This window comes from Klebsiella sp. X13 (genome assembly GCF_003323835.1).
In the GTDB taxonomy this organism is placed as follows: domain Bacteria; phylum Pseudomonadota; class Gammaproteobacteria; order Enterobacterales; family Enterobacteriaceae; genus Klebsiella; species Klebsiella ornithinolytica.
In genome coordinates, this window is the sequence record NZ_CP030874.1 from 966,100 (window position 1) to 1,196,785 (window position 230,686).

Below are 230,686 nucleotides of genomic sequence, written 5' to 3' on the forward strand. Positions count from 1 at the left end.
CGAATCACCGTATTTAACTTTCGCCGGATCCCACGCGATACCATGCTTTTTCAGGGCCTTGCGGTATCCCTGCAGACGGGCTTTGCCCGTGGGGGTATGCATCGGCACGGTCATGCAGGCGATATCCCGGTGCCCTTGCGTAATCAGATAATTGACCGCCTGAAAGGCCGCATCTTCCTGCTCGAAGAACACGCAGCGTTCCCGCGCCAGGCTGACGTCGCGGTTAATCACCACCAGCGGCATATCGATGGATTCGATCAGCGACATGATCTTCTTTTCGCTCATGTGGCGGGTATAGAGAATGATTGCGTCGCACTGGCGGTCGGCGAGCATCTGCACCGCTTCTTCTTCGCGTTCCGGAGCATCGTGGCCGTCGGTGACGATTAGCTGTTTTCCCCAGGCTTCCGTCTGGCGTGAAGCCTGTTGTAGCAGGCGGCCAAAATAGAAACCATCGAAGGTAGAAACCACCAGTCCGATACTGTTGCTGGTGCGGTTCGCCAACGAACGGGCGAGAAAGTTTGGCCGGTATCCCAGCTCTTCCATCGCTTTGAATACCTGTTGGCGGGTGCTCTCTTTTACCTGACCTGTGCCGTTCAACACGCGGGAAACCGTCGCTTTAGAGACGCCTGCGCGAATTGAGACATCCAGCATTGTAGCCATTCATCGATTCCTGATTTCACGTGATAAGCCGCAGTTTATCACAGACATTCAGAGGGATATGCGCTCAACCGGGCGCAAAGAACTATCGCGATCACGCTTTTTGCAGGAAGTGTCCGCAAAATGGCGCTTCCACGCGTTGAGGTCCTCGCCATCGGTCGCTGCGGGTGCGGTATACTGGCAGCCAGAGGATTTTTCAGCAGGGGATCGGTTATGCATATTCAGCCCTTATACGCCGCGCCGCAGCACGCCGAACAGGTGGCGATGTGGCTCTGGCAGGCCTTTGGCGGCGAAACGCTGCCGCTGCCTTTTTTTGCGACTCTCGTTGCCCACAGCCAGACGCCGGAGGCGCTGCCGCTCACCTTTATCGCCGTCGAAGGGGAGACGCTTGTAGGGACGGTGGGGCTGTGGCGCTGCGACTTAATCAGCCGTCAGGATCTGTTCCCGTGGATGGCGGCGCTGTACGTCGCCCCGGATGCGCGCGGACGGGGCATCGCGGGACAGCTGCAACAGCATGTGATCGACTATGCCCGCCGGCTTGGGCACCCGCAGCTGTATCTCTACTCCGCCTGCCGCGATTTTTATGAGCGTTTTGGCTGGCAGTATATTGGTGAAGGGCTGGATTACCCGGCCACCGCCGTCAGCCTGTATCGCTACGACTTATCGCTTTCCGATGGCGCCATTACCGAGTGACGGCGAACCAGCGTCGGGCTGAATAAATGGGTGATTTCAGGCGCCGGGCGCTGATCCGCCAGCGCCAGCGCCAGTTCGGCGGCCTGGGTTGCCATGGTGACGATGGGATAACGCACCGTCGTCAGGCGCGGGCGAACGTAGCGAGAGATCAGCACATCATCGAAGCCAATCAGCGAAATCTCGCGCGGGACGTCGATACCATTATCATTCAGCACCCCCATCGCACCGGCGGCCATCGAGTCGTTATAGCAGGCGACAGCGGTAAAATTCCTGCCGCGTCCCAGGAGTTCGGTGATGGCCTGTTCGCCGCCGCTTTCATCAGGTTCGGCAAAGGTCACCAGCCGATCGTTACAGGGCAGACCGCTCTCCGTTAACGCTGCGTAATAGCCTTGCAGGCGATCTTCAGCATCAGAAATCGCGTGGTTGGAACAGAGGTAGCCGATACGGGTATGCCCCTGTTGGATCAGATGACGGGTCGCCAGCCAGGCGCCGTAGCGGTCGTCCAGGGCGACACAACGCTGTTCAAAACCCGCCAGAATACGGTTGATCAGCACCATGCCGGGGATCTGTTTCATCAACCCGGCGAGCTCGTCGTCAGGGATCATTTTCGCGTGCACCACCAGCGCAGCGCAGCGATGGCGGATAAGCTGCTCAATTGCCTGGCGCTCTTTTTTAATGCTGTGATACCCGTTGCCGATCAGCAAAAAGTTACCGGTGTTGTAGGCCACCTGCTCGACGGCTTTGACCATAGCGCCGAAGAAAGGATCGGACACGTCGCCCACCACCAGACCGACGGTTTCCGTCGACTGCTGCGCCAGCGCGCGCGCATTTGCATTGGGATGATAATTGAGCGTTTCCATCGCCGCAGTCACCGACTGGCGCGAGGTTTCACTGGCTTTGGGGGAGTTGTTGATCACGCGGGATACGGTAGCGACGGACACTCCAGCGAGTCGGGCTACATCCTTAATTGTCGCCATACCAGACCTTTTATAGGGTAAGCGTTTACATACCGGTTATGTTACGGGAAAGTGCGGCAGATTCAAGGCTGGAGGCGCCTGGCTTCGCGCAAATGTGATGCAGATTTGCCTTCATGGTGAAAAAGTTACACCGCGACAAGCGCAGGGACGCAGACGAATGAAACGGCGGCGGGAACATTCACACCTTTGCTTACACTTTGCGATTAGCTGTTGCGAATGTTCGCTGGTTTATCCGTTCATTGCATTGATATTCTGGCTATCCCAGAGGTATTGATAGGTGGAGCTAACGTTACGTTGGCCACTCTAATTACACCAGCCTGCGCAGATGCGCAGGTTTTTTTTTGCCCGCAGGCGGAAGATGTCGCGTTCCGCTCCCGTGAAACGCTCTCGCCCCCCGCAGCAGATCCCCCTCTTCCTGTCCACCGCTCGCCGCTGTTACAGATAGCGAAAATGGCAATAACTGGTTGCACTTAGGTTTATTCCCTTGCGTTTTATCGCTGGTGCGGCAGGGGCAAAAAACCTGACAATCAGGGTCCCAGAGGTATTGATAGGTGAGTTTTTAAGTACGCGTTTCGTACTGATTATCTTGCACCGGCCTGCGCAGATGCGCAGGTTTTTTTTCTGCCAAACATTCTTCCTCGCACTGCTTTCAACCGCCTTCTCGTGTAACCTGCAATGACTTAATAACCGGTCACATGGAGTTGTTATGCTGTTGGCATTTTTCAGGCTGTTGTTCAAAGGGTTGTATCGGGTCAGAGTGACCGGCGACACGCAGTCCTTGCAACAACAAAAGGTGTTGATCACCCCGAATCACGTCTCTTTCCTCGATGGGATCTTGCTCGCCTTATTCCTGCCCGTCCGACCGGTCTTTGCGGTGTACAGTTCTATCAGCCAGCGCTGGTTTATGCGCGTGCTGACGCCGCTGATCGATTTTGTCCCGCTCGACCCGACGAAACCGATGTCGATAAAACACCTGGTGCGGTTGATTGAACAGGGGCGTCCGGTGGTTATTTTCCCGGAAGGGCGTATCTCGGTCAGCGGTTCGCTGATGAAAATCTATGACGGGGCGGCGTTTGTGGCTGCAAAGTCGCAGGCCACCATTATCCCACTGCGTATCGAAGGCGCGGAGCTGACCCCGTTTAGTCGTCTCAAGGGGCTGGTCAAACGTCGTCTGTTCCCTCGGATCCAGCTGCATTTGCTGCCGCCAACTCGCATTGAAATGCCTCAGGCTCCCCGCGCCCGCGATCGCCGCAAAATTGCCGGGGAAATGCTGCACCAGATCATGATGGAAGCGCGCATGGCGGTGCGTCCACGGGAAACGCTGTATGAATCGCTGCTGGCGGCGCAGGATCGGTTCGGCGCACGAAAACCCTGTGTGGAAGACATTAACTTTCAACCCGATACCTATCGCAAACTGCTGACCAAAACCCTCTTTGTGGCGCGCATCCTCGAAAAATACAGCGCTCAGGGTGAAAAAATCGGCCTGATGTTACCCAACGCCGGCATCAGCGCGGCGGTCATTTTTGGCGCTATTGCCCGCGGGCGTATTCCGGCGATGATGAACTACACCGCCGGGGTTAAAGGGCTGAGTAGCGCGATTAGCGCCGCGGAAATCAAGACGATTTTTACCTCCCGTACCTTCCTTGATAAAGGCAAACTCTGGCATCTGCCGGAGCAGCTTACTCAGGTGCGTTGGGTCTTTCTTGAAGACCTGAAAGGCGACGTTACGACCGGCGATAAGCTGTGGATCTTCGGCCATCTGCTGGCGCCGAAACTGGCGCAGGTCAAACAGCGGCCGGAAGATGCGGCGATTATCCTCTTCACCTCCGGTTCCGAAGGCAACCCGAAAGGGGTCGTGCATAGTCATAAAAGTCTTCTGGCCAACGTCGAGCAGATTAAAACCATTGCCGACTTTACAGCCAACGACCGTTTTATGTCGGCGCTGCCGCTGTTCCACTCCTTTGGGCTGACGGTCGGCCTGCTGACCCCGCTGTTTACCGGTGCAGAAGTGTTCCTCTATCCCAGCCCGCTGCATTACCGCGTGGTGCCGGAACTGGTTTACGACCGCAACTGTACGGTGCTGTTTGGGACCTCGACCTTCCTCGCGAACTACGCGCGCTTTGCCAATCCGTACGATTTCTATCGGCTTCGCTACGTGGTCGCCGGGGCGGAAAAGCTTCAGGAGAGCACAAAGCAACTGTGGCAGGATAAGTTTGGCCTGCGCATTCTCGAAGGCTATGGCGTCACCGAATGTGCGCCGGTGGTATCGATTAACGTTCCGATGGCGGCGAAGGTGGGCACCGTCGGGCGTATTCTGCCGGGGATGGATGCGCGCCTGCTGGCGATGCCGGGTATTGAAGAGGGCGGCCGCCTGCAGTTAAAAGGGCCGAACATCATGAACGGCTATCTGCGGGTGGAGAACCCGGGCGTGCTGGAAGCGCCGACGGCGGAAAATCAGCATGGCGAAATGGAAAGCGGCTGGTACGACACCGGGGATATCGTCACCTTTGACGAGCAGGGCTACGTGCGCATTCAGGGACGTGCTAAGCGCTTCGCGAAAATCGCCGGTGAAATGGTGTCACTGGAAATGGTTGAGCAGGTTGCTCTGGGCGTCTCACCTGACAAGATGCATGCCACGGCGATTAAACAAGATGCTGGTAAAGGCGAGGCGCTGGTGCTGTTTACCACCGATAATGAACTGAACCGTGAAAAACTGCTGCGCTACGCCCGTGAACATGGTGTACCGGAGCTGGCGGTACCGCGCGACATTCGCTGGCTGAAGCAGCTGCCGGTTCTCGGCAGCGGCAAGCCGGACTTTGTCACCCTTAAAAGTATGGTTGAGCAGACGGAAGATTCTGATGAGTGAGTCAGTACACACTAACACCTCGCTGTACTCAAAAGGAATGATGGCGGTCATCTGCGCCCAGTTCCTCTCGGCATTTGGCGATAACGCCCTGCTGTTTGCCACGCTGGCGCTGATGAAGCAGCAGTTCTATCCGGACTGGAGCCAGCCGGTGATGCAGATGTTGTTTGTAGGTGCTTACATACTATTTGCGCCGTTTGTCGGCCAGTTTGCCGACAGCTTTGCCAAAGGGCGAGTGATGATGGTCGCCAACGGCATGAAGCTGGTTGGCGCAGGCTGCATCTGTTTTGGTCTGAACCCGTTTATCGGCTATACCCTGGTGGGGATGGGGGCGGCGGCCTATTCGCCGGCCAAATACGGCATTCTTGGCGAGCTGACCACCGGAGATAAGTTAGTGAAAGCTAACGGCTTGATGGAGTCGTCGACCATTGCGGCGATTTTGCTGGGATCGATGGCCGGCGGCATTCTGGCCGACTGGCATGTGCTGGCCGCGCTGGCCATCTGCGCGCTGGTGTACGGCGGGGCGGTGATCGCCAACCTGTGGATCCCGAAGCTGCCGGCGGCGCGTCCCGGTCAGTCATGGCGTTTTACGCCGATGACCCACAGCTTTTTTAGCGCTTGTAAGACACTCTGGCGGAATGGCGAAACACGTTTCTCCCTGATGGGAACCAGCCTGTTCTGGGGCGCCGGCGTGACGCTGCGTTTCCTGCTGGTGCTGTGGGTTCCGGCGGCGCTTGGCATCACCAGTAACGCCATGCCGACCTATCTCAATGCGATGGTCGCCGTCGGGATCGTGTTGGGCGCCGGCGCGGCGGCCAGGCTGGTCACCCTACAAACCGTCTCTCGCTGTATGCCTGCCGGGATTTTAATCGGCGTCGCGGTGATCCTCTTCGCCGTACAGCACGCTCTGTTACCGGCATTTGCTCTGCTGCTGCTGCTCGGTATCTTTGGCGGCTTCTTTATTGTGCCGCTCAATGCGCTGCTGCAGGAGCGCGGGAAGCATACCGTTGGCGCAGGTAATGCGATTGCAGTGCAGAATCTCGGCGAAAACGTGGCCATGCTGCTGATGCTGGGGCTCTATTCGCTGGCGGTGAGAATCGGTATTCCGGTAGTTGGCGTCGGGATTGGCTTTGGCGCGGTGTTTGCACTGGCGATCGCCGCGCTGTGGCTGTGGGGCCGACGTCAGTCGTAGCTCGCGTCGGCCGTTTACGGCGTCACCTGCGGATCCCCGGCTCGCATCAGGCCAGCCGGGCGATGGCTTAGTCTCTGTGGTAACCCGGATAAGGCGTCAGCCGCTATCCGGGCGAGTTCGACGCTTACGGTGCCGGGTAGGTATAGACCTGATGCACCGCTTCAATTTCCGCTAATACCGCTTCACTCAGCTCAAGATGCAGGCTCTCCACGTTGGTTTTAAGCTGCTCCAGCGTGGTGGCGCCCAGCAGGGTGCTGGCGACGAACGGCTGACGACGGACAAAGGCCAGCGCCATCTGCGCCGGGTCGAGGTTATGACGTCTGGCGATATCGACATAGGCCGCTACCGCTTTCTGCGACTGCTCGCTGCTATAGCGCGTGAAGCGGCTAAAGAGCGTATTACGCGCGCCGGCCGGTTTTGCGCCGTTAAGGTACTTGCCGGTCAGGGTGCCAAATGCCAGACAGGAGTAGGCCAGCAGCTCAACGCCTTCATACTGGCTGACTTCCGCCAGACCCACTTCGTAGCTGCGGTTCAGCAGGCTGTAGGGATTCTGGATGGTGACGATGCGCGGCAGGTCGTGTTTATCCGCCAGGTGAAGATAACGCATAACGCCAAAGGCCGTTTCGTTGGAGACGCCGATATAGCGGATTTTACCGGCCCGCTGGAATTCGGTGAGCGCTTCAAGCGTATCCAGCAGGGTGACAACCGGCGTGGAGTCGGTCCAGCTATAGCCTAGTTTGCCAAAGCAGTTGGTCGGGCGCTGCGGCCAGTGAACCTGGTAGAGATCGAGATAATCGGTTTGCAGGCGCTTCAGGCTGTCGTGCAGCGCGTCACGGATGTTTTTACGATCCAGCGCATGGTTCGGACGAATGCTGCTGTCGTTGTTACGCGCAGGGCCGCTGACTTTAGAGGCGATAATCAGCTTTTCGCGATTGCCGCGTTTCGCCAGCCAGTTGCCGACGTAGGTTTCCGTCAGCCCCTGGGTCTCCGGGCGCGGCGGTACGGGATACATTTCAGCGACATCAATCAGGTTAATGCCCTGGCTGACAGCGTAGTCGAGCTGTTCGTGCGCGTCGGCCTCGCTATTCTGCTCACCAAAAGTCATAGTGCCCAGCCCGAGCGTGCTGATTTCAAGAGAACTGTGTGGGATACGGTGATACTGCATAGCCGGCTTCCTTTTTTATTAACAAGGTCAGGAGTTCCCCCGACAAAGGAGTATCAAAATGGCAGAGGGGGAGAAAAAGAGGAAGTAAAAAATCAAAAAAGCCGGGGTTTCATAATCCGAAGACGCGATGCCGCGGAGGTTTCAGAGGATCCCGACTCTTTAATAAGAGGGTTCGCTGTCGGAGAAGGCGGCCTCGCCAGGCAAGTGCTGGCAGGCGGCTGGCCGACGAAAAGTCTTAACGTTTAATAATCTGCGAGACATCGTCGCGGTTGATCTGCATTTTATTGCCCTGCTGATCTTCGTAACTGATGAGGCCGGTATCATCATCAACGGCTGGCTTACCATCGGTCAGGATCATGCGTCCGTCTTTTGTCGCCATCACGTAATCGCTGCTGCAACCGGAAACCGAGAACGCCAGTCCTACGGCGGAAATCAATACTGCCCATTTTTTCATCGTCATTACCTCTTGAATGGTCGCACCTCACACCAGTGTATTAATAGCCTGATTTGTGAGACATAAAAAGCAGTAAAGTCTTAAAAAAGTTTGCAGCCCAGGTTTGGGCTGCATTTTTGTGGGTTACAGCGGATTTTTTTTATTACGCAGCAGGTTAAGACTTTCGACGGCAATCGAAAAGAACATCGCGAAGTAGATGTAGCCTTTCGGAATATGTATCTCAAAGCTTTCCAGCATCAGGGTAAAGCCGACCAGAATCAGAAACGACAGGGCCAGCATTTTTACCGATGGATGACGGTCAACAAAGTCGCCAATCGGTCGGGCGGCGAACATCATTACGCCGACGGCAATGACCACCGCAGCCATCATGATGAACAGATGATCCGACAGCCCAACGGCGGTAATGACCGAGTCGAGGCTGAAAATGATATCCAGCACCATGATCTGTACGATGGCGCCCATAAATGAATGGACGTTGGTTTTCAGCCCTTCCTCTTCGCCCTCGATCGACTCGTGGATCTCTTTACTCGCCTTCCAGATCAGGAACAGACCGCCGAGCAGTAAGATCAAATCGCGAAACGAGATCGCATGGTCGAAAACGGTAAACAACGGATTGGTCAGCTTCACGACCCAGGCGATAGAGGCCAGCAGCCCCAGACGCATCAGCATCGCGCCCATCAACCCGATACGTCTTGCGTGAGCACGCTGGGCGGTGGGCAGTTTGGCAACAACCAGAGAGAGAAAAATAATATTATCGATCCCCAGCACGATCTCCAGCAGCGTCAGCGTACCGAGCGCCAGCCAGGCGTTGGGATCGGTTATCCATGCAAATAACATTGTTCAAAGTCCTGCAAAAAAGAAAGTCGCAATTATATGCAACCTGGCAGGCAGAACAAAAAATTAATCGTGGCTGAGGAGAAAATGACGGGCCAGCAGGGCGGCGGTGAAATTCTTCTTCAGGTAGAAGCCGCGCGGCAGCGTGAGAATCGGCTCACCGCGGGCGCCAATCGCCTCGGTTAACGCTTTGCTGTTGGCGGCTTTCGGGCGCAGCTGCAGCACCTCGCCATGACGGGCGGTGATGCGTTCCACCTGGCCGAGCACGATCAGATCCATCAGCTCCTCCCAGTCCATTCGCAGCTGGCGATCCTCTTCTTCATTGGGGCTCCACAGCAGCGGGGCGCCGACGCGGCGTTCCGCCAGCGGAATGGCGCGATCCCCTTCCACCGGCACCCACAGGACGCGTTTGAGCTTATGGCGCACGTGACTGCTCTCCCAGGTCACGCCGCTGTTACCCGTGAGTGGGGCGACGCAAACAAAGGTGGTTTCCAGCGGACGGCCCTGGCTATCGACAGGAATGGTCTTCAGCTCGACGCCCAGCGCGGCGAAATCCTGCTCGGGTTTACTTCCGGCGCTGGCGCCCAGCCAAATCTCCAGCAGAATACCGATCCATCCTTTATCGCGTTTTAAATCGCGAGGAATGGGAATCCCCGCCAGCGCCGCCAGCTCGCCCAGCGAGTAGCCTGCCAGCCCCTGCGCCTGGGCCAGGAGCTGCTGCTGGGTTTGCGGTGGGGACGTTAACGGCGCGATGGCGGGCATACGGTAAAACCTCTGGTTAAAAAATGAACGGTAATTCAGTGCGTTGTGGATAGAGTTTACCTTTTCCTGGGTAACTATGACAATTTGATGATTCGTATGGGTTTTTTTTCATTTTTTTGTCGTTGTGAAAAGAGTGATACCGGGTTTTCCAGAACTGGTCACTGGCAATGAACAGGATCTTACACCATGTTATCCACAGAAAAATGGGATAACTGGGGAAAAGCGGCAGTACTGTTTCCATTTACAGCCTTGACGTGCGACGAAAATCGAATTTTTAGACAAAATGTGCCCAGTGGACTCGGATAATCTGTGGATAAAATCGACATTGTTCGATCTTTCATCAGTTCCAGGATCGCATATGTGATGATCATCACGTTTAACTGTAATTATTGAAAGATATATGTGCTAACGTCATGAATATAATGCCATTATCAAATTATGTTATTCGTAAGCACTTCAGACTACTCTGGGTTTTCCCGGGGTAATTCCATACTTCTTCACAACTCTATCCACAGAAAAAGTGAATAAAATGGGGTCTCGATCGCTTTCGTTGTTTATAACTCTGCTGATTACTGTGAGTTATTCAAATGTTATTCGATCGCACAGTGACAACAGAGTGGTTTACCGTTTACAGCGAGTGTGAAACAATCATTCACATTGAAGATTATTTTGAGGTAGTCCGGTGATTGATGACGATGGCTACCGCCCAAATGTCGGTATTGTAATCTGTAATCGCCAGGGCCAGGTTATGTGGGCCAGGCGCTATGGTCAGCACTCGTGGCAGTTCCCGCAAGGGGGCATTAATCCAGGGGAATCAGCCGAGCAGGCAATGTATCGGGAATTGTTCGAAGAGGTTGGGTTAAGTCGTAAAGATGTGCGAATCCTGGCCTCAACCCGTAACTGGCTGCGTTACAAGTTGCCTAAACGTTTGGTGCGTTGGGACACAAAGCCGGTTTGTATCGGCCAGAAACAGAAGTGGTTTCTCCTGCAGTTGATCGGCAGCGATGCGGAAATCAATATGCAAACCAGTAGTACACCTGAGTTTGATGGTTGGCGCTGGGTAAGTTACTGGTACCCGGTTCGTCAGGTGGTGTCGTTTAAGCGCGACGTGTACCGCCGGGTGATGAAAGAGTTTGCCAGCGTGACCATGTCGCTGGCGGAAAGTGCACCTAAACCGCAAAGCGCGCCTGCTTATCGACGTAAAAGAGGTTAAGCCACGCATATTATGCTCACTCGGTTACGAGAAATCGTCGAGAAGGTCGCGAGTGCGCCGCGTTTAAACGAGGCGCTGGATATCCTGGTCACCGATATCTGCAAAGCGATGGAAACGGAAGTTTGTTCGGTTTACCTGGCCGATCACGACCGACGATGTTATTACCTTATGGCCACTCGCGGGCTGAAAAAACCTCGCGGGCGTACCGTCGCGCTCGCGTTTGACGAAGGCCTCGTTGGCCTGGTCGGGCGCCTTGCGGAGCCTATCAACCTTGCCGATGCGCAAAAACACCCCAGCTTTAAATATATTCCTGCCGTCAAAGAGGATCGCTTCCGCGCCTTTCTTGGCGTCCCGATTATCCAGCGGCGTCAGCTGCTTGGTGTGCTGGTGGTGCAGCAGCGTGAGCTGCGTCAGTTTGATGAAAGCGAAGAGTCGTTTCTCGTCACCCTGGCGACGCAAATGGCCGCTATTCTTTCCCAGTCTCAGCTGACCGCGCTGTTTGGCCAGTATCGACAGACGCGTATTCGCGCGCTGCCCGCCTCCTCCGGGGTGGCCATTGCCGAAGGCTGGATGGACATCAGTCTGCCGCTCATGGAGCAGGTGTATGAGGCATCAACGCTTGATACCGCTTCCGAACGCGAACGATTGACCGGTGCGCTGGAAGAGGCGGCGAACGAGTTTCGACGCTACAGCAAGCGCTATGCCGCCGGGGCGCAAAAAGAGACCTCGGCGATCTTCGATCTCTATTCACACCTCTTGTCCGACGCGCGTCTGCGTCGCGAGCTGTTTGCCGAAGTCGACAAAGGCGCGGTGGCAGAATGGGCGGTGAAAAAGATCATCGAGAAGTTCGCCGAACAGTTTGCCGCGTTAAGCGACGGGTACCTGAAAGAACGGGCCGGCGATTTGCGTACGCTGGGTCAGCGTCTGCTTTTCCATCTCGATGATACGATTCAGGGGCCTAACACCTGGCCGGCGCGTATTGTGCTGGTGGCCGACGAGCTGTCAGCGACGACGCTGGCAGAAGTTCCGCAGGACAGGCTGGCGGGCGTTGTCGTCCGCGATGGCGCAGCGAACTCCCATGCCGCCATTATGGTGCGGGCGCTGGGGATCCCGACGGTTATGGGGGCCGATATTCAGCCTTCGCTGCTCCACGGCCACATGCTGGTGGTGGATGGCTACCGCGGCGAACTGCTGGTCGACCCGGAACCGGCGCTGCTGCAAGAATATCAGCGTCTGGTCAGCGAAGAGAACGAACTCAGCCGGCTGGCGGAAGACGATCTGGAACACACTTCCGAGCTGAAAAGCGGCGAGCGGGTGAAGGTCATGCTGAACGCTGGCCTGAGCCTGGAACATGAAGAAAAACTCGGCAACTTTATCGACGGCATCGGCCTGTACCGCACGGAAATCCCGTTTATGCTGCAAAGCGGTTTCCCGTCGGAAGAGGAGCAGGTCGCCCAGTATCAGGGCATGCTGCAGATGTTTAATGAAAAGCCCGTGACCCTGCGTACGCTGGATATCGGCGCCGATAAACAGCTGCCGTATATGCCGATCAGCGAAGAGAACCCGTGCCTCGGCTGGCGCGGTATCCGCATTACTCTCGATCAGCCGGAAATATTTCTCATCCAGGTGCGCGCCATGCTGCGTGCCAATGCCGCCACCGGCAATCTGAGTATTTTACTGCCGATGGTGACCAGTCTTGATGAGGTCGATGAGGCGCGTCGCCTGATCGATCGCGCCAGCCGTGAAGTCGAAGAGATGATTGGCTACGCTATTCCTCGCCCGCGTCTTGGCGTGATGCTGGAAGTGCCTTCGATGGTCTTTATGCTGCCGAATCTCGCCAGTCGCGTCGATTTTATCTCGGTAGGGACCAATGACCTGACTCAGTATATCCTCGCCGTCGATCGCAACAACACCCGGGTTGCCAGCATGTATGACAGCCTGCATCCCGCGGTGCTGCGGGCGCTGGCGATGATTGCGCATGATGCCGAACGTTTCGGTATTGATCTGCGGCTGTGCGGTGAAATGGCGGGCGATCCGATGTGCGTGACGATCCTGATTGGTCTTGGCTATCGCCATCTGTCCATGAACGGTCGTTCGGTGGCGAGGGTCAAATACCTGCTGCGACGGATCGATATTGCCGAAGCTCAGGAACTGTCGCGTCGCAGCCTTGAAGCGCAGATGGCCACCGAGGTTCGTCATCAGGTGGCGGCCTTCATGGAGCGACGCGGTCTGGGCGGCTTGATCCGCGGCGGCCGCTAGTGCATCTGCCCGGGTAAGGCTTTGAGGCCGTACCCCGGGCGTCGCGATTAACCTGCCGCGCGACGGCCGTTAGCATCCGTATACATATCTTTTACAACAACGGCACGGCCAGCGAATTAACCTTATGCTATTATTCGCCCCCTTGGAGCACCCGTATAGGTCGGGCGTGTATGATCACCGCTGTCCACTTTCGGCGGAATAACAAGTCTTTATGGTGACAGATGAATAGTGGCTACCTGCATTTTCCGGATTTTGATCCGGTCATATTTTCCGTTGGGCCGGTCTCCCTCCACTGGTACGGGATGATGTATCTGGTCGGGTTTGTTTTTGCGATGTGGCTAGCCACCCGTCGGGCCAACCGTCCGGGCAGCGGCTGGACCAAAAACGAAGTCGAAAACCTGCTGTATGCCGGGTTCCTTGGCGTTTTCCTCGGTGGCCGCATCGGCTACGTCCTGTTCTATAATCTGCCGGTTTTCCTGCAGGACCCGCTGTATCTGTTCCGCGTCTGGGACGGCGGCATGTCGTTCCACGGCGGCCTGATTGGCGTCATCCTCGTGATGATCATTTTTGCCAGACGCACCAAACGCACTTTCTTCCAGGTCTCCGATTTTATCGCCCCGCTGATCCCCTTTGGCCTCGGGGCGGGGCGTCTGGGCAACTTTATCAACGGTGAACTGTGGGGACGCGTCGATCCGAGCTTCCATTATTCGATGATTTTCCCCGGCTCGCGCGCGGAAGATCTGGCGCTGCTGCCGTCTCATCCGGAATGGCAATCGCTGTTTGATACCTACGGCGCACTGCCGCGTCACGCTTCGCAGCTATACGAACTGGCGCTGGAAGGGGTCGTCCTGTTCCTGGTTCTGAACCTGTTTATCCGCAAACCGCGCCCGACCGGGTCGGTATCCGGTCTGTTCCTGATTGGCTACGGCCTGTTCCGTATTATCGTGGAATTCTTCCGCCAGCCAGACCAGCAGTTCACCGGCGAATGGGTACAGTACATCAGCATGGGGCAGATTCTTTCGATCCCAATGGTGCTTGCGGGTATCATTATGATGGTCTGGGCGTACCGTCGTCGTCCGCAGCAACAAACTTCTTGAGGAACCATGAAACAGTATCTTGATTTGATGCAGAAAGTGCTCGCCGAGGGCACGCAAAAAAATGACCGCACCGGTACCGGCACTCTCTCCATCTTCGGCCATCAGATGCGTTTTAACCTGCAGGAAGGCTTCCCGCTGGTGACGACCAAGCGCTGTCATTTACGCTCCATCATCCATGAACTGCTGTGGTTCCTCCAGGGTGACACCAACATCGCGTATCTGCATGAAAACAATGTCACTATCTGGGACGAGTGGGCAGATGAAAATGGCGATCTGGGGCCGGTTTACGGCAAACAGTGGCGTTCCTGGCCTGCGCCGGACGGCCGCCATATCGACCAGATCAGCACCGTGATGGAACAGCTGAAAAACGACCCGGATTCACGTCGCATCATCGTTTCGGCGTGGAACGTGGGCGAGCTGGATAAAATGGCGCTGGCGCCGTGTCACGCGTTTTTCCAGTTCTACGTCGCAGATGGCAAACTCTCCTGCCAGCTGTATCAGCGTTCCTGCGATGTGTTCCTCGGCCTGCCGTTTAACATCGCCAGCTATGCGCTGCTGGTGCACATGGTCGCTCAGCAGTGCGATCTGGAAGTCGGTGATTTTGTCTGGACCGGTGGGGATACTCACCTCTACAGCAACCACCTTGAACAGACGAATCTGCAGCTGAGCCGTGAACCGCGTCCATTGCCGAAGCTGGTCATCAAACGCAAACCGGCGTCGATTTTCGACTACCGTTTTGAAGATTTCGACATCGAAGGGTATGACCCGCATCCGGGCATTAAAGCGCCGGTGGCGATTTAATTCGCCCGGTACAGGATGTCGTAGAGAGATAAAAACCGGTGCCTGAGGCGCTAATGCTGGTCACTTAAAGGTGACCAGCATTTTTTTTGCTTTATCGCAGGCAGGGCGATGCCGGTAAACGGTGGTTGGCGCGATGACCCCTTGCGTGCAAACCAGCGTAAAAACGACATCCCCGGCTTAACAACAATCTCCAGGACAGGCTCGCCTGCAGAAGTGTTGAAAACCTGACAGCGCCGGATAAAAATCGGCAATCTCTTTGAGATGACGGATTCTTACACCTTTGCCGGATCGGTCACCCGCCCCTCAAACGATCGGCATTCGTACCTGAGGCGCCGGTTTTTTTTGCCTGCGCAAACACGCTCCCTGATTTTCTGCAATCGTCTGCAAACCTGATGTCTGGCTTCGACACGCCTCGTGAAAGGCTATTTTGCCCGTCGTCTCCGCGCCGTTTTTTCCCCATACTCGCGGGATGAACAGACAACGTGGCTACACCCTGATTGAAACCCTGATAACGCTGACGCTGGTACTTATCCTCAGCGCAGGGGGGCTGTATGGCTGGCAGAGCTGGCAGCAGCAACAGCGCTTATGGCAAACCGCCAGCCAGGTACGCGACTATCTGGTGCTGCTACGCGACGACGCCAACTGGCATAACCGCAACCGGCTGGTGAGCGTGGGGCAAAGCGGCGGCGGCTGGTGTCTGAGCGCCGAGGATGCGCTGGCTGAGTGTGCGACAGCAACGCCGTTTACGCTGCGGCCGCGCTGGCCGGAAGTGGCGCTCAGCCACATCACGCCGGGGTTAGGTTTTTACGGGTTGCGTAACAGCGCCTGGGCCGGGCATATCCGGCTGCAAAGCGCGGAGGGGAGCTGGAATATTATCGTATCTGGCTGGGGGCGAATTCGCCTGTGCCGCAACGAGGAGAACGCATCGTGCCTCTGATTCCCCGGGGTTTTTCGCTGGCCGAGACGCTTATCTCAATGGCCATCGGCGCGATTTTACTGATGGGCGCAGCGCGTTTTCTGCCGGCCCTGCAACGGCAGGCGCTGCGGCAGACGCAGCAGCAGTCGCTGGATAACGAACTCTGGCAGCGCGTATATACGGTAGCAAAACATCTCCAGCGGGCGGGCTATTGCGCCGGGCAGTGCGAAGGACAACCGTTGCTGATTGCCAGCGGGGGGCGCTGTGCGCTCGTCCGTTGGGATAGTAATAGCAACGGCGCGTGGGATGCCATGCCGGAAGCGACATCTGATGCGACAGGATTTCGTTTGAACAACGGGGCGCTGGAAACGCGGCGCGGTGCGACCAGCTGCAGCGACGGGGGATGGGAAAAAATGACGAATCCCGGCGCACTCAACGTGACCCATTTTCAGGTTACCCGCCAGGATATCGCCGGATTTGCTCCGGAGCTCAGCGTCACGCTGGCGGCGCACGCGGTTGCGGATCGCCATATTTCGGCCCAGGCGGAATATCGCGTGACCGGGTATAACTTATGAACCGCCAACGGGGAGCCTCCTCCTTGCTGATGGTGCTTTTGCTGCTGGCGCTTGGCAGTATGTTATTGCAAGGGCTGAACCAGCAGCAGCGCTCTCTGCTGGCGCAAACCGCGGGTGAAACTCAGGCGATCCGCGAAACGGCTGGAGCGCACTCCGCGCTACAGTGGGGAAAAACTCTGGCGTGGACGGTACACGATGCCAACGCCTGCCGTGATTCTGCTGCCGAGGGCTGGCGCGTCTGCCTGCGCATTTTTGACGATGCCTCCGTCCTGTTAATCGCCAGCGGCGGTCGCATTTTGCTGTGGCAATCTGGTCGTATTGAAGAGGGCGTGGTGCGCTTTTCTCCCCACGGCTGGAGCGACTTTTGTCCACTAACGGAGGCGAATCTGTGTCGGATGCCGTGAACCATGAAAAAGGTTTTAGCCTGCCGGAAACGCTGCTGGCGATGACGTTACTGGTTATGGTGGTGACCGCCCTTGGCGGCTACCAGCGTGGGCTGGCCAATGGTTTTATCCAGTTAAATCAATATCGCCAGCTGTGGCGCGACGCGTGGCGCTATGGCCAGATGAACCCTCCGGAGGTTCCACCCGGCGGGTCCGTTACCCGCTTGCAGACATCGGCGGCCAGATGTGTCAGCATCACGGTAACGATCACCATGCCCGTTGATAAACGGGTGCAGATGACCCGGCTGCATTGCCCGGTCAGTCAGTAGTCAGGAGCGAATATGTTAAGGGTGTACCACTCAAACCGTCTGGATGTTCTTGAAGCGTTGATGGAATTTATCGTCGAGCGCCAGCGGCTGGATGACCCTTTCAAACCGGAAATGGTGCTGGTGCAAAGTACCGGGATGGCGCAGTGGCTACAGATGACGCTGGCAAAACGGTTTGGCATTGCCGCCAATATCGACTTCCCGCTCCCGGCGAGCTTTATCTGGGATATGTTTGTCCGCGTATTGTCGGATATCCCCGGGGAAAGCGCCTTCAGTAAGCAGAGCATGAGCTGGAAACTGATGACCCTCCTGCCGCAGCGTCTTGACGATGAGGCTTTTACGCTGCTACGCCACTATCTCAGCGACGATAGCGACAAGCGCAAACTGTTTCAGCTGGCAGCCCGGGTCGCCGACCTCTATGACCAGTATCTGGTCTATCGCCCGGAGTGGCTGATGCGCTGGGAGGCAGATGAACGCGTCGATGGCCTCGGCGACGCCCAGCAGTGGCAGGCGCCGTTATGGAAGGCGCTGGTCGAACATACCGCTGCGCTGGGGCAGCCGCTCTGGCACCGCGCCAATCTGTACCAGCGCTTTATCAGCACGCTGGAAGCGGCGGATGAACCTCCGGCCGGGTTGCCTTCGCGAGTTTTTATTTGCGGGATTTCGGCGCTGCCGCCGGTTTATCTGCAGGCGCTGCAGGCGCTGGGCAAGCACGTCGATGTGTATGTGCTGTTCACCAACCCCTGTCGTTACTACTGGGGCGATATAAAAGACCCGGCCTTTCTGGCGAAACTGATGTCACGCCAGCGCCGTCATCATCGTGAACCGCGCGAACTCCCGCTGTTTCGCGATAGCGGGCAGGCGCCGGGATTGTTTAACGATGCAGGGGAACAGGACGTCGGTAATCCGCTGCTCGCCTCCTGGGGGAAGCTGGGGCGTGACTATATCTATCTGCTGGCCGGGCTGGAACATTATGAAGAGCTGGACGCTTTTGTCGATATAACGCCGGATAATCTGCTGCATAATTTACAGGCGGATATCCTCGAACTGCGCAATGCCGCAGTGGCCGGGCGAAGCGCCGAAGAGTTTGCCCACAGCCACAGCAAACGCCCGCTTGCTCTGGACGATCGTAGCCTGACCCTCCACGTCTGCCATAGTCCGCAGCGTGAGGTCGAGGTGCTGCATGACCGGCTGCTGGCGATGCTGGAGGAGAATCCTGAACTGACGCCGCGCGATATTATCGTGATGGTGGCGGATATCGACAGCTACAGCCCTTACATTCAGGCGGTATTCGGCAGCGCCAGCGGCGAACGCTGGCTACCGTGGGCGATTTCCGACCGGCGCGCCACCGAATCGCATCCGGCTCTGCAGGCGTTTATTACGCTGCTTTCTCTGCCCGACAGCCGCTTTGCCAGCGAAGATGTCCTGGCTCTGCTTGATGTTCCGGTGCTCGCCGCGCGCTTTAACATTGACGAAGAAGGGCTGCGCTATCTGCGTCAGTGGGTTAATGAATCCGGCGTGCGCTGGGGAATGGATGACGATAATGTGCGCGAACTGGATCTCCCCGCCACCGGGCAACACACCTGGCGCTTTGGCCTCACGCGCATGCTGCTGGGCTATGCGATGGACAGCAGACAGGGTGAGTGGCAGTCGGTCCTGCCCTATGATGAATCCAGCGGGCTGATCGCTGAGCTGGTTGGTAATCTGGCTTCGCTGCTGATGCAGCTTAACCTCTGGCGCCGGAAGCTGGTGCAGGAGCGTCCGCTGGCGGAATGGCTGCCGCTTTGTCGCGAACTGCTAAATGACTTTTTCCTGCCCGACGGCGACACCGAAGCGGCGCTGGCGCTGATTGAACAGCAATGGCAGGCGGTGATTGGCGAAGGAGCCCAGGCACAATATGAGCACTCCGTTCCTCTGTCTTTATTGCGCGATGAGCTGGCGCAGCGGCTGGACCAGCAGCGCATCAGCCAGCGCTTCCTCGCCGGACCGATCAACATCTGTACCCTGATGCCAATGCGCTCTATACCGTTCAAGGTGGTGTGCCTGCTGGGGATGAACGACGGCGTTTATCCGCGGACGCTGGCGCCGCTGGGCTTCGATTTAATGAGTCAGAAACCGCAGCGCGGCGACCGCAGCCGTCGCGATGATGACCGCTATCTGTTCCTGGAAGCGCTGATGTCCGCCGAACAGACATTGTATATCAGCTACATCGGGCGCTCGATTCAGGATAATAGCGAACGTTACCCTTCGGTGCTGGTGCAAGAACTGGCGGACTATATTGGCCAGAGCCACTGCCTGGCCGGGGATGAGGCGCTGGATTGTGACGCCAGTGAGCGACGGGTCAAAACACATATCACGCATCTGCATACGCGAATGCCCTTTGATGCGGCCAACTTCCGTGATGACGAATATCAGAGCTACGCCCGGGAGTGGCTGGCGGCTGCCAGCCAGCAGGGAGAGGCGCATAGCGACTTTATCCAGCCGCTGCCGGCGCCGGCTATCGAAACGCTGCCGTTTGAACAGCTGCTGCGATTCTGGCAACACCCGGTACGCGCCTTTTTTCAGCAGCGCCTGCGGGTCAACTTCCGTTCTGAAGAGAGTGACATTCCCGATGATGAGCCGTTCACCCTCGAAGGACTTAGCCGTTATCAACTGAACCAGCAGCTGCTGAATACGCTGATTGAACAACAGGATGCGTCGACGATGTACCGTCGCTTTCGCGCCGCGGGAGAGCTGCCCTTTGGTGCTTTTGGCGAGCTGGCCTGGGAGACGCAGCGTCAGGAGATGCAGAACCTTGCGGAGCGGGTCATTGCCAGCCGCCAGCCGGGGCAGAGTATGGAAATCGATCTGCAATGTAACGGAGTCAACATTACGGGGTGGCTACAGCAGGTACAATCTGACGGCCTGCTGCGCTGGCGACCGTCGCTGCTGAGCGTCGCACAGGGGATGCAACTTTGGCTGGAACACCTTGTCTACTGTGCTAGCGGCGGAACCGGTGAAAGCCGGCTGCTGGTGCGCAAAGAGGGCGAATGGCGTTTCCCGCCGCTGGCGCAGGAACAGGCCAAAGCGTACCTTGATCAGCTGGTAGAGGGTTACCTGCTAGGCATGTCCAGACCGCTGCTGTTACTGCCAGAAAGCGGCGGTGCATGGCTAAAAGTCTGTTATGACGCTGAAAAGGATGTCATGTTAACGGACGAAGAGACGCAACAAAAAGCGCGTAGCAAATTTCTTCAGGTCTATGAAGGTAATATGGTGGTCAGTGGCGAAGGGACGGATGTGTGGTATCAACGCCTCTGGCGCACGCTTGAACCGGCTTACTATGAAGAAATTATTACGCAAACACAGCGCTACCTGTTGCCGATATTTCGTTTCCATCAGCCCGAATAAATTTGTAATAGTATAAAAATTGCGCAGAATAAGGTGTTCAATTATCATGCGCAACCAATCACGGACTGATGTGCATAACGCTGACGCAGTCAGCGCAAAGTTTGTTAATGATGAGGTTCGTGAATGCCCCGCAGTGTATGGTTCAAGGTTATTTTAGTACTGGCTGCCCTTTGGGCGCCGTTAAGTCAGGCAGATACCGGATGGCAACCGATTCAGGAAACCATTCGTAAAAGCGAAAAAGATCCCCGACAGTATCAGGCCATTCGCCTGGATAATGACATGGTGGTTCTGCTGGTTTCCGATCCGCAGGCGGTGAAATCACTGTCTGCGCTGGTGGTGCCCGTGGGGTCGCTGCAGGATCCCGCCGATCATCAGGGGTTGGCGCATTTTCTGGAGCACATGACGCTGATGGGCTCGCAAAATTATCCGCAGCCGGACAGCCTCGCCGAATTTCTGAAAATGCACGGCGGCAGCCATAATGCCAGTACCGCGCCTTATCGCACCGCCTTCTATCTTGAAGTCGAAAACGATGCCCTTGACGGCGCGGTCGATCGTCTGGCGGATGCCATTGCTGCTCCGCTGCTGGATAAAAAATATGCCGATCGCGAGCGTAATGCGGTCAACGCCGAGCTGACCATGGCGCGCACCCGTGACGGGATGCGCATGGCGCAGGTGAGTGCAGAAACCATTAACCCGGCGCACCCGGCATCGCATTTTTCCGGCGGTAACCTCGAGACGCTTAGCGACAAGCCCGGTAAACCGGTGCTCGACGCTCTGCATACTTTCCGCGACAGCTGGTACTCGGCGAACCTGATGAAGGCGGTCATTTACAGCAACAAACCGCTGCCGGAACTGGCGAGCATCGCGGCGAAAACCTATGGTCGGGTGCCAAACCACAATATCAATAAACCGGAAATCACCGTTCCGGTCGTGACCGATGCGCAAAAGGGCATCATCATTCACTATGTCCCGGCAATGCCGCGCAAAGTGCTGCGCGTTGAATTCCGTATTGATAACAACAGCGAGCAATTCCGCAGCAAAACCGACGAGCTGGTGACCTACATGATCGGTAACCGCAGCCCGGGAACCTTATCTGACTGGCTGCAGCAGCAAGGTCTGGTCGAGGGTATTCGAGCGGATTCCGATCCGGCGGTCAACGGCAACAGCGGCGTGCTGGCGATTTCGGCGACCCTGACCGACAAAGGTCTGGCGCACCGTGATGAAGTGGCGGCGGCGATCTTCAGCTACCTTAACCTATTGCGTAGCCAGGGCATCGACAAACGCTATTTCGATGAGCTGTCCCACGTTCTGGCGCTTGATTTCCGCTATCCATCGATCAACCGCGATATGGATTATGTGGAATGGCTGGCGGATACCATGATTCGCGTACCGGTGGAACATGCGCTGGACGTGGTCAACATAGCCGATCGCTACGACCCGCAGGCGATTAAAGAGCGGCTGGCGATGATGACGCCGCAAAATGCCCGCGTCTGGTATATCAGCCCGCAGGAACCGCATAACAAGAGCGCTTACTTTGTGAATGCGCCGTATCAGGTCGACAAGATCAGCGCGCAGACCTTTAGCGACTGGCAGCAGAAGGCGAGCGCTATCGACCTGAAGCTGCCGGTGTTGAACCCGTATATTCCTGACGATTTTACGTTGATTAAAAGCGATAAAGCCTACCCGCATCCGCAGCTGATCGTTGATGAGCCGACGCTGCGGGTGGTCTATGCGCCCAGTCAGTTCTTCGCCAGCGAGCCAAAGGCTGACGTTTCGCTGGTGCTGCGTAATCCGCAGGCCATGGACAGCGCCCGTAGCCAGGTCATGTTCGCGCTGAATGACTATCTGGCAGGCATCGCTCTCGATCAGCTCAGCAACCAGGCGGCGGTGGGCGGCATCTCCTTCTCAACCGGCGCCAATAACGGGTTAATGGTCAATGCCAATGGCTACACCCAGCGGCTGCCTCAGCTGTTTACCGCGTTACTGGACGGCTATTTCAGCTATACGCCGACCGAAGAGCAGCTGGAGCAGGCTAAATCCTGGTATGCGCAGATGATGGATTCGGCGGACAAAGGCAAAGCCTACGACCAGGCGATCATGCCGGTTCAGATGTTGTCCCAGGTGCCCTATTTCCAGCGCGAGGAGCGGCGGGCGCTGCTGCCGTCAATTAGCCTGAAAGAGGTGCTGGCCTATCGTGACAACCTGAAAGCGAAAGGGCGCCCGGAGCTGCTGGTGATTGGCAACCTCACCGCCGAACAGTCCGCCGCCATGGCGCGTCAGATCCAGCAGCAGCTGGGATCTGATGGCAATGAGTGGTGTCGCAACAAAGACGTCCTGATCAACAGTCAGCAGCTGGCGATTTTTGAAAAACCGGGGAACAGCACCGATTCGGCGCTGGCCGCCGTCTTCGCCCCGCCGAACGTGGATGAATACAGCAGCTCCGCCGCCAGCTCCCTGCTCGGGCAGATTATTCAGCCGTGGTTCTATAACCAGCTGCGTACCGAAGAGCAGCTTGGCTACGCGGTGTTTGCTTTCCCGATGAACATCGGGCGCCAGTGGGGGATGGGCTTCCTGCTGCAAAGCAGCGATAAACAGCCTGCTTTCCTCTGGCAGCGCTTCCAGGCCTTCTTCCCGACCGCGGAAGCTAAACTGCGGGCGATGAGCCCGGCAGAGTTTGCGCAGATCCAGCAGGCGGTGATAAGTCAGATGACCCAGGCGCCGCAAACGCTGGGCGGCGAAGCCTCGCAGCTGAGCAAAGATTTCGATCGCGGTAATATGCGCTTCGATTCACGTGATAAAGTAGTGGCTCAGATTAAACTGCTGACGCCGCAAAAACTTGCCGATTTCTTCCATCAGACGGTGGTGGTTCCGCAAGGCATGGCGATATTGTCCCAGATTTCCGGCAGCCAGAATGGCAAGACCGATTACGTCCACCCTGAAGGTGGCAAAGTCTGGGAAAGCGTCAGCGCGTTGCAGAAATCCTTACCCCTGATGCGAGAGAACGAATGACCGAAACCGCCGAGTCTCTGGATCCCCTGCGCTTGCCCTTGACGGGCGAGCGCCTGATAGAAGCCTCTGCGGGCACCGGAAAAACCTTTACCATCGCCGCACTGTACCTGCGGCTACTGCTGGGACTTGGCGGGGAATCCGCCTTTCCTCGTGCGGTCAGCGTGGAAGAGCTGCTGGTGGTGACCTTCACCGAAGCGGCCACCGAAGAACTGCGCGGCCGTATTCGCAGCAATATCCACGAGCTGCGTATTGCCTGCCTGCGCGACAGCGCGATCGATCCCCTCTATAGCGCTCTGCTGGCTGAAATTCCGGATAAGAACCAGGCGGCGAATACCCTGCTGCTGGCGGAACGACAGATGGACGAAGCGGCGGTATTTACCATTCACGGCTTTTGTCAGCGAATGCTGAGCCTCAATGCCTTTGAGTCCGGGATGCTCTTTGAGCAGCAGCTGATCGAAGATGAATCCCGGCTGCGTTACCAGGCCTGCGCCGACTTCTGGCGTCGACATTGCTATCCGCTGCCGCGGGAGATCGCCGCCGTCATTCATGAAGCGTGGAAAGGTCCGCGCGATCTGTTGAAATCCCTCGATCGCTGGTTGCAGGGCGAAGCCCCGCAGCTCAAATCCCCGCCGGCGGCAGAAGAGACGCTGGCCGAACGCCATCAGCAAATCATTGCGCGAATTAACGCCATGAAAACACAGTGGCGGGAACAGGTTGCAGAGATTGAGGCGGTGCTGGAGAACTCCGGTCTCGACCGCCGCAAATTCAATCGCGGCAACCAGGGAAAGTGGATAGAGAAAATCAACGCCTGGGCGCAGGAAGAGACGCTCGGCTACCAGCTTCCTGACGCGCTGGAGAAATTCTCGCAGCCCTTCTTACATGAACGAACCAAAGCAGGCGGTGAGCCGCCGGTGCATCCACTGTTCAGTGCGGTTGAAGAGCTGCTGGCTTCTCCGCTGACGCTGACGGATCTGGTTATCGCCAGGGCGATGGTGGAGATCCGCGAAGCGGTCGCCCGGGAAAAGCGTCGGCGCGGCGAACTCGGTTTTGATGACATGCTCAGCCGGCTGGATGATGCGCTGCGCGGCGAGAGCGGAGAAGCGCTGGCCAGCGCCATTCGTCAGCGTTTCCCGGTGGCGATGATTGATGAATTTCAGGACACCGACCCGCAGCAGTACCGAATTTTCCGCCGTATCTGGCGGCAGCAGCCGGAGACGGCGCTGCTGTTAATCGGCGACCCAAAGCAGGCCATCTATGCCTTCCGCGGCGCGGATATTTTCACCTATATGAAAGCGCGTGGCGATGTGGCGGCTCACTATACGCTGGATACCAACTGGCGTTCTGCTCCCGGGATGGTTGAAAGCGTTAACCGCCTGTTCAGCCTGAGCGATAACCCCTTTATGTTCCGGGAGATCCCTTTCTTGCCGGTCAAGCCGGCCGGGAAAAACCACGGGCTGCGCTTTACCGTAGATAACGACGCGGTTCCGGCCATGAACATCTGGCTGATGCCGGGCGAGGCGGTGGGATCCGGTGATTATCAGACGTTTATGGCGCAGCTATGCGCGGCGCAAATTCGCGACTGGCTAAGCGCCGGTCAACAGGGGCGCGCGTTGCTCTGGCGTAACGACAACGCCGCCCGGCCGGTTCAGGCCTCCGATATCACGGTTCTGGTACGTAACCGTCAGGAAGCCTCGCTGATCCGGGAGGCCTTACGGGCGCTGGCGATCCCGTCGGTGTATCTCTCTAACCGCGATAGCGTTTTTGACACGCCGGAAGCGCAGGAGATTTTATGGCTTCTGCAGGCGGTGCTGGCTCCCGAACGAGAAAATACGCTACGCAGTGCGCTGGCAACATCGATATTCGGCTTGAATGCGCTGGATATTGAACGCCTCAACCAGGATGAACGAGCGTGGGACGCGCTGGTTGAAGAGTTCAGCGGCTACCGGCAAATCTGGCGCCAGCGCGGGGTGATGCCGATGCTGCGGGCGCTAATGAGCGCGCGGCAGATTGCGGAAAACCTGCTGGTGACGGTCGGCGGTGAACGCCGTTTAACCGACATCCTGCATATCAGCGAACTGCTGCAGGAGGCGGCCAGCCAGCTGGAAAGCGAACATGCGCTGGTGCGCTGGCTGACGCAGCATATCGCCGAACCGGACAGCAATGCGTCCAGTCAGCAGATGCGCCTGGAAAGCGATAAGCATCTGGTGCAAATCGTCACCGTCCACAAATCAAAGGGGCTGGAATACCCGCTGGTCTGGCTGCCGTTTATTGCTCGTTTCCGCAAACAGGATCAGGCGTTTTATCACGATCGCGACTCGTTTGCTGCGGTGCTCGATCTTGGTCAGGATGAGGGCAGTCTGGAGCTGGCGGAGGCGGAGCGCCTGGCGGAAGATTTACGTCTGCTGTACGTCGCGCTGACCCGCGCGGTCTGGCACTGCAGTCTCGGCGTGGCTCCGTTGAGCACCCGACGCAGCGACAAACCCGGCGCCAGCGATTTTCATCAGAGCGCGCTCGGGCGCCTGCTACAAGGCGGCGAAGCCATGGATGCCGCCGGGCTGGCTGCGTGTTTGCAAGCCTTCTGCGGCGAAGATATCGCGCTGCAAATGGCCACTGTCCCGGATGCTACGCCCTGGCAGGCGCCGCAGGAGACGCTGCCGCCGCTGTCCGCCAGGAGCCTTGAGCGTCAGGTTAGCGATGACTGGCGGGTGACCAGCTATTCCGGATTACAGCAGCATGGTCAGAGCGCGGCTCAGGATCTGTTGCCGCGTCTTGACGTTGATGCCGCCGGCGTCGGTGACGTCGCCGCAGAACCGCAGCTTACGCCGCATCAGTTTCCGCGCGGCGCATCGCCGGGGACATTCCTGCACAGCCTGTTTGAAGATCTCGATTTTACCCAACCAGTGCCTGCTGACTGGATGGCGGAAAAGCTGCAGTCCGGCGGCTTCGGTGAGCAGTGGACGCCGATGCTGACGCAGTGGCTGGATGACGTGCTCCGGACTCCGTTACCGGGGGCCGGGATTGCGCTGAACCAACTTTCCGCGATGGATAAGCAGGTCGAAATGGCCTTCTATTTGCCGATCGAACGCCCGCTGGAACCGCTGCGTCTGGACGCGCTGATTCGCCGCTACGATCCGCTCTCCGTAGATTGCCCGCCGCTCGACTTCCGCCAGGTCCGCGGGATGTTAAAAGGCTTTATCGACCTCGTTTTCCGCCATAACGGCCGCTACTACCTGCTGGATTATAAATCGAACTGGCTGGGAGAGGACCGCGAGGCCTACACCCGTCAGGCGATGGAACAGGCGATGCGGGCGCATCGCTACGATCTGCAGTACCAGCTTTATAGTCTGGCGCTGCACCGCTACCTGCGACACCGCATTGCGGACTACGACTTCGAACGCCATTTTGGCGGCGTGATTTATCTCTTTTTACGCGGCATGGACGGGCAGGGGGGCGAGCAGGGTATTTTCACCACCCGTCCCGCGCAGCCGCTGATTGACGGTCTCGATGCGCTGTTTGCCGGAGACGTTCAGGAGGTTCTGTCATGACGATGGATGAACTGCTGCTGGAAGCTGCCAGTCAGCGCCTGCTGCGCCCGTTAGATGTGCAGTTTGCCCTGATGGTGGCGCAAGAGGCGCATCCGGCGGTGAAGCTGGCGGCGGCGGTGCTCAGCCGTGATGCCGGCGAAGGGCACGTTTGCCTGCCGATAGCGCGTCTGCGGACGGACGAGTTTCTGAGCGGTAAAACCAACGAACTGCGTGAACAGCTGCTGGCCCAGGCGGGCGTCCCCGATGACTGGTCCGCGCTGCTGCTTGCTTCGGAGGCGGTCAGCGGTGGCGAACGTCCAACGCCGATCGTCCTGTGCGGCGAGCGACTCTATCTCAACCGGATGTGGCGTAATGAGCTGACCGTCGCCCGCTTCTTCAACGAAGCTAACCAGGTTGTGGACGTTGACGAGGCCCTGTTGGCCCAAACGCTGGACGCGCTGTTCCCCGCCAGCGATGAGATCGACTGGCAAAAAGTTGCCGCCGCAGTGGCGTTGACCCGCCGTATTTCGGTGATTTCCGGCGGTCCCGGCACCGGAAAAACCACCACCGTCGCCAGACTGCTGGCGGCGTTGATTCAGACAACCCGGCAACCGCGCTGCCGTATCCGACTGGCGGCGCCGACCGGGAAAGCGGCGGCACGATTGACGGAATCGTTGGGGGAGGCGCTGCGTCGCCTGCCGCTAACCGATGAGCAGAAGGCGCTGTTACCAACCGAAGCCAGCACGTTGCATCGTCTGCTGGGCGCTCAGCCCGGTAGCCAACGGATGCGCTACCACGCCGGTAATCCGCTGCACCTCGATGTGCTGGTGGTGGATGAAGCTTCAATGATTGACCTGCCGATGATGGCGCGGCTGATTGATGCCCTGCCGGAGCACGGGCGGGTTATTTTCCTCGGCGACCGCGATCAGCTGGCGTCGGTGGAGGCCGGAGCGGTGCTCGGGGATATTTGTGCCTGGGTCAATGCCGGCTATACCGCCGGACGTGCGGCGCAGCTGGAGAGGCTGACCGGCCACCCGGTGCCGGCGGGAGAAAGTGATGTCGCCGGCGCGCTGCGCGACAGCCTGTGCCTGCTGCAAAAAAGCTATCGTTTTGGCAGTCATTCCGGCATCGGTAGCCTGGCTCGCGCCGTGAACAACGGCGATCGCCACGGCGTCAGAGCGACGTTACGCCAGGCCTTCGAGGATATTGTGCTGCATCCGCTGAGTACGACTGAAGAGTATGAAGTCATGCTAAAGCAGTCGCAGGAAGGATACGGTCGCTATTTGCAGCTGCTTCGCGAGCGGGCCGAGCCGGAGGCACTGATCGCCGCCTTTGGTGAATTTCAGCTACTGTGCGCCCTGCGCGACGGCCCTTACGGCGTCAGCGGGGTGAATGAACAGCTGGAGCAGATGCTTAACCGTCGGCGGGCGATAGCGCTGCCGAGGCATTCACGCTGGTATGAAGGGCGTCCGGTGATGATTTCCCGCAACGACAGCGCGCTGGGGCTGTTTAATGGCGATATCGGTATTGCGCTGGAACGAGGGGAGGGGCTGCGGGTCTGGTTCCCGATGCCGGATGGCAGCATTAAATCGGTGCAGCCAAGTCGTTTGCCGGAGCACGACACCGCCTGGGCGATGACGGTGCATAAATCGCAGGGGTCGGAGTTTGACCATGCGGCGTTGATTCTGCCCGCCAAAATCGTACCGCTGGTCACCCGCGAGCTGGTCTATACCGCGATCACGCGGGCAAAACAGCGGCTCTCGATTTATGCCGATGAACAGGTGCTAACCCAGTCCATCGTCGCCCGTACCGAGCGGCGCAGCGGGCTGGCGGACATTTTTGCCAGCGGCGTGTAACCTTAACCTTCAGCCGCTAGCCGGGGATCGCCGGCTCAACCGCCAGCGGTTTTCCCGGCTGGCGCAGCGCTTAGCCGGGGAAAATGTGAGATGAGCTGGCTCCGTGGGGCGGAGGAGAGGTCGCCCGGATAAGGCGTTTACGCCGCGATCCGCGGCGGTGACATCAGCCGAGATCGGCCATCATGACTTTGGAGCGACGCTGATAGTTGTACATCTCTTTCTTACTTTCCGGCAGCAGATCGATATCGACCGGCGTAAAGCCGCGCTCCTGGAACCAGTGAATACTGCGGGTAGTAAGGACAAACAATTTGCTCAATCCCATCTGCTTCGCCTGGGTGGCAATGCGGTTCAGCAGCACTTCCCCGCGCGATGAGCTGCGATAGTCCGGATGCACCGCGACGCAGGCCATTTCGCCGATTTTCTCTTCCGGGAACGGATAGAGCGCAGCGCAGGCAATCGTGGTGTTATCGCGCTGAATAATCGTGAATTTATCGATTTCCATCTCCAGCTGTTCGCGGGAGCGGCGCACCAGAATGCCCTGTTGCTCCAGCGGGCTAATCAGCTCAAGAATACCGCCGATATCGTTAATGGTGGCGCGGCGAATCTGCTCGGCGCTTTCCATGACGATCTGGGTGCCGATACCGTCGCGTGAGAACAGCTCCTGCAGCAGCGCCCCGTCTTCCTGATAGCTGATCAGGTGACAACGCCGCACGCCGCTGCGGCAGGCCTTCACCGCACCGCGCAGAAAACGCACCGTGCCGGAGTTGTAATCCTCTTCCGCCTCCAGCTCTTCCACACGCGCCTGAGCTTCGTTGGGGAACAGTTCGGAAACAATCACTCCATCCTGGTTGTAAACCCCCTGCGACGAGCAGAAACCGATCATCTTTTCCGCCTTCAGCTTAACGGCCAGCTGGGTGGCAATTTCTTCCGAGGTCAGATTGAAGCTTTCGCCGGTGACGGAAACGGCAACCGGGCCCATCAGCACGATAGCGCCGTTATCCAGCTGGCGATGGATCGCCTCTTCATCAATACGACGGATGCGCCCGCTATGGCAATAATCCACGCCGTCGTCGACGCCCAGCGGCTGAGCGATAATAAAGTTTCCGCTCACCACGTTGATATGGGCGCCCTGCAGCGGGGTATTATTCAGGCTCATTGACAGACGCGCGGTAATTTCCAGCTGCAGCATGCCCGCAGCCTGTTTCACCAGTTCGAGGGTTTTGGCGTCGGTGACGCGGGTCTGTTTATGGTAGACCGGTTCGTGGTGATGCTCTGCCAGATTGGCATCAATCTGCGGGCGTGCGCCATAGACCACCACCAGGCGGATGCCCAGGCTATGCAAAAGGCCAATGTCATTGACAATACTGGAGAAATTCTCATGCTCGATTGCTTCGCCGCCGAGCATGATGACAAACGTTTTTCCCCGATGAGCGTTAATATAGGGGACAGAATGGCGGAATCCTTCTACCAGTTCAGTGCGACGCTCCTTCACCATGACCCAACCCTCAATGCATGATTATTCGTAATTAGTGTATTTTTATTCTGTTTTGGCGTTAAACGCAAGTCTAAATTTGCGACGAAACTGATAAAAATCTGTGATCAAATGCGTACTGCCTAAGATTGTTTACCCTTTTATTGATGACAGGTTATGCAGCTTTCGTTAAAGTTTCCGGTCAATCTGTCTGTTTTGAGTACGAATACGTTTTATTGCTTGGGAGTGGCATGCCGGGATACAAGTCAGGATTAAGCCGCCGTCGTTTTTTACAGGGGGCGGGCGCAATGTGGTTAATGAGCGTCAGCCCGCTGGGTTTAGCGGCCGCCGCGCAGGTCGTCGCCGTACGCGTCTGGCCGTCGTCAACCTATACGCGCGTTACGGTAGAATCCAGTCATGTGCTGAAATATCGGCAGTTTGCGTTGAGCAATCCGGAACGGCTGGTGGTGGATCTGGAAGGCGTCAATCTTAACTCCGTGCTAAAAGGCATGGGGGCGAGTATTCGCGATGATGACCCTTATATTAAGTCCGCGCGCGTCGGCCAGTTTGATCCGCAAACCGTGCGCATGGTCTTTGAACTCAAACAGAACATCAAACCGCAGCTCTTTGCCCTGGCACCGGTGGCCGGCTTTAAAGAACGTCTGGTGATGGATCTCTATCCTGCGACCGCCACCGATGTTCAGGATCCGCTGCTGGCGTTACTGGAAGATTACAACAAAGGCGATCTCGACCGTCAGGTCCCGCCGGCAGAAAGCGGGCCGAAGCCGGGTAAAGCCGGGCGCGACCGACCTATTGTGATCATGCTTGACCCGGGCCACGGCGGCGAAGACACCGGCGCGATCGGCAAATACCATACCCGTGAGAAAGATGTGGTGCTGCAGATTGCTCGTCGGCTACGGGCGCTGATCGAAAAAGAGGGCAACATGCGCGCCTACATGACCCGCAATGAAGATGTCTTCATTCCGCTGAAGGTTCGTGTGGCCAAAGCACAAAAGCAGCGCGCCGATCTGTTCGTTTCGATTCACGCCGATGCCTTTACCAGCCGACAGCCGCGAGGCTCATCGGTATTTGCCCTGTCGACCAAAGGGGCCACCAGTACCGCCGCGAAATTCCTCGCGCAGACCCAGAACGCCTCTGACCTGATCGGGGGGGTCAGCAAGAGCGGCGATCGCTATGTCGACCATACGATGTTCGATATGGTGCAGTCGCTGACCATCGCCGATAGCCTGAAGTTTGGTAAGGCGGTGCTGCAAAAAATGGGAAAAATCAATAATTTGCATAAAAACCAGGTCGAACAGGCGGGCTTCGCGGTGCTGAAAGCGCCGGATATTCCGTCGATCCTGGTGGAGACGGCGTTTATCAGTAACGTAGAAGAAGAGCGTAAGCTGAAAACGGCGACTTTCCAGCAGCAGGTGGCTGAGTCGATACTGGCGGGGATTAAAGCCTACTTCGCCGATGGCGCCACGCTGGCAAGGCGCGGATAATACGGGAGCGGGAGATGGCGCTACTGAAGAGCGTGCACGGCGGTAATACCCGAGAAGCCGCTGCGCTGCTGGGCATTGAGGCGCAGCAGCTGCGGGATTTCAGCGCCAATATTAATCCTCTTGGCATGCCCGAGAGCGTCAGACGGGCGCTTATCGATAATCTTGCCCTGGCGGAGCGCTACCCTGACGTTGAATACCAGCAGCTGCACCTTGCGCTGGCGGAGCACCACCGTATTCCCGCATCGTGGGTCCTGGCAGGCAATGGCGAAACCGAATCCATTTTTACGCTCGTTCACGGGCTGAAGCCGCGCACGGCGATGGTGGTGAAACCTGGTTTTGCAGAATATCGCCGCGCGCTGCAGACGGTCGATTGCACTCTCCTCGAGTTCGCGCTGCGTGAAGAGGATGGCTGGCAGTTGACCGACGCGATTCTCGACGTGCTGACGCCAGAGCTGGACTGTTTGTTCCTCTGTACGCCCAATAACCCGACCGGCCTGCTGCCGGCACGCCCGCTGCTTGACGCGATTGCCGCCCGCTGCCGGGACGCCTGCATCGCGCTTATTCTTGATGAAGCGTTTATCGATTTCATTCCTGACCAGCCGGGATTTATCCCCTTTCTACAGCATAATCCGCATATCTGGGTGCTCCGCTCACTCACCAAATTCTACGCCATTCCCGGCCTGCGTCTGGGCTATCTGGTTAACAGCGATGAACGGGCGGTGGCCCGCCTGCGCGAAAAACAAATGCCGTGGTCGATCAACGCGTTTGCCGCTCTGGCAGGGGAAATAGCGCTCAAGGATAGCGCCTATCAGCAGGCCACCTGGCGATGGCTGGCGCAGGAGGGAAGCCGATTTTATCAGGCTCTCCGTCAACTTCCTGGCCTGACCGTGTATCCGGGGCGGGCGAACTATCTTTTTTTACGTTGCCATCTCCCGGAGTCCGATCTGCAGCAGGCGTTGCTGCAGCAGCATATCTTGATTCGCAGCTGCGCTAACTATCCGGGACTGGGAAACGGTTATTACCGCGTGGCGATTCGCAGCCCTGAGGAGAATCAACGGCTGCTTACGGCGCTCAGCGCCATCCTTTCCGCCCCCCTCTGACTGCAAGCGACCGGCTCATCCGTATGGCATAATAGCCCGCCTGTTGCTTCAGACACCCGGTCTGACGAGAGTCCGGATGCAGCAGCAGGGTAACCAACAGGTGCAAGGGAAGGGGGTGAAACGCCTCCGCAGCCCCCGCTGCTGTGATGCTGACAACCCCGTAAATACCACCGGCCACGAATCCGGGAAGGGCGGGCGAGGATGACGCTAAGCCAGAAAACCTGCCTGTCGGTCATTACCAACAACTTCGGTGGGAAGTGGGTTGCTCAGATGCGTGCCGTCGCAAGACGGCGTCAGGCGCACCTTTACACCCCGACCACTCTGAACAGGAACAGGGTATGGCGGTACGACTCCATTCATCCATTGGCGCCCGCTGGCGGGCGGCAACGAGGCCCGGGCGATGACGTTACTTGCCTGGTGCGTGGCCTGGATGCTCGATTTTATCATCGGCGACCCGCCGCGCTGGCCGCATCCGGTGCGCTGGATCGGCAATCTCATCACCTTGACTCAACGTATCGTGCGCCGCTATTGCCATCGCGACCGCGCGCTGCGCATCGGCGGCGCGCTGATGTGGCTGACGGTGGTCGGTCTGACCTGGCTCCTCTCCTGGAGCGTACTGAAACTGGCGGCAAGTCTCCATCCCTGGCTAGGCTGGGGCGTTGAAGTGTGGATGATCTTTACGGTCCTGGCCGGCCGCTGCCTTGCGGATTCCGCTCGTGAAGTCGAACGCCCGCTGCGTGCGGGCGATGTGACGCTAAGCCGGGAAAAGCTCTCATGGATTGTCGGGCGCGAGACCTCACAGCTCCAGCCTGAACAGATAAATCGCGCGGTGGTGGAGACGGTTGCAGAAAACACCGTCGATGGCATTATTGCGCCGCTGTTTTTCCTGCTGCTGGGCGGCGCGCCGCTGGCGATGGCCTATAAAGCGGTCAACACCCTCGACTCCATGGTGGGGTATAAACATGAAAAATATCGCGCTATTGGTATGGTCAGCGCCCGCCTTGACGATGTCGCGAACTGTATTCCCGCGCGTTTGAGCTGGCTGCTGTTCAGCCTCGCGGCGTGGCTATGTCGCTATGATGGCGCGGGCGCCCTGCGTATTGGCTGGCGCGATCGCTATCAACACAGCAGCCCCAACTGCGCGTGGTCGGAAGCCAGCGTCGCCGGCGCGTTAGGCGTCCGACTCGGCGGCCCGAATGACTATTTTGGCCAGCGGGTGGACAAACCCTGGATTGGCGACGCCGTACGCGATATTTCGGTCGAGGATATTCCCCGTGCCCTGCGTCTGATGTGGGTCGCCTCGACGCTGGCGCTGGTGATGTTTATGGCCGCGCGGTATCTATGGACAGGGATGGCCTGAAAAGAGATCCGCATGGCCTTCTGGCAGCGGGGCAGTAGCAGCATAAAACAGAGCAGGATGGGAGAATAATGCGAGAAAACGCGAACGAGGAGGCCTCATGACGCAGGCAATCATGTTGCAGGGAACGGCATCCGATGTAGGTAAAAGCGTGCTGGTGGCCGGTTTATGCCGCATTTTTTATCAGGATGGCCGGCGTACGGCGCCGTTTAAATCGCAGAATATGGCGCTTAATTCGGGGATCACGGCAGACGGTAAAGAGATGGGCCGGGCGCAGATCTTTCAGGCCGAAGCCGCCGGTATCGAACCCGACGTGCGGATGAATCCTGTCTTGCTGAAACCCACCAGCGACCTGAAAGCTCAGGTGGTGCTGATGGGCAAAGTGGCGACCGATATGGATGCGGTGAGCTACCACGAGTATAAACCGCGCCTGCGCGAACAGATCCTCTCGGTCTACCGCAGCCTGGCGCAGGAGTATGATGTGCTGGTGCTGGAAGGGGCCGGTAGCCCGGCGGAGATCAACCTGCGCGATCGCGATATCGTCAATATGGGGATGGCGGAGATGGCGCAGTGCCCGGTGATCCTGGTTGCCGATATCGACAGAGGGGGCGTCTTTGCCGCGATCTACGGGACGCTGGCGCTGCTTGAGGAGCAGGAGCGCGCCAGGGTGAAAGGGGTGATCATCAATAAATTCCGCGGCGACATCGCGCTACTCTATTCCGGAATCGAACAGATCGAAGCATTAACCGGCGTCCCCGTACTGGGAGTGCTGCCGTGGCTGGAGGTCGATCTGGAGGATGAAGATAGCGTGGCGCTGCAGAAAGGGAAGTATCTGAGCACCGCGAAGCGCGAGATCGACATCGCGGTCGTGCAGCTTCCCCATACCTCAAACTTCACCGATTTCAACGCGCTGGCGGCGCAGCCGGATGTCCGCGTGCGCTACGTGAGACGCCCGCAGGAGCTGGCGCAGGCCGATCTGGTTATCCTGCCCGGCAGTAAAAATACGCTGGGCGATCTGCAGTGGCTGCACGACTGTGGGATGGCGGCGGGCGTCTTGCAGGCGCATCAGCAGGGGATTCCGCTGCTGGGGATCTGCGGCGGCTATCAAATGCTGGGCGAGACAATTGTCGATGAGGTGGAATCCGGCCTCGGGACGCAGCCCGGCCTCGGTCTGCTCAATACCGTGACGCAGTTTGCCCGACATAAAACCACCACTCAGGTCGAGGCGACAATGGCGAACGCGCTGCCGGACTGGCTGGCCGGAGCGTCAGCCCTGCGGGTGCGAGGCTACGAAATTCATATGGGGAAAACGACTCTTAACGGGAGCTGTCGTCCGTTGATGCAGCTGGAGAAACAGGGTGAGCTGGTGGCGGATGGCGCAATGACGGATGACGGACTCGTATTCGGCACTTATCTGCACGGCCTGTTCGACAGCGATGATTTCACCCGCGCGCTGGTCAACGGCCTGCGTCGGCGCAAAGGGCTGGAGGCGCTGAATGCCACTCTTCACTATGCGCAATACAAATCGCAACAGTTCGATATCCTGGCCGACGCCATGCGCCAGCATATTGATATCGAAAAGATTTACCACATCATGCAGCAGCATCAGGAGCCATCATGCTGATTCTGGTTACCGGCGGCGCCCGCAGCGGGAAAAGCCGCCACGCCGAGGCGCTCATCGCCGATTCACCGCAGGTTTTGTATCTCGCGACCTCGCAGATCGTGGATGACGAAATGGCGCAGCGGATCCAGCACCACCGCGATAGCCGCCCGGCGCACTGGCGCACCGTCGAACGCTGGCACCATCTCGATGAGGTCATTACGCCGCGTAACGATCCGCAAGAAGCCGTGCTGCTGGAGTGTATGACGACCATGGTGACCAACATGTTGTTTGCTCAGGGGGGCGAGAGCTCCCCGGACGACTGGGATTATGCAGCAATGGAGCGGATCATAGACGAGGAGATCCACTCGCTGATTGCCGCGTGCCAGCGCTGCCCGGCAAAAGTGGTGTTGGTCACCAATGAAGTGGGGATGGGGATTGTCCCGGAAAACCGCCTTGCGCGGCATTTTCGCGATATTGCCGGCCGGGTTAACCAGCGCCTGGCTGCGGCAGCGGATGAGGTCTGGCTGGTGGTATCAGGTATTGGAGTCAAAATTAAATGATCAAATTATTCTGGGCTACGCTCTCTTTTCTCAGTCGCTTACCGGTGCCGGATCGCTGGTCGCAGGGGCTGGAGATCGATCGGTATGTCCGGGGAATCGTCACTTTCCCGCTGGTCGGGGCGCTGCTGGGAGGGGTGAGCGGGCTGGTATTTCTTGCCGTTCAATCCTGGTGTGGTCTTCCGCTTGCGGCGCTGTTTAGCATTTTAGCGCTGGCGCTGCTGACCGGTGGTTTTCACCTCGATGGCCTCGCCGATACCTGCGACGGCGTTTTTTCCGCCCGGCGTCGGGAACGGATGCTGGAGATTATGCGCGACAGCCGACTGGGGACCCACGGCGGGCTGGCGCTCATTTTTGTATTACTGGCAAAAGTGCTGGTTGTCAGCGAGCTGGCGCTGCGTGGAACGTCGGTGCTGGCCGCGCTGGCGGCCGCTTGTGCCGCCGGACGTGGCGTCGCCGTGCTGCTGATGTATCGCCATCGTTACGCCCGCGAAGAAGGTCTGGGTAACGTATTTATCGGCAAAGTAAGCGGGCGACAAACCTGCGTGACGCTAGGCGTAGCGGCAATTCTGGCCGCCATGCTGCTACCCGGCATGCACGGCGTGGCGGCGTTGGGGATCGCCGTGGTGGCCATTTTTGTTCTTGGGCAATTGCTGAAACGCACCCTGGGCGGGCAAACCGGCGACACGCTGGGGGCGGCGATTGAGCTGGGCGAGCTGATTTTCCTGCTGGCGCTGCTGTAAGTCCGGCTATTTGCCATGTTTAGCATCGTGCGCCATTTCCGCTCCGTAAGGGGAGGCGATGGCGCATCTGACATCATCGTGGTAAGAAAAGGTCAGTATTAACGTGACGGGTATCCATCGCGCCTGACTGGCGGCGGGGAAGAAGAGTAGAGAGTATTGCTGGCGTGACCGTGACCGGTACGTAGAAACAAAAAAACACCCGTCAGGGTGTTCATTGTGTTGGTTGCGGGGGCCGGATTTGAACCGACGACCTTCGGGTTATGAGCCCGACGAGCTACCAGGCTGCTCCACCCCGCGTCCGTCTTTACCCTTCATCGAGTAAATTATGCATCAGATTTTAAATTGGTTGCGGGGGCCGGATTTGAACCGACGACCTTCGGGTTATGAGCCCGACGAGCTACCAGGCTGCTCCACCCCGCGTCCGTCTTTACTCTTCCATCGAGTAAAGCTTACTGCTATCTGATTTTAATTGGTTGCGGGGGCCGGATTTGAACCGACGACCTTCGGGTTATGAGCCCGACGAGCTACCAGGCTGCTCCACCCCGCGTCCGTGGAAGCGCACTATACTCCGCTCGCGTTTTGATGCAACCCTTTTTCAGTAAAATCATCAAATTTGTAATAAATGGTGTATAAAGAACCACTTTCGGCTTGTTTTTTGAGCAAGATTGTATTTGTGGTGCTTTCGCGCATTTCAATAGCCCTGGGGGTTTGTTATCTTCCCTCATCACGAACCGCGACTAAGCAGCATAAAGAAGAGATACCATGAAAGGATGTTGGGCAAAGTATATAGCGACGGGAGCAATGCTGGCGATGCTCGCCGCCTGTTCCTCAAAACCGACCGATCGCGGTCAGCAGTATAATGAAGGGAAGTTTACCCAGCCGTTCTCTTTGGTTAACCAGCCTGATGCGGTCGGTTCGCCGATTAACGCCGGGGACTTCTCCGAGCAGGTCCGTCAGATTCGCAGCGCCTCACCGCGCCTTTATAATAGCCAGAGCAACGTCTATAACGCGCTGCAGGAGTGGCTGCGCGCCGGTGGCGATACCCGCACCCTGAGCCAGTTCGGCATTGATGCCTGGCAGATGCAGGGGGCCGATAGCTATGGCAACGTTCAGTTCACCGGTTACTACACTCCGGTGGTGCAGGCGCGCCATACTCGCCAGGGCGAATTCCAGTACCCGATTTATCGCATGCCGCCGAAGCGCGGTAAGCTGCCGTCCCGCGCCAGCATTTATGCCGGCGCCCTGAGCGACGACTATATTCTGGCCTACAGCAATTCGCTGATGGACAACTTTATTATGGACGTGCAGGGCAGCGGCTATATCGATTTTGGCGACGGCTCTCCGCTGAACTTCTTTAGCTATGCCGGGAAAAATGGCTGGTCGTATCGCAGCATTGGTAAGGTCCTGATCGATCGCGGTGAAGTGAAGAAAGAAGATATGTCGATGCAGGCGATCCGTGAATGGGGCGAGAAACATAGTGAAGCCGAAGTTCGCGAGCTGCTTGAACAGAACCCGTCGTTCGTCTTCTTTAAACCGCAGTCCTTTGCCCCGGTAAAAGGCGCCAGCGCGGTGCCACTGATTGGTCGCGCCTCGGTGGCTTCTGACCGCAGCATTATTCCGCCGGGAACGACCTTGCTGGCGGAAGTGCCTCTGCTGGATAATAACGGCAAGTTTAACGGGCAGTACGAGCTGCGTCTGATGGTTGCGCTGGATGTGGGTGGGGCGATTAAAGGCCAGCACTTCGATATCTACCAGGGGATCGGCGCAGATGCCGGTCACCGTGCCGGTTGGTATAACCACTATGGTCGCGTCTGGGTGCTGAAAAATGCCCCGGGCGCCGGCAACGTCTTTAGCGGTTAACGCGCTACCGTCTGATATTTTGTCGCCCGGACCGGCGCAACGCGCCGTCTCCGGGAGCGCCTGGCGGTCGCATTGATCTTTTATTCGCACGATGGGGCTTGCGCTGGCAGGCCCTGATGCATTCTGAGGTTTTATGTCTGTTGTAATCAGCGATGCCTGGCGTCAACGCTTTGGCGGCACGGCGCGTTTATATGGTGAAAAAGCGCTGCAATGTTTTGCCGACGCGCATGTTTGCGTGGTCGGTATCGGCGGCGTGGGCTCCTGGGCGGCGGAAGCGCTGGCAAGAACCGGGATTGGCGCGATTACCCTGATTGATATGGATGATGTCTGCGTCACTAACACTAACCGACAGGTTCATGCCCTGGGGGGCAACGTCGGGCTGGCGAAAGCCGAGGTGATGGCCGAGCGTATTCGTCTGATTAACCCCGAGTGTCGGGTGACGGTCGTGGACGATTTTGTCACGCCGGAAAACGTCGCGGAGTATCTCGGCATCGGCTTCAGCTATGTGATCGATGCGATTGACAGCGTACGGCCCAAGGCGGCGTTAATCGCCTACTGTCGCCGTTATAAGGTGCCGCTGGTGACCACCGGCGGCGCGGGCGGGCAAATCGACCCGACGCAGATTCAGGTAGCCGATCTGGCGAAAACTATTCAGGATCCGCTGGCGGCAAAGCTGCGCGAGCGGTTGAAGAGTCAGTTCGGGGTGGTCAAGAACAGCAAAGGTAAGCTTGGCGTGGATTGCGTTTTTTCCACCGAAGCGCTGGTCTATCCGCAGGCCGACGGCAGCGTTTGCGCGATGAAGAGCACCGCCGATGGCCCGAAACGAATGGATTGCGCCTCCGGATTTGGCGCAGCGACGATGGTCACCGCGACCTTCGGTTTTGTCGCCGTGTCCCATGCGCTGAAGAAAATGCTGGCGAAGGCGGAGCGTGAGGCGGCTTCTGCCGGGTAACTCTCCCGGGCAGCGGGGTCAATCCTTGCCCGGGCGACGGTATGGCGCCGACTGTAGCCTGTAGCCCCGGTCAGCGCAGCGCCACCGGGGGTTGCAGGTCTTGAGCTGGGTTTCCCGGAGGTGGTGCAGCGCAGCTGTCCGGGCTTGCCGGTTGCATCGAACTTGTAGCCCCGGTCAGCGCAGCGCCACCGGGGGTTGCAGGTCTTGAGCTGGGTTTCCCGGAGGTGGTGCAGCGCAGCTGTCCTGGCTTGCCGGTTGCTTCGAACTTGTAGCCCCGGTCAGCGCAGCGCCACCGGGGGTTGCAGGTCTTGAACTGGGTTTCCCGAAGGTGGTGCAGCGCAGCTGTCCGGGCTTGCCGGTTGCATCGAACTTGTAGCCCCGGTCAGCGTAGCGCCACCGGGGGAGGTTAAAAGAGAAATTACCCCTCGCGGGCGGCGGCGAGCACCGCTGCGCTCAGCGCGCTCAGCCCCTGACTGCGCGAGGCGCTCAGCTGACCGCGTAGCCCCAGCTCATCAAACAGCGTCAGCGGATCCTGTGCCAGCAGCGCACTGGCGCTTTTCCCTTCAACGGCAGTCAACAGCACCGCCAGCATACCGCGCACAATCCGGCCTTCGCTATCGCCGAAGAAGTGCAGCTTACCGTCAGCATCAACGCTATAGCCCAGCCAGACGCGGTTTTCACAGCCGGCAATCTCCTTCGCCCGTTCTTTCAGGTCATCCGACAGCGCAGGCAGCTGCTTACCCAATAAAATCAGCTGGCGGTATTTATCTTCCCACTGGCTGAGCGGGATAAACGTCTGGCGTAAGGTCTCTGCGGTGATGCGGGTACCAAAAGGGTGAGAAGTCGTCATTAATCCACCAGTATTTCCAGGGCGCGGTCAACGGCATGAACCAGCGCGAAAACATCATCCTGAGTATTATAGGGGGCAAACGAGGCGCGCAAGGTACCGCTAACGCCCAGGGCCGCCAGCAGCGGTTGGGCGCAGTGCTGTCCGGCACGCAGCGCAATACCCGACTCCGCCAACAGGGTTACCATATCGCTGTGATGTACGCCGGCGAAGTCAAACGCCAGCAGGCTGGACTCCTGACAGCGGAAGGAGCGAAAGCCTGGCCGCTTCGCCAGCTCATCTTCCGCCAGCGTCGCCAGGCTACGGCTCCAGCTTTCGGCCTGGGCGATATCGGTCTCTTCCAGCCACTCCAGCGCCGCGCTCAGGCCAATGACGCCGGCAATGTTTGGCGTCCCGGCCTCCAAAAGATAGGGTACGGGCTGGGTTTTAAAACCTTCGAACGTGACTTCAGTAATCATTTTGCCGCCGCCGAGCCACGGCGACATGGCATCCAGCAGGGTGCTTTTGCCGTACAGCGCGCCAATTCCCGTGGGCCCGTACAGCTTATGGCCGGAAAACGCATAAAAATCGATATCCAGCCGCTGAACGTCGGCGGGAAAATGCACCGCCCCCTGAGCACCGTCAACCATCACCACCATTCCGGCGTCGTGTGCGTGGCGGATTGCCGTCGCCAGGTCCGGACAGCCGCCGGTCACGTTGGACATCTGGCCGATGGCCAGCAGCCGACTGCGCGGCGTAATAAGAGAAGGCAGGAGGGCGACGTCGGGCAGGCGATCGGCTCCGATGGGCAGCTTCACGATCCGGGCACCGGTTTGCTCTGCGACCATCAGCCAGGGAACCAGGTTGGCATGGTGCTCCGCTTCGCTGACGATGATTTCATCGCCGGGCCGCAGGCGCGGGCGAAGATAGCTCTGCGCCACCATATTGATGGCTTCGGTGGTGCCGCGCGTCCAGACGATATCTTTCGCGGACGGGGCATTCAGCAGCGCCGCCACGCGCTCACGGGCATTTTCATAGCGTTCAGTCAGGCGCTGCGCGGCGGCAAACTGGCTACGATGAACGTTGCCCGCGCTAAGGCGGTAAAACTGGTCGCTGGCGTCGATCGTGGCGAGCGGCTTCAGCGCCGTCGCCGCGCTATCAAGGTAAACGCCGGCATCGGCCAGCGCAGGAAACTGGGCGCGAAAGTGAGCAGGATTGAATGCGTTCATGGAGTTCCTCGTTGCAATACGACGATCGTCGCGCAATTTAGTCATCAGGGCAAGGCTGGCGAAAGGAAGAGAGGAGGAGATTCTGGTCAGCGCGGCGGCAGACAGGCAAAAAAAAGCACCGCTTGTTGCGGTGCTACATTAAATCACTATGGACAGACAGGGTAAATGTACAGGAAGTGAAAAGGGTAGCTTAACTACCATGGTCTGCAAACACAGACCAATTGCAAACACAACAACACAACATCACAACCGTAAGCCAAAAGCTTGTTGGAACACGCATTCCAAAAAAAGCTCTTCGTTCCGGCTCAGGAAGTGCCGCCACTATAGGTATTTGCTGGTAGAACCTCAACGGACAAATTATAATGGCTCAGATAAAAAAAACTAATAGGTTAACTGTTGTTTCCTGTTTGTTAAAACGCCTTAACATCTAAGCCAGAATAACCATGTCAAAGCGATTACCGCCCCTGAATGCATTACGTGTTTTTGATGCAGCCGCACGTCATTTAAGCTTCACTCGCGCAGCAGATGAGCTTTTTGTGACGCAGGCCGCAGTAAGTCACCAAATCAAGTCACTAGAGGATTTTCTAGGGCTGAAGCTGTTTCGCCGCCGCAATCGATCGCTGCTGCTGACGGAAGAAGGCCAGAGCTATTTTCAGGATATTAAAGAGATTTTTTCGCAGCTGACCGAGGCGACGCGTAAACTGCAGGCGCGAAGCGCAAAAGGGGCCTTAACGGTGAGTTTATTGCCCAGTTTTGCGATCCAGTGGCTGGTGCCGCGACTCTCAAGCTTTAACTCAGCTTATCCGGGGATTGATGTCAGAATCCAGGCCGTGGACCGTCAGGAAGACAAACTGGCGGATGACGTCGACGTGGCGATTTTCTATGGCCGCGGCAACTGGCCAGGTCTGCGCGTCGAAAAATTGTACGCCGAATATCTGCTGCCCGTCTGTTCGCCGGCGCTGCTGACCGGTGACAAAGCATTGAAAACACCTGCGGATCTGGCGCAACATACGCTGTTGCACGATGCTTCCCGCCGCGACTGGCAAACTTATACCCGTCAGCTTGGTCTAAGCCATATTAATGTGCAGCAGGGGCCTATTTTCAGCCACAGCGCGATGGTGCTGCAGGCGGCTATTCACGGGCAAGGGGTCGCACTGGCCAATAATGTGATGTCCCAGTCCGAAATCGAGGCCGGCCGGTTGGTCTGCCCGTTTAATGATGTTCTGGTCAGTAAGAATGCGTTTTATCTCGTTTGTCATGACAGTCAGGCTGAACTGGGTAAAATAGCCGCCTTCCGACAATGGATACTGGCGAAAGCGGCGAGCGAACAAGAAAAATTTCGTTTTCGTTACGAACAATAAATGATTGTAGGGTAAAAACATGACCAGCCGATTTATGCTGATATTTGCCGCGATAAGCGGTTTCGTCTTTGTTGCTCTGGGCGCCTTTGGCGCGCACGTTTTAAGCCGGACGTTAGGCGCGGCGGAAATGGCCTGGATTCATACCGGGCTTGAATACCAGGCCTTCCATACGCTGGCTATTTTTGGTCTGGCGGTGGCGATGCAGCGCCGTATCAGTATCTGGTTCTACTGGAGCAGCGTCTTTATGGCGCTCGGTACCGTTTTGTTCAGCGGCAGTCTCTATTGCCTGGCGCTGTCGCATTTACGCCTGTGGGCGTTCGTAACGCCGGTAGGAGGCGTGAGCTTCCTCGCCGGTTGGGTTTTAATGTTAATTGGTGCAATTCGTCTGAAACGTAAGGGCGTTGTTCATGAATAAGGTTGTCCTCTATTGTCGCCCCGGGTTTGAGAAGGAGTGCGCAGCAGAAATTACCGATAAGGCCTCCCGCCTTGAGGTGTTTGGTTTTGCCCGAGTGAAAGAAGACTCTGGCTATGTCATTTTTGAATGCTATCAGATGGAAGATGGCGACAAACTGGTGCGTGAACTGCCGTTCAGCTCGCTGGTTTTCGCCCGTCAGATGTTTGTGGCCGGTGAACTGCTGCGCGACCTGCCGCCGGAAGATCGCATCACGCCGATTGTCGGGATGCTGCAGGGCGTGGTCGAGAAGGGCGGCGATCTGCGGGTGGAAGTGGCCGATACCAATGAAAGCAAAGAGCTGATGAAGTTCTGCCGTAAACTGACGGTTCCGCTGCGCGCTGCGCTGCGTGAAGCGGGCGTGCTCACCAACTATGAAACGCCGAAGCGCCCGGTAGTGCATGTGTTCTTTATTGCCCCCGGCTGCTGCTATACCGGTTACTCGTACACCACCAACAACTCGCCGTTCTATATGGGGATCCCGCGTCTGAAGTTCCCGTCTGATGCGCCGAGCCGTTCTACGCTGAAGCTGGAAGAGGCGTTTCACGTCTTTATCCCGGCAGATGAGTGGGACGAGCGTCTGGGCAACGGGATGTATGCGGTGGATCTGGGGGCCTGCCCCGGCGGCTGGACCTATCAACTGGTGAAGCGCAACATGTGGGTCTCCTCCGTGGATAACGGCCCGATGGCGCAGAGTCTGATGGATACCGGGCAGGTGACCTGGCTGCGTGAAGATGGCTTCAAGTATCGCCCAACGCGCAACAACATCTCGTGGATGGTGTGCGATATGGTGGAGAAACCGGCGAAAGTGGCGGCGCTGATGGCGCAATGGCTGGTGAACGGCTGGTGCCGGGAAACCATCTTTAACCTTAAGCTGCCGATGAAAAAGCGCTATGAAGAGCTGTCGCGCAACCTCGCCTATATCCAGGAGCAGCTGGATGAACACGGGATTAATGCCCAGATCCAGGCGCGCCAGCTGTATCACGATCGTGAAGAGGTGACCGTTCACGTCCGTCGCCTGTGGGCGGCCGTTGGCGGTCGTCGCGACGAACGCTAAGCCCGCGTCGCGTCCCGGATAACGGCTTCGTTATCCGGGCTCTCTTCTCTCTTGCCTCGCCGGCTATTTTGCCGCTATCTGCGCATCCGAAAGAATGTGTGTCACATCATCCAGGTGACCAATACTGGCCTCCCCCGAACGATTAAACTTACTTTTGTCGATCAGCAGTAGCGATTGCGCCGCGCGTTTGAGCAGCAGCGATTTAAAATCGGCGTTCACCGTATTTGAATCCCACAGCGCGCCGTGGCTATCGATGCCTTCGCAGGAAAAAATAAACAGATCGATCTCCAGCGATTTGAGCTGAGAGATCAGCGAAGGGCTGACGTAGCAGCCATATTTGCGCTGGAGCGTGCCGCCGGAACAGGTGAGCTGAATGTTTTCGCGTTTGCTCAGCTCCTGGCAAATCGGCTGGCTGTTGGTAAAGACGTGCAGGTTGATATCCGGCAGCTGGCGGGCCAGATACCAGCAGGTGGAGCTGGCGTCGAGGGCAATCACCATTCCTTCGTCAATCCAGGCCAGGGCGCCGCGGGCGATATCCGCTTTATGGGCATAGTGGCTTTTGAGGCGAATATGGAAAGGATCGCCGCTGTCCTGGCTTTCCCGATGAATGATTTTGACCCGACCGTGGTTACGCAGCACTTTTCCCCGCGATTGTAGCTCGCTCAGATCGCGACGAATCGTCTCTTTACTGACGTTGAGCTGTAGCGATAAGGCTTCCGTCGTCAGGCTGCTATGGTTGATCAGCAGGTCTATTATCGCTTGCTGGCGTGCCGCTTTCATGTTCTCACCCTGTCATTCGATGAGCGTCCGCATCAGGCGGACGCTCCGGCATGAGATTACGGCGTTACCCCTTTTTTTAAAAGAATATTCCCGTACTTAGCGCGTTCGCCTGTGATAACGATCGCAAAGGCTTTTTGCGCCCGCTCATAGAAGGCAAAGCGGTCGATACGGACGATATCCGGACAGGGACCCTGTGGTGAGAGCGCGTCGCGATAGCGCATTTCCACCTGCGGGTCGAGCGTATCGCCTTCGACCGCCGCCATCATGACCAGCGGCGGTGCATAGCTGTCGAGCTCAAACAGCGGAATGACCGCGCGTAAGAGATCGCTAACCTGCAGGCCATCGGCGCGCAGCACCTGAGGCCCGATGCTGTGGGCCGGGAAGTGCGCATCAGAAAAAATAATCTCATCCCCGTGGCCCATCTCGGCCAGGACCTTGAGGAGTTGAGGGGAAATGAGCGGAGAGATCGTTTTTAACATTTCATACTCCCTCTGACAGTTCGGGTTCGGTTTGCGGGTAGAAGTAGCGGTACTGATAGTGGACCTGTGAGCGGGCCTGCCCGGCGCTGGCAAACTCGCCGGCGCCTGACCAGGCGTACATCGCAGCCCCTGACACGGTGGTTTCGGCGTCATCCAGCACCTTAATCGGTATCTCGAGCATGTCGGCTTTGATTTGATTCCACAGCACGTTGCGACTGCCGCCGCCGACCAGCAGCAGTTCTCTGGCCTTAAAGTGGCCGATATTTTCCAGGGTGCGCAGGTTATTTTTCAGCTGGCGGGTTAACCCCTCCAGCGCCGCGCGATAAAAATGGCCGCGGGTCGTATTGAGCGTGACGCCTTGCCAGCCCGCATTCTGGCAGGCCAGCAGATCGCACTGCATCTTCACGCCTTCTGCGCCGGCGGGAATCAGCCGCGCCTCATCAATCAGCGTTTGCCAGGGCGTCTGGGGCGTCCACAGCAGCTGACGAACCCACTCCAGCACCCCGGAGGCCAGCCACTGCATCCCGGGATTTGTCAGCCCGGCCCGGCTGTCCAGCTCGCAGGTTGAGCCGGGATACTGACTAAGCAAGGCGGTGTTGACCTCGCCAGTACGTACCATCAGGATTTCCCAGGTACCGGAGGAGAGCACCGGTTCATCCTGCTGAGCACCGGCGCCAAACAGCGCAAACTGCGTGTCGTGACCGGCGGAGAACACCGGGAGGCCGGCGGGGAGTCCCAGCCGCGCGGCGGCATCGTAGCGGAGCGAACCTATCCTGTCTCCCGCTTCGACCAGCGTAGGGAACAGACGACGCGGTATCCCGGTAGCCTCCAGAATCTCGGGGCTGAAATCCCGCTGATGAATATCCAGCATCTGGCTGGTGCCTGCCATAGTGATATCGGTAGTAAAGGCCCCGGTTAAACGGTGATTGATCAACGAGGAGATAAACAGCCAGGCGTGCGCCTTTGCCAGTAGCTGCGGGTGATGTTCTTTCAGCCACACCAGTTTATACAGGGTATTGAAGCTGAATGCCCCGACGCCGGCGATCTCCTGCAGGCGCTGCGGGGCAATCAGCCGTCCGATGTTCTCCATCACCGCGAGCGTGCGCGGGCATTTCCAGCTGATCGTCGGGTAGAGCAGTGCGCCGTGCTCATCGACCAGCGCACCGTCAACGCCGAAGGTGGTCACCGTGATGCCGCGAATCCGGCACGCGGCCAGTTCGGCCGAGAGGCGCTGACAGCAGTCGGCGAAGCGTTGCAGAATAGCCTCCAGCGACCACTGGTGCCACGCAGGGTTCTCCGCGGCGCGCTCGCTGGCGTTGGCGGTTGAGGCCCGGGCGACAATTTTCCCCTGACGGTCGACGGCAATAACCCGCACGTTAGTGGCGCCGCAGTCAAGGACGAGGATGACTTCATTTTTCATAATAACTCCATAAACGTCGCCGGATGGCGCTGCGCTTATCCGGCCTACGGCTGATGTGCCCGTAGGCCCGGTAAGCTTGCGCCACCGGGCAAAGCCGCATTAACGTTTATACAGCGGGCCGTAGTTCTGACAGGCGCGATAATCCTGGCCTTCCGTATCCATGCCGTGGGCGGACCAGCTGGATGGCCGGTAGATTTTGCCCTCTTCCACGTTATGCATGCAGACCGGGATCCGCAGCATGGCCGCGAGGGTAATAAAGTCAGCGCCGACGTGGCCGATAGTCAGCACGCCATGGTTAGCCCCCCAGTTGGCCATCACCGAATAGACGTCGGCAAACGGGCCTTTGCCGGTGAGGCGCGGGGCAAACCAGGTGGTGGGCCACGTGGAGTTGGTGCGGGCATCCAGCTGGTCGTGCATCGCTTTTGGCAGCTCGACGCTCCAGCCTTCGGCAATTTGCAGCACCGGCCCCAGACCTTTGATGAGGTTGACGCGGGTCATGGTAAACGGCACGCCGCCTTCGGTCAGGAAGCGCGAAGAGTAGCCGCCGCCGCGGAAGTATTCATGAATCGCCGGACACCATTCGGTTGCCGCCAGGCAGGCATCCGCCTCTTTCTGCGAAATCTCCCAGTGCGGTTTCATCGTTGGTTTACCTTCTTCATCCCGCTGTTGGCAGGAGCCGTCCAGCGCGGCGGAGCCCGAGTTAATCAGGTGAATAATGCCATGTTCCGCCAGCCCGGTGAGCGGCTGACCGGTCACCCGCTCAACCGCATCCGGCGACCAGTAGGTGCGCACGTCGGCAAACACCTGCGCGGTACCGGTCAACTGGTGGCCCATCAGCATCGCTACCCCGTTGAGGCTGTCGTTCTCGGTGGCGACGACAAAAGGCTCACGCACGCCGTTCCAGTCGAAGGAGCTGTTGAGCAGCGCCTCGGCGGTGTCACCGTTCGGGTATTGATCGGTCCAGTGGCGCTGGCCCTGGAAGCCGGCGGCGATGGCGTTGTAGCCCAGCGACTCCTCGAGCAGCCCTTTTTCTGCCAGTTTCTCGTTGCCCTGCATCATGTCGCGAATACACATCGCCATCAGCAGGCTCTCTTTCAGCACCGCGCGGCTCTGTTCTTCATCGCGCTTATAGTGCTGCGCGTTCTGGTCCTCGCCGTAGCGGAAGTTTTTGTCCGCCCAGGCCAGCGCCATTTCCAGCTCAACTTCATCATAGATTTTCTGGTCGATGCGGCGGCGTAGTTCGGTCATATCAACCGCCTGGACCTTCATCCCCAGCCAGGATTCAAAGAAGTTATGGTCGACGATGGAGCCAGCGATGCCCATCGAAACGCCCCCCACGGAGAGATAGCTTTTCCCTTTCATACTGGCAACGGCAAGCCCGGCGCGGGCAAAACGCAGCAGCTTTTCCTCAACGTCGGCAGGGATGGTGGTGTCGTCGGCATCCTGGACATCATGGCCGTAGATCGAGAACGCCGGGATCCCTTTCTGACTGTGGGCGGCCAGCGCGGCGGCCAGATAGACGGCGCCGGGGCGTTCCGTGCCGTTAAATCCCCAGATGGCCTTCGGGCGCAGCGGATCCATGTCGATGGTTTCGCTGCCGTAGCACCAGCAAGGGGTGACGGTGATCGTCACGCCGACGTTCTGGCGGCTGAACTTCTCCTCACAGGCGGCGGATTCCGCCATACCGGCGATGCAGGTGTCGGCAATCACGCACTCGATCTGCGCGCCGCAGGCATGACGGAGCTTCTCGCTAATCAGCGCGGCGGTGGCTTTTGCCATATTCATGGTCTGCGCTTCCAGCGACTCGCGTACACCCATCCGACGTCCGTCAATCACCGGGCGAATACCAATTTTTGGTAAGCTGATTCTTTTCATTACAGACTCCTCACGTTATTCGGAAAATGTTCAGTTCGTTGCCGCTTGTGAACGGAAACGGGCAAAAATAAAGATGATGGCAAAGCACAGGGCCGGAACCAGTTCAGCGGTGGGGATGTTGCCGGCGGCATCGCTGACAAAGCCCATCACCGGCGTGACGATCCCGCCGCCAATAATGGTCATGACGATAAACGACGATCCGTATTTGGTGTCCTGTCCCAGGTTCTTGATCCCCAACGAGAAAATGGTCGGGTACTGAATGGACATGAACGCGCTGCACAGCGTCAGAGCCAGCAGGCCGATATGCCCGCCGCTCAGGGCGGAGATCAGGCACAGCACCATCGACAGCAGGGCGTAGGCGGCAAGGACTTTATGCGGGGCAAAGCGGCTGATAAGCCAGGTCCCGCTAAAGCGGCCAATAAAGAAGCACACCATCGTGCCGGTCAGGTAGTTGGCGGCGAAACCTGGGGTCATGCCGGGAATCTCTTCAATGGCATAGCGGATCAGATAGCTCCAGCAGGCGGTTTGCGCGCCGACGTAGCAGAACTGCGCCAGGACCGCCCAGCGCCAGTGGCGAATGCGGGCGAGGCGGCTGAATGAGGCCACGAAGGAGCTGGGTTCGCTTTCATTGTGGTCGTCGCTTTGCAGCGCCGGAAATTTTGTCAGCATAATCAGCAGAGCGACCAGCAGCACCACGGCGACGATAATCATGTACGGGGTCTGGACCGACAAGACCAGGCTGTGTTTATAGGCGCTGAGCTGCTCGGGCGCCATTTTATCGAGCACCTCCGGCGATTGATGTGGCACATGAGACAAAATAAGACTTTGCCCAAATACAACGGCAATAATGGCGCCGAAAGAGTTAAAGGTTTGCGCCAGATTGAGACGGAAGTGGCCACCGCTTTCCGGGCCTAATACCGTGACGAAAGGGTTTGCTGCCGTTTCAAGACACCCGAGACCGGCGGCAATAATAAAAAGTCCGATGAGAAATAAAGTATAATTCATAATTTCTGCGGCGGGCCAGAATAACGCGGCGCCGAACGCATACAAAAACAACCCGGTAATTATTCCGGCTTTATAACTGAGTTTTTTCATCAATATTCCGGCGGGGATCGGAATGACAAAGTAACCAAAATAAAATGCCGACTGAATCAGACCCGCCTGGAAGTTAGTTAATGTAAAGGCCTGTTGAAACTGGGGTAGCAAAATATCATTGAGATTGTTGGCGACAGCCCAAAGAAAAAATAATGAGCACAGCAAGGCGAATGGAATAATGTAGCGCTGACGTTGACCGACATCCACCGCGCGAAAACTCTGCGTTTGTATTGTTGTATTTCCCATAGCATCCTCATCAGTTCAGAAGCGTGTTCAGCATTTCAGGCGTGCGGTTGGCATGACTCACCAGACCGTCAACCGGGTGAGTTCCTGTGCCGACGTCCTCGTTATTCTCAGCCCGCCGCAACAGCGTCTCTTGAATAATTAGGGGTGTGTGAATGAACTCATGAGGTCATTTTCAAATAAAAAAGGTCTTTTAATATGATAACGGTCACACTTCGCCCAATAACGGTGGTTTTATGTGATTGCTATCACTTTAATTTCTGTAAAACAATGACCGTTTGAGTGAAATTAATTTAAAAGCCACAGCGACGTTGCCCGATTTAATTTATTGTGGTGAAAACGGTCAGTTGTTAAATGACAAGTTAAATTGCCCGTTTAGAGCAAGAAAAATAATTACGGGCATTTTTCACGACGAAAAAAGATTGCGACCTGATTAAACCAGGGTAATTAATTGATGGCGGTCACAGAATACGCGAATGTAAATTCCCTTCTGATTATTCAATATGATGATAGCCAGTAAATATAAAACTGACTCAACACGGCCGGAAAGCAACGCGAAAGCGGTTCTGTTGGCCCGGGGTTGAATTGCTGAGAGAGGTAAATAAATGGAACGGAACAGACTGGCGCGGCAGATTATTGATACCTGCCTGGAAATGACCCGGCTGGGGCTGAATCAGGGCACCGCCGGGAACGTAAGCGTGCGTTATGACGGGGGAATGCTGATTACGCCGACGGGTATTCCTTATGAAAAACTTACTGAATCTCACATCGTGTGGATCGATGCCAACGGTCAGCACGAGCAGGGGAAACTGCCGTCGAGCGAGTGGCGTTTTCATATGGCCGCCTACCAGACCCGGCCCGATGCACAGGCCGTGGTGCATAATCACGCGGTGCACTGCACGGCGGTATCGATCCTCAATCGCCCGATCCCGGCGATCCACTACATGATTGCTGCTGCCGGGGGGAACTCCATTCCCTGTGCGCCATACGCCACCTTTGGGACCCGCGAGCTGTCAGAGTTTGTCGCCGTGGCGTTAAAAAACCGCAAAGCGACGCTGCTGCAGCACCATGGCCTGATTGCCTGCGAAGAGAATCTGGAAAAAGCGCTGTGGCTGGCGCATGAGGTCGAGGTTCTGGCGCAGCTCTATCTCAGTACCCTGGCGATCGTCGATCCTGTTCCGGTGCTGGACGACGAGGCCATTGCCATCGTACTGGAAAAATTCAAAACCTACGGGTTACGTATCGAAGAGTGATTCGCAAAGCGAGCGGGAGGCGACGATGGCGAACAGAATGATTTTAAACGAGACGGCATGGTTCGGCCGGGGAGCGGTGGCGGCGTTAGCCGATGAAGTGATTCGTCGGGGGTATCACAAAGCGCTGATAGTCACGGATAAGAATCTGGCGCAGTGCGGCGTGGTCGACAAGGTGACGCGCAGGATGGATGACGCGGGCCTGGCCTGGGAGATGTTTTCCGGCGCGATCCCTAATCCGACGATTGCCGTGGTGCAGGAGGGGCTCGGGGTGTTTCAACGCAGCGGCGCCGACTACCTGATTGCGATTGGCGGTGGTTCGCCGCAGGATACCTGCAAGGCGATCGGCATTATCCACGCTAACCCGGAGTTTGCCGACGTGCGTAGCCTGGAAGGGCTATCGCCGACCCGCAATCCGGGGGTACCGATCATGGCCATTCCGACCACCGCAGGAACCGCGGCGGAAGTGACCATTAACTATGTGATAACCGATGAAGCGCAGCGGCGTAAATTCGTCTGCGTCGATCCGCATGATATCCCTCAGGTGGCCTTTATCGATGCCGATATGATGGACGGTATGCCGCCGGCGTTAAAAGCCGCGACCGGCGTGGATGCGTTGACCCATGCGATTGAAGGCTATATCACGCGGGCGGCATGGGCGCTGACCGATGCGCTACATATTAAAGCCATTGAGGTGATTGCCGGCGCGCTGCGAGATTCGGTAGCCGGCGATAGTCAGGCAGGGGAAGCGATGGCGCTGGGGCAGTACATTGCCGGCATGGGATTTTCCAACGTCGGGCTGGGGCTGGTGCACGGTATGGCGCATCCTTTAGGGGCGTTTTACAACACGCCGCACGGCGTGGCGAATGCCATTTTGTTACCCCACGTGATGCGCTACAACGCCGACTTCAGCGGCGAGAAGTTCCGCGATATCGCTCGCGCGATGGGGGAGAAGGTGGATGGCGTGAGTCTGGAGCAGGCGCGCCAGTCCGCCGTTGATGCCGTCTTCCGTCTTAACCGCGATGTCGGTATTCCCCCGCATCTGCGTGACGTCGGGGTCCGTAAAGAGGATATTCCGGCGCTGGCGCAGGCGGCTTTTGCTGATGTCTGTACCGGGGGGAATCCACGGGAGGCCAGCCTGGAGGAGATTATTACCCTCTATCACACCGCGTGGTAGTGCCTCAGGCGGTCACTGCACAGGGCGATGCCGGCATCGCCCTGTCAGTTTGTTTATGCCTGGGGGGCCAGCCGCAGCTGCTGTAAATTGCCGTCGAGCTGTAAATCGGTCTGCAGGCGGGCTATCTCGCGGCAGGTAAAGGCCATCTCTTTATGCTCTTCCAGTTTTTTGCGCCATTTTTCAGGCACCTTCGCCAACTGAGCATAGATGCCCTCCAGATCCTGATACTCCGTTAACAGCTGTGCCGCGCTCTTTGGGCCAATCCCCGCCACGCCCGGGACTTTAGAACTGCCGATCCCCGCCAGCCCCCAGTAATCAGGCAGCTGCTCCGGCGTGACGCCAAACTCTTTGGCGATGAAAGGGGCATCCAGCCAGCGTTTCTGAAAGTAGTCGCGGATCAGAATCGTCGGCGACAGCAGCTGGCAATAGCCTTTATCGGTAGAGACGATCGTCGCCTGATGTCCGGCATGGGCGACTTTGATTGCCAGCGTGGCGGCGAGGTCATCCGCTTCGTTGCCTGCTAAAGCCCAGCAGCGGATCCCGCGCTGCTCAAAGGCCGCGCGAAGGGCGGGCATTTCGGCTTCGAGGGTTTCCGGCATGGGCGCGCGTCCGGCTTTGTATTCCGGCAGGCGCTGGTGTCGCCAGCCGTGTGCGCGATCTTCGTCATCAAAAACCGCCACGGCATGGGTTGGCTGGCTATGAACGATGAGCTGCTCCAGCGCGTGCAGGCAGGTGTCAACGCAGGGGGATCCCTGCACCGCATGAATACGGCGGATCAGATTGAGTGCGTCGACAATTAACAGATGAACGGCCACAGATACCTCCAGGCGAGCCTGTCGAAACCGGCCCTTATTCACAGAACCTTAAGGGTATCATTGCCGTGGTGGAGAGGCTATCGGCACGGGGGCATTCAGGAAGATGCGCCGCAAAGAGGCTTAATCAGCGTGCAGCAGCAGGCCCGGTTCGCTGTTGGTGGCCTCGCCGTACCAGACCGCTTCGCGGACCGAAACCGGCTTGCCGATCAGGCCCAGCGCATAAAAACGGTCGGCAATGGTTTGCTGCGCGCGGATCACTTTGAGATCCATCATCCGCGGGCGATGGCTGCGGCGGGCCAACGCCAGCGAGAGCGATGCGACGTTAATCCCCAGCTCCGCCGCCAGCAGTCCGGCGGCTTCATCCCGCCGTCGATCGATAAACTGTCCGGTTTGCGTCAGCTCGTGCAGCAGGCGTTGCATGATATCGCCGTGACGCGTTACGTAGTCGCGGCGCGACAGGTAGAACTGATGGTTTTGCACCCGACCTTCGCCGTTGGCCACCACCCGTAACTCCCCGGTGTGTTCGGCGTCGCTTAACAGCGGATCCCACATCATCCAGGCATCCACCGCCAGATAGTCGCTGGCGGTCAGCGGGTATTTGGGCGGGGTGTAGACAATCCTGACGTCATTTAAGCCCAGCCCCGCCTCCTCGAGAATCTGCAGCAGCAGCCAGTGCACGTTTGACCCTTTGTTCAACGCAATACGTTTTCCGCGCAAGTCGGCAATCGTGCGGATCGCGCTATGTTGCGGGACAACCATCGCTACGCTCTGCGGCGCGGGCGGTTCCCACGCCACGTACACCAGTTCGCTGTTCGCGGACTGGGCAAAGACCGGCGGCGCTTCGCCGGTGGTGCCAAAATCGATTTCGTGGCAGGCGAGGGCGTGCAGCAGCTGTGGCCCGGCCGGGAATTCGCTCCACAGCACGCTGACGCCGAGATGGGCGAAGGCGCTTTCCAGGCTCTGTCGGGCCTTTAAAATGCCCAGGTTGCCAAAACGCTGATAGCCAATACGTAGCTCGCGGTCGGCGGAAACGGCGCCGGACAGCGGGCGCGGCGTGGTTTCTACCCGCCGACGGCTTTTAATCAGTCCAATGTTGGCCAGCTGTGTGCGTAAAGTATGGCGACTGATGCCCAGCAGCGCCGCCGCCTGGCTTTGATTGTCATCGCAGTGGGCCATCGCTCCGCGGATCAGCGCCCCGGTGATGCGCTCCCACAGCGCCTCGCCTGGTTGGTTAATTTGCTGATAGATAAAGCTATCCAGTTCATTATCCGTAGCTGTCGCCGGCGTATCGTGCAACGTGCTCAGCCGCAGCTGCGCGGGCGTAATCTCCTCCTCTTTGCTGAGCAGAACCGCGTTATGTAACGTATTTTCCAGTTCGCGAATATTGCCGGGCCACGGATAGTCCATCAGTCTCGCCAGCGTTTCCGGCGCCAGGCGGCGGGTCGGACGACCCAGCCGGCGGGCATACAGCGTTAAAAAGTGATTGGCCAGCTGAGGAATATCCTGGCGGCGCTGGCGCAGCGGCGGCAGCGGCACGATGGCGATATTCAAACGGTAATAGAGGTCTTCGCGGAAGCGGCGTTCGCGGATTGCCTGGGCTAAGTCGACATGGGTGGCGGCGATGACCCGCACATTCACTTTGATGGCCTTGCGCGAACCGACGCGGGTAATTTCCCGCTCCTGCAGCACGCGCAGCAGCTTGACCTGCAGCGGCAGGCTCAGTTCGCCGATCTCATCGAGCAGCAGGGTCCCGCCCTCGGCGGCTTCAAACCAGCCGGGGTGGCTCTGCACCGCGCCGGTAAAGGCGCCTTTTTCATGGCCGAAGAGTTCAGCTTCCGCCAGGCTTTCGGTCAGCGCGCCGCAGTTAACGGCGAGAAACGGCTGGTGGCGACGCGTGCTGTGATGATGAAGATAGCGGGCAACCACCTCTTTACCGGTGCCGGTTTCGCCGACGATCAGGACGGTGGCTTCCGTTGGCGCCAGCTTGTCCAGCAGGCTCTGAAACGCTTTCGACGCCGGGTCGATGAGCACGGGCGTATCGGACAGGGATTCAGGATTGAGCATGGTGGACCTCCGTTAAATGACGCCTTGAACTTATCCTCTGCCGGCGACAGACACCAGAGGGGGACGCCGCCGGTTTGTTGCAAATGCGTCAGTGCCCACGCAGGCGCTGACGCATTTGCAACAGCATGGATGTCGGCTGTGTTTTTTAATTATTTGATTTTATTTGATTTATTTTTATCTCGTCGTTGGCACGATAATCGCTAACACTCATATAACCAAATTAAAACATCTCTTCGATAAATATCGAATATGGTTATATAGGAAATGGATAATGACGCAGAAAGCGAGCGAGAAGATCAATGTGTTCTGGTTTTTGCCCACCCACGGCGATGGCCGTTATCTGGGTACTACCGAAGGCGGCCGCCCGGTGGATTTGCCTTATCTCCAGCAGGTGGCGCTGGCCGCCGATAGCCTCGGCTACTACGGCGTGCTGATTCCGACCGGGAAAAGCTGCGAGGACTCCTGGCTGGTGGCGTCGGCGCTGGCGCCGTTGACCCGTCGCCTGCGCTATCTGGTGGCGGTGCGCCCCGGGCTACAGCCGCCAACGCTGGCGGCGCGGATGGCGGCCACCCTCGATCGTCTGTCGGAGGGACGACTGCTGATCAACGTGGTGACCGGCGGCGATCCGGTGGAGAACAAAGGCGATGGGATCTTCCTCAACCACAGTGAACGCTACCAGGTGACCCGCGAATTTCTCGACGTGTACTCCCGTTTGCTAAAAGGCGAAAAGGTGGACTATCGCGGGGAGCATATTCATGTCGAAGGGGCGGAAGTGCTGTTTCCGCCGGTGCAGGAAGATGGCCCGCCGCTGTACTTTGGCGGCTCGTCGGAGGAGGCCATTGACGTCGCCGCTGAGCAAATCGATAGCTATCTGACCTGGGGGGAGCCGCCGGCGCTGGTGGCGGAAAAGCTGGCTATCGTCCGTGAACGCGCCGCCGCCCGCGGACGTACCCTGCAATACGGTATTCGCCTGCATGTGATTGTCCGTGAAACGGAAGAGGAGGCCTGGGCCGCCGCCGACCGGCTGATTGCCCACCTGGATGATGACACCATTGCCCAGGCGCAGAAGATCTTCGCGCGTATGGATTCCGCAGGTCAGGCGCGGATGAGCGCCCTGCACAACGGCTCCCGCGACAATCTGCGTATTGCGCCAAATCTGTGGGCGGGCGTCGGGCTGGTGCGCGGCGGGGCGGGGACGGCACTGGTGGGTAATCCGCAGCAGGTGGCGGAGCGCATCCGTGAATATCAGGCGCTGGGGATCACTAACTTTATCTTCTCCGGCTATCCGCATCTGGAAGAGGCGCACCGCTTTGCCGATTTGGTGATGCCGCTGCTGCCGCTGGCCAGCAACGCCCAGCCAAAAGCGCGCGGCGTTAATACCGGGCCGTTCGGTGAAACCATCGGCGGCGATAAGCGCCCGGTAAAACAGGTCAGCGCCAGCTGAGCGGAGGTCGCTATGTTTCGCTTCTTCTTTTATAAGGCGGTGACCTATGCCAGCTGAACCTCATATCACGATCGTCGGCGGCGGCTTTAGCGGCGCGGCGGTGGCGATTCATCTGCTTGGTCTGATGCCGGAAGGGCTACGGGTAACGCTGCTGGAGCCGCGTACCGTTCCCGGGGCGGGCGTCGCCTATTCCACCGCTGAACCCAGCCACCGAATCAACGTGCCCGCCTCGCGGATGCAGTTGGCCGGTGAGGAAGAGGGCGCTTTTGACCGCTGGTACCGTAGTCAGCCTGCTTTTGCTGACGATCCGCAGGCGCGGCGTGAAGACGGCTCGCTGTACCCCCAGCGCGGCCAGTTCGGGCGCTACGTCAGCCAGCGTTTTGCCGAGGCGGTACGGACGAGCGGCGGGCGACTGGTTCACCTGCGTGAACAGGCGCTGGATTTTGACGAGAGCGCTATCACCACCGATACCGGTCGTCGGCTGCAAAGCGATCTGCTGATTCTGGCGGTGAGTCATCCGCCGCCGGCGCTGCCGCGGCTGGCGGTGCCTTTTCACGACCACCCGGCGCTGATTGCCAACCCGTGGCGTGCGGACACTCTCACCCCGATCGCCGCGGATGCGCGGGTGGCGGTGATGGGAACCGGGCTGACGATGGCGGATTGCATCGCCACGCTATCCCGGCTCGGCCACCGCGGGCCGATTACCGCCTTTTCGCGCCGCGGTCTGTTATCCCGGGGCAACACCGGCAGCGCTGCGGCGCCCTGGCCGGGTGAGTACGATCAGGGCTCGCTCCGTCAGCGGCTGCGGCTGGTGCGCGCCGATGTGCTCCGCGCGGCAGAGCAGGGGCTTCCCTGGCAGGTGGTGCTGGACGCGGTACGTCAGCAGGGACAGCGCATCTGGCAGACCCTGACGTTTGCCGACCGTCAGCGCTTCCTGCGTCATCTGCGGCGTTACTGGGATGTGCATCGTTATCGCATTGCGCCGCAGGTCGCCGAGGTGATTGAGCAACGTCAGCGCGAGGGGAGCCTGAAGGTGCTGGCCGCACGGCTGACGGCGCTGGAGAGCGAGGCTCGTTCCCTGACGCTTACCCTGACCTTGCGAGAGGGCGAGCGCATTGCCCTGACGGTCGATCGCCTGATTCTGACTACCGGCCCGGCCCACGGCGGGCTGATCGACAGCCAGCCGCTGCTGCGCGAACTGGCCCGGCGCGGTCTGATTCGCGCCGATAAGCTGGGTCTTGGGCTGGACGTTGATGCTCACTCCCGGGCGATTGGCCGGGAGGGGCGCGCGATACCCAATCTGCTGATCTCTGGCCCGGCGGCTCGCGGCTATTTTGGCGAACTGATGGGGCTGCCGCAGGTTGCCGATCATGCTGCTGCCGTCGCCGCTGAGGCTTTACAGGCGCTGGGGATTGGGCAATCCGCCCGATGTCCCACGATTTAACCCCCCATTCCCCTTATTCCTTGATGTGTTAAGCGTGCGTTCCGTTGATGGAATGCACCGTGGAGAGCGCTATGTCATCACAACGTGAAATTCGCCTGAATGCTTTTGATATGAACTGCGTCGGTCACCAGTCGCCGGGGCTGTGGACCCATCCGCGCGACCGCTCGTGGCAGTATAAGGACCTTGATTACTGGGTTGACCTGGCGCGTCTGCTGGAACGCGGTAAGTTCGACGGCCTGTTTATTGCCGACGTGCTGGGCATCTACGATGTGCTGAACGGCAACGGCGATGCCGCCATTCGCCAGGCGACGCAGGTGCCGGTGAACGATCCGCTGGCGCTGATTACCCCGATGGCGCTGGTGACGGAGCATCTCGGCTTTGGCCTGACCGCCTCGCTGTCGTTTGAGCACCCGTACCCGTTTGCCCGCCGTCTCTCGACCCTTGACCACCTGACCAAGGGCCGGGTGGGCTGGAACATCGTCACCTCGTATCTGGAAAGCGGGGCGCGCAATATTGGCCATCAGGCGCAGACCGATCACGATGCGCGCTATGACTACGCCGATGAGTATCTCGACGTGGTTTATAAGCTGCTGGAAGGGAGCTGGGAAGATGGCGCGGTACTGCGCGATCGCGAGCGCGGGATCTTCAGCGATCCGCAAAAAATTCATCCGATCAACCACCAGGGCAACTTCTTCACCGTGCCGGGGATCCACCTCTGCGAACCGTCGCCGCAGCGCACGCCGGTGCTCTATCAGGCCGGGGCGTCGAGCCGCGGGAAGCAGTTTGCCGCCGGGCACGCCGAGTGCGTGTTTGTCGCCGCGCCGTCGAAAGTGCTGCTCAAAAAGACGGTAGCGGATATTCGCCGTCGCGCCGCCGAAGCCGGGCGCGACCCGCGCAGCATTCTGATTTTCAACCTGCAAACGGCGATCGTCGGTGAAACCGACCGCGAAGCGCAGGCCAAATGGCAGGAGTATAAATCTTATGTCAGCTATGAAGGGGCGCTGGCGCTGATCTCCGGCTGGACCGGGATCGACTTCGGACAGTATCAGCCGGATCAGGTACTGAAATACCTGCATACCAACGCCATTCAGTCGGCGGTTGAAGCCTTTTCCACCGCCGATCCCGATCGTCAGTGGACGGTACAGGCGCTGGCCGACTGGGTGGGGATCGGCGGCTTCGGCCCGCTGATTGTCGGCAGTGCGCAAACCGTCGCCGACGAGCTGCAATCGTGGGTTGAGGAGACCGATGTTGACGGTTTCAACCTGGCGTATGCCGTCACCCATGAAACCTTCCGCGATGTGGTGGAGCTGCTCATTCCCGAACTGCAAAAACGCGGCGTCTTTAAGCAGGAGTATCGCGAAGGCACCCTGCGCGAAAAATTGTTTGGCGCCGGGCCGCGACTGGTGGCGCCGCATCCGGGCGCCGGATACCGGCGTGGTACCCGCATCGATGTCGGGGCAGAGGAGAAGGTGACATGATCGAAATAGACAACCTGCATAAGCGCTATCGTACGGCAGACGGGCGGTTCAGCGAGGTGCTGAAAGGGCTGTCGCTGCGGGTACCGACCCGCTCCATCACCGCGGTGGTGGGGCCGAGCGGCGCGGGAAAATCGACCCTCGCGCGCCTTATCAGCCTGCTGGAGCGTCCCGACAGCGGCAGCATCCGGGTTAACGGCAACGACCTGTCGTTGCTCAGCGGCGAGGCGCTGCGTCGCGAGCGGCGCACGATCGGTACCGTTTTTCAGTCCTCCGCGCTGCTCAATCGTAAAACGGCCTGGCAAAATATCGCCCTGCCGCTGGAATACCTCGGGGTGGTCGAGCGCGATATTAAAGCCCGGGTCGGCGAACTGCTGGAAAGCGTTGGGCTGAGTCATAAGGCGGACGCCTGGCCGGCGCAGCTTTCCGGCGGCCAGCGTCAGCGGATTGGTATTGCGCGTGCGCTGGCGCTGCGCCCGTCGGTGCTGCTGGCGGACGAGGCCACCTCCGGGCTGGACCCGCAGGCCACCGCCGCGGTGCTCAATTTGCTTAAACGCCTGCGCGATGAGTATCGCCTGGCGATCGTGCTGATTACCCACGAGATGGACGCGGTACGGGCGGCGGCGGATGCGGTGGCGGAAATTCGTGATGGCGCAATTGTGCAGTTTGGTCAGGTGAAAGAGCTGCTGGCGCGCCCGGATTCGCTACTGGGTCAGCAGCTGCTGCCGCTCTCTCCGGTGGCGGCCCATAGCGATCTGCTGTTGCGGTTGAGCTATCGCTGGGATGTGCCGGTGGCCACCGACTGGATCAGCCGCCTGAGCCAGCAGTTTGCGCTGCAGATCGACCTGCTCGGCGGCCACGTTGAGACGATCAACGGCCGGCTGGCGGGAAGGTTACAGGTGGGGGTGCGCTTTCAGGGCGAGCGTCTGCCGGCGGCGCGGGTGCTGGCGCTGCTGGCGCAGCTCGGTATCGCGGCGGAGGTGCTTGACGGCGCGCCCGAACTACAGGAGGCGGTATGAAACCTTCGGTAATCAGCCAGGATACCCCCTGGAGCGAGATCCATACGCTGCTGCTGCCCGCCTACGGCGAAACCTGGCTGATGGTGGCCATTGTGATGCTGTTTGTGGTGACCCTCGGCGGCGTGGTCGGGGTGGTGCTATTCAATGCCTCGCCGCGCGGATTATTCCCGCATGCCGCGCTGTACCGGGTGTTGAACTGGGTAGTGAATATGGGGCGCTCTCTGCCGTTTCTGGTGCTGATGGCGGCGATTATTCCTTTCACCTTCTGGCTCACCGGGACGACGATTGGCATTCCGGCCGCCGTGGTGCCGATGATTGCCGCCGGGGTGCCATTTTTCGGCCGGCTGGTGGAAAACGCGCTGCGCGAACTGCCGGCGGAGGTCACCGCCGTGGGGATCGTCTGCGGCGGCTCGCGCTGGCAGATTATCCGCAGCGCCCAGCTGAGTGAAGCCCTGCCGGCGCTGGTGGCGGCGGTGACGCTCAACCTGGTGTCGATGATCGAATACTCCGCCATTGCCGGCACCATCGGCGCGGGAGGCATCGGCTATCTGGCGGTGGTGTACGGCTACCAGCGCTTCGACAATCACATCATGATCGCCACCATTATCGCGCTGATCGCCACTATCCAGCTGATTCAATTTTTCGGTGACCGTCTGGTCAACAAACTTCGCCACACGCAGGGGATCGCTTCATGACAACAGAACAGTTTGAGTTACGTAAGGCCCGACGCTGGCCGTGGCTGGCGGCGCTGGTAGTGATTGTGTCGCTGGCCGTCGCCTTCTGGTGGTGGCGAGGGCAGGCCCAGTCGCAGCAGGTGGTGTTCGGCACCACCCTGAAAATTCACTATGAGCCGGCGATGGCCGGTGAACAGCGAATTATTGAGTACATCGGCCAGCATATTGCGCCGGATTACGGCCTCAAGCTGGAGGCGGTGGGGGTGCAGGATCCGGTGCAGGCGGATCGCGCGGTGGCGCAAGGGGAATATGCGGGAACCATCTATCAGCATCAGTGGTGGCTGAAGCAGGTGGTGGATGCCAACGGCTTCGCGCTTTCCACCACGGTACCGGTGTTCCAGTGGGCCTTTGGCATTTACTCCGATCGCTATAAATCGGTTAAGGATCTGCCGAACGGGGCGACGATCGTGGTGCCGGATGATGGCGCCAACCAGGGACAGGCGCTGTGGCTGCTGCAGCGCATCGGCCTGATTACGCTCGACCCGGCGGTAGAGCCGCGCACGGCGAAGCTGAAAAATATCGTCGGCAACCCGCATCAGTTTAATTTCAAAGAGCTGGACCTGTTAACCATGCCGCGGGCGCTCAATTCGGTGGACGCGGCAATCGGCTATGTCTCGCAGTTTGATGCCGGGAAAGTATCGCGCGATAAGGGCATCTTATTCCCGCCTGCGCCGCGGACTTTTGCGTCGCAGCTGGTTATCGGGACGCCTTATCTGTCGCAGGAGAATATTGTCAAATTGCAGCAGGCGTTTTCCGACCCGCGCATTCAGAGCTGGCTGAAAACCACCGATGACCCGCTGGTTAAGGATGTGCTGGTGCCCGTTTCCGCAGAATAAGTTTGCCAATCGATGACCTTGCAGGACGGGCGGAAGCACGTCCTGTTTTTGTTGTTTTATTTAATTAACTTATTGAATATATTGATTTTTATATGCATTTTTATTGGTTGGGTTTTATCGGCTGACGGCCTATAACTGCGATCACCTGCACAACATAACAAGGTGAAAACATGAGTACGCTGTCTGTTGATAATCCCGGCGTGGCCTCCGCACCGGTGAGTAGCGTCGGGGATGTGGCGCGGCTGATCAATTCGGGCAAGGATCAGGCTAAATATGCGCGGATGATTGTCTTCCTCGCTCTCGGCGGCGTCTTTCTCGACGCCTATGATTTAACCACGCTCTCCTACGGCATCGACGACGTGGTACGTGAATTCCAGCTCTCGCCGCTGCTGACCGGCCTGGTCACCTCATCCATTATGGTTGGTACCATTATCGGCAACTTAATCGGCGGCTGGTTGACGGATAAATATGGCCGCTATTCGGTGTTTATGGCCGACATGCTGTTTTTCGTCGTCTCGGCCATCGCCGCAGGTCTAGCCCCCAACGTCTGGGTGCTGATCGGCGCGCGTTTCCTGATGGGCATCGGCGTGGGCATCGATCTGCCGGTCGCCATGTCCTACCTCGCTGAATTCTCCCGTTTTACCGGCAAAGGTAACAAGGCCGCGCGCCTCGCCGCCTGGTGCCCGATGTGGTACGCCGCTTCAACGGTATGCTTTCTGATTATCTTCGGCCTCTATTTCCTGCTGCCGCAGGAGCACCTCGACTGGCTGTGGCGCGCCTCGCTGCTGTTTGGCGCCGTCCCGGCGCTGCTGATTATCGCCGTGCGCAGTAAATTTATGAATGAGTCACCGCTGTGGGCGGCAAACCAGGGAGACCTGGCTTCGGCGGTGCGTATTCTGCGCGACTCTTACGGCATTGCCGCCCATGAAGCGCCGGCTGAACGCCCCGCGCCGCCGCCGAAAGTGAGCTTCCGTGTACTGTTTGCAAAGCCGTACCGCGAGCGCACCATCGTCGCCGGGGTGATGAATATCTGTATCTCCTTTGAGTACACCGCCATCGCCTTTTTCCTGCCGTCGATCCTCGCCCAGTTTCTCGGTGCCGGGGTGTTTGAAACCATCTCCGCGTCATTGGGGCTGAACGCGCTGTTTGCCTTTACCGGCGGGCTGCTGGGGATGCATCTGGCGTGGAAATATCCGTCGCGCCACGTGGCGATTGCCGGCTTCGCGCTGCAGTTTATCGCCCTGATTGTCCTTGCTCTGGTCGGCCAGCCGCAGGCCACCGTCGGGGTGGTGCTGGCAATTGCGATGCTTGGGCTGTGGCTGTTTGCCGAGGGTTTCGGCCCCGGCGCGCAGCTGATGATCTATCCGGCGCTCTCCTATCCCACCGCGATTCGCGCCACCGGCGTCGGCTTCAGCCGGGCGCTCTCCGGGATCGGCAGCGCGCTGGCGCTGTTCGTGCTGCCGTTGCTGCAGGCCTCCCTCGGCACGCAGATGTTCTGGGTGGTGTCGCTGGCCGCCATTATTCCGATCTTCTTCCTGCTTGCGGTTCGCCACGAGCCGACGCGTCACGATATTGACGATAGCCACCATTAAGGAACAGATGATGACATTACTCTCTACCGGTACCGATTATGAACAGCTGGCCGCGGCCTTCCGGCCGATTTTTTCCCGCATTGCGCAGGGGGCGGCGAACCGTGAACAGCACCGTATTTTACCCGACGAGCAGATTCGCTGGCTGAAGGAGGCGGGCTTTGGCACGGTGCGTATTCCGCGGGAAAAGGGCGGCTGGGGCGCGTCGCTGCCGCAGCTGATTGCCCTGTTGATTGAGCTCGCCGAGGCTGACTCGAACCTGCCGCAGGCGCTGCGCGCCCATTTTGCCTTTGTTGAAGATCGCCTGAATCAACCGGACTCCGCGCAGCGCGATCGCTGGTTTCAACGTTTTCTCGACGGGGAGCTGGTGGGCAGCGGCTGGACCGAAACGGGGGCGGTGAAGCTTGGGGAGGTGAATACTCAGGTGACGCCGGATGATCGCGGATGGCGCTTAAGCGGCGAGAAGTTTTACAGCACCGGGACGCTGTACGCCGACTGGATTGACGTCTTTGCCCGCCGCAGCGACAACCACGGCGATGTCATCGCACTGGTCAGCACCCGGCAGAGCGCGGTGGAACGCGATGACGACTGGGATGGCTTTGGTCAGCGTCTGACCGGCAGCGGCACCACCCGCTTTAAGCAGGCCCTGGTTGAGCAGGAACATGTCTATGATTTTGCCGAGCGCTTTCGCTACCAGACCGCCTTCTATCAGCATATCTTACTGGCGACGCTGGCGGGTATCGGCCTGGCGGTAGAACGCGATGCCGCCGAAGGGGTGAAAAAACGCTCCCGTATGTACAGCCACGGCAATGCCGCCGTGCCGCGCGACGATCCTCAGGTGCTGCAGGTGGTCGGGCAAATCAGCAGCTGGGTGTGGGCGACCCGTGCGGCGGTGCTGCAGGCGGCGGAGTCTTTACAGCAGGCCTATATTGTTCATGCCAGCGGCGACGAGGCGCTGATTGAACAGCGTAATCGGCTGGCGGAGGTCGAAGCGGCGCAGGCGCAGGTGGTTGCCAGCGAATGGGTGCCGCGTGCGGCGACCGAGCTGTTTAACGTTCTCGGCGCGTCGGACACCCGGGTGGGTAAAGCGCTCGATCGCCACTGGCGCAACGCGCGTACCGTGGCCTCGCATAACCCGGTTATCTACAAAGCGCGCAATATCGGCAACTGGCTGGTCAACGGCGAGGCGCCGACCTTTATCTGGCAGATTGGCGACGGCGAAAAGGCGCAGGGTTAGCAAGAGGGAAGGCGACGGGGAGGCCCGTCGCCGGCAAGGGTTATTTATCCTGCGACCAGGTGGCGCTGCGCACGTCCACTTTCACCGGCAGCAGGCCGATACGCGTGAAGGTATCCGCCAGCGCCTGCTGCTCGTTATAGACCGCGGGCGTCATGCGTTCGGCGCCGTAGGGCAGGCGGGCGAGCGCTTTCAGCCAGATAGCCTTATCCAGCCCGGTGGAGGTTGACAGAATTCCGGCGGCGTCGTCCTGATGGGCGTTCGCCCAGTCGCTGAGCTGGCGTAACTCATCCACCACCTGTTTGGCGGTATCCGGGTGGTTTTCGGCAAATTTGCGGCTGGCGAGATAGAAGGTGTAGTGCGGTACCAGCCCTTCAGCGTTGCGGATCTGCCGCGCCTTAGCGTTGGTTTCAACTTCGGCAAGGTACGGGTCCCAGATAACCCAGGCATCAATCGCCCCACGCTGGAAGGCGGCGCGGGCATCGGCCGGAGGCAGGTAAACCGGGGTGATATCTTTATAGCTCAGCCCGGCTTTTTCCAGCGCGGCCACCAGCAGGTAGTTGACGTCAGAACCTTTATTCAGCCCCACGCGCTTACCTTTCAGGTCGGCCACGTTGTGAATCGGCGAGTTTTCCGGTACCACGATAGCTTCGGTTTTGGGGTTTGCCGGCGAGTGCGCGAGGTAGACCAGATCCGCCTGAGCGGCCTGGGCAAAGGCCGGCGGCGCATCGCCGGTGGCCGCGAGGTCAATACTGCCGACATTCAGCCCTTCCAGCATCTGCGGGCCAGCCGGGAATTCCACCCAGCGTACGGCGATGCCCTGTTTTTTAAACGTCTCATCGAGGGTGCCACGATACTTAAGCAGGGCGAAGATATTGGCCTTCTGATAGCCAATGTTCACGGTTTCCGGCGCCTGAGCCAGCGCGGACGCAGACAGCCCGAGCAGCAGCGGCAGCGCGGCCAGATGCAACCTTTTGGACATGATATGTTCTCCTTTGGCGGTTTGCCGTAAGGTAACAAATTGTCTTTATAACCAATAAATAACTAAATTGTAATTTATATAACTGAAATACCTGGTGGGGGAGACGATGTTGCGGGGAAGCTGCCCGGCAGAATCGGCTGCCGGGCATGTATCGTTAATCGCAGGCGACGATTTTCATTGCCAGGCCGCCGCGAGAGGTTTCGCGGTACTTGGCGTTCATATCTTTGCCCGTTTCATACATGGTTTCGATCACTTTATCGAGACAAACGCGCGGTTCGCTGGTGCGGCGTAGCGCCATGCGCGCGGCGTTGACCGCTTTGACGGCGGCGATAGCGTTACGTTCGATGCAGGGAACCTGTACCTGGCCGGCAACCGGATCGCAGGTCAGACCCAGGTTATGTTCCATGCCGATCTCCGCCGCGATGCACACCTGGCCCGGGCTACCGCCCAGAAGCTCCGTCAGACCGGCTGCCGCCATTGAGCAGGCCACGCCGACCTCGCCCTGGCAACCGACTTCGGCACCGGAAATTGAGGCGTTCATCTTATACAGCGAGCCGATAGCGCTGGTTACCAGCAGATAACGCGCCAGCGAATTGGCATTCACCTTGCGGATAAACTTGTCGTAATAGGCCAGTACCGCCGGCACGATGCCGCAGGCGCCGTTGGTCGGCGCGGTCACTACGCGTCCACCGGCGGCATTCTCTTCGTTGACCGCCAGGGCAAACATGTTGATCCAGTCAACCACCGCCATCGGGTCGCTGTTGGTATTGTCCTGGCTAACCAGCATCCGGCGCAGGGCGGCGGCACGACGCGGAACCCGCAGCTTGCCCGGCAGTACGCCTTCGGTGGTAATGCCGCGCTCGATACCGCCGCTCATCACTTCCCAGACGGCGGCAAAGTGCTGCTCAAGCTCTTCTTTGGTGTGCAGCGCCAGCTCGTTTTGCATCATCAGGCCGGAAAGCGAGAGCCCGCTTTCGCGGCAGTGTCTTTGCAGGTCGGCCGCATTTTTGTACGGATAAGGCACCACGGGCGGCGCTTCATTGCTCAGGCCGAAATGTTCTTCATCGACAATAAACCCGCCGCCGATGGAGTAGTAAGTCTGGGTGTAGAGCACCTTGTCGCCACCCAGGGCGGTAATGCGCATACCGTTCTCATGCAGCGACAGGTTGTCGGCATGGAAATTCATGCACTGGTCGACCGGGAATTCAACTTCCTGCTGGCCGTTTGCCAGCATCAGGCGGCCGTGGGTGTTGACGTCCTGAATGAACGCCGGGATGGCGTCGATATCAACGCTGTCAGGCAGGTTGCCCGCAAGACCCATAATAATGGCGATGTCGGTATGGTGGCCTTTACCGGTGAGGGAAAGGGAGCCGTAAACGTCGACAACGACTTTGGTGACGTTGGCAAGCAGCCCGCGCGCGATAAGATCGTCCGTGAATTGCTTGCCCGCTTTCATTGGTCCAACGGTATGGGAGCTGGAAGGGCCAATGCCGATTTTAAAAATATCGAATACGCTGATCATGTTGCATCCAGTACTGTCGGGGAGCGCGCCGCCTGCTGGCGGCGCGGGGGAGAGATTAGCTGAACAGAGAGTAGAAAATCGCGGAGATAGCAATCAGGCCCATAATCACAACGAAGACGTTGCTGATGTGGCCGCTGTATTTGCGCATGGCCGGGACTTTCTGGATGGCATACATCGGCATCAGGAACAGAATCATCGCGATAATCGGGCCGCCGAGGGTTTCGATCATGCCGAGAATGCTTGGGTTCAGCGTGGCCACAATCCAGGTGGTCACCAGCATGAACAGCGCCGTGATTTTGTTCAGTTTATTGATTTCGATGGATTTGCCTTTACCGCGCAGGGATTTAATCACCATGCCGTTAAAGCCTTCACGTGCGCCCAGGTAGTGGCCGAGGAAGGATTTGGTGATGGCAATCATCGCGATGATCGGCGCCATCCAGGCAATAACCGGTGCGTTAAAGTGGTTCGCCAGGTAAGACAGAATCGAGATGTTCTGCGCTTTTGCTTCTGCCAGATCGGCCGGAGACAGGCTCAGTACGCAGCTGAAGACGAAGAACATCACGGTCAATACCATCATGATATGAGCGCGAGCCAGGATGCTGGAGCACTTCTTCTCTGCGCCCTGACCGTACTCTTCACGCTTCGCCACGGCGAAGGAGGAGATGATCGGCGAGTGGTTAAAGGAGAACACCATCACCGGAATCGCCAGCCAGAGAGTCATCCACAGACCATTACCGGTAAAGGTCGAGCTGTTCAGGGAGAGGGTTTCCAGCGCCGCGCCGTTCCACTGAGGAATCAGGTACAGTGCGAGGATCATCAGAGCGATAACGAACGGGAACACCAGAATACTCATCGCTTTAACAATCATCTGCTCGCCGAAACGCACGATGGTCATCATGCCCACAATCAGAATCAGCGACAGGATCGCCCGCGGCGGCGCGGTCATCTGCAGCTGGTGGGTCATAAAGCTTTCGACGGTATTGGTGATAGCCACGCTATAAACCAGCAGAATCGGGTAGATGGCGAAGAAGTAGAGCAGGGTAATCAGCTTACCTGCGCCGACACCGAAGTGCTCTTCTACCACTTCCGTGATGTCTTCACCCGGATTTTTACCGGAAAGGACAAAACGGGTCATTCCGCGGTGGGCGAAAAAGGTCATCGGGAAAGCAAGAATTGCCATGATGATCAGGGGGATCATACCGCCGACGCCGGCATTAATCGGCAGGAACAATACGCCTGCGCCGATTGCCGTACCGTACAGTCCCAGCATCCACATGGTATCTGTTTTGCGCCATCCGCTACGGGTTTCACCCGTTACGATAGTGCTGGTTTGAGTGGTTTCCATCTGTATCTCCTGGAGGAAGCGACCAAATATAATGATTAAAATCAATTAAGTAATATGAAATGCGTTTGATTACGGTTTTTTAATGATTTTCTCCGTAACAAGTGGGGCGGAAAGATACATTTATCTGGTAAATGCATCAGTGATCGCGATCCCAATTGCAATAATCCACTTTCGATGTGGGTATTTTTAGTTCAACAGTCTGTTTCTGGTGATCAGCCAGGTATTTGTGGCGCGAAGGCTACCATTTACAGGATATGAGATAAAAGAAGGGAGGCTTAATAACGATGTTTTTACTGTAAAAATGAGATACTGACGATGTTTTCGCGCTTAAATGCCTTTTTATCAGTGATATTTATTGCTTCTTATGGAAACGCAAACGATTGGCTTTGTGAAAAAGTTACAAAGCATTCTTAAAATAAATGAATCATTGGGAAAGCGGGCCTCAGCCGTTAAAGGAGGTTAAACGTGGTCAGAGGAGGTAAAGGGGGCAAGGGAGTAAAGGGAGTTTAATACGGGAGGAGGGAGAACCGGATTACGGCAGCATGCGCCGTAACCCGAGATGACAGATTAGCTATCAGGAACAGATTTCGTAGCAAGGAATATACGCAGTGCCGCCCGGAAGCTTCATGCGGTGCTGGGCGACGAAGCCCTGCAGCAGGTCATCCATCCGACGCATCATCTGCGGATCGCCGTGTAGCTTGTAAGGGCCGAATTTTTCAATCGCCTGGATACCCACCTCTTTGACGTTGCCGGCCACGATACCGGAGAACGCGCGCCGCAGGTCTGCCGCCAGCATCTCAACCGGCTGATCCGGATAAAGCTTGAGGTTGGCCATGTTTTCGTGCGTCGGGTCGAAGGGCATTTGCAGATCCGGGGTGATACGAATCGACCAGTTAAAACTGTAGGCATCGTCGGTTTCGCGGCGGCTCTCTTTCACCAGCGGCATCGCTTTCTTCATCTGGCGCGCCACTTCGCTGGCGTCGTCGATAATGATGCGATAGTGGCGACGTGCCGATTCGCCCAGCGTGTGTACGATGAACTCATCCAGCACGCGGAAATAGTCGGCGCTCTCTTTCGGACCGGTGAGGATCAGCGGCAGGACCTGCGATGTGTTGGCCGGGTGCATTAAAATCCCCAGCAGATAAAGCAGCTCTTCCGCGGTGCCGACGCCGCCCGGGAAGATAATAATGCCGTGGGCGATACGGACAAACGCCTCAAGACGTTTTTCGATATCCGGCATGATCAGCAGCTCGTTAACCAGCGGGTTAGGCGGTTCGGCGGCAATAATTGATGGCTCGGTCATGCCGATAAAGCGGCTGTCTTTGTAACGCTGCTGGGCGTGACCGACCGCGGCGCCTTTCATCGGTGCTTCCATCGCGCCCGGACCGCAGCCGGTGCAGATATTCAGTTCGCGCAGACCCAGCTGGGTCCCGACGCGACGGGCGTACAGATATTCGTTTTCGTTAATCGAGTGGCCGCCCCAGCAGACAATCATATTCGGTGCTTCGCCGACGTGCAGCGCACGGGCGTTACGCAGAATAGAGAACACCAGGTTGGTGATATGCACCGAGCTTTCAAGATCGAGATTCGGGAAGCGAACGGTGTTGTGAATCTGTCCGTAAACGAACAGGATATCGCGCAGTACGGCAAACAGGTTGGCCTGCAGGGAACGGATAATACGCCCGTCAACGAAGGCCTCTTCCGGGGGATTGATCAGTTCCAGCTTCACGCCGCGTTCACGGCGCAGCACGTTGATATCGAAGTTTTCAAAACGAGACAGCAGCTCCTTGCTGTTATCGGTCAGGCTCCCCGAGTTGAGTACAGCAAGCGAGCAGTTACGAAAGAGTTGATAGAGGTCACTGCTGGCGGTGCGTTTAAGCATATCCACTTCCAGCTGTGACAGCATATCCATTGAACCAAGCGGGCTAACATGTGTAATCAAGTGAACTCCTTACAGGACGATTATCGTCTTCCTGTGATTACAATAGCCTTGCTGGTGGCGTTTTCACAACCTTGCGCGCGGGTTAACGCACGCAAATTGTGAAAATGTTGACTATTGACGAGCGAGGCGACCGATGGCCGGAACAAAATCGGTGTTGCTGCGCCACGGGTTGATGTCCAGACCGCCGCGTCGCGTGTAGCGCGCATAAACGGAAAGGGCTTCCGGCTGACAGAAACGCAGAATATCGTTGAAGATGCGCTCTACGCACTGCTCGTGAAATTCGTTGTGGTGACGGAAGGACACCAGGTAGCGCAGCAGCTTTTCGCGATCGATTTTGGCGCCGCGATACTGAATTTGCACCGAACCCCAGTCCGGCTGATGGGTGATCAGGCAGTTGGACTTCAGCAGATGGCTGACCAGCGTCTCCTCGACGACTTTGCCGCTCGCGGCATCCTGCAGATAGTCGGCGCTGAACTGGTAGTTATCGATTTCAATATCCTGATCGTCGATGCAGGCGCCGTGCAGATGTGCGACCGGCTGGCCTTCGAGTTCATCGAGACGATACAATGACACTTGCACTTCCCCCTCCGCGCAGGCGCTGAGATCGCGCGTCAGCGTCGCCTCGACCTCCTGCCAGTCGGCGAAGCGGGTCTGATTAAAGCTATTGAGATAGAGCTTAAAGCTCTTCGACTCTACCAGGTTCACGGTGGTGTCATTGAGTTCAACATGGCCCACGGCGACCTGCGGTAGCCCTTTAGCGTTAAGCCAGGAGAGTTCGTACAGCGTCCAGATATCACCGCCGTGAAAAGGCAGATTGTCCGCGTGCAGGCCCAGCGGATCGCGGTTCAGGCTGCGCGGCACGCCCTGAAGCAGCGAGGCATCGTAAGTATCGCGGTAATCGGTTGATTTACCGAGCGTCAGGCCGGCAAGCGCCTGATGATTATCGTAAGAAGACATGTTTCACCATAGTAAAGCGGGTACACTATACGCCAAGTGTATCCTGTCTGACGTGAAGAGAGAAACCGGTGGACTATCAAACCGCAGAAGCGCTGCAAGCCTTCACCCAACGTTATTGCGCTGCCTGGCAGCAGCAGCGCGCCAGCCTGCCGCGTAGCGAAGAGCTTTATGGCGTACCGTCACCCTGCATCAGCGCGACGGATGACGACGCCGTTTACTGGCAGCCGCAGCCCTTTACCGCAGAACAAAATATCAGCGCGGTTGAACGGGCGCTGGATATTGTGATACAACAGCCGATTCATAGTTATTATACCACTCAGTTCGCCGGCGATATGGCCGCGCGCTTTGCCGGTGAGACGATGCTGCTGCTGCAAACCTGGAGTCCGGATGACTTCCGGCGCGTGCAGGAGAATTTAATCGGCCACCTGGTGGTACAAAAACGGCTGAAGCTGTCGCCAACGCTTTTTATCGCCACGCTCGAGAGCGAGCTGGAGGTCATTTCGGTGTGCAACCTGAGCGGCGAAGTGCTCAAAGAGACGCTCGGCACGCGCAAACGGATAATTCTTTCGCCTTCTCTGGCGAGCTTCCTTGACCAGCTTGAGCCGGTGCTGTAATCCATTTTCCCCACCCGTTTGTGAGAGATCTCTTACAAGACCTGTAAGAGATCGTCATCATTTAAGCCAATTTTTCGCGGCTTTATTTCTGGTAAATCAATATAATTCAGTGAGTTATTCTTTGTTTCGCCTTTTTAGCCAGGGATTAACCTTAAGAGATTCTCTTAAGAAGGCTTGTAAGACGAAGCGGAATCAGTGATCCTATGTGTGTCGACAGGGAGTCGCGAAATGAAGTGAACATCAGGATGATGACTCTTCATGCAGGACCCGCCGGGAAGGCGTTGCAAGGACAGGCTTCAGGATGAAGCGCAGGATAACGCAGGAACGCGTAAAGGACACCTCCAGGATGGAGAACGTGAGCCGCTCATGATGAACGGTGGATCAGGAAGATCGGGACAGACTTAAGGATAAGTGATTTCGCATCGGGGTGGTGTGGAAGCAGGATGCACAAGTTTATGGATGAACATGGTCAGGAGACCTCAGGAAAAGTTTTCATGGACGAGCAGGGAGCACCAATGTAGCTGGATTGCTGCGAAACGAACCGGGAGCACTGTTTATACAGTGCTCCCTTTTTTTATGCCTGTTTTTAGCGCATCACCTTTGGCGGTGGCCGTTGGCGAAAGGCGAATTGTCTGGGCGATGCTTCAGGTCAGGCTGGCGCAACCTGTCTGGCCCATGCCGCTCTGACGCATGGCCGCGCACGCATTGTCCTGACTGGACGGGCGACGGCGCCATGATTTTGAGTAGTTTTCGCTGCTGTATTTGCTATCCTGCGTCCGGTTTACAACTCATCGAGGTTTCCCATGACTCTTCACCTTAGCGTGCGCGAGCGTTTGCACGCCCTTGAAGCGCTGCTGCGCGAAACGGACCACTGGCAAGACAATGCGCCGGAAAGCCGCGCTTTTGCCAGCGATCAGCCTTTCTGTATGGACACGCTTGAACCGCTGGAGTGGCTGCAGTGGGTCCTGATTCCTCGTATGCACCACTTACTCGATAGCGAGCAGCCCTTGCCGCAGAATTTCGCCGTCGCCCCCTATTATGAGATGGCTCTCGATGCCGCCCATCCGCTGCGCGAGCGGGTGCTGGCGGAGCTGCTGCTGCTGGATACGCTGTTTGCCGGTGATGACGCCTGATGCTGGAGATTATCTATCAGGATGAATGGCTGGTGGCGGTGAACAAACCCTCCGGCTGGCTGGTTCATCGCAGCTGGCTGGACCGCGATGAAAAAGTGGTGGTGATGCAAACCGTACGCGACCAGATTGGTCAGCACGTGTTTACCGCCCATCGCCTTGACCGCCCGACATCGGGTGTCCTGCTGATGGGGCTGTCGAGCGAAGCGGGAAGGCGCCTGTCTCAGCAGTTTGAGCAGCATCAGATGCAAAAGCGCTACCACGCGGTGGTGCGCGGCTGGTTGACCGACGAAGCGGTACTGGATTACCCGTTGGTAGAAGAGCTGGATAAGATCGCCGATAAATTTGCTCGTGACGATAAAGAGCCCCAGCCGGCGGTCACGCACTATCGCGGAATGGCGACCGTCGAAATGCCGGTGGCGACCGGACGTTATCCGACAACGCGCTATAGCCTGGTTGAGCTGGAGCCTAAAACCGGGCGTAAACACCAGCTGCGTCGCCACCTTTCTCATTTACGTCACCCGATTATCGGCGACAGTAAACATGGCGATCTCCGACAAAACCGCAGCGCCGCAGAGCATTTTTCCGTTGACCGCTTGATGCTTCACGCCAGCCAGCTATCGTTAACGCATCCCTTTACCGGCGAGCCGTTGACGATCCGTGCGGGCCTTGACGACGTCTGGATGCGGGCGCTGTCGCAGTTTGGCTGGCGCGGTCTTCTGCCGCTAAATGAAAGGGTTGAGTTTGCTGACGACAGCGGTCAGGATGAAGAGATTGAGGTCAATTCAGGGAGATAATCATGGCAGATATCGGTATTTTTGTAGGCACGATGTATGGAAACGCGCTGCTGGTGGCCGAAGAGGCTGAAGCCATTCTGAGCGGCCTGGGGCATAAAGCAAAGGTGTTCGAAGACCCGGAAATTCAGGACTGGGAACCGTATAGCGGCAAATATGTGCTGGTAGTCACGTCCACCACCGGTCAGGGCGATCTGCCGGACAGCATCGTTCCGCTGTATGAAGGGATGAAAGACATGTATCAACCGCACCTGCGTTACGGGATTATCGCGCTTGGCGATAGCACCTACGCTAATTTTTGCGGCGGCGGTAAGACGTTCGATGCATTGCTGCAGGAGCAGGGCGCCAGACGTATCGGCGACATGCTTATGATCGATGCCAGCGAAGACCCTGAACCCGAGAGCGTGTCTAACCCATGGGTTGAACAGTGGGCGAGTCTGCTCGAATAAACCCATCCATCAACGGATAAAAGTTGCGCCCTCTCCCTACATAGAGGGCGTCACTTCCTGATGCCAGTGCCAGATAAACGGTCAATAAAATGTTAACCCTTTTACCTGTCCCGGGCATCGGGCATTTGCACGACAAGCGGTTCACGCGGGCGGTTTTTTCCGGGAGTTTCCACCGGGTCAAGTGAAGCATTTCACACTCCTGTCGTTTGTCCTGCGATTTCCGCTGTTCCTTGCGCCCGCTTTTCATTTCCGTGAACTATCCCCCATCCAGTCAGGCATAAGCCATAAATCTATTTCTAAATCTCCGCTAAAGCTGTGTGTATGCACGGTGAGCCGGTCAGGTCCTCTTTTTATACTTTCCCTGCCAGTTAAAAAGGCAGCACGCCAGATATAACGAAAACAATGAAAAACTCAAACGCGTCATTCTGACTACCCTACAGGTTGTGCCATTCAGAATGAACGTAGCTAACGGCTATGATTCAGGAGTGCAACAATGAGTACATTAAGTCAGGCGGCTAGCGGCGCGGAAAAACGCACCAATGCCCGCTACTGGATAGTGGTGATGTTGTTTATCGTCACCTCTTTCAACTACGGTGACCGCGCAACGCTGTCGATAGCCGGTTCGGAAATGGCCAAGGATATTGGCCTGGACGCGGTGGGTATGGGCTACGTTTTTTCCGCGTTCTCATGGGCCTACGTTATCGGTCAGATCCCCGGCGGATGGTTGCTGGACCGCTTCGGTTCAAAACGGGTCTATTTTTGGTCTATCTTCATCTGGTCGATGTTTACCCTGTTGCAGGGCTTCGTCGATATCTTTAGCGGCTTCGGTATTATTATCGCGCTGTTTACCCTGCGATTTCTGGTCGGGCTGGCGGAAGCGCCCTCGTTCCCAGGCAACAGCCGAATCGTCGCGGCCTGGTTCCCGGCGCAGGAAAGAGGAACCGCGGTGGCGATATTCAACTCCGCGCAATACTTTGCCACCGTGATCTTCGCGCCCATCATGGGCTGGTTAACCCATGAAGTGGGCTGGTCGCATGTCTTCTTCTTTATGGGAGGGCTGGGGATTGTCATCAGTTTTGTATGGCTGAAAGTCATCCATGAACCGAACCAGCATCCCGGCGTAAACAAAAAAGAGCTGGAGTACATTGCCGAAGGCGGCGCGCTGATCAACATGGATCAGAAGAAAAATAGCCGAAAAGTCCCGCTTAGCGAAAAATGGGGGCAGATCAAACAGCTGATTGGCTCCCGGATGATGGTCGGGATCTATATCGGTCAGTACTGCATCAACGCGTTGACCTACTTCTTTATCACCTGGTTCCCGGTCTACCTGGTGCAGGCGCGCGGCATGTCGATTCTGAAGGCCGGATTTGTCGCCTCGGTGCCGGCAATCTGCGGTTTTGCTGGCGGTGTGCTGGGCGGAATTATCTCCGACTGGTTAATGCGTCGCACCGGCTCGCTCAATATTGCCCGTAAAACCCCGATTGTGGCAGGCATGCTGATGTCGATGGTTATGGTGTTCTGTAACTACGTTAACGTGGAGTGGATGATTATCGGCTTTATGGCGCTGGCCTTCTTCGGCAAAGGGATTGGCGCCCTCGGCTGGGCAGTGATGGCCGATACCGCGCCGAAAGAGATCAGCGGTCTGTCGGGCGGCTTGTTCAATATGTTCGGCAATATCTCCGGCATCGTGACGCCAATTGCGATTGGTTACATCGTCGGAACGACGGGCTCATTCAACGGCGCGCTGATTTACGTCGGGGTGCATGCGCTGGTGGCGGTACTGAGCTATCTGGTGCTGGTGGGCGATATCAAACGCATTGAGCTTAAACCGGTCGCGGAGCGCTAATGATGAACACTCAATCCAGTCCGACGATTGTCGATATGAAAGTCATTCCGGTGGCCGGTCACGACAGCATGCTGCTGAACATCGGCGGGGCGCATAGTGCCTGGTTTACCCGTAATATCGTGGTACTGACCGACAATGCGGGGAATACCGGCGTCGGCGAGGCGCCCGGCGGTGACGTTATTTATCAGACGCTGGTGGACGCTATTCCGCTGGTGCTGGGAAAAGAGGTCGCCCGTCTGAATAACGTGGTTCAGCAGGTACATAAAGGCAACCAGGCGGCGGATTTTGACACCTTTGGCAAGGGGGCCTGGACCTTTGAGCTGCGGGTCAACGCGGTCGCGGCGCTGGAGGCCGCGCTGCTGGATCTGCTAGGTAAAGCGCTTAATGTCCCGGTTTGCGAACTGCTGGGACCAGGTAAACAGCGTGATGCGGTCACCGTGCTGGGCTATCTCTTTTATATCGGCGATCGAAATAAAACGGATCTCCCTTATCTGGACGCTACCCCTGGACATCATGAGTGGTACCACCTGCGCCATCAGGAAGCGATGAACAGCGCTGCGCTGGTGCGACTTGCCGAGGCCGCGCAAGATCGCTACGGCTTTAAAGATTTCAAACTTAAGGGCGGTGTTTTGCCCGGCGAGCAGGAAATAGAGAGCGCACGCGCGCTGAAAAAACGCTTCCCGGATGCGCGTATTACGGTCGACCCGAACGGCGCCTGGCTGCTGGATGAGGCGATTGAACTGTGCAAGGGCCTGCAGGATGTGTTGACCTATGCGGAAGATCCGTGCGGCGCCGAGCAGGGCTTCTCCGGGCGGGAGGTGATGGCGGAATTTCGTCGTGCCACCGGGCTACCGGTCGCCACCAATATGATTGCCACCAACTGGCGGGAAATGGGGCACGCGGTGATGCTCAACGCGGTAGACATTCCCTTAGCCGATCCGCACTTCTGGACGCTCTCCGGCGCGGTGCGAGTCGCCCAGCTGTGTGATGACTGGGGGCTGACATGGGGTTGTCACTCGAACAACCACTTTGACATTTCACTGGCGATGTTTACTCACGTAGGCGCCGCCGCGCCGGGCAACCCGACGGCAATTGATACTCACTGGATCTGGCAGGAAGGCGACTGTCGCCTGACCAAAAATCCGCTGCAGATTGAGAACGGCAAGATTGCCGTACCGGATGTGCCAGGCCTTGGTATCGAGCTGGACTGGGCGCAGGTGCAAAAAGCCCATCAAGCCTATCAGGCGCTGCCGGGAGGCGCGCGTAATGACGCGGTGCCGATGCAGTATCTGATCCCCGGCTGGAAATTTGACCGCAAGCGTCCCGTGTTCGGCCGCACCGCTGTCGCCAATCAATAACAAAAGGATTTCATCATGACCACGCAGTTTTCTACCCCCGTCGTCACCGCGATGCAGGTTATTCCGGTTGCCGGCCACGACAGTATGCTGATGAATCTTAGCGGAGCCCATGCCCCGTATTTCACCCGCAATATTGTGATTATCAAAGATAACTCAGGCCATACCGGCGTAGGGGAAATCCCCGGCGGAGAGAAAATCCGCCAGACGCTGGAAGAGGCCGCTGAGCTGGTCGTCGGGAAAGCGCTCGGCGAGTATAAAAACGTCCTCGGGGCGGTACGCGGCCGCTTTGCCGACCGCGACGCCGGCGGCCGCGGGTTGCAAACTTTTGATCTGCGTACCACCATTCACGTTGTCACCGGGATTGAGGCCGCGCTGCTGGATCTGCTGGGGCAGCATCTGGGCGTCAACGTCGCCTCTCTGCTGGGCGATGGCCAACAGCGTAGCGAAGTCGAAATGCTGGGCTACCTGTTCTTCGTCGGTAACCGTCATGCCACGCCGCTGGCTTATCAAAGTCAGGGCGATGAGAAGTGCGACTGGTACCGGCTTCGTCATGAAGAGGCTATGACGCCGGACGCCGTCGTGCGTCTGGCGGAGGCGGCCTACGAAAAATATGGCTTCAACGATTTCAAACTCAAAGGCGGCGTGCTGGCGGGTGAAGAAGAGGCGGAGTCGATTGTGGCGCTGGCTAAACGTTTCCCGCAGGCGCGCGTGACGCTCGATCCCAACGGCGCCTGGCGCCTGGATGAAGCCATCAAAATTGGCAAACAGCTGAAAGGCGTGCTGGCCTATGCGGAAGATCCCTGCGGCGCTGAACAGGGCTTCTCGGGCCGCGAAGTGATGGCGGAGTTCCGCCGTGCCACCGGCCTGCCGACGGCCACCAATATGATTGCCACCGACTGGCGTCAGATGGGACATACGTTGTCTCTGCAATCGGTGGACATTCCGCTGGCGGATCCGCACTTCTGGACCATGCAGGGATCGGTTCGCGTGGCGCAGATGTGCCATGAATTTGGTTTGATCTGGGGCTCGCACTCCAACAACCATTTCGATATCTCGCTGGCGATGTTCACCCACGTTGCGGCGGCGGCGCCAGGCAACATTACCGCCATCGATACCCACTGGATCTGGCAGGAAGGGAATCAACGATTGACCCGACAACCTTTTGAGATCAAAGGTGGTATGGTGCAGGTGCCCACCGCTCCGGGCCTCGGCGTTGAGCTGGATATGGACCGCGTGATGCAGGCGAATGAGCTATATAAAAAGCACGGGCTGGGCGCGCGTGACGATGCGATGGCAATGCAGTATCTGATCCCGAACTGGACGTTTGATAATAAGCGTCCGTGTATGGTGCGCTAAGGAAAATCCGGTTCCTGCGGGAACCGGAATGGTTTTGCTACCGGGTGTTTGTTCATATTAAGGACAGCGGATGAAAATAGTGATTGCACCGGATTCATACAAGGAGAGCCTGAGTGCCCTGGATGTTGCGACGGCGATAGAAGCGGGCTTTCAGGAGATTTATCCTGATGCGGAGTATGTCAAGTTGCCTGTTGCCGATGGCGGCGAAGGGACCGTCGAAGCGATGGTTGCCGCCACTCAGGGGCGTCTGGTGCAGGTTACGGTTACCGGTCCGTTGAACAAACCGGTAGACGCTTTTTACGGCCTTTCCGGCGATGAGCGCTGCGCTTTTATTGAAATGGCGGCGGCCAGCGGACTGGAAAGCGTCCCGCCGGCGTGCCGTAATCCATTGTTAACGACCACCTGGGGAACCGGGGAGCTGATTCGCCACGCGCTGGATGCCGGCGTACAGCAGATTATTATCGGTATCGGCGGTAGCGCGACGAATGACGGCGGCGCCGGAATGGTGCAGGCGCTGGGCGGAAAGTTACTGACGGCGGATAATCAGCAGATTGCCTCCGGCGGCGGAGCGCTGGAACAGCTGGCGCGAATTGATCTGAGCGAACTGGATAGCCGTCTGGCCGATTGCCGCATCGATGTGGCCTGCGATGTGACCAATCCGCTAACGGGTCCGGAAGGCGCTACGGCGGTGTTTGGGCCGCAAAAAGGGGCGACGGCAGAGATGATTGTCCGTCTCGACCGCGCGCTGGCGCACTATGCGCGCATCATTCAACGCGATTTAGCCGTCGACGTACTTCATCTTGAGGGCGGTGGCGCGGCAGGCGGTATGGGCGCCGCCCTGTATGCTTTCTGTGGCGCGCGGCTGCGTCCGGGGATTGAGATTGTGACCGATGCGCTGCACCTGGCGGAGCTGGTGGCGGACGCAGACCTGGTGATTACCGGTGAAGGGCGCATTGACAGCCAGACGATCCATGGCAAGGTGCCGGTGGGGGTAGCAAAGGTTGCGCAGCGCTATAACGTACCGGTTATTGCTATTGCCGGCAGCCTGACCGCGGACGTGGGGATTGTTCACCGGCACGGGCTGGATGCGGTATTCAGCGTGATTTATTCGGTCTGTACGCTGGAGGAGGCGCTGGAGAACGCGGCAGATAACGTGCGCATGACGGCGAGGAATGTTGCCGCGGTGCTGAACATGGGACGCAAGCGGTAAGACGGTTTTCCCGGTCGCGTGATGCCTGCCGGGGCGATGCCGTTTACATGGCCGCCCGGACAGGCACCGCGCTATCCGGAGAAGGGGATTTATATGCCCAGCATTTTGCACGCTTCCCGCGTGACATTATCCATTTCATCCAGCAATTCCAGCAGCTCCGGCTCCAGATCTTCGGCGGCGGTTCCGGCGCGCAGCTGGCTTTCAAGGGTCTGACACAGCTTTTTCAGCCGCGGCACCCCGCTATAGCTGCAGCTTCCGTGAAGCTTATGAATCAAATCCAGCAGCCCCTCCGGCTCTTCGCCAACCAGCTGCTCTTCCACTTTATTACGCACTTCTGGCATAAAGGCGATCAGCATTTGCAGCATCTCCCGCGCCAGGTCCGGTTTCATGGCGGCCTGGCGTAGCGCCAGCTGCCAGTTGAGCGTCACGTTGTAGTCGATGGGCGGTTCGACAGGCTCCGCTGCCCGCAGCGGCGCGGTATGCCTTCCCGGCTGATAGCGCAGCAGCAGGTTGTGCAGCTTATCCTCTTCGATGGGCTTTGCCAGATAGTCGTTCATCCCGGCCTTCATCAGCTTCTCTTTTTGCCCGTCAAACGCGTGGGCGGTGACGGCGATCACCGGCGTTTGTTGCTGATGAGGAAGGTGGCGAATCAGCTCGCAGGCGCGAATGCCGTCCATATCCGGCATCTGGATATCCATCAGAATCAGATCCAGCTGCATCTCCTTGGCCTGCTCTACGGCACGCTGGCCGCTATCACACAGCGTGACGTGCTGGACCAGATCGTCCAGCAGCACGCCGATAAGCTTCAGGTTCGCCGGATTATCGTCCACCGCCATCACCGTCATCGGCAGCTTGCTACTGTCAGAATGGGGCAGGACGATCGGGGTCCTGGCCCGGCAGGAGGCGGTGAGCGCCGGGATTAACCGCGTGGCGGTCAGCGGTTTGAGCAGGCAGGCGGCAACGCCATCTTGCTTCAGGGTTTCGGCATTGATCTGCGCATGGCAGGGGAGCGCCAGCAGTAAGTGGTCGGCCATGGCGCAGGCTTTCGCCAGGTTATCCTTTTGCTGGCTCAGGTCACGCATCGATACCGGAAGACCGGCCAGCAGGATATCGTAGTGGGCTTCCGGCAGCGCGGAGAATGTCGGGCTGTACACCACCTCCAGCGGCAGGGTCGTCAGCAGCTCCATGGTGCACTGCGCCGCCGCCGCATTGGCCTCGATGTAGGCCAGCGTTTTACCCGCCAGACAGTGGGTTAACGGGCTCTCCTGAACCGCGTTGGGATTGAGGTCGAGGTTGATATGGAACCAGAACGTGGAGCCGCGATTCGGCTGACTGTGGAATGAGATATCGCCGCCCATCTCTTTGACCAGCCGCTGGGTTATCACCAGCCCGAGCCCGGTGCCACCGTGGCGGCGGGAAATACTGGCATCGGCCTGGCGGAACGCCTGGAACAGACGGGACTGATCGCGCTCCGGGATCCCGATCCCGGTATCGTGGATTTGAATTTCGATTTGTACGCTGGTGTTGCTCAGCGCTCGCTGCTCGACCAGCACATCAATATTGCCATGTTCGGTAAACTTGATGGCATTGCCCACCAGATTGGTGATGATCTGCTGCAGGCGCAGAGGATCGCCGATAATATTGTCCGGAACATCATTTTTGATGTTCAGCGTCAGCTCCAGCCCCTTATCGTGGGCGGAGTGCGCCAGCAGAGTCACGACCTCATCCAGCGCATTACGCAGCAGGAACGGGATGCTCTCGAGAATCAGTTTACCCGCTTCCAGCTTCGAGAAGTCCAGCACGTCGTTAATGATAGCGAGCAGGTTGTTCGCCGAGCGCTCGATAGTGGTGAGGTGGTCGCGCTGAGTGGTATTTAAATCGGTCTTCAGGGTCAGACGGGTAAAGCCAATGACGCCATTGAGCGGCGTTCGTAGCTCGTGAGACATATTGGCGAGGAATTCTGATTTGATGCGGGCCGCTTCCTGGGCGCGCTTCTTCGCCAGATCCAGCTCAACGTTCTGAATCTCCATCTGCTCGAGGGTTTCGCGCAGATCGGAGGTCGCCTGATCGATATTGTGCTGCATCTCTTCGTGGTAGGCCGCCAGCGACATGGCCATGGAGTTGATGCCGTTTTTCAGCATATCCAGTTCGCCGAGCATAAACCCTTCGACGCGACTGTCGAGCTGGCCGCGACGAATACGATCGACGGTATTCACCATATTGCGGATCGGCCCGGTGACGTCGCGCATCAGGCGCCAGCCGAAGATCAGCGCGATGCCGATACAGAACAGCATCATAACGCTGGAGATGAAAATCTCTTTGTACTGCTGCAGTCGCACCGATTTGAGATCCAGTTCGAGGGCGACATAGCCCAGCATGTTGCCGGGCATTTTGGCATCGGTCATCGGCGATTCATCGGGTGAATAGCTTTCCGAGACGATAGGCGTACGCAAAATCATGACGTCGCCCTTGCGCACCGCGCTCAGCTGGCGAGGAAATTTTTCCCCATTTTCCAGACGTAGCTCGCTGGGATTGAGCTGAAAATTGGAGGTGACGAACAGCTTGTTTTGCGAATCGTAAATGGAAATAGCGCGTACGATATCGGAATGACGGCGATGCAGCACGCTAATCAGCTGGCCGATAGACTCGCGGTTTTGCAGATTCATGCCATATTCACTGGAGACTGCCAGGGGTTCAATAATACTGGCCCCGGCGTCCTCCAGCTGACGCTGCAGGTCGTGATAGCGATGCGCGACGAAGAAAATACTGAGCAACAAACCGATCAGTACGGTTGGCGCCAGGATAAGAATCATCATGCGAGCACGTAGGCTGTAGTTGGTCATGCGGTTCCGTTATGGGAGAATATACTCTTCATCCATCAAGTGCCTTTGCGTTGGCGGTTTCGGCGACGGGCCGATCTTCGCCGCCGGGAACGCTTACCGGCTGCCCTGACGCACCTTGAATGGACTCGTGTATAGAGTCAGTTTATTTGATTGAGACAAATCTCTACGATGGCGCAATTCTACTCTGCAAAACGGCGTGTGACGACGCGCCAGATCATAACCGTAACAGTCAATGACCTCGACCCCTTTGGTCAGGGCGTTGCTCGTCACCATGGTAAAGCGCTATTTGTTAATGGCTTATTGCCCCAGGAACAGGCTGAAGTTGTCGTGGTTGAAGACAAAAAACAGTACTCCCGGGCGCAGGTAAAACGCCGTCTTAATGACAGCCCGCAGCGCCAGACGCCGCGCTGCCCGCATTTCGGTACCTGCGGCGGCTGCCAGCAACAGCATGCCAGCGTTGAGCTCCAGCAGCAAAGTAAACGCGCAGCGCTTGCCCGGCTGATGAAGCGGGATGTCGACGACATTATAGCCGCTTCGCCGTGGGGATATCGCCGGCGCGCACGTCTGAGCTTGAATTATCAGCCAAAGACCCAACAATTACAGATGGGCTTTCGCCAGGCTGGCTCCAGCGACATTATCAATGTGGTGCAGTGCCCCATTTTGGCGCCCGATCTTGAGGCATTGCTGCCAGCGGTGCGCGAGTGTTTGTCCGGCCTGAAATCAACGCGTCAGCTCGGGCATGTCGAGCTGGTGCTGGCGGACAATGGCCCGCTGATGGTCCTGCGCCACACGGCAGCATTACCGGCCGGCGATAAAGAAAAACTGGAACGATTTTCGCAATCTCACGGTCTCGCTCTGTACCTGGCGCCGCAAAGCGAGATACTGGAACATATTAGTGGGGAAGCCCCATGGTATACCTCAGACGGGCTACGCTTAATGTTTAGTCCGCGCGACTTTATCCAGGTGAACGATGGCGTCAATCAGCTGATGGTGCAAACGGCGCTGGCGTGGCTGGATATTCAGCCTCAGGATCGGGTGCTCGATCTGTTCTGCGGGATGGGGAATTTTACCCTGCCGCTGGCTACGCGTGCGGCCAATGTCGTGGGCGTTGAAGGCGTCCCGGCGCTGGTTGCGAAAGGGCGGGAAAACGCCGCGCTCAATCAGCTGCACAACGTGACATTCTTTCATGAAAATCTGGAAGAAGATGTGACCCGCCAGGCCTGGGCGCAGCATGGTTTTGATAAAATATTACTCGACCCGGCGCGAGCCGGAGCGCCGGGCGTGATGTCACACATTATAAAACTTGCCCCGCGTCGCGTCGTCTATGTCTCCTGTAATCCGGCGACCCTGGCGCGCGATAGCGACCTGCTGCTGCAGGCGGGGTATCAGATTCAACGCCTGGCAATGCTGGACATGTTCCCGCATACCGGACATCTGGAATCAATGGTGTTGTTTGAGCACAGAGATACATAGAATCGTTCGGATCAGGCCGAGGCAGCCAACCCCCCGGCGTACTGAAGGATGAAGTGTCAACGTTGAGGCTTGCCGACTTCGGCAGGCCAGGTCCCTTAAGGAGAGGACAATGGTTGCGGTAAGAAGTGCACATTTAAATAAAGCTGGTGAATTTGACCCGAAGAAATGGATCGCGAGTCTGGGAATTTCCAGCCAGCAGTCGTGTGAACGCTTAGCCGAAACCTGGGACTATTGTCGCGAGAAAACGCAGGGACATCCTCGAGCGGATCTGCTGTTATGGCGCGGTGTCGAGATGGTGGAAATCCTTTCTACACTGAGCATGGATATCGATACGCTGCGGGCCGCGATGCTGTTTCCGCTGGCGGATGGCAATGTCGTCACCGAAGAGGTGATGCAGGAGAGCGTCGGTAAGTCCGTCGTGACATTGATTCACGGCGTGCGCGATATGGCGGCTATTCGCCAGCTTAAAGCCACCCATACCGATTCGGTCTCATCCGAGCAGGTCGATAATATTCGCCGCATGCTGCTCGCGATGGTCGACGACTTCCGCTGCGTGGTCATCAAGCTGGCCGAACGTATCGCCCACCTGCGGGAAGTCAAAGATGAGCCCGAAGACGAACGCGTGCTGGCGGCAAAAGAGTGCACCAATATCTACGCCCCGCTGGCCAACCGTTTAGGCATTGGTCAACTGAAATGGGAGCTGGAAGATTATTGCTTCCGCTACCTGCATCCCGACGAATATAAGCGGATTGCTAAACTGCTGCACGAGCGTCGCATCGATCGTGAACACTACATTGAAGAGTTCGTCGGTCATCTGCGTTCAGAAATGAAAACCGAAGGCGTAAAGGCTGAAGTCTACGGCCGGCCGAAGCATATCTATAGTATCTGGCGCAAAATGCAGAAAAAACACCTCACCTTTGATGAGCTGTTTGATGTGCGCGCGGTACGTATTGTCGCGGAGCGCCTGCAGGACTGCTATGCCGCACTGGGGATAGTACACACTCACTATCGCCATCTGCCGGATGAGTTCGATGATTACGTTGCCAATCCCAAACCAAATGGCTATCAGTCGATTCATACCGTGGTGCTGGGGCCGGGCGGTAAAACGGTGGAGATCCAGATTCGTACCCGGCAGATGCATGAAGATGCGGAGCTGGGCGTCGCCGCGCACTGGAAGTACAAAGAAGGTGCCGGCGCGGCGGCAGGCGGCGGACGTGGCTATGAAGATCGTATTGCCTGGCTGCGTAAGCTGATCGCCTGGCAGGAAGAGATGGCCGACTCCGGCGAAATGCTCGATGAGGTGCGCAGCCAGGTCTTTGACGATCGGGTGTACGTCTTTACGCCAAAAGGCGACGTGGTCGATTTACCTGCCGGCTCCACGCCGCTCGACTTTGCCTACCATATCCATAGCGACGTCGGCCACCGCTGCATCGGCGCCAAAATCAGCGGGCGCATTGTCCCCTTTACCTATCAGCTGCAAATGGGCGATCAGATTGAAATCATTACCCAGAAACAGCCAAACCCAAGCCGCGACTGGCTGAACCCAAACCTCGGCTATGTCACGACCAGCCGCGGACGTTCCAAAATCCACGCCTGGTTCCGCAAGCAGGATCGCGACAAGAATATTCTCGCCGGGCGGCAGATTCTTGATGATGAGCTTGAGCACCTGGGGATTAGCCTCAAGGAGGCAGAGAAGCATCTGCTGCCGCGCTACAACTTCAATGAGCTGGATGAGCTGCTGGCGGCCATTGGCGGCGGAGATATCCGCCTTAACCAGATGGTCAACTTCCTGCAGGCGCAGTTTAATAAGCCGAGCGCCGAAGAGCAGGATGCGGCGGCGCTGAAACAACTGCAGCAGAAAACCTGGGCGCCGCAGAATCGCAGCAAAGACAATGGTCGCGTCGTGGTGGAGGGCGTGGGCAACCTGATGCACCACATCGCCCGCTGCTGTCAGCCGATTCCAGGCGACGAGATTGTCGGTTTCATCACCCAGGGGCGGGGGATTTCCGTTCACCGGGCGGACTGCGATCAGCTGGCTGAGCTGCAATCGCACGCCCCGGAGCGTATCGTTGACGCGGTCTGGGGAGAAAGCTACTCCGCAGGCTACTCGCTGGTCGTCCGCGTGGTAGCAAACGATCGTAGCGGCCTGCTGCGCGATATCACCACCATTCTTGCCAACGAAAAAGTGAACGTGCTTGGCGTGGCCAGTCGCAGTGACACCAAACAGCAGCTGGCTACCATCGATATGAATATTGAAATCTACAACCTGCAGGTCCTCGGCCGCGTGCTCGGGAAACTGAATCAGGTTCCGGATGTGATTGATGCCCGCCGCCTGCACGGTGGCTAACCGCTTTTCCTCCCATGCTGACCCGCTCTCCGACGGAGAGCGGGTTTTGCGCGTCTTTTATCCGCGAACCTCGCTGATTTTTCCCCGTGTTTTATCCGGGGAAGGTAAATAAAACCAATATGTTGCAAGGAAACACTATGACCCAAATCGATCGCCTGCTTGGCATTATGAAACGCCTGCGTGATCCGGAAAACGGCTGTCCGTGGGACAAAGAGCAGACCTTCGCCACCATCGCCCCGTATACCCTTGAAGAGACGTACGAAGTGCTGGATGCCATCGCCCGTGAAGATTTCGACGATCTGCGTGGCGAGCTGGGGGACCTGCTGTTTCAGGTGGTGTTCTACGCCCAGATGGCACAGGAGGAGGGCCGCTTTGCATTTGACGACATCTGTGCCGCCATCAGCGACAAACTGGAGCGCCGTCATCCGCATATCTTCGGCGATGCGACTGCCGGCAACAGCGCCGAAGTGCTGGCACGCTGGGAGCAAATCAAAAGCGCTGAGCGTGCGCAAAAGGCGCAGCATTCCGCGCTGGATGATATTCCGCACAGCCTGCCGGCGCTGATGCGCGCGCATAAAATTCAGCGTCGCTGTTCGGCGGTAGGCTTTGACTGGACGTCGCTCGGCCCGGTGCTGGATAAAGTGCATGAAGAGATCGATGAGGTCATGCACGAGGCGCAGCAGGCGGTCGTAGATGAAGCTAAACTGGAGGAGGAAATGGGCGATCTGCTGTTCGCAACGGTCAATTTATCCCGCCATTTAGGGGTAAAAGCTGAAGTCGCCTTGCAGAAAGCGAACCTGAAATTCGAACGTCGTTTCCGGGAAGTTGAACGAATTGTCGCCGCTCGCGGGCTGGAAATGACCGGCGTAGACCTCGATATCATGGAAGAAGTGTGGCAAGAGGTAAAACGCCAGGAAACTGATCTCTAACGAAATTTTGCGATCAAGCGCTATTTGTGTGATTTTTTAAATGACAAGCGCTTGATTTGCGTCAAAAACATTTACCCAAAAGGGGCTATTTTCTCACTCCTTATGTTTGTCATGACCTGGAAAGGAGACGGAGAATGAAAGTTTGTGGCGCTCGTCGTGTTCGGGTATACTACTTTCCCGTCCTGGTTATTCCATCGTTTCACCCTAACTTCTCAGGTTCAGCATGACAACGAACTATATTTTTGTGACCGGCGGGGTCGTATCCTCTCTGGGTAAAGGCATTGCCGCAGCCTCCCTGGCCGCTATTCTCGAAGCCCGTGGGCTTAACGTAACCATGATGAAACTGGATCCGTACATCAACGTCGATCCGGGCACCATGAGCCCAATCCAACACGGGGAAGTGTTCGTTACTGAAGACGGCGCTGAAACCGATCTGGACCTGGGTCACTACGAGCGCTTCATCCGTACCAAAATGAGCCGCCGCAACAACTTCACCACGGGTCGTATTTACTCCGACGTTCTGCGTAAAGAGCGCCGCGGTGACTATCTGGGCGCAACCGTACAGGTTATCCCGCACATCACTAACGCGATTAAAGAGCGCGTGCTTGCCGGTGGTGAAGGTCACGATGTGGTGCTGGTTGAAATCGGCGGTACCGTCGGTGATATCGAATCCCTGCCGTTCCTCGAAGCTATCCGTCAGATGGCGGTAGAAATCGGTCGCGAGCATGCTCTGTTTATGCATTTGACCCTGGTGCCGTATATGGCGGCAGCCGGCGAAGTCAAAACCAAACCGACCCAGCACTCCGTAAAAGAGCTGCTTTCCATCGGTATTCAGCCAGATATCCTGATCTGCCGCTCCGATCGCGCGGTACCGGCCAACGAACGTGCAAAAATTGCATTGTTCTGCAACGTTCCGGAAAAGGCTGTTATTTCTCTGAAAGATGTCGATTCCATTTATAAAATTCCAGGCCTGTTGAAATCTCAGGGGCTGGACGATTATATTTGTAAACGATTCAGCTTAAACTGTCCGGAAGCGAACCTGGCCGAATGGGAGCAGGTGATTTACGAAGAAGCTAACCCGGCAGGTGAAGTCACGATCGGTATGGTCGGCAAGTACATTGAACTGCCGGACGCGTACAAGTCCGTGATTGAAGCGCTGAAACACGGTGGTCTGAAAAACCGCGTGACCGTGAACATCAAGCTGATTGATTCGCAGGATGTGGAAACGCGCGGCGTCGAAATTCTGAAGAATCTGGACGCTATCCTGATCCCTGGCGGCTTCGGCTACCGCGGTGTTGAAGGGAAGATCGCCACTGCGCGCTATGCGCGTGAAAATAACATTCCATATCTGGGTATTTGTCTGGGTATGCAGGTTGCGCTGATTGAGTTCGCGCGCAACGTAGCGGGGATGGAAAACGCCAACTCCACAGAATTTGTGCCAGACTGTAAGTACCCGGTAGTGGCACTCATTACTGAATGGCGTGATGAAGAAGGCAACGTTGAAGTGCGTTCTGAGAAGAGCGACCTCGGCGGCACCATGCGCCTGGGCGCGCAGCAGTGCCAGCTGGACGACGCGAGCCTGGTTCGCCAGCTGTACGGCGAGCCGACCATCACTGAACGACATCGTCACCGCTATGAAGTCAACAACATGTTGTTGAAACCGATTGAAAATGCGGGCCTGCGTGTTGCGGGCCGTTCCGGGGATGATCAGTTGGTCGAGATCATCGAAGTGCCGAATCACCCGTGGTTCGTTGCTTGTCAGTTCCATCCGGAGTTTACTTCGACGCCGCGTGATGGCCATCCGCTGTTTGCAGGTTTTGTGAAAGCGGCAAGCGAGTATCAAAAGCGTCAGGCGAAGTAAAAGAGTTAGAACGGCAATGCACCCATTCGGGTGCATTGTTTGTCTGGAGTTTTAGTTTAACTTGTACTGAGGAAAACCTAATGTCCAAAATCGTTAAAGTCATCGGTCGTGAAATCATCGACTCCCGTGGTAACCCGACTGTTGAAGCCGAAGTACACCTGGAAGGTGGTTTCGTTGGTATGGCAGCAGCTCCGTCAGGTGCTTCTACTGGTTCCCGCGAAGCGCTGGAACTGCGCGATGGCGACAAATCCCGTTTCATGGGTAAAGGCGTACTGAAAGCTGTTGGCGCTGTCAACGGCCCGATCGCTCAGGCTCTCCTTGGCAAAGACGCCAAAGATCAGGCTGGCATCGATAAAATCATGATCGACCTGGACGGTACTGAAAACAAATCTAACTTCGGTGCGAACGCAATTCTGGCTGTGTCTCTGGCTAACGCCAAAGCAGCCGCTGCCTCTAAAGGCCAGCCGCTGTACGAACACATCGCTGAGCTGAACGGCACTCCGGGCAAATACTCCATGCCGGTTCCGATGATGAACATCATCAACGGTGGTGAGCACGCTGATAACAACGTCGACATCCAGGAATTCATGATTCAGCCGGTTGGCGCTAAATCCCTGAAAGAAGCCGTACGTATGGGTTCTGAAGTGTTCCACAACCTGGCTAAAGTTCTGAAAGCTAAAGGTATGAACACTGCAGTTGGTGACGAAGGTGGCTACGCGCCGAACCTGGGCTCCAACGCAGAAGCGCTGGCTGTTATCGCTGAAGCGGTTAAAGCTGCAGGTTACGAGCTGGGCAAAGACATCACTCTGGCGATGGACTGCGCAGCGTCTGAATTCTACAAAGACGGTAAATACGTTCTGGCCGGCGAAGGCAACAAAGCGTTCACCTCTGAAGAGTTCACTCACTTCCTGGAAGAGCTGACCAAACAGTACCCGATCGTCTCTATCGAAGACGGTCTGGACGAATCTGACTGGGATGGCTTCGCATACCAGACTAAAGTCCTGGGCGACAAAATCCAGCTGGTTGGTGACGATCTGTTCGTAACCAACACCAAGATCCTGAAAGAAGGTATCGAGAAAGGCATCGTTAACTCCATCCTGATCAAATTCAACCAGATCGGTTCTCTGACCGAAACTCTGGCTGCGATCAAAATGGCGAAAGACGCTGGCTACACTGCCGTTATCTCTCACCGTTCTGGCGAAACTGAAGACGCTACCATTGCTGACCTGGCTGTGGGTACCGCTGCAGGCCAGATCAAAACTGGTTCTATGAGCCGTTCTGACCGCGTTGCTAAATACAACCAGCTGATTCGTATCGAAGAAGCGCTGGGCGAAAAAGCACCGTACAACGGTCGTAAAGAGATCAAAGGTCAGTAAGACTGACTTTCGCTCTTAATCTAAAAAACCCGCCCTGGCGGGTTTTTTTATATCTGAAGCTAACCGATTTACAGCAGCAGCGGCAGCGTTGCGCTGGCCGTTTGCTGGTTGACGTCGCTGTAGTGCTCATCAAGTGCAATCAGCGAGGTCGTCAGCAGTTCCACCAGCAGCATTACGCCGACTTTAGCATTGAGTGCGCCTGCGCTCAGCGGCCCTTCGGGCTTTGCCGCCACCAGCTGAATATCGCTCAGCGAAGCCAGCGGGCTACGCGGGGTGTTACTGAGCGACAGCACCTGCACGCCGCGCTTGCGGGCAAGCTTCACCACGTGCAGCAGATCCCGTGTGGAGCCGGAGCTGGAAATCGCCACCACCAGCGTGTTTTTTGAAAGCGTGGTGGCATTCATTGCCGCGCGATGCATGTCGCTGAAAAGCTGCGCGGGCTTGCCGAGGCGCAGCAGCTTGTAATGCAGATACTCGCCAAGAATGGCGCTGGCCGCCACGCCGTATATTTGCACCGCATCTGCCTGATGCAGCGCCTGAGCCGCCTGTTCGAGCAATGCCCTGTCGAGCAGCTTTGCGGTGTCCTGTAAGGCCTGAACGGATTCATTGACCACGTTATCAATTTCATCGCCGCTGCGCTGAGTTGGTTGACCCTGCTGAATATCCAGCGCCAGCGCCATCTTAAATTCGTTGTAGCCCTTGCAGCCCAGCGTGCGGCACAGGCGGGTCACGCTGGCTTCGCTGGTCTCACTCTCTCGCGCCAGTTCGGTGATCGTCAGGTAAAGCACCTTTGCCGGATCGCCCAGCACAAACTCCCCCAGCTTTTGCTGTGTCGGGCTGTAGCCGGACACGCCCTGACGCAGCCTTAACAGCAGATTTTCATTTTCAGACATGCAGGATCCTTAATGCGTTTCTCTGTGGCTAGTGTGGCGGAAAGCAGGGGATCGATGCCAGTCATTTTAAAAAAGTATGATCGTCCTCCTGGTTTTTGATGACAATTTTCACATATAAATTAAATTATGGTAAAAATTTTCATCACTACAACAGGGGAATGAAAAAATGAATCAAATGTTCAGCGGTGCCTCCTCCGGAGCATGGTTTGAAAAGGCACAGCGCTTCGGGAAATCGTTCATGCTGCCGATCGCTGTGCTGCCTGCCGCAGGCTTACTGTTGGGAATTGGCGGCGCGCTCTCTAACCCGAACACCTTAACGGCGTATCCGTTCCTGGATGTTGCCTGGCTACAGGCAATCTTCACGATCATGAGCAGCGCAGGCTCTATTGTGTTTGCCAATCTCTCGGTGCTGTTTGCCGTCGGGGTTGCCGTTGGTTTGGCGAAAACCGACAAAGGGACCGCCGGGCTCGCGGCGCTGCTGGCGTTTCTGGTGATGAACGCCACAATTAACGCATTGCTTATCCTCAACGGCACGCTGGCGCATGAGAACCCGGGCGCGGTGGGACAGGGGATGACGCTGGGCATTCAGACGCTGGAAACGGGCGTTTTTGGCGGCGTGGTGATTGGCCTGGTGACCTGCGCCCTGCATCATCGCTTTAATAAAATTGCGCTGCCTCAGTTCCTGGGATTCTTTGGCGGCTCGCGCTTTGTCCCGATTATCAGCTCGCTGGCCGCGATTCTGGTCGGGGCCCTTATGACCGTAGTGTGGCCCCATTTCCAGAAGCTGATTTTCGGCCTGGGCGGGCTGGTCGATGCGACGGGTTATCTGGGCACGCTGCTGTATGGCTTTATCCTGCGCATGCTGGGCCCATTTGGCCTGCATCACATCTTCTATTTACCGTTCTGGACGACGGCACTAGGCGGCAGCGAAATCGTTAACGGACAGCTGGTGGAAGGCACCCAGCGCATCTTCTTCGCTCAGTTGTCCGATCCGAATACGCAGCAGTTCTTTATCGGCACGTCCCGTTTCATGTCCGGGCGTTTCATCACCATGATGTTTGGCCTGATTGGCGCATGTCTGGCGATGTACCACACGGCGAAGCCGGAGAATAAGAAGCGCGTGGCGGGGCTGCTGCTTTCAGCGGCGTTGACCTCTTTCCTGACGGGGATCACCGAGCCAATTGAGTTCTCCTTCCTGTTCGTGGCACCCGTTCTCTACGTCATCCACGCTTTCTTCGACGGGCTGGCGTTTATGATCGCCCACATTCTGCACATCACCATCGGCCAGACTTTCTCCGGCGGCTTTATCGACTTCATCCTCTTTGGCGTATTGCAGGGCGAAGCCAAAACTCACTGGATGTATGTGCCGCTGGTCGGCGTGCCGTGGTTCTGCCTCTACTACTTCACGTTCCGCTTCCTGATTAACCGTTTTGGTTTTATGACGCCTGGCCGGGAGAAAGAAGCGGCAGTCGAAAATACCATCCCACAAAGCGAACGTGCGGCGGCAGTGATTGCCGGGCTGGGCGGGCGAGATAATCTGGAAGAGGTGGATTGCTGCGCCACGCGATTGCGCGTCACGGTAAAAGACGGCGGGAAAGTCGATCAGGAAGCATTGAAGGCCACGGGCGCGCGCGGCGTGATCCTGCGAGGCAACGGCGTGCAGGTCATCTATGGCCCACACGTCACGATTATTAAAAATGAAGTGGAAGAGAGCTTAGCGTTATGAAAACTGTACTGGATAACCTGAAAGGGAAACTCATCGTCTCCTGCCAGGCGCTGGATAATGAGCCGTTGCACAGCCCGTTTATCATGTCGCGGATGGCGGTAGCGGCAGAAGAGGGCGGCGCGGAGGGGATTCGCGCCAACAGCGTGGCGGACATTGCTGCCATTAAACAGCTGGTTTCACTGCCGGTGATTGGCATCATTAAGCGTGATTATCCGGACAGCGAAGTGTTTATTACGGCGACCATGAAAGAGGTGGATGAACTGATGAGCGTCGGGCCGGAACTCATCGCGCTTGATGCCACGGCTCGCCCGCGCCCCGGTGGGCAGCGGCTGGATGCGCTGGTCGCGGAAATTCGTGCGAAGTACCCGTCGGTGCTGCTGATGGCGGATATCTCGACGGCGGAAGAAGCGCTCACGGCGCAGTCTCTCGGGTTTGATTGCGTGGGCACCACGCTTTACGGCTATACGGCAGAAACGGAGGGGCACGCACTGCCGGAAAACGACTGCGGTTTTTTACGCGATGTACTGGCTGCTGTAAATATTCCGGTGGTGGCGGAAGGGAACGTTGAAACCCCGACGCTGGCGGCCCGGTGCCTTGAACTGGGCGCGCATACCGTGGTGGTTGGCGGCGCGATTACTCGTCCTCAGCAAATTACGGCACGCTTTGCGGCGGCCATCAAAGCCTGAGGTTTTTATACTGAATAAAAAACCCGCCTCGGCGGGTTTTACAGGCTTATTTGAAATCAACGGCCATCTGCTGCGGAATCGAAAGCCCGCGGGTGGTCTGCACGCAGCGATCGATATAATCGGTAAAGCGCGGCGGCTTCGGCATTCCCATGCTGAGCAGCTTATCGTTGCTGAAGCGTACGTTGAGGGTTGCGAAGGCGCCATAAAGGCGCATTGCTTTGAGCATCAGACGTTCATTGCAGGGACCGAAGATATCCTTCAGTTCGCGACGCATCTTGACCAGCGTCTCATAGCTGACCTGCGCATACTTATCGCCGACGGGAACCTGCTCCAGCGCCGAGGCCATGGCGCGATCGATCTCAGCAAATTTGACGCTATTTTCTTCACCTGCCGAAATATGCACGACTTCCCCCTGCGCAAGCTGGTTATCAAGCAGCATCATCAGCGCATCGGCGCAATAGTCGACGGGAATCACATCGATCCGGTCTTCCATTGAGCAGAGGAATTTTTGCAGCATTAAGCCCATGCTGAATACCCAGAAGATACTGCTGGAGGGCTGGCAGCCGTGATGAGTATGGCCCACGACAATCGAGGGGCGGGCAATCGTCAACGGAAGCGTCGGGCAGGTCTGCTGCATCAGCTGCTCGATCGTGGATTTAGAGTGGGTGTATTCGACAAGGTGTTCGGCACGTTCGCGAAACTCGGCGCTTTCCGCGACCAGAGAATCGGGCTCGGGAGAACATGACATAGCCGTACCCACATGCAGGAAGCGCTGTAGCCCGGCAACCCGGGACATACGTTGGGCAAACTGCAGGGTGCCTTCCACGTTCACCTTCCAGATGAGCGGGTTATTGCCAAAGGAGGCGACAGCCGCACAGTTGAGCACGTGAGTCACTTGTTCCAGACGTGGGTCGCAGAGAAATTCTGCGGGGTTAGCTAAATCGCCCGCGAGAATATGTTGCGTACCCAGCGTCGCCAGTTTCTCCTCAGAGACATTGAACTTGCGCATGTTTTCTTTGACCCGGGCAAGCGCCGCGTCATCATTATCGGCTCGAACTAAAAGCAGCAGATTAATCCCGTTATTTTGCTTCAGGATATTCTCTAAAACTGCTCCCCCCAGAAAACCGGTAACGCCTGTAATTAATAGTGTATTCATGAACGCCGTCTCATCATGGTTGGTCGGCTGGATTCTAGGCGGCTGAAACTAAACGGTGAGTCAATGGAAAATGGCGAGTCGGAAGGCTTTCTTAAGACCGAATTAAGGTTACGAACGGGCGTGGATAGCATTGGACATCCGCGAAGTGAAGAAGATTCTGTTTTTCATGTTTCAATTTGTACATATATGATTTTTATGATTATTGTTATATTCTCAATGGTGTTGTTATAGGTGTTTAAATGTAATTTAAAACATATTTAGTTACATCAAAAGTCGCTGTATAAAAAACGTAATACATGCAGAAATAAGTCGAGGTGATTTATTTCTTCCGTCGTTGAAGGTCTTTAAAGGCTGCGAGAAATAAAGCTGAAGGGACCGTTTAGAATTGCTCAGCAGGCTATAATCTTAGTCTGACTTCAGCCACAGCTAAGCGCCGGCAATCGCAGCTGAGGACAAGACCTCGGCCGCTAAATCTGCGATAATGCTCGTTTCGAACCTAAACAGAGATGATTATGCAGTACCCGATTAACGAGATGTTCCAGACCTTGCAAGGCGAGGGTTACTTCACCGGCGTGCCTGCCATTTTTATTCGTCTGCAGGGATGCCCGGTTGGTTGCGCCTGGTGCGATACCAAACATACCTGGGATAAGCTTGCGGATCGGGAAGTGTCGCTGTTTAGTATTCTGGCGAAAACCAAAGAGAGTGATAAATGGGGCCCGGCCAGCGGCGAAGACCTGCTGGCGATTATCGGCCGTCAGGACTGGACCGCACGTCACGTGGTGATCACCGGCGGCGAGCCCTGCATCCACGACTTAACCCCGCTGACCATGCTGCTGGAGCAGAACGGATTCAGTTGCCAGATTGAAACCAGCGGTACCCATGAAGTGCGCTGCAGCCCGCGCACCTGGGTGACGGTTTCACCGAAGGTCAATATGCGCGGTGGCTACGATGTGCTGTCGCAGGCGCTGCTGCGCGCGGATGAAATTAAGCATCCGGTTGGCCGCGTGCGCGATATCGAAGCGCTGGACGAACTGCTGGAAACGCTGAGCGACGACAAGCCGCGGATTATTGCTCTGCAGCCCATCAGCCAGAAAGAGGATGCGACGCGTCTGTGTATTGAGACCTGCATCGCCCGTAACTGGCGGCTCTCAATGCAGACGCATAAATATCTGAATATTGCCTGATAAAAAGGCCCGGTCGCAGGATGCGTACCGGGCCTTTCTGTTCTGCGCGCCAGGAAACGTCGGTTTCCGGCCAGCGCATCATTCGCCGCGATAGATGCAGCCTGCGGTACAGGTTTCTTTGATCATCACGGCGCTCAGCAGCGGCACCAGCGGTTTCATCTGCTGCCAAATCCACTTCGCCAGCACTTCGCTGGTTGGGTTTTCCAGACCGGGAATGTCGTTCAGGTAGTAGTGATCCAGGCGATCGTAGGTTGGTTTAAACGCCGCCTTGAGCTCGGCAAAATCCATGATCCAGCCCGTGTGGGGATCGACTTCACCGGTAATCTCCAGACGCACCATAAAAGAGTGGCCGTGCAGGCGACCGCACTTATGACCTTCCGGTACGTGAGGCAGGTGATGGGCGGCTTCGAAGGTGAAATCTTTAAACAGGGTGGTGGACATCTTTTACTCTCAATAAGACAAAAAAACCGCCGTAGGGTACCGGAAAGCGGTTTTTTTATCATTAACTAAAACGGTCCTGAGCGAAATATCGACGTATTTACCCACGAGTACCTTAATATTCTTTTTAATTTCATAGCGTTGGCTAATCGTTTTTGTTGTTAATAACTATAACTAAAACAGGTTAGTCCATTTGGTTATTTGTTATTTCCATCCCTTCTTTAATTGTTACTATCGGCGCCGTTAACCTTATAACTCGTCATACTTCGAGCCGCATGTGCGTTGGCAATAACTCGGCCCATCCTTGGGCCTCGCCCTAACGGGCGCAGTGAACAGCGTTCAAATTCGTTCCTGACGAATTTGTCCTCGACCACCCCGGTCACTTACTTAGATAAGCTCCCGGGGGTGAACTGCGTCGCCGCCTGCCTGCAACTCGAATTATTTAGAGTAAATACATCCTCTTCTGTTTTTGCCGCGCTGACAGGGTGCGAATAACAGCTTTGCTTACTGGAACATAACGACGCATGACGACACAGGCCCCACCTTCCAATTTGCTCCCGCTGAACCCGGAGCAACTGGCACGCCTTCAGGCGGCCACGACAGACTTCACCCCGACTCAGCTTGCCTGGGTTTCGGGCTACTTTTGGGGCGTGCTGAATCAGCACTCCGGCGCAGCCACAGCGGTTCCTGCTCAGGCTGCAGAAATGCCGGGCATTACTCTGATTTCAGCATCGCAAACCGGCAACGCACGCCGCGTGGCGGAAGCGCTGCGTGACGATCTGATTGCCGCGCAGCTGAACGTGAAACTGGTGAACGCAGGCGACTATAAATTCAAACAAATTGCCTCCGAAAAGCTGCTGGTTATCGTGACGTCGACGCAAGGTGAGGGTGAGTCGCCGGAAGAGGCCGTTGCGCTGCATAAATTCCTGTTTTCCAAAAAAGCGCCGAAGCTTGAGGGTACCGCCTTTGCGGTATTTGGCTTAGGTGATACCTCTTACGAATTCTTCTGCCAGTCCGGAAAAGATTTTGACAGCCGTCTGGCTGAGCTGGGCGCTGAACGTCTGCTGGATCGCGTTGACGCAGACGTCGAGTACCAGCCTGCGGCGGCAGAATGGCGCGCGCGGGTTGTTGAAGTCTTGAAATCTCGTGCGCCCGTCGCGGCTCCGGCCCAGGGAGCGCCGAGCGGGGCGGTGAATGACATTCACTCCAGCCCGTATACCAAAGAAGCGCCGCTGACGGCGACGCTGGCGGTGAATCAGAAAATCACCGGCCGCGATTCTGAAAAAGATGTACGTCATATTGAAATCGATCTCGCTGACTCCGGTCTGCGTTACCAGCCGGACGATGCGCTGGGCGTCTGGTATCAGAACGATCCGGCTCTGGTGAAAGAGCTGGTTGAGCTGCTGTGGCTGAAAGGTGATGAGCCGGTCACGGTTGACGGCAAAACCTTGCCGCTGGCGGAAGCGCTGGAATGGCATTTCGAGTTAACGGTCAATACCGCTAACATCGTTGAGAATTACGCGACCTTAACCCGCAGCGAAACCCTGCTGCCGCTGGTGGGCGATAAAGCGCAGCTCCAGCACTACGCCGCGACCACGCCGATTGTCGATATGGTGCGTTTCTCTCCGGCGCAGCTGGATGCCGACGCGTTAATTGGCCTGCTGCGTCCGCTGACGCCGCGTCTCTACTCCATTGCCTCATCGCAGGCGGAAGTAGAAAGCGAAGTCCATATCACCGTGGGCGCCGTTCGCTACGATATCGAAGGCCGCGCTCGCGCTGGCGGTGCGTCCAGCTTCCTTGCCGACCGTGTCGAAGAAGATGGCGAAGTTCGCGTTTTTATTGAACACAACGACAACTTCCGCCTGCCTGCTAACCCGCAGACGCCGGTAATTATGATTGGCCCCGGTACCGGTATCGCGCCGTTCCGCGCCTTCATGCAGCAGCGTGCGGCGGACGGTGCGGAAGGCAAGAACTGGCTGTTCTTCGGCAACCCGCACTTTACGGAAGATTTCCTTTATCAGGTGGAGTGGCAACGCTACGTCAAAGAAGGCGTGCTGAGCCGTATCGACCTGGCCTGGTCCCGCGATCAACAACAAAAAGTCTATGTTCAGGACAAGCTGCGCGAGCAGGGGGCCGAACTGTGGCGCTGGATTAATGACGGCGCCCATATTTATGTCTGCGGCGATGCCAATCGTATGGCGAAAGACGTTGAGCAGACGTTGCTGGAAGTGATTGCCGAATTTGGCGCGATGGACGCCGAAGCGGCGGACGAATTTTTGAGTGAGCTGCGCGTTGAGCGCCGTTATCAGCGAGATGTCTACTAATGAGCGAAAAACATCCAGGACCTCTGGTGGTCGAAGGTAAACTGACCGACGCCGAGCGCATGAAGGTAGAGAGCAACTACCTGCGCGGCACGATCGCAGAAGACTTAAACGACCCCCTTACCGGCGGCTTTAAAGGCGACAACTTTCTGCTGATTCGCTTTCACGGCATGTATCAGCAGGATGACCGCGACATTCGCGCCGAGCGTGCGGCACAGAAGCTGGAGCCGCGTCATGCGATGCTGCTGCGCTGTCGCCTGCCTGGGGGCGTGATCACCACTACGCAGTGGCAGGCGATTGATAAATTTGCCGCCGATAACACCATTTACGGCAGTATTCGTCTGACCAACCGCCAGACCTTCCAGTTCCACGGCATTCTGAAGAAGAATGTGAAGCCGGTGCATCAGATGCTGCACTCGGTTGGCCTGGACGCGCTGGCCACCGCCAACGACATGAACCGTAACGTGCTGTGCACCTCTAACCCGCACGAGTCTCAGCTGCATGCTGAAGCCTACGAGTGGGCGAAAAAGATCTCCGAGCACCTGCTGCCGCGTACCCGCGCCTATGCGGAGATCTGGCTCGATCAGAAAAAGGTCGCCACCACCGACGAAGAACCGATCCTCGGCCAGACCTACCTGCCGCGTAAGTTCAAAACCACCGTGGTGATCCCGCCGCAGAACGATATCGATCTGCACGCCAACGACATGAACTTCGTGGCGATTGCCGAAAATGGCAAGCTGGTAGGCTTTAACCTGCTGGTGGGCGGCGGGTTGTCTATTGAGCACGGCAACAAAAAAACCTACGCCCGTACGGCGAGCGAGTTTGGCTATCTGCCGCTGGAGCACACTCTGGCGGTCGCGGAAGCGGTCGTCACTACCCAGCGCGACTGGGGTAACCGTACTGACCGTAAAAATGCGAAAACCAAATATACTCTTGAGCGCGTCGGCGTCGAAACCTTCAAAGCCGAAGTGGAGCGCCGGGCGGGGATCAAGTTTGAACCGATCCGCCCGTATGAGTTCACCGGTCGCGGCGATCGCATCGGCTGGGTCAAAGGGATCGACAAAAAATGGCACCTGACGCTGTTTATTGAAAACGGACGTATTCTTGATTATCCCGGCCGTCCGCTGAAAACCGGTCTGCTGGAGATCGCAAAGATCCATCAGGGCGAGTTCCGTATTACGGCGAACCAGAACCTGATTATTGCCGGCGTACCGGAGACGGAAAAGGCGCGGATTGAAAAGCTGGCGCGCGACCACGGGCTGATGAATGCGGTCACCCCGCAGCGTGAAAACTCGATGGCCTGCGTCTCCTTCCCGACCTGTCCGCTGGCGATGGCCGAAGCAGAACGCTTCCTGCCGTCGTTTATTGATAAGGTTGACGGGATCATGGGCAAGCACGGCGTGAGCGATGAGCATATCGTGACGCGTGTGACCGGCTGTCCGAACGGCTGCGGTCGTGCGATGCTGGCGGAAGTCGGGCTGGTGGGTAAAGCGCCGGGTCGCTACAACCTGCATCTCGGCGGTAACCGCAGCGGGACGCGTATTCCACGGATGTATCGCGAGAACATTACCGAGTCGGAGATTCTCGACTCGATCGACGAACTGGTAGGGCGCTGGGCGAAAGAGCGCGAAGCGGGTGAAGGCTTCGGCGACTTTACGGTGCGTGCGGGCATCATTCGCCCGGTGCTCGACCCAGCCCGTGATTTCTGGGAATAAGCCCGGCATCGCCCGGAAGCGCTAAGCTTATCGGGTACTGGTTTTGTAGGCCGGGCAAATGCAGTACGCCCGGCAGAACAGGCAAATGAGGTCTTTATGTCCGTACTCGATCTACACGTCCTTAACGAATTACCGAAGGTCGATCGCATTTTGCAACTGGCGGAAACCAACAGCCAGCTGGAAAAGCTGAGCGCGGAAGCGCGCGTTGCGTGGGCGCTGGAAAACCTTCCGGGCGAATACGTGCTCTCTTCAAGCTTTGGTATTCAGGCGGCGGTGAGCTTGCATCTGGTTAATCAGGTACGGCCGGATATTCCGGTCATTCTGACCGATACCGGCTATCTGTTCCCGGAAACCTATCGGTTTATCGACGAGTTAACGGATAAGCTCAAGTTGAACCTGAAGGTCTATCGGGCGAAGGAGAGCGCCGCCTGGCAGGAAGCACGCTACGGTAAGCTGTGGGAGCAGGGCGTTGAAGGCATTGAGAAATACAATGAGATCAACAAAGTCGAACCGATGAACCGGGCCCTGGAAGCGCTGAACGCGCAAACCTGGTTTGCGGGACTCCGTCGGGAACAGTCCGGTAGCCGCGCCACGCTCCCGGTGCTGGCCATTCAGCGCGGGGTCTTTAAGGTGCTGCCAATCATCGACTGGGATAACCGCACCGTCTATCAATATCTGCAGAAGCACGGCCTCACCTATCATCCGCTGTGGGAACAGGGATACCTTTCGGTAGGGGATACCCACACCACCCGCAAATGGGAACCGGGGATGGCGGAGGAAGAGACGCGTTTCTTTGGTCTGAAGCGCGAGTGCGGGCTGCACGAAGGCTAAGTCAGCGACGACCGTTTCCTGAGACAAAGCCCTCAGTCTGAACGACGAGGGCTTTTTTCATGTCGCCGGACAGCGAATTAGCTCTGCTTTTCCGCCTTTGCCAGCTCTTTTATCAGCGGCAGCATCACCTTGACGACATCGCGGCTGCGGTGTTCGATACGACCCGGCAGAGCCTTATCAATATGCTGCTGGTTATCCAGCTGTACGTCATGCCAGCTGGTTCCTCGCGGGAATGAGGCGGATTTGTTGCGCTGTTGATAGCCATCTTTCTTACCCAGAGACCAGTTCGTGGCCTCCACGGACAGGACCGGGATCCCCGCGCTATCAAAAATGCTGGCGTCATTACAGCAGCCGGTACCCTGCGGATAATCATGATTGAGGCCAGGGTTGGTATAGGCGGCAATCCCTTTGCTGCGCGCAATAGCCAGCGCGCGGTCTCGGGTGAGTTTGCGAATCGAGGCGGGAGTACTGCGCCCGCTATTAAAATAGAGCTTATCGCCAACCACCAGATTATCGAGATTAATCACCAGCAGCGTATTTTTCTTCTCCGCATCGCTCATTCGCTTCAGGATATTTTGCGCGCCGAGATTACCTTCCTCTTCACCGCTGGAAGCAATAAAGCGAATGCCGTAGTGAGTGGACACATTTTTCAACCGCTCGGCCAGCTCCAGCAATACGCCCACGCCGACGGCATTATCGTCGATGCCCTGCAGGGTCAGGCCGCCAAGGTTGCGTTCGACGTCAGCATCGCTCATGGGCGCATAGGTGTCGAGGTGCGCCATCACAATGATCTGCTGGCGAGCCGCGCCTTCATGGGCGGCAATGACGGTGCTGCCGGTGACGTTTTGCCAGTTTTTCCGTTTATCCGTATTGCTGTAGATATAACGCGCGTGGAAGCTGCGGATGTCGCTTTGATAGCCCATTTGGGCAAACTGCTGACGCACATAGTCCGCCGACAGCATTTCAGCGGGCGAACCGGTCATTCTTCCGGGAAAAACAGTCGCGATATGACGAGCCTGGGTATTTGCGGTTTCGCCCATGGCGCTGAAAGCCGGGGCGGAGAAGACAAAACCTGCGCCAAGCGCCAGGGGAAGGAGGCGGCGGCACAACGCGGAAAACATAGCGGGGGTCCTTTCTCGAGGGAAAAATTTAACGCTCATAGTATGAAACTGTGACTGCGGTTAAACAATTTCATTTGCTCTTAAATAGCGGAAAAACCGCGCGTTAAGCACTTTTTGATATTTGCTTTTTCAGGTCGTTATTCTTTTGGGTAACTACTCATTCCATTTAGTAATTTCATTTGCTCTAAACAGCACCCTATAGTCGCTCTATGACTGATTGTAAGCGAGTTGTTGCAACGTGGACTATTTGCCCCTGTTTGCCGAATTGAAAGAAAAACCGGTGCTGGTTATTGGCGGCGGAGACATTGCGGCGCGCAAAATTATGTTCTTGCGCCGGGCAGGAGCCAACGTGCAGGTTGTGGCGGCAGCATTATCTGAAGAGGTCGCCGCGCTGGTTGAACGCCAGGAGATTCAGTGGCGGGCCCATGAGTTTGAAGAGCAACAGCTGGACGACGTCTTTTTAGCGATCGCCGCGACCGACGATGATGCGCTCAATCAGCGGGTTTCCGCTGCCGCCAACGCCCGTTACCGGTTGGTGAACGTTGTCGATAATCAGCCGCTCTGCTCGGTGGTGTTTCCCTCCATCGTGGACCGTTCTCCGCTGCTGATAGCGATATTCTCCGGCGGTTCAGCACCGGTATTGTCCCGGCTGATTCGCGAAAAAATCGAAGCGCTGCTGCCCACTAACCTGGGACGCGTCGCCGAGGCGGCCAGCTACTGGCGGCATCATATCAAAACGCATCTGACGACGACGGCAGCACGGCGGCACTTCTGGGAGCGGGTCTTCAATGGCCGTTTTGCCAGTCTGATGATTGCCGGAAATAAAGCCGCCGCCGATAAGGCGTTGGAAGAAGAACTGCATCAGCCGGAAAAACGGCTGGGTGAAATTATTCTCGTCGGCGCCGGGCCGGGCGATGCCGGGCTGCTGACGCTGCGCGGCCTGCAGGCGGTACAGAAGGCGGACGTGGTGTTTTATGACCATCTGGTGACGCCGGAGATCCGCGAACTGGTGCGCCGCGATGCCGAGATGATCTGCGTGGGTAAGCGCGCGGGCGAACACTCGGTGCCGCAGCATGAAACGAACCAGATGCTGGTCGACGCGGCGCGAGAAGGCAAAACGGTGGTGCGCCTGAAAGGCGGCGATCCGTTTATTTTCGGACGCGGCGGCGAAGAACTACAGGCGGCCGCCGCCGCAGGGATTCCGTTTCAGGTGGTCCCGGGCGTAACGGCTGCTGCCGGGGCGACGGCCTATGCCGGCATTCCGCTGACCCATCGCGATTACGCCCAGAGCGTCACCTTCGTCACCGGTCATTACAAGGCCGACAGCGCCGCGCACGACTGGTCGCTGCTGGCGCAAAGCCGACAGACGCTGGCTATCTACATGGGCACCATGAAAGCGGCGGAAATCAGCGCGCAGCTGATCGCCCACGGTCGGGATAGCAATACGCCGGTGGCGGTGATTTCTCGCGGTACTCGCGCCGATCAGCAAACGATAACGGGCACCTTACAGCAGCTCGAAGCGCTGGCGAAAGATGCCCCGATGCCCGCTCTGCTGGTCGTGGGCGAAGTGGTGCAATTACACCACCAGCTCGCCTGGTTTCAACAAACAACTCAAGCAGATGCGTTTAACGCGTCTGTGGTGAATCTGGCTTAAGGAACGGTTATGGACCAAAAACGACTCACTCACCTGCGGCAACTGGAGGCTGAAAGCATCCACATTATTCGCGAGGTGGCCGCCGAATTCTCTAACCCGGTGATGATGTACTCCATCGGTAAAGATTCCAGCGTCATGCTGCATCTGGCGCGTAAAGCGTTTTATCCGGGAACCCTGCCTTTTCCGCTGCTGCACGTTGATACCGGCTGGAAATTCCGCGAAATGTATGAATTCCGCGACCGTACTGCCAAAGCCTACGGCTGCGAGCTGCTGGTGCACAAAAACCCGGAAGGGGTGGCGATGGGGATTAACCCATTTGTTCACGGCAGCGCCAAGCACACCGACATCATGAAGACCGAAGGTCTGAAGCAGGCGCTGGACAAATACGGCTTTGATGCCGCCTTCGGCGGCGCCCGTCGCGACGAAGAAAAATCGCGCGCCAAAGAGCGCATCTACTCTTTCCGCGACCGTTTCCACCGCTGGGATCCGAAAAACCAGCGTCCGGAGCTGTGGCACAACTACAACGGCCAGATTAACAAGGGCGAAAGCATCCGTGTCTTCCCGCTCTCCAACTGGACCGAGCTGGATATCTGGCAGTACATCTATCTGGAAAATATCGAAATCGTTCCGCTGTATCTGGCGGCCGAGCGTCCGGTGCTTGAACGCGACGGTATGCTGATGATGATTGATGACGATCGTATCGATCTGCAACCGGGCGAGATGATCAAAAAGCAGATGGTGCGCTTCCGTACTTTAGGCTGCTGGCCGCTGACCGGTGCGGTGGAATCCAACGCGCAAACGCTGCCGGAGATTATTGAAGAGATGCTGGTCTCCACAACCAGCGAGCGTCAGGGTCGTATGATTGACCGCGACCAGGCCGGCTCCATGGAGCTGAAGAAACGTCAGGGGTATTTCTAAGGAGCCGCCATGAACACGACAATTGCCCAACAAATTGCTAATGAAGGCGGCGTAGAAGCTTATCTGCACGCGCAACAGCACAAAAGCCTGCTGCGCTTCCTGACCTGCGGCAGCGTCGATGACGGGAAAAGTACCCTGATTGGCCGCCTGCTGCACGATACCCGACAGATTTACGAAGATCAGCTCTCATCGCTGCATAATGACAGTAAGCGTCACGGCACGCAGGGTGAAAAACTGGATCTGGCGCTGCTGGTGGATGGCCTGCAGGCTGAACGCGAGCAGGGCATCACCATCGATGTCGCCTATCGCTATTTCTCTACCGAGAAACGCAAATTTATTATCGCCGACACCCCGGGGCACGAGCAGTACACCCGCAATATGGCCACCGGCGCTTCCACCTGCGATCTGGCGATTCTGCTGATGGATGCGCGCAAAGGCGTGCTCGATCAGACTCGCCGTCATAGCTTTATCTCGACGCTGCTGGGAATTAAAAACCTGGTGGTGGCGGTGAATAAAATGGATCTGGTGGATTTTAGCGAAGAGACGTTTAATCGCATTCGCGAAGAGTACCTCACCTTTGCCGGGCAGCTGCCGGGTGACGTTGATATTCGCTTTGTTCCGCTTTCTGCCCTTGAAGGGGACAACGTCGCGACCCAGAGCGTCAGCATGCCGTGGTACAGCGGCCCGACGCTGCTGGAAGTGCTGGAAACCGTTGAAATCCGTCGCGTGGTGGAAAATCAACCGCTGCGTTTCCCGGTCCAGTTTGTTAACCGGCCCAACCTCGACTTCCGCGGTTTCTCCGGGACCGTGGCTTCCGGCAGCGTGAAGGTCGGACAGCGCCTGAAGGTACTGCCATCGGGCGTTGAATCCAGCGTGGCGCGTATTGTGACGTTTGACGGCGACCTGCAGGAAGCCGGTGCCGGTGAAGCCATCACTATCGTGTTGAAAGATGAGATTGATATCAGCCGCGGCGACCTGTTGGTCGATGCGCAGGTGACGCTGCCCGCGGTGCAAAGCGCCAGCGTGGATGTGGTGTGGATGGCCGAGCAGGCGTTAGCCCCGGGCCAGAGCTATGACATTAAAATTGCCGGCAAGAAAACGCGCGCGCGTGTCGACGGGATTCGTTATCAGGTTGATATCAATAATTTGACCCAGCGCGAAGTCGAGTCGCTGCCGCTGAACGGGATTGGACTTGTCGATTTGACCTTCGACGAGCCGCTGGTGCTGGACAAATATCAGCATAACCCGGTAACCGGCGGGCTGATCTTCATCGACCGGTTGACCAACGTCACGGTAGGTGCTGGCATGGTGCGCGAACCGCTGGAACAGCGCCAGGCATCGACATCCTCCTTCAGCGCGTTTGAACTGGAACTGAATCAGCTGATCCGTAAACACTTCCCGCACTGGGACGCGCGCGACCTGCTGGGAGGCAAGTAATGGCCCGGCATGACGAAAACGTCGTCTGGCACGCCCATCCGGTCACCCGGGAGCAGCGCGAACAACACCACGGCCATCGCGGCGTGGTGCTGTGGTTTACCGGGCTGTCCGGCTCAGGTAAATCTACCGTTGCCGGCGCGCTGGAAGAGGCGCTGCATCAGCTGGGCGTCAGCACCTATCTGCTGGATGGCGATAACGTGCGGCACGGCCTGTGTAGCGATCTCGGTTTTAGCGATAGCGATCGTAAAGAAAATATTCGTCGTGTCGGGGAAGTGGCGAAGCTGATGGTTGATGCCGGGCTGGTGGTGTTGACCGCGTTTATCTCCCCGCACCGCGCTGAACGGCAGATGGTGCGCGAGCGTTTAGGCGAAGGGCGCTTTATCGAAGTGTTTGTCGATACGCCGCTGGCTATCTGCGAGGCGCGGGATCCAAAAGGGTTATACAAGAAGGCGCGAGCGGGTGAATTACGCAATTTTACCGGCATAGATTCGGTGTATGAACCACCAGAAAAGGCGGAAATTCATCTGGATGGTGAACAATTGGTAACAAATTTGGTGCACCAACTATTAGACCTCCTCAGACAGAGCGATATTATCAGATCCTGAAACGGCGGCGGCATTGAGGTGCCGGTCGCCCGGTCAACAGGATTCGATATGCGCAATACCCAGAACATCAGTCTCATTCGTCCAGAACCACCCGCGGTGGCCCATGACGAGACCACCTGGTCTTTGTCAGGCGCCGCCGTGGGCTTTATCTCATGGCTGCTGGCGCTGGGTATTCCTTTCCTCATGTATGGCAGTAATACGCTTTTTTTCCTCCTCTACACCTGGCCCTTTTTTCTCGCCTTAATGCCGGTTGCCGTGGTCGTCGGGATTGCGCTGCACTCGCTGTTGAACGGTAAGCTCCTGTACAGCGCATGTGCGACCATTTTGACCGTGGGGCTGATGTTTGGTCTGCTGTTCCTCTGGTTGCTGGGATAGTCCTTTCTGCGTATGAATCAAGCCTGGGTATCGGCGACAGAAATGTGTTACAGTCCCCGCGTTACGCGGCGTCGTCCGCGCGTCGGAGTGAAATGCTCGGGCGAGTTATGGGATGATGATGCCGTTTTTCAGGGGGCAGAATGGGTAAATTAACGCTGCTACTATTGGCTTTGCTGGTCTGGCTACAGTACTCGCTGTGGTTCGGTAAAAATGGTCTGCATGACTATAGCCGGGTGAATGACGACGTCACCGCGCAGCAAGCCACTAACAGCAAATTAAAGGCGCGCAACGATCAACTCTTTGCGGAAATCGATGACCTTAACGGCGGTCAGGAAGCGATCGAAGAGCGCGCGCGCAATGAACTAAGCATGACCCGCCCGGGCGAAACATTTTATCGTCTGGTCCCGGATGCGTCTAAGCGCAACCAGGGGTCGACGCAGAACAATCGATAAACAAGCCCAGGATTACGACATGGCAGCCACTTTTCCGGGTGTTTGCGCCGTGGTACCGGCAGCCGGTTTTGGCCGCCGCATGCAAACGGAATGCCCGAAACAATATCTCTCAATCGGTAACAAAACGATTCTCGAACACGCGGTCGCCGCGCTGTTGGCGAACGCGTGCGTGCAGCGCGTGGTGATTGCCGTCAGTCCCGGCGATATCCGCTTTAGCCAGCTGCCGCTGGCCACTCATCCGCAGATTACCGTCGTCGACGGCGGGGCCGAGCGCGCTGACTCCGTCCTGGCTGGTCTGCAGGCGCTGCCTGAAGCCGAATGGGTACTGGTGCACGATGCCGCGCGCCCGTGCCTGCATCAGGATGACCTCCAGCGCCTGTTGGCGCTGCGCGAAACCAGCCGGGTGGGGGGCATTCTCGCTGCGCCGGTTCGCGATACCATGAAACGCGCGGAACCCGGCAAGGCGGCTATTGCGCACACCGTCGATCGGAATGACTTATGGCATGCGCTGACGCCGCAATTTTTCCCTCGTGAATTACTCCTCCAGTGCCTGACGCGCGCGCTCAATGAAAGCGCGACCATCACCGATGAAGCCTCGGCGCTGGAGTACTGTGGCTTCCATCCCGAACTGGTGGCCGGACGAGCTGATAATATTAAAGTGACGCGCCCGGAAGACCTGGCGCTGGCAGAATTTTACCTTACCCGTTCCCGACACCAGGAGAAGGCTTAATGCGAATTGGACACGGTTTTGACGTACACGCTTTTGGTGGTGAAGGCCCAATCATTATTGGCGGGGTGCGCATCCCTTACGAGAAAGGGCTGTTGGCCCATTCCGATGGCGACGTGGCGCTGCATGCGCTGACCGATGCCCTGCTTGGGGCGGCGGCGCTGGGGGATATCGGCAAGCTGTTCCCGGATACCGACCCGGCCTTTAAAGGCGCCGACAGCCGCGAGCTGTTGCGCGAAGCCTGGCGGCGGATTCAGGCCAAAGGTTATACCCTCGGAAACGTCGATGTCACGATCATTGCTCAGGCGCCGAAAATGCTGCCGCATATTCCGCAGATGCGTGTCTTTATCGCCGAAGACCTCGGCTGCCATATGGATGATGTCAACGTGAAAGCCACCACCACCGAGAAGCTGGGTTTCACCGGCCGCGGTGAAGGCATCGCCTGCGAAGCGGTGGCGCTGCTGCGTAAGGGGCAGCAATGATTGCCTTCAATGAACTCACCTGGCTGCACGGTAAACCGCAGGGGCAGGGGATACTGAAAGCCAACCCGGAAGATTTCGTGGTGGTCGAAGATCTCGGCTTTGCGCCGGATGGCGAAGGCGAGCATCTGTTGGTACGGATTCTGAAAACGGACTGCAATACGCGGTTTGTGGCGGATGCGCTGGCTAAGTTCCTTAAAATCCATGCGCGGGAAGTGAGTTTTGCCGGGCAGAAAGATAAACATGCCGTGACCGAGCAGTGGCTGTGCGCCCGGCTTCCGGGCAAAGAGATGCCTGACCTGAGCAAGTTTCAGCTGGAAGGTTGCCAGGTGCTGGAATACGCGCGGCATAAACGTAAGCTGCGGCTCGGCGCGCTGAAGGGCAACCAGTTTACCCTGATTCTGCGAGAAATCAGCGATCGCGACGATGTCGAGCGGCGTCTGCAGGCTGTTGCCGCACAGGGGGTGCCGAACTATTTCGGCGCCCAGCGCTTTGGTATCGGCGGCAGCAATCTGCTGGGCGCGCTGCGCTGGGCGGAGAGCGGCGCACCGCTTCGCGATCGCAATAAACGCAGTTTTTGGCTGTCGGCGGCGCGTAGCGGCTTGTTTAATCAACAGGTCAGTATTAGATTAAAAAAACCGGAATTTAATCAGGTTGTTGATGGCGATGCGCTACAATTAGCGGGGCGCGGGAGCTGGTTTGTCGCTACGCCTGAGGAACGCGCGCAGCTGCAGGAGCGGGTTGATAACCGTGAACTGATGATTACGGCGGCGTTACCGGGAAGCGGCGAGTGGGGCAGCCAACGCGAGGCGCTGGCCGCCGAGCAGGCGGCCGTTGCCGAAGAGACGCAGCTCCAGGCTCTGCTGGTGCGTGAAAAAGTAGAAGCGGCACGCCGGGCGATGCTGCTCTATCCGCAGCAGATGAGCTGGAACTGGTGGGATGACGTAACCGTTGAACTGCGTTTCTGGCTGCCAGCGGGCAGCTTCGCCACCAGCGTGGTAAGGGAACTTATCAATACAACGGGTGACTATGCGAATATTGCTGAGTAACGATGACGGGATTCATGCGCCGGGTATTCAGACCCTGGCGAAGGCCTTACGGGAGTTTGCTGAGGTCCAGGTAGTTGCACCCGATCGTAACCGCAGCGGCGCATCGAACTCCCTGACTCTCGAGTCTTCGTTACGCACTTTCACTTTCGATAACGGCGATATCGCCGTCCAGATGGGGACACCAACGGACTGTGTCTATCTCGGCGTCAACGCCCTGATGCGCCCGCGTCCGGATATCGTGGTTTCCGGCATTAACGCCGGCCCCAATCTCGGCGATGACGTCATCTACTCCGGCACTGTCGCCGCCGCAATGGAAGGCCGTCACCTCGGCTTTCCGGCGCTGGCCGTCTCCCTGAATGGTCATCAGCACTACGACACCGCGGCGGCCATCACCTGCTCTATCCTGCGTGCTTTAAGCCGCGAGCCGCTGCGTACCGGTCGCATCCTCAATATCAATGTGCCCGATCTGCCACTTGAGCAGATTAAAGGCATCCGCGTCACTCGCTGCGGCAGCCGACATCCCGCCGATCAGGTCATTCCGCAAAAAGATCCGCGCGGCAATACGCTGTACTGGATTGGCCCGCCGGGAGAGAAGCACGATGCCGGGCCGGATACCGATTTTGCGGCCGTTGACGAAGGCTATGTCTCCGTGACGCCGCTGCACGTTGATTTAACCGCCCACCAGGCTCACGGGATGGTGGCCGACTGGCTGGATCGCGTCGGAGTGGCAACACAATGGTAAGCAAACGTGTAGAAAGCCTGCTGAATCAGCTGCGTACTCAGGGCATCGTTGACGAGCGCGTGCTGGAGGCGATAACCCTGGTACCGCGTGAAAAATTCGTTGATGAAGCCTTCGAACACAAGGCGTGGGAGAACACGGCACTACCTATCGGCCAGGGGCAAACCATCTCGCAACCCTACATGGTGGCGCGGATGACGGAGCTTCTGACGCTGACGCCGGAATCGCGGGTGCTGGAGATTGGCACCGGTTCAGGCTACCAGACGGCGATCCTGGCGCATCTCGTTCATCATGTGTGTTCGGTCGAACGGATTAAGAGTTTACAGTGGCAGGCGCGTCGTCGCCTGAAACAACTTGATTTACATAATGTTTCAACCCGTCACGGCGATGGATGGCAGGGTTGGAAGGCACGCGCTCCCTTTGATGCGATTATCGTCACCGCCGCACCGCCGGAAGTGCCGCCAGCGCTGCTGGCGCAGCTGGATGAGGGAGGCGTGCTGGTATTACCGGTGGGCGAGGAGCATCAGTTCCTGAAACGGATCCGTCGTCGCGGTAATGAGTTTGTGATGGATACCGTCGAAGCCGTACGCTTTGTTCCTCTGGTGCAAGGGGAGCTGGCGTGAGACCCGGATTTATCCAGGTTTTTTTTGCCTGACTTTAGGCGTAGGGTGGACACATTTTCAGTGTCCTGGCCGGGTGTTGTCCGGTAAGCAAGATATTGGCAGTTAACATATTCCTGGGGGATAAATGAGCGCGGGAAGCCCAAAATTTACCTTAAGCCGTATTGCGGCGTTATCACTGGTTTCACTCTGGCTGGCAGGTTGTACGAATACCAATAATCCGCCTGCGCCGGTTAGCTCGGCGGGTGGAGCCTCATCCTCGGGAACGAATTCCGGGATGCTGATCACTCCGCCGTCGACAACAGGATCCGCCATTGTTCCGCATACCCCTCAGGTACAGCCGGTTCAGACGCCTGCGACGCAGGTTCAGCCGATGGCTCAGCAGCCGGTGCAGACCGTGAACGGCAAGATAGTCTATAACCGTAAATATGGCGATATTCCGAAAGGCAGCTATACGGGTGGCAGCACCTATACCGTGAAACGCGGCGATACGCTGTTCTATATCGCATGGGTAACAGGTAACGATTTCCGTGACCTCGCGCAACGCAACAACATCCCTGCACCATACGGTCTGAACGTCGGTCAGACGCTGCAGGTTGGCAACTCTGCTGGCCAGCCAATCACCGGTGATAACGCCGTTGCTGCGGCAAGCGTACGGGCAAGCGGAGGTGCGACGGCGGCCTCAAATACTGCACAAAAATCGACCGCGGTGGTTGCGTCACAACCAACTATTACGTATTCTGAATCCTCAGGTGAACAGAATGCTAATAAGATGTTGCCGAACAATAAGCCAGCGACGACGACTACCGTCGCGCCAGTGACGGCTCCCGCTGTTAGCACAAACCAACCGACTGCAAGCAGTACGTCAACCAGTTCGCCTATCTCCACATGGCGCTGGCCGACTGATGGCAAGGTTATCGAGAACTTTAGTGGCGCAGAAGGCGGCAATAAAGGTATTGATATTGCAGGCAGTAAGGGACAGGCTATTGTCGCGACCGCTGACGGACGCGTCGTCTATGCCGGTAACGCGCTGCGCGGTTACGGTAATCTTATTATCATCAAACACAACGATGATTACCTGAGTGCCTACGCTCATAACGATACAATGCTGGTCCGGGAGCAACAGGAAGTTAAAGCGGGGCAGAAAATCGCTACCATGGGTAGCACCGGCACCAGCTCTACAAGATTGCATTTTGAAATTCGTTACAAGGGGAAATCCGTCAACCCGCTGCAGTATTTACCGCAGCGATAATTTGGCGAAGTACGGATAAGCGTCACATCAGTTAGCAGACGCCAGGCCGGTCGCAACAGCCCCTTCACCGGGGCAAAAAGTCTCCGTCCGGCGTCGTTAAATGATGTATAGCGAAGGTGCTTTGCTCAGGGATCACGGGTAGGAGCCATCTTTATGAGTCAGAATACGCTGAAAGTTCATGATTTAAATGAAGACGCGGAATTTGATGAGAACGGAGTCGAGGTTTTCGATGAGAAAGCCTTAGTAGAAGAGGAACCCAGTGATAGCGATCTGGCCGAGGAAGATCTTCTGTCGCAAGGCGCAACACAACGTGTGCTTGATGCGACGCAACTCTACCTGGGTGAGATTGGTTATTCCCCACTGCTGACGGCCTAAGAAGAAGTCTATTTCGCCCGTCGCGCATTGCGTGGTGATGTGGCTTCACGCCGCCGGATGATTGAAAGTAACCTACGTCTGGTGGTGAAAATTGCTCGTCGTTATAGCAATCGTGGTCTGGCGCTGCTGGATCTGATTGAAGAGGGCAATCTGGGGCTGATCCGCGCGGTTGAGAAGTTTGACCCGGAACGTGGGTTCCGTTTTTCGACTTACGCCACCTGGTGGATTCGTCAAACGATTGAACGGGCGATCATGAACCAAACCCGTACCATCCGTTTACCTATCCATATTGTCAAAGAGCTGAACGTCTATCTGCGTACCGCACGTGAGTTGTCCCATAAGCTGGACCACGAGCCGAGTGCGGAAGAGATTGCCGAGCAGCTGGATAAGCCGGTTGATGACGTGAGCCGTATGCTGCGTCTCAATGAGCGCATTACCTCAGTGGACACGCCGCTGGGCGGCGACTCGGAAAAAGCGCTGCTGGATATTCTGGCCGATGAGAAAGACAACGGTCCGGAAGACACCACGCAGGACGATGATATGAAACAAAGCATCGTTAAATGGCTGTTCGAACTGAACGCCAAGCAGCGTGAAGTCCTGGCGCGTCGTTTTGGCCTGTTGGGCTATGAAGCCGCTACGCTTGAAGATGTTGGCCGTGAAATTGGTCTGACCCGCGAACGCGTACGTCAGATCCAGGTAGAAGGCCTGCGCCGCCTGCGGGAAATCCTGCAAGGACAAGGGCTGAACATCGAAGCGCTATTCCGCGAATAAGCAATTTTCCTCTCAAAAAGGCCCGATCGGACGATCGGGCCTTTTTCTTTGCATGCTACGCCTGCCGGGTCTCATGTAAATGGCGCCACAAAATACGCCCTTCAGCTTTCCTGAACAGGACCGTTGACCAGCGGATAGTTTCGCCCTGCTCGGGTAAACGCTGCCTTTCCCGATAGCATATCACCGCGCCATCGTGCCATTCGGCGAGCGTGGTCGCGCTATCAATGGTGATGCTCAAGCCTGGACGACTGCCGCCTGCGGCCGCAAAGAAAGCGCTGAGCGCCCGGTGGTTCATGACGTTTCCACCGATACCGACCATTGAAAAATCAGGGGAAAAGCGTGTCATTAAGGTCTCTGCCGCGCCTTGTTTCTGACTCAGCCAGTTTTCAATAGCCACATGGGCGTCGATCGTTTCCTGAATATATGGGGTCATGGGGTCTCCATTTTTTGATGCAGGCGCGTGACTATCGCCTGGTTATTAAGGCGCAGGCAGCCCAGAAGCGGGATAAGCGTCAGGCACGCGGCGATGATAAACACCCCGTGCCAGGCCTGCGTTGACGGATAATAAACCTGCAGGACCGCCAGCAATGCGGACAGCAACGCGGCCCCGGCCAAAAAGCTGAGCTGGCGGTTGATGTTCCACAGTGCGCTGGCATCCGGCATATCGCCATTGGCGATGTTGAGAAATGCACAGCTTTGGGCGGTGCTGCTGCACAGGCTGCCGCCGGCGCCCATCAGGATAAAGGCGAAAACCAGCGACGACATTGAGCTTTGCGGCGTGACGCCGGTCAACAGCAGGATCCCGGCGGCCTGAAGCAGGCAACCGAAGAGAATAAAGGGGCGAGGGCCGAGGCGATTAAAAAAACGGCCGGTCAGAGAGATAGCCACAAAAGACGCCAGCGACCAGGGCAGCATCAGGGCGCCCGTTGCCGAAGGCGACATGCCGGTTATTGTCTGCAGGTAAAACAGGCCAACCACATTAATGCCAATAAAGACGCCGGGTACGCAGAGATAAATCAACATGGCGAAACGCAACAGCGGATCGGCCAGCAGCGGCAGATGTAAGAAACGGGAGGGCCGCGCCGGGCCGTCGTCATTTTTTAGCCATACGCTGGCTAACGCCAGAGTGACCAGCGCCACGGGCAGGCTGACCAGGAAGACCCCGCGCCAGCTGAATGTTTCAACCAGCAGTCCACCTGCTGCCGGAGAACAGGCCGGGGCCAGCAGACCAACCAGCATCACGACGGCCGAGAGTTTCGCCCGCTCCTGCGGCTGAAACAGCTGCCAGGTCAGAGACTGTCCGACGGGGATAAGCAAGCCACCGCCCATCCCTTGCAGGGCACGCCAGAAAATCAGGTTGCCCAGCGAGTCGCTCAGTCCGCAGGCCAGCGCTGCGGCGCTGAACAGCGTGAGCGAGAGCATAAAGAGCCGGCGAGCTCCGCAGCGCTGCGTCAACCAGGCGCTGAATGGCACGACCAGCGTCAGGCCGGCAATGTAGCCATTACTCACCCAGGCCAGTTCACTGACGGAGGCGTTGAGCGCCCGGCTCATACTGGGGAAGGCGACGCTGGCGATAAACATATTGATTAAATCGAGAAAGAAACCCAGTAAAAAAACGGTGGCGACCTTGCTGCGTGCTGTCATTTTTATTCCTCATCAGAAGGCCGCTACTCTAAACCGCAGGGACAGGCGGATAAACAGGACATCCGGGGATATACTGTCTGAAAATTTTTGACAATAAGTGAAGTGAATATGCTGAATCTGCAACGCATGACCATGTTTGTCGCGGTGGTGGAAAGCGGGAGTTTTACCGCGGCAGCGGCGGCCCTGGGGCAAACTAAGGCGGTGGTCAGCTTTAACGTGCGTCAGCTGGAGAGCGAACTTGGCGTCACGCTGTTGTTACGATCCACGCGACGGCTCACGCTGACTGAGGCGGGGTCGCTGTTCTATCATCGCGGCCTGGCATTACTGAAAACGGCGGAAAACCTGCAGGATGAGGTGCGGGCCAGCCATAGCGGATTGAGCGGTGAACTCCGTATCACCACGACACCGGAGTATGGCACCCAGGTGATTATTCCCGCGCTGGCCGAGTTCAGTCAGCGGCATCCGGCGCTACGGGTGCGCCACGTCTCCTCCTCGCACCATGCGGACTTAATCTCTGAGCGTTTTGATGTAGCGATCCGCCTCGGAACGCTGGCAGATTCGCGCTACCGCGCGGCGCTGATCTCCCGTTTTGCGATTGTCCCGGTTGCCGCGCCGGCATGGCTGGCGGAACATCCTCTGGAGACGATTGAGGATTTGGCCCGGGCAGCGTGGATTATTCATGAACGGTTGTCCGCGCCGCTCCATTGGCAACTCACCGGACCGCGCGATGAGAGCGTGGCTTTAGATATTAAAGCGGTGCCGCGACTGTCGGCGGATAGCGCCAGCGCGCTGCTGGCTTTCGCCCTGGCGGGATGCGGGGTTGCGCTGTTGCCCGAGTGGCTGGTAGCGCCGGCACTGGCGGAGCACAGACTGGTTCAGGTCATGCCCGGGTTTACCTTTCCCCCGCAGGGCGTGTATGCGGTTTATCCGGACGCGCAGCATGTCCCGACCCGGGTCCGGGCGTTCATTGATTTCTTACGCGAGCGCCAGGGCTAATTCTTCTTGCGTCATGAGCGTGTGGATGAAGGGCGCAAGCGGATGGTGTTATTTATCGCTCAAGCGCACCGTTTTTATATTTCGCATCATCAATGAAAACTATTTATTAATTAAAATGACGGAAAAGTGAATAGCATTTGAGTATTGGCGATCCCTCTCGCAATCGATAATAAAATCATTCCGTTTGATTTCCAGCTGATAATTTCTGCCGACCGGCGGAGTGAGAATCGCGGTGGGTGCCTGAGGCTGTCTGGCGTTGAGCATTGACAGGATCCGGCTAGACGTAAGTCCCGGCAGATAATTCTATCCACTGAGGCCGGCGTATGAGCCTTGCAGCCATTTATTTTCGAAAAGGGTAGCGCTTTACGGGCTGCCCTTTTGTCACTTCTGCGGAATAAGAAGGCGTTACACCAGGCTCTTCAGCCGGTAAATCCACTCCAGCGCCTGACGCGGGGTCAGAGAATCCGGGTCGAGATTTTCCAGCGCTTCTACCGCCGGCGAGGTCTCTTCCGGGGCGGAGAGCAGCGACATCTGCGTACCATCGACCTGCGTGGCGGCGACGCCTGGGGCAATACTCTCCAGCTCGCGTAATTTCTGCCGCGCGCGCTTAATCACCTCTTTAGGCACGCCCGCCAGTGCGGCAACCGCCAGACCGTAGCTTTTGCTGGCGGCGCCATCCTGGACGCTGTGCATGAAGGCGATGGTATCGCCATGTTCCAGCGCATCAAGATGGACGTTCGCCACGCCTTCCATTTTCTCCGGCAGCTGGGTCAGTTCGAAGTAGTGGGTGGCAAAAAGGGTCAGCGCCTTAATCTTATTGGCCAGACTTTCGGCGCAGGCCCACGCCAGCGACAGACCGTCGTAGGTGGAGGTCCCGCGGCCGATTTCATCCATCAGCACCAGGCTGTGTTCGGTGGCATTATGCAGAATATTGGCGGTTTCGGTCATTTCTACCATGAAGGTGGAACGGCCGCTTGCCAGGTCATCTGCCGCGCCGACGCGGGTAAAGATGCGATCGATAGGGCCGATTTCAACTTTCTCCGCCGGGACGTAGCTGCCGATATAGGCCAGCAGCGCAATCAGCGCGGTCTGCCGCATATAGGTACTTTTACCGCCCATATTCGGGCCGGTAATAATCAGCATCCGGCGCTGCGGCGCCAGGCTCAGCGGGTTGGCGATGAACGGCTCCTTCAGCACCTGTTCGACCACCGGGTGACGGCCTTCGCTGATGCGAATACCCGGTTTGTCGCTGAAGGTCGGGCAGCAGTAGTTCAGGGTTTCCGCGCGTTCGGCGAGGTTAACCAGTACATCCAGTTCCGCCAGCGCGCTGGCGCTTTGCTGAAGGTCGGCAAGGTGCGGCAGCAGCATATCGAACAGCTGCTCGTAGAGCTGTTTCTCCAGCGCCAGCGCTTTCCCTTTCGACGTCAGTACTTTGTCCTCATACTCCTTCAGTTCCGGAATAATGTAGCGCTCGGCGTTTTTCAGCGTCTGGCGGCGGACGTAGTGAATCGGGGCATGTTGGCTCTGGCCGCGGCTGATCTGAATGTAGTAACCGTGCACGGCATTGTAACCGACCTTCAGCGTGTCCAGCCCCAGGCGTTCGCGTTCGCGAATTTCCAGCTTATCGAGATAGTCGGTGGCGCCATCCGCCAGCGCGCGCCATTCATCGAGCTCCTCATGGTAACCCGGGGCAATAACGCCGCCGTCGCGCACCAGCACCGGCGGCGCGTCGATAATTGCGCGTTCGAGCAGTTCGCGCAGTTCGCTGAACTCGCCCATTTTATCGCGCAGCCGCTGGACCGGCGCGCAGCTGACGTCAGCCAGCATCTCGCGCAGGATCGGCAACTGCTGGAACGCATGACGCATGCGGGCGAGATCGCGCGGACGCGCGGTGCGCAGCGCCAGTCGCGCCAGAATACGTTCCAGATCGCCCACCTGACGTAGCACCGGCTGCAGTTCGGTATAACGCTCCTGCAGCGCGCCTATGGTTTGCTGGCGTTCGACCAGCACCGCCGTGTCGCGTACCGGCATATGCAGCCAGCGTTTGAGCATCCGGCTGCCCATCGGCGTCACGGTGCAGTCGAGCACCGACGCCAGGGTATTGTCGAAACCACCGGCCAGATTCTGGGTAATCTCAAGGTTACGGCGGGTTGCCGCGTCCATAATAATACTGTCCTGCTGGCGCTCCATGGTGATGGAGCGAATATGCGGCAGGGAGGTGCGCTGGGTATCTTTGACATATTGCAACAGGCAGCCGGCGGCACAGAGACCGCGCGGCGCATTTTCGACGCCGAAACCGACCAGGTCGCGGGTGCCAAACTGTAAATTCAGCTGCTGGCGCGCGGTGTCGATTTCAAACTCCCACAGCGGACGACGGCGCAGGCCGCGGCGGCCTTCAATCAACGCCGATTCGGCAAAATCTTCGGCATACAGCAGTTCAGCCGGGTTGGTACGCTGCAGCTCGGCGGCCATGGTTTCGCGGTCGGCCGGTTCGCTCAGGCGGAAACGACCGGAGCTGATATCCAGCGTCGCATAGCCAAAGCCTTTGCTGTCCTGCCAGATAGCGGCCAGCAGGTTATCCTGACGTTCCTGCAGCAGCGCTTCATCGCTGATAGTGCCAGGCGTGACGATACGCACCACTTTACGCTCGACCGGACCTTTGGTGGTGGCCGGGTCGCCAATCTGTTCGCAAATGGCCACCGATTCACCCTGGTTGACCAGTTTGGCGAGATAGTTTTCCACCGCATGGTGCGGGATCCCGGCCATAGGAATGGGCTCACCCGCCGAGGCGCCGCGTTTGGTCAGCGAGATATCGAGCAGCTGAGAGGCCCGTTTGGCATCATCATAAAACAGCTCATAAAAGTCGCCCATACGATAGAACAGCAGGATCTCCGGATGCTGAGCCTTCAGCTTCAGATACTGCTGCATCATGGGGGTGTGAGAGTCTAAATTTTCTATTGTACTCATCGGTTTGTGATGTCCATTTTCTTAATTTTTAATGAGTTGGTGATTTTTATTGTTATCATTAAGTTTCACGGTGTCTCATCGAATATCATGAAATCCTGCATTTATGTTCATGACTGCATAAGGTGCATGATAACGGAGTCTTTATGGCAGGAAAACAAGAGGGAAAGCCACTTTCGTTTAAAGCGGTAGAAATGATGAAGCCTGGCGACAAAGATAAGGCTGATGTAGGCGAAAATCGTGGCTTACGTGTCTCCTGTGGTGCAACTGGGGTTAAGTCTTTTTTCTACCGTTACACAAGTTCTCTGACTGGCAAGCTTGCTCAGGTTAAAATTGGTAACTTCCCCCAGACTTCTCTCGTGACCTGCCCCCAGTATTACTTAAAGGGCTTGCCCGATGAGTGAGTCTTTGACAGGGCTTGCAGTGAATTTGCGTAGAAGTTTTGGTATACTGTTTGAACGATGTCTTTCAGCCCAGATTCTGCTTTTCAGGAGTAATTATGAGCAACAACAAAAAAACTCAGGCAAGCTACGTTAAGCCATCTCGTGCTGATATCGTTCGCTCAGTAGCAACATCTACGGCTGTTGAAACAGGGCAGTCCTCCGCGAAGATCGAGGCTTCACTTGAAGCCACGCGCAAAAAATTCGCTCATTTGCGTCTTGCGGTTTAACCCCTTCTTAGTGCTTCACCGACCCAGTGTTTCATCGGCTTGTAGTCCATTGATATGCCAGCATGGATGGCCGATATATACTGAGTTTTGTTTTGCTCCCAGCTTTGATAATCCAGCGGTTTGTACCCTCCCTGAACGGCCATCACGTCGGCCAGCAGTCGCGACAGGCGCCCATTTCCTTCTCTGAATGGATGGATAAGTATTAGCTCGACATGGGTGATGGCGATAGCAGTGATGAGTTGTTCTTCGTCCATGCCGCTACACGGCGTGTATTGAGCCAGATATTTGGTGTCGAATTCGCTCAGCAGTTTTGGCAACTGCGCTGAAGGGGCAAACATAAAGCCGCCTTTGCTGATGTTAACCGCTCTTTCTTGCCCAGCCCACTCGTAGATGTTACCTAACCAGCGGCGATGCCAGTTTTTTAGCATGGCGACGCTGAGCAGTCCTTCCGGGAACTGTTCTTCAAAAACGGACTGATAGAGTTGTTCTAACAGGACAAGTTCAGCCTCATCCATCTCATCAGAAGTAGCGATCCCCAGCTTATTAGCCAAAACCTGCTCGCCAGAGTCTTTCTCATACTGGCCTTCACTGCTGGATACATGGTATCGGCTCATGGAGATGCCCTGCGTTTTTAGAAGGATGGGAAAACAGAGGGAGTATAACGCTGGATGAGTACAGCAAACAATATTATTAAAATCAGATAGTTACAAAGGTGTAGGTTAAAATATAGTTTTTATATTATGGTGGGAAATAATCTTTATTAATCAGTACTAACACACCAATGCATCATCGGGGTATGGGCGTCGAGATTATCGATTGTACTCATAGGATATTATCCAGGTCCCTGATTCTTAATGAATTGCGATCTTTTTGTTTTCGTTGTTATCACATTGAGGGGACAACATAACGGAGATACGTATTTCAGGGAAAGTGACGATATGAGGTGCCGTGATGCGCATTCCATCTGAAGCGCGGACGAGCACCAACGGGCGTACTCGTCCGGCCTTATTATGGCGCAAGGTAAACCTGGGGAATGGCGATGTCTGGATGCTCACCCATTCTCACTTCCGCTCCGTACCAGCGGCTGATAACCGACTGGCAAATGACCTCCTGCGGCGTTCCCTCGGCCACCAGCTTTCCCTGATGGAGAAGCAGAATGCGGTCTGCCCATAGCGCGGCGAGATTGAGGTCGTGCAGCACGACGCAGACGTGCAGCTGGCCGCTGCGGGTCAGCCGTTTTAGCAGACGCAGCAGATGCTGTTGATAGTAAAGATCCAGCGCCGAGGTCGGTTCGTCGAGAAACAGCCAGCCCCGTGGAGCGTCGTTATGCCACAGCTGAGCAAGGCAGCGAGCCAGCTGCACCCGCTGCTGTTCGCCGCCGGAGAGCGAAGGATAGCGCCTGCCCGCGAGGTGGTCGCAGCCGGTTTCCACCATCACCTGCTGAATCATCTGCCGGTCCGGATTTTTACCCCATGGAGAGCGTCCCATGGCGATGACCGTTTCCACCGGCCAGTCGGCATGGAGCTGCGTACGTTGCAACATCACCGCCCGGCGGCGGGAGAGCGCTTCCGACGACCACTGTTCCAGCGCACGTCCTTCCACATGACGTTCGCCGCTGTTCGGGGATAAGAAACCGGTTAACAGCCGCAGCAGCGTTGATTTACCGGCGCCGTTTGGGCCAATCAGCGCGGTCATCTCTCCGCCGCATAGCCGGACCGACACATCGTCAATGACCCGGCGTTTGCCCAGCAACAGAGAGAGCGACGTCGCGTGCCAGGTGCGATCGCGATTATCCATATGTCGTCCTCTGTTGGCGGAAAATTAACCACAAAAACCACGGCGCGCCGAGCATGCTGGTCAGCAGACCCACCGGCATTTCGGCCGGTGCGGCGACGGTGCGGGCAAGGGTATCGGCCAGCAGCAGTAAGATCGCCCCGGCCAGCAGCGATCCTGGCACCAGCGCGCGGTGGTCCGGCCCCAGCCACATTCGTATCAGATGCGGCACCACGAGACCAATAAAACCAATCACTCCGCTGATCGCCACCGAAGAGGCCACCAGCAGCGCGCTGCACAGTAACAGTAGACGCTGCACGGCCCGGACGTTAATCCCCAGGTAGTGGGCTTCTTCATCGCCAAGCTGTAGCAGGTTGAGGCGGGAAGCCATTAGCCAGATGACCAGCGAAGCAGGGAAGATTAAGGTGGCCGCGACCAGCAGCGTGGACCACTCTGCCTGGCCGAGACTGCCCATTCCCCATAGCGACAGCTGGCGCAGCTGGGTATCATTACTTATCCAGGCCAGCACCCCCACCAGCGCGCCGCACAGCGCGTTGATGGCGATCCCGACCAGCAGCAGACGCGAGAGCGAACCCTCACTCGCCTGGCTGAGGATAAAAATGACCACCATGACGGCGATACTCCCGATAAACGCCGCCAGCATCGGGGCATACAGCGCCACCAGCGCCGGAACGGACAGCGGCAGAACCAGCCAGCAGGCCACCGCCAGCGCTGCACCGCTGCTGACCCCCAGCAGGCCGGGATCGGCTAACGGATTGCGAAACAGCCCTTGCATGACGCAGCCGGAGAGCGCCAGCGCGGCGCCGACCAGCAGCGCCAGCAGGACGCGCGGCAGACGAATGGTGAGCCAGATATGGCGCAACACCTCATCCCCCGGCGGCCACAGACTGGCGAGCGGCAGAGGCATCGCGCCGAGGGTCGTCGCGAACAGCGTCAGGCTCACCAGCAGCAGCGTCATTAACCACAGATGGCGAGAGAGAGTGGGGCGCATCAGGGTAGCTGCTCCGCTTTTTTTCTCAGCGCGCTAATCGCCTGCGGCGTCCGCGGTCCAAAGCCGAGCAGGGCCATATCGTCAATCACCAGCAGCTGTTTATGGCGACCGGCCGGCGTTTGCGCCAGCCCCGGCAGCTTCCATAAGCCGGCTTCACCGCCCATGCCTTTAAGCCCGTCGGCGGAGATCACTACCAGGTCCGGCAGGCTGGCGATCACGCCTTCCTGAGACATACTGCGATAATGGTCAAATCCTTGCATCGCGTTCTGCAGCCCGGCGGCCTGAATAGCACCATCCGCAGCGGTCTTTTGCCCGGCGACCATCGTATTCATTCCGCCGTGGCTGAGAATAAACAGCACCCTTTTGCCGAGCGGCTGCGTGGGGATCTGCGCGATCTGTGCGGCGACGGCGTGGCGCAGGGCGTCACCTTCAGTCTGCTTACCCAGCGCGTCGGCCACCGCGACGATTTTTTTATCAATCGCCGACAGATCGTTACCGCCCGGGATATTAACCACTTTTACCCGACTGTCCTCAACCTTTTGCAGGACCAGCGAAGGCTGGGCCTGTGCGCTTGCCAGGACGATCGTCGGGCGTAACGACAGGATCCCCTCGGCGTTCAGCTGGCGTATATAGCCGACGTCCGGCAGCGATCGCGCGGCGGCAGGCCAGGTGCTGGTACTGTCTTTAGCGACCAGCTGCTGCTGCGCTCCCAGGGCATAGACGATCTCTGTGACATCGCCGCCCAGAGAGATGATGCGTTCTGCGGCGGCATGCGCAAACAGTGGAAGAGCGGCAATGAGCATCAGCCAGCGTTTCATGCGCTCTGTCCTTCCGTCGTCAGACGGTCAACCTGGCTACGCCATGTCGCTTGCTCCGGGTGCCCTTCGCTACGCTGGCCGTACAGCTGGGCGATTTGCGTACCGTCATGGGCAAACAGCTCTACGCTGGTGACATGGCCATCCGAGGTCGGCTTACGCGTTACCCAGATTTCATCAATACTGTCTTCGCGCAGGTGCAGGGTGAAGGTGGTATTGAAGATGTTGAGCCAGCCGCGCATCGGGGCCAGCTTTTCCAGGGCGCCGGTGAAGATTTGTACGCAGCCGCGGTTGCCAACGAAAATCATGATCTCATTGCCCTCTTCGCGAATGGTTTCCAGCAGGTGCGGCAGGGCATCGTGGTCAATGCGGCAGGCCAGATCATCGCTGACCAGGCGGAAAGCCTGCTGGCGGGAGAGGTTATATTTTCGCAATAGCCCGAAGAACTGATGGACATCGGTCATGGCGCGCCATTCATTTTCCAGCGCCACACCGTCGGCGGAGGCGGCGTAGCGGGGGGTATCGACGGGGCGGATTGCCAGCGGCGCCGGGTCGGCCTGGGTCTGCCCGACAATCAGCGCTTCCCACGCCGTCATATCGGTTTGCGCTGTCGCATAGACTTTCAACAGCGCGTCACCGTGATGGTCGAAGAACTGAATGCTCTGGCGGCCGTTATCACTCAGGTGGAAGGCGCTGGCCCACTGGCTGAGGAACAGGCGCAGATCGAGTGCGCGCGGGTTCAGCACCAGCCCGGCATGGCCGCTCAGGTGCTGGTGGGTAAACTGACCCACCTGCTCATGCACCGCATATTCATTCCGGCAGATGCATTTGGTCTCGCCGACGCCTTCCAGTCCGGCGATGATTGCCCGTATATCGTCCTGCAGGCGAACGGCGTCGTGGCCAACGCGAGCGGCGGTTAATTCCGCCTCACTAATGCCCATTTCAGCGGCGATATCGCGGGCATATTTAGCGGAAGCCTGCGTTTTGGCGGCCTGATAGCGCTGCCACAGTGCGTTTGCGTTGTGTTGCATGATTCATCTCCTTCTCTACGATGAATATCCCCGGCCGAGGCCGGGGAGCAGGTTTATCCCCGCTGTCTTTCAGCATGATGCGAACGGGATGGTGCAGAGCCGGTCTGAGTCTGCGTATCGCGACCCACGCTGCTGCTGCCCGTCGATATGTTGAAATCCATGGGGTTTATTATTCTCCGGGCTATCAGAAATCGACGTTGACGCCCAGTTGCCAGGTCCGGCCCGGCATCGTCGCCAGCGCTTTATCGTAGGCATCCTGATTCGTGGACGTCTCAATATTGCGGCTGCTCAGGTAATCCCAGTATTGCCGATCGGTAATGTTGTAAACGCCGCCGTTAAGACGCACGTTTTTCGCGACCTGCCACCAGGCCGTCAGGTCCAGCATGCCGTAGCCAGGCACGCGCATGTATTCGCTGGAGGAGTCGGTAATGGCAGAGCCCGTGTTGGTATAGCTTTCGCGGTTGGTGGCGCTGGCCTGCTTACCTTTCACGAAAGTGGCGGTCAACGCGGTCCCGTAGCGTTTCGCCGGATCGTCCCAGGCAACGCCTACGATCGCTTTCATCGGCGCCACGCTGTCGAGGTCGATGTACTTGTCGCCGAGATAGCTGGATTTCGATTTCCCTTCACTATAGCCGTAGGCCAGCGTCGCGCTCAGGCCGTTAACCTCTTCAAACCAGGTACCAAAGTTGAATTTGGCGCTGATTTCGCCGCCGTAGATATAGGCTTTATCGCGGTTTTCCGCCTGATAAATCGTATAGATATTCGACGGGACGTTGGTGAAGTGGTCGGGGTTACCGGAACGGGTGTAGCGGCTATAGGCGATGAAGTTCTTGTAGTTGTTATAGAACAGGGCGGTGCGCATCGTGATCCCTTCGACCACTTCGCCTTTTAAGCCCCATTCGAAGTTGTCGCTGGTTTCCGTGTTCAGATCGGTGTTACCAATCAGCGCATACTGCGCTCGTCCGGCGTAGCTGGATCCGAGGTTCCAGGAGCCGTAAAGCTGGCTGGCGTTAGGGAACTCGGCGCCGCGTTTATACTGCAGGTAGGTCATGGTACGCGGAGTGATATCGTACTGGAACGTCAGGGACGGCAGCACCTGAGTATCGGAATTTTTACCGTACAGGCTGGCGACGGAGGACTCCGTCAGCACGCTGCTGTTGGTGGTCAGATCGCCGAGATTCTCCGGTTTGGTGGATTGATGCACCACGCGCACGCCCGGGATCACCGCAAAGTTGTGGCTGTCGAGATCGAAGTTGATCTTATCCTGAACGAAGCCGCCAAGAGTGTAGCCCCGGCTGTCGGCTTCCGGCTGCATGATTTCGCTGTAGATGCTCGGGACCGGCGACTGGCTGAACGGGCGCTGGGTTTTGGTGGTGCTGGCGTTGAGCCCGGCGCTCAGGTCGTGGCGGCCAATGGATTTCGCCAGCGCGGTCTGAATACCCCAGGTGTCGGTATCGTAGTTGGAGTTGACCGTTTCCATCGATCTGGTGGTGCTATCCGGCATCCACGTCCAGTCATGGGCCTCGGTGTGCTGGTAGTAGACTTTGGTCGACATACTGTCGAGATAGTCATTCATTGGCGTCCAGTCGTCTTTCAGGCTGATGCCCCAGCGACGAGTCTGGCTGGTCTGATTGGCATCGCCAATAATGCTGTTGCCGCTGCTATCCCAGCTGTCAAAGTGGGTGTGGTTGGTTTTATGGTAGTAGTCGAGCGTGCTGGTCAGCTTGTGTTCATCATTGGGCTGCCAGATGCCGGAGGCCATAAACGCATCGGAGTGCCAGTTGGCCGGATAGGCGTCAATCTTATCGCTGTTATTTGCCGTTTCCTGGCCGTCGCGGCGACTGTAGACGAAAATGCCGCGTAGGGTTTCATCTCCGCCGGCCACCGTCACGCCGTTATGCCAGCTGCGGTCGGCAGAGTCGTAGCCGCTCCGGTAGCCGAAGGCGCTGGTTTTTCCCGGGCGCAGATAGTCATCGGCAGATTTCGGCTGGAAGGAGACGTTGCCGCCGATAGAGGTGTTGGCGGTTTCAGTCGAGGTGGCGCCGGACTGAATATCGATGCTGCCATACATATACGGGTCGATGTAATCGCGACCGATGCCAAACGTATTCAGGCCGGCACGGCCGACGTAGCCGCGTCCGGTCGCATCCGGCTGCGCGATGCCGTCGACATCAATCCCCACGCGGTTGCTTTCCAGCCCGCGAATGTTATAACCGGTATAGCCGCCGCGGTCGAAGCCGCTTTTGCCATTACCCGAGCCGCCGCTGGCACCGGTCGCGCTGATTAACGGTTCGTAACGCATGACGGAACCAAAATCTTTGGCCCCTTTGTCCTGGAGCTCCTGCGCGCTGACCGAATGTTCGCTACCGGCTTTGAGCAGCGGAGCGGGGGCGGTAACGGTCATCTGCTCGGAGCTATCCGATGATGTGTCGCTGGTGGTGGTGTGTGCGGTGGTATCAGCTGCCCCGGCGGTCGTCTGATAGATTGCTGCAAGCAACGAAGTCACCAGCAGGCTTTTCTTAAACCAGGCCGGTGATTGAGTGGATTTATACATAGTAGCCACGCCTTGATAATTATTAGTATCGGCTCACGCGTTACTTCCAGATTTGCAGGTGAGTCCCGTTGCTTCCGTTAGCGGACTCTGTTTCTCCATGATTATTGATTGCGAATGGTAATGATATGTATTATCGTTTGCAACAAAATAATCATGTCTTCCTCATTTAATCTGCAATTTGTTTACAATCAGTCCTTTTAGATACAGCGAGAAAATCATGAGTCACAAAGCCGCGATTACGATCAACTACTGCTCTCAATGCAACTGGATGCTGCGCGCCAGCTGGATGGCTCAGGAGCTGCTGCATACGTTCAGTACCGATATCGGCTCGGTCACGCTGGTTCCGGGCACCGGCGGTATCTTCACCATTACCGTTGACGACGTACAAATCTGGGACCGCAAGCAGGATGAGGGTTTCCCGGATGCGGCTGAACTCAAGCGTCGGGTACGGGATGTCTGCTTCCCGGAGAAGTCGCTGGGTCACCTCGATAAGTCCGCCGATCCGGCGTAAGCGATAGGGGAAAACGGCTGCGCCAGAGGCTATAAAGGTGTATTATTTTTGCATCTTTATTGATGGAGAAGCGCAATGGCGGGTCAACGCATCGACCGGGAAAAAAAGACTATCCGCAGCATGATTTCGCTCTATCAGCGCCGCTGCCCGGACGCGCAGGCCGACGTGGAACATTACCAGGCGCTAAACGCCTATGCCGATAAGCGGCTGGATAAATGCGTGTTTGGCGAAGAGAAGCCGGCCTGTAAGCAGTGCCCGGTTCACTGCTACCAGCCGGCAAAACGCGAAGAAATGAAGCAAATCATGCGCTGGGCGGGGCCGCGAATGCTCTGGCGCCACCCGATTCTGACGATTCGTCACCTGATTGATGACCGGCGTCCCGTGCCAGCGCTTCCGGAAAAATACCGGCCTAAAAAGTCGCGGTGATTTCCCCGGCTAGCGCTGCGCTCAGGCGGGCTACAACGCGTGCGGTCTGTCGTCGCCCGGCTAAGGCGTCAGCGGCGCTCCGGAGCCTCTGCGGACATCGCCTGAGTTTGATTGTCGCGAACCGACGTCCAGACAAAGGTGATAATAAACAGCGCGGTAAACAACACCACGATGGTCGGCGCCGGTGCGCTATCAAGGTAAAACGAGAGCCACACGCCGCCCAACGAACAGCTCAGCGCAATCCCCACCGCCAGCAGCAGCGCGCTGATAAAACGCCGGGTCAGCAGCAGAGCAATGGCTCCGGGGGCAATCAGCAGCGAGATTGACAAAATAATCCCCACCGCTTTGAGCGTCGCCACGATAGTCAGGGCAATCATGCACAGCAATCCGTAGTGCAGCAGGCCGCAGCGTAATCCGCTGGCTTTAGCCTGATGCGGATCGAAGGCGTGAAGCAGAAAGTCGCGCCACTTTAGTCCGATAATCAGCGCAATTACTAGTGCAATCGCCGATGTTTGCCCAATATCGCTGGCGGAAATCCCCAGCATGTCGCCAAACAGAATATGGTCGAGATGGACTTCGGACTGAATGGCGACATACAGTACCAGCCCGGCGCCAAACATCCCGGAAAAGACAATGCCCATAATGGTATCGCGCTTGATGCGACTGTTATCGTCGAGATAGCCGGTCGCGATGGCGCAGAATAGCCCGGCAACAAAGGCGCCAATGGCAAACGGGATCCCGGCGATATAGGCCACCACCACGCCGGGAAAGACCGCATGGCTCATGGCATCCCCCATCAACGCCCAGCCTTTCAGCACCAGAAAAACCGACAGCAGCGCACAGGGAATGGCGACGATGGTGGCCACCAGCATGGCGTTGACCATAAACGAAAACTGGAACGGTTCGAGGAGCGTGGTCAGCAGCATGAGCCCTCCCTGGCGCGACGGCGGTTGGCCAGCAGGCCGTGTTTAGGGGCAAAGACAAAGGTCAGCAGGAAGAGCAAAGTCTGAGCCACGACGATAATGCCGCCGGTTGCGCCATCCAGATAGTAGCTCAGCCAGGCGCCGAAAAAACTGGTCAGGCTGCCAATAGCGACGGCAATCGCCAGCAGCCGTGGAAAGCGGTCGGTCAGCAGCCAGGCGGTCGCTCCCGGAGTGACCACCAGGCAAATGACCAGAAAGGCGCCCACGGTTTGCAATGCCGCCACGGTACAGGCGGCCAGCAGGGTGAAGAACAGCAGCTTGAGCCCGGTGGTGTTCAGGCCAATGGAACGGGCGTGGCTCTCATCGAAAAAGGTGACCATCAGGTCTTTCCATTTCAGCAGCAGAATTGCCATTGAAATCGAGCCGATGGCCGCCAGCTGAATAATATCTTCCGGAGCGATCGCCAGGATATTGCCGAGAATAATGGTCTGGATATTCACCGAAGTTGGGTTGAGTGACACCATAAACAGCCCGATACCGAAGAACGACGAAAAAATCAGACCGATAATGGCATCTTCTTTGAGCTTCGAACGCTGGTTGAGAAACAGCATGCTGCCCGCCGCCAGTCCTCCGGAGAGAAAAGCGCCGACGGCAAAGGGCAGGCCGAGCATATACGCTCCCGCCACGCCCGGTACGATGGAGTGGGAGAGGGCATCGCCAATCAGCGACCAGCCTTTCAGCATCAGGTAGCAGGAGAGAAAGGCGCACACGCCGCCCACCAGCGCCGATACCCACATCGCATTCAGCATATACTGATAGCCGAACGGCTCGATTAGCCAGCTCATCCTTCACCTCCCGCCGTCCGGCGGCTGATAAACGGCCGTTCATCGTCGGTGATAATCTGCTCTTCTCCGCCGCTGAGCACCACGTGGCGCAGCGCGCCGCTGAAAGCGAGTTCGAGATTGGCGGCGGTAAAGGTCGTTTCCGTCGGTCCACTGGCCAGCACGGTACCTTTGACCATCACCGTGTAATCGCAAAACTCGCTGACCGAACCGAGATTGTGGGTCGAAACCAGCAGAGTACAGCCGTCGTCACGCAGTTCGCGCAGCAGGGTGATGATCTGGGTTTCGGTCTGGACGTCAACGCCGGTAAACGGCTCATCCAGCAGAATGACCTTGCCCTGCTGAGCGATAGCGCGGGCAAGGAACACCCGTTTTTTCTGCCCGCCGGACAGCTCGCCGATTTGCCGGTGGCGATAGTCGCTCATCCCGACGCGGGCCAGCGCCGCATCAACCACTTCCCGATCATGGGCTTTGGCCCGTCGCAGCCAGCCCATATGCCCGTAGCGGCCCATCATGACGACATCTTCCACCAGCACCGGGAAGGTCCAGTCAACGTCCTCTGATTGCGGGACATAGGCCACCAGGTTCTGGCGCAGCGCGCGATGAACCGGCTGGCCAAGTATGGCAATCTCGCCATGGGACAGACGAACAAAGCCCATCAGCGCTTTAAACAGCGTCGATTTTCCCGAACCGTTGATGCCCACCAGCGCGGCAATTGAGCCGCGCGGTACGCTGAAGGTGGCATCGCGCAGCGCGGTGTGGCCGTTGCGATAGGTTACGCTGACCCGGTTGACCGCGAGGCCAGGCATATCGGCGTTCATGGCTGCTTCCTCATCCCATCGTTGATGCCCTGGACGATGGTTTGCGTCGTGACGCGCAGCAGATCCAGGTAGGTGGGAACCGGGCCATCGGCGGTGCTCAGGGAGTCAACATAAAGTACGCCGCCATAGTGGGCGCCGGCTTCCCGCGCTACCTGGCGCGCCGGTTTATCTGAAATGGTGCTTTCGCTAAAGATGGTCGGGATATGCTCTTTTTTCATGATATCGATGGTTTTACGCACCTGCTGCGGCGTGCCCTGCTGGTCGGCATTGATTGGCCACAGGTAGCGCTCTTTCAGCCCGTTGTCGCGGGCCAGATAGGAGAACGCGCCTTCGCTGGTGACCAGCCAACGCTTCTCTGCCGGCAGTTTCGCCAGCTCCGCCTTCAGCGGCGCCATAGTCTGGCGGATTTTCTCTTTATAGAGGGCGGCATTCTGACGATAGGTCTGCGCATTCGCAGGGTCGTATTTGATCAGCGCATCACGGATGTTATCGACGTAGATCAGCGCATTATCCGCCGACATCCACGCATGGGGATTGGGCTTACCGTTATAGGGACCTTCGCTGATCCCCATTGGCTGAATGCCCTCGCTGACGACCACTTCCGGGACCCCTTTCAGGTGCTGATAAAAGCGGGCAAACCACAGTTCGAGATTCAGGCCGTTAGTGAGGATCAGCTGTGCCCCCTGGGCGCGTTTAATATCGCCAGGCGTCGGTTGGTATTCGTGGATCTCGGCGCCGGGTTTGGTAATCGAGCTGACCTGGGCCGCCTCCCCGGCGACGTTTTGCGCCATATCGGCAATCACCGTAAAGGTGGTGATCACTTTGAATTTTTCGCTGGCCTGAGCCGGGGCGATCGCCAGCAGGCCGAGCAGAGCGGTAAAGATCAGGTGCTTCAGAGGCGGCAGGTGCAGCATAGGATCCCTCACATCAATGTGGTTAATTAATCATCTGTTATAGCAATTGCTATGTTATATAGCACAGGCTATTTATAAATGAAAATGATTATTATTTAAATTCTGGGAGGTAAGCCGTGCAAACCGGTCTGTCGCGGGGAAAATGGCCAGGTACTTCGAAGAACGCCGTTTCGTGTGAAACGGCGTTTGAGTCCGGGTTACGCGCGGGTGGCGAGGAGAATGGCAGAGGCTTTGATCAGCGCAATCACCCGGCTGCCGTCGACCAGTTTCATCTCTTCCTGACTTTCATTGGTGACGACGGCGATGATCTCGAAGCCCGCGTCGGTTTTGATGTGTACCGTCGCGTTGACCGCCCCTTCAGTGATGCGGGTGACGCTCCCGGCAAACTGATTGCGCGCGGAGAACTTCAGGCCGCAATCCTCGGTGGCCAGGGTGACCCACGGCGCTTTAATCAGCGCGATGGCTTCTTTACCGGCAGCCAGACCCAGCGCCTCCTTGCTGCTATGGGTGACGATCGCCACCAGTTTTGCGCCACCGGCGAGGGTCAATTCTACTTCATCGTTGACCGCGCCGGCGGCAACTGCGCTGACCGTGCCGGTCAGCTGGTTACGTGCTGATACCGCCATAAAATCTCCTTGTGTGGCTGATTAAATGAGTACAGGACTTATACTAGCTCATCTTTGTTAATACCCAGGCGTTTCATGCGGGATAGCAGCGTCGTACGCTTTAATCCCAGCCGCTGCGCCGCCCCTTTCGGCCCGGCAACCACCCCGTTGCTCTCTTTCAGCACGCGGACGATCAGCTGATATTCATCCTCGCCCTCTTGCGGAAGCACCTCGGCCGTCATCGTCTCCGCATCGATATTCATCTCCGGCAGCGACAGCTGCAGCACGCTACCGCGGGTTAACAGCACCGCGCGTTCAATCACGTTTTCCAGCTCACGAACGTTACCCGGCCACTCCATGTGGCTCAGCGTACGCAGGGTTTCTGCCGGAATGCTGTCGATATTACGCCCGAGGCGGCGGGCGATTTTAAAGGTAAACGCCTTGACCAGCAGCGGGATATCTTCCGGACGCTCGCGCAGCGGCGGCAGATGGATCGGAAAGACGTTCAGGCGATAGTAGAGATCGCTGCGGAATTCACGATCGGCGACCATCTGCCGGAGATCGCGGTTGGTGGCGGCGATCAGCCGGACGTCGGTGCGGATCAGCTTGTTGCTGCCGAGACGTTCAAACTCCTGCTCCTGCAGAACCCGCAGCAGCTTCGGCTGAAGCTCCAGCGGCATGTCGCCCACTTCATCAAGGAATAATGAGCTTTTATCCGCCAGTTCGAAACGGCCGATGCGCTGGGCGCTGGCTCCGGTAAACGCGCCGCGCTCATGGCCGAAGAGATCGCTTTCCAGCAGCCCGGCGGGCATCGCGGCACAGTTCATCTTCACCATTCGTCGCGCGTTACGACCGCTGAGATTATGAATGGCGCGGGCAATCAGCTCTTTGCCGGTACCGGTTTCGCCGAGGATCAGGACGGTACTGTCGCTCTGGGCGACCATCTCGACCTGTTTGAGTACGCTGTGCATGGCTTCGCTGCGGCCAATAATTTCACCAAACTCGCTCTCGACATTATTCAGCTGTTCGGTGAGCGCCAGATTTTCATCCACCAGCCGCTCTTTTAGCCGCTGAATTTCGCGGTAGGCGAGAGCATTATCAACGGCGATCGACACCCGCTCGGCAATTTGCCGCAGCAGCTTGAGGTTGGTGGTGGTGAACACCTTCTCATCGCACTGCGCCAGTTTCAGCACGCCCAGCAGCGTATCGCCGGACATCAGCGGCAGCAGGCACAGCGTTTGGATCTGGTTGCCCCACATCTCAAAAAGCATTTTCTCGTATGGGGCCAGCGAGTCGTGCTCGTGTAAATTGAGCAGCAGCATCTCTTTGCTTTTAAACACCCGTTCGGTCAGCGTACCGGCTTCATTCACCTCGCTCTGATCGTGAACCGGATGGCTGGCGTCGAGATAATGGGTCGAGTAGATATTCAGTTTGCCTTTGCGGTTGCTGCGTAGCACCACGCTGATAGCATCGATACGAAAATAGTGGTGAATCTCTTTGGCGACTTCGCTGACCAGCTCATCGATATCCAGCCGGGAGAGCACGGCGTTAGTGATAGCAACCAGAATGCGAAAGTTGTCGCGCTCGTGGCACAACAGATCGTAATCGACGTTGTTGCTGACCCGACTCTGGATCTGTTCGGTCACCACCGCAACCAGCTGGGTAAAGGTATGCAGCCGCTGGAACTCTTTCTCGGTCCACGGTCTGGCGTCGTGGCGGATAAACTCGCAGCCGCCAAAGATGCGGCCTTCCGCAGCCAGCGGCAGCAGGCCGTAATAGCCAAACGCTGGATAGAGTCCGCTGCTGGCCAGCTGAGGCCAGGCCTCGACGAAGGTCGCCTTGTCGCAGTGCAGCGCATCGGGACGCGACAGCAGGCGACGCACCGGCCCGTGTGCCAGTACGGTCTCATCTTCATAGCTGACCGGCAGGCCCGCTTCGTCACAGCCATACCTTGCCGCACGATGGTTCCCGGCGTTCCACAGAATAATCGCCGCACGATCCGCCAGCGCAGATTGCTGAACCAGACGGGTTAGCGTTTCACTCAGCGCCGCCAGGTCAGGCTGCTGTAATAAAATACGGGTGATATCGAACAGCCCTTGCTGCCCGAAATCGCCCAATGGTGTATACGACATTACTGAAGTCCAAAACGCACCCGCAAAGCGGCACGTAAGAAAGTGGTGACACAAATAATAGTATGTTAATAAAGCGGTTGTTGCCGCCGCCAGCCCTTCCGTGGTTGCCCGCGGATTTGGGCCGGATAATGGTGCTGACTTTTCCCGGCTCGCGTTGTGCCTGGCCGGGCTACAGGTCCGTGCGTAGTCGGTAGCCCGGATAAGGCGTTAGCCGCAACCCGGGGACCCGACTTTCGTTAACAAATTCGCGGCAGCGGCTCGGCATGGGGAAGGTCCAGCGTCCGCTTCACGCCATACAGGCCGATCGTGCGCACGCCGGGACGCTCAACCACGTCGCCGATAATCGCGGCGTGGCGGCCAAGCGGGTGGCTTTGAAGCTGCGCCAGCGCGGCCTCAGCCGCTTCCCGGGCGACGGCAATCACCAGTTTGCCTTCATTGGCGAAGTTAAGCGCATCCAGGCCTAACAGTTCGCACACCCCGCGCACGGTCTCATTCACCGGCAGCTTCTGTTCATGTAGCTCAATGCCGCAGCCGCTGGCGGCGGCGAACTCATGAGCTACCGCGTTTACTCCGCCGCGGGTCGCATCGCGCAGCGCTTTGATGCCGGGAAGGGCGCGCAGCGTCTGAATAAGCGGCGTCAGCACCGCACAGTCGCTGGCCAGCGCGCCGTCCAGCCCCAGCTGTTCGCGGAGGTTGAGAATGGTCGCGCCGTGGTCGCCCAGCGTGCCGCTGACCAGCAGCACGTCGCCGGGAGCGATCTGTTGCGCCCCCCAGCGAATATCCGCCGGAATGGCGCCGATCCCGGCGGTATTGATAAACAGTTTATCCGCCGCGCCGCGCGGGACGACTTTGGTATCGCCGGTGACGATGGCAATCTCAGCGGCCTGCGCGGTACGGGCCATGCTATTAACCACGCGTTCCAGGGTGGCCATCTCCAGCCCCTCTTCGAGAATAAACCCGCAGGAGAGATAGCGCGGCAGGGCGCCGCTGACCGCCACATCGTTGGCGGTGCCGCATACTGCCAGCTTGCCGATGTCGCCACCGGGGAAAAACAGCGGATCGATAACGTAGCTGTCGGTGGAGAAGGCGAGACGATCGCCCTGAGCGGTAAGCTGCGCCAGATCGAGACGCGCCTGATCTTCCTGCTCCGCCAGCCACGGGTTGGCGAAAGCCTGCATAAACAGGGAGGCGATCAGCTGTTGCATCGCCTGTCCCCCGCTACCGTGAGCTAACTGGACGCTTTTCATGCTTCATTTTCCTGACTGCGATATTGATACCAGGCGGCGCATGCGCCCTCTGATGAGACCATCAGCGCGCCAAACGCGCTTTGCGGGTTACAGACTTGCCCGAACAGCGGACACTGATGCGGCTTACAGCGGCCGGTCAGCACATCGCCACAGCGGGCGCGCGGATCGTCGCAGACGCGCTGCGGCGCCGGCTGAAAATGGGCTTCAGCGTCAAAGCGCTGATAGGCGGGCGTCAGGCGTACGCCGGAGTTGTTGATGACCCCCAGCCCGCGCCATTCGCTATCGCCCGACAGGCAGAAAACGTCGGCAATCGCCGCTTGCGCCAGCGGGTTGCCTTCATCAGGTACCACGCGGCGGTACTGGTTTTCGACCTGGCTGCGCTGCGCTATTGTCTGCTCAACCAGCATCACCGCGCCTTGCAGTAGATCAAGAGGTTCGAAACCAGCCACCACTAAAGGACGCCGGTAGTCGCTGGCGATAAACCCGTAGGCCTCGGTGCCGATGACCATACTGACATGGCCCGGGGCAAGAAAGGCATCGATGCTGTTATCAGGCTGGTCGAGCAGGCTGCGCAGGGTCGGGAGCAGGGTGATGTGCTGGCAAAAAAAGAAGAAGTTATCCACGTTGCGCTCGCGGGCCTGACGCAGCGTCAGCGCGGTCGCGGGCATGGTGGTTTCAAAACCGAGGCCAAAGAAGACCACCTCCCGCTGCGGGTTCTGCTGCGCCAGCTTCAGCGCATCCATCGGTGAATAGACGATTCGCACATCGGCGCCGCGGGATTTCGCCTGCAGCAGGGAGCCGTTTTTGCCGGGCACGCGCATGGCGTCGCCGAAGGTGCAGAAAATCACCCCCGGGCGACTGGCGATATCGATACAGGTGTCGATTCGCCCCATCGGCAGAACGCAGACCGGGCAGCCGGGGCCGTGAATAAATTCGATATTCTCCGGCAGCAACTGGTCGAGACCGAATTTAAAGATGGCGTGCGTATGGCCGCCGCACACTTCCATAATGCGCAGCGGATGCCCGGCGGTATGGGGCAGCAGATGCGCGCGCGCCTGAAGATGTTCAACCAGCTGCATCACCTGCTCCGGCGCGCGATATTCATCAACAAAACGCATTATCGCTCCTCACCGTACAGCAGCGCGCCCACGTCAGGCTCGACTTCAAACATATTTTGCAGCGCCTCAAGGGTATCGCGGGCCTCCGCTTCATTAATGATGCTCATGGCGAAGCCCACGTGGACCAGAACCCACTGGCCGAGCCGCGGCTGCCCCTGTTCATCAACGCTTCCTACCAGCGTCAGATCGACTTCGCGCTGGATACCGCACACTTCGACCTTCGCCAGATTGCCGTCAATGGCGCAGATCTGCCCCGGAATGCCTATGCACATGTCTGCGCCTCCAGCCAGCTGAGCCACTTATCCATGCCTTCGCCGCTGGTGGCGGATAGCATAATGATCTCAATGTTGGGATTAACCTCCCGCGCGCAGGCGAGACATTTCTCTACATCAAAGTTGAGGTACGGCAGCAGGTCGATTTTATTCAGCACCATCAGGCTGGCGGCGGCGAACATATGTGGATACTTCAGCGGCTTATCTTCGCCTTCGGTGACCGACAGCACCGCCACCTTGTGACGTTCGCCGAGGTCGAAGCTCGCCGGACATACCAGGTTGCCGACGTTTTCAATAAACAGAATGCCGTTATCCGCCAGCGGCAGACGCGGGGCGGCATCGGCAATCATCTGCGCATCCAGGTGGCAGCCCTTCCCGGTGTTGACCTGAATGGCCGGCGTGCCGGTGGCGCGAATGCGTGCCGCATCATTGACCGTCTGCTGGTCGCCTTCGATGACCGCGCACGCGGTTTTTCCTTTCAGACGCAGCAAGGTTTCACTCAGTAACGTGGTTTTGCCGGATCCCGGGCTGGAGACCAGGTTCAGCACCAGCTGGCCGCGTGCGGCAAAGCGCGCGCGGTTGCGGGCCGCCAGACGATTGTTCTTATCCAGCACGTCGATTTCGACTTCCAGCATCCGGCGCTGGCTTTGACCCGGCGCATGGGTACCCGCTTCGCCGTGGCCGTAGTGCAGGTCGCCGTGCGCTGAGCGGGTGGGGGAGAAGCTATCGGTTTTGACGCCGGTAATCGTCATGGTCTGGCGCGGGGCTGGCGCGAAGGGGGCGCTGCGAAACGCCGAGTGGGGGTTATGCTCATCACCTTCGATATAAAGGTTGCCTTCCCCACAGCCGCAAGTCGTACACATAGTTTTACTCCTGGTCTGTCCCGTCATCCTCGCGTTGTCTCTTTGCCGGCTGACTCGCGGGCCGCCGTGAGATAACCCGAATTAACGGTGGATCACTTCTATTCGCTGAATCTGTAGGCCGTCGTCCGCCACAATCTGCAGCGTGTCGCTGTGGCACTGCGGACAGCGCCGCACGTGCTGCGAGATGAGTTGCACGTACTGCTGGCAGGATTCGCACCAGCATTCGGCCTGTTGTTCGGCAATATGCAGTTCGCAGCCTTCCGCCAGCGTGCCGCGGCACACCAGCTCAAAACAGAAGATCAATGCGCTGGCTTCCACGCAGGAAAATGCGCCGACCTTCAGCCACACGCCGGTAACCCGACGCGCGCCGGCCTGCTGCGCCTGCTGTTCAATAATTTCCAGCGCCCGCTGGCTAAGAGTGATTTCGTGCATGGTCGCCTCCGTATCGCGATAGGCCATATATGCAATAACGATGCCAGGTCATATCTACTGTCGGATGAACTGTCGATGACGACAGCTGACGGATGTCATCGACATGTCAGTACGGGGCGGCTTTTTTATTAAAATCATTAAATATCAATAAATTAAAATTTGGCATGGAAAATGCTTGTACGGTGCATCTCATGCAACCGGGGAGACCGAGATGACTATTTGGGAAATAAGTGAAAAGGCGGACTACATCGCCGACCGTCACCGCCGCTATCAGGATCAGTGGCGCCAGTACTGCAATTCGCTGGTTCAGGGCATCACCTTGTCAAAAGCGCGTTTGCATCATGCGATGAGCTGCGCGCCGGACAAAGAGCTGTGCTTCGTCCTGTTTGAACATTTTCAGGTGTATGTCGCGCTGGCAGAAGGGTTCAACAACCACACCATCGAGTACTACGTCGAAACGCGTAATAGTGATGATAAACGCTTGATTGCTCAGGCAACGCTGGCATCCGACGGTACCGTTGACGGCCGGATCAGCAACCGTTCGCGCGAACAGGTGCTGGAACATTACCTGGCCATTATTGCCAGCGTCTATGACCGTCTGTATGACGCCATGGAACACGACCAGCCGGTGGATTTAAGCCATCTGGCGCTGGCCCATTAATCGTAAGGTGTCGACACGTGTCGAAAATGACATCTGAACTCCCTGATTTCGTCAAAAATGACTTTCACCCGAGGATTGCCCGGTGAACCGTTTTGTAATTGCTGACTCCACCGTCTGTATCGGCTGCCGCACCTGCGAAGCCGCCTGCTCAGAGACGCATCGCCAGTACGGCCTGCAGGCCATGCCGCGACTACAGGTCATGCGTAATGAAAAAGAATCGGCGCCGCAAATGTGCCACCACTGCGAAGACGCCCCTTGCGCCGCCGTGTGTCCGGTTAATGCGATCAATCGCGTCGATGGCGCGGTTCAGCTGAATGAAAGCCTGTGCGTGAGCTGCAAGCTGTGCGCCATTGCCTGCCCATTCGGGGCGATTGAATTTTCCGGCAGTCGTCCGCTGGATATTCCGGCTAATGCCAATACCCCTATGGCACCCGCTGCGCCGCCGGCGCCCGCTCGCGTCAGTTCGCTGCTCGACTGGGTACCCGGCGTGCGCGCTATCGCCGTGAAATGCGACCTGTGCCATTTCGATGAGCAGGGACCCGCCTGCGTGCGTACATGTCCGACGAAAGCGCTGCTGCTGGTGGATATCCGCGATATCGCCCAGGCCAGCAAGCGCAAGCGTGAGCTGACCTTTAATACCGACCTCGGCGATTTGTCGCTGTTTCAGTCGCAACAGGAGGGCGTGAAATGAGCGCGATCTCTTTAGTCAACCAGGCGGTGCTGTGGTATGCCGCCAGCGGCGTGCTGGCATTTATCTTTACCCTGAGAAAACCGTTAAGCGGTGCGATTGCCGGGATCGGCGGCGCGGTGGCCAGCGCCATGCTGATCGTCGCCGCTATCGCGACGCTGATAACTCCGGAGCAGGTGAGCGACGGCATGCTGCAGATGCTCTCTTTACCGGCTCGGGTGAACGGCATCAATGCGCTATGGCTGCTCGCCATTGGCCTCAGCGCCCTGCCTGTCGCCCTGTTTAATATCGCCTGGCATCGTCATTCGCAGGTGAAAGCCAACGGCCTGCTGGTCAATCTGCTGCTGGCTTCAGCAACCTGCGCCGTGGTGGCAACAAACTTCGGCACGCTGGTGGTCATGGCGGAGATGATGGCCCTGTGCGGAGCATTTCTGACCGGCTGCGCGCAATCCGCAAAGCTGTGGTTTGCGTTGGGACGTCTGGGCACGCTGCTGATGGCGTGGAGCTGCTGGCTGGTGTGGTCTTTCTACGGCACTCTTGACCTGGGGCAGATTAGTCTGCTCGCCGCCCACGCTCCGCAAAATATGCTGCTGTGGTTGCCGGCGCTCGTCGGTTTCGCGCTGCTGGCGGGCGTTATCCCGCTCCACGGCTGGGCGCCGCAGGCGCACGCCGGGGCCAGCGCGCCGGCCGCCGCGCTGTTCTCCACGGTGGTGATGAAAGTCGGGCTGTTTGGCATGCTGACGGTCTCGCTTGCCGGGAGCACGCCGCCGCTGTGGTGGGGCGTCTTGCTGCTGGTCGTGGGGATGATAACCGCGTTTATCGGCGGACTGTACGCCCTGATGGAGCACAATATTCAGCGCCTGCTGGCTTATCACACCCTCGAAAATATCGGCATTATTTTGCTGGGACTTGGCGCCTTCGTCACCGGTCTGGCGCTCAACAGCAGTAGCCTGATGGTGCTGGGCTTCATCGGCGGCATGTACCACCTGATCAACCACAGTCTGTTCAAAACGACGCTGTTCCTTGGCGCCGGCGCCGTGTGGTTCCGTACCGGCCACCGCGATATCGAAAAGCTGGGCGGGCTGGGCAAAAGAATGCCGCTGATTTCGCTCGCTATGCTGATCGGCCTGATGGCGATGGCGGCGCTGCCGCCGCTCAACGGCTTTGCCGGCGAGTGGGTTATCTACCAGTCCTTCTTCAAACTGAGCACCGGCGACGCCTTTATCGGCCGTCTGCTTGGGCCGCTGCTGGCCGTTGGCCTGGCAATGACCGGCGCGCTGGCGGTGATGTGTATGGCGAAAGTCTACGGCGTGACCTTCCTCGGCGCCCCGCGGACTCCGGAAGCGGAGAACGCCACCGGCGCCCCGCCGCTGATGACGGTCAGCGTGCTACTCGCCGCGCTCTGCTGCGTGGCGGGCGGGGTCGCCGCGCCGTGGCTGTTGACGCTGGTCGGCGGGGTACTACCGGTTCAGGCGCAGATCTCAAGCGTGGTGTCGCAGCCGCTGATCGCCATTCTGCTGCTGGCCTGTCCGCTGCTGCCGTTCCTGCTGATGATCTTCTTTAAAGGCGATCGTCTGCCCGCACGCTCCCGCGGTGCGGCATGGGTCTGCGGCTACGACCATGAAAAATCGATGGTCATCACCGCTCATGGTTTTGCCATGCCGGTTAAAGAGGCCTTTGCGCCGCTGCTGAAATTGCGTCATTGGCTGAATCCGGTGCGTCTGGTTCCCGGCTGGCAGTCCGCCTCGGCGCCTGCGCTGTTCCGCGGCGTGGCGTTGCTTGAGCTGGCGGCGCTGGTGGTTATTGTCATTTCGCGAGGAGCCTGAGAATGAGCGTTTTAATTGCACTATTGCAGGCGCTGCTGCTGTTTGCCGTCGCGCCTCTGCTGTCCGGCATCACCCGCGTAGCCCGCGCCCGCTTGCATAATCGCCGCGGTCCGGGAGTGCTGCAGGAGTATCGGGATATCTTCAAGCTGCTGGGTCGCCAGAGCGTCGGGCCGGATGTTTCCGGCTGGGTTTTCCGCCTGACGCCCTTCGTGATGGTCGGCGTGATGTTGACCATTGCCAGCGCGCTGCCGGTGGTAACCGTCTCGTCGCCGCTGGCGGGACTGGGCGATCTGATCACCCTGATCTACCTGTTCGCGATTGCCCGTTTCTTCTTTGCGATTGCCGGTCTGGACACCGGTAGCCCGTTTACGGCGATCGGCGCCAGCCGCGAAGCGATGCTCGGCGTGCTGGCGGAGCCGATTCTGCTGCTAGGCCTGTGGGTTGCGGCGCAGGTTGCCGGCTCCACGCACCTCAGCCAGATCGCCGCCACCATTTATCACTGGCCCGTTGCCCGCTCGGTACCGCTGGTCCTGGCGCTGTGCGCCTGCGCGTTCGCCACCTTTATCGAAATGGGCAAGCTGCCGTTCGACCTGGCGGAAGCGGAGCAGGAGCTGCAGGAAGGGCCGCTGACCGAATACAGCGGCAGCGGATTTGCGGTGTTGAAATGGGGCATCAGCCTCAAACAGCTGGTTGTGCTGCAGATGTTTGTCGGCGTCTTTATTCCGTGGGGAGCGATGACCAGTTTTAGCCTCGGTGGCCTGCTGCTGGCGCTGGTCGCCGCCATCGCCAAGCTGGTGGCGGGCGTGCTGGTTATCGCGCTGTTTGAAAACAGCATGGCGCGTCTGCGTTTTTGTGCCACTTCCCGCGTTACCTGGGCCGGTTTTGGCTTTGCGTTTTTAGCTTTCGTCTCCTTGCTGGCGGCGTGATTAAGAGAGTTTGAGCATGTCTGAAGAAAAAATCGGTCAACACTATCTCGCCGCGCTGCATCAGGCCTTCCCAGGCGTGGTGCTCGACGAAGCCTGGCAGACCAAAGATCAGCTCACCGTGACGGTGAAGGTCAACTATCTCCCGGAAGTTGTGGAGTTTCTCTACTACCAGCAGGGCGGCTGGCTGTCGGTGCTGTTCGGTAACGACGAACGTAAGCTTAACGGCCACTATGCCGTGTATTACGTGCTGTCGATGGAGCAGGGGACCCGGTGCTGGGTAACCGTGCGCGTCGAAGTGGATGCCGACAAACCGGAATATCCGTCGGTGACGCCGCGCGTGCCTGCCGCCGTCTGGGGCGAGCGTGAAGTGCGCGATATGTACGGTCTGATACCGGTGGGGCTGCCGGATGAGCGCCGCCTGGTACTGCCGGACGACTGGCCGGATGAACTCTATCCGCTGCGTAAAGACAGCATGGATTATCGTCAGCGCCCGGCGCCGACCACCGATGCGGAAACCTACGAGTTCATCAACGAGCTGGGCAGTAAGAAAAACAACGTGGTGCCGATTGGCCCGCTGCATGTCACTTCCGATGAACCCGGTCATTTCCGCCTGTTCGTTGATGGCGAGAATATTATCGACGCCGATTACCGCCTGTTCTATGTCCACCGGGGCATGGAAAAACTGGCGGAAACCCGCATGGGTTATAACGAAGTGACCTTCCTGTCCGACCGCGTGTGCGGTATCTGCGGCTTTGCCCACAGTACGGCCTATACCACCTCCGTCGAGAATGCGATGGGGATCGTGGTACCGGAACGCGCGCAGATGATCCGCGCCATCCTGCTGGAAGTGGAACGTCTGCATTCGCACCTGCTGAACCTCGGCCTCGCCTGCCACTTCACCGGCTTTGACTCCGGGTTTATGCAGTTCTTCCGCGTGCGTGAGACCTCAATGAAGATGGCGGAGATCCTCACTGGGGCGCGTAAAACCTACGGTATGAACCTGATTGGCGGCATCCGTCGCGACCTGCTGAAAGATGACATGATCCAGACAAGAGCGCTGGCGCAGCAGATGCGCCGCGACGTGCAGGAGCTGGTCGATATGCTGCTCAGCACGCCGAATATGGCGCAGCGTACCGTGGGGATAGGCCGCCTCGACCCGCAAATCGCCCGTGATTTCAGCAACGTCGGTCCGATGGTCCGCGCCAGCGGCCACGCTCGCGACACCCGCGCCGACCATCCGTTTGTCGGCTACGGTCTGCTGCCGATGACGGTTCACAGCGAACAGGGCTGCGACGTCATTTCGCGCCTGAAGGTGCGTATCAACGAGGTCTATACCGCGCTGAATATGATCGACTTCGGCCTCGATAACCTGCCGGGCGGTCCGCTGGCGGTGGAAGGCTTTACCTATATCCCGCACCGTTTTGCGCTGGGCTTCTCGGAAGCGCCGCGCGGGGATGATATCCACTGGAGCATGACCGGCGACAACCAGAAGCTGTACCGCTGGCGCTGTCGTGCGGCCACCTACGCCAACTGGCCGACCCTGCGCTATATGCTGCGCGGCAACACCGTCTCCGACGCCCCGTTGATTATCGGCAGCCTCGATCCTTGCTACTCCTGTACCGACCGCATGACCGTGGTCGATGTGCGGAAGAAAAAAAGCAAAGTGGTGCCGTACAAAGAGCTGGAGCGCTACAGCATCGAGCGTAAAAACTCGCCGCTGAAATAAGGAATCGCCATGTTTACCTTTATCAAAAAAGTGATCAAAACCGGCAACGCGACGCACGCCTATCCGCTGGAGCCGATGCCGGTAGATAAAAACTTTCGCGGCAAACCGGAACATACGCCGCAGCAGTGTATCGGCTGCGCGGCCTGCGTGAACGCCTGCCCGTCGAACGCGCTGACGGTGGAAACGGACCTGGTGACGCGCGAGCTTGCCTGGCAGTTCAACCTCGGACGCTGCATCTTCTGCGGTCGCTGCGAAGAGGTGTGCCCGACGGCGGCCATCAAGCTGTCGCAGGAGTATGAACTGGCGGTGTGGAAGAAAGAGGATTTCCTCCAGCAGTCGCGCTTTGCCATTTGCCATTGCCGGGTGTGCGAACGCCCGTTCGCCGTACAAAAAGAGATCGACTACGCCATCGCGCTGCTCGGGCACAACGGAGATACTCGCGCCGAGCTGCATCGCGAAAGCTTCGAGACCTGCCCGGAGTGTAAACGCCAGAAGTGCCTGGTGCCGTCCGATCGTATTGAACTGACTCGTCATATGAGAGAGGCCAGCTGATGAGCAATTTACCAGGCCCGCGCGATGAAAACGGCATTCCGCTGCCGATGACGGTGGAGGAGTCCATCGCCAGCATGAAGGCATCGCTGCTGAAGAAAATTAAGCGTTCCGCCTATGTCTATCGCGTGGACTGCGGCGGCTGCAACGGCTGCGAAATCGAGATTTTCGCCACCCTGTCACCGCTGTTTGATGCCGAACGCTTTGGGATCAAAGTGGTGCCGTCACCGCGCCATGCCGATATTCTGCTGTTTACCGGCGCGGTGACCCGCGCCATGCGTTCACCCGCGCTGCGTGCCTGGCAGTCGGCGCCGGATCCGAAAATCTGCATCTCCTACGGCGCCTGCGGCAACAGCGGCGGTATCTTCCACGACCTTTACTGCGTCTGGGGCGGAACCGACAAAATTGTCCCGGTGGACGTCTATATTCCGGGCTGTCCGCCGACGCCTGCCGCCACGCTATATGGCTTTGCGATGGCGCTGGGTCTGCTGGAACAGAAAATTCACGCCCGTCTGCCGGGCGAGCAGGATGACAAAGCGGCGGAAATTCTCCACCCCGGCATGGTGCAGCCGCTGCGGGTGCGCATCGATCGTGAAGCGCGTCGCCTGGCGGGCTATCGCTATGGCCGCCAGATTGCCGATGACTACATGCGTCTGCTGGCGCAGGGCGATAGTCAGGTGGTGCGCTGGCTGGAGGCGGAGAAAGATCCGCGTCTGACTGAGATCGTCACCCATCTGAACCAGGTGGTCGAGGGGGCGCGTATCCGATGAGCGAGACGGTGGTGTTCAGTCAGCTGAGCCGTAAATTTATTGATGAGAACGACGCGACGCCCGATCAGGCGCAACAGGTGGTCTATTACAGCCTGGCGATTGGCCACCACCTCGGCGTCATCGACTGCCTGGAGGCAGCGCTAAGCTGCCCGTGGCAGGACTATCTGGCGTGGATTGCCACTCTCGAAGAGGACAGCACCGCACGGCGTAAAATGGAGGGCGTGCCGAAGTACGGCGAGATAGTGATCGACAGCAATCATGTCACGATGCTCGCCAACGCCTTCGATAAAGCGCAGGCCCGGCAGACCGCCGAACAGCAGGCGTGGAGCAAAACGATGCTCAGCATGCTGCACGATATTCACCAGGAAAGCGCCATCTATCTGATGGTGAGGAGACTCCGTGACTGATGTTTTACTTTGTGTTGGCAACAGCATGATGGGCGATGATGGCGCAGGCCCGCTATTGGCGGAGATGTGCGCCGCCAGGCCGGTCGGTGAATGGGTGGTGATCGATGGCGGCAGCGCCCCGGAAAACGACATCGTCGCCATTCGCGAGCTACGTCCCGATCGCCTGCTGATCGTCGATGCTACCGATATGGGACTCAACCCCGGAGAAATCCGCCTCGTTGACCCGGACGATATTGCCGAAATGTTTATGATGACCACCCACAATATGCCGCTCAACTATCTGATCGATCAGCTGCAAGAGGATGTTGGTGAGGTCATTTTTCTCGGGATTCAGCCGGATATCGTCGGCTTTTATTACCCGATGACCCAGCCAATTAAGGATGCGGTCGAGGTGGTATATCACCAGCTTAGCGGCTGGCAGGGGAACGGCGGTTTTGCACAGCTGGAGGCGGCAGACGCATAGCGTCTGGCATCCGGGCTTACGCGAATGTTTAGCCGGGTCAGGCAATACGCTTTTTCGCCTACGCCATCTCAAGGAGCTAGGGGTGACAAGGCTAACGTGGATGGGTTAATAGCGGGTTGGCTATGCCGCTCAAGCGCTGGTGCGTGGATTTGTTGGCTGTCTGCCGATGAGCGACGCGGAGTATGGCCGCAAACGCGCGCCGCGGCATCTGCGGACCATGCCCGCGCCGGATGGCGGCTAACGCCTTATCCGGCCTACAAAACGACAAAACCGTGGGCCGGTGCAGACACAGTGCCGCCCGGCAATACGCGCACTACTCGAATCCGGCCGACAAAACCGTAGGCCGGTGCAAGCGTAGCGCCGCCCGGCAATATACGCTCTACTCGAGGTCTTCGCCGTTGCTGGCAATCACCTTCTTGTACCACCAGAACGATTTTTTACGCTTACGCTCCAGCGTACCGTTGCCGGCATCATCGCGATCGACATAGACAAAGCCATAGCGCTTGCTCATTTCGCCGGTTGAAGCAGAAACCAGATCGATACAGCCCCAGCTGGTGTAGCCCATCACCGGGATCCCGTCCTCAATAGCATCGCGCATCGCTTTGATATGCTCGCGCAAATAGCTGATGCGATAGTCATCGTGAATCTCGCCGTTGGCATCGATCTCGTCCCGGGCGCCGAGGCCGTTTTCGACCAGAAACAGCGGCTTCTGATAGCGGTCATACATCATATTCATGGTGATGCGCAGGCCGAGCGGATCAATGCCCCAGCCCCATTCACTGGCTTTGATGTGCGGGTTTTTCAGCGATTTAACAATGTTTGCCGCATTGGTGTTGTTGGCGTTCATGTCTGCCGACGCGCAGCGAGAGGCGTAATAGCTGAATGAGACAAAATCGACGGTGTTCTTCAGGATCTCGTCATCGGCCGGCTGCTTTTCAATGGTCACGCCTTTTTCGCGGAACACGCGCGCCGAATAAGACGGATAAGCACCGCGCGCCTGTACGTCAATAAAGAAGAGGTTTTCGCGATCTTTCTCCAGCGCCATCCACACGTCTTCAGGCTTGCAGGACCAGGGATAAAAATTGCCGCCCGCCAGCATGCAGCCGACCTGGTTATGCGGGTTGACCTCGTGGGCGATTTGGGTCGCCAGCGCGCTGGCGATAAGCTCGTGGTGCGCCGCCTGGTACTTCACCTGCTCCTGGTTCTCTCCCTCTTCAAACACCAGCCCGGCGCCGGAGTAGGGGCTATGGAGCATGATGTTGATTTCATTGAAGGTTAGCCAGTATTTCACCAGCCCGTCGAAGGCTTCAAAGCAGGTGCGGGCGTAGCGGGTAAAGAACTCCACCATTTTACGATTGCGCCATGAACCGTATTCAATGACCAGATGCATCGGTACATCGAAGTGGCAAAGGGTCACCAGCGGCTCAATCCCGTACTTTTTGCATTCTTCAAACAGCGAGCGATAAAAGGCGATCCCTTCTTGATTCGGCTCCAGCTCATCGCCGTTAGGGTACAGGCGGCTCCAGGCAATTGAGGTGCGGAAGACGCTAAAGCCCATCTCCGCCATCAGGGCGATATCCTCTTTATAGCGATGATAAAAATCGATGGCCTCATGGCTCGGGTAAAATTCATCGTCACGCAGCTGAAAACGCTTCTCCAGCCCGAGCTTTACCGGCATGCGGTTCGCGCCATGGGGCAGCGTATCCACGGTGGTCAGCCCTTTGCCGCCCTCGAGATACCCCCCTTCAGACTGGTTTGCGGCCAGCGCGCCGCCCCATAAAAAGCCGTGTGGAAAAGTCGACATGCGTTACCTCGCTTACAAAAAATAGTGTTCAGACGTGTGATGGTCGGGTCGTGGTCTGGCGCGCTCTGGCATCGGCTGCGGCCTCTTCCACCGGGATATCTTCAAAGCCGAGCAGCAGCGTCAGTACGAATGAGAGCACCACCGCCAGCGCCATCACGCCGAAGACCCAGACGATAGACATCGGGTTAGCCGGGTCAAAGAACTGGACGCTGGTGAACAGGCCCGGTGCCGCCATCGAGTGGCTGGCAAGCCCGGCGATACCGGCCACCGCGCCGCAGATAAAGCCGCTGATCAGGCTGGCGATGAGCGGGCGTTTGAGGCGCACCGCGACACCGTACAGCGCCGGTTCGGAGATACCGGCCAGAATGGCGGAGGCCGCGGCCGCCAGCGCAGTCTGGCGCAGCTCCGGATTTTTGGTTTTCCAGGCTACCGCCAGCGATGAGCCGCCCAGCGACAGGTTGGCGCCGATTTCTGACGGCATCACCATCCCTTCTTTACCGGTTTCCGCAATGGTCTGAATAATGGTTGGGGTGAAAACGCGGTGCATCCCGGTCATCACCAGCAGCGGCCACAGGGCGCCCATAATGGCCACCGACAGCCAGCCCAGATAGCTATGAATGGTGTACACCAGCGCGGAGATGGCGCTGCCGATCCAGATCCCGAGCGGGCCTATCAGCAGGATCGCCAGCGGAGCGGCGATCAGCACGATCAGCATCGGCTTGAGGAAGTTTTTCGTCACCGCCGGAGTAATGCGATCGACCCAGCGTTCGATATATGACAGGCACCAGGTCATCACCAGCGCCGGAATAACGGTATAGGTGTATTTCACCGCCGTCACCGGAATAAAGGCGAACTCGACGTGCTCGCCCTGGGCCGCTTTGGCCATCAGCTCAATAAAGCTCGGATGGACCAGCACCCCGGCAATGGCAATCGCCAGCGACATATTGGTTTTGAATTTTACCGCCGCAGAGGCGGCGACCATCAGCGGCAGGAAGAAAAAGGCGCCGTCGCCGATGACGGTCAAAATAGTCAACGTGGGCGCACCTTTAGGCAGGACGCCGCTCATCTCAAGGATCATCGCCAGCAGTTTGACCATCGATCCGCCGATGATGGCGGGGATCAGCGGTGACATGGTGCCGATCAGCGCATCGAGGATCCCGGCGCCGATACGCTTTACCGTCAGCGGCGGTTTTCCCTGAGGTTCCGCGGGGCGCATGTTGTCCGGCAGCAGGTTGACCACTTCGCGAAACGCCTGCGATACCGTATTGCCGATGATGACCTGGCACTGATTGTCGCTGCGCACCACGCCAAGCACGCCTTTCAGGCTTTTCAGCGCGGCGCTGTCCACCCGCGCATCATCTTTGACCACAAAACGCAGGCGGGTCATACAGTGGGTGACTGCCGTGATGTTATCCGCCCCGCCTGTTGCCGTCAGAATTTGCTTTGCCAGGGCTGCGTAATTTTTAGACATCGGATTTTATCCTGTTTAATCAATAGGGTACTGGCTGGTTATCGCACCTGAGGATCGTGCGCTATCAGGGATATATAGGAAACCGGTTCCACAAAATCATGATTAGTTTCATTTGTTATAACAAGATATAAAAAAATCATTTTTTCGTTTTGTGATTTTGATCGCTATGTAAGCCAGCTAAGAATCTGCGCTGCGCGCGAGTCAAAGCTGTAAAACGGCGAGGTGTGCAGTACACTGCGGGCATCTTTTGCAACAGGAAGAACAACATGGCAACGATGCTGGAGGTGGCGAAACGCGCGGGAGTCTCGAAAGCGACCGTTTCCCGGGTACTGTCGGGTAACGGCTATGTCAGCCAGGAAACGAAAGATCGCGTATTTCAGGCCGTGGCGGAAAGCGGCTACCGGCCCAATCTGCTGGCGCGTAATCTGGCGACCAAAAAGAGCCAGACGCTGGGGCTGGTGGTGACCAACACCCTTTATCACGGGGTCTATTTTAGCGAGTTGTTGTTTCACGTTGCGCGGATGACGGAAGACAAGGGACGGCAGCTGATTCTGGCCGACGGCAAGCACAGCGCGGAAGAAGAGCGCGAGGCGATCCAGTACCTGCTCGACCTGCGCTGCGACGCGATTATCATCTATCCGCGTTTTCTCAGCGTTGATGAAATGGACGAAATCGTGGAAAACCAGCCGCAGCCGATTATGGTGCTCAACCGCCGCCTGCGGCGCAACGCCAGCCACTGCGTCTGGTCCGATCAAAAAGCCTCGGCATTTACGGCGGTCGAAAAACTGATTGCCCGCGGCCATCGTGATATCGCGTTTATCACCGGCTCGCTGGATTCGCCTACCGGGATTGAACGCCTTTCCGGCTATAAAGATGCGCTGACGAAACACGGGATTTCGCTGAATAATGAGCTGATCGTTGAGGGCAAGTGGACGCCGGAAAGCGGCGCGGCTGGCGTAGCGACGCTGCATCAGCGCGATGCCCGTTACAGTGCGCTGGTGGCGAGCAATGACGACATGGCGATTGGCGCGATGAAGCAGCTACATCAGCAGGGCGTGCGGATTCCGGAGCAGGTCTCGGTCATCGGCTTCGATGATATCGTGCTGGCGCCGTATATGGTTCCGGCGCTCTCCAGCGTCAAAATACCGGTGACGGAGATGATCAAGGAGAGTATTAACCGACTGATCTTTATGCTCGACGGCGGCGATTTAAAATATCAGCAAACCTTCCCCGGTGAGCTGCTTGAACGTGACTCGATTGCCCCGGGACCGTTCGCCTGACGTCGTCATCTGTCATCGTCAGATGTGACGATGACAGAATCTGTTCCCCGTCTTTAGGTTATTCATTTCCTTTATTATCAGCGTGATAAAAGTTGGAACGTATTATGCATACTCCGCCGCGTAACCTTCTTACAGCTGGAGAAATGGATGAACCGTTTCATTATTGCCGACGCGAGCAAATGCATCGGCTGCCGCACCTGCGAAGTGGCCTGCGTGGTCTCTCATCAGGAAAATCAGGACTGCGCCGCGCTGACGCCAAAATCCTTCTTACCGCGTATCCATGTGATCAAAGGCGTTAACGTCTCGACGGCCACCGCCTGCCGCCAATGTGAAGACGCGCCGTGCGCCAACGTCTGTCCGAACGGCGCGATCGCCCGGGATAAAGGCTTTATTCACGTGATGCAGGAGCGCTGCATCGGCTGCAAAACCTGCGTGGTAGCCTGTCCCTATGGCGCGATGGAGGTGGTCGTGCGTCCGGTGATTCGTCATAGCGGTGCCGGGCTGAACGTGATGGCGGAAAAAGCGGAAGCCAATAAATGCGATCTTTGCCATCACCGGGAAGAGGGCCCCGCCTGTATAGAGGCCTGCCCGACGCATGCGCTGATTTGCGTGGACCGCAATAAGCTTGAGCAGATGAATAGCGAAAAACGTCGTCGTACGGCGCTGGCCTGGTAAGGCGGCGGCACGATGAACGGGGTGCAGATTCGCATTCGCGGTAAAGTGCAGGGGGTGGGCTTCCGCCCCTTTGTCTGGCAGCTGGCGCAAGAGTCAGCACGCTGCGGCGACGTATGTAACGACGGTGACGGCGTACTGGTGCGCCTGTTGGGCGATGAGGCGGCGTTTCTCGCCGCGCTGACCCGCCGCTGTCCGCCGCTGGCGCGTATCGACAGCGTGGAAACCCGACCGTTTCACTGGCGTACGCTGCCGCAGGATTTCGCCATTCGCGAAAGCGGCGGCGGAAGTATGCGTACCCAGATTGTGCCCGATGCGGCCACCTGCCCGGCATGCCTGGCGGAGATGAACAATCCGCGGGATCGCCGCTATCGCTACCCGTTTATTAACTGTACTCACTGTGGGCCGCGTTTCACCATTATTCGCGCGATGCCCTATGACCGCCCCTTTACCTCGATGGCGCCTTTTCCACTCTGTCCGCGCTGCGAGGCCGAGTACCGCCACCCTGGCGACCGACGTTTTCATGCTCAACCGGTGGCCTGCGCCGACTGCGGCCCGCGTCTGGAGTGGCGCGCGGAAGGCGAGTCGCTGGTCGGAGAAGCGGCATTGCAGGCGGCGATTCATCAGCTACAGGCCGGGCAGATTGTCGCCATCAAGGGCGTGGGCGGTTTTCATCTGGTGTGCGATGCCGGTAATCCGCGCGCGGTGGCGGCGTTACGCACACGCAAACATCGTCCGGCAAAGCCGCTGGCGGTGATGCTGCCGGCGGCGGATAGCCTGCCGGCAGCGGCGCAGGCGTTACTGACGTCACCCGCTGCACCCATCGTATTGATAGAGAAATCGCAGGTCGATGGCCTGTGTGACGACATTGCGCCAGCGCTGAATGAAGTGGGGGTGATGCTGCCATCTAATCCGTTGCAGCATCTGGTTTTGCAGGCGCTGGCGCGCCCTCTGGTGATGACCTCCGGCAACCTGAGCGGACGGCCGCCGGCGATCGCCAACGTCGATGCGCTGCGTGATTTGGCCGGGATTGCCGATGGTTTTCTGCTGCACAACCGCGACATTGTGCAGCGGATGGACGACTCGGTGATGCGGCAAAGTGGTGAAATGCTACGTCGTTCGCGAGGCTATGTGCCTGATGCGATGCCATTACCGCCGGGGTTTCACGACGTGCCGCCGCTGCTGTGCCTCGGCGCCGATATGAAAAATACCTTTTGTCTGGCGCGCGGAGAGCAGGCGGTACTGAGTCAGCACTTCGGCGACCTCGGCGATGAGGGCGTAGAACAGCAGTGGCATCAGGCGCGGCGTCTGATGCAGGCGGTTTATGGCTTTAACCCCAGCCTGGTGGTCAGCGATACGCATCCGGGCTACCGTTCGACGCAGTGGGCGACCTCGTTGGCGCTGCCGGTTGAGCGCGTCCTGCATCACCATGCCCATGCCGCCGCCTGCCTGGCGGAACACGGCTGGCCGCTGGATGGCGGCGATGTGATTGCCGTGGTCCTCGACGGTATCGGCATGGGGGAAAACGGCGCGCTGTGGGGCGGCGAGTGTCTGCGGGTGAATTACCGGGAGTGTGAACGCCTGGGCGGATTGCCGGCGGTGGCGCTCCCCGGCGGCGACCTGGCGGCTCGTCAGCCGTGGCGTAATCTGCTGGCCCATTGCCTGGCCTACGTTGACGACTGGCAAAACGATGCGCAAACCGCGGCGCTGCGCCAGCACAACTGGCCGCTGCTGGCGCGGGCTATTGATCGGGGAATGAATGCGCCGAAGGCGTCATCCTGCGGACGCCTGTTCGATGCCGTGGCCTGCGCGCTGGGCTGCGCGCCGGACTGCCTGAGCTATGAGGGGGAGGCGGCCTGCCGGCTGGAGGCGCTAGCCACCGCTTGCGATGGCGTTGCGCATCCTGTTCGCCTGCCGTGGCAGGCGGGCGAGCTGGATCTGGCCACCTTCTGGCCGCAGTGGCTGGGATGGCGGGCGAGCCGCGAACAAAAAGCCTGGGCCTTTCATGATGCGCTGGCCTGCGGAGTGGCCGCGATGGCGCGCGATTGTGCAACGTCGCGCGGGATGACTACGTTGGCATTCAGCGGCGGCGTGTTGCATAACCGGCTGCTGGTCTCACGATTGACCTTTTATCTGGCGGATTTTACTCTGCTGTTTCCGCAGCAGCTCCCTGCCGGAGATGGGGCTATCGCGTTTGGTCAGGCGGTCGTGGCCGCAGCCCGCTGGCAGGCTCACAGGGTATCATCATGATAGTGACAATTTTACGCCAGCAGCCGCGTGCCGCTGCGCTGGTGTTGGGACTGGTTGTGGCAAATCTGCTCGCCTGGGGCTGGGCCTGGCAGGCGTTTGGCGATAGCGGCGCGCTGATGGCGGCGAGTCTGCTGGCCTGGGGGTACGGATTGCGCCATGCGGTCGATGCCGACCATATTGCGGCGATCGACAGCGTCACCCGCAAAATGATGCAGCAGGGGCGTCGGCCTTTTGCCGTCGGAGCCTGGTTCTCGTTTGGCCACTCGTCGATTGTGGTGCTGGCTTCGGCGGCGATTGCCGCCACCGCCACCGCTTTCGGCCAGCAGATGAGCTGGCTGCATGATACCGGCAGCGTGATTGGCACCGCGGTGTCGGCGCTGTTTTTATTGCTGATGGCGTTTATCAACCTGGTGATTTTACGCAGCGTCTGGCGCAGCTTTCGCACGTGGAAGAGAGGCGGTAAGGTGAGCGATGAGGTGGCGACCGGCGGCGGCATGATGAGCTGGTTGTTCGGTAAAACTTTTCGTCTGATTAGCCGTAGCTGGCAGATGTATCTGGTGGGCTTTCTGTTTGGCCTCGGATTTGATACCGCCACCGAAATCGGCGTGCTGGGGATTTCTGCCGCCAGCGCGTCAAGCGGAATGTCTATCTGGTCGATCATGGTCTTTCCGGCGCTGTTTGCCAGCGGGATGGCGCTGGTGGATACCCTCGATAATGTGCTGATGGTCGGCGCCTACGGCTGGGCGTTTAGCAAGCCGCAGCGCAAGCTCTATTACAATATGACCATTACCGGCACGTCGGTGGTGGTGGCGTTATTTATCGGTGGTCTGGAAGCGCTGGGGCTGCTGATGGACAAGTTTTCGTTCAGCGGCGGGCTATGGCGCTGGGTCGCCGCGCTGAACGATAATCTCGGCGACGCCGGTTTTGTGGTCATCGGGCTGTTTGTCGCCTGCTGGGTGCTGTCGGTGCTGAATTACCGCTGGCGCGGATACGATAATCTGGCGCGCCAGGTTGCAGATTCCCCCGGCTCTCGCGGCGTTTAGCCGGGCTACCTGAGCCAGGCCGGCCTGCTGCCCGGCGGCGCTGCGCTTGCGCGGGCCTACGGGGTGAGGGTCGAGCGGTATGACCACAAAAGCGCACAGCGGGTGTGCTGCCCGGCGGCGCTGCGCTTGCGCGGGCCTACGGAGTGAGGGGCGAGCTGTATGACCACAAAAGCGCACAGCGGGTGTGCTGCCCGGCGGCGCTACGCTTGCGCGGGCCTACGGGGTGAGGGTCGAGCGGTATGACCACAAAAGCGCACAGCGGGTGTGCTGCCCGGCGGTGCTGCGCTTGCGCGGGCCTATGGGGTGAAGGTCGAGCTGTATGACCACAAAAGCGTACAGCGGGTGTGCTGCCCGGCGGCGCTGCGCTTGCGCGGGCCTACGGGGTGAAGGGCGAGCTGTAGGCCGGGTAAGCATCGCGCCACCCGGCAAAATAACGGCGCAGAATCGGTCGCCCGGGTAGGGCGTTCACGCCGCGCCCCGGGAATAACGCCCGTTCGGGCCGCTTAACGCACCAATTGTTTGAGCAACGCAAAGGCCTCTTTCATTCGGTCCTCGCTGACCACAAAGGCGCGCAGCTGGTTGGCGGCATCCACCCCTTTCGCCACCACCCCCTCTTTGGCGGCAACCAGATTCCACGTCAGATCGTCCCGCTGTGTCTCACCGGCCAGATGCAGCGGCAGATCCGGCGTTTTAACCTTCACCAGCATCGGCGGCAGCGTCAGTTCGTTCGCCTGCGACAGCAGGTTTTTAGCGAGGCACATCGCGCTCAGTAAAATCGGCTGCAGAAACGGCAGGACGCTGCCATTGATTTCCGCGCAGTCGCCGAGGGCGTAAATTGCCGGATCGCTGGTTTGCAACCGGCTGTTCACCACCACGCCACGACGAATCATCAACCCGGCATGGCGCGCCAGCGCCGTTTCCGGGCGCAGACCGGCGGCGGCGACCACCGCATCGACGGTGACGCTGCGCTGACGGTCGAGGCTGACGCGAATGCCGTCGGCGGTTTGCTCCAGCCCTTCAAGCTGCGTTTTCAGCATCAGGTGTACGCCCATATCGGTGAGCCGATGCTGCAGACGGCTGCTGACCTCCGGCGGCATCAATGCTGAGAGCACGCTGGCGGAGTTATCGACTACCGTCACCGCCTTCCCGGCGCGGCAGAAGTCCATCGCCAGCTCGCAGCCAATCAGGCCGCCGCCGACGATCAGCACGCGTTGCGCATCGTGGAGCTGACTCTGCGCGGCGCCGTACTCGCGCTGGCTGTTGAGGGTCAGCATCAGTTCATGCCCGGGTACCGGCGGGATAAACGGTGCGGCGCCGGTGGCCAGTACCAGCTTGTCGTAGCGCCATTCGCGATCCTGACTTTTCACCACTTTCGCTGCGGCGTCGAGGTCACTGACCCAGGTGTACGGGAACAGACGCAGATGGTACTGCTCGGCGAATTCGCCCGCCGTTTGCAGGGTCAGATCGTCGGCACGTTGGCCGCGGCTGACCACATGGCTGAGGTCCGGTTTGTTGTACTCATCCATGCTGTCGGCGGCGATCAGCGTCAGCGGAATGTGGGTATCCTGCTTGCGGATATTTTTCACCAGCTGACGGGCCGCAAAGCCCGAGCCGATGATGACGATGCCATCACTCATTTTGCCTCCGTTGCCAGAACGTCAAAGACATCTTTGCCGAGAGAGCACTCAGGGCACAGGAAGTTATCCGGCACCTCGCTCCACGGCGTCCCCGGCTGGACATCCTGGTTCGGTTCGCCTTTCGCCGGATCGTAAACCCACTGGCAGACGCTGCACTGCATCGACGGGCCGAGATCGGCTGCTGCCGCAGCGGCACAGGCGCAGTTTTCTTGTTCCGGCGCGGTTTGTACTGCGGCGACCGGCAGCGGGGAGAGCGCCCACTGGCGGGCAATTTCACGGCCGTGTTCGCGGCACAGCTCCAGCGCGTCGAGGTCCGGGCGCCATTTGGCCTTCAGGCTCAGGGACATTTCAAAACCGGCATCCTGTAAGCGGGTGGACAGGCGATCGACCGCACCGCCGCTCCAGCCGTGAGAGCCGAAGGCGCTGGCGCGCTTATTGCGAAAACGCAGGCCGGTCATCTCTTCAACCAGTCCGGCGATTTTCGGCATCATCACATTATTCATGGTCGAGGTGCCGACCAGCACCCCTTTTGAGCGGAAGACGTTGGTCAGTATTTCGTTTTTATCGCTACGGGCGACGTTGAAGATTTTCACCGCCACGCGCGGGTCCACGTCGGTAATTCCCTGGGCGATAGCATCGGCCATCATGCGGGTATTGTTCGACATGGTGTCATAGAAGAGCGTGATGCGGTCTTCCTGGTAATCGGCGGCCCATTTCAGGTACAGCTCAACGATTTGGGTCGGGTTGTCGCGCCAGACCACGCCGTGGGAGGTGGCTATCATGTCGACCGGCAGGTTGAAGCCGAGAATTTCGGTGATTTTTGGCGTCACCAGGCGGCTGAACGGGGTCAGGATGTTGGCATAGTAGCGCTGGCACTGCTCGAACAGCTCGGTCTGGTCGACTTCGTCATTAAACAGGTGTTCGTCGCAATAGTGCTGGCCGAAGGCGTCGTTGCTGAACAGGACCGCATCGCCGGTCATATAGGTCATCATGCTGTCCGGCCAGTGCAGCATGGGCGTTTCGACGAAGATCAGCTGCTTGCCGTTGCCGATGTCGAGGCTGTCTCCGGTTTTCACCACCTTAAAATTCCACTCCGGGTGATGGTGATGGCCGGTTATGGAGTCAATGGCATTGGCGGTGCAGTAAATCGGCGTATCCGGGATACTGTTCATCAATTCGGTCAGCGCGCCGGCATGGTCTTCTTCCGCGTGGTTAATCACGATGTAGTCAATATCGGCAAGATCGATCTCGCTACGCAGGTTCTGCACGAACTCGCGGCTGAATTTATGATCGACGGTATCAATCAGGACATTTTTCTCTTCCCGGATGAGATAGCTGTTATAGCTGCTGCCGCGCAGCGTTTTGTATTCGGTGCCGTGAAAATCACGCACTTCCCAGTCACGTTGGCCAACCCAATGAATGTTATTTTTAACCAGAATAGACATAGCAACCTCAATTAATTCAGCGTGTTCAAATAAGATGAGTTGCTTATATCAAGTTACGTGCCAACTTTTTAATTGATTGATTTTTAATGTTTTTTATGTTTTTCGCTAAACTAATTGATGTCAAAATGACAATGGTTAAAATAGTCGTTATGACAATTAATGGTGTCAAAATGACAATGAGGCTGCAATGAGCTTTTCCCTGCAGGTACTGGCGAAAATCGCCATTGATTTACAAAGCGATATTGGTCACGCCGACCGATTCCCGCGTCTGATCGCCACCCTACGGCAGGTGCTGGGATGCGATGCCTCGGCGCTGCTGCGCTACGACGCCCATCAGTTTGTGCCGCTGGCGATCGACGGACTGGCGCAGGATGTGCTGGGGCGACGCTTTGCGCTGGCCGGGCACCCGCGGCTGGAGGCGATTGCTCGCGCGGGGGACGTCGTGCGCTTCCCGGCGGACAGCGATCTGCCCGACCCTTATGACGGGCTGATTCCCGGCCAGGAGAGTCTCAAGGTTCACGCCTGCGTTGGGCTGCCGCTGTTTGCCGGACAAACCCTGATAGGCGCATTGACCCTGGACGGTATGGACGCCGACCGTTTCGATAGCTTCAGCGATGAGGAGCTACGGCTGATTGCCGCCCTGGTGGCAGGAGCGCTGAATAACGCGCTGCTCATTGCCCGTCTCGAAAATCAGAACGTGCTGCCGGAGGCGAGCGCGAGCTATACGCCCCCCGACCGTCAGGAGATTATCGGTCTGTCGGCGCCGATACAGCAGCTGAAAAAAGAGATTGATATCGTCGCCGCGTCGGATTTGAACGTGTTGATTAGCGGCGAAACCGGCACCGGCAAAGAACTGGTGGCGAAAGCGGTTCATCAAGGGTCGCCGCGGGCGGCCAATCCGCTGATCTATCTGAACTGTGCGGCGCTGCCGGAGAGCGTGGCGGAAAGCGAGCTGTTCGGGCATGTGAAAGGGGCGTTTACCGGGGCTATCAGCAACCGCAGCGGCAAGTTTGAAATGGCCGATAACGGGACCCTGTTTCTTGATGAGATTGGGGAGCTGTCGCTGGCGCTACAGGCTAAACTGCTGCGCGTATTGCAGTATGGCGATATCCAACGCGTGGGCGACGATCGCAGCCTGCGGGTTGATGTACGGGTACTGGCGGCCACCAACCGCGATCTGCGCCAGGAGGTGATTGCCGGCCGTTTTCGCGCCGATCTCTATCACCGCCTGAGCGTGTTTCCGCTCTCGGTGCCGGCGCTGCGCGATCGCGACGATGACGTGGTGCTGCTGGCGGGATATTTCTGCGAACAGTGCCGCCTGCGGATGGGGCTGGCGCAGGTGGTGCTGAGCGATGCCACGCGGGCAAGTCTGCGCAGCTGGCCGTGGCCTGGCAACGTGCGCGAGCTGGAACATGCGATTCATCGCGCGGTGGTGCTGGCGCGGGCGACGCAGGCTGGCGACGAGGTGCGGCTCGATCCGGCGCATTTTCAGTTTGCCGTCGACGCGCCCGGGCTGCCGGCCACGACACCGGCGCTGCCGATGCCGGCGATCAATCTGCGCGCGGCGACCGAGGCATTCCAGCGCGAGGCGATTTCCCGCGCGTTAGCGGATAACCATCGCAACTGGGCCGCTGCCGCCCGCGCGCTGGAGCTTGATGTCGCCAACCTGCACCGGCTGGCGAAGCGTCTGGGGCTTAAAGAATCCCGGCCTGATAGAAGTTCTGCAGGTTAATTGCCCCAACCAGAAGGCCGTTTTCGTCGACCACCGGGGCGGCGCTGATTTTGTGCTTCATCAGCCGTTCTTTGGCTTCGACCGCGCGGCTTTCCGCCTGCAGGGTGACGCCGTTGCGGGTCATCGCCTGGGCAACGGCATCGTTGAGCGTCCCGCCGCCGACCAGCCAGCGGCGCAGGTCGCCATCGGTGAAGACGCCCTGCACGCGGTTTTGCGCATCGCAGACCGCGACCAGACCCAGCCCGGTACGACTTAACTCCAGCATCGCGTCCATCACGCGGGTATCAAGGTCGACGCGTGGGACATCGTCATCGCGGCGCATCAGATGGTGAACCTTGTTCAGCAGCCGCGCGCCGAGGGCGCCGGCGGGGTGTGAGCGGGCGAAATCTTCTTCATTGAAACCGCGGGCCTGCATCACCGCCATTGCCAGCGCGTCGCCGAGCATCAGGGTATTGACGGTGCTGGAGGTGGGGGCCAGATGCATCGGGCAGGCTTCGCGTTCGACGGCGATATCCAGTACCGCTTTTGCCGCCAGCGCTAGCGGGGATTGCGATTTTCCGGTCATCGCCAGCAGCGGGATCCCTTTCTCTTCCAGGCGCGGGACGATAAGATCCAGCTCTTTGGCGCTGCCGGAGTAGGAGATAAATAACATCACGTCACGACCATCAAGCATCCCGAGATCGCCGTGCAGCGCCTCCGCCGGATGGACGAAAAAGGCCGGGGTGCCGGTACTGGCGAAAGTGGCCGCCAGCTTTTTGCCGATATGGCCTGATTTACCGATACCGGAGACCACCAGTTTCCCTTCGCAGTGGATGATGGTTTCCGCCGCGCGGATGAAGTCGTCGCCCAGGCGTTCAGGCAGGCGGCTGGCCTCCTGTAGCTCCAGCATCAGGGTCTGGCGTCCGGCTTCTAACAGAAAGTTACTCATGTTCTTCTCCAGTAATAATCACTTCGATGCCTTTCTCTTCCAGCGCCCGCTGGAATGTCGGGTCAATACCGGCATCGGTAATCAGCTTATCCACGCGCTCGAGGCCGCAGACGATGTTCGGGCTCTTACGGCCAAATTTTGATGAGTCGGCCATCAGGATCACTTCTCTGGCGGCATTGCACATCGCTTTACTGACGGTATAAACCTCGTTGAAGGTCGTAACGCCGGCGTTCAGGTCGATGCCGTCGGTCCCCATAAACAGTTTGTCGAAGCTGAACTGCTCGAAGGCGTTTTCCGCTAGCTGTCCGTGGAAGGAGGCCGATTTCTTACGGAAGGTGCCGCCGGGCATCAGGATCGTTTGTTCATTATCCAGCTCGGAGAGGGCGTTGACGATATGCAGGCTGTTGGTCATGACCGTGATGTTATTGAAGCGGCTGAGCAGCGGCACCATTTGCAGCACCGTGCTGCCGGCATCGAGGATGATCGAATCGCCATCGTGGATGTAGTGCACCGCGGTTTCGGCGATCAGCGCTTTTTTATGGGTGTTAATGAGCGTCTTATGATCGATAGGCGGGTCGGGCTCATCTTTGTTGAGGACCACGCCACCGTAGGTGCGAATAACGGTGCCGGCATTTTCGAGGATCACCAGATCCTTGCGGATGGTGGTGCCGGTGGTGTCGAAGTGTTGCGCCAGCTCTTCAACCGAGCATTTACCCTGCGCTTGCAGGTGCTCAACAATGGCTGCCTGGCGCTGACGTGGTTTCATAGCGGTAATATCCTATCCTGCGTTAAGTTTCGAAGTGATAATTTCGCAAGATATTTACTTTTACAACGAAATTATACATGTTTCGGTTTAAGCGCTAATGATAGAGCATTCTGACAGAGCGGATCCTGGGGAAAGATCATATCTGGCCGCAATTCCTCACGATATTGCCCTTTTATCGCGGGGATTTTTTGCGGGCGGGCGAAGACGGTCACTCCTCGCATCAGCAGCGTATCGCTGACGCGATCGTGGTCGTCAAAGGCGATGGCGACGATCGCGCGCGGTTTGAAGCGGCCCGATGAACGCCCGACGCCGACGCGGCCCTGCTGACAGAGTTTATCGAACTCGCGGTTAAAGCGGCGGATCTGCCAGCCGCCGAAGGCGAGCTGGGCGATCCAGGCGATGGCGGCGACGGTGATTAATGCGCTAACCATAAAATCTCCTTAAGGCGTGGCGTCGGGAAGAACCCGGATCGCGACGCGACCCGGGAACCGGCGGTTAAAACATCACCTGCCCGCCGGTGACGTTGATGGATTGCCCGGTGCAGTAAGAGGCCTGCGGGCTGGCGTAAAACATCAGTACGTTCAGGACATCCTGATAGTCGCAGCCGCGTTTCAGCGGCACTTTGTCGATGTAGTACTGCTCGACTTCGTCCTCGGCAATGCCCAGCTTGCTGGCATATTGCGGCAGCAGTGACTGGAACATCGGCGATTTCAACAGGTTGCCCAGCATCAATGCGTGAACGGTAATGCCGTATTCCGCCAGATCCAACGCCAGCGACTGGGTCAGCCCGACGCCGCCAAACTTCGCTGCGCTATAGCCGGAATTGTGCTTGCTGCCGACTTTGCCGGATTTGGAATTGATCTGAATAATACGCCCCTTGATCCCATCGCGAATCATCAGCCGTGAAAATTCGCGAGCGCAGAGGAAGTAGCCCACCAGATTCACCTGCAGCGAGCGGTCAAAATCACCGAGCGCGAAATCGCTGATAAAGGCCGCTTTGGCGATCCCGGCGCTATACACCAACAGATCCACCCGCGCGAATATTTCGTCCACGCCGCGGGCGAGGGCCATCACGCTGGCCTCGCTGGTGGCATCGGCGCCAAAACCGTACGCCGTTCCTTCTCCATATTCGTCGTTGATAGCCTGCGCGACGCGCGTGGCTTTATCGCTTTGGATATCCACAACGGCAACCCGATACCCCTGTGCGGCAAGGCCCCGGCTCAGAAACTCGCCTAAGGTTTGTCCACCGCCGATGACAACAGCAACCTGATTCATAGTCTTCTCCTGACAACTCATGCAACAAATTTCAATATACAGCCGGGGGCGATCGCGTCCGGCACGGGGCCAGACACGTGGACCGTCCCCGGAAACTCCGCTTCGCTATGGCCATCAAAGCGCAGCGTGATATGGCCCAGCTCGCGCAGATTTTGCTCGGCAACATCGCCGACGGCGGTCACCGGAAAGCGTTGTTCGCCAAGCTGGAGCTCCGCGCCCGGCGCCAGCGCGCCGGAAAATTCGCCGTGGTTATGAATAAAGCAATACTCTTCAATGTCCGCCGGCGCGCCTTCGCGAAAGGTAATCAACATCTGTTCTTCGAGCGCCATCGTCGCGCTGGCGCCGATGCGCGTAATCGTGGTCTGGTAAATCACGGTCATCTTCAGGAACCTCTTATTGGTAAATAAATCCGGACACAAACCAGGCGATCAGCACCGTCGGCGCACCGGTCAGAAAACGTCCTACCAGCACCGAAGGAACGCCGACGCGCACCGTGTCCTGACGGGCTTCGGCAAGCGACAGCCCAACCGGAATAAAATCGCAGGCGGCCTGGGCGTTAATGGCGAACAGCGCCGGGAGCGCAAGGTGCGGGGGAATATTGCCGAGACCAATCTGCACGCCGATCAGCACGCCAATGACCTGAGCGATAACCGCGCCAGGGCCGAGGAACGGCGACAGCAGCGGGAAGGAGCAGATCAGGGCCAGCGTGACCAGGCCAAGAGGATGGCTGGCGAGCGGGGCCAGACCATGGGCAATCCAGTCGCCGATGCCGGAGGCCATGATGATGCCGATCAGTGCCGAGACGAAAGCCATAAACGGCAGGATCGTTTTCAGCACCGTGTCGATGGTGTCGCGTCCGGACTGGAACAGCACCGCCACCACGGAGCCCATTCCCATACCGACCTTCGCCAGCAGACCATCGCTCTGCTCGGTTATTTTTTTGCTGGTATCGTAATCCCGCGGGGCCGATTGGCCCGGCTTGGTTTCGGGCGCCGCTGCGCCATCGTGGGTCAACAGGCGAACGTTCTCCTCTTTCACCCCGGAGACGTAAATATCTTCGACGATATATTGCGCCAGCGGGCCGGATTTGCCGGTGGCGTGGATATTGACGGTCGGGATACGACGTTTTGGGTAGAGGCCGCAGCGCAAGGTACCGCCGCAGTCGATAATGGCAACGCCGATCTCCTCTTCCGGCGGCTCGCCTTCTTTGAACCCGTCGACGGCCTGCCAGCCGGTCAGACTGGCGATCTTGTCGACGATTGCCGGGCGGGTACCGGCGGTAATGTAGACGATCTTTTTACCGGCAACGGCGTCCAGCTCTAGGGGGCCGCCCCAGCCGCTGGCGCCTTTTTCAATACGAATACGGGTCATGAGGTTGCTCCGGAAAGATGGACTTTTTGCTCAAGCTGGATGCCCATTTTTTTCTCAAAAATCGAGGTGGTCAGATCGGTGACCCAACCGCGGAAGAAGTTGGTGACCAGGCCTACCAGCAGATAGCTCACCGCCAGCGGACCTAACGGCAGGCCAAGCGTGGTCAGGCCGCTGGCAATCCCGAGATAGACAAACAGCTCGCCGGGGTTGATATGGGGAAACAGGCCATTCATAGAGTGGCAGCTGTAAGAGGCTGCCGCGTAGTAGCTGGGCTTGTACTTCTCAGGCATAAAGCGCCCGAGGCTCAGGGTCATAGGGTTACAGAACACAAAGGTGCCGATGCAGGGCAGCAGCAGATAGCGTGAGATCGGATTGCCGGCGCAGCGTTGCGCCAGCTTTTCGATCCGCTGCTGACCGATAAAGTTGATCAGCGCGTTCATGATCACCAGCAGACTGATCAGAAGCGGCAGGATCCCGGTAACCATACCGGTAAATACCTCGCCCCCCTTCTGAAACAGGCCGATAAACCATTCGGCGCCGTGGGTAATGACTTCAATCATTGTTCTCTCCTTCAGAGTGTTATTTTTCTTGCTAACTGGCAGCTCATTTTAATCACTTTGAAAGGTTTAAAAGTGTTAAATTGATCGCAAAATGAAAGGTAAATATTTTATTTTGAAAGTTTGTGCGTGATGAAGGGGAATGCTAACCGAGGCAAAGGGGAGATGAACGGGTAGATAATGAACCGGAAAGGGCGGTGCTGGCGGGACTATTTTGTCCGCAAATACATTGCCGCTTCCTTGTTGACGGCCGCATGCTTTACCATAATTATCCTTTGCCAAATTTGTTAAACGGATGTCCCATGTTGAAGCGTCGCTATCTGGCTTTACTTCCCCTGTGTGTTCTCCTCGCTGCCTGTAGCAGCAAACCTAAAACCACCGCAGAACCCCAGACGGCGGGAGGCGGCGGTTTTTTGCTGGAGCCGCAGCACAATGTGATGGAGATGGGAGGCGATTTCGCTAACAACCCGGCGGCGGAGCAGTTCATCGATAAAATGGTGAGCAAGCATGGCTTCGACAGACAGCAGCTGCATGAGATCCTTTCCCAGGCGAAACGCCTGGATTACGTCCTGCGCCTGATGGACCGCCAGGCGCCGAGCGGACTGCCGCCGTCAGGGCCTAACGGCGCCTGGCTGCGTTACAAAAAACAGTTTATTACTCCGGATAACGTGCAGAACGGCGTCGTATTCTGGAACCAGTATCAGGATGCGCTGAACCGCGCCTGGCAGGTGTACGGCGTGCCGCCGGAAATTATTGTCGGCATTATTGGCGTAGAAACCCGCTGGGGTCGCGTGATGGGCAAAACCCGCATTCTCGACGCCCTGGCGACGCTGTCGTTTAGCTACCCGCGTCGCGCCGACTATTTCTCCGGTGAGCTGGAAACCTTCCTGCTGATGGCGCGCAGCGAGCAAGATGACCCGTTAAACCTGAAAGGATCTTTCGCCGGAGCAATGGGTTACGGTCAGTTTATGCCGTCTTCTTATAAACAGTATGCGGTGGACTTTAACGGCGACGGGCACATTAATCTGTGGGATCCGGTGGACGCGATTGGCAGCGTGGCGAACTATTTCAAACAGCACGGCTGGGTGAGTGGCGATCAGGTTGCGGTACAGGCGCTGGGTCAGGCGCCGGGTCTGGAGAATGGCTTCAAAACCAACTACAGCATTTCGCAGCTTACGGCGGCAGGTTTGACGCCGACGCAACCGCTAGGCAACCATCAGCAGGCCAGCCTGCTGCGTCTGGACATCGGAACCGGTTACCAGTACTGGTATGGTTTGCCGAACTTCTACACCATTACCCGCTATAACCACAGTACCCACTACGCGATGGCCGTCTGGCAGCTGGGTCTGGCCGTTTCTCAGGCCCGCGGACAGTAACCCTTCCCTGATACTCCCCTCGTCGTGAGGGGAGTTCTGTTACATTTTGCAGCATTTCCCGCCGTCGACGCTGATTTACATTTTTTCGTCAATCTAATATTGTTACGTTATAACATATTAATTGGATAAGGCTGTGACTTCTCTTTTTATGACATCCGCAGCGGTACGCGTAGGAATAGCCTGTGTGCTGCTGGCGCTCCTGTGGCTGGCGACCTGGTGGGCGGTAACCCTGCCATGATTGAACTGGATCATCTGGTAGCCGGTTACGAAGAACTGGCTATTACGCCGGCCCTGAGCGGCGTTATTGCGGCAGGCAGCATGACGGCCATTGTCGGCCTGAACGGCTGCGGTAAATCAACGCTGTTGAAAACGCTGGCCGGCTTTATTCCTCCGGTCAGCGGCAGGCTGCGCTGGACGGTTTCGCGTCCGGTAATTGGCTGGCTGGCGCAGCGCCATGCCCTCGAATCGCAGTTTCCGCTGACGGTACAGGACGTGGTGAGTCAGGGGGCCTGGCCGCATGTCTCTTTACTGGGGGGGATCCGCAGCGAGCTCCGGCGGCGTATCGGCGCCGCGCTGGAGCGCGTGGGGCTGACATCAATGGCGAAAACGCCGATTGAGGCGCTCTCCGGCGGGCAGTTCCAGCGCATGCTGTTCGCCAGAGTTATCGTGCAGCAGGCGCCGCTGGTTATGCTGGATGAACCCTTTACCGGGATTGATGAAGCAACCAGCCGCGAGCTGATGGGGCTGATCCTTGAGATGCATCAACAGGGGCAGACGGTACTGGCGGTGCTGCATGATAACCAGCGCGTCGCTGAATATTTCCCGGAAACGCTGCTGCTGGAACCGCAGCGCGCTCGCTGGGGTAACACCGACGATGTGCTGCCCGCCTTCGGCTCTGCGAGGCTGGCATGATCTGGCATACCTTTTTTCAGCCCTTCATTGAATTCGGCTTTATGCGCCGCGCGCTGCTGGTGTGCCTCGCGCTCTCTCTGAGCACGACCATGCTTGGCGTCTTCTTACTGCTGCGACGAATGAGTCTGATGGGCGACGCGCTGTCGCATGCAATTTTACCCGGCGTGGCGGTGGGCTACCTGGTGAGCGGCATGTCGCTGCTGGCAATGACTATCGGCGGGTTTATCGCCGGAATTGCCGTGGCGCTGGTGGCGGGCTGGGTCAGCCGACGCACGCCGTTGAAAGAGGATGCCAGTTTTGCCGGGTTTTACCTCGGGTCACTGGCACTGGGAGTGACGCTGGTGTCGCTTCGCGGCTCCAGCGTTGATCTGCTGCATCTACTGTTTGGCTCGATTCTGGCGGTGGATAACGACGCTGCGCTGTTTGTCAGCGGGGTGGCCAGCCTGACGCTGCTCTGCATCGCGCTGCTTTATCGTGGACTGGTCAGCGAAGCCTTTGATAGCGCCTGGCTGCAGGTGAACCACCCGCGGCTCCCGGCGCTGCTGCACGGTCTGTTCCTGGCGCTGCTGGTGCTCAATCTGGTCGCCGGGTTCCAGGTGCTGGGGACGCTGATGGCGGTTGGCGTGATGATGCTGCCGGCGGTAGCGGCGTGCTGCTGGGCGCGAACCTTGCCCGGAACCTTGCTGCTGGCGGCGCTGATAGGCGGCTTTTGTGCCTGGATGGGGTTAAGCCTGTCGTGGACCGCGAATTTACCGGCCGGGCCGTCCATCGTACTGACCGCCAGCGGGATCTTTTTTATTTCGGTGTTTTTTGGCACGCGCAGCCGACTGGTCGTCAGCTGGCGTAAATTAATGGGGTAAGGAAATATGATGAAACGTACCGCAGTCATTCTGGCGCTGGCGTTAGGCCTCGCAACGCAGGGGGCGATGGCAAAAACGCTCAACGTGGTGAGTAGTTTTTCAGTGCTGGGCGATATGGTGCAGCAGGTGGGGGGCGAACATGTGCATGTTGATACGCTGGTGGGACCGGACGGCGATCCGCATACCTTTGAACCTTCGCCGCAGGATAGCGCTTTGCTGAGCAAAGCCGATGTGGTGGTGGTTAATGGTCTGGGACTGGAAGGCTGGGTCGACAGATTAATCAAAGCTTCGGGTTTTAAAGGTGAGCTGGTGGTGGCCTCTACCGGGGTAAAAACGCACACGCTCAATGAGGAGGGGAAAACGGTTACTGACCCTCATGCGTGGAACAGCGCCGCTAACGGCGCGATTTATGCGCAAAATATTCTCAACGGCCTGATCAAAGCCGATCCGCAGGATAAGGCTGCGCTGGAGGCATCCGGGCAGCGCTACATCGGCCAACTGACGGAGATCGACGGTTGGGCAAAAAAACAGTTTACGGCAATTCCGCTGGCAAAACGCAAAGTGCTCACCAGCCATGATGCGTTTGGCTACTTTGGCCGCGCCTATGGCGTGACCTTCCTGGCACCACAGGGGCTGTCGTCAGAAAGCGAAGCCAGCGCGGCGCAGGTGGCGGCACTGATTCAACAAATTAAGGCCGACGGCATCCACACCTGGTTTATGGAAAACCAGCTCGATCCGCGTCTGGTGAAACAAATTGCGGCCGCGACTGGCGCACAGCCGGGCGGGGAGCTCTATCCGGAAGCGCTCTCGAAACCGGGCGGCGTGGCGGATAGCTACGTGAAAATGTTACGCCATAACGTCGAGCTGATCGCCGCCAGCATGAAGTAACGCGCGCGTTAACGGTCCCGACGCCGTCGGGGCCGCTCATTTTCGGAAGCCCCCTCGTAAATTGATGACCTCATCCCCATATCTGTGCTGAAAGTGCTATCTTTGATGGCCTCTTTATCTGGCTTAAACGGGGCGCTAATGACAGATTCTGAATTAAAGCAACTGAGTGAGCAGGTCGGGCTGGCATTAAAAGCTCGCGGTGCGACGGTGACCACGGCAGAGTCCTGTACCGGCGGTTGGGTCGCGAAAGTGCTCACCGACATCGCCGGCAGTTCAGCATGGTTTGAACGCGGGTTCGTGACCTACAGCAATGAAGCCAAATCGCAGATGATCGGCGTCAGCGAGGTTACGCTCCTCGGCCATGGCGCGGTGAGCGAGCCGGTGGTGGTTGAGATGGCCGTTGGCGCGCTGCGCGCGGCGCGCGCCACCTATGCTATTTCGGTGAGCGGCATCGCCGGACCGGATGGCGGCAGCGAGGAGAAACCTGTCGGAACGGTGTGGTTTGGCGTGGCCTGTGCGAACGGGCAGGGCGTGACCCGGCGTGAATGTTTTGCCGGAGACCGGGAGGCGGTGCGTCGTCAGGCAACGGCTTATGCGCTAAATCTCCTCTGGCAACAATTTCTACAAAATACTTGATACTGTATGACTATACAGTATAATTGCCTCAACAGAACAGAATTCACCACCCGGTTTCACCCGGCATGACAGGAGTAAAAATGGCTATCGACGAAAACAAACAGAAAGCGTTGGCGGCAGCACTAGGCCAGATTGAAAAACAGTTCGGCAAAGGCTCCATCATGCGCCTGGGTGAAGACCGTTCCATGGATGTGGAAACTATCTCCACCGGTTCGCTTTCCCTGGATATCGCCCTGGGCGCCGGCGGTTTGCCGATGGGCCGTATCGTCGAAATCTACGGGCCTGAATCGTCCGGTAAAACGACACTGACCCTGCAGGTTATCGCCGCCGCGCAGCGTGAAGGTAAAACCTGTGCATTTATCGATGCAGAGCACGCGCTGGATCCTGTTTATGCGCGTAAGCTGGGCGTCGACATCGACAACCTGCTGTGCTCTCAGCCGGACACCGGCGAACAGGCGCTGGAAATCTGTGACGCGCTGGCGCGCTCAGGTGCCGTAGACGTTATCGTTGTCGACTCCGTGGCGGCGCTGACGCCGAAAGCGGAAATCGAAGGCGAAATCGGCGACTCTCACATGGGCCTCGCGGCGCGTATGATGAGCCAGGCGATGCGTAAGCTGGCCGGTAACCTGAAGCAATCCAATACGCTGCTGATCTTCATTAACCAGATTCGTATGAAAATTGGCGTGATGTTCGGTAACCCGGAAACCACCACTGGCGGTAACGCGCTGAAATTCTACGCCTCTGTGCGTCTCGATATCCGTCGTATCGGCGCGGTAAAAGATGGCGATAACGTCATCGGCAGCGAAACCCGCGTCAAAGTCGTGAAAAACAAAATCGCCGCGCCGTTCAAACAGGCTGAGTTCCAGATTCTTTACGGCGAAGGTATTAACTTCTACGGCGAACTGGTTGACCTGGGCGTGAAAGAGAAGCTGATCGAGAAAGCGGGCGCATGGTACAGCTACAACGGCGATAAGATTGGCCAGGGTAAAGCAAATGCTATCTCCTGGCTGAAAGATAACCCGGCTGCGGCAAAAGAGATTGAGAAAAAAGTGCGTGAGCTGCTGCTGAATAACCAGGATTCCACACCGGACTTCGTGGTTGACGGTAACGGTGCGGGTGCAGAAGAAACCCACGAAGATTTCTGATAATCTCATCGAAAGATAATGAAGGGCTGCGAATGCGGCCCTTTTGCTTTTTGATTGTCGAGGTGCCCGTGACTGAACCTTCATCCCGCCGTTCCGGCTATGCCCGCCTGCTGGACCGCGCAATCCGTATCCTGGCGATGCGCGACCATAGCGAACAGGAGCTGCGGCGTAAACTCGCTGCTCCGGTACTGGGAAAAAATGGCCCGGAGACGCTGGACGTCACGCCGGAAGAGGTAGACACCGTTGTCGCCTGGTGCATTGAGAACCGCTACCTTGACGACGGTCGCTTTGTTCGCCAGTTTATTGGCAGCCGTAGCCGCAAAGGATATGGCCCGGCGCGTATCCGCCAGGAGCTCAATCAGAAAGGTATTCCCCGCGACGTTAGCGAAAGCGCGATGCGCGAGTGCGATATTGACTGGGCCGCGCTGGCGAAAGAGCAGGCGCAGCGAAAGTATGGCGAACCGCTCCCGACGACATTTGCCGATAAAGTCAAAATCCAGCGGTTTTTGCTGTACCGTGGCTACCTGATGGAAGATATTCAGGAAATCTGGCGAAATTTTGCAGATTGACCCATCGGGTATTTTACTTCCCAGTAAAGAAAACTTATCTTATTCCCACTTTATTCCGTCCGGTCGCTGGCTGTTAACAGGCAATCAGCGCCCACGACGATTATTCCTTATACACAAAATCATTCGCGCTGCGTCAAGGCGGCAGGAGAGTGAGTCACCTGGAGCGTACAGAGGTACGTGGTCGGGGTGAACGAGCGCAGCCCGCGTAGAGGCGGCGTGAAAGGTGAAGTGTATAGCTTGATTTCAGGATAATTATGAGCAAGAGCACTGCTGAGATCCGTCAGGCGTTTCTCGATTTTTTCCATAGCAAGGGACACCAGGTCGTTGCGAGCAGCTCCCTGGTGCCGCATAACGACCCGACCCTGCTGTTTACCAACGCCGGGATGAACCAGTTCAAGGATGTTTTCCTGGGTCTCGACAAACGCCATTATTCTCGCGCGACGACCGCGCAGCGTTGCGTTCGTGCGGGTGGTAAACACAACGATCTGGAAAACGTCGGTTACACCGCGCGTCACCACACTTTCTTTGAAATGCTGGGTAACTTCAGCTTCGGCGACTACTTCAAGCAGGATGCCATCAAATACGCATGGGAACTGCTGACCGGGGAAAACTGGTTCGCGCTGCCGAAAGATAAACTGTGGGTGACCGTTTACGAAACCGATGACGAAGCTTTCGATATCTGGGCGAATGAGGTCGGCGTTCCACGTGAGCGTATTATCCGCATTGGCGATAATAAAGGCGCGGCGTTCGCTTCTGACAACTTCTGGCAGATGGGCGATACCGGGCCGTGCGGTCCGTGTACCGAAATCTTCTTCGACCACGGTGACCACATCTGGGGCGGTCCTCCGGGAAGCCCGGAAGAAGACGGCGATCGCTACATTGAGATCTGGAACATCGTCTTCATGCAGTTTAACCGTCAGGCCGACGGCACCATGGAGCCGCTGCCGAAGCCGTCTGTCGACACCGGTATGGGTCTGGAGCGTATTGCTGCCGTTCTGCAGCACGTCAACTCCAACTATGATATCGACCTGTTCCGCACTCTGATTGAGAACGTCGCGAGAGTCACCGGCGCAACCGACCTGACGAACAAATCGCTGCGCGTTATCGCTGACCATATTCGTTCCTGCGCATTCCTGATTGCCGACGGCGTAATCCCGTCGAATGAAAACCGTGGCTACGTGCTGCGTCGTATCATTCGTCGTGCCGTGCGTCATGGCAACATGCTGGGTGCGAAGGAGACCTTCTTCTGGAAACTGGTTGCTCCGCTGATTGATGTCATGGGCGCCGCCGGTGAAGAGCTGAAGCAGCAGCAGGCTCAGGTTGAGCATGTGCTGAAAACCGAAGAAGAGCAGTTCGCTCGTACGCTGGAGCGCGGTCTGGCGCTGCTGGATGAAGAGCTGAGCAAGCTGAAGGGCGATACGCTGGATGGCGAAACCGCTTTCCGTCTGTATGACACCTATGGTTTCCCGGTTGACCTGACCGCCGACGTTTGCCGCGAGCGCAATATTAAAGTCGACGAAGCAGGCTTTGAAGCCGCAATGGAAGAGCAGCGTCGTCGTGCGCGTGAGTCCAGCGGCTTTGGCGCAGACTACAATGCGATGATTCGCGTTGACGGCGCTTCTGAATTTAAAGGCTACGACCACCTGGAGCTGAATGCGAAAGTGACCGCACTGTTCATCGATGGCAAAGCTGTTGATGCCGTGACTGCGGGCCAGGAAGCGGTTGTCATTCTGGATCAAACGCCGTTCTACGCAGAATCCGGTGGCCAGGTGGGCGATAAAGGCGAACTGAAAGGCGCCGGTTTCTCCTTCGCGGTCAGCGATACGCAGAAATACGGCCAGGCCATTGGTCATATCGGTAAACTGAGCCACGGCACGCTGAAAGTGGGCGATGCGCTGGAGGCTGATGTCGATCGGGCTCGCCGTCAGCGTATTCGTCTGAACCACTCGGCAACTCACCTGATGCATGCGGCATTACGTCAGGTTCTGGGTACGCATGTGGCGCAGAAAGGCTCGCTGGTGAATGACAAAGCGCTGCGCTTTGACTTCTCTCACTTCGAAGCCATGAAGCCGGAAGAGATTCGCGCGGTGGAAGATCTGGTCAATGCTCAGATCCGTCGCAACCTGCCGGTTGAAACCAACATCATGGATATCGATGCGGCGCGAGAGTCTGGTGCGATGGCGCTGTTCGGCGAGAAATATGACGATCGCGTTCGCGTACTGAGCATGGGTGATTTCTCCACCGAGCTGTGCGGCGGTACTCACGCTTCACGTACCGGTGATATTGGCCTGTTCCGTATTACCTCTGAATCCGGTACCGCTGCGGGCGTTCGCCGTATCGAGGCAGTGACCGGCGAAGGCGCAATTGCGTATCTGCATGCGCAGAGCGATCTGCTGGGCGATATCGCACAGTTGCTGAAGGGCGACAGCCATAACCTTGGCGATAAAGTGCGTGCCGCGCTGGAACGTACTCGCGTACTGGAAAAAGAGCTGCAGCAGCTGAAAGAGCAGGCGGCGGCGCAGGAGAGCGCAAACCTCTCCAGCAAAGCAGAAGAGATTAACGGCGTCAAATTGCTGGTCAGCGAGCTGGCCGGCGTTGAGCCGAAAATGCTGCGTACCATGGTTGATGACCTGAAAAACCAACTCGGTTCTACGGTCGTTGTGTTAGCCACGGTGGCGGATGGTAAGGTTTCTCTGATTGCCGGTGTGTCTAAGGATGTGACAGATCGCGTGAAAGCAGGGGAGCTGGTTGGAATGGTCGCCCAGCAGGTGGGTGGCAAAGGGGGCGGTCGTCCGGATATGGCTCAGGCCGGCGGTACCGACGCGTCTGCTCTCCCTGCAGCGTTAGCCAGTGTGAAAGGCTGGGTCAGCGCAAAACTGTAATAACTATAAATGCATAGCTACCGTTATCCCTGGATAACGGTAGCTTGCGAGAGAAGCACTGATAACGATAAAGTCGGGTTGAAGTTGTGTATATCGGCTAAACTTAGGTTTAACAGAATGTGATGCCGTGACTGCTTACACCGTAAGGTGTTTGTCATCGCTTACTTTTTGGCGTTATATGATGGATAATGCCGGGATACGAGAGACCCGACTCTTTTAATCTTTCAAGGAGCAAAGAATGCTGATTCTGACTCGTCGAGTTGGTGAGACCCTCATGATTGGAGATGAGGTCACTGTGACAGTTTTAGGGGTTAAGGGTAACCAGGTACGTATTGGCGTTAATGCCCCTAAAGAAGTCTCCGTGCATCGTGAAGAGATCTACCAGCGTATCCAGGCTGAAAAATCCCAGCAGTCCAGTTACTAAGGTTTTCGCGCCTCGCGATTCCGTGAGGCGCATCCCCGCTCCCGTCCTTCTTTCTGACTTTTCTTCTTCTGCTCTCTCCCATTTTTGTTTATTGCCTATCGATCGCGACATTAATCTTTTGCTTACCGCTGGCCGAAAGCCCTGAATTCCTGTTGATAAAACACTCTTTTTGCCGTTTTTGCAGGCTAATTGCGCGGTAAGTGTGCAAACGGAAAAAGGTCTCGAAAAATTGTTTGACTTATAAGTACCAGAAAGTAATATGTGCGCCATCGCAGCGACGAAGAGCAGAAACAAGTTCTTCGAAGCACTCGTAAGAGGCGTGTGGTGAGGTGGCCGAGAGGCTGAAGGCGCTCCCCTGCTAAGGGAGTATGCGGTCAAAAGCTGCATCCGGGGTTCGAATCCCCGCCTCACCGCCATTTTGCATCCGTAGCTCAGCTGGATAGAGTACTCGGCTACGAACCGAGCGGTCGGAGGTTCGAATCCTCCCGGATGCACCATATTTTTCCATTTCTTCAGCAATGAAGAGGTGGTTGGGGTAGCGGTAATAACCGCAAGCACCAGGAAGGATAACGTTGCATTAGCAACGGCCCGCAGGGCGAGGCGAAAGCCGAGTCATCCTCCCGGATGCACCATCTTACTCAGTGTGGCAAGTGTTAGATGTGACACTGACGCGTAGTAAAGTAGTTCTCCCTGATGCATCCGTAGCTCAGCTGGATAGAGTACTCGGCTACGAACCGAGCGGTCGGAGGTTCGAATCCTCCCGGATGCACCATCTTCTCCGAGATAACAACGAAAGTGTTATTTCATGGTCTGCGAGATAATCGTCAGCACCAGGGAAGTCAATGTAGTAAAGCAGTTCTCCCTGATGCATCCGTAGCTCAGCTGGATAGAGTACTCGGCTACGAACCGAGCGGTCGGAGGTTCGAATCCTCCCGGATGCACCATCTTCTCCGAAATGACAGCGGAACTGTTATTTCATGGTCTGCGAAATAATCGCCAGTACCAGGGAGGATAACGTTGCGTAAGCAACGGCCCACAGGGCGAGCGAAGTGAGTCATCCTCCCGGATGCACCATCTTCTCCGAGATAACAGCGAAAGTGTTATTTCACGGTCTGCGAGATAATCGCCAGTACCAGGAAAGACAGAGTAGTAAAGCAGTTCTCCCTGATGCATCCGTAGCTCAGCTGGATAGAGTACTCGGCTACGAACCGAGCGGTCGGAGGTTCGAATCCTCCCGGATGCACCATCTTCTCCAGATTCACATCAAATTTATCGCTTCATGGTCTGCGAAATCATCGCCAGCACCAGGGAGGATAACGTTGCGTGAGCAACGGCCCGTAGGGTGAGTAAAACGAGTCATCCTCCCGGATGCACCATCTTCTCCAGATTCACATTAAATTTATCGCTTCATGGTCTGCGAAATTATCGCCAGTACCAGGGAGGATAACGTTGCGTGAGCAACGGCCCGCAGGGTGAGTAAAACGAGTCATCCTCCTGGATGCACCATCTTCTTCAGTTTCTCCTTTTTCTTAAAATCCCAAACCGTTTATCCGTTCTGTGCCTGCCTTTTCTGGCAAAAGCGGCCTGGACCATTCAGGCGGCGGATCTCTTTCAACGATGCTGAGCGATCTTTTTTTATTGGCAAGTGACTCTTTCCACTATAATTTACCCGTATGTATCGACCTGATTTGGGTGAGATGAGTGCAAGGAGAGAAATCCATGAAATGGTTCAAAGCAATACCTGCGTTTTGTGCGACGCTTCTGGTAGCCGTATCGTTAGCTGGCTGTGCGGGATCGCCCACAAAGGAAAGTACCGGTGGCTATATTGACGATACCGTCGTCACCACGAAGGTTAAAACGGCGCTGTTTAACGAAAAAGATATTAAGTCTTCTGAAATTAGCGTACAGACCTTTAAAGGACGTGTTCAGTTGAGTGGTTTTGTCTCATCAGCGAAGGACGCCAGCCGCGCGGTGGAAGTCACCCGCAGAGTGCAGGGCGTTCGTTTGGTTGAGAACGATTTAAAAATCAAATAAATCATGATATGAGTCACATAAAGGCGCCCGAAGGCGCCTTTATTGCCTGAGGCGCTGGCCGCGACAACATGCGCCTTTTGCGATAAAGTAACGTTTTCTTACCCGGTTTGTGAGAACACGATGTACGAACGTTACGCAGGACTGATCTTTGATATGGATGGCACCATCCTTGATACCGAACCGACGCATCGTAAAGCGTGGCACGAGGTTCTGGGCCGTTACGGAATGCGTTTCGACGAGCAGGCGATGGTCGCGCTCAATGGTTCTCCGACCTGGCGTATAGCCCAGGCGATTATCGAACTGAATCACGCTGATTTAGATCCTCACCGTCTGGCGGAGGAAAAAACCGTGGCCGTGAAGGCCATGCTGCTGGACAGCGTGCGTCCCTTACCGTTGATAGACGTTGTGAAGGCATGGCACGGGCGTCGTCCGATGTCGGTCGGGACCGGCAGCGAAAGCGCCGTCGCTGAGGCGCTGCTGGCGCACCTCGGCCTGCGTCACTACTTTGCGGCGGTGATTGCCGCCGATCATGTCCAGAATCATAAACCCGCGCCCGATACCTTCCTGCTGTGCGCGGAGCGCATGGGCGTCGCGCCGGAAACATGCGTCGTCTTTGAAGATGCTGATTTTGGTCTGCAGGCGGCGAAGCGTGCGGGGATGGATGCCGTGGACGTTCGGTTGCTGTGAGCGACGCACTGTCGCTGATATCGCTGTTTGCCAGTAGTTTTTTGAGCGCCACATTACTTCCCGGCAATTCGGAAGTTGTGCTGGTTGCTATGCTACTTACGGGGGCAAGCCAACCGTGGGCCCTGGTATTAATAGCAACAATCGGCAATAGCCTTGGAGGGGTAACTAACGTTATTCTGGGGCGCCTGTTTCCGCTGCGCAAAACATCGCGCTGGCAGGAAAAAGCAACCGGCTGGTTAAAGCGCTACGGCGCGGTCACATTATTATTAAGCTGGGCGCCGGTCATCGGCGATTTACTGTGTCTGCTGGCGGGATGGATGCGCATCTCCTGGGGGCCGGTACTTTTTTTCTTATGCCTTGGTAAAGCGTTACGCTATATCGTCATTGCGGTGGTAACGCTTCAGGGCATGACGTGGTGGCACTAATTGTGGAACTAAGACTATCCCGACAGGCCGTGTTACCGGTTATTTTACACCTCGGCTGTGCCCGAAATCCGCACGTACTGCCAGTGCGATCCGGTTTTCGCGCGCGGAACCGGCAACAGTAACGTCTTCTGGGATAACCTGTATGGTCACCATTACAATTATGCTTATTCAAACGATTTCGACAGGCGGGAGGTCAAATTGATCCCGGATGTATCACAGGCGCTGGCCTGGCTGGAAAAAAATCCACAGGCTCTTCAGGGTATCCAACGTGGTCTTGAGCGTGAAACGCTGCGCGTCAATGCCGATGGCTCACTGGCGACGACCGGTCACCCTCAGGCCCTTGGCTCGGCGCTGACCCATAAATGGATTACTACCGACTTTGCTGAAGCGCTGCTGGAGTTTATTACGCCGGTTGATGGCGACATTCAGCATATGCTCACCTTTATGCGCGATGTTCATCGCTATACCGCTCGTCAACTGGGCGATGAGCGGATGTGGCCACTGAGCATGCCTTGCTATATTGCTCCTGGTCAGGATATCGAACTGGCGCAGTATGGCACCTCGAATATTGGCCGTCTGAAAACGCTGTACCGCGAGGGGTTGAAGAACCGCTATGGCGCGCTGATGCAAACTATCTCCGGCGTGCACTATAACTTCTCGCTGCCGATGGCTTTCTGGCAGGCGAAGTGCGGCGTTGACGATGCGGAAAGCGGCAAAGAGGCGATTTCCGCCGGCTATTTCCGTTCAATTCGTAACTATTACCGCTTCGGTTGGGTGATCCCATACCTGTTCGGCGCCTCTCCGGCTATCTGCTCTTCGTTCCTGCAGGGCAAACCGACGACGCTGCCGTTTGAGAAAGCGGAAAATGGTATGTACTACCTGCCTTATGCGACCTCGCTGCGCCTGAGCGATCTGGGTTATACCAATAAGTCGCAAAGCAATCTCGGGATTACGTTTAACGATCTCCACGAGTATGTGGCAGGATTGAAGCGGGCGATTAAAACGCCGTCGGAAGAGTATGCCCGGATTGGCCTCGAGAAAGATGGCAAGCATCTGCAAATCAACAGCAATATTTTGCAGATTGAGAACGAACTCTACGCGCCAATTCGGCCGAAGCGTGTGACCCGCAGCGGTGAGACGCCTTCCGACGCGCTGCTGCGCGGCGGTATTGAATATATCGAAGTCCGCTCGCTGGATATCAACCCGTTCTCGCCGATTGGCGTTGACGAGCAGCAGGTGCGTTTCCTCGACCTGTTTATGGTCTGGTGCGTGCTGGCCGATGCGCCGGAAATGAGCAGCGATGAGCTGCTGTGTACGCGCACCAACTGGAATCGCGTGATTCTGGAAGGCCGTAAGCCGGGGCTGACGCTGGGTATCGGCTGCGAAAGCGCGCAGTTCCCGCTGGCTCAAGTGGGTAAAGATCTGTTCCGTGATTTGCGCCGCGTGGCGCAGACGTTAGATAGCATCCACGGTGGCGAAGCCTACCAGCAGGTTTGTGATGAGCTGGTTGCCAGCTTCGACGATCCGGAATTAACTTTCTCAGCCCGCATTCTGCGTTCTATGCTTGAAGAAGGGATTGGCGGCACCGGTAGGGAGCTGGCCGATCGATATCGTACGATGCTGCGGGAAGAGCCGCTGGAAATTTTGCGTGAAGATGATTTTATCGCTGAACGTGAAGCTTCAGTGATGCGCCAGCAGAAGGTGGAAGCGGAAGATAGCGAGCCGTTTGAAGCCCTGTTAGCAAGACACGCGTAGCAAAAAGCGGTACAAAAGAAAAAGGCCACATCAATGTGGCCAAACTTTCATCTCTGATTCAGGGATGATGATGATAATAAATGCGCGTCTTTCATATACTCAGACTCGCGGGTGTAAGAAGAGTTCATTTTATTTTAAAAAAAATCACTATCGGAGGTGAAGAATGCCGTTGTTAGATAGTTTCACAGTCGACCATACCCGCATGGAAGCACCGGCGGTGCGCGTTGCGAAGAAAATGAACACGCCGCACGGCGATGAAATTACCGTTTTCGATCTGCGTTTTTGCGTACCAAACCAGGAAGTGATGCCGGAAAGAGGGATTCATACTCTTGAGCACCTGTTCGCGGGCTTTATGCGCGACCACCTGAACGGCAATGGTGTGGAAATTATCGACATCTCTCCGATGGGCTGCCGTACGGGCTTCTATATGAGCCTGATTGGTACGCCGGATGAGCAGCGTGTAGCCGACGCCTGGAAAGCGGCGATGGCCGATGTGCTGAAAGTGAAAGATCAGAAGCAGATCCCGGAACTGAACGTCTACCAGTGCGGTACCTATACCATGCACTCGCTGGAAGAAGCTCAGGAGATCGCACGCCATATCATCGAGCGCGATGTGCGCATCAACAGCAACGATGAGCTGGCCCTGCCGAAAGAAACCCTGCAAGAACTGCACATCTAGTGCTTATTGTCGGTCCGGCGATTTCCGCCGGGCCGCTATTCCTGCGCCGCTATGTCGACGACCCTCACCTTCTCGTTTCAACACCGCGCCCTGGTGCCATTTGCCCATGATTACGCTCACGGTGATAGCGAACCGTGGCATCAGCATGACTGCGCCCAGCTGCTGCATATTCTCAGCGGCGTGGTGCGGGTTGACACGCCGGTGGGCTACTGGGTTGTCCCGCCCGGACGCGGCGTCTGGCTGCCGGCAGGTACGCCCCACGCGCTGCGTGTCACCGGACAGGTCGCGGCCCGCACGCTGTTTATCGATCCGCTCGCCCGGGCCGATCTGCCGTCTTCGTGCCAGATCGTGCAGATCACTCCGCTGCTGCGTGAGCTGATCGTGACCTCGCTGGCCCTGGCGGAGCGCTATCAACCCGGCAGTCGCGATGAGCGCATTTATGAACTCATTCTCGATGAGATTCGCGGTATGGCGGTGCTGCCATTTGGCCTGCTGGAGCCCCGGAGCGAGGCGCTGCGCCGTTTATGTCACAAGGTGCGGGAAATGCCGGGACAAGCCTGGAGCAGCCAGCAGGCGGCGAAAGAGAGCAATATGAGCGAACGCACGCTCAACCGCCATTTTCAGCAGCAGACCACGCTCACCTGGAGTGAATGGGTGCGCCGGGCGAAACTGATGGAAGCGCTGGTTCGCCTGGCGCAGGGACAATCGGTGCTGCGGGTGGCGCTCGATCTGGGCTATGGCAGCCATAGCGCCTTCAGCGCGATGTTTCGTCGGGTGATGGGCGTCGCCCCCAGCGATTACTTCCGTCCGCCGGCTTGCGCGTCTGCGCCGACCGCATGACACAGCGCCTGCAATGAGGCGCGCGCCACGTCATTATCGATTCCAACGCCCCAGCGACTGTCGCCATTGGGGAAAATACAGCGAATATAGGCCACTGAACGGCTGTCGCTACGTTCACCGAGAGTATGTTCGTGGTAGTCCTTAATGACGAACGCTTGCTTCAGCAGCGCGCTGAGGCCGCTGGCGGCCGCGGAGAGCAGGCCATTACCGTGGCCCTGAAGGCGACGCGTCTCACCGTTGACCCGCAGCGTACCCCGCAACGCAAGCTGGCCGTCCTGTCGGCTGTCAGTTTTATACTCCAGCAGCGCCAGCGGTGGCTGAGTAACCAGCCCGTAACGGGAACGGAACAGCTGCCAGAGGGCATTCTGCGTCATCTCTTTGCCATGCGTATCGGTCTCTTGCTGAACGTGCAGGCTGAAATCTTGCTGCAGCGCACGGGGCAGCTTCAGTCCGTGATTCTGTTCGATTAACCAGGCGCTGCCGCTCTTACCGGACTGGCTGTTGACGCGGATAACCGCTTCATAGCTACAGCCGATGTCCTGCGGGTCGACGGGCAGGTAGGGCATCTCCCAACGATCGCCGGGCTGACGGGCATCGAATCCCTTCTTAATGGCATCCTGATGAGAACCGGAAAAGGCGGTGTAGGCGAGGCTGCCGGCCCACGGATGGCGAGGATGAACCGGCAGCTGATTGCAATTCTCCACCACTTCCACGACCCGTTTCATCTCCGGGAAGCTGAGCCGCGGCGTAATCCCCTGGCTGTAGAGGTTCATGGCCAGGGTGACCAGACAGACGTTACCGGTACGCTCACCGTTGCCGAACAGACAGCCTTCTACGCGGTCGGCGCCGGCCATCACCGCCAGCTCCGCGCTGGCAACGCCGGTCCCCCGGTCATTATGCGGATGAACGCTAATGCAGACATCGGCCCGGCGGGAGAAATGGCGGCAGAAAAACTCAATCTGGTCAGCGTAAACGTTCGGGGTACTGACCTCGACGGTGGCTGGCAGGTTGATAATCATCGGTCGTTGTGCGCAGGGCTGCCAGATATCCGCTACCGCTTCGCAGATATCCAGGGCAAATTCCGGTTCGGTAAAGCAGAAGGTTTCCGGGGAGTATTCATACTGCCAGCGGGTCTGCGGCTGCTCTTCACACTGCTGGCGAATCAGGCGAGTGGCGCGGGTTGCCAGCTCAATGACCTGCGCTTTATCCATCCCGAAAACCAGCTTGCGGAACAGCGGGGCGGTGGCGTTGTACAGATGGACGGTGGCGCGATGGGCGCCGCGCAGCGATTCAAAGGTTCGCAGGATAAGATCTTCTCGCGCCTGGGTCAGCACCTGGATGGTGACATCTTCTGGAATGCGCCGTTCCTCAATCAGCTGGCGGACGAAGTTGAAGTCGGTCTGAGATGCCGAGGGGAAGGCGACTTCAATCTCTTTAAATCCGCACTCCAGCAGCAGATCCCAGAACTGCAGCTTACGTGCGCCGTCCATCGGTTCGGCCAGCGCCTGGTTGCCATCGCGCAGGTCGGTTGAGAGCCAGCGCGGCGCGTGGGTTATCGGGTTGTCCGGCCAGCGGCGGTCGGGCAGGGAAATGGGCGGCCAGGGGCGATATTTTTCACCGGGATTTGTCAGCATAGTTCTCTCCTTGTGTCGGATCTTTATCCTGCCGAAGCGCAGAGCGGGCTGCTTTAGCAAACTGGACAGAAACTAGCGAGAACTGGACAAGGTTGGCGTAGCGCCGGCAATAAAAAAGGGATCCGCAGATCCCTTCAGGTCAAACCTTAGTGCGCACCGCCGCCGCCGCCCCCGGCGCTAAACGGCGGTCTGGCAAACCACACCAGCCCCAGCAGCAGGATAAAGATCGCCGCCGAGAACCAGAAGATTTCGTTGGCGGAGATAATCAGCCCCTGGTTAGTTATCTGCTGCGCTATCCAGCCGGACGCCTGCTGTTGAGTCATCCCTAATCCCTGCAGCTGGTCATACATCTGCTGGGCGTTGGGATTATAGGGCGTCACCGACTCGGTGAGCTGCGCATGGTGCAGCGCCTCGCGGTTAGTCCACATGGTGGTGGTAATCGAGGTGCCTATTGACCCTGCCAGCGTACGGGTGAAGTTCGACAGGCTTGATGCCGCCGCCAGCCGTTCCGGCGGAAGGCCGGACAGGGTGATGGTGGTCAGCGGCATAAAGAAGCAGGCCACCGCGAAGCCCTGGATAAACTGCGGCCACGCCGAGGCGCCGAAGTCCATGCCGGGCTCGAAAGTCCAGGCGCGCCAGTAGAAGCACACCGCGTACATGATAAAGCTGAAGGTCACCAGCCGGCGCATATCGAGCTTATGGGCAAAGCGGCCGATAATTGGCGACAGGATAACCGGGATAACCCCCACCGGTGCGGAAGCCAGACCGGCCCAGGTGGCGGTATAACCATATACCTCCTGCAGCAGCTGCGGCAGCAGCACGATAGCACCGAAGTAGAGCATGTAGGCGAGACTGATGCACAGACAGCCAATGGTGAAGTTTCGCGATTTAAAGAGCGAGAGGTCGACGATCGGGTTGTCGTCGGTCAGCTCCCAGACGATCAGGAAACTGATGGCGATCACCGCGACGATTGTCAGCACGATAATCTCGTTGGAGGCGAACCAGTCCAGCTCTTTACCGCGGTCAAGCATCACCTGCAGGCTGCCGATACCGATCACCAGCAGCGCCAGGCCGACGCCGTCAATCCGCCGCTGTTCGGTACGGGTTTCGCGACTGCGCAGGGTTTGCAGCGTCATCACCACCACCGCGATGCCAATCGGTACGTTGATGAAGAAGATCCAGCCCCAGTGGTAGTTGTCGCTGATATAGCCGCCGAGAATAGGGCCGCAAATCGGCGCGACGATCACCGTCATCGACCACAGCGCCAGCGCGATAGAACGTTTGGCGGGCGGATAGTTGCTGAGCAGCAGACTTTGCGACAGCGGAATCAACGGACCGGCGACGATCCCCTGAATCACGCGGAAGAAAATCAGCATCGTCAGGCTGTTGGACATCCCGCAGGCCCAGGAGGCGATGGCAAACGCCACCGTCGACCACAGGAACAGCTTCACTTCCCCGACGCGTTTTGCCAGCCAGCCGGTGATCGGTATAGAGATAGCATTCGCCACCCCGAAGGAGGTGATAACCCAGGTCCCCTGGCTCAACGATGAGCCAAGGTTACCGGCAATGGTCGGAATGGCCACGTTGGCGATAGTGGAGTCCAGCACCTGCATGAAGGTCGCAAGCGACAGCGCAATGGTCATGATGACCAGCTGCGCGCCTTCCAGCGGTTTTTGCGGTTGCATTACGCTCACTCCGAATTATCCCGCGTTAGCCTGGATGATACCGTCGATCAGTTTGTTCACCGGCTCAAGGGCGATTTCGCGGGCATTGCTTTCATAAACCGGGGATTTGCGCGTCTGGTTAGCCAGCATTTCGCCGTCGCGGTTGGTGGTGTTCACTTCAACCAGCGTTGAAAGACCAATACGCAGCGGATGTTCAGCCAGCTGTTTGGCATCGAGCTCAATACGTACCGGCAGACGCTGGACCACTTTGATCCAGTTACCGGTGGCGTTTTGTGCCGGCAGCAGTGAGAACGCGCTGCCGGTCCCCATGTCCAGCCCGACGACCTTGCCGGTGTACTTCACATCATCGCCGTAAATATCGCTGATGACGGTCGCTTCCTGGCCGATGCGCATATGCGCCAGCTGAGTCTCTTTAAAGTTGGCGTCGATCCACAGATTGGTGGCCGGTACGACCGCCATCAGCGGCGTGGTGGGGCTAATCTGGGCGCCGGGCTGCACGGCACGACGGGAAACGTAGCCGCTAATCGGGCTGACGATTTGCGTACGCTGCAGCGCAAGCCAGGCGTTGCGGACATCCGTCGCCGCCTGCAGAACCGCCGGCTGTTGTTCCAGGCGGGTATTCAGCACGATAGCCTGGTTAGCGTTGAATTGCTGAATGGCGACATCCAGTTCGGCCTGGGCGCTGGCGACGGTATCGCGAGCGTGCTGCAGCTCTTCGCGGCCAATCAGGTTGGCGGCGCCCAGCGGGATACGACGATTGAGATCGGTCTGTGCCTGAGAGAGCGCCGTTTTCTTGACGTCGATATTCGCCTGCAGCTGTTTGCTGTTGATCATCTGCTGACGCGTCTGGCGAACGCTGGCGGCCAGCTGGGTTTTCGCTTTTTCAAATGCCTGCTGGGCATCGGTCTGGTCCAGGGTGACCAGCGGGTCGCCTTGCTGCACGAAATCGGTGTTGTCGGCCCAGACTTTCGTCACGCTGCCGGACACCTGCGCCATGATTTGCACCTGGTTCCCTGCCACGTAAGCGTCATCGGTCTCTTCATAATGACGCAGTACCAAAAACCAATAAACTCCGTATGCCACGGCAATAATAATAAAGAGCAATGTCAGTAGCAGAAGGGCGCCTTTGCGTTTGCCCTTCTTGCTGTCCGGTTGCTGCGGGGTTTGGCTCTCCGCATTTGCGCTCATGTTATTCTCCACGATCTTATTATTTCACATCGGCTGAGCCGACCTGTTTATCAGAAAGGCCAGCAGATGATCTGCTGGCCTGTCTGTTTTTCCTTGTCAATCCAGAAAAAGTTTTGAGCAGTTCCCGCGCTTAACGCAGCGACTCCGCCAGTACGCCATCCTCTTCCATCTGGTCAAGGCGGCTAAGCAGTTTGCGGGTGATGTGCTCGAGCTGGTCTTTCTCGCTGGTGCTCAGAGAAGACCAGAGCTGATGCAGGCAGTTGTGCTGCGGCGGTAAAACTTCGCGCAAAAACTGATGACCTTTGTCGGTGAGTTGCAGATGCAGGCAGCGGCGATCGTTGTCGCTTTCGCGACGCTCAATCCAGCCGCGTTTTTCCAGTTCATCGGCAATACGGGTTGCGTTGGTCCGTGACGATCCCAGCGCGCAGCTCAGCTCAGAAGGCTGAATACTGTGGTTTTCCTGAGACTCCAGCGTGATCAGTGCCATAAATAATGTCTCGTTAATCCCCTGCGCTTTCAGCATCTTATTGCGGTTTTCCAGTAGCTTACCTTGCATGTGCATACAGAGGCGGGTGAGCAGAATCTCCTGGAAAGGGAAATCTTCGTGACGGCTGGCGCGGAACTTGAGCATTTGCTCAATGGGAGTAAACGAACTATCCATTTGGGTATGACCTCATTAATTACAGCCGATATAATAACTATTGTGACAAATAAATCAAATCAATTATTGACTAAAATTGATACTTTAAAAGTATAAAAAAGTTGTGATTTTCCATGCTATTCCATAGGCCAACGCGCTCAGCAGCGTGGGCATAATAATGCTGCGCGTCTTCCAGAACGCCAGTCCCAACACCGTGAATCCAACCAACGTAGGCAGCAGCCGTCTGGAATCGCTGAGGATTTCCGGCACGCTGGAGACGATCAGCAGGGCGCAGATGGAGGCGATGCCGATGGTATCGAGCAGCACGCTGAGCGGACCGCGTCGCGTCGGGCGCGCGTTTCCTGCGCGCAGGCGCAGCGGCAGATAGCGAAACAGATAGTTCACGCAGCCGACCACTATCCCGATAATCAGCACGTTATTGTTCATCGGGCATCCCCTGAATGCTGGCCTGAATCAGCGCGGCCAGACAGCCGCAGACAATCCCGGCGAGAATGGCCGCTGGAATAGAAAACAGAATAATGCCGCCCAGGGCACCGGCCAGGGCGGCCGTCACGCTGAGAGACTGTTTCCGCTGGAACGAGGCCAGTAAGAAGCTCATAAACAGCGCGGGTAGCATAAAGCTCAGCGCGGCTTCCACCGCCGGAAAACCGACCAGCAGGCCGCTACCGGAGTAGGCGCCGATCAGCGTGCCGAACACCCATGATATCCAGGAGGTGAAGGCGATACCGAGCATCCAGCTTTCGCTCCAGAGGCGGTTGTCGCGAACCAGCTTTGCGGTGGCCGCCGCGAAAACTTCGTCGGTCAGGCCAAAAGCCCAGAGCGCGGTTTTTCGTTTATCCAGCGCGCGATGAATGCGGCTACGTAGCGAAGGGCCGTACAGAACGTGACGCACATCCATCGCCATCACGGTGAGGGCCGCCACCCACAGCGAGCTGCCTGCGGCGAGCATCGCGGTAATGACGAACTGGCTGGCGCCGGCGTAGATGATGCAGGAAAAGAACAGGCTTTCCAGCGGCGTGAAGCCGAGTCGGGTGGCGTTCAGGCCAAAGGCGAAGGCCACGGGAATGTAGCTAATCACAATCGGCAGGCTGTCTTTAATCCCTTCAGGCAGCGTGGCCTCACTGGCAGGGGCAGGTTTTTCCATAGCGCGTTATTTATTGATAACTCACGTGAATATCACATGATTGAACAGGTGAGATTACCTTAGCAGAGAGCGGGGCGCTTTGACACCTTGTTAAGCGGCGCTGGCGGGTGAGTGGGACCGTCTGAACGCTACCCCGGCCGGCGCCGGGGTAGCGGAGTGGCGCGCTCAGGTACCCGGACTGCGCGCTGCCTCCGGGCCTGAGGGCAGGTTACTTCTGCGCGGCCAGCGCTTCTTTCACCCAGCCGTCAAACTGCTGCTGGTGGGCTTTGATCCAGCCATCAACGTGACCCTGAATATCCGCTTCTGAGGCATGACCTTCATGCATCATGGCGTTTTCGGCGTTAATGTCGGCAATCGGTAGTTTCATGATGCTAAACAGTTTTGCCGCCGCCGGGTTTTTCTCTGCCCAGGCTTTGTTGGCCACGATGTGCATCGTGCTTACCGGGAAGCCATAGTTCGCGCCGTTAGCCAGTTTGGTATCGATATTTTTCTGCACTCCCGGCAGGGAGGAGAACGGAACCTGCAGCCAGACGACATCTTTGCCCGGCTTCAGCACGTCGCTGACCCAGTACGGCGTCCATGTGTAGTAGATAACCGGCTTACCTTCTTTAAAGCGGGCAATGGTATCGGCCATCATCGCCGCATAATTCCCCTGGTTGTGCACCACCGTTTTGCTCAGGCCATAGGCATCAATCTGATGATTAATGACCGCTTCGCAGCCCCAGCCCGGCGTACAACCGGTCAGATCGGCTTTACCGTCGCCGTTGGTGTCGAACAGTTTGGCAATTTTCGGGTCTTTCAGCTGATCGATGGATTTGATGTGATACTGTTCGGCGGTTTTTTTGTCAATCAGGTAGCCCTGTGCCGCGCCGTTAACAAAAACGCCTTCGCGATAGAAGCTTTTATCGCCACCGGCGGCAGCGTACATATCGTCATGCAGCGGCTGCCAGTTGACGGCGGTGAAGGTCGCGTCGCCGGAGGCAAGCGAGGTATAGCCAACGTTGTAGTCCACTTCGCTGGGCTTATCGACGGTGTAGCCCAGTTTTTCCAGCGCGCGGCTCACCAGCAGGGTCTGGAAGGTCTCTTCCGTAATGGTGCTTTGAATCGGTTTGACGGTAATGCCTTTTCCCGGTAGGTCGGCTGCCCAGGCAGCGCTGGTGGCGAGCAGAGTGGCAAACGTTGTGGCAATAATCGTGTTATGTCGCATCGTTATTCCTTATGAATGAGAAGGGAGAGCTGCGGGCCCGGCAGGTGCAGTGCCGCCGGGCGATGAGAAGACTATTTACAGAACGGGCGGGTAATCAGCCCCAGAGGACCGGTTGCGTACCAGCGACGGTTGCCGCGGCTGCGGGAATCGCGGCCGACGGCCTGGGTCAGGCGGTCGAGAATAATCGCCAGAATGACGATCCCGACGCCGCCGACGCTCGCCAGCCCCATATCGAGGCGGCCGATCCCGCGCAGCACCATCTGGCCAAGACCGCCCACGGCGATCATCGAGGCGATCACCACCATTGACAGCGCCAGCATCAGCGTCTGGTTAACCCCGGCCATGATGGTCGGCATTGCCAGCGGAAGCTGCACTTTAAAGAGCAGCTGACGCGGGCTGGCGCCGAACGAGCGCGAAGCCTCAATCAGGTCTGCGGGCACCTGGTTAATCCCGAGGATGGTCAAACGGACGATAGGCGGCAGGGCGAAGATAATAGTCACCACCACGCCTGGAACGTTACCAATCCCGAACAGCATGACAATCGGTACCAGGTAGACGAACGCCGGCGTTGTCTGCATGGCATCCAGCAGCGGGCGAATAATTTTCGCCGCTCGTGGGCTACGCGCCAGCCAGATCCCCAGCGGCAGGCCGATCAGCATACAGAACAGCAGTGCGGTCAGAACCAGCGCCAGAGTCACCATCGCCTGCGACCAGGCGCCGATGGCACCGATCGCAACCAGAGAGATCAGCGTCGCTACGCCCATCCCCACGCTGGAGATTTGCCAGGCGATAAGCGCGAACAGCACAATGGCGACCGGTGCCGGCATGCCTAATAACAGCTGCTGGAAAGCGCTGAGGATGTAGTCCACCGGCACACGGATGCCCTGGAACAGCGGGCGGAAGTGCACCACGATCCAGTCGATACCGTGCGTCACCCAGCTGTCGAGCGGGATCAGCGTTTTATGGAACGGATCCATGATGTTGAAATGTTCCGGCTGCGGCGCCGGCGCGCTGTTTAGCCAGTCGGCACCGCCGCCATCGGTCGGTGCGGATGCCGGGGTGCCCCAGGCATCGGCAGATTGTGCGGCGCTATCCGCCGCCGGTGCGGTATCCCACGGGTTAGATTGATCAGCCATTGTTTGCCCCCTCGCGATCTAAAGCCTTCAGCAGCATTCCTTTAGAAATAATGCCGATGTACTGGTGCCCTTCATCCACAACCGGAACCGCGCACGGTGCCTGGCCGACGTGGGAGAGCAGGTCGCTGAGCGACGTTTGCGCATCTACCGCCTGCGGGGATGCGAGTAACGCCGCATCAATTCCCTGACCTTCGCTCAAGGCGGATTTCAGTGAATCAATAGAGACAATACCGACAAACTTATTACCACGTTCAATCACATAACCATATTCACGGTCTTCGTCCTGCAATAATTTCAATGCTGAACGCGGACCGAAACCTGGCGTTTTACGAATTAAGCCTACCGGGCTTCGTCGGGCAATATCTTTAGCGCTGAACACCTGGCTAATATCGACACCGCGGAAGAAGGTTTTGACATAATCATTGGCGGGATTATTCAGTATTTCATCCGGGGTACCGACCTGAATGACTTCGCCATTTTGCATGATGGCGATGCGATCGCCAATGCGCATGGCTTCATCAAGATCGTGGGAAATAAATACCACGGTACGCTGATGTTTCGCCTGTAATTTTGTCAGCTCATCCTGCATTTCTGTACGAATTAATGGGTCAAGGGCCGAGAAGGCTTCGTCCATTAATAAGATATCAGGGTTGATGGCCAGCGCACGGGCGAGGCCGACGCGCTGGCGCATTCCGCCGGAGAGCTCATCCGGGTAAGCATGCGCGTAATTCTCCAGGCCGACCTGACGCAGCGCCTCCAGCGCTTTCTGCTGGCGCTCCTGGGTCGACATGCCCGCCAGCTCCATACCAAAGGCGGCATTGTCGAGCACGGTCATATGCGGCATCAGCGCAAATGACTGAAATACCATAGCGATCTTTTTTCTGCGCACCTCACGCAGCTCGGCTTCTGAGATTTTGGCGATATCGACGCCATCTATCAGCACCTGCCCGCGGGTGGGTTCAATCAGGCGATTGAGAAGGCGAACCATGGTGGATTTTCCTGAGCCGGAAAGCCCCATGATGACGAATATCTCGCCTTCTTCAATGGTCAGACTGGCGTCTTTTACGCCAAGCGAAAGTCCCGTTTTTTCCAGTAGTTGTTCTTTAGTAAATCCTTTTTCAATATATTTGAACGCTCGCTGTGGATGCTCGCCAAATATCTTATAGAGATTCTTAATTTCTAATTTAATTGCCATGCAATAGAGAGTTTCCTGTTATTTGTATTATGTCAATATAGTACCTGGTGGAGATAATTACCTTTTTACACCCTAACATACTCAGATTCTGTGACAACCCTCAATGTCCCATCGGCGGCGAAATGAGAGGGCCGCACTTCGGCGTATTCCCCATGATAGAAGGGCTGAGCGTTGATTATTGGCAGGTGATATTTTTTACAGATGACAGGGGAATAACTGGTGAACCACGCGATTCTTGCTGAATATTACGGCAATATGTCAGGAAAATATCGCGTGGTTTTTTTTGTGTGATAAAAGTTAATTATGTGAAATAGATCACCAGGAAACCGGACAATATATTCCTGGTGAAAGTAAGGTTAAAAATCCCAATCGTCGTCGGCGGTTTCTTCCGTTTTGCCCATCACATACGAGGAACCGGAGCCGGAGAAAAAGTCATGATTTTCATCGGCATTTGGCGAAAGCGCCGCCAGAATCGCCGGGTTGACCGCCGCCATCTCTGCCGGAAACAGCGCCTCGTAGCCCAGGTTCATCAGCGCTTTGTTGGCGTTGTAACACAGGAAGGCGTTCACCTCCTCAATCCAGCCGCTGTCGGCGTACAGATCCCGGGTGTAGGCCAGTTCGTTATCGTATAAATCCATCAGCAGATCGAGGGCAAAATTCTTCAGCTGCTCCCGCTCGTCGGCCGCGATGTTTTCCAGCCCCTTTTGGTACTTATAGCCGATGTAATAGCCGTGCACCGCTTCATCGCGGATAATCAAGCGAATCAGGTCGGCGGTATTGGTCATTTTGCCGCGGCTTGAAAAATACATCGGCAGCCAGAATCCGGAATAGAAGAGGAAGGATTCGAGAAACACGCTGGCGATTTTCTTCTTCAGCGGATTATCCGCCTGATAATACTCCAGCATCAGCCGGGCTTTGTGCTGGAGCGGCGCATTCTCTTCGCTCCAGGCGTAGGCGGCATCGACATCTTTGGTCTGGCACAAGGTGGAGAAAATCGAACTGTAGGAGCGGGCATGCACCGCCTCCATAAAGCTGATGTTGGAGAGCACCGCCTCTTCGTGCGCGGTCAGCGCATCCGCCATCAGCGCCGGCGCGCCGATGGTGTTCTGAATCGTATCGAGCAGCGTCAGTCCGGTGAACACGCGAATAGTAAGCTGCTGTTCCACTGGCGTCAGCGTCTGCCAGGCGGGAATGTCGTTAGACAGCGGCACTTTCTCCGGCAGCCAGAAGTTGCTGGTCAGACGGTTCCAGACCTCCAGATCCTTATCGTCCTCAATGTTGTTCCAGTTAATAGCGCGAATACGCGTTAAATGGGTCATCCTGTTCTCCTTACAGCGCGCAGGACACGCAGCCTTCGATTTCGGTACCTTCCAGCGCCAGCTGGCGCAGACGGATGTAATACAGCGTTTTGATTCCCTTCTTCCACGCGTAGATTTGCGCCTTGTTGATATCGCGGGTGGTGGCGGTATCGGGGAAAAAGAGCGTCAGGGACAGCCCCTGATCGACGTGCCGCGTGGCTTCGGCATAGGTGTCGATAATTTTTTGCGGGCCGATTTCCCAGGCATCCTGATAGAGCGCCAGGTTGTCATTGGTCATAAATGGCGCGGGGTAGTAAACCCGCCCGGTTTTCCCCTCTTTGCGGATCTCTATCTTTGAGACAATCGGGTGGATACTCGAGGTCGCATGGTTGATATAGGAGATCGATCCGGTTGGCGGGATGGCCTGCAAGTTACGGTTATAGATACCGTGGCGCATGACGTCATCGCGTAGCTTCAGCCACATATCGCGGTCGGGCAGGCGGATTCCGGCGCGGGCGAATAGCGCGCGCACTGTTGCCGTTTTCGGCTGCCAGTCGCCCTGCAGATAGCGTTCGAAGTATTCGCCGCTGGCATAGCGCGATTGTTCAAATCCGGCAAAATGCTCACCGCGCTCGCGGGCTATCTGCATCGACGTATGCAGCGCGTGCCAGGTGACGGTATAAAAATAGAAGTTGGTAAAGTCCAGCCCTTCCGGGCTACCGTAGGCGATACCTTCCCGGGCCAGATAGCCGTGCAGGTTCATCTGGCCAAGACCGATGGCATGGGAGGCGGCATTGCCCGCCGCCACCGATGGCACCGAGCGTATATCACTCATGTCGGAAACCGCCGTCAGGCCGCGCACCGCCACGGCGATCGTGCGGGCAAAATCCGGCGAATCCATGGTATGCGCAATATTCAGCGACCCAAGGTTGCAGGAGATATCCTGGCCTACGCTGGCATAATCCAGATTTTCATCAAAGGTCGACGGGGTGTTGACCTGCAAAATTTCCGAGCACAGGTTACTCATGTTAATTCGCCCGGCAATCGGATTGGCGCGGTTGACGGTATCTTCAAACATGATGTAGGGATAGCCGGACTCGAACTGAATTTCTGCCAGCCGCTGGAACAGTTCCCGGGCGCGGATCCAACGTTTGCGGACCCGCTCGTCGGCGACCAGCTGCGTATACATCTCGCTGATGGCGATATCGCCAAACGGCTTGCCGTACAGGCGCTCGACGTCATAGGGTGAGAACAGCGCCATCTGCGCGTCGTCTTTTGCCAGCTGGAAGGTAATGTCCGGGATCACGACCCCAAGCGACAGGGTTTTGATGCGGATTTTCTCATCGGCGTTTTCCCGCTTGGTGTCCAGAAAACGCAGAATGTCCGGATGATGGGCGTGCAGGTAGACCGCCCCGGCTCCCTGGCGGGCGCCGAGCTGGTTGGCGTAGGAGAAGGCATCCTCGAGCATTTTCATCACCGGCACTACGCCGGAAGATTGATTTTCAATGCGCTTAATCGGTGCCCCGAACTCGCGCAAATTGGACAATAAAAACGCCACGCCGCCGCCGCGCTTAGACAGCTGCAGCGCCGAGTTCACCGCCCGGCCAATCGACTCCATATTGTCTTCAATGCGCAGCAGGAAACAGGAAACCAGCTCGCCCCGCTGCTGTTTACCGGCGTTGAGGAAGGTGGGCGTCGCCGGCTGAAAGCGCCCGCTGAGGATCTCATCGGTCAACTGCCGGGCCAGAGTCTCATCTCCCTGCGCGAGGGTGAGGGCGACCATGCAGGTGCGATCGGCAAAATGCTCAAGGTAGCGTTTGCCGTCAAAGGTCTTCAGGGTATAGCTGGTATAGAATTTCCAGGCGCCGAGAAAGGTCCGAAAGCGGAACGGGTAGCCGTGCGCGTGGTCAAACAGCGTCAGCACAAAACGGCGATCGTAGCGTGCCAGCACGCTGGCATCGTAATAGCCTTCGGCGATCAGCCATTCCAGTTTTTCATTCTGCGTCGTGAAAGAGACGGTATGGGTCAGCACGTGCGTCGCCATAAAGGCGTCTACCGCCTGGTGGTCTTTTTCAAACGGAATACGGCCATTACTGTCATACAAATTCAGCATCGCATTGAGGGCGTGGAAATCTGCCGCCCCGGTGGTTAGACGTTCTGCGGTTGTCGTTGCCAAAATTCGTTTACTCCTTTACGCACGTTATCGACATCGGTTGGGGTGCCCATCAGCTCAAAGCGATACAGATACGGTACGCCGCACTTTTGCGCGATGACGTCGCCGGCCCGGCCATAGGCGTCGCCGAAGTTACGGTTACCGGCAGCAATCACGCCGCGTATCCGCTGGCGGTTATGCGGGTCGTTTAAAAAGCGGATCGCCTGCCGGGGCACCGCGCCAGCCGTGCCGCCGCCGCCGTAGCTGGGGACAATGAGAATGTAGGGGGCGTCTACCTGGATGCGTTCCCGCTCGTTAAGCGGAATGCGCACCGCGGGCAGCCCCAGACGCTGGACGAACCGATGCGTATTTTCGGAACTGCTGGAGAAGTAGACGATCAGGCTCATGCGTTGGCCACCGGTTCGGGGCGCAGGCGGTTAATCATATCCGGGCGAAAACCGGACCAGCGGGTTTCACCGGCTATCACGACCGGCAGCTGACGAAAGCCCTGTTCGCGCAGCATGTCAGCGGCATCCGGATGATGCTCAACATTCACCATCTCGAAGGCAAATCCGCGGCTTTCCATGGCCCGCTTAGTGGCATGGCACTGGACGCAGTCATTTTTAGTGTAAATAGTAATGCGCATGATTCGTATTTCCATTTAAGATAACAGAACGGCGCAAAAAAGTGCGACGTCCGCTATCGGTTAACTGTTCAGGAAATACTAGATGTAGTTATCTAAAAGTTCAACCACGCAATATATAGCGTTTTTAGATAAGGGGAACCCTCACGGAAGCACGCCATGAGGGCCGGACGGCTACGCCTGAAATTACAGGCGCATGCTGACCGCAAGGCGGTTAAACGCGTTCATCAGGCTGATGGCGAAGGTCAGGTCGCTGATCTGGCGTGCGCTGAAATGCTCCAGCAGCGGCAGGTAAACATCATCTTCTGCATGGGTGCTGGCAATATGCGTCACCGATTCCGCCCACGCCAGCGCCGCCTGTTCTGCGGCGCTGAAATGCCCGCTTACCCGCCAGCCGGCCAGCGCATCCAGTTTAGTCTGCGCCACGCCGGATTTACGCAGCGCTTTACTGTGCATTTCCAGACAGAAGGCGCAGCCATTAATCTGTGATACCCGCAGGTAAACCAGTTCCAGCAGGGAGCCGTCCAGTTCGCTTTTTTCCAGCGCAATCTTGGCCTGTACCAGCGCGTTATAGACTTCCGGGCTCAGTTCGTTATAGGGCTGACGGAGTGTGCTCATGATGTTTTCCTCAATGTTGAACCGCGGGGAATGGGTTCTAAGACCGCAGCAAAATAGCACTATAATGGACTGCAAAAGATAGCCATATTTTAATGAAAAAAGCAGACCATAATGGAAATCAAAAAAGTCCCGCACTATCAGCGCATTGCCAGACAGCTCAAATCTGCGATTGAACACGGCGAACTCGCGCCGGGCAGCCGCCTGCCCGCCAGTCGGGTTTATGCGCAGGAGCTGGGCGTCTCCCGCGCAACCGTGGAGAATGCCTGGGGTGAGCTGGTGGCCCAGGGCTGGCTGGAGCGACGAGGGCAGGCGGGCACCTTTGTCAGCGAGCGTCTGAGTCCGCTGCGGGAGGAACCGGCGCGTCTGCCGTCGGGCATTGAACCGACGACGCTGCAGCCGTTTCAACTGGGTCTGCCGGCGCTGGATCTTTTCCCCCGCGGCCTGTGGGCGCGGGTGATGGGGCGGCGACTGCGAACGCAAACGCGTTTTGACCTGGCGCCCGGCGATCCGTGCGGTGAGATGATCCTGCAGCGGGCCATTGTCGATTATCTGCGGCTTTCCCGCAGTATTGAATGCCTGCCCGAACAGGTGCTGGTGACCGGCAACTATGCCGCTTCCATGAGGCTGCTCCTCCGCACTCTGGCGCAGCCAGGTCAGCATATGTGGATGGAGGATCCGGGGTTTCCGCTGATTCGACCGGTGATAACCGGGGAAGGGGTGGTCATCGATCCGGTTCCTGTCGATGAAGAGGGGATGGATGTGGCGTGGGCGCAACGCCATTACCCCGATGCGCATTTTGCACTTCTCACTCCCGCGCACCAGAGTCCGCTGGGGGTTGCGCTGTCGCTGGCCCGACGCAGGCAGCTGCTGGCATGGGCGGCCCGGCGCGACGCCTGGATTATTGAAGATGATTACGATAGCGAATTTCGCTACCGGGGTAAGCCGCTGCCGCCGCTGAAAAGTCTTGATGCCCCGCAGCGGGTAATTTACGCCGGCACCTTCAGTAAATCGCTTTTTCCGGCATTACGCGCCGCCTGGCTGGTGGTGCCCCTCCCGCAGGTGGCCGCCTTTCGCCAGCAGGCCGAATGGATGAGCTGTAGCGTACCGACGCTGTGGCAGCAGACGCTGGCTGACTTTATCCACGAAGGTCATTTCTGGCGTCATCTGAAGAAAATGCGTACCTGCTATGCGCAGCGCCGACAGTGGCTGGAGTCCGCGCTATTGGCGCAGGGGTTCAGCGTCGTCCCTCAGTTAGGGGGGATTCAGCTGGTTATTGCGGTGAACGGTGACGATCGGGCGCTGGCTCTGAAAGCCCGGCAGGCCGGCCTGTCGGTACAGGCGCTGAGCGACTGGCGGATACAAAGCCGCGGCGAAGGGGGGCTGCTGGTGAGCTTTACTAATCTGACATCGATGGCGATGGCAACGGAGGCGGTGCGTCAACTCAAAGTCGCGCTGTTTTCTGCTGATAAATAAAGTCGCTGATTGAGGATTCGGGGGATTGAGCTTCCTGAAGTAGCGATCATGCGTTGAGGCAACAAAAAGCCCCCGGGCCAGAGGCACACAGGGGCAGACGCGTATTTGTTATCTTCATGTATCGTTTATATTATCGACGTAAATTCAATAATACGCCAATAAATAGTCCAACTGCGGCAGCGGCTCCGACGCTCTGCCACGGTTTATCCCGCACGTAGCTATCGGCACAGCCTGCGGCATCGCGAGCGGCCTGCTGCACACGGTTGTTCCCGTTCAGACGGGCTCGCGTCTCTTTCAGCAGCGCCTGGGCTTTTTTCCGTGCGGCATCAGCTTCATCTTTCGCATCGCTGCCCCATGATTTCAGCACCTCTTCTAGCGTATCCGCTAATTGGCTGACATCGTTATGAATATCTTCAGCGCTTTCATCGACATTGTTGCGGTTCAGACGGTTAGCCATCGATTTCTCCCTTAATTCCATTGAGTCATTAAGTGTAGAACAAGATTTTGAATTATGCTTTTGCAGTGCCGTTTCTGGAATTTTCCGAAAGCACTATCAATGATGAATAAGGTAAGGTAAAGGTGCGGTAAAAGATAAAGAGGAATGAGTATGTATTTAAGACCCGATGAGGTGGCGCGTGTTCTTGAAAAAGCCGGCTTCACCATGGATGTTGTGACGCAAAAAGCGTACGGCTATCGCCGTGGCGATAATTATGTTTATGTGAACCGCGAAGCGCGCATGGGGCGGACCGCTTTAATTATTCATCCGGCGTTAAAAGAGCGCAGTAATTCGCTGGCGGAACCCGCCTCGGATATCAAAACCTGCGATCATTATGAACAGTTTCCGCTGTATTTAGCCGGAGATGTACAGCAGCATTATGGTATTCCGCATGGCTTCAGTTCACGCATGGCGCTTGAGCGTTTTTTGCGGGGATTATATGGCGAAGCGCAGCCGAGCCTGTCTCATAACTAATCGTATGAAGACCCGTGCCTGGATGTGAAGTAGGGGAAAGCAGACGAGCAGGCGACTGACGGTGGTCAGTCGCAGGTTGCATCGGGACTCAGGCTTTAGCCTGCTGGTAAGCGCTGACGCGGAACAGACGGCGGCAGTAGTCAAGGAAATAGCCGTAAACCGCTCCCATCATCATCGATACCGCAATATTTGAGCTCACCGCCGCGGCAATTTGATGCCAGTCGGCACCGACGGAAAATAAGATAGCAACATACACCGGCGACTGGAATGTCACATAAGCCACAACATCGGCAATACTCTTCATCCAGGCGGAAGGGCTAATGTGACGTGCCAGGCGCATGGCGCGGTCGCGGTAAAATCCGTAAGGCACGGCAATAATAATGTTCACCGGAATCGCCACCAGGCGCGAGGATAACGACTGCTCAAAGGTCATTCCGGAGAGGAAAATTTCGATCAACATGTTCACAACGGTGCAGTAAACCACCATCGCAAAGGTGTCTGCTACCGCATGACGCAAGCGGGACTGCGCAGAGAACATCGGTGTGCTCCTCGAAAATGAAGTCTGATACGCCACAAAATGCGCTCTTTTACAGCGTTTTGGGTTGCCTGTTTTGATATGCGTAGATTATCTCTCTGCACTGAAAGAGACAACTAGCTGTAAATTTTTATTTAATGGCTTTTTGTCGATAAAATACTCTGCGAAAGGTGGTTTTGTCTTCGCTGCGCTACTTTTGTCCTGATTCTTCATTTTTTATTTATTTATCAATTAGTTGTGTTTTTGGTGAGCAGAAGGGGAGGCTCACGCGAAGCCACGATTGTGCCGACTACCGCCTGAAGTCACGTTTCAATGTGATTTCTGTCACTTTTAGAATAATTTATGCCATAAACGCGATTTAAATAGCATTAGATTCTGTTTTCGTTCGTTGGTGTGTATTCGATTTTCATGCATGTTCATTCACTGGCGGGGCGTTGTGACCTCATCCTTCCGTCGGACATATCCCGCTAACCTGCTGACCATGCAGGTAATATACTGAGTGATGATATTTTTGCGGTTTTTTTACTCTATTCAGATTGTCGCTGAATTAATTTCGGGGATTAACTGGATAACCGCTGTGGTTATTTTAAATAAAATATGGATATCGTGGTCTGAATATATTTATCACTCGCCATTAAAGGTGGTAATATATGGCTTCATATATTAAAGTACCCCGGTAGTATTGTCTTATATGTAATTTGGGAACGTTTAATAATTTATGTCTTTAATGTTACAGAAGTTGAATAATATCCGTTCACTGCGGGCGATGTCGCGTGAATTCTCCATTGACGTACTTGAAGAAATGCTGGAAAAACTCAGGGTCGTCACTGAAGAAAAACGGTCAGAGCAGCAGTCTGCCCTGCAACAGCAGGCGGAATACCAGGAAAAAATTAATACCTGGCTGGAATTGATGATTGCCGACGGTATTACACCTGATGAGCTGGTCACGCAGAATGCAGGCCCGTCGAAGGAGGCGAAAAAACGCCAGCCGCGTCCGGCAAAATACCGGTTTACCGATTTTTCCGGTGCGCAAAAAACCTGGACCGGCCAGGGACGTATGCCGAAGCCGATCGCTCGGGCGATTGAAGCCGGCGCGACGCTGGAAAGTTTTCTGATTTAAGCGTTAGCGAAAATGATATTCGGCAGGAGTTAAGGCTGCTGTCGGATAGCGAAAAAATAACGGTGGGGAATCCCACCGTGTGTATTAGCAAACGCCAAAATCACCTTCTTCTTTATAAGGTGTGACGTCTGCAGGCTTCAGAGTATATTTCTCACCCTGTTCATTACTGGCCTGTACGGCGACAATATGATCTTCACCGACGGCCACAATCTTGAGTTTTGGTCCGCCCATACGAGGCTGAACCAGATCACCTACTGAATACATCGTTTTTCTCCTCTGGCATGGATTAATGCCGCTGTTCGCCTCCACTTTAGCGTAGCTGAATATCAGCATACAACAGGCCTGATGCCGCAGGCGTCAGCGTCGGTTCCAGGGCATGATGGCCAACAGGCGCGCCATCCCGCAAAAACCGCTGATGCCGGCGAAGGTTAAGCCGGCGCCGACAAAAGCGCTCAGCAGGAAAAAGCCGCTACTGACGCCATAGCCCAGCGCCACGCCCAGCAGAATGAGCACTCCCGCGGCGATTTGCACCTGGCGCATTAACGGCAGCGGCTGGGTTTTATCCTCTTTGACGGGCAATCCTGCTGCTTTCCAGGCCTGAATACCGCCGGCCAGCAGTTTCACCTGTGCCGGAGCTGCCGCAGCCAGCAGACGAATGGCATTATTTTGTGTACGCGATCCCGCCTGACAATGAAAAATGACCGTTTCATCCGCGGCAGTGCGCAGCATTGCGCCGTTATTCAGGGCAGCCAGCGGCACCAGCTCGGCATCGGGGATGTGTTCGCGGGCGTATTCATCGGCATCGCGAATATCGATTAATCTGGCCCCTTGCGCGATTTGCGCCCGGGCCTCTTCAGGAGAAAGGGTGACGATAGTCATGACGGCTCCTTATGGGCAATAAATGGTCTTCAGCGTGGTAATGATTTGCTGAACCGCAGGGTGGGTGATGAAGTAGTGGATACGTTGCGCCTCGCGCTCACTGCCGATCAGGCCTTCATCGCGCATGCGCGCCAGATGCTGAGAGGTGGCCGAAGGACTCAGGCCGGTGATCTGCGCCAGTTCGCCTGCGCTGGCGCGCGGCGTCTCGCACAGCATGCACAGAATCATCAGCCGGTTCGGATTGCTCATGGCTTTCAACAGGGCGGCGGCTTCGCCGGCGCTGGACTGCAGCTGTTCTGGTGTATTCATGTATTTTAGTCTTTTCTAAATTTAGATAAGTCTAAAATAAAAAACGGCGCGGTACCAGCGCAGAAAATGCCGTCGCGGTCAGGACGTTTGCGTCAGTCGGATAAGCTGTTCTGTGGCCTGGGCGATGCCAGCATCGCGGCCGTGAGGCTGGATATCCAGACCTTCGGCATAGATAAATGTCACTTCGCTGATGCCCATCAGACCCAGTACCGAACGGAGATAAGGGGTTACGGCATCGGTATCCTGCCCGCAATGTACGCCTCCGCGGGAGCTGATCACCACCGCGCGTACACCCTCGACCAACCCCTGAGGCCAGCTGTCGGTGTAGCGGAAGGTTTCGCGGGCCCTGGCGACCAGATCAAACCATTTTTTCAGATCGGTAGGGACGTTGAGATTATACATGGGGGCGCCGATCACCAGCAGATCGCTGGTTTTCAGCTCATCAATCAGCCTATCCGATAGCGCGACGCCCCGCTGGATCGCCGGAGTCGGATCCTGGGCGCCGCGCAGGGCGGCAAACAGCGGCCGATCGAGGGCCGGCAGCGCCATGGTCGTCAGATCGCGTTCTGTCACGCTATCCTGCTGGCCAGACGCTTTGCGCATCTGCATATAGTCATCTATTAACCGGTTGGTCAGCGATGCCTGACCGTTGATGCTGGATTTCAAAAGTAAAACCTGACTCATGGGACGTGGCCTCTGGTTATCGTGGTTACGCAAAGGCTAACACTGTCTTTTTGGCGCCAGTAGTGACATTATTTTTCTCAATTGTATCCTTTCAGGAACCAATCTTATGAACACCGACCTGAGCGGTATTCCGGTTTTTGTCGCCGTCGTGGAGTGCGGTAACTTTGCTAAGGCGGCGGAGAGGCTGCACGTGACCCGCTCGGCGGTCGGTAAAACGGTCGCTCGTCTCGAGGCGCGGTTGGGGGCGGCGCTTTTCCAGCGAACGACCCGCAGTCAGACCCTGACGGAAGAGGGGGAGCTGTTCTACCTGCAATGTCGTCAGGCGCTGGACAGTATTCGCGAGGCGGAGGATGAAATCCATCGCGGCAAAATGCGGGTGCAAGGGCGGCTGCGGATCAGCCTGCCAGTGCTGTTTGGCCAACGCTGCGTATCCCCGATTCTCTTTTCTCTCAGCCAGCGCTATCCGCAGCTAAAACTCGCGCTCTCTTTCAGCGACCGCCAGGTTAATCTTTTTGAAGAGGGATTCGATCTGGCGATTCGTATTGGCACGCTGGCAGATTCCACCTTCCTGAAAGCTCGTCACCTCGGCCACCATGGCATGGTACTTTGCGCCTCGCCCGCCTATTTACAGGCGCATCCGCAACCATCGACTCTCCCTGAACTGGCCGGACACCAGACCATCGGTTACCTGCGCGGCGGGCAGCTTCAGAAATGGCGGCTGCACGATCCACAAAGCGGTCCCGTGGCCTGGCAGCCGCAGGCGCATCTGGTGATGGATGATTTTACGGCGATAGCGGCGGCGGCGGTGAGCGGGCTGGGCATTGCCTGGATTCCGGACTGGCTGGCTGCCCAGGAGGTTGAACAGGGGCGGCTGCGCTGTATTCTGCCGCAAAGCGCCAGCGTCACCTTCGCGATCTCCGCCGTCTGGCCCGAGGCGCCGTGGGTGCCGCAGAAGATCCGGGTCACCATCGATGCGCTGCTCGCCGGATTGCCCCAGGCGATCCGCCAGACCGGAGGCCACCCATAAAATGCGTCATCTCTTCGGCGTGGGGTTAAGCGTAACTTAAGAGAGAATCGCGATAATGACAGTAATATGACTGGCATGGACCCTCGCAATGAATGTACTCGAAACGGTTAACCAAAGCGCTTTTCTGGCGCTGAATGCTCAGCCGGGAACGTCGGAGAGCCTTCTGGCGCTAGCCCGCTTCTGCGCAAGCGGAATGATCTTTATCGTTCCGGCTATTCTGCTCGGTCTGTGGTTTTTAGGCGGCCGCCAGGGGCACCGGCAGGCGCTGTTTTGCACGCTGAATATTCTGATGGCGCTTGCGTTGGGCTATCTCTGCGGCTCGCTGTGGTTCCACCCCCGGCCGTTTATGATGCCGCTGGGCCATACCTGGATCAGCCATCCGGCGGATAATGGCTTCCCGAGCGATCACGGCCTGGTGATGTTCAGCGCGGCATTTGCGCTGCTTTCGCTGCGTCTACGCAGCCTCGGGCTGTTTGTCCTGCTCGCATCGCTGCCGGTGGCCTGGTCACGCATTTTCCTCGGGGTCCATTTTCCGCTGGATATGGTCGGCGCAGCGGCGGTGGCGGCGGTTGCCGTCTGGGTGAGCAAAGGGGTCTGGCAGGCCTTTGGGCCGGCAATGGTGCGGATTTGTGAAGCCATCAGCCAGCGCATGTTTTCCTGGCTGCCGGCCCGTTTTACGCCGTAGCTAAGGTTTAGTTTCTTGTCCGCGCGGCGCGCCGGTAGAGCGTGCTGCGCGCGACTCCCAGAGCCTGCGCCGCTTTACTGACATTACCGTTATACGTCGACAGCGTGTCGGCAATCAGCTGGGCATCGTGCTGCTGCAATCCGCGTGACGGAGCCGGAGCCGGGGCTGACCGGTACTCCGCCGGTAAATCCTCCACCTCCAGTTGTTCTCCTTCATCAGCCAGCGCCAGCAGCACCTTCAGCAGGCTTTGTAGCTGGCGCACGTTGCCCGGCCAGGGAAGGGTGGCGAGATGGGTCAGGAGCGCAGGCGAGAGCTGTACGTGTCGCGCTTCGGCACCGAGGGTTTGCCATAGCTGCTGAAGAAACGCCGGCAGCTGTGGCCACTCCCGCAGCGGCGGAATAGTGAGGGCGAATTCGCGCAGGCGATAGAGCAGGTCCTCGCGAAACGTACCGTCGGCAACATGCTGCATCAGGTTACGGTGGGTGGCGCAAATAAGCGCAAAGCTGACCGGAGCGCTCTGACTGGCGCCGAGCGGCGTAACCTCTTTTTCCTGTAGCACCCGCAGCAGCCGGGTCTGAAGCAGCATCGGCATATCGCCAATCTCATCGAGAAACAGCACGCCGCCATCCGCCTCGCGAATTTTACCGATATAGCCATTCTTACTGGCGCCGGTAAAGGCGCCAGGCTGGTAGCCAAACAGCTCCGATTCAATCAGCGATTCGGGGATCGCCGCGCAGTTGATAGCCACGAATTTACCGTGGCGCCAGCGGCTGTGCTGGTGAAGCGTGCGGCTGACAAACTCTTTGCCGCATCCGGTTTCGCCTTCAATACACAGGGCAATGCCGGCATTCAGCAGACGCACCATCTTCTCCCCCTCACGCTGACTGGCGAAAGGCAGCTCGATGGCCGGCAGCGTCGGCGCGGGGGCCGGAGCCGGTACCGCAACGTGGGTTCGGGTTGGCGCGCGCAGGCGGTAGTAATAGGTTTGTCGCTGGTGGGTCAGCGGCAGCGGAACATTCACCGCCGTTTGCGCCAGCTGAGGAAACAGCTGCTGAAAGGTGATATGGCCGAGTTGTCCGCTATCCAGACCCAGATCGCGCATCGCCAGGCGGTTGCCGGCGGTCAGCACGTTATCGGAAAAGACCAGAAGCAGCTCTTCAACGCTGTCGAGTTTGTGGGGGTGAAGGTGCAGGCTCATCAGCCACTGCTGCGGATGGAGACTCTGTTTTACCCACAGATATTCAATCTGCTTCGCGGCCTCTTTTACCCACGCCAGCGTGTGGGGGTGCGGGAAGTGGGCCGGGCCGGAAATATCCAGCACCCCGGCAATTTTTCCGTCCGGACTCTGAACCGGCATCGCGGCGCAATAGAGATCCTGATTGCGGGTAAGGAAGTGCTGGCGGCCGTCGATTTCACAGCTGTCGTCAATGGCCAGCGCGGTACCGATGGCGTTGGTACCGCGCCCGCTCTCGCTCCACAGATTTCCCGGAGCCAGCGCGAAGCTTTGTGCTTTCTGCATGGCGTGCATGTTACCGAAGGTTTGCAGCACCAGACCGCTGGCGTCAGAGAGGATCACCACCGACTGGAGATCGCTCACTTTTCGCGACAGGGTGTTCACCACCGGCTGGGTCAGCTGCTGTAACCGGGCATGGCTGGCCAGCGCATCTGCCAGTTCGCCGGAACCCAGGCGCGGGAAATCATCCGTCGCGGGATCCAGGCCGTACTGCTGGCTACGAAACCAGGAATCGCTGAGCAACGGGCTGGTTTTTACCTCGGGATCGAGAGTAAACGAATTACCTTGCACGGAGCACCTCGGGGTCGGATGGATGATGTTGCAATATTGTAGCTTTATGGTTTCTCATGTGTTGCGATTTGCGACACATAAGCAAAATTACGCCTCCATTCGATACAGGATTACATCTTATGGCATTGAATTGTTTATCTATTTATTCCTTCAATAAATCTGGCATAACCTCTGCATAAGCTTCTGTGCAGCAGGCAACAGCAAAAAACCAATACGCCGCTGCGCCTCAACCCTACAGAAGGAGATTGCAATGCGTTATGCACATCCTGGCACCCCGGGCGCCTTAGTTTCATTCAAGTCCGCATACGGTAACTATATTGACGGTCAATTTGTCGAACCGCTCGGCGGCGAATACTTTATGAATACCTCCCCCGTGGACGGGAGTGACATTGCACAATTTCCCCGCTCCGATGCCAAAGATATCGATTTTGCTCTTGATGCCGCACACCGCGCCGCGGAAGCCTGGGGGAAAACATCGGTACAGCATCGTTCCAACCTGCTGCTTCAGGTCGCCGATCGGATTCAGGAGAACCTGGAATATCTGGCGATTGCTGAAAGCTGGGACAATGGTAAACCGGTGCGCGAAACGCTGAATGCCGATCTGCCGTTAGCGGTCGATCACTTCCGCTATTTTGCCGGCTGTCTGCGGGCACAGGAGGGGAGTACTGCGGAAATTGATGAAACCACCGTGGCCTATCACTTCCATGAACCGCTGGGCGTAGTCGGGCAAATTATTCCGTGGAACTTTCCGCTGCTGATGGCGGCCTGGAAGCTGGCGCCGGCGCTGGCGGCCGGGAACTGTGTGGTGCTCAAGCCGGCAGAGCAGACGCCGCTGAGCATCACGCTGCTGCTGGAAATTATTGGCGACCTCTTCCCGCCGGGCGTCCTGAACGTGGTGCAGGGCTTCGGTAAAGAGGCCGGTGAAGCGCTGGCAACCAGCAAGCGTATTGCCAAAATTGCCTTTACCGGCTCAACGCCCGTCGGACGGCATATTCTGGCCTGCGCGGCGGAGAACATTATTCCCGCCACCGTTGAGCTGGGCGGCAAGTCGCCAAATATCTATTTTGCCGATGTGATGGACGGAGAAGAAGAGTTTATCGAGAAGGCGGTGGAGGGGCTGGTGCTGGGCTTCTTCAACCAGGGCGAAGTATGTACCTGCCCATCGCGCGCCCTGATCCATGAATCCATCTACGAGCCGTTTATGGAGCGAGTGATGGCGAAGGTGGCCCAGATTCGCCGCGGCGATCCCTTTGATACCGACACCATGATCGGAGCACAGGCATCACGCCAGCAGTTCGATAAGATCCTGTCGTACATTAAGATTGCCCGCGAAGAGGGGGGGCAGATCCTGACCGGCGGAGAACGCGCCAGTATTACGGCTGAACTGGATAATGGTTACTACATTCAGCCAACCCTGATTAAGGGGCGCAATGATATGCGCAGCTTCCAGGAAGAGATTTTTGGCCCGGTCATCGGCGTCACGACCTTCAAAGATGAGGCAGAAGCGCTGGAAATAGCCAACCAGACTCAGTTTGGGCTCGGCGCCGGCGTCTGGACCCGCGACAGCAATCTGGCGTACCGAATGGGGCGTGGGATTAAAGCCGGTCGTGTCTGGACCAACTGTTATCACGTCTACCCGGCCCATGCCGCGTTTGGCGGCTATAAACAGTCAGGCGTCGGTCGTGAAACTCATAAAATGGCCCTTGATGCTTATCAACAGACGAAAAACCTGCTGGTGAGCTACGGTACCGCGCCGTTAGGACTGTTTTAATTGCCGGTCTGAATATCTGACCTGCTGCGGGGTGCTCAAACCCGTCACCGGTATCTGAGGTGACGGGTTTTTTTATGCCGTCGGCTGTCCCACTGGTCGGCAATCCTTGTCACGTCTTTTAAAAACGGCGATCCGCGCCTTTGCATGATGTTTATTAAATCGATAAATATGAAATTTATTCAACTTATTCTTTCATTTGAAATATGCCACCGTGAGAAAACAAGGACAGGTATTTATTAGTGTTATTATGATTTCGGGGGTGACAAAATAAATAACATGACCCCGACTAAGAATATTCCTAATTCTGGGTTTATGCCTTGCGCCTGCACAGAAAAAATCTCACCAGAATAGCGCGGTTTTTATTAAATTTGTTAATTAATAAGTGGCGTTGTTGTACGTTATTGTTATGATGTTTGGTTTTTTGGGTTTGATAATTAACAATTCAGGCAAAAATGATGAATTACATTTTAAATGTAAAATAAAACGTTATTTCATTAACATAACAAATTATTGTTTTTTATTTTTATCAGGAATAACATTTCTTCCAGTGTTAAATGTTTTGCTATGTCCCTCCGTTTAAAAATTATTTCACGAACGTGTTGAAATAAATTAAATGGAAGGTCCTGCTGTGCATTTAATATCCTGCAGAGGGAACGCGATTATTTTTAACATGGACAATCTGCAAGCAGAACCACTCAGGTCATCACCGCCCTGGGCGCGATCTGTTATAAATATATGTTAGAAATGAGATAAATAATGAAGACACAATTTCGTATTATGGCAATGATTGTCGGTGCTCTGGTGTCCGGCGTAGTATTAGCATCACCGTCACAACCCGCGCGTTCCGCATTGTCCGTTAACCCTGGCGCCAGCACAGGGACGCAAAGCACGGGCGGCCAGATCGAATTCTCCGGTTCAATTACCGATACCTCCTGCGATATTGATAGCAACAGCGCCAGCCAGGTAATCGATTTGGGCAAATGGGCAAGCAACTTCTTTACTGGCGCAGGTTCTGAGACCACGAAAACCGCCTTCCACATTAAAGTGAAAGATTGTCCAGCCTCCGTCACCAAAGTGGCGGTGCTGTTTGACGGCACCCGAGATAGTAACAACAGCAATCTGCTGGCGGTCAACGGTGGCGCCCAGGGCGTAGCCATTAAACTGTATGAGGATGACCGCGCCACGCCGATTAACCTCGGAACGGTATCACGTGACCAGACGGTACTTGCGGGTGCCGGCGGAGCCAGCACCGGGACCGCGGATCTGGAGTTTTTTGCCGATTATATCTCCACCAGCGCGGTTTCCGCCGGGGCGGCAAACGGCACGGCAAACTTCAATATGGTTTACAACTAACACATCAATGAGCAGGTTTACCTGCTCATTATTATGCATTTACTGGATAGTTTCTTTTTTATTCGTTGTTTTCCAGACGCTTATCTGATGGTTGTGATTATGAAAAACATGCTGGCCGGTATCGCGGCTGCCTTTTTATTGTTAGCCGCTGCGGCCCAGGCCGGTATTATTATGGGCGGCACCCGGGTTATATATCAGGAAGGAAAACGTGAAGCCTCTATTTCAGTGAGCAATGCGGATCCGCATTCCCCCTATCTGGTGCAGTCGTGGGTAGAAAACTATGTGGAAAAAGAGCAGGGACCAGTCCCTTTTATTGTCACGCCGCCGCTGTTTCGTCTCGACCCGGATCAAGAAAACGTATTGCGAATTAATTTCATTGGCGCCGATCTTCCTCGCGATCGCGAATCCGTTTATTGGCTGAATGTAAAAAGCATAGCCCCGACGCAAAAAGGGGATGTGAATAAACTCCAGGTCAATATTAAATCTAAATTCAAGATTTTTTATCGACCGAATAGCCTTGCCGGGGATCCGATGAAAGCCTGGCAGCAATTAACCTTTAAAGTGGAGGGTAATCGACTGGTGGCGCACAACCCAACGCCTTATTTTGTCTCCTTTTTCTCCCTCTCGGTGGGCGGTAAAGAGATAGATGAACCCGGCATGATTGGACCGTTAACCCGCAAAGAGTGGCCGGTTAACGGTGCAGGGACGATTAGGTGGCGCGCCATTAATGATTTTGGCGGTATTACGGATAGCGCGCAGCAGTAATCCTTGCGCTTTGCATTGCCAGGTCAGCGATTGTGAAAAAAAAGTCCCCTGTAATTCTTCACGGCTATTCCGTGATGGCGACCCCGTTCGGGGATTCCCGATTGATCGCAAGCCTGCCGCCGCTGCTCTGTTTATTGTGTCAGAGCGCCCGGGTATCGGCGGATGATTACTTCGATCCGGCCGCCTTAGAGTTTGCCAGCCCGCAGCAAAAAATGGCGGACTTGCACTATTTTGCTAAATCCGGTGGCCAACAGCCCGGGGTTTATTCGGTCAACATCTGGGTGAACAACCAGGACGCCGGTCAGGGGGCCATCACCTTTGTGGAGGAAAATGGGGCGCTGCAGCCGGTTTTAACCGTCGCGCAACTGGCCGAATTGGGTGTGAACGTCAGCGCCTTTACCGCATTTAACACGCTGCATGACGGTGAAACTTTCACCCGGATTGAACACTATATTCCCGATGCCAGCAGCCGCTTTGATTTCGCCAGCCAGCGTCTGAATATGCGTATTCCTCAGGCAGCGATGAACACGCAAAGCCGCGGCTATGTCGATCCGGTGCGCTGGGATGACGGGATCCCGGCGGCGTTTGTTAATTACAATTTGACCGGAGCGCAAACTCGCCAGTCTGATACCCGCACCCAGTCAAGCTATCTGAATTTACGCAGCGGGGCGAACCTGGGGCCCTGGCGCTTACGCAATATTTCGGCGATGCAGTACGATCGGCAGTATCGCTGGCATTCCCAAACCACCTGGTTGCAGCGAGATGTGAAATCACTCAACAGCCTGCTGCGGATTGGCGATACCTTCACAACCGGCGATGTATTCGATAGCGTGCCATTTCGCGGCGTACAGCTGATGTCTGACGATGAAATGCTGCCCGACAGCCAGCGGGGTTTTGCGCCGGTGATTCGCGGTATGGCGCACAGCAATGCCAAAGTAACGGTCTCGCAGCACGGCTACGTTATCTATGAAACCTTCGTCTCGCCGGGGGCCTTTGCCATCAAAGACCTCTACCCGACGGCACAAAGTGGCGATCTGGATGTGCAGGTGAAAGAGAGCGACGGGTCGGTTCGGACGTTTACCCAGCCTTATTCCGCCGTGCCGTTTATGCTCCGGGAGGGGCGAAGCAAATTCAGCCTTAGCGGCGGGCGCTATCACGCCGGTCAGCATCAGGTTCGAGCGCCGGAATTTGTGCAGGGAACGTTCTTTTATGGATTACCTGCGGCGTTGACTTTATACGGCGGTACTCAGCTGGCGCAGAATTATCAGGCCTGGGCGTTGGGGGCCGGGCGAGGATTTGGTGAGCTGGGATCGCTGGGCGGCGACGTCACCTGGGCCAGCACTACCGCTCCTTCCAGCACGCGCTCCGTGGGGCAGTCGTTTCGCGTGCAGTATCAGAAAGATTTTGTCCGGACCGGCACCTCTTTTAGCCTCGCCAGCTATCGTTACTCGTCGAGCGGCTATGACGACTTTAGCGAGGCCAATGCGCTCGAAAGCCCGGACGGACAGCTTGATCACAAACGTAGCCGGGAAGAGCTCTCCGTTGCCCAGGCGGTTGGTTCTCTCAGTAGTCTGGCCATTTCTGCTTACTCGCAGCACTACTGGCACAGCAGCGGCCACGATGAAACGGTGCACCTGGGGTTCTATAGCGCCTGGAAAGGGATCGCGTGGGGAGTGGGCTATTACTACACGCAATCTGCCGATCATGATCAAGCGGACAGCGCCTGGTCATTTAACCTCAATATTCCGCTGGGTGGCCCGCTGGCGGACAGCTCCCTGAGTTACAGCACGACCTCCGATAACAATGGGCACACTTCGCAGCAGGTTTCGATGTATGGCTCGGTGCCACATCGTCCTCATCTCTATTATTCCGTTCAGCAGGGGTACGCTAATGCCGGGCAGGGGAGCAACAGTAGTGCCGCTCTGGATTACCACGGTGGATACGGCAGCGCCCAGCTGGGTTATCGCCATGACCGCGTAAGTCACCAGCTGACCTGGGGAGCCGCCGGCTCGCTCGTGGCGCATCCCTACGGCGTGACATTAGGCCAACCGGTTGGCGACAGCTTTGCTATCGTTCGGGCGCCCGGCGCGGCGAATGTGGCCATTCAGAACGGGAGCAATATCCACACCGATGGGCGGGGCTATGCCGTGGTGCCGACCTTAACGGTGTACCGAAAAAATACCCTGACCCTGGATACTGAATCGATGACCAACGACACCGATGTCGATCTACAAGGGCAAACCGTGATTCCCGGCGGCGGCGCGATAGTCCTGGCGAACTACCGGACCCATATCGGTAATCGCGTGCTGTTTACCCTCCACGACAGGAACGGGGCGATTCCGTTTGGCGCCAGCGTACATTTGCACCCCGAAGGGGACGACACCGGGGCGGCAGCGGGAGGCATGGTGGCCGATAGCGGCCAGGTGTACCTCAGTGGGATACCGGAAGAGGGTACGCTCGACGCGGACTGGGTCGATAACAACATTTCGCGGAAATGCTCGCTACATTTTCATCTTTCCGACCGTCAGCAGCAGAATGTGGTGAAAACTGCGGCGGGTCTTTGTTTGTAAACCGAGGAGAAAAGCCATGTATTACGGCTTTCGTTTAGTCGCGTTGCTGTGCCTGTTATTGTCGGCAATCTATAGTCAACCCGGATGGGCCGAGAGCTGCGGCGGTCGCGTAGGGCAGATGACGATTAACGTGCCGAACATTCGCTATTTGCCGACGCTACGCGCCGATACGCAGATGACCAACGCAATGGCCGATAGCGGCGGCGGTATTCACTTCGTTTGCGATCTGCAGCTGCCCGGTGCCAGCTGGAAACGTATTGTGTACCGGCAGATCAACACGGCCGGCTCGCCGCGAATCATTAACGGCCAGCATGTTTATGCCTCCGCGCTCAGCGGGATGGGCTATTCGTTGGGCTTTCAGTGCGGCGGCGGTCCTGTTCACTATATTGACGGCAGCAATGCACCCGCTGGAAGTGAATCCGTGACGGTTTGCGAGAGTTCACAGCTGTCAACGCTGCTTGCCCAGCGGGAGGTGGTGGTGAAGGCGTATATCACCTTTTATAAAACCGGCGATGTCGCGTTGGTCAGCGGCAACCACGCCAGTGTCCCGGGGCTGCCGCAGGTAGGAAATTTATACATCGAGGAGCAGGACAGCAGCCGCACCGCCCGAACGGCCAGCGCGCCGGTGAGTATCGACCTCGCTGCGCTCAACGTGGATATCGGCGCCAGCGGTAGCTGTCAGGTGGCTCGCCCGACGATTAACGTTAATCTGGGTACGGTCAATAAAGCGGAATTCAAAGGCAAAAGCACCGCAGCCGGGGTGGCGCAGACCTTCAGCATCCCGGTCTCTTGCACCACGCCCACCGATATCCGTATTGGTTTTTTTGGCGTGACCGCCGATCCCGGCGTCAGCGATACCCTGGCGCTGGAAAAAGTCGACGGGGCTGCGAGCGGTGTAGGAATCGAGCTAAGCTATGGCAACAATCCCGCGCCGGCGCCCTCTGCGGGAACCCCGGTGAAAATCAACGAATCCAGCAACCTGCCGGTTCTTAAGCACATTGCGGGCGGGAACGCCGCCGCGGCCGAAAGCATCAACTTCACCGCCCGATACGTGCAAACGGGAGATGTCGTGACGCCCGGACGGGCTAACGGTCTGGCGACCTTCGCGCTCGAATACAACTAGAGGGCCTTCCCGGCGTTGAGCGGCTGACCGATTAGCGCTTCCGCCTGCCAGCAACGGGCCGCGGTCCCGTTACCCGACGGGCGTAGCGGCTGCGGTTTCTCGCAGCCCGCGCCGGCGAACGGACAGCGATCGCGGAAGTAGCAGCCCTCGGGCAGATGGCGATTGCCGGGTAATTCCGTGTTGCGCGGCGCTTCGCCCAGCGCTGAGCCGATACGCGGTACCGAATCCATCAATAGCCGGGTATAGGGATGGGCCGGGTTATCGAGGACCTGACGCGCCTCGCCCATCTCAACGATTTGTCCGAGATACATCACGGCGACGCGATCGCTCATATGGCGCACTACGGACACGTTATGCGAAATCAGGACATAGGTCAGGTTCTGCTGTTTTTGCAGCTCGACCAGCAGGTTGAGGATCTGCGCCTGTACCGAAATATCCAGCGCCGAGGTCGGCTCATCCAGCACGATAATATCCGGCTTTGCCGACAGCGCGCGGGCAATGGCAATGCGCTGGCGCTGGCCGCCGGAAAACTCGTGCGGCAGGCGGTCGAGATACTCCGGGCGGATACCTACCTGCAACGCCAGCTGCTCAGCCAGAAGGCGTCGGGCCTGTTCACTGGGGCGCGACTGGATCCACACCGGCTCGGTGATAGTGCGCCAGACCGGTAGCCGTGGATCCAGTGAGGAGAGCGGATCCTGAAACACCATCTGCATACGCCCGCTGCCGGACGTCGTCGCGCGCTCAAACTGGCCGTGAGAGGGCTTAAGCATGCCCATCAGCAGCTTTGCAAGGGTACTTTTCCCGCAGCCGGACTCGCCGACGATACCTAAGGTTTCACCGCGATACGCCGTGATATCCAGCCCGTTTAGCGCATATACCCGTTCGACGACTTTGCCGCGCCAGTTCTTACGCGCCGGGAAGTTAAGATGAACATCGTTCAGTTTCAGCAGCATCTCAGACATGCGTTTTCTCCCGTTGAGGGTACCAGCAGGCCGCCTGCTGCCCGGTCTGTTCTATCGGGCGGAGCACCGGCGTGATGCCGCAGCCCTCGCCGGCGGCAAAGCAGCGTTCGCGAAAGGCGCAGCCGCCCGGTAATCGCGCCAGATTCGGCACCGTGCCGGGAATTGAGCGCAGCAGCGAACGCGGCTCGCCGTTATCCGGGGCACTGTCGAGCAGGCCGACGGAGTAGGGATGCAGAGGCTGATGCAGCACCTGCTGTGTTAATCCGCTTTCAATCACCGCGCCGGCATACATGACGTACAGCCGATCGCAGATCTGTGAAACCACCGCCATATCGTGGCTGATAAACAGCACCGCGGTGCCCGTGGCCAGCGCTTTCTGTTTTAGCAGGCGCAGCACCTGGCGCTGAACGGTCACGTCCAGCGCGGTGGTCGGTTCATCGGCAATCAGCAGGTCGGGCTCGCAGGAAAAGGCGATGGCGATCATCACCCGCTGGCGCATCCCGCCGGAGAGTTCGAAGGGGTAACGCTCCATCACCCGCTGCGGATCGGCGATCTGCATATCCGCCAGCAGCGCCACCGCCCTGGCGCGCGCCTCGCGGGCAGAAAGGGGACGATGCTGACGAATAACGTCGACCATCTGCTTGCCGATTCGCCGCGTTGGATTCAGGGCGGTCATCGGCTCCTGAAAAATCATCGCCACCCGACGGCCGCGGATATCGCGCATCTCTTGCTCTGAAGCCTTGAGAATATCGTTTCCCATCAGCGTCACCTGACCGCTGTGAATCTGATAGCTTGCCGGCGGCAGCAGACGCATCGCCAGCATGGCGGTGACGGATTTGCCGGAGCCCGATTCCCCCACCACGCCGACGATTTCGCCGCGGTCAATATGCATCGAGACCGCGTTCAGTACATGTACTTCCCCCTGGTAGACGGGGAAGCTCAAACGGACGTTGTCGATTGTCAGAACCCGATTACTCATGCGTTGCGTCCTCCGGACTTCGGATCCAGTAAATCCTGGATCCCGTCCCCAAACAGATTAAAACCGACGGCGGTGATCAAGATCGCCGCTCCCGGGAAGGCGCAGTACCACCACTGATCGAGGACGTAGTTGCGACCGTTTGCCACCATCGCGCCCCACTCAGCGGTAGGCTGTTGCGCGCCGAGGCCGATAAACCCTAGCGTCGCCGCCATCAAAATGGCGCTGCCGATATCCAGCGATGCCTGCACCACCAGCGGCGGCAGGGCGTTGCGTAAAATATGCCAGCTGATCAGGTGCCAGCGGGAGGCGCCGAAGGTTACCGAAGCTTCGACGAAGCTGTGCTGGCGCACCACCAGCGTCTGTCCCCGCGCCAGACGGACATAAAACGGAATACGCACAATAGCGATCGCCAGCATGGCGTTGAATAAGCTTGGGCCTAACGCGGCGGCCAGCGCCATCGTCAGCACCAGCGAAGGGATCGACAGCATGATATCCATCAGCCGCATGATCAGCGCATCGCTGCGTCCGCCGAGCACGCCGGAAAGGCAGCCCAGCAGCGAACCGCTGATCCCGGCGATCAGCACCACCGCCAGGCCGGCGGCGATCGATTGCTGGCTACCGATCAGCACCCGACTGAACAGATCGCGACCGACCTCGTCGGTACCGAACCAGTGGGACAGCGACGGCGCCTGCAGACGGGCGGTAAGATCGATTGCGTTGGGATCGTGCGGTACCAGCCACGGCGAGAAGATCATCAAAAACAGCATGATCAACATAATGGCGCCGCCGATCAGCGTCAGCGGGCTTTTGCGTATCAGCCACAGACGGCGCTTCCACACGGTGTTGCGGCGGGTTTTTTCGATAGCGCCGGGGCGTTCCTGGGTCATCATCACTTAGTTTTCTCCCCGACCCATGCGCGGGTCTATCCATAAATAGAGCAGGTCGACGAGCAGATTGACCAGCACGTAAGCAAAGGACACCACCACGGCAAAGCCCATCACCGCCGGGAAATCGAGCGCCTGAATAGAGGAGACGACGTAGGCGCCCATTCCGGGCCAGGCAAAGACGGTTTCGGTCAGCACCGCGCCGTACAGCAGATCGCCCAGCGCCAGCCCCAGCACCGTGACTGAGGGAATCAGCGCGTTAGGCAGCGCATAGCGCATCACGATGGTCCATTTTGGCAGGCCGCTGGCCAGCGCCGTGCGGATATAATCTTCACTCAGCTGCTCCAGCATGGCGGAGCGAATTTGCCGGGCGACAATCCCCAGGTGGACGAAGGCCAGCGTGGTTGCCGGCAGAATCAGATGCTGCAGCGCGTTAAAGAACACGTCGATGTTGCCTTCCAGCAGCGAATCGATCAGATAAAAGCCGGTCACGCGGGTGGGCGGGTCAAACCAGTCGTCAAGGCGCCCGCTGCCGGGCAGCCAGTCCAGTTTGCCGTAAAACAGGACAATCACTCCCAGCCCCAGCCAGAACGCCGGGGTCGAGATTCCGGTCAGCGCCATCAGGCGAACCAGGTGATCGGTCCAGCGGTTGCGATATACCGCCGAAAGTACCCCCAGCGGAATGCCGACCACCAGCGCGATAAACAGGGCGCAGATCGCCAGTTCGAGCGTGGCCGGGAAAAAGGTCTTTAAATCTTCCAGCACCGGACGCCCGGTACGGATGGAGGTCCCCAGATCGCCGTGCAGCAGGGCGTTGACATAATGGAAAAACTGCTGCCATAACGGCAAATCCAGCCCCAGCTGCTGGCGGATATGGCGGACGATTTCGTCGCTCGCGCGATCGCCTGCCAGCAGCCGCGCCGGATCGCCGGGAATGAGGTGCGAAATAATAAAGGTGATCACGCAGACGCCGGCGACGACGAGGACCAGCCCCCAACTGCGTTGTCGAATTAAACCCCAGAAACTCATGATGACGCCCTCTGCCGGGCCCGCGACGGCCCGGCATCACAAGGTTAAGATGCGCTATTTGTGCATATCGGCAATATTGAAAATCTGCTCAAGCATCGGGTTGAAGACGAAGCCCTTGACCTCTTTATTCATCGCCACCTGGTAGTTCTTCTGGAACAGATAGACGTAGGCGGCCTCATCGATAACGGTTTTCTGCGCCGCCTGATAATCCCGGGTGCGTTCTGTCTGGTCGGTAGTGGCGACGGCCTGTTTGAGCAGCGCGTCAACCTGCGGGTTGGCATAGAACGAACGGTTGCCCGGCAGCCCTTTTTTATCTGACTCGAACCAGTAGTTCATGAACATATAGGGGTCGGCGAAATCCGGGCTCCAGTTGCCGATAGCGATATCGTAATCCCCTTTACCAATGCGCTCGCGCATGGTGGCGTTAGCCAGTTTTTCCAGCTTCACCTGGATGCCGAGGGTTTGCAGATTTGCCTGGGTGGAGAGCGCAATCGGCTCCCAGTTCGGGTCGTTATCGGAGTAGAGGAACGACAGGGTTTTTGGCTTATCGGCGACGTTGGCCAGCGCGGCTTTGGCTTTATCCATATCAAGGGAATACTGCATCGCGCTCGGGTCAAAGCCCCACATACCGTCGGGGATTGGGCCGCGCATCTGTTTGCCGTTGCCGCCGAGAATGCCGCTGACCATCCCTTGATAATCGGTGGCCCAGGAGACGGCGCGGCGTAAATCGACCTGATTCATCGGCGCTTTGCTGTTGTTGAGATACAGGTAGGTCACGCGTAGCGCCGGATAGTCATACACCGCCACGCTATCCTGCTTCTTCAGGGCCGCAAACTGGTCGACCGGCAGCGCATCGGCAATATCCAGATCGCCCTTGGTCAGCTGCAGACGGCGGGCGGCGCTTTCACCAATAATCTTCACCGTCACGCGTTTAAAGGTCGGCTTCGTGCCGCTGAAGTGCGGGTTGGGCACCAGCACCAGCTGCTGGCCTTTCTGCCAGCGCTGCAGCATATAGGCTCCCGAGCCGGCGGTGTGTTCCGCCAGCCAGGCGCGGGCGTCATCGGCGGCGTTGGCCTTCAGGACCGCCGGGTTGACGATCGACGCGCCATCATTGGCCAGGGTGTGGAGGAACGGAGCGAACGAGTCCGGCAGGATGAAGCGCACCGTGGCGGGATCCACGGCCTCAATTTTCAGCCCGCTCGGGAAGGCTTCCGAAGGACCTTGCTTAATGCGCATCAGGCGTTCGAAAGAGAGTTTTACCGCTTCGGCGGTGACCGGCGTGCCGTCGTCAAACTGCATGTTTTTGTGCAGTGAAAAGGTCCAGGTTTTACCGTCATCAGAGACCTGCCAGCTTTCGGCCAGGTCGCCCTCGACGTCCGTTGAGCCTTTCCCGTCCTGGGTTTTGTATTTGACCAGCCGCTGATAGGCCGGGTAGGTGACCGTCCAGTCGTTATTATCAATAGTGACGGCCGGGTCGAGCGTCTGCGGATCGGCGGCTTTACCGATGACCAGCATATCTTTGGGCACGGCAGCATAAGCCGGGGCGATAGCCGCTGCCAGCGCAACGGCCAACAGCAGCGGGCGAAAACCGGTAAAAGAGGTGCGACTCATATTCATGGAATGACTCCGTCAGTGTGAGCGGGGGACAGGCAGGCGAAAACATCGTCAAGGAGCGGATAACCGGCCGCATCCGGTAATTCGAAGTGCCACCATTCCGTGGAAATACCCTTAAAGCCGCCGCCAAACATAATGGCGTTCAATAGCAGGCGGTTACGTTGGGCGGCCTGGGGAACCACCGGGTGATAAGGGTGAGAGAGATCGTCCATCTCATCGAAGGCGGTGCCCATATCCAGCGGCTGGCCGTTTTCGTCGATTAACGTCACATCAATAGCGGTACCGCGGCTGTGGTTCGAACCCAGCGCAATCGGCACCACGTAGTCCTGGTTCGGACAGGCGTTCCACAGCAACTGCTGCGCCTGCTGCGGACGATAGGCATCGAGAACCTGCAGATTCAGGCCCGCCAGCTGTGCGATGCGCAGGGATCTCTCCAGCGCCGCCGCCGCATCCGGGTGCAGCAGGCAGCGGGCTTCGGCATAGATGGGCTGGCCGGTAATGTTATCGGCGCTGGCGTACTTGAGATCGATAGCCAGCGCCGGAAAGCGCGCGCGGATATCGACCAGAGTGACTTGCTGATTCATCTGTTGTTTCCTGTCCTGGAGCCTGACGAGCAGGCGCTTATTCACGTTCAAATTGACCAAATTCCTGCTGCAGCGCCCGGTTTTCGGCCAGCCGGCGCGACAGCGTCGGGCCGAGTTGCTCGACGACCGCGGAGAGCAGCAGGTTGAAAAGACAGCTGATTGGGGCGAGGGAATCCCAAAAATGACCGGTATCGGTTTTGACCTGCAGCAGATCGACCGGATAGTCGCGGGCCCACGGACACCAGATATCGGTGACCAGCGCGGTGGCAATGCGCCGCTCGGCGGCAACCCGACAGAACTGGCGGGCGGTGCTGGAGTAGGCGCGGGTATCCGTCAGGATGATGTAAGGGTGTGCGTATTCGGAGTTCAGCGACTCCAGCCAGCTACCGGAACTGCCGTCGGCATAGGTCACGCGCGGGCGCAGGTATTCGAGATGGCTAAAAAAGCTGTTGGCGATGCCTCGCGTGGACTGGATCCCGAGCACAATCACCGTATCGGCCTGGGCGATCCGCGTGCTGACCCGGGCGAAGGTCTCTTCCTGCGCCAGCTGATAAACATAGCGGATCGCATCCAGCTCCATCTGCAGCGACAGGCTGGCGCGATCGGGCTGGGTTTGCTGCTGCGCCCAGGAGTCGAGGCGGTCGATGACGCCCCAGTGTTTATAGGGCGCCGGGGTATGATCTTTCAGACCGTTTTTGACGTCGTCGAGGTTGCGATAGCCGAGTTTGCGCAGGCAGCGGCCGACGGTGATCCCGCTGGTACCGGTCGCCAGCGCAATGCTATCGGCCGTTTCATAGGGAATATGTTCCCGATGGCTCAGTAGCCAGCTGCCGATGCGTTTTTCACTTGGCGTCAGCTGACTAAATATCGACTCGATGGTGCGAAACAGCCTGGAGTTATCGTTCATACCCGCCTCTCAATGAGATTTCTCTCTCATGAACCCGCATTGTGTTACTCAACTAACAAAGCACGATGCATGCCATCTGTTCCGGAAAACCGTTTTTTGCGGTATCACTGGGAAAATGCGCGAGGCAGGCGAACAAAGAGCGTATATTTTCGCCAGAATATGCACAAAGAAAGTGCAACGTTTCCTGGTTGTGCATCACAAAAATAAAACATACGATTAACAATGTTGTAATCTGTGCAACAAATGAGCAGAAAATAAAGCGCGCTGGAATCGTGCAAAACCTTCACAAAACCCACGTATTGATAAGGATGATGGTATGAACTTAAAGGTCTGTCTGACCTTCGTACTCGCGAGTATTGCCTGCGGTAGCCAGGCGCGGGATCTGCAGGCGATTCAACAAAGCGGTGAGTTGAAAGTGGGCGTTCCGGGCGACTATGCTCCGCTGGCGTTCCACAACGAAGCGGGCGAACTGCGCGGTTACGACGTGGATATGGCAAAGGATCTGGGGCAGAAGCTGGGGCTTAAGGTCACCTTTGTGCTGACCAGCTGGCCGACGCTTTCCAGCGATCTGAAGGCCGATAAGTTTGATATTGCGATGGGCGGTGTCACTGAAACCCCGGAACGGGCTAAAGATTTCGCCCTCAGCCATCCGGTGGTGGCAAACGGAAAAATCGCCCTGGCGAACTGTATGGCGGCCCCGGCACTCGGCAGCCTGGAAAAGATTGACCGCCCCAATGTGAAAGTGATTGTTAACCCGGGCGGCACCAATCAGAGCTACGTCGATGCTCATCTCAAACATGCGCAGATTATCAGGGTCAAAAATAACGTCGATAATCTCGAGGCGTTACGCCAGAAAACCGCCGATATGATGGTCACCGACCTGATTGAAGGCGTCTATTACGAGAACAAAGAGCCCGGTGTCTTCTGCGTCGCGACGGATAAACCCTTCCCGGGCACCGCCAGTTTTAAAGTCTATATGATGAACAAAGATAATCAGCCGCTGCTGGAGAAGGTGAACCGCTGGCTGGACAGTCAGGATAAAAATATCCTCAAACAAAAATGGAAGATTCACGAATAGGTGCCGGCGGAGATAACCTTACCGACGGGTAAAGATATCTCCGCGAAATCGCGCCTCTGCGCGGAGCACGCGCGGACTACACAACCTGCCCAGACTCCAGCTTGATAATCCGATCCGCCAGGTAAAAGTAGCGGTCGTCGTGGGTGATCGCGACGATGGTCCGGCCTTCGGCTTTGAGCATTGGCAACAGCTCCAGGTAAAACACGGCCTTAAACTCCGGGTCCTGATCGGCGGCCCACTCATCAAACAGATACAGCGGGCGCGCCTCCAGCCAGGCCTGCAGCAGCGCCAGCCGCTTGCGCTGTCCCTGCGAGAGGGCGGTCGTCGAAAAACGGCCGTTCTGGAAACGTACTTTATGACTGAGCTTTAGCAGATGCAGCAAATGCGCCACCTGCGCGGGCGTCCGCTCATGGATAAACGCCACGTCGTCAAAAAGAAAAAAATCGCTGAAAACCACAGAGAACAGCTGGCGATAGCCTGCCTGCTGGTCGGCGGCAATCTTGCTGCCGTTCAGTAAAATGGCCCCGCTATCCGGAGGATAAAGGCCGACCAGCAGATTGGCGAGCGTGGTTTTGCCGCTGCCGTTGCCGCCGACCACAAACACCAGTTCCCCGGGCGTAAACTGCAGATTCAGCGGCCCGAGGGTAAAGCGTTCGCCATCTTCTCCCTGGTACTGATAGCGAACCTCTTGCAGCGTCAGGGAGCGAAAGGGCACCGCAGGCAGCGGGCGCTGCGGCTGTTCCGGGGGCAGATGGTCACGCAGGTGCTGCACCCGCTGGAGCGCCACCCGGGCGCTGGCAATCGTTGGCAGCGATGACAGCACGCCTTCGACCGGCACAATCATGTAGAGAAAGATCATGACGTAGCCGGTGATGGCCGCCGGATCCAGCGTCAGGGAGTCCCGCAGGCCGAACAGCACCAGGCCGATAAAGGCAAAAAACAGAATACTTCCCCAGCTGGTGGCCAGCCCGTAGAGGACATACCCGCGGGTCCGTTCCCGGCGGACGGCTTCAATGTTGTCCGCCAGCTCGCCATACACAAATCGCTGGCGGCGAGCGGCATTAAGCCGGTATTCGCGTCCGCCGTCGAACAGTTTTTTGCACTGTTGAATCAAGGTGTCTTCCCGCTGTCGCGACCGGCGCAGCAGGCCGATCGCCCGGCCGTGGGCGGCGCGATAGCCCAGAGTGCCGAGGGCTATCGCCACCAGCGCCAGTGCGAGAACGCTGGCGGAGAGGGTGGCGAGGTAAATCAGGCAGCCGATAATGACCGCGCCGTAGATAAACAGGTTTGGCAGGCTGACAAAAAATACCACCAGGGTGTCAAGATCCTGAGTCAGCACTGACACCGTTTTCGCCATCCCGGCACGCTCCAGCGACAGCCAGCGGGTCTCGCTGACGTGGCGGGTGAGCTCGCCGCGCAGGTGCGCCTTTACTTTCTGCCCGAGAAACATAAACGTGGTCTGCGAGACAATCCGGGTCGCCAGCATCAGCAACGCCAGCAGCGCAAACTGTATTCCCGGAGCGAGAGCGCTTTTCTCCTGCGGCAGCGTCAGACTGTGGTTAATCATAGCCAGCAGCGACGCATTGCTAAACCCGCTGATTAACCCGGCGACAACCGCCAGCAGCAGCCAGCCGCCGACCATACGAAATAAAATCAACAAAACCGACATGCGGCATTCCTTTTTTTCATGGCTTTTTATCTGTTATTCAGCCCCACGCTGGCCCTTTGCGCGAATCAACGGCCAGACCAGCAGCGGGACGCCAATAAGCGAGGCCACCAGTCCGACCGGAAGCTGGCGCGGATAGAGCGCGTTGCGTCCCAGCCAGTCGGCGAGGGTCATAATGCAGGCGGAGAGCAGCGCGGCGGTGTAGAGCTGCGCCAGCGCGCCTTTGACACCGGTTTTACGCGCCAGATGCGGCCCGAGCAGGCCAATAAACGACACCGGGCCAACCAGCAGCGTGGCGAGCCCGGTCATCAGCGCCGCCAGCGTCAGTACCCCGAAACGGGCGCGGGGCAGGGAAAGCCCCAGCGAACCGGCAACCCCGCCGAGCGGCAGCAGCACCAGCCAGCGGCGGAACAGCGGCGTCAGGGTCAGCAAAATCAGGGTGGCAATAAACAGCCACTGCGCCAGAGGGGCGCTGATGTAATAGGTACTGCCGGTCATCAGCGGCAGCAGCACCGAGCTGGCAGCAAGGTTATTGAGCATGACCATGCTCACCGCCGCCTGGCACAGGGCATTGAGGGCGACGCCGTTGAGTAACACCCGCTGCGGATTAAAGGCGCTGCGGCGGCTGTTCCACATCGTCAGCAGCAGGCTGATAAGCGCGCCGCAGAGGCTGCTGAACAGCAAAAAATTGCTGCCGTGGGTGGGAAACAGCAAAATATACACGGTCACCCCCATCGCCGCGCCGCCGCCGATACCCAGCACTTCAGGACTGGCGAGCGGATTGCCGCTAACCCGCTGCATCAGTACCCCCGCGCCAGCCAGCAACGCGCCGGCGCTAATGGCCGCCAGCAGACGCGGCAGCCGTAAAGGCAGCAGCTGAGCCAGCTCAGTCGAATGCGCCCAGTGCCAGTGGGCCAGACCATGGCCGAAAAACAGCGAGATAGCCACGGATACCGCGAGGGCGAGCACTGCCGCCCAGGGAATCCAACGGCTGGTGTGGGACGACATCTGCGGCGGCGGGGCGGTATCCAGACTCTGCTGACGGGCGAAGCGCGCCAGCAGGATCAGCAGCGGTCCGCCGGTCAGGGCGGTTAACATCCCCACCGGCAGCAGCTGGCCGTTAAACAGGGAAACACGTGAAACGCAAAGGTCGGTAAACCACAGCAGGCCTGAGCCGGTCAGGGCGCTATGCAACACCAGCTGGCGCGAGGTGCGCGCGCCGCCAAAACGGGCGAGATGCGGTGCGGCAAGACCAATGAAGCCGATGACGCCGACGGCATTGATGATAAGCGCGCTCATCACCAGCGCCAGCAGCACCGCGGCGGCACGAATCCGCAGCGGTGAAGCGCCAAGACTATTCACCATGGTTTCCGGGAGCTGCAGCAGTTCCAGCGGGCGAAATAGCAGCATCAGTAGCCCGACGCACAGCGCCAGCCACGGCAGCAGCGCCAGCAGCAGATGGCTGTCCTCCTGCGCCAGCGAACCGCCGCCCCACATCAGCACGGTCAGCAGGAAACGGTCGTTGATAATGGCGATCAGCATGGTCAGCGCACCGCACCACAGGTTAATCATCATTCCCGCCTGAATCATCACCAGCGGAGAGAGGCGCTGGCGCCAGCTCAGAAGCAGAACCAGCAGCAGTGCGACCAGCTCGCCGCCGATAATCATCCCCATCCGCATTCCGCCGGTCAGCGCCGGTAGCCACAGCGACGCCAGGCCCATCGCCAGGGTTGCGCCGGAAGTCATCCCGAGGGTGATCGGCTCCGCCAGCGGGTTGCGCAGCGCGCGTTGCATCAGCCAGCCGCACAGCCCGAGCGTCGCGCCGCCTACGATGGCCATCCCCTGTCGTGGAAGCCACATGCTGTGCAGGATAATCGTCGTCGGCTGAACGTTGTGGGCATCGAACAGCGCGGCAAACCCGCCCTGATGCCGCACATCGCCGACCGCCAGCAGCAGAGAAGCCAGCCACAGCATGCCGATAACGCCTCAGGAGAGATGACGGGAAAAGGGCTCATGCATCGCGCCACCCCGCCATCAGCTGGCTGAAAATATCGGCAAAACGCCCGGCGGTGATCAGTGCGCCGGCGTCGCTGATGGGCTGCTCAATCAGCGCGAGTGGATAGCGTGAGGTCAGCGGCAGGCTTCGCCACAGCCGGCTTTGCTGCCAGTGCGCTACCGCCTCACGCTGATCCGCCGCGACCAGCAGGATCGGTCGGGCATCGAGGGTGGCGATACGGGTGAGCTCCACCAGGACGTTGCCTTCGGCGCCGCCGCTTGCACGCCAGGCGTTGCGCATCCCGCAGGCCGCCAGTACATCGCCCGGCAGACTACCGGCGGTATACAACCGCAGGTGTAACGCATCCACCGGGGAAGCGAACAAGACCGGCTGAAGCAGTTTCTGCGCATAGCCGCGGGCACGGATAATGCGCTGGGACAGAGCGGCGATCAGCGCGGCCGCCTGGGGTTCACGTTTAAGTACGATACCCAGCTGTTGCGTGGCGCTAATAAAGGCGCTGAGGCCGTGGGCGGGCAGCGTCACGAGGGGGGCCACCTGCGCCAGAGCCGGTTTTAACAGGGCGTGTTGGGGAGTGATCACAATTGTGTCCGGTTTCAACGCATAGAGCGTTTCCAGATTAGGTTGAAACAACAGGCCTAAATCCTGCACCGCTGCCGGCAGAGTCGGAACGGAGATCAGTTTGCGATACCAGTCCGGCGCCGAAACCCCCGCTGGTGTAATGCCGAGAGCGAGGATCATTTCGGTCAGCCCCCAGTCCAGTACCGCCAGCCGCTGTGGCACAGGCGAACTGCTGGCCCACGACAGAGCGGGGGCCAGCAGGGCAGCAGTGAGCAACCTGCGTCGTGACAGCATGGCTACCACTTGTAGTTCACGGTGGCAATCAGCTGGCGTTTCATCGCATATTCGCAGCCGTTATCCTGACACGAGGCGAGATAGGTTTTATCCGTCAGGTTGGCGGCGTTAAGCGCCACGCCCCATTCACGCCACTGGTAGCCAATTCGCGCGTCGTACACCGTCGCCGCCGGGACTTTCAGGCTGTTATCGCTGGTGGCATAGCTGCTGCCGATATAACGCACGCCGCCGCCCAGCGAGAAACCGTCGAGCGGGCCGCTCAGCGCATACTGGGTCCACAGTTTGGCGCTGTGACGGGAAATCCCCACCGGATGTTTGCCTTCCGTGCCGTCGTTAGCGCTGGTGACTTTCGGGTCGGTGAAGGCCCAGGATGCCAGTACCGACCAGGCCGGGGTGAGGTTGATTTTGCCGTCCAGTTCGACGCCGCGAGAACGGATCTCACCGGTTTGCACGCTGAAGTTGGCATGATCCGGGTCCGGAGTGGCGACGTTGGTTTCACGCAGGTTAAACAGCGCAAGGGTAAACAGCGCATCGAGGCCAACCGGATCGTACTTCAGACCAATCTCCGACTGTTTACCTTCGGTGGGCTTAAAGGCGTGGCCGTAGAAATCGGTATTGCTGCTCGGCACGAACGACGTCGAATAGCTGATGTACGGCGCCAGTCCGTTGTCGAAGTGGTAGAGCAGCCCGGCGCGGCCGGTGGTGGCGTAATCGTTACGTTCGCTGCGGCTATCGGTAAGCAGATCGGTGCTTTTCGTTTTCGCCGCATCGTACCGCCCGGCGAGATTGACGATCCAGTTATTCCACTCCAGCTGATCCTGTAAATAGAACCCGGTTTGATCCAGAGTTGAGTGGGTATTGCTGGTGAAGGCCGGTTTTTCAACCGGGGTGCTGTAGTCCGGATCGAGATAGTTGATCGGGCTGGCATCGCCGTAGCCGGCCTGGCTGCGTACCGAAGTGTGCATCCGGTCGATCCCCGCCAGCAGAACGTGAGCGATCGGGCCACTTTGCAGGTGAAACTCCGCCTGGTTGTCCACCGCAAAGTTGGACATGGTCTCTTTCAGGTTCATCGAATAGCGGTCTATCAACGGCGCGTCGGCGTGCTCGCCCCACGGATAAACCATCAGATAGTTACCTGTACTGCTGATATAGCGCAGGTTCTGACGGAAGGTGACCGTATCGTTAAAGTCATGGCGGAACTGATAGCCAATACTGCCCTGTTCACGCTCGTACTTATCAAAACCGGGCTGTCCGCCGTAGAAGCTGGTGGAGATCTGCCCGTTAGGGTTATGGGTCAGGGTGCCTGAGATCGGCATCTGGTTGTAGAAGCCGCTGTCCGGGTCTTTGCGCAGCTGTGCAAGGAGGGTCAGGCTGGTTCGCTCGTTCGGCTGCCAGGTCAGCGAAGGGGCAATATCATAGTGCTGGTAGCGGGTGTGATCGACCTGGGTTTGCGTATCGAAAAAGGTCCCTGCGACGCGGCCCAGTAGCGTTTTGTCGGCGTTCAGCGGGCCGGTAACGTCGAAACCGGTGCCAAACAGGTTGTTATTGCCCGCGGTGACATACACCTGACCGCCGGCGTCAGCCTGCGGGGTTTTGCTCACCATATTGACGATCCCGCCCGGATTGGCCTGCCCGTAGAGCACCGATGCCGGCCCTTTGACCACCTCTATGCGCGAGAGCAGGAACGGATCCCACGCCGGGCGGCTCCACCAGGCTTCACGCGGCAGACGCAGGCCGTCGAGATATTCGTCGGCTTCGAATCCACGCACGATAATGGTGTCGAAACGGGTATCCGGCCCGGCGTTTTCCGAGGCGACGCCGGAGACGTAGCGTAGTGCTTCCGGAATCGTCTTTGCCGCCTGCGCCTCAATTTGCGCCTGGGTGATGACGGCAATACTTTGCGACGTCCGGCTAATCAACTGGCTGGATTTACTGCCCGCCGTCGCGCTGTGCGCAACGATGTTGCTCTCGTCATCCTGCCCCTGCGCACCGGCATCGGCGGTAACCACTATCGTCTGTTCTTTTGTGCTATCCTGCCCGTTATCCGCAGTGAACGCTTGCCCGCTGTATCCTGCGATGATCGTACATGCCAGTACTTTCAACGGTTTATCCCTGAGAAACTTGCCAATCTGTCTCATAGCATTTCCGACTGTTATTAGAATTGGATGGAAATGATAATTATTCAACTTCAAAAGAGAAGCCTGTCCATGGCAGAATGGCGCGACTGGTCACCTGGATGTCGCCATTCGGACAAAAGTTGTCTCTAAACGCAGCAGTACGGATAAATGGTGAGAATCGGACAAAGGGCAGGTGAAGATGACAATCCCGCACGCTATTGAAGGGCTACGCCAGCTGAAATATACCCCCGGCAGCGAAGAGCCGGTTCATCAGCATGAACAAGGGCAACTGATCTACCCGCTGCGCGGTGTGGCAAAAATTGTGACTCCGCAGCATATCTGGCTGCTGTCGCCCGGTCGTGCCATCTGGCTGCCCGGCGGTTTGTCGCACGGTCTGCAGGCGATTGATCACGTCGTGACGCAAAATCTCTATTTAACCCCTCAGGCCTCGCGTCAGTTTGGCCTCCAGTGCCGTGGACTGGCCGCTACCCCGCTACTGCATACCCTGATTGCAGCCGGTCTGGAAGAGACCGTGTCGACGGAACGTCAGGCGCTGATTCTGGCGTTGTTGAGCGACGAGCTGGCCCGCTTGCCTGCCAGCATGCTGTGCCATGTCATTCTCCCCAGCGACCGGCGCGTGCGCCAGGTGTGCGATACCCTTTGCCGCGAGCTGGACCATGCGGCCACGCTGGCGTGGTGGGGGCAAAAAGTGGGGGCCAGCGAGCGCACGCTGGCGCGGTTGTTCCGCGAAGAGACCCATCTCAGTTTCTCAGAATGGCGTCAGCAGATTCGTCTGCTGGAGGCGGTATGCAATCTCGCGCGCGGCGTGACGGTGAGCAAACTGGCTCATGAACTGGGGTACGCTAGCGCCAGCGCGTTTATCGCGATGTTCCGTAAAAAGCTTGGCGTGTCGCCGCAGCGCTACATTCTGGCCACCGGCGGCCGGGAGTAAGCGTCAGATTTTTCCGCCCTGCGGCCTTTAGCCTTTTCGCCCTTTCACGCGAGCGCGGACGGTATCCCGCATCGCGCGAATTAACGTCTCTTTGCTGCGCCCGCGGCGAAAGATCAGCGAAAAGGGAGCCTGGTAGCCATATTCTGTCGGCAGCAGGGCGCGCAGCTTTTGCGCTTGTACCCACGGCAGCGCATAGTGCTCCGGCAGATAGCCGATATATTTGCCGGACAAGATGAGCATCAGCTGTGCTTCCATACTTTCGGCGCTGGCTTCGCTCTGCTTAAAGCCTTTACGCCCCAAATCACTGCTGCTCCAGTAGCTGCGGGTGACCATCCGCATCGGCGAAATCAGCGCTTCCGTCAGATGTTTAACGGTAAAGAGCGGGTGCTTATCGCCGCAGTAGAGCCAGTTTTGTTCGCGATAGAGCGGATGAGAAATCACGCTGTTGGCCTGAAGTGAGAAGGTCCCGACGGCGAGATCCAGTTCGTTATTCAACACGCCCTGTAAAAGCGCGTTCGGACTTCTGACCTGCAGGTTTATCTGTACCCGCGGGAAGCGTTCGCTGAATGTCGCAATAATATCGCTCATGGGCAGCATCGGATCGGTAATCGTAGAATCGATGACGCCAAGATTAAAGATCCCGGTT

At 57.6% G+C, this 230,686-nt stretch carries 202 protein-coding genes, 8 tRNA genes, 3 pseudogenes and 1 riboswitch (2 of these 214 running past the window's edge); of the genes and pseudogenes, 119 read left to right on the forward strand and 94 right to left on the reverse strand.

Annotated features, from left to right (window positions below):
- Positions 1-651, reverse strand: partial view of a LacI family DNA-binding transcriptional regulator gene (locus DSD31_RS04785; RefSeq protein ID WP_160873358.1) — the 5' portion only. It extends 348 nt beyond the left edge of the window; 651 of the gene's 999 nt are visible here — the first part of the coding sequence; the start codon lies at positions 649-651; its stop codon lies beyond the left edge, outside the window.
- A gap of 219 nt (positions 652-870) precedes the next feature.
- Here DSD31_RS04785 and DSD31_RS04790 point away from each other — a divergent pair, with 219 nt between their 5' ends.
- Entirely contained in the window at positions 871-1,350 is a 480-nt protein-coding gene (locus DSD31_RS04790) for a GNAT family N-acetyltransferase (protein WP_004867136.1), read from the forward strand.
- On the opposite strand, the gene galR is transcribed toward DSD31_RS04790, so the two are convergent.
- Positions 1,311-2,327, reverse strand: a complete 1,017-nt coding sequence (gene galR / locus DSD31_RS04795) for an HTH-type transcriptional regulator GalR (protein ID WP_004867133.1) — start codon at positions 2,325-2,327, stop codon at positions 1,311-1,313. The genes DSD31_RS04790 and galR overlap by 40 nt on opposite strands.
- 706 nt (positions 2,328-3,033) lie before the next feature.
- Here galR and aas point away from each other — a divergent pair.
- Positions 3,034-5,193, forward strand: a complete 2,160-nt coding sequence (gene aas / locus DSD31_RS04805) for a bifunctional acyl-ACP--phospholipid O-acyltransferase/long-chain-fatty-acid--ACP ligase (RefSeq protein WP_015585837.1) — start codon at positions 3,034-3,036, stop codon at positions 5,191-5,193.
- On the forward strand, positions 5,186-6,382 hold the full coding sequence (lplT, locus tag DSD31_RS04810; RefSeq protein ID WP_015585838.1) for a lysophospholipid transporter LplT: 1,197 nt from the start codon (positions 5,186-5,188) through the stop codon (positions 6,380-6,382). The genes aas and lplT overlap by 8 nt, the downstream gene beginning before the upstream one ends.
- A 124-nt stretch (positions 6,383-6,506) precedes the next feature.
- Here the strand turns inward: lplT and DSD31_RS04815 are convergent, their stop codons facing one another.
- The 5 genes and pseudogenes from DSD31_RS04815 to DSD31_RS26380 form a co-directional block, all read right to left on the reverse strand.
- Positions 6,507-7,547 carry an NADP(H)-dependent aldo-keto reductase gene (locus DSD31_RS04815; protein WP_004867120.1) on the reverse strand — a complete coding sequence of 347 codons (1,041 nt, stop codon included), beginning with the start codon at positions 7,545-7,547 and terminating at the stop codon, positions 6,507-6,509.
- Positions 7,548-7,782: 235 nt separating this feature from the next.
- Positions 7,783-8,001 (reverse strand): YgdI/YgdR family lipoprotein, encoded by a 219-nt coding sequence (locus DSD31_RS04820; protein ID WP_004867116.1) that lies wholly within the window; start codon positions 7,999-8,001, stop codon positions 7,783-7,785.
- A 123-nt stretch (positions 8,002-8,124) separates the two neighbouring features.
- The gene (locus tag DSD31_RS04825; RefSeq protein WP_004867113.1) at positions 8,125-8,838 is read right to left on the reverse strand and encodes a TerC family protein; all 714 of its coding nucleotides are present in this window, start codon (positions 8,836-8,838) and stop codon (positions 8,125-8,127) included.
- A gap of 63 nt (positions 8,839-8,901) precedes the next feature.
- Positions 8,902-9,597: a DNA mismatch repair endonuclease MutH gene (gene mutH / locus DSD31_RS04830; RefSeq protein ID WP_004867110.1), complete on the reverse strand. Its 696-nt coding sequence runs from the start codon at positions 9,595-9,597 to the stop codon at positions 8,902-8,904.
- Positions 9,598-9,685: 88 nt separating this feature from the next.
- A pseudogene (locus tag DSD31_RS26380) lies at positions 9,686-9,826 on the reverse strand (hypothetical protein); the annotation flags it as partial.
- 453 nt (positions 9,827-10,279) lie between these two features.
- On the opposite strand from DSD31_RS26380, the gene rppH reads away from it, so the two are divergent.
- The 12 genes from rppH (at position 10,280) to recD (ending at position 28,943) form a co-directional block, all read left to right on the forward strand.
- Positions 10,280-10,810 carry an RNA pyrophosphohydrolase gene (rppH, locus tag DSD31_RS04840; RefSeq protein ID WP_004867097.1) on the forward strand — a complete coding sequence of 177 codons (531 nt, stop codon included), beginning with the start codon at positions 10,280-10,282 and terminating at the stop codon, positions 10,808-10,810.
- A gap of 12 nt (positions 10,811-10,822) precedes the next feature.
- Positions 10,823-13,069, forward strand: coding sequence for a phosphoenolpyruvate--protein phosphotransferase (gene ptsP, locus DSD31_RS04845; RefSeq protein WP_004867094.1), 2,247 nt, complete (start codon positions 10,823-10,825; stop codon positions 13,067-13,069).
- 221 nt (positions 13,070-13,290) lie between these two features.
- Complete coding sequence (lgt, locus tag DSD31_RS04850) at positions 13,291-14,166, forward strand: prolipoprotein diacylglyceryl transferase (protein WP_113990860.1); 876 nt, start codon at positions 13,291-13,293, stop codon at positions 14,164-14,166.
- 6 nt (positions 14,167-14,172) lie between these two features.
- On the forward strand, positions 14,173-14,967 hold the full coding sequence (thyA, locus tag DSD31_RS04855) for a thymidylate synthase (protein WP_004867088.1): 795 nt from the start codon (positions 14,173-14,175) through the stop codon (positions 14,965-14,967).
- Positions 14,968-15,436: 469 nt separating this feature from the next.
- Positions 15,437-15,904, forward strand: a complete 468-nt coding sequence (locus DSD31_RS04860; RefSeq protein ID WP_015585839.1) for a prepilin peptidase-dependent protein — start codon at positions 15,437-15,439, stop codon at positions 15,902-15,904.
- Positions 15,901-16,458: a prepilin peptidase-dependent protein gene (locus tag DSD31_RS04865; protein WP_155075178.1), complete on the forward strand. Its 558-nt coding sequence runs from the start codon at positions 15,901-15,903 to the stop codon at positions 16,456-16,458. Before DSD31_RS04860 ends, DSD31_RS04865 begins: the two co-directional genes overlap by 4 nt.
- Entirely contained in the window at positions 16,455-16,862 is a 408-nt protein-coding gene (locus DSD31_RS04870) for a DUF2509 family protein (RefSeq protein ID WP_015585841.1), read from the forward strand. The genes DSD31_RS04865 and DSD31_RS04870 overlap by 4 nt, the downstream gene beginning before the upstream one ends.
- Positions 16,863-16,903: 41 nt before the next feature.
- On the forward strand, positions 16,904-17,170 hold the full coding sequence (locus DSD31_RS04875; protein WP_369974011.1) for a prepilin-type N-terminal cleavage/methylation domain-containing protein: 267 nt from the start codon (positions 16,904-16,906) through the stop codon (positions 17,168-17,170).
- Positions 17,171-17,182: 12 nt separating this feature from the next.
- A complete protein-coding gene (recC, locus tag DSD31_RS04880; RefSeq protein ID WP_113990862.1) occupies positions 17,183-20,554 on the forward strand; it encodes an exodeoxyribonuclease V subunit gamma in 3,372 nt (1,123 codons plus the stop codon).
- A gap of 123 nt (positions 20,555-20,677) precedes the next feature.
- Positions 20,678-23,563, forward strand: coding sequence for a pitrilysin (ptrA, locus tag DSD31_RS04885; protein WP_113990863.1), 2,886 nt, complete (start codon positions 20,678-20,680; stop codon positions 23,561-23,563).
- Positions 23,560-27,108: an exodeoxyribonuclease V subunit beta gene (gene recB, locus DSD31_RS04890; RefSeq protein ID WP_113990864.1), complete on the forward strand. Its 3,549-nt coding sequence runs from the start codon at positions 23,560-23,562 to the stop codon at positions 27,106-27,108. Before ptrA ends, recB begins: the two co-directional genes overlap by 4 nt.
- The gene (gene recD / locus DSD31_RS04895; RefSeq protein ID WP_088912060.1) at positions 27,105-28,943 is read left to right on the forward strand and encodes an exodeoxyribonuclease V subunit alpha; all 1,839 of its coding nucleotides are present in this window, start codon (positions 27,105-27,107) and stop codon (positions 28,941-28,943) included. Before recB ends, recD begins: the two co-directional genes overlap by 4 nt.
- A 163-nt stretch (positions 28,944-29,106) precedes the next feature.
- Here recD and argA read toward each other — a convergent pair whose 3' ends face one another.
- On the reverse strand, positions 29,107-30,438 hold the full coding sequence (gene argA / locus DSD31_RS04900) for an amino-acid N-acetyltransferase (RefSeq protein WP_004867060.1): 1,332 nt from the start codon (positions 30,436-30,438) through the stop codon (positions 29,107-29,109).
- A gap of 227 nt (positions 30,439-30,665) precedes the next feature.
- On the opposite strand from argA, the gene amiC reads away from it, so the two are divergent.
- From amiC to cobS, 6 genes are all read left to right on the forward strand, one after another.
- Positions 30,666-31,919, forward strand: coding sequence for an N-acetylmuramoyl-L-alanine amidase AmiC (gene amiC, locus DSD31_RS04905; protein ID WP_004867059.1), 1,254 nt, complete (start codon positions 30,666-30,668; stop codon positions 31,917-31,919).
- A 14-nt stretch (positions 31,920-31,933) separates the two neighbouring features.
- Entirely contained in the window at positions 31,934-33,019 is a 1,086-nt protein-coding gene (cobD, locus tag DSD31_RS04910; protein ID WP_099144075.1) for a threonine-phosphate decarboxylase CobD, read from the forward strand.
- Positions 33,020-33,100: 81 nt separating this feature from the next.
- Positions 33,101-33,262, forward strand: a riboswitch (cobalamin riboswitch).
- 157 nt (positions 33,263-33,419) lie between these two features.
- Positions 33,420-34,379: an adenosylcobinamide-phosphate synthase CbiB gene (gene cbiB, locus DSD31_RS04915; protein ID WP_048024937.1), complete on the forward strand. Its 960-nt coding sequence runs from the start codon at positions 33,420-33,422 to the stop codon at positions 34,377-34,379.
- 97 nt (positions 34,380-34,476) lie between these two features.
- On the forward strand, positions 34,477-36,000 hold the full coding sequence (locus DSD31_RS04920; RefSeq protein WP_032718183.1) for a cobyric acid synthase: 1,524 nt from the start codon (positions 34,477-34,479) through the stop codon (positions 35,998-36,000).
- Positions 35,994-36,539 carry a bifunctional adenosylcobinamide kinase/adenosylcobinamide-phosphate guanylyltransferase gene (gene cobU / locus DSD31_RS04925; protein ID WP_004867051.1) on the forward strand — a complete coding sequence of 182 codons (546 nt, stop codon included), beginning with the start codon at positions 35,994-35,996 and terminating at the stop codon, positions 36,537-36,539. Before DSD31_RS04920 ends, cobU begins: the two co-directional genes overlap by 7 nt.
- Complete coding sequence (cobS, locus tag DSD31_RS04930; RefSeq protein ID WP_015585846.1) at positions 36,536-37,279, forward strand: adenosylcobinamide-GDP ribazoletransferase; 744 nt, start codon at positions 36,536-36,538, stop codon at positions 37,277-37,279. The genes cobU and cobS overlap by 4 nt, the downstream gene beginning before the upstream one ends.
- A 220-nt stretch (positions 37,280-37,499) precedes the next feature.
- Here the strand turns inward: cobS and DSD31_RS04935 are convergent.
- The 3 genes from DSD31_RS04935 to DSD31_RS04945 all read right to left on the reverse strand — a co-directional run bounded on the left by DSD31_RS04935 (position 37,500) and on the right by DSD31_RS04945 (position 37,826).
- A tRNA-Met gene (locus DSD31_RS04935) sits at positions 37,500-37,576 on the reverse strand.
- A 46-nt stretch (positions 37,577-37,622) separates the two neighbouring features.
- A tRNA-Met gene (locus DSD31_RS04940) sits at positions 37,623-37,699 on the reverse strand.
- A gap of 50 nt (positions 37,700-37,749) precedes the next feature.
- Positions 37,750-37,826 (reverse strand) — tRNA-Met (locus DSD31_RS04945).
- A gap of 215 nt (positions 37,827-38,041) precedes the next feature.
- Here DSD31_RS04945 and mltA point away from each other — a divergent pair.
- Together mltA and tcdA are read left to right on the forward strand one after the other, a co-directional pair.
- Positions 38,042-39,139 (forward strand): murein transglycosylase A, encoded by a 1,098-nt coding sequence (gene mltA / locus DSD31_RS04950; protein ID WP_004867047.1) that lies wholly within the window; start codon positions 38,042-38,044, stop codon positions 39,137-39,139.
- Between the two features lie 133 nt (positions 39,140-39,272).
- The gene (tcdA, locus tag DSD31_RS04955) at positions 39,273-40,091 is read left to right on the forward strand and encodes a tRNA cyclic N6-threonylcarbamoyladenosine(37) synthase TcdA (protein WP_015585847.1); all 819 of its coding nucleotides are present in this window, start codon (positions 39,273-39,275) and stop codon (positions 40,089-40,091) included.
- 418 nt (positions 40,092-40,509) lie between these two features.
- Here the strand turns inward: tcdA and csdE are convergent, their stop codons facing one another.
- Together csdE and csdA are read right to left on the reverse strand one after the other, a co-directional pair.
- Positions 40,510-40,941 carry a cysteine desulfurase sulfur acceptor subunit CsdE gene (gene csdE / locus DSD31_RS04960; protein ID WP_004867043.1) on the reverse strand — a complete coding sequence of 144 codons (432 nt, stop codon included), beginning with the start codon at positions 40,939-40,941 and terminating at the stop codon, positions 40,510-40,512.
- Entirely contained in the window at positions 40,941-42,146 is a 1,206-nt protein-coding gene (gene csdA, locus DSD31_RS04965) for a cysteine desulfurase CsdA (RefSeq protein WP_015585848.1), read from the reverse strand. Before csdA ends, csdE begins: the two co-directional genes overlap by 1 nt.
- 443 nt (positions 42,147-42,589) lie before the next feature.
- Between csdA and gcvA the strand changes: the two genes are divergently transcribed.
- The 3 genes from gcvA to rlmM are packed head-to-tail and all read left to right on the forward strand — an operon-like array spanning position 42,590 to position 45,015.
- Positions 42,590-43,507, forward strand: coding sequence for a glycine cleavage system transcriptional regulator GcvA (gene gcvA / locus DSD31_RS04970; RefSeq protein ID WP_015585849.1), 918 nt, complete (start codon positions 42,590-42,592; stop codon positions 43,505-43,507).
- Between the two features lie 19 nt (positions 43,508-43,526).
- A complete protein-coding gene (locus tag DSD31_RS04975; RefSeq protein WP_004867038.1) occupies positions 43,527-43,922 on the forward strand; it encodes a DUF423 domain-containing protein in 396 nt (131 codons plus the stop codon).
- The gene (rlmM, locus tag DSD31_RS04980) at positions 43,915-45,015 is read left to right on the forward strand and encodes a 23S rRNA (cytidine(2498)-2'-O)-methyltransferase RlmM (RefSeq protein WP_004867036.1); all 1,101 of its coding nucleotides are present in this window, start codon (positions 43,915-43,917) and stop codon (positions 45,013-45,015) included. The genes DSD31_RS04975 and rlmM overlap by 8 nt, the downstream gene beginning before the upstream one ends.
- A 63-nt stretch (positions 45,016-45,078) precedes the next feature.
- On the opposite strand, the gene fucR is transcribed toward rlmM, so the two are convergent.
- From fucR to fucP, 5 genes are all read right to left on the reverse strand, one after another.
- A complete protein-coding gene (fucR, locus tag DSD31_RS04985) occupies positions 45,079-45,795 on the reverse strand; it encodes an L-fucose operon activator (RefSeq protein WP_004867034.1) in 717 nt (238 codons plus the stop codon).
- Positions 45,796-45,851: 56 nt separating this feature from the next.
- Entirely contained in the window at positions 45,852-46,274 is a 423-nt protein-coding gene (gene fucU, locus DSD31_RS04990) for an L-fucose mutarotase (protein WP_004867032.1), read from the reverse strand.
- A gap of 1 nt (position 46,275) precedes the next feature.
- Complete coding sequence (fucK, locus tag DSD31_RS04995) at positions 46,276-47,694, reverse strand: L-fuculokinase (RefSeq protein ID WP_004867030.1); 1,419 nt, start codon at positions 47,692-47,694, stop codon at positions 46,276-46,278.
- A gap of 99 nt (positions 47,695-47,793) precedes the next feature.
- Positions 47,794-49,569: an L-fucose isomerase gene (gene fucI, locus DSD31_RS05000; RefSeq protein ID WP_104896882.1), complete on the reverse strand. Its 1,776-nt coding sequence runs from the start codon at positions 49,567-49,569 to the stop codon at positions 47,794-47,796.
- A gap of 30 nt (positions 49,570-49,599) precedes the next feature.
- On the reverse strand, positions 49,600-50,910 hold the full coding sequence (gene fucP / locus DSD31_RS05005) for an L-fucose:H+ symporter permease (RefSeq protein ID WP_004867025.1): 1,311 nt from the start codon (positions 50,908-50,910) through the stop codon (positions 49,600-49,602).
- Between the two features lie 602 nt (positions 50,911-51,512).
- Here fucP and fucA point away from each other — a divergent pair.
- Positions 51,513-52,160, forward strand: a complete 648-nt coding sequence (gene fucA / locus DSD31_RS05010) for an L-fuculose-phosphate aldolase (protein WP_004867024.1) — start codon at positions 51,513-51,515, stop codon at positions 52,158-52,160.
- Positions 52,161-52,185: 25 nt separating this feature from the next.
- Positions 52,186-53,334 (forward strand): lactaldehyde reductase, encoded by a 1,149-nt coding sequence (gene fucO / locus DSD31_RS05015; protein ID WP_015585851.1) that lies wholly within the window; start codon positions 52,186-52,188, stop codon positions 53,332-53,334.
- A gap of 53 nt (positions 53,335-53,387) precedes the next feature.
- Here the strand turns inward: fucO and xni are convergent, their stop codons facing one another.
- Positions 53,388-54,149 carry a flap endonuclease Xni gene (gene xni / locus DSD31_RS05020; protein WP_004867019.1) on the reverse strand — a complete coding sequence of 254 codons (762 nt, stop codon included), beginning with the start codon at positions 54,147-54,149 and terminating at the stop codon, positions 53,388-53,390.
- A 120-nt stretch (positions 54,150-54,269) separates the two neighbouring features.
- Positions 54,270-56,213 (reverse strand): sigma-54-dependent Fis family transcriptional regulator, encoded by a 1,944-nt coding sequence (locus tag DSD31_RS05025; RefSeq protein ID WP_097358118.1) that lies wholly within the window; start codon positions 56,211-56,213, stop codon positions 54,270-54,272.
- A 271-nt stretch (positions 56,214-56,484) separates the two neighbouring features.
- Between DSD31_RS05025 and ssuD the strand changes: the two genes are divergently transcribed.
- From ssuD to DSD31_RS05065, 8 genes are all read left to right on the forward strand, one after another.
- A complete protein-coding gene (gene ssuD, locus DSD31_RS05030) occupies positions 56,485-57,657 on the forward strand; it encodes an FMNH2-dependent alkanesulfonate monooxygenase (protein ID WP_004867017.1) in 1,173 nt (390 codons plus the stop codon).
- 46 nt (positions 57,658-57,703) lie between these two features.
- A complete protein-coding gene (locus tag DSD31_RS05035; RefSeq protein ID WP_015585852.1) occupies positions 57,704-59,101 on the forward strand; it encodes an FAD/NAD(P)-binding protein in 1,398 nt (465 codons plus the stop codon).
- 71 nt (positions 59,102-59,172) lie between these two features.
- Positions 59,173-60,579 carry an LLM class flavin-dependent oxidoreductase gene (locus DSD31_RS05040; protein WP_004867015.1) on the forward strand — a complete coding sequence of 469 codons (1,407 nt, stop codon included), beginning with the start codon at positions 59,173-59,175 and terminating at the stop codon, positions 60,577-60,579.
- The gene (locus tag DSD31_RS05045; protein WP_071359746.1) at positions 60,576-61,595 is read left to right on the forward strand and encodes a methionine ABC transporter ATP-binding protein; all 1,020 of its coding nucleotides are present in this window, start codon (positions 60,576-60,578) and stop codon (positions 61,593-61,595) included. Before DSD31_RS05040 ends, DSD31_RS05045 begins: the two co-directional genes overlap by 4 nt.
- Complete coding sequence (locus tag DSD31_RS05050) at positions 61,592-62,290, forward strand: methionine ABC transporter permease (RefSeq protein WP_004867013.1); 699 nt, start codon at positions 61,592-61,594, stop codon at positions 62,288-62,290. Before DSD31_RS05045 ends, DSD31_RS05050 begins: the two co-directional genes overlap by 4 nt.
- Positions 62,287-63,165: a MetQ/NlpA family ABC transporter substrate-binding protein gene (locus DSD31_RS05055; RefSeq protein ID WP_069476471.1), complete on the forward strand. Its 879-nt coding sequence runs from the start codon at positions 62,287-62,289 to the stop codon at positions 63,163-63,165. The genes DSD31_RS05050 and DSD31_RS05055 overlap by 4 nt, the downstream gene beginning before the upstream one ends.
- Before the next feature lie 170 nt (positions 63,166-63,335).
- Positions 63,336-64,757, forward strand: a complete 1,422-nt coding sequence (locus tag DSD31_RS05060) for an MFS transporter (protein WP_004867011.1) — start codon at positions 63,336-63,338, stop codon at positions 64,755-64,757.
- A gap of 10 nt (positions 64,758-64,767) precedes the next feature.
- Complete coding sequence (locus tag DSD31_RS05065) at positions 64,768-65,991, forward strand: acyl-CoA dehydrogenase family protein (protein WP_113990865.1); 1,224 nt, start codon at positions 64,768-64,770, stop codon at positions 65,989-65,991.
- Positions 65,992-66,031: 40 nt separating this feature from the next.
- Here the strand turns inward: DSD31_RS05065 and DSD31_RS05070 are convergent, their stop codons facing one another.
- The 5 genes from DSD31_RS05070 to queF form a co-directional block, all read right to left on the reverse strand.
- Entirely contained in the window at positions 66,032-66,970 is a 939-nt protein-coding gene (locus DSD31_RS05070) for a sulfonate ABC transporter substrate-binding protein (RefSeq protein WP_004867009.1), read from the reverse strand.
- Between the two features lie 154 nt (positions 66,971-67,124).
- Entirely contained in the window at positions 67,125-68,492 is a 1,368-nt protein-coding gene (locus tag DSD31_RS05075; RefSeq protein ID WP_004867008.1) for an L-serine ammonia-lyase, read from the reverse strand.
- A 55-nt stretch (positions 68,493-68,547) separates the two neighbouring features.
- Positions 68,548-69,837, reverse strand: coding sequence for an HAAAP family serine/threonine permease (locus DSD31_RS05080; protein WP_004867007.1), 1,290 nt, complete (start codon positions 69,835-69,837; stop codon positions 68,548-68,550).
- Positions 69,838-70,411: 574 nt separating this feature from the next.
- Positions 70,412-71,779 (reverse strand): nucleotide 5'-monophosphate nucleosidase PpnN, encoded by a 1,368-nt coding sequence (gene ppnN / locus DSD31_RS05085; RefSeq protein WP_004867006.1) that lies wholly within the window; start codon positions 71,777-71,779, stop codon positions 70,412-70,414.
- Between the two features lie 111 nt (positions 71,780-71,890).
- Complete coding sequence (gene queF / locus DSD31_RS05090) at positions 71,891-72,736, reverse strand: NADPH-dependent 7-cyano-7-deazaguanine reductase QueF (RefSeq protein WP_015585856.1); 846 nt, start codon at positions 72,734-72,736, stop codon at positions 71,891-71,893.
- A 68-nt stretch (positions 72,737-72,804) separates the two neighbouring features.
- Here queF and syd point away from each other — a divergent pair, with 68 nt between their 5' ends.
- The 8 genes from syd to DSD31_RS05130 all read left to right on the forward strand — a co-directional run bounded on the left by syd (position 72,805) and on the right by DSD31_RS05130 (position 81,493).
- Positions 72,805-73,350 carry a SecY-interacting protein gene (gene syd, locus DSD31_RS05095; RefSeq protein ID WP_015585857.1) on the forward strand — a complete coding sequence of 182 codons (546 nt, stop codon included), beginning with the start codon at positions 72,805-72,807 and terminating at the stop codon, positions 73,348-73,350.
- An 803-nt stretch (positions 73,351-74,153) separates the two neighbouring features.
- The gene (locus tag DSD31_RS05100) at positions 74,154-74,483 is read left to right on the forward strand and encodes a YqcC family protein (RefSeq protein ID WP_004867003.1); all 330 of its coding nucleotides are present in this window, start codon (positions 74,154-74,156) and stop codon (positions 74,481-74,483) included.
- Positions 74,483-75,277 (forward strand): tRNA pseudouridine(65) synthase TruC, encoded by a 795-nt coding sequence (gene truC / locus DSD31_RS05105; protein ID WP_004867002.1) that lies wholly within the window; start codon positions 74,483-74,485, stop codon positions 75,275-75,277. The genes DSD31_RS05100 and truC overlap by 1 nt, the downstream gene beginning before the upstream one ends.
- 2 nt (positions 75,278-75,279) lie before the next feature.
- Positions 75,280-75,723, forward strand: coding sequence for a flavodoxin (locus tag DSD31_RS05110; protein WP_004867001.1), 444 nt, complete (start codon positions 75,280-75,282; stop codon positions 75,721-75,723).
- 493 nt (positions 75,724-76,216) lie between these two features.
- Positions 76,217-77,569, forward strand: coding sequence for a galactarate/glucarate/glycerate transporter GudP (gudP, locus tag DSD31_RS05115; RefSeq protein WP_004866997.1), 1,353 nt, complete (start codon positions 76,217-76,219; stop codon positions 77,567-77,569).
- A gap of 2 nt (positions 77,570-77,571) precedes the next feature.
- Positions 77,572-78,927, forward strand: coding sequence for an enolase C-terminal domain-like protein (locus tag DSD31_RS05120; protein ID WP_113991379.1), 1,356 nt, complete (start codon positions 77,572-77,574; stop codon positions 78,925-78,927).
- A gap of 15 nt (positions 78,928-78,942) precedes the next feature.
- The gene (gene gudD / locus DSD31_RS05125) at positions 78,943-80,283 is read left to right on the forward strand and encodes a glucarate dehydratase (RefSeq protein WP_113990866.1); all 1,341 of its coding nucleotides are present in this window, start codon (positions 78,943-78,945) and stop codon (positions 80,281-80,283) included.
- A gap of 70 nt (positions 80,284-80,353) precedes the next feature.
- Positions 80,354-81,493: a glycerate kinase gene (locus tag DSD31_RS05130; protein ID WP_004866992.1), complete on the forward strand. Its 1,140-nt coding sequence runs from the start codon at positions 80,354-80,356 to the stop codon at positions 81,491-81,493.
- A gap of 89 nt (positions 81,494-81,582) precedes the next feature.
- Here DSD31_RS05130 and barA read toward each other — a convergent pair whose 3' ends face one another.
- The gene (gene barA, locus DSD31_RS05135) at positions 81,583-84,336 is read right to left on the reverse strand and encodes a two-component sensor histidine kinase BarA (RefSeq protein ID WP_032718171.1); all 2,754 of its coding nucleotides are present in this window, start codon (positions 84,334-84,336) and stop codon (positions 81,583-81,585) included.
- Positions 84,337-84,504: 168 nt separating this feature from the next.
- Between barA and rlmD the strand changes: the two genes are divergently transcribed.
- The 5 genes from rlmD (at position 84,505) to eno (ending at position 92,322) form a co-directional block, all read left to right on the forward strand.
- A complete protein-coding gene (gene rlmD / locus DSD31_RS05140) occupies positions 84,505-85,809 on the forward strand; it encodes a 23S rRNA (uracil(1939)-C(5))-methyltransferase RlmD (RefSeq protein ID WP_015585861.1) in 1,305 nt (434 codons plus the stop codon).
- 109 nt (positions 85,810-85,918) lie between these two features.
- Positions 85,919-88,156 carry a GTP diphosphokinase gene (relA, locus tag DSD31_RS05145; RefSeq protein ID WP_004866987.1) on the forward strand — a complete coding sequence of 746 codons (2,238 nt, stop codon included), beginning with the start codon at positions 85,919-85,921 and terminating at the stop codon, positions 88,154-88,156.
- A 137-nt stretch (positions 88,157-88,293) separates the two neighbouring features.
- A complete protein-coding gene (mazG, locus tag DSD31_RS05150; RefSeq protein ID WP_004866986.1) occupies positions 88,294-89,085 on the forward strand; it encodes a nucleoside triphosphate pyrophosphohydrolase in 792 nt (263 codons plus the stop codon).
- Positions 89,086-89,308: 223 nt separating this feature from the next.
- Positions 89,309-90,946: a glutamine hydrolyzing CTP synthase gene (gene pyrG / locus DSD31_RS05155; protein ID WP_004866984.1), complete on the forward strand. Its 1,638-nt coding sequence runs from the start codon at positions 89,309-89,311 to the stop codon at positions 90,944-90,946.
- Between the two features lie 80 nt (positions 90,947-91,026).
- Positions 91,027-92,322, forward strand: coding sequence for a phosphopyruvate hydratase (gene eno, locus DSD31_RS05160; protein WP_004866982.1), 1,296 nt, complete (start codon positions 91,027-91,029; stop codon positions 92,320-92,322).
- 68 nt (positions 92,323-92,390) lie between these two features.
- Here the strand turns inward: eno and DSD31_RS05165 are convergent, their stop codons facing one another.
- The gene (locus tag DSD31_RS05165; protein WP_004866980.1) at positions 92,391-93,215 is read right to left on the reverse strand and encodes a MurR/RpiR family transcriptional regulator; all 825 of its coding nucleotides are present in this window, start codon (positions 93,213-93,215) and stop codon (positions 92,391-92,393) included.
- Positions 93,216-93,381: 166 nt separating this feature from the next.
- Between DSD31_RS05165 and DSD31_RS05170 the strand changes: the two genes are divergently transcribed.
- Both DSD31_RS05170 and DSD31_RS05175 read left to right on the forward strand, forming a co-directional pair.
- Positions 93,382-94,941: a PTS transporter subunit EIIC gene (locus tag DSD31_RS05170; RefSeq protein WP_004866978.1), complete on the forward strand. Its 1,560-nt coding sequence runs from the start codon at positions 93,382-93,384 to the stop codon at positions 94,939-94,941.
- Complete coding sequence (locus tag DSD31_RS05175) at positions 94,938-95,627, forward strand: N-acetylmannosamine-6-phosphate 2-epimerase (protein ID WP_004866975.1); 690 nt, start codon at positions 94,938-94,940, stop codon at positions 95,625-95,627. The genes DSD31_RS05170 and DSD31_RS05175 overlap by 4 nt, the downstream gene beginning before the upstream one ends.
- Positions 95,628-95,673: 46 nt before the next feature.
- Here DSD31_RS05175 and DSD31_RS05180 read toward each other — a convergent pair whose 3' ends face one another.
- The gene (locus DSD31_RS05180; protein ID WP_044347454.1) at positions 95,674-96,783 is read right to left on the reverse strand and encodes an SDR family oxidoreductase; all 1,110 of its coding nucleotides are present in this window, start codon (positions 96,781-96,783) and stop codon (positions 95,674-95,676) included.
- 512 nt (positions 96,784-97,295) lie between these two features.
- On the opposite strand from DSD31_RS05180, the gene queE reads away from it, so the two are divergent.
- On the forward strand, positions 97,296-97,967 hold the full coding sequence (queE, locus tag DSD31_RS05185; RefSeq protein WP_004866972.1) for a 7-carboxy-7-deazaguanine synthase QueE: 672 nt from the start codon (positions 97,296-97,298) through the stop codon (positions 97,965-97,967).
- A gap of 78 nt (positions 97,968-98,045) precedes the next feature.
- Here the strand turns inward: queE and queD are convergent, their stop codons facing one another.
- A complete protein-coding gene (queD, locus tag DSD31_RS05190; RefSeq protein WP_004866969.1) occupies positions 98,046-98,408 on the reverse strand; it encodes a 6-carboxytetrahydropterin synthase QueD in 363 nt (120 codons plus the stop codon).
- Between the two features lie 521 nt (positions 98,409-98,929).
- Here queD and cysJ point away from each other — a divergent pair.
- The 3 genes from cysJ to cysH all read left to right on the forward strand — a co-directional run bounded on the left by cysJ (position 98,930) and on the right by cysH (position 103,272).
- Entirely contained in the window at positions 98,930-100,729 is a 1,800-nt protein-coding gene (cysJ, locus tag DSD31_RS05205; RefSeq protein WP_113990867.1) for an NADPH-dependent assimilatory sulfite reductase flavoprotein subunit, read from the forward strand.
- Positions 100,729-102,441 carry an assimilatory sulfite reductase (NADPH) hemoprotein subunit gene (gene cysI / locus DSD31_RS05210; protein ID WP_004866966.1) on the forward strand — a complete coding sequence of 571 codons (1,713 nt, stop codon included), beginning with the start codon at positions 100,729-100,731 and terminating at the stop codon, positions 102,439-102,441. The genes cysJ and cysI overlap by 1 nt, the downstream gene beginning before the upstream one ends.
- A gap of 96 nt (positions 102,442-102,537) precedes the next feature.
- Positions 102,538-103,272, forward strand: a complete 735-nt coding sequence (gene cysH / locus DSD31_RS05215; RefSeq protein ID WP_004866964.1) for a phosphoadenosine phosphosulfate reductase — start codon at positions 102,538-102,540, stop codon at positions 103,270-103,272.
- Positions 103,273-103,349: 77 nt separating this feature from the next.
- Here cysH and DSD31_RS05220 read toward each other — a convergent pair whose 3' ends face one another.
- Positions 103,350-104,393 carry an aminopeptidase gene (locus DSD31_RS05220; protein ID WP_004866962.1) on the reverse strand — a complete coding sequence of 348 codons (1,044 nt, stop codon included), beginning with the start codon at positions 104,391-104,393 and terminating at the stop codon, positions 103,350-103,352.
- A gap of 247 nt (positions 104,394-104,640) precedes the next feature.
- Here DSD31_RS05220 and cysG point away from each other — a divergent pair, with 247 nt between their 5' ends.
- The 13 genes and pseudogenes from cysG to rpoS all read left to right on the forward strand — a co-directional run bounded on the left by cysG (position 104,641) and on the right by rpoS (position 115,846).
- The gene (gene cysG, locus DSD31_RS05225) at positions 104,641-106,047 is read left to right on the forward strand and encodes a siroheme synthase CysG (protein ID WP_155075185.1); all 1,407 of its coding nucleotides are present in this window, start codon (positions 104,641-104,643) and stop codon (positions 106,045-106,047) included.
- A 9-nt stretch (positions 106,048-106,056) separates the two neighbouring features.
- Positions 106,057-106,965 (forward strand): sulfate adenylyltransferase subunit CysD, encoded by a 909-nt coding sequence (cysD, locus tag DSD31_RS05230; RefSeq protein ID WP_004866959.1) that lies wholly within the window; start codon positions 106,057-106,059, stop codon positions 106,963-106,965.
- A 9-nt stretch (positions 106,966-106,974) separates the two neighbouring features.
- Positions 106,975-108,402, forward strand: a complete 1,428-nt coding sequence (gene cysN / locus DSD31_RS05235) for a sulfate adenylyltransferase subunit CysN (protein ID WP_004866956.1) — start codon at positions 106,975-106,977, stop codon at positions 108,400-108,402.
- Complete coding sequence (cysC, locus tag DSD31_RS05240) at positions 108,402-109,007, forward strand: adenylyl-sulfate kinase (RefSeq protein ID WP_032718167.1); 606 nt, start codon at positions 108,402-108,404, stop codon at positions 109,005-109,007. The genes cysN and cysC overlap by 1 nt, the downstream gene beginning before the upstream one ends.
- A 48-nt stretch (positions 109,008-109,055) precedes the next feature.
- A complete protein-coding gene (locus DSD31_RS05245) occupies positions 109,056-109,382 on the forward strand; it encodes a DUF3561 family protein (protein WP_004866953.1) in 327 nt (108 codons plus the stop codon).
- A 140-nt stretch (positions 109,383-109,522) separates the two neighbouring features.
- Positions 109,523-109,834: a cell division protein FtsB gene (gene ftsB / locus DSD31_RS05250; protein WP_004866952.1), complete on the forward strand. Its 312-nt coding sequence runs from the start codon at positions 109,523-109,525 to the stop codon at positions 109,832-109,834.
- A gap of 19 nt (positions 109,835-109,853) precedes the next feature.
- On the forward strand, positions 109,854-110,564 hold the full coding sequence (ispD, locus tag DSD31_RS05255) for a 2-C-methyl-D-erythritol 4-phosphate cytidylyltransferase (protein WP_075808259.1): 711 nt from the start codon (positions 109,854-109,856) through the stop codon (positions 110,562-110,564).
- Complete coding sequence (ispF, locus tag DSD31_RS05260; RefSeq protein ID WP_004866948.1) at positions 110,564-111,043, forward strand: 2-C-methyl-D-erythritol 2,4-cyclodiphosphate synthase; 480 nt, start codon at positions 110,564-110,566, stop codon at positions 111,041-111,043. The genes ispD and ispF overlap by 1 nt, the downstream gene beginning before the upstream one ends.
- Positions 111,040-112,089 carry a tRNA pseudouridine(13) synthase TruD gene (truD, locus tag DSD31_RS05265; protein WP_048023747.1) on the forward strand — a complete coding sequence of 350 codons (1,050 nt, stop codon included), beginning with the start codon at positions 111,040-111,042 and terminating at the stop codon, positions 112,087-112,089. The genes ispF and truD overlap by 4 nt, the downstream gene beginning before the upstream one ends.
- A complete protein-coding gene (gene surE, locus DSD31_RS05270; protein WP_004866944.1) occupies positions 112,070-112,831 on the forward strand; it encodes a 5'/3'-nucleotidase SurE in 762 nt (253 codons plus the stop codon). The genes truD and surE overlap by 20 nt, the downstream gene beginning before the upstream one ends.
- Positions 112,825-113,451 carry a protein-L-isoaspartate(D-aspartate) O-methyltransferase gene (locus DSD31_RS05275; protein WP_004866942.1) on the forward strand — a complete coding sequence of 209 codons (627 nt, stop codon included), beginning with the start codon at positions 112,825-112,827 and terminating at the stop codon, positions 113,449-113,451. Before surE ends, DSD31_RS05275 begins: the two co-directional genes overlap by 7 nt.
- Before the next feature lie 124 nt (positions 113,452-113,575).
- Positions 113,576-114,700, forward strand: a complete 1,125-nt coding sequence (gene nlpD / locus DSD31_RS05280) for a murein hydrolase activator NlpD (protein WP_004866940.1) — start codon at positions 113,576-113,578, stop codon at positions 114,698-114,700.
- Between the two features lie 153 nt (positions 114,701-114,853).
- Positions 114,854-115,846 (forward strand): annotated as a pseudogene (rpoS, locus tag DSD31_RS05285) (RNA polymerase sigma factor RpoS).
- 55 nt (positions 115,847-115,901) lie between these two features.
- On the opposite strand, the gene DSD31_RS05290 reads toward rpoS, so the two are convergent.
- The gene (locus tag DSD31_RS05290; RefSeq protein WP_069476476.1) at positions 115,902-116,279 is read right to left on the reverse strand and encodes a DUF4440 domain-containing protein; all 378 of its coding nucleotides are present in this window, start codon (positions 116,277-116,279) and stop codon (positions 115,902-115,904) included.
- On the reverse strand, positions 116,276-117,490 hold the full coding sequence (locus DSD31_RS05295) for an MFS transporter (protein ID WP_113990868.1): 1,215 nt from the start codon (positions 117,488-117,490) through the stop codon (positions 116,276-116,278). The genes DSD31_RS05290 and DSD31_RS05295 overlap by 4 nt, the downstream gene beginning before the upstream one ends.
- A 108-nt stretch (positions 117,491-117,598) precedes the next feature.
- On the opposite strand from DSD31_RS05295, the gene DSD31_RS05300 reads away from it, so the two are divergent.
- Positions 117,599-118,486: a LysR family transcriptional regulator gene (locus DSD31_RS05300; RefSeq protein ID WP_004866931.1), complete on the forward strand. Its 888-nt coding sequence runs from the start codon at positions 117,599-117,601 to the stop codon at positions 118,484-118,486.
- Positions 118,487-118,891: 405 nt separating this feature from the next.
- Here DSD31_RS05300 and mutS read toward each other — a convergent pair whose 3' ends face one another.
- Positions 118,892-121,453, reverse strand: a complete 2,562-nt coding sequence (gene mutS, locus DSD31_RS05305; RefSeq protein ID WP_004866928.1) for a DNA mismatch repair protein MutS — start codon at positions 121,451-121,453, stop codon at positions 118,892-118,894.
- A 143-nt stretch (positions 121,454-121,596) separates the two neighbouring features.
- Between mutS and DSD31_RS05310 the strand changes: the two are divergent.
- Positions 121,597-121,809: pseudogene (locus DSD31_RS05310) on the forward strand (Arm DNA-binding domain-containing protein); the annotation flags it as partial.
- 140 nt (positions 121,810-121,949) lie between these two features.
- The gene (locus tag DSD31_RS26310; RefSeq protein WP_004866926.1) at positions 121,950-122,120 is read left to right on the forward strand and encodes a hypothetical protein; all 171 of its coding nucleotides are present in this window, start codon (positions 121,950-121,952) and stop codon (positions 122,118-122,120) included.
- Here the strand turns inward: DSD31_RS26310 and DSD31_RS05315 are convergent.
- The 6 genes from DSD31_RS05315 to DSD31_RS05340 all read right to left on the reverse strand — a co-directional run bounded on the left by DSD31_RS05315 (position 122,117) and on the right by DSD31_RS05340 (position 129,305).
- On the reverse strand, positions 122,117-122,734 hold the full coding sequence (locus DSD31_RS05315) for a Fic/DOC family protein (RefSeq protein WP_044347436.1): 618 nt from the start codon (positions 122,732-122,734) through the stop codon (positions 122,117-122,119). The two genes, DSD31_RS26310 and DSD31_RS05315, sit on opposite strands and share 4 nt — an antisense overlap.
- Positions 122,735-123,128: 394 nt before the next feature.
- Positions 123,129-123,917: a heme ABC transporter ATP-binding protein gene (locus DSD31_RS05320; protein ID WP_113990869.1), complete on the reverse strand. Its 789-nt coding sequence runs from the start codon at positions 123,915-123,917 to the stop codon at positions 123,129-123,131.
- Complete coding sequence (locus DSD31_RS05325) at positions 123,910-124,905, reverse strand: FecCD family ABC transporter permease (RefSeq protein WP_004866917.1); 996 nt, start codon at positions 124,903-124,905, stop codon at positions 123,910-123,912. Before DSD31_RS05325 ends, DSD31_RS05320 begins: the two co-directional genes overlap by 8 nt.
- Entirely contained in the window at positions 124,905-125,723 is an 819-nt protein-coding gene (locus DSD31_RS05330) for a heme/hemin ABC transporter substrate-binding protein (protein WP_088883700.1), read from the reverse strand. Before DSD31_RS05330 ends, DSD31_RS05325 begins: the two co-directional genes overlap by 1 nt.
- Positions 125,720-126,751 carry a hemin-degrading factor gene (locus tag DSD31_RS05335; protein WP_113990870.1) on the reverse strand — a complete coding sequence of 344 codons (1,032 nt, stop codon included), beginning with the start codon at positions 126,749-126,751 and terminating at the stop codon, positions 125,720-125,722. Before DSD31_RS05335 ends, DSD31_RS05330 begins: the two co-directional genes overlap by 4 nt.
- Before the next feature lie 184 nt (positions 126,752-126,935).
- Positions 126,936-129,305 carry a TonB-dependent receptor domain-containing protein gene (locus tag DSD31_RS05340; RefSeq protein ID WP_004866913.1) on the reverse strand — a complete coding sequence of 790 codons (2,370 nt, stop codon included), beginning with the start codon at positions 129,303-129,305 and terminating at the stop codon, positions 126,936-126,938.
- A 217-nt stretch (positions 129,306-129,522) separates the two neighbouring features.
- Between DSD31_RS05340 and DSD31_RS05345 the strand changes: the two genes are divergently transcribed.
- Entirely contained in the window at positions 129,523-129,816 is a 294-nt protein-coding gene (locus tag DSD31_RS05345) for an Rdx family protein (RefSeq protein ID WP_004866911.1), read from the forward strand.
- A gap of 75 nt (positions 129,817-129,891) precedes the next feature.
- A complete protein-coding gene (locus tag DSD31_RS05350; RefSeq protein ID WP_004866910.1) occupies positions 129,892-130,242 on the forward strand; it encodes a nitrous oxide-stimulated promoter family protein in 351 nt (116 codons plus the stop codon).
- A 68-nt stretch (positions 130,243-130,310) separates the two neighbouring features.
- Here DSD31_RS05350 and sitD read toward each other — a convergent pair whose 3' ends face one another.
- The 11 genes from sitD to hypA form a co-directional block, all read right to left on the reverse strand.
- A complete protein-coding gene (gene sitD, locus DSD31_RS05355; RefSeq protein WP_004866908.1) occupies positions 130,311-131,168 on the reverse strand; it encodes an iron/manganese ABC transporter permease subunit SitD in 858 nt (285 codons plus the stop codon).
- Complete coding sequence (gene sitC / locus DSD31_RS05360; RefSeq protein WP_004866907.1) at positions 131,159-132,010, reverse strand: iron/manganese ABC transporter permease subunit SitC; 852 nt, start codon at positions 132,008-132,010, stop codon at positions 131,159-131,161. The genes sitD and sitC overlap by 10 nt, the downstream gene beginning before the upstream one ends.
- Positions 132,007-132,828, reverse strand: coding sequence for a manganese/iron ABC transporter ATP-binding protein (locus DSD31_RS05365; RefSeq protein WP_004866905.1), 822 nt, complete (start codon positions 132,826-132,828; stop codon positions 132,007-132,009). The genes sitC and DSD31_RS05365 overlap by 4 nt, the downstream gene beginning before the upstream one ends.
- Positions 132,825-133,742, reverse strand: coding sequence for a metal ABC transporter substrate-binding protein (locus tag DSD31_RS05370; protein ID WP_044347427.1), 918 nt, complete (start codon positions 133,740-133,742; stop codon positions 132,825-132,827). The genes DSD31_RS05365 and DSD31_RS05370 overlap by 4 nt, the downstream gene beginning before the upstream one ends.
- Positions 133,743-133,939: 197 nt before the next feature.
- On the reverse strand, positions 133,940-134,368 hold the full coding sequence (locus DSD31_RS05375; RefSeq protein WP_004866901.1) for a TOBE domain-containing protein: 429 nt from the start codon (positions 134,366-134,368) through the stop codon (positions 133,940-133,942).
- 38 nt (positions 134,369-134,406) lie between these two features.
- Positions 134,407-136,464, reverse strand: coding sequence for a formate hydrogenlyase transcriptional activator FlhA (gene flhA, locus DSD31_RS05380; protein ID WP_160873360.1), 2,058 nt, complete (start codon positions 136,462-136,464; stop codon positions 134,407-134,409).
- Positions 136,465-136,715: 251 nt separating this feature from the next.
- Positions 136,716-137,726, reverse strand: a complete 1,011-nt coding sequence (gene hypE, locus DSD31_RS05385; protein ID WP_044347421.1) for a hydrogenase expression/formation protein HypE — start codon at positions 137,724-137,726, stop codon at positions 136,716-136,718.
- Positions 137,723-138,844 (reverse strand): hydrogenase formation protein HypD, encoded by a 1,122-nt coding sequence (gene hypD / locus DSD31_RS05390; RefSeq protein WP_004866895.1) that lies wholly within the window; start codon positions 138,842-138,844, stop codon positions 137,723-137,725. Before hypD ends, hypE begins: the two co-directional genes overlap by 4 nt.
- Positions 138,844-139,116, reverse strand: coding sequence for a HypC/HybG/HupF family hydrogenase formation chaperone (locus DSD31_RS05395; RefSeq protein ID WP_004866894.1), 273 nt, complete (start codon positions 139,114-139,116; stop codon positions 138,844-138,846). The genes hypD and DSD31_RS05395 overlap by 1 nt, the downstream gene beginning before the upstream one ends.
- Positions 139,107-139,979, reverse strand: coding sequence for a hydrogenase nickel incorporation protein HypB (hypB, locus tag DSD31_RS05400; protein WP_113990871.1), 873 nt, complete (start codon positions 139,977-139,979; stop codon positions 139,107-139,109). The genes DSD31_RS05395 and hypB overlap by 10 nt, the downstream gene beginning before the upstream one ends.
- Positions 139,980-140,060: 81 nt before the next feature.
- Positions 140,061-140,411 carry a hydrogenase maturation nickel metallochaperone HypA gene (gene hypA / locus DSD31_RS05405; protein ID WP_113991380.1) on the reverse strand — a complete coding sequence of 117 codons (351 nt, stop codon included), beginning with the start codon at positions 140,409-140,411 and terminating at the stop codon, positions 140,061-140,063.
- Between the two features lie 211 nt (positions 140,412-140,622).
- Here hypA and hycA point away from each other — a divergent pair, with 211 nt between their 5' ends.
- The 9 genes from hycA (at position 140,623) to hycI (ending at position 148,427) form a co-directional block, all read left to right on the forward strand.
- Entirely contained in the window at positions 140,623-141,072 is a 450-nt protein-coding gene (gene hycA / locus DSD31_RS05410; RefSeq protein WP_004866889.1) for a formate hydrogenlyase regulator HycA, read from the forward strand.
- 82 nt (positions 141,073-141,154) lie between these two features.
- Positions 141,155-141,763, forward strand: a complete 609-nt coding sequence (locus DSD31_RS05415) for a 4Fe-4S dicluster domain-containing protein (protein WP_004866887.1) — start codon at positions 141,155-141,157, stop codon at positions 141,761-141,763.
- Positions 141,760-143,586, forward strand: coding sequence for a formate hydrogenlyase subunit 3 (gene hycC, locus DSD31_RS05420; protein WP_113990872.1), 1,827 nt, complete (start codon positions 141,760-141,762; stop codon positions 143,584-143,586). Before DSD31_RS05415 ends, hycC begins: the two co-directional genes overlap by 4 nt.
- 2 nt (positions 143,587-143,588) lie before the next feature.
- Positions 143,589-144,512, forward strand: coding sequence for a respiratory chain complex I subunit 1 family protein (locus tag DSD31_RS05425; RefSeq protein ID WP_032718150.1), 924 nt, complete (start codon positions 143,589-143,591; stop codon positions 144,510-144,512).
- A 16-nt stretch (positions 144,513-144,528) separates the two neighbouring features.
- A complete protein-coding gene (hycE, locus tag DSD31_RS05430) occupies positions 144,529-146,238 on the forward strand; it encodes a formate hydrogenlyase subunit HycE (RefSeq protein WP_004866882.1) in 1,710 nt (569 codons plus the stop codon).
- 9 nt (positions 146,239-146,247) lie between these two features.
- Entirely contained in the window at positions 146,248-146,790 is a 543-nt protein-coding gene (locus DSD31_RS05435; protein WP_004866880.1) for a formate hydrogenlyase complex iron-sulfur subunit, read from the forward strand.
- Positions 146,790-147,557 (forward strand): NADH-quinone oxidoreductase subunit B family protein, encoded by a 768-nt coding sequence (locus tag DSD31_RS05440; RefSeq protein WP_004866877.1) that lies wholly within the window; start codon positions 146,790-146,792, stop codon positions 147,555-147,557. The genes DSD31_RS05435 and DSD31_RS05440 overlap by 1 nt, the downstream gene beginning before the upstream one ends.
- Entirely contained in the window at positions 147,554-147,964 is a 411-nt protein-coding gene (locus tag DSD31_RS05445; protein ID WP_113990873.1) for a formate hydrogenlyase maturation HycH family protein, read from the forward strand. Before DSD31_RS05440 ends, DSD31_RS05445 begins: the two co-directional genes overlap by 4 nt.
- On the forward strand, positions 147,957-148,427 hold the full coding sequence (gene hycI, locus DSD31_RS05450; protein WP_004866873.1) for a hydrogenase maturation peptidase HycI: 471 nt from the start codon (positions 147,957-147,959) through the stop codon (positions 148,425-148,427). The genes DSD31_RS05445 and hycI overlap by 8 nt, the downstream gene beginning before the upstream one ends.
- A 379-nt stretch (positions 148,428-148,806) precedes the next feature.
- On the opposite strand, the gene DSD31_RS05455 is transcribed toward hycI, so the two are convergent.
- Both DSD31_RS05455 and ascF read right to left on the reverse strand, forming a co-directional pair.
- Positions 148,807-150,231 carry a 6-phospho-beta-glucosidase gene (locus tag DSD31_RS05455; protein ID WP_004866872.1) on the reverse strand — a complete coding sequence of 475 codons (1,425 nt, stop codon included), beginning with the start codon at positions 150,229-150,231 and terminating at the stop codon, positions 148,807-148,809.
- Between the two features lie 28 nt (positions 150,232-150,259).
- A complete protein-coding gene (gene ascF, locus DSD31_RS05460; protein ID WP_004866869.1) occupies positions 150,260-151,702 on the reverse strand; it encodes a PTS cellobiose/arbutin/salicin transporter subunit IIBC in 1,443 nt (480 codons plus the stop codon).
- A 266-nt stretch (positions 151,703-151,968) separates the two neighbouring features.
- Between ascF and DSD31_RS05465 the strand changes: the two genes are divergently transcribed.
- The 4 genes from DSD31_RS05465 to DSD31_RS05480 all read left to right on the forward strand — a co-directional run bounded on the left by DSD31_RS05465 (position 151,969) and on the right by DSD31_RS05480 (position 156,947).
- Positions 151,969-152,982 (forward strand): LacI family DNA-binding transcriptional regulator, encoded by a 1,014-nt coding sequence (locus DSD31_RS05465; RefSeq protein ID WP_113990874.1) that lies wholly within the window; start codon positions 151,969-151,971, stop codon positions 152,980-152,982.
- Between the two features lie 147 nt (positions 152,983-153,129).
- Entirely contained in the window at positions 153,130-153,657 is a 528-nt protein-coding gene (hydN, locus tag DSD31_RS05470; RefSeq protein WP_004866866.1) for an electron transport protein HydN, read from the forward strand.
- Between the two features lie 12 nt (positions 153,658-153,669).
- Positions 153,670-155,904 (forward strand): carbamoyltransferase HypF, encoded by a 2,235-nt coding sequence (gene hypF / locus DSD31_RS05475; protein WP_064367839.1) that lies wholly within the window; start codon positions 153,670-153,672, stop codon positions 155,902-155,904.
- Positions 155,901-156,947 carry a HoxN/HupN/NixA family nickel/cobalt transporter gene (locus tag DSD31_RS05480; RefSeq protein ID WP_004866862.1) on the forward strand — a complete coding sequence of 349 codons (1,047 nt, stop codon included), beginning with the start codon at positions 155,901-155,903 and terminating at the stop codon, positions 156,945-156,947. Before hypF ends, DSD31_RS05480 begins: the two co-directional genes overlap by 4 nt.
- 503 nt (positions 156,948-157,450) lie before the next feature.
- Here the strand turns inward: DSD31_RS05480 and norW are convergent.
- Both norW and norV read right to left on the reverse strand, forming a co-directional pair.
- Positions 157,451-158,584 (reverse strand): NADH:flavorubredoxin reductase NorW, encoded by a 1,134-nt coding sequence (gene norW, locus DSD31_RS05485; protein ID WP_004866860.1) that lies wholly within the window; start codon positions 158,582-158,584, stop codon positions 157,451-157,453.
- Positions 158,581-160,029 (reverse strand): anaerobic nitric oxide reductase flavorubredoxin, encoded by a 1,449-nt coding sequence (norV, locus tag DSD31_RS05490; protein WP_044349640.1) that lies wholly within the window; start codon positions 160,027-160,029, stop codon positions 158,581-158,583. Before norV ends, norW begins: the two co-directional genes overlap by 4 nt.
- 187 nt (positions 160,030-160,216) lie before the next feature.
- Here norV and norR point away from each other — a divergent pair, with 187 nt between their 5' ends.
- Positions 160,217-161,761 carry a nitric oxide reductase transcriptional regulator NorR gene (norR, locus tag DSD31_RS05495; protein ID WP_113990875.1) on the forward strand — a complete coding sequence of 515 codons (1,545 nt, stop codon included), beginning with the start codon at positions 160,217-160,219 and terminating at the stop codon, positions 161,759-161,761.
- Here norR and gutQ read toward each other — a convergent pair.
- The 7 genes from gutQ to srlA all read right to left on the reverse strand — a co-directional run bounded on the left by gutQ (position 161,724) and on the right by srlA (position 166,661).
- Complete coding sequence (gene gutQ / locus DSD31_RS05500) at positions 161,724-162,689, reverse strand: arabinose-5-phosphate isomerase GutQ (protein WP_015585883.1); 966 nt, start codon at positions 162,687-162,689, stop codon at positions 161,724-161,726. The two genes, norR and gutQ, sit on opposite strands and share 38 nt — an antisense overlap.
- Positions 162,682-163,455, reverse strand: coding sequence for a glucitol operon DNA-binding transcriptional repressor SrlR (gene srlR / locus DSD31_RS05505; RefSeq protein WP_004866853.1), 774 nt, complete (start codon positions 163,453-163,455; stop codon positions 162,682-162,684). Before srlR ends, gutQ begins: the two co-directional genes overlap by 8 nt.
- A 71-nt stretch (positions 163,456-163,526) precedes the next feature.
- On the reverse strand, positions 163,527-163,886 hold the full coding sequence (gene gutM, locus DSD31_RS05510) for a transcriptional regulator GutM (RefSeq protein WP_015585884.1): 360 nt from the start codon (positions 163,884-163,886) through the stop codon (positions 163,527-163,529).
- Positions 163,887-163,950: 64 nt separating this feature from the next.
- Positions 163,951-164,730: a sorbitol-6-phosphate dehydrogenase gene (gene srlD / locus DSD31_RS05515; RefSeq protein WP_004866849.1), complete on the reverse strand. Its 780-nt coding sequence runs from the start codon at positions 164,728-164,730 to the stop codon at positions 163,951-163,953.
- 17 nt (positions 164,731-164,747) lie between these two features.
- Positions 164,748-165,110: a PTS glucitol/sorbitol transporter subunit IIA gene (gene srlB, locus DSD31_RS05520; RefSeq protein WP_015585885.1), complete on the reverse strand. Its 363-nt coding sequence runs from the start codon at positions 165,108-165,110 to the stop codon at positions 164,748-164,750.
- Between the two features lie 13 nt (positions 165,111-165,123).
- Positions 165,124-166,101, reverse strand: a complete 978-nt coding sequence (gene srlE / locus DSD31_RS05525; protein WP_004866845.1) for a PTS glucitol/sorbitol transporter subunit IIB — start codon at positions 166,099-166,101, stop codon at positions 165,124-165,126.
- Positions 166,098-166,661 carry a PTS glucitol/sorbitol transporter subunit IIC gene (srlA, locus tag DSD31_RS05530; protein ID WP_004866844.1) on the reverse strand — a complete coding sequence of 188 codons (564 nt, stop codon included), beginning with the start codon at positions 166,659-166,661 and terminating at the stop codon, positions 166,098-166,100. Before srlA ends, srlE begins: the two co-directional genes overlap by 4 nt.
- Before the next feature lie 299 nt (positions 166,662-166,960).
- Here srlA and mltB point away from each other — a divergent pair, with 299 nt between their 5' ends.
- The 20 genes from mltB to DSD31_RS05635 all read left to right on the forward strand — a co-directional run bounded on the left by mltB (position 166,961) and on the right by DSD31_RS05635 (position 182,770).
- Positions 166,961-168,034 carry a lytic murein transglycosylase B gene (gene mltB, locus DSD31_RS05535; RefSeq protein ID WP_004866842.1) on the forward strand — a complete coding sequence of 358 codons (1,074 nt, stop codon included), beginning with the start codon at positions 166,961-166,963 and terminating at the stop codon, positions 168,032-168,034.
- 201 nt (positions 168,035-168,235) lie between these two features.
- Positions 168,236-168,946 carry a metal ABC transporter ATP-binding protein gene (locus DSD31_RS05545; protein WP_015585886.1) on the forward strand — a complete coding sequence of 237 codons (711 nt, stop codon included), beginning with the start codon at positions 168,236-168,238 and terminating at the stop codon, positions 168,944-168,946.
- On the forward strand, positions 168,943-169,806 hold the full coding sequence (locus tag DSD31_RS05550; RefSeq protein ID WP_004866839.1) for a metal ABC transporter permease: 864 nt from the start codon (positions 168,943-168,945) through the stop codon (positions 169,804-169,806). Before DSD31_RS05545 ends, DSD31_RS05550 begins: the two co-directional genes overlap by 4 nt.
- Positions 169,807-169,815: 9 nt before the next feature.
- Complete coding sequence (locus DSD31_RS05555; protein WP_044350817.1) at positions 169,816-170,694, forward strand: metal ABC transporter substrate-binding protein; 879 nt, start codon at positions 169,816-169,818, stop codon at positions 170,692-170,694.
- A gap of 138 nt (positions 170,695-170,832) precedes the next feature.
- A complete protein-coding gene (gene pncC, locus DSD31_RS05560; protein ID WP_004866836.1) occupies positions 170,833-171,330 on the forward strand; it encodes a nicotinamide-nucleotide amidase in 498 nt (165 codons plus the stop codon).
- An 80-nt stretch (positions 171,331-171,410) separates the two neighbouring features.
- On the forward strand, positions 171,411-172,475 hold the full coding sequence (recA, locus tag DSD31_RS05565) for a recombinase RecA (protein ID WP_004866835.1): 1,065 nt from the start codon (positions 171,411-171,413) through the stop codon (positions 172,473-172,475).
- 68 nt (positions 172,476-172,543) lie between these two features.
- Positions 172,544-173,044 (forward strand): recombination regulator RecX, encoded by a 501-nt coding sequence (gene recX / locus DSD31_RS05570; RefSeq protein WP_015585887.1) that lies wholly within the window; start codon positions 172,544-172,546, stop codon positions 173,042-173,044.
- A 254-nt stretch (positions 173,045-173,298) separates the two neighbouring features.
- Positions 173,299-175,926, forward strand: coding sequence for an alanine--tRNA ligase (gene alaS / locus DSD31_RS05575; protein ID WP_004866830.1), 2,628 nt, complete (start codon positions 173,299-173,301; stop codon positions 175,924-175,926).
- 238 nt (positions 175,927-176,164) lie between these two features.
- Positions 176,165-176,350 carry a carbon storage regulator CsrA gene (csrA, locus tag DSD31_RS05580; RefSeq protein ID WP_000906486.1) on the forward strand — a complete coding sequence of 62 codons (186 nt, stop codon included), beginning with the start codon at positions 176,165-176,167 and terminating at the stop codon, positions 176,348-176,350.
- A gap of 323 nt (positions 176,351-176,673) precedes the next feature.
- Positions 176,674-176,766, forward strand: a tRNA-Ser gene (locus DSD31_RS05585).
- A gap of 4 nt (positions 176,767-176,770) precedes the next feature.
- Positions 176,771-176,847, forward strand: a tRNA-Arg gene (locus DSD31_RS05590).
- A 198-nt stretch (positions 176,848-177,045) separates the two neighbouring features.
- Positions 177,046-177,122: transfer RNA gene (locus tag DSD31_RS05595), tRNA-Arg, on the forward strand.
- Between the two features lie 95 nt (positions 177,123-177,217).
- Positions 177,218-177,294: transfer RNA gene (locus tag DSD31_RS05600), tRNA-Arg, on the forward strand.
- A gap of 225 nt (positions 177,295-177,519) precedes the next feature.
- Positions 177,520-177,596, forward strand: a tRNA-Arg gene (locus DSD31_RS05605).
- Positions 177,597-178,069: 473 nt separating this feature from the next.
- The gene (locus DSD31_RS05610) at positions 178,070-178,384 is read left to right on the forward strand and encodes a BON domain-containing protein (protein ID WP_004866826.1); all 315 of its coding nucleotides are present in this window, start codon (positions 178,070-178,072) and stop codon (positions 178,382-178,384) included.
- 120 nt (positions 178,385-178,504) lie between these two features.
- Positions 178,505-179,071, forward strand: a complete 567-nt coding sequence (gene yqaB / locus DSD31_RS05615; RefSeq protein ID WP_004866822.1) for a fructose-1-phosphate/6-phosphogluconate phosphatase — start codon at positions 178,505-178,507, stop codon at positions 179,069-179,071.
- Complete coding sequence (locus tag DSD31_RS05620; protein WP_004866820.1) at positions 179,068-179,496, forward strand: YqaA family protein; 429 nt, start codon at positions 179,068-179,070, stop codon at positions 179,494-179,496. Before yqaB ends, DSD31_RS05620 begins: the two co-directional genes overlap by 4 nt.
- 198 nt (positions 179,497-179,694) lie before the next feature.
- Positions 179,695-181,251: a glutamate--cysteine ligase gene (gshA, locus tag DSD31_RS05625; RefSeq protein WP_015585888.1), complete on the forward strand. Its 1,557-nt coding sequence runs from the start codon at positions 179,695-179,697 to the stop codon at positions 181,249-181,251.
- A 163-nt stretch (positions 181,252-181,414) separates the two neighbouring features.
- A complete protein-coding gene (gene luxS, locus DSD31_RS05630) occupies positions 181,415-181,930 on the forward strand; it encodes an S-ribosylhomocysteine lyase (protein ID WP_004866815.1) in 516 nt (171 codons plus the stop codon).
- A gap of 51 nt (positions 181,931-181,981) precedes the next feature.
- Complete coding sequence (locus tag DSD31_RS05635) at positions 181,982-182,770, forward strand: AraC family transcriptional regulator (protein ID WP_004866811.1); 789 nt, start codon at positions 181,982-181,984, stop codon at positions 182,768-182,770.
- Here the strand turns inward: DSD31_RS05635 and leuA are convergent.
- From leuA to DSD31_RS05705, 14 genes are all read right to left on the reverse strand, one after another.
- Entirely contained in the window at positions 182,728-184,404 is a 1,677-nt protein-coding gene (gene leuA / locus DSD31_RS05640; RefSeq protein WP_113990876.1) for a 2-isopropylmalate synthase, read from the reverse strand. The two genes, DSD31_RS05635 and leuA, sit on opposite strands and share 43 nt — an antisense overlap.
- Positions 184,405-184,550: 146 nt before the next feature.
- Positions 184,551-186,089: a multidrug efflux MFS transporter permease subunit EmrB gene (gene emrB / locus DSD31_RS05645; RefSeq protein ID WP_004866805.1), complete on the reverse strand. Its 1,539-nt coding sequence runs from the start codon at positions 186,087-186,089 to the stop codon at positions 184,551-184,553.
- A gap of 15 nt (positions 186,090-186,104) precedes the next feature.
- Positions 186,105-187,277, reverse strand: a complete 1,173-nt coding sequence (emrA, locus tag DSD31_RS05650) for a multidrug efflux MFS transporter periplasmic adaptor subunit EmrA (RefSeq protein ID WP_004866802.1) — start codon at positions 187,275-187,277, stop codon at positions 186,105-186,107.
- Between the two features lie 130 nt (positions 187,278-187,407).
- Complete coding sequence (gene mprA / locus DSD31_RS05655) at positions 187,408-187,938, reverse strand: transcriptional repressor MprA (RefSeq protein WP_004866799.1); 531 nt, start codon at positions 187,936-187,938, stop codon at positions 187,408-187,410.
- Positions 187,939-188,022: 84 nt separating this feature from the next.
- A complete protein-coding gene (gene ygaH / locus DSD31_RS05660; RefSeq protein WP_004866795.1) occupies positions 188,023-188,364 on the reverse strand; it encodes an L-valine transporter subunit YgaH in 342 nt (113 codons plus the stop codon).
- Positions 188,354-189,082 carry an AzlC family ABC transporter permease gene (locus tag DSD31_RS05665; protein WP_088883707.1) on the reverse strand — a complete coding sequence of 243 codons (729 nt, stop codon included), beginning with the start codon at positions 189,080-189,082 and terminating at the stop codon, positions 188,354-188,356. The genes ygaH and DSD31_RS05665 overlap by 11 nt, the downstream gene beginning before the upstream one ends.
- A 208-nt stretch (positions 189,083-189,290) precedes the next feature.
- The gene (gene proX, locus DSD31_RS05670; RefSeq protein ID WP_004866790.1) at positions 189,291-190,289 is read right to left on the reverse strand and encodes a glycine betaine/L-proline ABC transporter substrate-binding protein ProX; all 999 of its coding nucleotides are present in this window, start codon (positions 190,287-190,289) and stop codon (positions 189,291-189,293) included.
- Positions 190,290-190,360: 71 nt separating this feature from the next.
- Positions 190,361-191,425: a glycine betaine/L-proline ABC transporter permease ProW gene (gene proW, locus DSD31_RS05675; RefSeq protein ID WP_004866787.1), complete on the reverse strand. Its 1,065-nt coding sequence runs from the start codon at positions 191,423-191,425 to the stop codon at positions 190,361-190,363.
- A complete protein-coding gene (gene proV, locus DSD31_RS05680; RefSeq protein ID WP_004866784.1) occupies positions 191,418-192,620 on the reverse strand; it encodes a glycine betaine/L-proline ABC transporter ATP-binding protein ProV in 1,203 nt (400 codons plus the stop codon). The genes proW and proV overlap by 8 nt, the downstream gene beginning before the upstream one ends.
- 356 nt (positions 192,621-192,976) lie before the next feature.
- Positions 192,977-193,939 (reverse strand): class 1b ribonucleoside-diphosphate reductase subunit beta, encoded by a 963-nt coding sequence (nrdF, locus tag DSD31_RS05685; protein WP_004866782.1) that lies wholly within the window; start codon positions 193,937-193,939, stop codon positions 192,977-192,979.
- A gap of 10 nt (positions 193,940-193,949) precedes the next feature.
- On the reverse strand, positions 193,950-196,094 hold the full coding sequence (gene nrdE, locus DSD31_RS05690; protein WP_015585891.1) for a class 1b ribonucleoside-diphosphate reductase subunit alpha: 2,145 nt from the start codon (positions 196,092-196,094) through the stop codon (positions 193,950-193,952).
- Positions 196,067-196,477, reverse strand: coding sequence for a class Ib ribonucleoside-diphosphate reductase assembly flavoprotein NrdI (gene nrdI, locus DSD31_RS05695; protein ID WP_004866776.1), 411 nt, complete (start codon positions 196,475-196,477; stop codon positions 196,067-196,069). The genes nrdE and nrdI overlap by 28 nt, the downstream gene beginning before the upstream one ends.
- Positions 196,474-196,716: a glutaredoxin-like protein NrdH gene (nrdH, locus tag DSD31_RS05700; protein ID WP_004866773.1), complete on the reverse strand. Its 243-nt coding sequence runs from the start codon at positions 196,714-196,716 to the stop codon at positions 196,474-196,476. Before nrdH ends, nrdI begins: the two co-directional genes overlap by 4 nt.
- 183 nt (positions 196,717-196,899) lie before the next feature.
- Positions 196,900-197,331 carry a carboxymuconolactone decarboxylase family protein gene (locus DSD31_RS05705; RefSeq protein ID WP_113990877.1) on the reverse strand — a complete coding sequence of 144 codons (432 nt, stop codon included), beginning with the start codon at positions 197,329-197,331 and terminating at the stop codon, positions 196,900-196,902.
- 111 nt (positions 197,332-197,442) lie between these two features.
- Between DSD31_RS05705 and pdxR the strand changes: the two genes are divergently transcribed.
- A complete protein-coding gene (gene pdxR / locus DSD31_RS05710) occupies positions 197,443-198,804 on the forward strand; it encodes a MocR-like pyridoxine biosynthesis transcription factor PdxR (RefSeq protein WP_004866766.1) in 1,362 nt (453 codons plus the stop codon).
- Positions 198,805-198,934: 130 nt separating this feature from the next.
- Here pdxR and DSD31_RS05715 read toward each other — a convergent pair whose 3' ends face one another.
- Positions 198,935-199,261, reverse strand: a complete 327-nt coding sequence (locus DSD31_RS05715) for a DUF883 family protein (protein WP_004866763.1) — start codon at positions 199,259-199,261, stop codon at positions 198,935-198,937.
- 150 nt (positions 199,262-199,411) lie between these two features.
- Here DSD31_RS05715 and DSD31_RS05720 point away from each other — a divergent pair, with 150 nt between their 5' ends.
- Entirely contained in the window at positions 199,412-199,774 is a 363-nt protein-coding gene (locus tag DSD31_RS05720; protein WP_004866760.1) for a DUF2002 family protein, read from the forward strand.
- Between the two features lie 88 nt (positions 199,775-199,862).
- Here the strand turns inward: DSD31_RS05720 and alaE are convergent, their stop codons facing one another.
- The gene (alaE, locus tag DSD31_RS05725) at positions 199,863-200,312 is read right to left on the reverse strand and encodes an L-alanine exporter AlaE (protein WP_004866758.1); all 450 of its coding nucleotides are present in this window, start codon (positions 200,310-200,312) and stop codon (positions 199,863-199,865) included.
- A gap of 715 nt (positions 200,313-201,027) precedes the next feature.
- Between alaE and stpA the strand changes: the two genes are divergently transcribed.
- Complete coding sequence (gene stpA / locus DSD31_RS05735; protein WP_004866755.1) at positions 201,028-201,429, forward strand: DNA-binding protein StpA; 402 nt, start codon at positions 201,028-201,030, stop codon at positions 201,427-201,429.
- A gap of 84 nt (positions 201,430-201,513) precedes the next feature.
- Here the strand turns inward: stpA and DSD31_RS05740 are convergent, their stop codons facing one another.
- The 4 genes from DSD31_RS05740 to DSD31_RS05755 all read right to left on the reverse strand — a co-directional run bounded on the left by DSD31_RS05740 (position 201,514) and on the right by DSD31_RS05755 (position 203,301).
- The gene (locus DSD31_RS05740) at positions 201,514-201,693 is read right to left on the reverse strand and encodes a hypothetical protein (protein ID WP_015585895.1); all 180 of its coding nucleotides are present in this window, start codon (positions 201,691-201,693) and stop codon (positions 201,514-201,516) included.
- A 93-nt stretch (positions 201,694-201,786) separates the two neighbouring features.
- The gene (locus DSD31_RS05745) at positions 201,787-202,308 is read right to left on the reverse strand and encodes a rhodanese family protein (protein ID WP_004866749.1); all 522 of its coding nucleotides are present in this window, start codon (positions 202,306-202,308) and stop codon (positions 201,787-201,789) included.
- A gap of 9 nt (positions 202,309-202,317) precedes the next feature.
- Positions 202,318-202,617, reverse strand: a complete 300-nt coding sequence (locus DSD31_RS05750) for an ArsR/SmtB family transcription factor (protein ID WP_004866746.1) — start codon at positions 202,615-202,617, stop codon at positions 202,318-202,320.
- Between the two features lie 78 nt (positions 202,618-202,695).
- Positions 202,696-203,301, reverse strand: coding sequence for an FMN-dependent NADH-azoreductase (locus DSD31_RS05755; RefSeq protein WP_032718127.1), 606 nt, complete (start codon positions 203,299-203,301; stop codon positions 202,696-202,698).
- Between the two features lie 106 nt (positions 203,302-203,407).
- Between DSD31_RS05755 and DSD31_RS05760 the strand changes: the two genes are divergently transcribed.
- Complete coding sequence (locus DSD31_RS05760; RefSeq protein WP_004866739.1) at positions 203,408-204,328, forward strand: LysR family transcriptional regulator; 921 nt, start codon at positions 203,408-203,410, stop codon at positions 204,326-204,328.
- Positions 204,329-204,416: 88 nt separating this feature from the next.
- Positions 204,417-205,013, forward strand: a complete 597-nt coding sequence (locus DSD31_RS05765) for an undecaprenyl-diphosphatase (RefSeq protein ID WP_075808275.1) — start codon at positions 204,417-204,419, stop codon at positions 205,011-205,013.
- A gap of 7 nt (positions 205,014-205,020) precedes the next feature.
- Here DSD31_RS05765 and DSD31_RS05770 read toward each other — a convergent pair whose 3' ends face one another.
- Positions 205,021-206,817, reverse strand: coding sequence for a sigma-54-dependent Fis family transcriptional regulator (locus tag DSD31_RS05770; RefSeq protein WP_004866736.1), 1,797 nt, complete (start codon positions 206,815-206,817; stop codon positions 205,021-205,023).
- Between the two features lie 250 nt (positions 206,818-207,067).
- Here DSD31_RS05770 and exaC point away from each other — a divergent pair, with 250 nt between their 5' ends.
- The 5 genes from exaC to DSD31_RS05795 all read left to right on the forward strand — a co-directional run bounded on the left by exaC (position 207,068) and on the right by DSD31_RS05795 (position 214,399).
- The gene (gene exaC / locus DSD31_RS05775) at positions 207,068-208,588 is read left to right on the forward strand and encodes an acetaldehyde dehydrogenase ExaC (RefSeq protein ID WP_004866732.1); all 1,521 of its coding nucleotides are present in this window, start codon (positions 207,068-207,070) and stop codon (positions 208,586-208,588) included.
- Positions 208,589-209,344: 756 nt separating this feature from the next.
- Entirely contained in the window at positions 209,345-209,941 is a 597-nt protein-coding gene (locus DSD31_RS05780) for a fimbrial protein (RefSeq protein WP_004866728.1), read from the forward strand.
- A gap of 96 nt (positions 209,942-210,037) precedes the next feature.
- Entirely contained in the window at positions 210,038-210,706 is a 669-nt protein-coding gene (locus tag DSD31_RS05785; protein ID WP_369974012.1) for a fimbrial biogenesis chaperone, read from the forward strand.
- A 74-nt stretch (positions 210,707-210,780) separates the two neighbouring features.
- Positions 210,781-213,276, forward strand: coding sequence for a fimbria/pilus outer membrane usher protein (locus DSD31_RS05790; RefSeq protein WP_113990878.1), 2,496 nt, complete (start codon positions 210,781-210,783; stop codon positions 213,274-213,276).
- Between the two features lie 16 nt (positions 213,277-213,292).
- Positions 213,293-214,399: a fimbrial protein gene (locus tag DSD31_RS05795; RefSeq protein WP_015585901.1), complete on the forward strand. Its 1,107-nt coding sequence runs from the start codon at positions 213,293-213,295 to the stop codon at positions 214,397-214,399.
- On the opposite strand, the gene DSD31_RS05800 is transcribed toward DSD31_RS05795, so the two are convergent.
- Genes DSD31_RS05800 through DSD31_RS05830 form a run of 7 tightly spaced genes read right to left on the reverse strand, consistent with a single transcriptional unit; the run spans position 214,396 to position 221,358 of the window.
- On the reverse strand, positions 214,396-215,361 hold the full coding sequence (locus tag DSD31_RS05800; RefSeq protein WP_004866718.1) for an oligopeptide/dipeptide ABC transporter ATP-binding protein: 966 nt from the start codon (positions 215,359-215,361) through the stop codon (positions 214,396-214,398). The two genes, DSD31_RS05795 and DSD31_RS05800, sit on opposite strands and share 4 nt — an antisense overlap.
- Positions 215,354-216,340: an ABC transporter ATP-binding protein gene (locus DSD31_RS05805; RefSeq protein ID WP_004866715.1), complete on the reverse strand. Its 987-nt coding sequence runs from the start codon at positions 216,338-216,340 to the stop codon at positions 215,354-215,356. The genes DSD31_RS05800 and DSD31_RS05805 overlap by 8 nt, the downstream gene beginning before the upstream one ends.
- Positions 216,337-217,233, reverse strand: a complete 897-nt coding sequence (gene ddpC / locus DSD31_RS05810; protein WP_032724284.1) for a D,D-dipeptide ABC transporter permease — start codon at positions 217,231-217,233, stop codon at positions 216,337-216,339. Before ddpC ends, DSD31_RS05805 begins: the two co-directional genes overlap by 4 nt.
- Positions 217,234-218,253, reverse strand: a complete 1,020-nt coding sequence (locus DSD31_RS05815; protein ID WP_004866710.1) for an ABC transporter permease — start codon at positions 218,251-218,253, stop codon at positions 217,234-217,236.
- Between the two features lie 54 nt (positions 218,254-218,307).
- Positions 218,308-219,864 (reverse strand): ABC transporter substrate-binding protein, encoded by a 1,557-nt coding sequence (locus tag DSD31_RS05820; protein ID WP_369974013.1) that lies wholly within the window; start codon positions 219,862-219,864, stop codon positions 218,308-218,310.
- A 2-nt stretch (positions 219,865-219,866) separates the two neighbouring features.
- Positions 219,867-220,451, reverse strand: coding sequence for a D-alanyl-D-alanine dipeptidase (gene ddpX / locus DSD31_RS05825; protein ID WP_069476499.1), 585 nt, complete (start codon positions 220,449-220,451; stop codon positions 219,867-219,869).
- 37 nt (positions 220,452-220,488) lie between these two features.
- Positions 220,489-221,358: a MurR/RpiR family transcriptional regulator gene (locus tag DSD31_RS05830; RefSeq protein ID WP_004866702.1), complete on the reverse strand. Its 870-nt coding sequence runs from the start codon at positions 221,356-221,358 to the stop codon at positions 220,489-220,491.
- A gap of 316 nt (positions 221,359-221,674) precedes the next feature.
- Here DSD31_RS05830 and DSD31_RS05835 point away from each other — a divergent pair, with 316 nt between their 5' ends.
- Positions 221,675-222,436, forward strand: coding sequence for a transporter substrate-binding domain-containing protein (locus DSD31_RS05835; RefSeq protein ID WP_004866701.1), 762 nt, complete (start codon positions 221,675-221,677; stop codon positions 222,434-222,436).
- Between the two features lie 76 nt (positions 222,437-222,512).
- Here the strand turns inward: DSD31_RS05835 and DSD31_RS05840 are convergent, their stop codons facing one another.
- The 4 genes from DSD31_RS05840 to DSD31_RS05855 are packed head-to-tail and all read right to left on the reverse strand — an operon-like array spanning position 222,513 to position 229,109.
- Entirely contained in the window at positions 222,513-224,105 is a 1,593-nt protein-coding gene (locus DSD31_RS05840; protein WP_044350321.1) for a cyclic peptide export ABC transporter, read from the reverse strand.
- Between the two features lie 33 nt (positions 224,106-224,138).
- Positions 224,139-226,076: a Fe(3+)-hydroxamate ABC transporter permease FhuB gene (gene fhuB, locus DSD31_RS05845; protein WP_113990879.1), complete on the reverse strand. Its 1,938-nt coding sequence runs from the start codon at positions 226,074-226,076 to the stop codon at positions 224,139-224,141.
- Between the two features lie 37 nt (positions 226,077-226,113).
- Positions 226,114-226,971 (reverse strand): ABC transporter substrate-binding protein, encoded by an 858-nt coding sequence (locus DSD31_RS05850; RefSeq protein ID WP_064359146.1) that lies wholly within the window; start codon positions 226,969-226,971, stop codon positions 226,114-226,116.
- 2 nt (positions 226,972-226,973) lie between these two features.
- Entirely contained in the window at positions 226,974-229,109 is a 2,136-nt protein-coding gene (locus DSD31_RS05855; RefSeq protein WP_044350317.1) for a TonB-dependent siderophore receptor, read from the reverse strand.
- Between the two features lie 178 nt (positions 229,110-229,287).
- Here DSD31_RS05855 and DSD31_RS05860 point away from each other — a divergent pair, with 178 nt between their 5' ends.
- Positions 229,288-230,040 (forward strand): AraC family transcriptional regulator, encoded by a 753-nt coding sequence (locus DSD31_RS05860; protein ID WP_004866685.1) that lies wholly within the window; start codon positions 229,288-229,290, stop codon positions 230,038-230,040.
- Positions 230,041-230,067: 27 nt separating this feature from the next.
- Here the strand turns inward: DSD31_RS05860 and DSD31_RS05865 are convergent, their stop codons facing one another.
- Positions 230,068-230,686, reverse strand: partial view of a LysR family transcriptional regulator gene (locus tag DSD31_RS05865; protein WP_004866683.1) — the 3' portion only. It continues 284 nt past the right edge of the window; 619 of the gene's 903 nt are visible here — the last part of the coding sequence; the start codon falls outside the window, past its right edge; its stop codon occupies positions 230,068-230,070.

Coding starts and splice junctions, on each gene's coding strand:
- lgt (WP_113990860.1), top strand. CDS start 13,291: ATGAATAGTGGCTACCTGCATTTTCCGGATTTTGATCCGGTCATATTT.
- yqaB (WP_004866822.1), top strand. CDS start 178,505: ATGTACGAACGTTACGCAGGACTGATCTTTGATATGGATGGCACCATC.
- DSD31_RS05425 (WP_032718150.1), top strand. CDS start 143,589: ATGAGCGTTTTAATTGCACTATTGCAGGCGCTGCTGCTGTTTGCCGTC.
- cysI (WP_004866966.1), top strand. CDS start 100,729: ATGAGCGAAAAACATCCAGGACCTCTGGTGGTCGAAGGTAAACTGACC.
- alaE (WP_004866758.1), bottom strand. CDS start 200,312: ATGTTCTCTGCGCAGTCCCGCTTGCGTCATGCGGTAGCAGACACCTTT.
- DSD31_RS04920 (WP_032718183.1), top strand. CDS start 34,477: ATGACGCAGGCAATCATGTTGCAGGGAACGGCATCCGATGTAGGTAAA.
- ispD (WP_075808259.1), top strand. CDS start 109,854: ATGGCAGCCACTTTTCCGGGTGTTTGCGCCGTGGTACCGGCAGCCGGT.
- DSD31_RS05290 (WP_069476476.1), bottom strand. CDS start 116,279: ATGACCCCATATATTCAGGAAACGATCGACGCCCATGTGGCTATTGAA.
- emrB (WP_004866805.1), bottom strand. CDS start 186,089: ATGCAACCGCAAAAACCGCTGGAAGGCGCGCAGCTGGTCATCATGACC.
- gcvA (WP_015585849.1), top strand. CDS start 42,590: ATGTCAAAGCGATTACCGCCCCTGAATGCATTACGTGTTTTTGATGCA.
- mltB (WP_004866842.1), top strand. CDS start 166,961: ATGTTGAAGCGTCGCTATCTGGCTTTACTTCCCCTGTGTGTTCTCCTC.
- barA (WP_032718171.1), bottom strand. CDS start 84,336: ATGACCAACTACAGCCTACGTGCTCGCATGATGATTCTTATCCTGGCG.
- srlB (WP_015585885.1), bottom strand. CDS start 165,110: ATGACCGTGATTTACCAGACCACGATTACGCGCATCGGCGCCAGCGCG.
- gutM (WP_015585884.1), bottom strand. CDS start 163,886: ATGGTTAGCGCATTAATCACCGTCGCCGCCATCGCCTGGATCGCCCAG.
- gutQ (WP_015585883.1), bottom strand. CDS start 162,689: ATGAGTAACTTTCTGTTAGAAGCCGGACGCCAGACCCTGATGCTGGAG.
- emrA (WP_004866802.1), bottom strand. CDS start 187,277: ATGAGCGCAAATGCGGAGAGCCAAACCCCGCAGCAACCGGACAGCAAG.
- queE (WP_004866972.1), top strand. CDS start 97,296: ATGCAGTACCCGATTAACGAGATGTTCCAGACCTTGCAAGGCGAGGGT.
- DSD31_RS05755 (WP_032718127.1), bottom strand. CDS start 203,301: ATGAGTCAGGTTTTACTTTTGAAATCCAGCATCAACGGTCAGGCATCG.
- csdA (WP_015585848.1), bottom strand. CDS start 42,146: ATGAACGCATTCAATCCTGCTCACTTTCGCGCCCAGTTTCCTGCGCTG.
- cbiB (WP_048024937.1), top strand. CDS start 33,420: ATGACGTTACTTGCCTGGTGCGTGGCCTGGATGCTCGATTTTATCATC.
- fucA (WP_004867024.1), top strand. CDS start 51,513: ATGGAACGGAACAGACTGGCGCGGCAGATTATTGATACCTGCCTGGAA.
- norR (WP_113990875.1), top strand. CDS start 160,217: ATGAGCTTTTCCCTGCAGGTACTGGCGAAAATCGCCATTGATTTACAA.
- DSD31_RS05315 (WP_044347436.1), bottom strand. CDS start 122,734: ATGAGCCGATACCATGTATCCAGCAGTGAAGGCCAGTATGAGAAAGAC.
- DSD31_RS05635 (WP_004866811.1), top strand. CDS start 181,982: ATGTCGACGACCCTCACCTTCTCGTTTCAACACCGCGCCCTGGTGCCA.
- DSD31_RS05435 (WP_004866880.1), top strand. CDS start 146,248: ATGTTTACCTTTATCAAAAAAGTGATCAAAACCGGCAACGCGACGCAC.
- DSD31_RS05555 (WP_044350817.1), top strand. CDS start 169,816: ATGAAACGTACCGCAGTCATTCTGGCGCTGGCGTTAGGCCTCGCAACG.
- ddpX (WP_069476499.1), bottom strand. CDS start 220,451: ATGAATCAGCAAGTCACTCTGGTCGATATCCGCGCGCGCTTTCCGGCG.
- cysC (WP_032718167.1), top strand. CDS start 108,402: ATGGCCCGGCATGACGAAAACGTCGTCTGGCACGCCCATCCGGTCACC.
- DSD31_RS05815 (WP_004866710.1), bottom strand. CDS start 218,253: ATGAGTTTCTGGGGTTTAATTCGACAACGCAGTTGGGGGCTGGTCCTC.
- DSD31_RS26310 (WP_004866926.1), top strand. CDS start 121,950: ATGAGCAACAACAAAAAAACTCAGGCAAGCTACGTTAAGCCATCTCGT.
- ascF (WP_004866869.1), bottom strand. CDS start 151,702: ATGTCTAAAAATTACGCAGCCCTGGCAAAGCAAATTCTGACGGCAACA.
- DSD31_RS05320 (WP_113990869.1), bottom strand. CDS start 123,917: ATGGATAATCGCGATCGCACCTGGCACGCGACGTCGCTCTCTCTGTTG.
- DSD31_RS05760 (WP_004866739.1), top strand. CDS start 203,408: ATGAACACCGACCTGAGCGGTATTCCGGTTTTTGTCGCCGTCGTGGAG.
- DSD31_RS04975 (WP_004867038.1), top strand. CDS start 43,527: ATGACCAGCCGATTTATGCTGATATTTGCCGCGATAAGCGGTTTCGTC.
- DSD31_RS05480 (WP_004866862.1), top strand. CDS start 155,901: ATGATAGTGACAATTTTACGCCAGCAGCCGCGTGCCGCTGCGCTGGTG.
- fucR (WP_004867034.1), bottom strand. CDS start 45,795: ATGAAAGCGGCACGCCAGCAAGCGATAATAGACCTGCTGATCAACCAT.
- norW (WP_004866860.1), bottom strand. CDS start 158,584: ATGAGTGATGGCATCGTCATCATCGGCTCGGGCTTTGCGGCCCGTCAG.
- DSD31_RS05245 (WP_004866953.1), top strand. CDS start 109,056: ATGCGCAATACCCAGAACATCAGTCTCATTCGTCCAGAACCACCCGCG.
- DSD31_RS05765 (WP_075808275.1), top strand. CDS start 204,417: ATGAATGTACTCGAAACGGTTAACCAAAGCGCTTTTCTGGCGCTGAAT.
- DSD31_RS05790 (WP_113990878.1), top strand. CDS start 210,781: ATGGCGACCCCGTTCGGGGATTCCCGATTGATCGCAAGCCTGCCGCCG.
- csrA (WP_000906486.1), top strand. CDS start 176,165: ATGCTGATTCTGACTCGTCGAGTTGGTGAGACCCTCATGATTGGAGAT.
- DSD31_RS05820 (WP_369974013.1), bottom strand. CDS start 219,864: ATGAGTCGCACCTCTTTTACCGGTTTTCGCCCGCTGCTGTTGGCCGTT.
- proV (WP_004866784.1), bottom strand. CDS start 192,620: ATGGCAATTAAATTAGAAATTAAGAATCTCTATAAGATATTTGGCGAG.
- surE (WP_004866944.1), top strand. CDS start 112,070: ATGCGAATATTGCTGAGTAACGATGACGGGATTCATGCGCCGGGTATT.
- alaS (WP_004866830.1), top strand. CDS start 173,299: ATGAGCAAGAGCACTGCTGAGATCCGTCAGGCGTTTCTCGATTTTTTC.
- DSD31_RS05855 (WP_044350317.1), bottom strand. CDS start 229,109: ATGAGACAGATTGGCAAGTTTCTCAGGGATAAACCGTTGAAAGTACTG.
- DSD31_RS04790 (WP_004867136.1), top strand. CDS start 871: ATGCATATTCAGCCCTTATACGCCGCGCCGCAGCACGCCGAACAGGTG.
- mutH (WP_004867110.1), bottom strand. CDS start 9,597: ATGCCCGCCATCGCGCCGTTAACGTCCCCACCGCAAACCCAGCAGCAG.
- hypB (WP_113990871.1), bottom strand. CDS start 139,979: ATGTGTACGACTTGCGGCTGTGGGGAAGGCAACCTTTATATCGAAGGT.
- mazG (WP_004866986.1), top strand. CDS start 88,294: ATGACCCAAATCGATCGCCTGCTTGGCATTATGAAACGCCTGCGTGAT.
- fucK (WP_004867030.1), bottom strand. CDS start 47,694: ATGAAAAATGAAGTCATCCTCGTCCTTGACTGCGGCGCCACTAACGTG.
- srlE (WP_004866845.1), bottom strand. CDS start 166,101: ATGACCCGTATTCGTATTGAAAAAGGCGCCAGCGGCTGGGGCGGCCCC.
- amiC (WP_004867059.1), top strand. CDS start 30,666: ATGCCGGGATACAAGTCAGGATTAAGCCGCCGTCGTTTTTTACAGGGG.
- DSD31_RS05705 (WP_113990877.1), bottom strand. CDS start 197,331: ATGAGCACACTCCGTCAGCCCTATAACGAACTGAGCCCGGAAGTCTAT.
- hypF (WP_064367839.1), top strand. CDS start 153,670: ATGAACGGGGTGCAGATTCGCATTCGCGGTAAAGTGCAGGGGGTGGGC.
- DSD31_RS05345 (WP_004866911.1), top strand. CDS start 129,523: ATGAGTCACAAAGCCGCGATTACGATCAACTACTGCTCTCAATGCAAC.
- DSD31_RS05665 (WP_088883707.1), bottom strand. CDS start 189,082: ATGGAAAAACCTGCCCCTGCCAGTGAGGCCACGCTGCCTGAAGGGATT.
- DSD31_RS05330 (WP_088883700.1), bottom strand. CDS start 125,723: ATGAAACGCTGGCTGATGCTCATTGCCGCTCTTCCACTGTTTGCGCAT.
- galR (WP_004867133.1), bottom strand. CDS start 2,327: ATGGCGACAATTAAGGATGTAGCCCGACTCGCTGGAGTGTCCGTCGCT.
- DSD31_RS05180 (WP_044347454.1), bottom strand. CDS start 96,783: ATGAATACACTATTAATTACAGGCGTTACCGGTTTTCTGGGGGGAGCA.
- tcdA (WP_015585847.1), top strand. CDS start 39,273: ATGTCTGTTGTAATCAGCGATGCCTGGCGTCAACGCTTTGGCGGCACG.
- DSD31_RS05835 (WP_004866701.1), top strand. CDS start 221,675: ATGAACTTAAAGGTCTGTCTGACCTTCGTACTCGCGAGTATTGCCTGC.
- DSD31_RS05780 (WP_004866728.1), top strand. CDS start 209,345: ATGAAGACACAATTTCGTATTATGGCAATGATTGTCGGTGCTCTGGTG.
- sitD (WP_004866908.1), bottom strand. CDS start 131,168: ATGCTGCTGACCACGCTCCTCGAACCGTTCCAGTTTTCGTTTATGGTC.
- pyrG (WP_004866984.1), top strand. CDS start 89,309: ATGACAACGAACTATATTTTTGTGACCGGCGGGGTCGTATCCTCTCTG.
- cysD (WP_004866959.1), top strand. CDS start 106,057: ATGGACCAAAAACGACTCACTCACCTGCGGCAACTGGAGGCTGAAAGC.
- DSD31_RS05340 (WP_004866913.1), bottom strand. CDS start 129,305: ATGTATAAATCCACTCAATCACCGGCCTGGTTTAAGAAAAGCCTGCTG.
- cysN (WP_004866956.1), top strand. CDS start 106,975: ATGAACACGACAATTGCCCAACAAATTGCTAATGAAGGCGGCGTAGAA.
- DSD31_RS05060 (WP_004867011.1), top strand. CDS start 63,336: ATGAGTACGCTGTCTGTTGATAATCCCGGCGTGGCCTCCGCACCGGTG.
- leuA (WP_113990876.1), bottom strand. CDS start 184,404: ATGCTGACAAATCCCGGTGAAAAATATCGCCCCTGGCCGCCCATTTCC.
- eno (WP_004866982.1), top strand. CDS start 91,027: ATGTCCAAAATCGTTAAAGTCATCGGTCGTGAAATCATCGACTCCCGT.
- aas (WP_015585837.1), top strand. CDS start 3,034: ATGCTGTTGGCATTTTTCAGGCTGTTGTTCAAAGGGTTGTATCGGGTC.
- cobU (WP_004867051.1), top strand. CDS start 35,994: ATGCTGATTCTGGTTACCGGCGGCGCCCGCAGCGGGAAAAGCCGCCAC.
- ispF (WP_004866948.1), top strand. CDS start 110,564: ATGCGAATTGGACACGGTTTTGACGTACACGCTTTTGGTGGTGAAGGC.
- pdxR (WP_004866766.1), top strand. CDS start 197,443: ATGGAAATCAAAAAAGTCCCGCACTATCAGCGCATTGCCAGACAGCTC.
- mltA (WP_004867047.1), top strand. CDS start 38,042: ATGAAAGGATGTTGGGCAAAGTATATAGCGACGGGAGCAATGCTGGCG.
- DSD31_RS05465 (WP_113990874.1), top strand. CDS start 151,969: ATGGCAACGATGCTGGAGGTGGCGAAACGCGCGGGAGTCTCGAAAGCG.
- fhuB (WP_113990879.1), bottom strand. CDS start 226,076: ATGCTGTGGCTGGCTTCTCTGCTGCTGGCGGTCGGCGATGTGCGGCAT.
- hypA (WP_113991380.1), bottom strand. CDS start 140,411: ATGCACGAAATCACTCTTAGCCAGCGGGCGCTGGAAATTATTGAACAG.
- rlmD (WP_015585861.1), top strand. CDS start 84,505: ATGGCGCAATTCTACTCTGCAAAACGGCGTGTGACGACGCGCCAGATC.
- DSD31_RS05110 (WP_004867001.1), top strand. CDS start 75,280: ATGGCAGATATCGGTATTTTTGTAGGCACGATGTATGGAAACGCGCTG.
- DSD31_RS04870 (WP_015585841.1), top strand. CDS start 16,455: ATGAACCGCCAACGGGGAGCCTCCTCCTTGCTGATGGTGCTTTTGCTG.
- DSD31_RS05130 (WP_004866992.1), top strand. CDS start 80,354: ATGAAAATAGTGATTGCACCGGATTCATACAAGGAGAGCCTGAGTGCC.
- DSD31_RS05075 (WP_004867008.1), bottom strand. CDS start 68,492: ATGATCAGCGTATTCGATATTTTTAAAATCGGCATTGGCCCTTCCAGC.
- fucI (WP_104896882.1), bottom strand. CDS start 49,569: ATGAAAAGAATCAGCTTACCAAAAATTGGTATTCGCCCGGTGATTGAC.
- DSD31_RS04875 (WP_369974011.1), top strand. CDS start 16,904: ATGACGTTACTGGTTATGGTGGTGACCGCCCTTGGCGGCTACCAGCGT.
- queD (WP_004866969.1), bottom strand. CDS start 98,408: ATGTCCACCACCCTGTTTAAAGATTTCACCTTCGAAGCCGCCCATCAC.
- queF (WP_015585856.1), bottom strand. CDS start 72,736: ATGTCTTCTTACGATAATCATCAGGCGCTTGCCGGCCTGACGCTCGGT.
- DSD31_RS05720 (WP_004866760.1), top strand. CDS start 199,412: ATGTATTTAAGACCCGATGAGGTGGCGCGTGTTCTTGAAAAAGCCGGC.
- DSD31_RS05750 (WP_004866746.1), bottom strand. CDS start 202,617: ATGAATACACCAGAACAGCTGCAGTCCAGCGCCGGCGAAGCCGCCGCC.
- DSD31_RS05070 (WP_004867009.1), bottom strand. CDS start 66,970: ATGTCCAAAAGGTTGCATCTGGCCGCGCTGCCGCTGCTGCTCGGGCTG.
- DSD31_RS04820 (WP_004867116.1), bottom strand. CDS start 8,001: ATGAAAAAATGGGCAGTATTGATTTCCGCCGTAGGACTGGCGTTCTCG.
- hycC (WP_113990872.1), top strand. CDS start 141,760: ATGAGCGCGATCTCTTTAGTCAACCAGGCGGTGCTGTGGTATGCCGCC.
- recC (WP_113990862.1), top strand. CDS start 17,183: ATGTTAAGGGTGTACCACTCAAACCGTCTGGATGTTCTTGAAGCGTTG.
- DSD31_RS05120 (WP_113991379.1), top strand. CDS start 77,572: ATGAACACTCAATCCAGTCCGACGATTGTCGATATGAAAGTCATTCCG.
- hycE (WP_004866882.1), top strand. CDS start 144,529: ATGTCTGAAGAAAAAATCGGTCAACACTATCTCGCCGCGCTGCATCAG.
- DSD31_RS05275 (WP_004866942.1), top strand. CDS start 112,825: ATGGTAAGCAAACGTGTAGAAAGCCTGCTGAATCAGCTGCGTACTCAG.
- DSD31_RS04825 (WP_004867113.1), bottom strand. CDS start 8,838: ATGTTATTTGCATGGATAACCGATCCCAACGCCTGGCTGGCGCTCGGT.
- DSD31_RS05045 (WP_071359746.1), top strand. CDS start 60,576: ATGATCGAAATAGACAACCTGCATAAGCGCTATCGTACGGCAGACGGG.
- DSD31_RS05740 (WP_015585895.1), bottom strand. CDS start 201,693: ATGTATTCAGTAGGTGATCTGGTTCAGCCTCGTATGGGCGGACCAAAA.
- DSD31_RS05165 (WP_004866980.1), bottom strand. CDS start 93,215: ATGTCTGAAAATGAAAATCTGCTGTTAAGGCTGCGTCAGGGCGTGTCC.
- DSD31_RS05100 (WP_004867003.1), top strand. CDS start 74,154: ATGACTCTTCACCTTAGCGTGCGCGAGCGTTTGCACGCCCTTGAAGCG.
- hypD (WP_004866895.1), bottom strand. CDS start 138,844: ATGCGTTTTGTTGATGAATATCGCGCGCCGGAGCAGGTGATGCAGCTG.
- recA (WP_004866835.1), top strand. CDS start 171,411: ATGGCTATCGACGAAAACAAACAGAAAGCGTTGGCGGCAGCACTAGGC.
- DSD31_RS05795 (WP_015585901.1), top strand. CDS start 213,293: ATGTATTACGGCTTTCGTTTAGTCGCGTTGCTGTGCCTGTTATTGTCG.
- DSD31_RS04815 (WP_004867120.1), bottom strand. CDS start 7,547: ATGCAGTATCACCGTATCCCACACAGTTCTCTTGAAATCAGCACGCTC.
- DSD31_RS05295 (WP_113990868.1), bottom strand. CDS start 117,490: ATGACAGCACGCAGCAAGGTCGCCACCGTTTTTTTACTGGGTTTCTTT.
- DSD31_RS05025 (WP_097358118.1), bottom strand. CDS start 56,213: ATGCTCAATCCTGAATCCCTGTCCGATACGCCCGTGCTCATCGACCCG.
- recD (WP_088912060.1), top strand. CDS start 27,105: ATGACGATGGATGAACTGCTGCTGGAAGCTGCCAGTCAGCGCCTGCTG.
- stpA (WP_004866755.1), top strand. CDS start 201,028: ATGTCTTTAATGTTACAGAAGTTGAATAATATCCGTTCACTGCGGGCG.
- gudP (WP_004866997.1), top strand. CDS start 76,217: ATGAGTACATTAAGTCAGGCGGCTAGCGGCGCGGAAAAACGCACCAAT.
- DSD31_RS05175 (WP_004866975.1), top strand. CDS start 94,938: ATGAAAACTGTACTGGATAACCTGAAAGGGAAACTCATCGTCTCCTGC.
- lplT (WP_015585838.1), top strand. CDS start 5,186: ATGAGTGAGTCAGTACACACTAACACCTCGCTGTACTCAAAAGGAATG.
- ygaH (WP_004866795.1), bottom strand. CDS start 188,364: ATGAACAATAACGTGCTGATTATCGGGATAGTGGTCGGCTGCGTGAAC.
- DSD31_RS05840 (WP_044350321.1), bottom strand. CDS start 224,105: ATGTCGGTTTTGTTGATTTTATTTCGTATGGTCGGCGGCTGGCTGCTG.
- DSD31_RS05300 (WP_004866931.1), top strand. CDS start 117,599: ATGCTGAATCTGCAACGCATGACCATGTTTGTCGCGGTGGTGGAAAGC.
- proX (WP_004866790.1), bottom strand. CDS start 190,289: ATGCGACATAACACGATTATTGCCACAACGTTTGCCACTCTGCTCGCC.
- DSD31_RS05550 (WP_004866839.1), top strand. CDS start 168,943: ATGATCTGGCATACCTTTTTTCAGCCCTTCATTGAATTCGGCTTTATG.
- DSD31_RS05065 (WP_113990865.1), top strand. CDS start 64,768: ATGACATTACTCTCTACCGGTACCGATTATGAACAGCTGGCCGCGGCC.
- ssuD (WP_004867017.1), top strand. CDS start 56,485: ATGACGCAGAAAGCGAGCGAGAAGATCAATGTGTTCTGGTTTTTGCCC.
- sitC (WP_004866907.1), bottom strand. CDS start 132,010: ATGAGCTGGCTAATCGAGCCGTTCGGCTATCAGTATATGCTGAATGCG.
- DSD31_RS05325 (WP_004866917.1), bottom strand. CDS start 124,905: ATGCGCCCCACTCTCTCTCGCCATCTGTGGTTAATGACGCTGCTGCTG.
- srlD (WP_004866849.1), bottom strand. CDS start 164,730: ATGAATCAGGTTGCTGTTGTCATCGGCGGTGGACAAACCTTAGGCGAG.
- recB (WP_113990864.1), top strand. CDS start 23,560: ATGACCGAAACCGCCGAGTCTCTGGATCCCCTGCGCTTGCCCTTGACG.
- cobD (WP_099144075.1), top strand. CDS start 31,934: ATGGCGCTACTGAAGAGCGTGCACGGCGGTAATACCCGAGAAGCCGCT.
- cysJ (WP_113990867.1), top strand. CDS start 98,930: ATGACGACACAGGCCCCACCTTCCAATTTGCTCCCGCTGAACCCGGAG.
- DSD31_RS05440 (WP_004866877.1), top strand. CDS start 146,790: ATGAGCAATTTACCAGGCCCGCGCGATGAAAACGGCATTCCGCTGCCG.
- DSD31_RS05080 (WP_004867007.1), bottom strand. CDS start 69,837: ATGGAAACCACTCAAACCAGCACTATCGTAACGGGTGAAACCCGTAGC.
- csdE (WP_004867043.1), bottom strand. CDS start 40,941: ATGACGACTTCTCACCCTTTTGGTACCCGCATCACCGCAGAGACCTTA.
- nrdH (WP_004866773.1), bottom strand. CDS start 196,716: ATGCGCATTACTATTTACACTAAAAATGACTGCGTCCAGTGCCATGCC.
- relA (WP_004866987.1), top strand. CDS start 85,919: ATGGTTGCGGTAAGAAGTGCACATTTAAATAAAGCTGGTGAATTTGAC.
- DSD31_RS05335 (WP_113990870.1), bottom strand. CDS start 126,751: ATGCAACACAACGCAAACGCACTGTGGCAGCGCTATCAGGCCGCCAAA.
- cobS (WP_015585846.1), top strand. CDS start 36,536: ATGATCAAATTATTCTGGGCTACGCTCTCTTTTCTCAGTCGCTTACCG.
- hycA (WP_004866889.1), top strand. CDS start 140,623: ATGACTATTTGGGAAATAAGTGAAAAGGCGGACTACATCGCCGACCGT.
- fucU (WP_004867032.1), bottom strand. CDS start 46,274: ATGTTAAAAACGATCTCTCCGCTCATTTCCCCTCAACTCCTCAAGGTC.
- DSD31_RS05800 (WP_004866718.1), bottom strand. CDS start 215,361: ATGTCTGAGATGCTGCTGAAACTGAACGATGTTCATCTTAACTTCCCG.
- DSD31_RS05830 (WP_004866702.1), bottom strand. CDS start 221,358: ATGAACGATAACTCCAGGCTGTTTCGCACCATCGAGTCGATATTTAGT.
- proW (WP_004866787.1), bottom strand. CDS start 191,425: ATGGCTGATCAATCTAACCCGTGGGATACCGCACCGGCGGCGGATAGC.
- hypE (WP_044347421.1), bottom strand. CDS start 137,726: ATGAAAAGCGTCCAGTTAGCTCACGGTAGCGGGGGACAGGCGATGCAA.
- DSD31_RS05370 (WP_044347427.1), bottom strand. CDS start 133,742: ATGCTGCACCTGCCGCCTCTGAAGCACCTGATCTTTACCGCTCTGCTC.
- argA (WP_004867060.1), bottom strand. CDS start 30,438: ATGGTGAAGGAGCGTCGCACTGAACTGGTAGAAGGATTCCGCCATTCT.
- DSD31_RS05035 (WP_015585852.1), top strand. CDS start 57,704: ATGCCAGCTGAACCTCATATCACGATCGTCGGCGGCGGCTTTAGCGGC.
- DSD31_RS05610 (WP_004866826.1), top strand. CDS start 178,070: ATGAAATGGTTCAAAGCAATACCTGCGTTTTGTGCGACGCTTCTGGTA.
- DSD31_RS05850 (WP_064359146.1), bottom strand. CDS start 226,971: ATGCTGTCACGACGCAGGTTGCTCACTGCTGCCCTGCTGGCCCCCGCT.
- DSD31_RS05455 (WP_004866872.1), bottom strand. CDS start 150,231: ATGTCGACTTTTCCACACGGCTTTTTATGGGGCGGCGCGCTGGCCGCA.
- thyA (WP_004867088.1), top strand. CDS start 14,173: ATGAAACAGTATCTTGATTTGATGCAGAAAGTGCTCGCCGAGGGCACG.
- luxS (WP_004866815.1), top strand. CDS start 181,415: ATGCCGTTGTTAGATAGTTTCACAGTCGACCATACCCGCATGGAAGCA.
- DSD31_RS05055 (WP_069476471.1), top strand. CDS start 62,287: ATGACAACAGAACAGTTTGAGTTACGTAAGGCCCGACGCTGGCCGTGG.
- DSD31_RS05220 (WP_004866962.1), bottom strand. CDS start 104,393: ATGTTTTCCGCGTTGTGCCGCCGCCTCCTTCCCCTGGCGCTTGGCGCA.
- fucP (WP_004867025.1), bottom strand. CDS start 50,910: ATGGGAAATACAACAATACAAACGCAGAGTTTTCGCGCGGTGGATGTC.
- ftsB (WP_004866952.1), top strand. CDS start 109,523: ATGGGTAAATTAACGCTGCTACTATTGGCTTTGCTGGTCTGGCTACAG.
- ptsP (WP_004867094.1), top strand. CDS start 10,823: ATGCTCACTCGGTTACGAGAAATCGTCGAGAAGGTCGCGAGTGCGCCG.
- DSD31_RS05860 (WP_004866685.1), top strand. CDS start 229,288: ATGACAATCCCGCACGCTATTGAAGGGCTACGCCAGCTGAAATATACC.
- DSD31_RS05805 (WP_004866715.1), bottom strand. CDS start 216,340: ATGAGTAATCGGGTTCTGACAATCGACAACGTCCGTTTGAGCTTCCCC.
- fucO (WP_015585851.1), top strand. CDS start 52,186: ATGGCGAACAGAATGATTTTAAACGAGACGGCATGGTTCGGCCGGGGA.
- hydN (WP_004866866.1), top strand. CDS start 153,130: ATGAACCGTTTCATTATTGCCGACGCGAGCAAATGCATCGGCTGCCGC.
- nlpD (WP_004866940.1), top strand. CDS start 113,576: ATGAGCGCGGGAAGCCCAAAATTTACCTTAAGCCGTATTGCGGCGTTA.
- DSD31_RS05350 (WP_004866910.1), top strand. CDS start 129,892: ATGGCGGGTCAACGCATCGACCGGGAAAAAAAGACTATCCGCAGCATG.
- DSD31_RS05715 (WP_004866763.1), bottom strand. CDS start 199,261: ATGGCTAACCGTCTGAACCGCAACAATGTCGATGAAAGCGCTGAAGAT.
- DSD31_RS04860 (WP_015585839.1), top strand. CDS start 15,437: ATGAACAGACAACGTGGCTACACCCTGATTGAAACCCTGATAACGCTG.
- DSD31_RS05395 (WP_004866894.1), bottom strand. CDS start 139,116: ATGTGCATAGGCATTCCGGGGCAGATCTGCGCCATTGACGGCAATCTG.
- pncC (WP_004866836.1), top strand. CDS start 170,833: ATGACAGATTCTGAATTAAAGCAACTGAGTGAGCAGGTCGGGCTGGCA.
- srlA (WP_004866844.1), bottom strand. CDS start 166,661: ATGATTGAAGTCATTACCCACGGCGCCGAATGGTTTATCGGCCTGTTT.
- DSD31_RS05170 (WP_004866978.1), top strand. CDS start 93,382: ATGAATCAAATGTTCAGCGGTGCCTCCTCCGGAGCATGGTTTGAAAAG.
- mutS (WP_004866928.1), bottom strand. CDS start 121,453: ATGAGTACAATAGAAAATTTAGACTCTCACACCCCCATGATGCAGCAG.
- nrdF (WP_004866782.1), bottom strand. CDS start 193,939: ATGACCCATTTAACGCGTATTCGCGCTATTAACTGGAACAACATTGAG.
- DSD31_RS05445 (WP_113990873.1), top strand. CDS start 147,554: ATGAGCGAGACGGTGGTGTTCAGTCAGCTGAGCCGTAAATTTATTGAT.
- norV (WP_044349640.1), bottom strand. CDS start 160,029: ATGTCTATTCTGGTTAAAAATAACATTCATTGGGTTGGCCAACGTGAC.
- DSD31_RS05375 (WP_004866901.1), bottom strand. CDS start 134,368: ATGGCGGTATCAGCACGTAACCAGCTGACCGGCACGGTCAGCGCAGTT.
- rlmM (WP_004867036.1), top strand. CDS start 43,915: ATGAATAAGGTTGTCCTCTATTGTCGCCCCGGGTTTGAGAAGGAGTGC.
- exaC (WP_004866732.1), top strand. CDS start 207,068: ATGCGTTATGCACATCCTGGCACCCCGGGCGCCTTAGTTTCATTCAAG.
- truC (WP_004867002.1), top strand. CDS start 74,483: ATGCTGGAGATTATCTATCAGGATGAATGGCTGGTGGCGGTGAACAAA.
- mprA (WP_004866799.1), bottom strand. CDS start 187,938: ATGGATAGTTCGTTTACTCCCATTGAGCAAATGCTCAAGTTCCGCGCC.
- DSD31_RS05745 (WP_004866749.1), bottom strand. CDS start 202,308: ATGACTATCGTCACCCTTTCTCCTGAAGAGGCCCGGGCGCAAATCGCG.
- cysH (WP_004866964.1), top strand. CDS start 102,538: ATGTCCGTACTCGATCTACACGTCCTTAACGAATTACCGAAGGTCGAT.
- DSD31_RS05365 (WP_004866905.1), bottom strand. CDS start 132,828: ATGAACGCCGATATGCCTGGCCTCGCGGTCAACCGGGTCAGCGTAACC.
- DSD31_RS05050 (WP_004867013.1), top strand. CDS start 61,592: ATGAAACCTTCGGTAATCAGCCAGGATACCCCCTGGAGCGAGATCCAT.
- ptrA (WP_113990863.1), top strand. CDS start 20,678: ATGCCCCGCAGTGTATGGTTCAAGGTTATTTTAGTACTGGCTGCCCTT.
- srlR (WP_004866853.1), bottom strand. CDS start 163,455: ATGAAACCACGTCAGCGCCAGGCAGCCATTGTTGAGCACCTGCAAGCG.
- DSD31_RS05040 (WP_004867015.1), top strand. CDS start 59,173: ATGTCATCACAACGTGAAATTCGCCTGAATGCTTTTGATATGAACTGC.
- nrdI (WP_004866776.1), bottom strand. CDS start 196,477: ATGAGCCTGATCGTCTACTTCTCCAGCAGTTCCGAAAATACGCATCGG.
- truD (WP_048023747.1), top strand. CDS start 111,040: ATGATTGCCTTCAATGAACTCACCTGGCTGCACGGTAAACCGCAGGGG.
- gudD (WP_113990866.1), top strand. CDS start 78,943: ATGACCACGCAGTTTTCTACCCCCGTCGTCACCGCGATGCAGGTTATT.